General features: G+C 62.0%; 187 protein-coding genes (1 of these 187 cut by a window edge). 87 read left to right on the top strand and 100 right to left on the bottom strand.

Annotated features, from left to right (window positions below):
• Window positions 1–620: 620 nt before the first annotated feature.
• The 4 genes from NGJ21_RS19175 to NGJ21_RS19190 all read right to left on the bottom strand — a co-directional run bounded on the left by NGJ21_RS19175 (window position 621) and on the right by NGJ21_RS19190 (window position 5,638).
• Entirely contained in the window at window positions 621–1,895 is a 1,275-nt protein-coding gene (locus tag NGJ21_RS19175) for an OprD family porin (RefSeq protein WP_161872811.1), read from the bottom strand.
• A gap of 34 nt (window positions 1,896–1,929) precedes the next feature.
• Window positions 1,930–3,264, bottom strand: coding sequence for an MFS transporter (locus NGJ21_RS19180; protein WP_251962512.1), 1,335 nt, complete (start codon window positions 3,262–3,264; stop codon window positions 1,930–1,932).
• Window positions 3,265–3,571: 307 nt separating this feature from the next.
• Window positions 3,572–4,648 carry a Rieske 2Fe-2S domain-containing protein gene (locus NGJ21_RS19185; RefSeq protein ID WP_012314966.1) on the bottom strand — a complete coding sequence of 359 codons (1,077 nt, stop codon included), beginning with the start codon at window positions 4,646–4,648 and terminating at the stop codon, window positions 3,572–3,574.
• Between the two features lie 36 nt (window positions 4,649–4,684).
• Window positions 4,685–5,638: a PDR/VanB family oxidoreductase gene (locus NGJ21_RS19190; protein WP_196996560.1), complete on the bottom strand. Its 954-nt coding sequence runs from the start codon at window positions 5,636–5,638 to the stop codon at window positions 4,685–4,687.
• Window positions 5,639–5,924: 286 nt separating this feature from the next.
• Here NGJ21_RS19190 and NGJ21_RS19195 point away from each other — a divergent pair, with 286 nt between their 5' ends.
• Complete coding sequence (locus tag NGJ21_RS19195; RefSeq protein WP_161872815.1) at window positions 5,925–6,395, top strand: MarR family winged helix-turn-helix transcriptional regulator; 471 nt, start codon at window positions 5,925–5,927, stop codon at window positions 6,393–6,395.
• Window positions 6,396–6,636: 241 nt separating this feature from the next.
• Window positions 6,637–7,527: a serine hydrolase domain-containing protein gene (locus NGJ21_RS19200; RefSeq protein ID WP_196996559.1), complete on the top strand. Its 891-nt coding sequence runs from the start codon at window positions 6,637–6,639 to the stop codon at window positions 7,525–7,527.
• A 283-nt stretch (window positions 7,528–7,810) separates the two neighbouring features.
• Here the strand turns inward: NGJ21_RS19200 and NGJ21_RS19205 are convergent, their stop codons facing one another.
• A complete protein-coding gene (locus tag NGJ21_RS19205; protein ID WP_119687292.1) occupies window positions 7,811–8,026 on the bottom strand; it encodes a DUF3077 domain-containing protein in 216 nt (71 codons plus the stop codon).
• A gap of 140 nt (window positions 8,027–8,166) precedes the next feature.
• A complete protein-coding gene (locus NGJ21_RS19210; protein WP_251962513.1) occupies window positions 8,167–8,409 on the bottom strand; it encodes a hypothetical protein in 243 nt (80 codons plus the stop codon).
• 909 nt (window positions 8,410–9,318) lie between these two features.
• Between NGJ21_RS19210 and NGJ21_RS19220 the strand changes: the two genes are divergently transcribed.
• From NGJ21_RS19220 to NGJ21_RS19240, 5 genes are all read left to right on the top strand, one after another.
• On the top strand, window positions 9,319–9,828 hold the full coding sequence (locus tag NGJ21_RS19220) for an RNA polymerase sigma factor (protein ID WP_174141846.1): 510 nt from the start codon (window positions 9,319–9,321) through the stop codon (window positions 9,826–9,828).
• Window positions 9,829–9,831: 3 nt separating this feature from the next.
• Window positions 9,832–10,674 carry a FecR family protein gene (locus NGJ21_RS19225; protein WP_177010495.1) on the top strand — a complete coding sequence of 281 codons (843 nt, stop codon included), beginning with the start codon at window positions 9,832–9,834 and terminating at the stop codon, window positions 10,672–10,674.
• A gap of 90 nt (window positions 10,675–10,764) precedes the next feature.
• Complete coding sequence (locus NGJ21_RS19230; RefSeq protein WP_251962514.1) at window positions 10,765–13,188, top strand: TonB-dependent siderophore receptor; 2,424 nt, start codon at window positions 10,765–10,767, stop codon at window positions 13,186–13,188.
• Window positions 13,189–14,795: 1,607 nt separating this feature from the next.
• Entirely contained in the window at window positions 14,796–15,239 is a 444-nt protein-coding gene (locus NGJ21_RS19235) for an NUDIX hydrolase (RefSeq protein WP_251962515.1), read from the top strand.
• Between the two features lie 108 nt (window positions 15,240–15,347).
• On the top strand, window positions 15,348–16,265 hold the full coding sequence (locus NGJ21_RS19240; RefSeq protein WP_119687290.1) for a LysR family transcriptional regulator: 918 nt from the start codon (window positions 15,348–15,350) through the stop codon (window positions 16,263–16,265).
• A gap of 143 nt (window positions 16,266–16,408) precedes the next feature.
• Here the strand turns inward: NGJ21_RS19240 and NGJ21_RS19245 are convergent, their stop codons facing one another.
• Together NGJ21_RS19245 and NGJ21_RS19250 are read right to left on the bottom strand one after the other, a co-directional pair.
• On the bottom strand, window positions 16,409–17,206 hold the full coding sequence (locus NGJ21_RS19245) for a carboxymuconolactone decarboxylase family protein (RefSeq protein WP_251962516.1): 798 nt from the start codon (window positions 17,204–17,206) through the stop codon (window positions 16,409–16,411).
• Window positions 17,203–17,691 carry a (R)-mandelonitrile lyase gene (locus NGJ21_RS19250; RefSeq protein WP_174141851.1) on the bottom strand — a complete coding sequence of 163 codons (489 nt, stop codon included), beginning with the start codon at window positions 17,689–17,691 and terminating at the stop codon, window positions 17,203–17,205. The genes NGJ21_RS19245 and NGJ21_RS19250 overlap by 4 nt, the downstream gene beginning before the upstream one ends.
• 352 nt (window positions 17,692–18,043) lie before the next feature.
• Here NGJ21_RS19250 and NGJ21_RS19255 point away from each other — a divergent pair, with 352 nt between their 5' ends.
• The 7 genes from NGJ21_RS19255 (at window position 18,044) to NGJ21_RS19285 (ending at window position 25,356) form a co-directional block, all read left to right on the top strand.
• Window positions 18,044–18,430 (top strand): putative quinol monooxygenase, encoded by a 387-nt coding sequence (locus NGJ21_RS19255; protein WP_174141852.1) that lies wholly within the window; start codon window positions 18,044–18,046, stop codon window positions 18,428–18,430.
• Window positions 18,431–18,929: 499 nt separating this feature from the next.
• A complete protein-coding gene (locus NGJ21_RS19260; protein ID WP_115275519.1) occupies window positions 18,930–20,852 on the top strand; it encodes an alkyl/aryl-sulfatase in 1,923 nt (640 codons plus the stop codon).
• 121 nt (window positions 20,853–20,973) lie between these two features.
• A complete protein-coding gene (locus NGJ21_RS19265) occupies window positions 20,974–22,236 on the top strand; it encodes an OmpP1/FadL family transporter (protein WP_231386497.1) in 1,263 nt (420 codons plus the stop codon).
• A 46-nt stretch (window positions 22,237–22,282) separates the two neighbouring features.
• Window positions 22,283–22,951, top strand: a complete 669-nt coding sequence (locus tag NGJ21_RS19270) for a DUF3313 domain-containing protein (protein ID WP_115274476.1) — start codon at window positions 22,283–22,285, stop codon at window positions 22,949–22,951.
• Window positions 22,952–23,033: 82 nt separating this feature from the next.
• Window positions 23,034–23,564, top strand: a complete 531-nt coding sequence (locus NGJ21_RS19275) for a hypothetical protein (protein ID WP_115274477.1) — start codon at window positions 23,034–23,036, stop codon at window positions 23,562–23,564.
• 56 nt (window positions 23,565–23,620) lie between these two features.
• The gene (locus NGJ21_RS19280; RefSeq protein ID WP_115274478.1) at window positions 23,621–24,427 is read left to right on the top strand and encodes a transporter; all 807 of its coding nucleotides are present in this window, start codon (window positions 23,621–23,623) and stop codon (window positions 24,425–24,427) included.
• A gap of 473 nt (window positions 24,428–24,900) precedes the next feature.
• Entirely contained in the window at window positions 24,901–25,356 is a 456-nt protein-coding gene (locus NGJ21_RS19285; RefSeq protein WP_119687283.1) for a hypothetical protein, read from the top strand.
• A gap of 21 nt (window positions 25,357–25,377) precedes the next feature.
• Here the strand turns inward: NGJ21_RS19285 and NGJ21_RS19290 are convergent, their stop codons facing one another.
• Complete coding sequence (locus NGJ21_RS19290; RefSeq protein WP_119687282.1) at window positions 25,378–26,247, bottom strand: DMT family transporter; 870 nt, start codon at window positions 26,245–26,247, stop codon at window positions 25,378–25,380.
• 121 nt (window positions 26,248–26,368) lie between these two features.
• On the opposite strand from NGJ21_RS19290, the gene NGJ21_RS19295 reads away from it, so the two are divergent.
• Together NGJ21_RS19295 and NGJ21_RS19300 are read left to right on the top strand one after the other, a co-directional pair.
• Window positions 26,369–27,751, top strand: a complete 1,383-nt coding sequence (locus tag NGJ21_RS19295) for an aminotransferase-like domain-containing protein (RefSeq protein WP_119687281.1) — start codon at window positions 26,369–26,371, stop codon at window positions 27,749–27,751.
• Window positions 27,752–27,856: 105 nt separating this feature from the next.
• The gene (locus NGJ21_RS19300; RefSeq protein ID WP_174141856.1) at window positions 27,857–28,366 is read left to right on the top strand and encodes a ProQ/FinO family protein; all 510 of its coding nucleotides are present in this window, start codon (window positions 27,857–27,859) and stop codon (window positions 28,364–28,366) included.
• 26 nt (window positions 28,367–28,392) lie between these two features.
• Here NGJ21_RS19300 and NGJ21_RS19305 read toward each other — a convergent pair whose 3' ends face one another.
• Entirely contained in the window at window positions 28,393–28,773 is a 381-nt protein-coding gene (locus tag NGJ21_RS19305) for a pyrroline-5-carboxylate reductase dimerization domain-containing protein (protein ID WP_251962517.1), read from the bottom strand.
• Window positions 28,774–28,793: 20 nt separating this feature from the next.
• Here NGJ21_RS19305 and NGJ21_RS19310 point away from each other — a divergent pair, with 20 nt between their 5' ends.
• Complete coding sequence (locus tag NGJ21_RS19310; RefSeq protein ID WP_251962518.1) at window positions 28,794–28,991, top strand: methyl-accepting chemotaxis protein; 198 nt, start codon at window positions 28,794–28,796, stop codon at window positions 28,989–28,991.
• 119 nt (window positions 28,992–29,110) lie between these two features.
• Here NGJ21_RS19310 and NGJ21_RS19315 read toward each other — a convergent pair whose 3' ends face one another.
• The 4 genes from NGJ21_RS19315 to lpxO form a co-directional block, all read right to left on the bottom strand.
• Complete coding sequence (locus NGJ21_RS19315; protein ID WP_204918245.1) at window positions 29,111–30,814, bottom strand: amidase; 1,704 nt, start codon at window positions 30,812–30,814, stop codon at window positions 29,111–29,113.
• 168 nt (window positions 30,815–30,982) lie between these two features.
• Window positions 30,983–31,822, bottom strand: coding sequence for a glutathione-dependent disulfide-bond oxidoreductase (gene yghU / locus NGJ21_RS19320; RefSeq protein ID WP_046785783.1), 840 nt, complete (start codon window positions 31,820–31,822; stop codon window positions 30,983–30,985).
• A gap of 113 nt (window positions 31,823–31,935) precedes the next feature.
• Entirely contained in the window at window positions 31,936–32,505 is a 570-nt protein-coding gene (locus tag NGJ21_RS19325; protein ID WP_115274496.1) for a GNAT family N-acetyltransferase, read from the bottom strand.
• Window positions 32,506–32,529: 24 nt separating this feature from the next.
• The gene (gene lpxO / locus NGJ21_RS19330; protein ID WP_046785785.1) at window positions 32,530–33,429 is read right to left on the bottom strand and encodes a lipid A hydroxylase LpxO; all 900 of its coding nucleotides are present in this window, start codon (window positions 33,427–33,429) and stop codon (window positions 32,530–32,532) included.
• A 169-nt stretch (window positions 33,430–33,598) separates the two neighbouring features.
• Here lpxO and thpR point away from each other — a divergent pair, with 169 nt between their 5' ends.
• Window positions 33,599–34,144: an RNA 2',3'-cyclic phosphodiesterase gene (gene thpR / locus NGJ21_RS19335; protein WP_251962519.1), complete on the top strand. Its 546-nt coding sequence runs from the start codon at window positions 33,599–33,601 to the stop codon at window positions 34,142–34,144.
• A 67-nt stretch (window positions 34,145–34,211) separates the two neighbouring features.
• Here the strand turns inward: thpR and NGJ21_RS19340 are convergent, their stop codons facing one another.
• Window positions 34,212–35,117 (bottom strand): AraC family transcriptional regulator, encoded by a 906-nt coding sequence (locus tag NGJ21_RS19340; protein ID WP_119687267.1) that lies wholly within the window; start codon window positions 35,115–35,117, stop codon window positions 34,212–34,214.
• 181 nt (window positions 35,118–35,298) lie between these two features.
• Between NGJ21_RS19340 and calA the strand changes: the two genes are divergently transcribed.
• Window positions 35,299–36,351 carry a vanillin reductase gene (gene calA, locus NGJ21_RS19345; RefSeq protein ID WP_125923797.1) on the top strand — a complete coding sequence of 351 codons (1,053 nt, stop codon included), beginning with the start codon at window positions 35,299–35,301 and terminating at the stop codon, window positions 36,349–36,351.
• Between the two features lie 221 nt (window positions 36,352–36,572).
• Complete coding sequence (locus NGJ21_RS19350; protein ID WP_046785789.1) at window positions 36,573–37,772, top strand: sugar transporter; 1,200 nt, start codon at window positions 36,573–36,575, stop codon at window positions 37,770–37,772.
• Between the two features lie 61 nt (window positions 37,773–37,833).
• Here the strand turns inward: NGJ21_RS19350 and NGJ21_RS19355 are convergent, their stop codons facing one another.
• The 3 genes from NGJ21_RS19355 to NGJ21_RS19365 form a co-directional block, all read right to left on the bottom strand.
• Window positions 37,834–38,418, bottom strand: a complete 585-nt coding sequence (locus tag NGJ21_RS19355; protein WP_115274500.1) for a LysE family translocator — start codon at window positions 38,416–38,418, stop codon at window positions 37,834–37,836.
• A 50-nt stretch (window positions 38,419–38,468) separates the two neighbouring features.
• Window positions 38,469–39,299, bottom strand: coding sequence for an AraC family transcriptional regulator (locus NGJ21_RS19360; RefSeq protein WP_115274501.1), 831 nt, complete (start codon window positions 39,297–39,299; stop codon window positions 38,469–38,471).
• 82 nt (window positions 39,300–39,381) lie between these two features.
• Window positions 39,382–40,272, bottom strand: coding sequence for a LysR family transcriptional regulator (locus NGJ21_RS19365; RefSeq protein WP_119687264.1), 891 nt, complete (start codon window positions 40,270–40,272; stop codon window positions 39,382–39,384).
• A 103-nt stretch (window positions 40,273–40,375) separates the two neighbouring features.
• Between NGJ21_RS19365 and nfsB the strand changes: the two genes are divergently transcribed.
• The gene (gene nfsB / locus NGJ21_RS19370) at window positions 40,376–41,029 is read left to right on the top strand and encodes an oxygen-insensitive NAD(P)H nitroreductase (RefSeq protein WP_237858727.1); all 654 of its coding nucleotides are present in this window, start codon (window positions 40,376–40,378) and stop codon (window positions 41,027–41,029) included.
• 76 nt (window positions 41,030–41,105) lie between these two features.
• Here the strand turns inward: nfsB and NGJ21_RS19375 are convergent, their stop codons facing one another.
• Both NGJ21_RS19375 and NGJ21_RS19380 read right to left on the bottom strand, forming a co-directional pair.
• The gene (locus NGJ21_RS19375) at window positions 41,106–42,260 is read right to left on the bottom strand and encodes a cysteine desulfurase family protein (protein ID WP_251962520.1); all 1,155 of its coding nucleotides are present in this window, start codon (window positions 42,258–42,260) and stop codon (window positions 41,106–41,108) included.
• Window positions 42,261–42,425: 165 nt separating this feature from the next.
• Complete coding sequence (locus tag NGJ21_RS19380) at window positions 42,426–43,352, bottom strand: LysR family transcriptional regulator (protein WP_046785795.1); 927 nt, start codon at window positions 43,350–43,352, stop codon at window positions 42,426–42,428.
• 139 nt (window positions 43,353–43,491) lie between these two features.
• Here NGJ21_RS19380 and NGJ21_RS19385 point away from each other — a divergent pair, with 139 nt between their 5' ends.
• The 3 genes from NGJ21_RS19385 to NGJ21_RS19395 all read left to right on the top strand — a co-directional run bounded on the left by NGJ21_RS19385 (window position 43,492) and on the right by NGJ21_RS19395 (window position 46,661).
• Window positions 43,492–44,721 carry an acyl-CoA dehydrogenase gene (locus tag NGJ21_RS19385; RefSeq protein ID WP_115274505.1) on the top strand — a complete coding sequence of 410 codons (1,230 nt, stop codon included), beginning with the start codon at window positions 43,492–43,494 and terminating at the stop codon, window positions 44,719–44,721.
• 148 nt (window positions 44,722–44,869) lie between these two features.
• On the top strand, window positions 44,870–46,273 hold the full coding sequence (locus NGJ21_RS19390; RefSeq protein WP_251962521.1) for a PAAR domain-containing protein: 1,404 nt from the start codon (window positions 44,870–44,872) through the stop codon (window positions 46,271–46,273).
• A complete protein-coding gene (locus NGJ21_RS19395; RefSeq protein WP_115274507.1) occupies window positions 46,260–46,661 on the top strand; it encodes a hypothetical protein in 402 nt (133 codons plus the stop codon). Before NGJ21_RS19390 ends, NGJ21_RS19395 begins: the two co-directional genes overlap by 14 nt.
• A 47-nt stretch (window positions 46,662–46,708) precedes the next feature.
• On the opposite strand, the gene NGJ21_RS19400 is transcribed toward NGJ21_RS19395, so the two are convergent.
• From NGJ21_RS19400 to NGJ21_RS19435, 8 genes are all read right to left on the bottom strand, one after another.
• On the bottom strand, window positions 46,709–47,773 hold the full coding sequence (locus NGJ21_RS19400) for a TerC family protein (protein ID WP_119687262.1): 1,065 nt from the start codon (window positions 47,771–47,773) through the stop codon (window positions 46,709–46,711).
• Between the two features lie 172 nt (window positions 47,774–47,945).
• Window positions 47,946–49,253 carry a substrate-binding domain-containing protein gene (locus NGJ21_RS19405; RefSeq protein ID WP_251962522.1) on the bottom strand — a complete coding sequence of 436 codons (1,308 nt, stop codon included), beginning with the start codon at window positions 49,251–49,253 and terminating at the stop codon, window positions 47,946–47,948.
• 98 nt (window positions 49,254–49,351) lie between these two features.
• Window positions 49,352–51,244: a penicillin-binding protein 2 gene (gene mrdA / locus NGJ21_RS19410; protein ID WP_119687260.1), complete on the bottom strand. Its 1,893-nt coding sequence runs from the start codon at window positions 51,242–51,244 to the stop codon at window positions 49,352–49,354.
• Between the two features lie 271 nt (window positions 51,245–51,515).
• Entirely contained in the window at window positions 51,516–53,024 is a 1,509-nt protein-coding gene (locus tag NGJ21_RS19415; protein ID WP_115274511.1) for a TolC family protein, read from the bottom strand.
• A gap of 35 nt (window positions 53,025–53,059) precedes the next feature.
• Entirely contained in the window at window positions 53,060–63,595 is a 10,536-nt protein-coding gene (locus tag NGJ21_RS19420) for a VCBS domain-containing protein (protein WP_251962523.1), read from the bottom strand.
• Between the two features lie 97 nt (window positions 63,596–63,692).
• Window positions 63,693–65,783, bottom strand: coding sequence for a site-2 protease family protein (locus NGJ21_RS19425; RefSeq protein ID WP_251962524.1), 2,091 nt, complete (start codon window positions 65,781–65,783; stop codon window positions 63,693–63,695).
• Window positions 65,783–67,129 carry an efflux RND transporter periplasmic adaptor subunit gene (locus tag NGJ21_RS19430; protein WP_251962525.1) on the bottom strand — a complete coding sequence of 449 codons (1,347 nt, stop codon included), beginning with the start codon at window positions 67,127–67,129 and terminating at the stop codon, window positions 65,783–65,785. The genes NGJ21_RS19425 and NGJ21_RS19430 overlap by 1 nt, the downstream gene beginning before the upstream one ends.
• Window positions 67,116–67,877: an efflux RND transporter periplasmic adaptor subunit gene (locus NGJ21_RS19435; RefSeq protein WP_119687257.1), complete on the bottom strand. Its 762-nt coding sequence runs from the start codon at window positions 67,875–67,877 to the stop codon at window positions 67,116–67,118. Before NGJ21_RS19435 ends, NGJ21_RS19430 begins: the two co-directional genes overlap by 14 nt.
• Window positions 67,878–68,165: 288 nt before the next feature.
• Here NGJ21_RS19435 and nhaA point away from each other — a divergent pair, with 288 nt between their 5' ends.
• From nhaA to NGJ21_RS19455, 4 genes are all read left to right on the top strand, one after another.
• Complete coding sequence (nhaA, locus tag NGJ21_RS19440; RefSeq protein ID WP_046785800.1) at window positions 68,166–69,524, top strand: Na+/H+ antiporter NhaA; 1,359 nt, start codon at window positions 68,166–68,168, stop codon at window positions 69,522–69,524.
• A gap of 146 nt (window positions 69,525–69,670) precedes the next feature.
• Window positions 69,671–70,186: a DUF3455 domain-containing protein gene (locus tag NGJ21_RS19445; RefSeq protein ID WP_371926683.1), complete on the top strand. Its 516-nt coding sequence runs from the start codon at window positions 69,671–69,673 to the stop codon at window positions 70,184–70,186.
• Window positions 70,187–70,291: 105 nt separating this feature from the next.
• Window positions 70,292–70,840 (top strand): sigma-70 family RNA polymerase sigma factor, encoded by a 549-nt coding sequence (locus NGJ21_RS19450; RefSeq protein ID WP_046785802.1) that lies wholly within the window; start codon window positions 70,292–70,294, stop codon window positions 70,838–70,840.
• Window positions 70,837–71,562 carry an anti-sigma factor gene (locus NGJ21_RS19455; protein ID WP_251962526.1) on the top strand — a complete coding sequence of 242 codons (726 nt, stop codon included), beginning with the start codon at window positions 70,837–70,839 and terminating at the stop codon, window positions 71,560–71,562. Before NGJ21_RS19450 ends, NGJ21_RS19455 begins: the two co-directional genes overlap by 4 nt.
• A 66-nt stretch (window positions 71,563–71,628) precedes the next feature.
• Here the strand turns inward: NGJ21_RS19455 and NGJ21_RS19460 are convergent, their stop codons facing one another.
• The gene (locus tag NGJ21_RS19460; RefSeq protein ID WP_012314902.1) at window positions 71,629–72,987 is read right to left on the bottom strand and encodes an 8-oxoguanine deaminase; all 1,359 of its coding nucleotides are present in this window, start codon (window positions 72,985–72,987) and stop codon (window positions 71,629–71,631) included.
• 451 nt (window positions 72,988–73,438) lie between these two features.
• Here NGJ21_RS19460 and ggt point away from each other — a divergent pair, with 451 nt between their 5' ends.
• Window positions 73,439–75,229 carry a gamma-glutamyltransferase gene (gene ggt, locus NGJ21_RS19465; protein WP_251962527.1) on the top strand — a complete coding sequence of 597 codons (1,791 nt, stop codon included), beginning with the start codon at window positions 73,439–73,441 and terminating at the stop codon, window positions 75,227–75,229.
• A 44-nt stretch (window positions 75,230–75,273) separates the two neighbouring features.
• Window positions 75,274–76,155 carry a LysR substrate-binding domain-containing protein gene (locus tag NGJ21_RS19470; protein WP_042112037.1) on the top strand — a complete coding sequence of 294 codons (882 nt, stop codon included), beginning with the start codon at window positions 75,274–75,276 and terminating at the stop codon, window positions 76,153–76,155.
• Between the two features lie 49 nt (window positions 76,156–76,204).
• On the opposite strand, the gene dctM is transcribed toward NGJ21_RS19470, so the two are convergent.
• The 8 genes from dctM to NGJ21_RS19510 form a co-directional block, all read right to left on the bottom strand.
• Window positions 76,205–77,488, bottom strand: a complete 1,284-nt coding sequence (gene dctM / locus NGJ21_RS19475; RefSeq protein WP_012314899.1) for a C4-dicarboxylate TRAP transporter large permease protein DctM — start codon at window positions 77,486–77,488, stop codon at window positions 76,205–76,207.
• Window positions 77,488–78,120 (bottom strand): TRAP transporter small permease, encoded by a 633-nt coding sequence (locus NGJ21_RS19480; protein WP_046785807.1) that lies wholly within the window; start codon window positions 78,118–78,120, stop codon window positions 77,488–77,490. The genes dctM and NGJ21_RS19480 overlap by 1 nt, the downstream gene beginning before the upstream one ends.
• Before the next feature lie 69 nt (window positions 78,121–78,189).
• On the bottom strand, window positions 78,190–79,188 hold the full coding sequence (locus tag NGJ21_RS19485; protein WP_046785808.1) for a TRAP transporter substrate-binding protein: 999 nt from the start codon (window positions 79,186–79,188) through the stop codon (window positions 78,190–78,192).
• Window positions 79,189–79,308: 120 nt separating this feature from the next.
• Window positions 79,309–80,127, bottom strand: a complete 819-nt coding sequence (locus NGJ21_RS19490) for an HpcH/HpaI aldolase/citrate lyase family protein (protein ID WP_115274522.1) — start codon at window positions 80,125–80,127, stop codon at window positions 79,309–79,311.
• Entirely contained in the window at window positions 80,124–81,323 is a 1,200-nt protein-coding gene (locus NGJ21_RS19495; protein ID WP_115274523.1) for a CaiB/BaiF CoA transferase family protein, read from the bottom strand. The genes NGJ21_RS19490 and NGJ21_RS19495 overlap by 4 nt, the downstream gene beginning before the upstream one ends.
• Window positions 81,324–81,341: 18 nt before the next feature.
• Window positions 81,342–82,691, bottom strand: coding sequence for an MmgE/PrpD family protein (locus NGJ21_RS19500; protein ID WP_115274524.1), 1,350 nt, complete (start codon window positions 82,689–82,691; stop codon window positions 81,342–81,344).
• 10 nt (window positions 82,692–82,701) lie between these two features.
• Entirely contained in the window at window positions 82,702–83,865 is a 1,164-nt protein-coding gene (locus NGJ21_RS19505; protein ID WP_251962528.1) for an acyl-CoA dehydrogenase family protein, read from the bottom strand.
• Between the two features lie 21 nt (window positions 83,866–83,886).
• On the bottom strand, window positions 83,887–84,726 hold the full coding sequence (locus NGJ21_RS19510) for an HTD2 family dehydratase (protein WP_251962529.1): 840 nt from the start codon (window positions 84,724–84,726) through the stop codon (window positions 83,887–83,889).
• Window positions 84,727–84,852: 126 nt separating this feature from the next.
• On the opposite strand from NGJ21_RS19510, the gene NGJ21_RS19515 reads away from it, so the two are divergent.
• Window positions 84,853–85,773, top strand: coding sequence for a LysR family transcriptional regulator (locus NGJ21_RS19515; RefSeq protein WP_119687251.1), 921 nt, complete (start codon window positions 84,853–84,855; stop codon window positions 85,771–85,773).
• On the opposite strand, the gene NGJ21_RS19520 is transcribed toward NGJ21_RS19515, so the two are convergent.
• Together NGJ21_RS19520 and NGJ21_RS19525 are read right to left on the bottom strand one after the other, a co-directional pair.
• Window positions 85,770–86,489: a TorF family putative porin gene (locus tag NGJ21_RS19520; protein WP_012314890.1), complete on the bottom strand. Its 720-nt coding sequence runs from the start codon at window positions 86,487–86,489 to the stop codon at window positions 85,770–85,772. The genes NGJ21_RS19515 and NGJ21_RS19520 overlap by 4 nt on opposite strands.
• Before the next feature lie 138 nt (window positions 86,490–86,627).
• Window positions 86,628–86,879: a hypothetical protein gene (locus NGJ21_RS19525; RefSeq protein ID WP_012314889.1), complete on the bottom strand. Its 252-nt coding sequence runs from the start codon at window positions 86,877–86,879 to the stop codon at window positions 86,628–86,630.
• 177 nt (window positions 86,880–87,056) lie between these two features.
• Between NGJ21_RS19525 and NGJ21_RS19530 the strand changes: the two genes are divergently transcribed.
• Together NGJ21_RS19530 and NGJ21_RS19535 are read left to right on the top strand one after the other, a co-directional pair.
• Window positions 87,057–88,400, top strand: coding sequence for a DUF3300 domain-containing protein (locus tag NGJ21_RS19530; protein ID WP_119687250.1), 1,344 nt, complete (start codon window positions 87,057–87,059; stop codon window positions 88,398–88,400).
• Entirely contained in the window at window positions 88,397–89,302 is a 906-nt protein-coding gene (locus tag NGJ21_RS19535) for a DUF2950 domain-containing protein (protein ID WP_119687249.1), read from the top strand. Before NGJ21_RS19530 ends, NGJ21_RS19535 begins: the two co-directional genes overlap by 4 nt.
• Window positions 89,303–89,374: 72 nt before the next feature.
• On the opposite strand, the gene NGJ21_RS19540 is transcribed toward NGJ21_RS19535, so the two are convergent.
• A complete protein-coding gene (locus tag NGJ21_RS19540; protein ID WP_251962530.1) occupies window positions 89,375–90,244 on the bottom strand; it encodes a LysR family transcriptional regulator in 870 nt (289 codons plus the stop codon).
• A 93-nt stretch (window positions 90,245–90,337) separates the two neighbouring features.
• Here NGJ21_RS19540 and NGJ21_RS19545 point away from each other — a divergent pair, with 93 nt between their 5' ends.
• Both NGJ21_RS19545 and NGJ21_RS19550 read left to right on the top strand, forming a co-directional pair.
• A complete protein-coding gene (locus NGJ21_RS19545; RefSeq protein ID WP_161872143.1) occupies window positions 90,338–90,769 on the top strand; it encodes a multidrug/biocide efflux PACE transporter in 432 nt (143 codons plus the stop codon).
• An 88-nt stretch (window positions 90,770–90,857) separates the two neighbouring features.
• Entirely contained in the window at window positions 90,858–91,751 is an 894-nt protein-coding gene (locus NGJ21_RS19550; RefSeq protein ID WP_115274530.1) for a PA4780 family RIO1-like protein kinase, read from the top strand.
• Between the two features lie 133 nt (window positions 91,752–91,884).
• Here the strand turns inward: NGJ21_RS19550 and NGJ21_RS19555 are convergent, their stop codons facing one another.
• The 3 genes from NGJ21_RS19555 to NGJ21_RS19565 are packed head-to-tail and all read right to left on the bottom strand — an operon-like array spanning window position 91,885 to window position 93,778.
• Window positions 91,885–92,721, bottom strand: coding sequence for a universal stress protein (locus NGJ21_RS19555; RefSeq protein ID WP_251962531.1), 837 nt, complete (start codon window positions 92,719–92,721; stop codon window positions 91,885–91,887).
• Between the two features lie 48 nt (window positions 92,722–92,769).
• Entirely contained in the window at window positions 92,770–93,588 is an 819-nt protein-coding gene (locus NGJ21_RS19560) for a helix-turn-helix domain-containing protein (RefSeq protein ID WP_251962532.1), read from the bottom strand.
• 1 nt (window position 93,589) lies between these two features.
• Window positions 93,590–93,778 (bottom strand): hypothetical protein, encoded by a 189-nt coding sequence (locus tag NGJ21_RS19565; RefSeq protein WP_119687206.1) that lies wholly within the window; start codon window positions 93,776–93,778, stop codon window positions 93,590–93,592.
• A gap of 243 nt (window positions 93,779–94,021) precedes the next feature.
• Here NGJ21_RS19565 and NGJ21_RS19570 point away from each other — a divergent pair, with 243 nt between their 5' ends.
• The gene (locus NGJ21_RS19570) at window positions 94,022–94,948 is read left to right on the top strand and encodes a universal stress protein (protein ID WP_161872146.1); all 927 of its coding nucleotides are present in this window, start codon (window positions 94,022–94,024) and stop codon (window positions 94,946–94,948) included.
• Window positions 94,949–94,975: 27 nt separating this feature from the next.
• Here the strand turns inward: NGJ21_RS19570 and NGJ21_RS19575 are convergent, their stop codons facing one another.
• Window positions 94,976–95,524: a GNAT family N-acetyltransferase gene (locus NGJ21_RS19575; protein ID WP_237858689.1), complete on the bottom strand. Its 549-nt coding sequence runs from the start codon at window positions 95,522–95,524 to the stop codon at window positions 94,976–94,978.
• Between the two features lie 184 nt (window positions 95,525–95,708).
• Here NGJ21_RS19575 and NGJ21_RS19580 point away from each other — a divergent pair, with 184 nt between their 5' ends.
• From NGJ21_RS19580 to NGJ21_RS19590, 3 genes are read left to right on the top strand one after another with little or no spacing between them, the layout of a single operon-like run.
• A complete protein-coding gene (locus NGJ21_RS19580) occupies window positions 95,709–96,635 on the top strand; it encodes a universal stress protein (RefSeq protein ID WP_251962533.1) in 927 nt (308 codons plus the stop codon).
• On the top strand, window positions 96,626–97,993 hold the full coding sequence (locus NGJ21_RS19585; RefSeq protein WP_251962534.1) for an MBL fold metallo-hydrolase RNA specificity domain-containing protein: 1,368 nt from the start codon (window positions 96,626–96,628) through the stop codon (window positions 97,991–97,993). The genes NGJ21_RS19580 and NGJ21_RS19585 overlap by 10 nt, the downstream gene beginning before the upstream one ends.
• Window positions 97,994–98,012: 19 nt before the next feature.
• Window positions 98,013–98,675, top strand: a complete 663-nt coding sequence (locus NGJ21_RS19590) for a hypothetical protein (RefSeq protein ID WP_251962535.1) — start codon at window positions 98,013–98,015, stop codon at window positions 98,673–98,675.
• Here NGJ21_RS19590 and NGJ21_RS19595 read toward each other — a convergent pair.
• Window positions 98,654–99,223, bottom strand: a complete 570-nt coding sequence (locus NGJ21_RS19595) for a GNAT family N-acetyltransferase (RefSeq protein WP_012314875.1) — start codon at window positions 99,221–99,223, stop codon at window positions 98,654–98,656. The genes NGJ21_RS19590 and NGJ21_RS19595 overlap by 22 nt on opposite strands.
• A 108-nt stretch (window positions 99,224–99,331) precedes the next feature.
• Complete coding sequence (locus NGJ21_RS19600) at window positions 99,332–99,757, bottom strand: potassium channel family protein (RefSeq protein WP_204918204.1); 426 nt, start codon at window positions 99,755–99,757, stop codon at window positions 99,332–99,334.
• A 234-nt stretch (window positions 99,758–99,991) separates the two neighbouring features.
• On the opposite strand from NGJ21_RS19600, the gene NGJ21_RS19605 reads away from it, so the two are divergent.
• The 7 genes from NGJ21_RS19605 to NGJ21_RS19635 are packed head-to-tail and all read left to right on the top strand — an operon-like array spanning window position 99,992 to window position 106,268.
• Window positions 99,992–100,669, top strand: a complete 678-nt coding sequence (locus NGJ21_RS19605; protein WP_251962536.1) for a thermostable hemolysin — start codon at window positions 99,992–99,994, stop codon at window positions 100,667–100,669.
• On the top strand, window positions 100,659–102,122 hold the full coding sequence (locus tag NGJ21_RS19610) for an AMP-binding protein (RefSeq protein WP_251962537.1): 1,464 nt from the start codon (window positions 100,659–100,661) through the stop codon (window positions 102,120–102,122). Before NGJ21_RS19605 ends, NGJ21_RS19610 begins: the two co-directional genes overlap by 11 nt.
• 8 nt (window positions 102,123–102,130) lie before the next feature.
• The gene (locus NGJ21_RS19615; RefSeq protein ID WP_046785831.1) at window positions 102,131–102,811 is read left to right on the top strand and encodes an iron-containing redox enzyme family protein; all 681 of its coding nucleotides are present in this window, start codon (window positions 102,131–102,133) and stop codon (window positions 102,809–102,811) included.
• Window positions 102,798–103,604 carry an SDR family oxidoreductase gene (locus tag NGJ21_RS19620; RefSeq protein WP_251962538.1) on the top strand — a complete coding sequence of 269 codons (807 nt, stop codon included), beginning with the start codon at window positions 102,798–102,800 and terminating at the stop codon, window positions 103,602–103,604. Before NGJ21_RS19615 ends, NGJ21_RS19620 begins: the two co-directional genes overlap by 14 nt.
• Window positions 103,601–104,242 carry a tetratricopeptide repeat protein gene (locus tag NGJ21_RS19625; protein WP_251962539.1) on the top strand — a complete coding sequence of 214 codons (642 nt, stop codon included), beginning with the start codon at window positions 103,601–103,603 and terminating at the stop codon, window positions 104,240–104,242. The genes NGJ21_RS19620 and NGJ21_RS19625 overlap by 4 nt, the downstream gene beginning before the upstream one ends.
• Window positions 104,243–104,244: 2 nt before the next feature.
• Entirely contained in the window at window positions 104,245–104,907 is a 663-nt protein-coding gene (locus NGJ21_RS19630) for a response regulator (RefSeq protein WP_174141884.1), read from the top strand.
• Complete coding sequence (locus tag NGJ21_RS19635) at window positions 104,904–106,268, top strand: sensor histidine kinase (protein WP_046785835.1); 1,365 nt, start codon at window positions 104,904–104,906, stop codon at window positions 106,266–106,268. Before NGJ21_RS19630 ends, NGJ21_RS19635 begins: the two co-directional genes overlap by 4 nt.
• Here the strand turns inward: NGJ21_RS19635 and chrA are convergent.
• Both chrA and NGJ21_RS19645 read right to left on the bottom strand, forming a co-directional pair.
• On the bottom strand, window positions 106,243–107,469 hold the full coding sequence (gene chrA, locus NGJ21_RS19640) for a chromate efflux transporter (protein ID WP_251962540.1): 1,227 nt from the start codon (window positions 107,467–107,469) through the stop codon (window positions 106,243–106,245). The two genes, NGJ21_RS19635 and chrA, sit on opposite strands and share 26 nt — an antisense overlap.
• A 48-nt stretch (window positions 107,470–107,517) precedes the next feature.
• Window positions 107,518–107,826 carry a hypothetical protein gene (locus NGJ21_RS19645; protein ID WP_251962541.1) on the bottom strand — a complete coding sequence of 103 codons (309 nt, stop codon included), beginning with the start codon at window positions 107,824–107,826 and terminating at the stop codon, window positions 107,518–107,520.
• Window positions 107,827–107,940: 114 nt separating this feature from the next.
• Here NGJ21_RS19645 and NGJ21_RS19650 point away from each other — a divergent pair, with 114 nt between their 5' ends.
• Window positions 107,941–108,501 carry a hypothetical protein gene (locus tag NGJ21_RS19650; protein WP_046785837.1) on the top strand — a complete coding sequence of 187 codons (561 nt, stop codon included), beginning with the start codon at window positions 107,941–107,943 and terminating at the stop codon, window positions 108,499–108,501.
• An 18-nt stretch (window positions 108,502–108,519) separates the two neighbouring features.
• Here the strand turns inward: NGJ21_RS19650 and NGJ21_RS19655 are convergent, their stop codons facing one another.
• The 10 genes from NGJ21_RS19655 to nikA form a co-directional block, all read right to left on the bottom strand.
• Window positions 108,520–109,254 carry a proteasome-type protease gene (locus NGJ21_RS19655; protein ID WP_251962542.1) on the bottom strand — a complete coding sequence of 245 codons (735 nt, stop codon included), beginning with the start codon at window positions 109,252–109,254 and terminating at the stop codon, window positions 108,520–108,522.
• 78 nt (window positions 109,255–109,332) lie between these two features.
• Window positions 109,333–110,112 (bottom strand): transglutaminase family protein, encoded by a 780-nt coding sequence (locus tag NGJ21_RS19660; protein WP_115274545.1) that lies wholly within the window; start codon window positions 110,110–110,112, stop codon window positions 109,333–109,335.
• Window positions 110,109–111,059: an alpha-E domain-containing protein gene (locus NGJ21_RS19665; protein WP_174141886.1), complete on the bottom strand. Its 951-nt coding sequence runs from the start codon at window positions 111,057–111,059 to the stop codon at window positions 110,109–110,111. The genes NGJ21_RS19660 and NGJ21_RS19665 overlap by 4 nt, the downstream gene beginning before the upstream one ends.
• Window positions 111,060–111,062: 3 nt before the next feature.
• The gene (locus NGJ21_RS19670) at window positions 111,063–112,472 is read right to left on the bottom strand and encodes a circularly permuted type 2 ATP-grasp protein (RefSeq protein ID WP_012314860.1); all 1,410 of its coding nucleotides are present in this window, start codon (window positions 112,470–112,472) and stop codon (window positions 111,063–111,065) included.
• Between the two features lie 315 nt (window positions 112,473–112,787).
• Window positions 112,788–113,834 (bottom strand): GGDEF domain-containing protein, encoded by a 1,047-nt coding sequence (locus NGJ21_RS19675; RefSeq protein ID WP_251962598.1) that lies wholly within the window; start codon window positions 113,832–113,834, stop codon window positions 112,788–112,790.
• A gap of 188 nt (window positions 113,835–114,022) precedes the next feature.
• A complete protein-coding gene (gene nikE, locus NGJ21_RS19680; RefSeq protein ID WP_119687194.1) occupies window positions 114,023–114,844 on the bottom strand; it encodes a nickel import ATP-binding protein NikE in 822 nt (273 codons plus the stop codon).
• Complete coding sequence (gene nikD, locus NGJ21_RS19685; RefSeq protein ID WP_251962543.1) at window positions 114,841–115,611, bottom strand: nickel import ATP-binding protein NikD; 771 nt, start codon at window positions 115,609–115,611, stop codon at window positions 114,841–114,843. The genes nikE and nikD overlap by 4 nt, the downstream gene beginning before the upstream one ends.
• Window positions 115,612–116,457 carry a nickel ABC transporter permease subunit NikC gene (gene nikC / locus NGJ21_RS19690; RefSeq protein ID WP_046785843.1) on the bottom strand — a complete coding sequence of 282 codons (846 nt, stop codon included), beginning with the start codon at window positions 116,455–116,457 and terminating at the stop codon, window positions 115,612–115,614.
• The gene (nikB, locus tag NGJ21_RS19695; protein WP_046785844.1) at window positions 116,454–117,395 is read right to left on the bottom strand and encodes a nickel ABC transporter permease subunit NikB; all 942 of its coding nucleotides are present in this window, start codon (window positions 117,393–117,395) and stop codon (window positions 116,454–116,456) included. Before nikB ends, nikC begins: the two co-directional genes overlap by 4 nt.
• 1 nt (window position 117,396) lies before the next feature.
• Window positions 117,397–118,971, bottom strand: coding sequence for a nickel ABC transporter substrate-binding protein (gene nikA, locus NGJ21_RS19700; RefSeq protein ID WP_251962544.1), 1,575 nt, complete (start codon window positions 118,969–118,971; stop codon window positions 117,397–117,399).
• A gap of 87 nt (window positions 118,972–119,058) precedes the next feature.
• Between nikA and nikR the strand changes: the two genes are divergently transcribed.
• The gene (nikR, locus tag NGJ21_RS19705; RefSeq protein WP_251962545.1) at window positions 119,059–119,475 is read left to right on the top strand and encodes a nickel-responsive transcriptional regulator NikR; all 417 of its coding nucleotides are present in this window, start codon (window positions 119,059–119,061) and stop codon (window positions 119,473–119,475) included.
• A gap of 45 nt (window positions 119,476–119,520) precedes the next feature.
• On the opposite strand, the gene NGJ21_RS19710 is transcribed toward nikR, so the two are convergent.
• The 3 genes from NGJ21_RS19710 to NGJ21_RS19720 all read right to left on the bottom strand — a co-directional run bounded on the left by NGJ21_RS19710 (window position 119,521) and on the right by NGJ21_RS19720 (window position 122,698).
• The gene (locus tag NGJ21_RS19710; protein ID WP_115274552.1) at window positions 119,521–120,012 is read right to left on the bottom strand and encodes a DUF1543 domain-containing protein; all 492 of its coding nucleotides are present in this window, start codon (window positions 120,010–120,012) and stop codon (window positions 119,521–119,523) included.
• A 119-nt stretch (window positions 120,013–120,131) separates the two neighbouring features.
• Window positions 120,132–122,285, bottom strand: a complete 2,154-nt coding sequence (locus NGJ21_RS19715) for a TonB-dependent receptor (RefSeq protein WP_119687190.1) — start codon at window positions 122,283–122,285, stop codon at window positions 120,132–120,134.
• A gap of 62 nt (window positions 122,286–122,347) precedes the next feature.
• Window positions 122,348–122,698 (bottom strand): DUF2946 family protein, encoded by a 351-nt coding sequence (locus tag NGJ21_RS19720; protein WP_144415465.1) that lies wholly within the window; start codon window positions 122,696–122,698, stop codon window positions 122,348–122,350.
• A gap of 296 nt (window positions 122,699–122,994) precedes the next feature.
• On the opposite strand from NGJ21_RS19720, the gene NGJ21_RS19725 reads away from it, so the two are divergent.
• From NGJ21_RS19725 to NGJ21_RS19735, 3 genes are all read left to right on the top strand, one after another.
• Window positions 122,995–123,300, top strand: a complete 306-nt coding sequence (locus tag NGJ21_RS19725; RefSeq protein WP_046785849.1) for a DUF6482 family protein — start codon at window positions 122,995–122,997, stop codon at window positions 123,298–123,300.
• A gap of 8 nt (window positions 123,301–123,308) precedes the next feature.
• The gene (locus NGJ21_RS19730) at window positions 123,309–124,835 is read left to right on the top strand and encodes a cryptochrome/photolyase family protein (RefSeq protein ID WP_251962599.1); all 1,527 of its coding nucleotides are present in this window, start codon (window positions 123,309–123,311) and stop codon (window positions 124,833–124,835) included.
• 137 nt (window positions 124,836–124,972) lie between these two features.
• Window positions 124,973–125,911, top strand: coding sequence for a LysR family transcriptional regulator (locus tag NGJ21_RS19735; protein WP_012314847.1), 939 nt, complete (start codon window positions 124,973–124,975; stop codon window positions 125,909–125,911).
• On the opposite strand, the gene NGJ21_RS19740 is transcribed toward NGJ21_RS19735, so the two are convergent.
• Window positions 125,888–127,027, bottom strand: coding sequence for a porin (locus NGJ21_RS19740; protein WP_251962546.1), 1,140 nt, complete (start codon window positions 127,025–127,027; stop codon window positions 125,888–125,890). The genes NGJ21_RS19735 and NGJ21_RS19740 overlap by 24 nt on opposite strands.
• Window positions 127,028–127,405: 378 nt before the next feature.
• On the opposite strand from NGJ21_RS19740, the gene NGJ21_RS19745 reads away from it, so the two are divergent.
• Together NGJ21_RS19745 and NGJ21_RS19750 are read left to right on the top strand one after the other, a co-directional pair.
• The gene (locus NGJ21_RS19745; RefSeq protein ID WP_046785851.1) at window positions 127,406–128,707 is read left to right on the top strand and encodes an MFS transporter; all 1,302 of its coding nucleotides are present in this window, start codon (window positions 127,406–127,408) and stop codon (window positions 128,705–128,707) included.
• A gap of 1 nt (window position 128,708) precedes the next feature.
• Window positions 128,709–129,893: a M20 aminoacylase family protein gene (locus NGJ21_RS19750; protein WP_115274556.1), complete on the top strand. Its 1,185-nt coding sequence runs from the start codon at window positions 128,709–128,711 to the stop codon at window positions 129,891–129,893.
• A gap of 11 nt (window positions 129,894–129,904) precedes the next feature.
• Here the strand turns inward: NGJ21_RS19750 and NGJ21_RS19755 are convergent, their stop codons facing one another.
• The 6 genes from NGJ21_RS19755 to NGJ21_RS19780 all read right to left on the bottom strand — a co-directional run bounded on the left by NGJ21_RS19755 (window position 129,905) and on the right by NGJ21_RS19780 (window position 136,504).
• Window positions 129,905–130,867 carry a 2-oxoglutarate and iron-dependent oxygenase domain-containing protein gene (locus NGJ21_RS19755; protein ID WP_115274557.1) on the bottom strand — a complete coding sequence of 321 codons (963 nt, stop codon included), beginning with the start codon at window positions 130,865–130,867 and terminating at the stop codon, window positions 129,905–129,907.
• 57 nt (window positions 130,868–130,924) lie between these two features.
• Window positions 130,925–132,034, bottom strand: coding sequence for a BMP family ABC transporter substrate-binding protein (locus NGJ21_RS19760; RefSeq protein ID WP_046785854.1), 1,110 nt, complete (start codon window positions 132,032–132,034; stop codon window positions 130,925–130,927).
• 88 nt (window positions 132,035–132,122) lie between these two features.
• Window positions 132,123–133,049 carry an ABC transporter permease gene (locus tag NGJ21_RS19765; protein ID WP_115274558.1) on the bottom strand — a complete coding sequence of 309 codons (927 nt, stop codon included), beginning with the start codon at window positions 133,047–133,049 and terminating at the stop codon, window positions 132,123–132,125.
• 58 nt (window positions 133,050–133,107) lie between these two features.
• Entirely contained in the window at window positions 133,108–134,208 is a 1,101-nt protein-coding gene (locus NGJ21_RS19770) for an ABC transporter permease (RefSeq protein WP_115274559.1), read from the bottom strand.
• A gap of 12 nt (window positions 134,209–134,220) precedes the next feature.
• Window positions 134,221–135,762 carry an ABC transporter ATP-binding protein gene (locus NGJ21_RS19775; protein WP_115275524.1) on the bottom strand — a complete coding sequence of 514 codons (1,542 nt, stop codon included), beginning with the start codon at window positions 135,760–135,762 and terminating at the stop codon, window positions 134,221–134,223.
• 499 nt (window positions 135,763–136,261) lie between these two features.
• Window positions 136,262–136,504 (bottom strand): hypothetical protein, encoded by a 243-nt coding sequence (locus NGJ21_RS19780; protein WP_119687183.1) that lies wholly within the window; start codon window positions 136,502–136,504, stop codon window positions 136,262–136,264.
• Between the two features lie 611 nt (window positions 136,505–137,115).
• On the opposite strand from NGJ21_RS19780, the gene potE reads away from it, so the two are divergent.
• Both potE and NGJ21_RS19790 read left to right on the top strand, forming a co-directional pair.
• Window positions 137,116–138,447 carry a putrescine-ornithine antiporter gene (gene potE, locus NGJ21_RS19785; RefSeq protein WP_251962547.1) on the top strand — a complete coding sequence of 444 codons (1,332 nt, stop codon included), beginning with the start codon at window positions 137,116–137,118 and terminating at the stop codon, window positions 138,445–138,447.
• Complete coding sequence (locus NGJ21_RS19790; RefSeq protein WP_239539300.1) at window positions 138,447–139,385, top strand: transporter substrate-binding domain-containing protein; 939 nt, start codon at window positions 138,447–138,449, stop codon at window positions 139,383–139,385. Before potE ends, NGJ21_RS19790 begins: the two co-directional genes overlap by 1 nt.
• On the opposite strand, the gene NGJ21_RS19795 is transcribed toward NGJ21_RS19790, so the two are convergent.
• Window positions 139,382–140,797 carry a DUF2252 domain-containing protein gene (locus tag NGJ21_RS19795; RefSeq protein WP_204918177.1) on the bottom strand — a complete coding sequence of 472 codons (1,416 nt, stop codon included), beginning with the start codon at window positions 140,795–140,797 and terminating at the stop codon, window positions 139,382–139,384. The two genes, NGJ21_RS19790 and NGJ21_RS19795, sit on opposite strands and share 4 nt — an antisense overlap.
• A 351-nt stretch (window positions 140,798–141,148) precedes the next feature.
• Here NGJ21_RS19795 and NGJ21_RS19800 point away from each other — a divergent pair, with 351 nt between their 5' ends.
• Window positions 141,149–141,691, top strand: coding sequence for a DUF3237 domain-containing protein (locus NGJ21_RS19800; protein WP_115274563.1), 543 nt, complete (start codon window positions 141,149–141,151; stop codon window positions 141,689–141,691).
• A 205-nt stretch (window positions 141,692–141,896) separates the two neighbouring features.
• Here NGJ21_RS19800 and NGJ21_RS19805 read toward each other — a convergent pair whose 3' ends face one another.
• Both NGJ21_RS19805 and NGJ21_RS19810 read right to left on the bottom strand, forming a co-directional pair.
• A complete protein-coding gene (locus NGJ21_RS19805) occupies window positions 141,897–143,531 on the bottom strand; it encodes a phosphoethanolamine transferase (protein ID WP_251962548.1) in 1,635 nt (544 codons plus the stop codon).
• A 261-nt stretch (window positions 143,532–143,792) separates the two neighbouring features.
• On the bottom strand, window positions 143,793–144,476 hold the full coding sequence (locus tag NGJ21_RS19810) for a response regulator transcription factor (RefSeq protein WP_251962549.1): 684 nt from the start codon (window positions 144,474–144,476) through the stop codon (window positions 143,793–143,795).
• 168 nt (window positions 144,477–144,644) lie between these two features.
• On the opposite strand from NGJ21_RS19810, the gene NGJ21_RS19815 reads away from it, so the two are divergent.
• The 4 genes from NGJ21_RS19815 (at window position 144,645) to NGJ21_RS19830 (ending at window position 147,606) form a co-directional block, all read left to right on the top strand.
• A complete protein-coding gene (locus tag NGJ21_RS19815; RefSeq protein ID WP_069974011.1) occupies window positions 144,645–145,406 on the top strand; it encodes a phosphatase PAP2 family protein in 762 nt (253 codons plus the stop codon).
• Between the two features lie 148 nt (window positions 145,407–145,554).
• Complete coding sequence (locus NGJ21_RS19820) at window positions 145,555–145,944, top strand: hypothetical protein (RefSeq protein ID WP_196996485.1); 390 nt, start codon at window positions 145,555–145,557, stop codon at window positions 145,942–145,944.
• 136 nt (window positions 145,945–146,080) lie between these two features.
• Window positions 146,081–146,770, top strand: coding sequence for a lipopolysaccharide core heptose(II)-phosphate phosphatase PmrG (pmrG, locus tag NGJ21_RS19825; protein WP_046785860.1), 690 nt, complete (start codon window positions 146,081–146,083; stop codon window positions 146,768–146,770).
• 2 nt (window positions 146,771–146,772) lie between these two features.
• Window positions 146,773–147,606, top strand: a complete 834-nt coding sequence (locus NGJ21_RS19830; protein WP_251962550.1) for a phosphatase PAP2 family protein — start codon at window positions 146,773–146,775, stop codon at window positions 147,604–147,606.
• A 336-nt stretch (window positions 147,607–147,942) separates the two neighbouring features.
• Here NGJ21_RS19830 and NGJ21_RS19835 read toward each other — a convergent pair whose 3' ends face one another.
• From NGJ21_RS19835 to NGJ21_RS19845, 3 genes are all read right to left on the bottom strand, one after another.
• Entirely contained in the window at window positions 147,943–149,730 is a 1,788-nt protein-coding gene (locus tag NGJ21_RS19835) for a thiamine pyrophosphate-requiring protein (RefSeq protein WP_251962551.1), read from the bottom strand.
• Between the two features lie 161 nt (window positions 149,731–149,891).
• Window positions 149,892–152,486 carry a leucine--tRNA ligase gene (gene leuS, locus NGJ21_RS19840; RefSeq protein WP_251962552.1) on the bottom strand — a complete coding sequence of 865 codons (2,595 nt, stop codon included), beginning with the start codon at window positions 152,484–152,486 and terminating at the stop codon, window positions 149,892–149,894.
• 671 nt (window positions 152,487–153,157) lie between these two features.
• Window positions 153,158–154,072, bottom strand: coding sequence for a LysR family transcriptional regulator (locus NGJ21_RS19845; protein ID WP_012314827.1), 915 nt, complete (start codon window positions 154,070–154,072; stop codon window positions 153,158–153,160).
• A 205-nt stretch (window positions 154,073–154,277) separates the two neighbouring features.
• Between NGJ21_RS19845 and NGJ21_RS19850 the strand changes: the two genes are divergently transcribed.
• The 7 genes from NGJ21_RS19850 (at window position 154,278) to pgm (ending at window position 164,857) form a co-directional block, all read left to right on the top strand.
• Window positions 154,278–155,300: a zinc-dependent alcohol dehydrogenase family protein gene (locus NGJ21_RS19850; protein ID WP_046785949.1), complete on the top strand. Its 1,023-nt coding sequence runs from the start codon at window positions 154,278–154,280 to the stop codon at window positions 155,298–155,300.
• A gap of 537 nt (window positions 155,301–155,837) precedes the next feature.
• Entirely contained in the window at window positions 155,838–157,223 is a 1,386-nt protein-coding gene (locus NGJ21_RS19855) for a hypothetical protein (protein ID WP_161870993.1), read from the top strand.
• Window positions 157,213–158,559, top strand: coding sequence for an aminotransferase class I/II-fold pyridoxal phosphate-dependent enzyme (locus NGJ21_RS19860; protein WP_174141898.1), 1,347 nt, complete (start codon window positions 157,213–157,215; stop codon window positions 158,557–158,559). The genes NGJ21_RS19855 and NGJ21_RS19860 overlap by 11 nt, the downstream gene beginning before the upstream one ends.
• A gap of 62 nt (window positions 158,560–158,621) precedes the next feature.
• Entirely contained in the window at window positions 158,622–159,113 is a 492-nt protein-coding gene (locus NGJ21_RS19865) for a GNAT family N-acetyltransferase (protein ID WP_115274579.1), read from the top strand.
• Window positions 159,114–159,225: 112 nt separating this feature from the next.
• The gene (locus tag NGJ21_RS19870; RefSeq protein ID WP_251962553.1) at window positions 159,226–160,875 is read left to right on the top strand and encodes a VRR-NUC domain-containing protein; all 1,650 of its coding nucleotides are present in this window, start codon (window positions 159,226–159,228) and stop codon (window positions 160,873–160,875) included.
• Window positions 160,872–163,133: an ATP-dependent DNA helicase gene (locus NGJ21_RS19875; protein WP_237858638.1), complete on the top strand. Its 2,262-nt coding sequence runs from the start codon at window positions 160,872–160,874 to the stop codon at window positions 163,131–163,133. Before NGJ21_RS19870 ends, NGJ21_RS19875 begins: the two co-directional genes overlap by 4 nt.
• An 86-nt stretch (window positions 163,134–163,219) precedes the next feature.
• A complete protein-coding gene (gene pgm / locus NGJ21_RS19880) occupies window positions 163,220–164,857 on the top strand; it encodes a phosphoglucomutase (alpha-D-glucose-1,6-bisphosphate-dependent) (protein ID WP_125923730.1) in 1,638 nt (545 codons plus the stop codon).
• Window positions 164,858–164,896: 39 nt separating this feature from the next.
• On the opposite strand, the gene NGJ21_RS19885 is transcribed toward pgm, so the two are convergent.
• The gene (locus tag NGJ21_RS19885) at window positions 164,897–165,595 is read right to left on the bottom strand and encodes a pirin family protein (protein WP_119687171.1); all 699 of its coding nucleotides are present in this window, start codon (window positions 165,593–165,595) and stop codon (window positions 164,897–164,899) included.
• Between the two features lie 186 nt (window positions 165,596–165,781).
• Here NGJ21_RS19885 and NGJ21_RS19890 point away from each other — a divergent pair, with 186 nt between their 5' ends.
• Window positions 165,782–168,286 carry a UvrD-helicase domain-containing protein gene (locus NGJ21_RS19890; protein ID WP_251962554.1) on the top strand — a complete coding sequence of 835 codons (2,505 nt, stop codon included), beginning with the start codon at window positions 165,782–165,784 and terminating at the stop codon, window positions 168,284–168,286.
• 7 nt (window positions 168,287–168,293) lie between these two features.
• On the opposite strand, the gene NGJ21_RS19895 is transcribed toward NGJ21_RS19890, so the two are convergent.
• Window positions 168,294–173,171: an NEL-type E3 ubiquitin ligase domain-containing protein gene (locus NGJ21_RS19895; protein WP_251962555.1), complete on the bottom strand. Its 4,878-nt coding sequence runs from the start codon at window positions 173,169–173,171 to the stop codon at window positions 168,294–168,296.
• Window positions 173,172–173,355: 184 nt separating this feature from the next.
• Here NGJ21_RS19895 and NGJ21_RS19900 point away from each other — a divergent pair, with 184 nt between their 5' ends.
• Entirely contained in the window at window positions 173,356–174,282 is a 927-nt protein-coding gene (locus NGJ21_RS19900; protein WP_115274586.1) for an alpha/beta fold hydrolase, read from the top strand.
• Between the two features lie 65 nt (window positions 174,283–174,347).
• Window positions 174,348–174,773, top strand: a complete 426-nt coding sequence (locus NGJ21_RS19905) for a VOC family protein (RefSeq protein ID WP_046785958.1) — start codon at window positions 174,348–174,350, stop codon at window positions 174,771–174,773.
• 125 nt (window positions 174,774–174,898) lie between these two features.
• On the opposite strand, the gene NGJ21_RS19910 is transcribed toward NGJ21_RS19905, so the two are convergent.
• Window positions 174,899–175,468: a hypothetical protein gene (locus NGJ21_RS19910; protein WP_115274587.1), complete on the bottom strand. Its 570-nt coding sequence runs from the start codon at window positions 175,466–175,468 to the stop codon at window positions 174,899–174,901.
• Between the two features lie 76 nt (window positions 175,469–175,544).
• Window positions 175,545–175,931, bottom strand: coding sequence for a VOC family protein (locus NGJ21_RS19915; RefSeq protein ID WP_046785960.1), 387 nt, complete (start codon window positions 175,929–175,931; stop codon window positions 175,545–175,547).
• A 187-nt stretch (window positions 175,932–176,118) separates the two neighbouring features.
• On the opposite strand from NGJ21_RS19915, the gene NGJ21_RS19920 reads away from it, so the two are divergent.
• On the top strand, window positions 176,119–177,024 hold the full coding sequence (locus NGJ21_RS19920) for a LysR family transcriptional regulator (protein ID WP_251962556.1): 906 nt from the start codon (window positions 176,119–176,121) through the stop codon (window positions 177,022–177,024).
• 37 nt (window positions 177,025–177,061) lie between these two features.
• Here NGJ21_RS19920 and NGJ21_RS19925 read toward each other — a convergent pair whose 3' ends face one another.
• The 3 genes from NGJ21_RS19925 to NGJ21_RS19935 are packed head-to-tail and all read right to left on the bottom strand — an operon-like array spanning window position 177,062 to window position 179,045.
• On the bottom strand, window positions 177,062–177,478 hold the full coding sequence (locus NGJ21_RS19925; protein WP_012314810.1) for a RidA family protein: 417 nt from the start codon (window positions 177,476–177,478) through the stop codon (window positions 177,062–177,064).
• Window positions 177,478–178,797, bottom strand: coding sequence for a flavin-containing monooxygenase (locus NGJ21_RS19930; protein ID WP_046785961.1), 1,320 nt, complete (start codon window positions 178,795–178,797; stop codon window positions 177,478–177,480). The genes NGJ21_RS19925 and NGJ21_RS19930 overlap by 1 nt, the downstream gene beginning before the upstream one ends.
• A gap of 14 nt (window positions 178,798–178,811) precedes the next feature.
• Complete coding sequence (locus NGJ21_RS19935; protein WP_144415454.1) at window positions 178,812–179,045, bottom strand: hypothetical protein; 234 nt, start codon at window positions 179,043–179,045, stop codon at window positions 178,812–178,814.
• Window positions 179,046–179,099: 54 nt separating this feature from the next.
• On the opposite strand from NGJ21_RS19935, the gene NGJ21_RS19940 reads away from it, so the two are divergent.
• Together NGJ21_RS19940 and argE are read left to right on the top strand one after the other, a co-directional pair.
• The gene (locus NGJ21_RS19940) at window positions 179,100–179,777 is read left to right on the top strand and encodes a DUF1028 domain-containing protein (RefSeq protein ID WP_012314808.1); all 678 of its coding nucleotides are present in this window, start codon (window positions 179,100–179,102) and stop codon (window positions 179,775–179,777) included.
• Window positions 179,770–180,930 carry an acetylornithine deacetylase gene (gene argE, locus NGJ21_RS19945; protein ID WP_251962557.1) on the top strand — a complete coding sequence of 387 codons (1,161 nt, stop codon included), beginning with the start codon at window positions 179,770–179,772 and terminating at the stop codon, window positions 180,928–180,930. Before NGJ21_RS19940 ends, argE begins: the two co-directional genes overlap by 8 nt.
• A gap of 28 nt (window positions 180,931–180,958) precedes the next feature.
• Here the strand turns inward: argE and NGJ21_RS19950 are convergent, their stop codons facing one another.
• The 6 genes from NGJ21_RS19950 to NGJ21_RS19975 form a co-directional block, all read right to left on the bottom strand.
• A complete protein-coding gene (locus tag NGJ21_RS19950; RefSeq protein ID WP_251962558.1) occupies window positions 180,959–182,227 on the bottom strand; it encodes a carbohydrate porin in 1,269 nt (422 codons plus the stop codon).
• A 111-nt stretch (window positions 182,228–182,338) separates the two neighbouring features.
• Window positions 182,339–184,756 carry a glucose/quinate/shikimate family membrane-bound PQQ-dependent dehydrogenase gene (locus NGJ21_RS19955; protein ID WP_046785964.1) on the bottom strand — a complete coding sequence of 806 codons (2,418 nt, stop codon included), beginning with the start codon at window positions 184,754–184,756 and terminating at the stop codon, window positions 182,339–182,341.
• A 280-nt stretch (window positions 184,757–185,036) separates the two neighbouring features.
• Window positions 185,037–186,482, bottom strand: coding sequence for a curlin (locus tag NGJ21_RS19960; protein WP_046785965.1), 1,446 nt, complete (start codon window positions 186,480–186,482; stop codon window positions 185,037–185,039).
• Between the two features lie 16 nt (window positions 186,483–186,498).
• Window positions 186,499–186,969 carry a curlin gene (locus NGJ21_RS19965; protein ID WP_251962559.1) on the bottom strand — a complete coding sequence of 157 codons (471 nt, stop codon included), beginning with the start codon at window positions 186,967–186,969 and terminating at the stop codon, window positions 186,499–186,501.
• A gap of 15 nt (window positions 186,970–186,984) precedes the next feature.
• On the bottom strand, window positions 186,985–189,216 hold the full coding sequence (locus tag NGJ21_RS19970; protein ID WP_237858623.1) for an Ig-like domain-containing protein: 2,232 nt from the start codon (window positions 189,214–189,216) through the stop codon (window positions 186,985–186,987).
• A gap of 32 nt (window positions 189,217–189,248) precedes the next feature.
• Window positions 189,249–190,577 carry a hypothetical protein gene (locus NGJ21_RS19975; protein WP_115274593.1) on the bottom strand — a complete coding sequence of 443 codons (1,329 nt, stop codon included), beginning with the start codon at window positions 190,575–190,577 and terminating at the stop codon, window positions 189,249–189,251.
• Window positions 190,578–190,891: 314 nt separating this feature from the next.
• Here NGJ21_RS19975 and NGJ21_RS19980 point away from each other — a divergent pair, with 314 nt between their 5' ends.
• Entirely contained in the window at window positions 190,892–193,840 is a 2,949-nt protein-coding gene (locus tag NGJ21_RS19980; protein ID WP_251962560.1) for a M66 family metalloprotease, read from the top strand.
• A 63-nt stretch (window positions 193,841–193,903) separates the two neighbouring features.
• Here the strand turns inward: NGJ21_RS19980 and mobA are convergent, their stop codons facing one another.
• Window positions 193,904–194,479, bottom strand: a complete 576-nt coding sequence (gene mobA / locus NGJ21_RS19985) for a molybdenum cofactor guanylyltransferase MobA (protein ID WP_115274595.1) — start codon at window positions 194,477–194,479, stop codon at window positions 193,904–193,906.
• Window positions 194,480–194,601: 122 nt separating this feature from the next.
• On the opposite strand from mobA, the gene NGJ21_RS19990 reads away from it, so the two are divergent.
• Window positions 194,602–194,952 (top strand): HU family DNA-binding protein, encoded by a 351-nt coding sequence (locus NGJ21_RS19990; protein ID WP_115274596.1) that lies wholly within the window; start codon window positions 194,602–194,604, stop codon window positions 194,950–194,952.
• Between the two features lie 59 nt (window positions 194,953–195,011).
• Here the strand turns inward: NGJ21_RS19990 and NGJ21_RS19995 are convergent, their stop codons facing one another.
• Window positions 195,012–198,140 (bottom strand): multidrug efflux RND transporter permease subunit, encoded by a 3,129-nt coding sequence (locus NGJ21_RS19995; RefSeq protein ID WP_251962561.1) that lies wholly within the window; start codon window positions 198,138–198,140, stop codon window positions 195,012–195,014.
• Between the two features lie 11 nt (window positions 198,141–198,151).
• The gene (locus NGJ21_RS20000; RefSeq protein ID WP_046785972.1) at window positions 198,152–199,327 is read right to left on the bottom strand and encodes an efflux RND transporter periplasmic adaptor subunit; all 1,176 of its coding nucleotides are present in this window, start codon (window positions 199,325–199,327) and stop codon (window positions 198,152–198,154) included.
• A 173-nt stretch (window positions 199,328–199,500) separates the two neighbouring features.
• Here NGJ21_RS20000 and NGJ21_RS20005 point away from each other — a divergent pair, with 173 nt between their 5' ends.
• Both NGJ21_RS20005 and NGJ21_RS20010 read left to right on the top strand, forming a co-directional pair.
• On the top strand, window positions 199,501–200,202 hold the full coding sequence (locus NGJ21_RS20005) for a response regulator (protein ID WP_039601547.1): 702 nt from the start codon (window positions 199,501–199,503) through the stop codon (window positions 200,200–200,202).
• Window positions 200,203–200,208: 6 nt separating this feature from the next.
• Entirely contained in the window at window positions 200,209–201,507 is a 1,299-nt protein-coding gene (locus tag NGJ21_RS20010) for an ATP-binding protein (RefSeq protein ID WP_174141907.1), read from the top strand.
• 125 nt (window positions 201,508–201,632) lie between these two features.
• Here the strand turns inward: NGJ21_RS20010 and NGJ21_RS20015 are convergent, their stop codons facing one another.
• The 4 genes from NGJ21_RS20015 to wecB are packed head-to-tail and all read right to left on the bottom strand — an operon-like array spanning window position 201,633 to window position 208,796.
• Window positions 201,633–202,472, bottom strand: coding sequence for a DUF4434 family protein (locus NGJ21_RS20015; protein ID WP_174141908.1), 840 nt, complete (start codon window positions 202,470–202,472; stop codon window positions 201,633–201,635).
• Window positions 202,472–205,474 (bottom strand): phage receptor, encoded by a 3,003-nt coding sequence (locus NGJ21_RS20020; RefSeq protein WP_251962562.1) that lies wholly within the window; start codon window positions 205,472–205,474, stop codon window positions 202,472–202,474. Before NGJ21_RS20020 ends, NGJ21_RS20015 begins: the two co-directional genes overlap by 1 nt.
• Window positions 205,471–207,645 carry a cyclic di-3',5'-guanylate-activated glycosyltransferase NfrB gene (gene nfrB, locus NGJ21_RS20025; protein WP_251962563.1) on the bottom strand — a complete coding sequence of 725 codons (2,175 nt, stop codon included), beginning with the start codon at window positions 207,643–207,645 and terminating at the stop codon, window positions 205,471–205,473. The genes NGJ21_RS20020 and nfrB overlap by 4 nt, the downstream gene beginning before the upstream one ends.
• On the bottom strand, window positions 207,642–208,796 hold the full coding sequence (wecB, locus tag NGJ21_RS20030) for a non-hydrolyzing UDP-N-acetylglucosamine 2-epimerase (protein WP_174141911.1): 1,155 nt from the start codon (window positions 208,794–208,796) through the stop codon (window positions 207,642–207,644). Before wecB ends, nfrB begins: the two co-directional genes overlap by 4 nt.
• 188 nt (window positions 208,797–208,984) lie before the next feature.
• Here wecB and NGJ21_RS20035 point away from each other — a divergent pair, with 188 nt between their 5' ends.
• Together NGJ21_RS20035 and ilvA are read left to right on the top strand one after the other, a co-directional pair.
• Window positions 208,985–209,416, top strand: coding sequence for a PACE efflux transporter (locus NGJ21_RS20035; RefSeq protein WP_174141912.1), 432 nt, complete (start codon window positions 208,985–208,987; stop codon window positions 209,414–209,416).
• A gap of 184 nt (window positions 209,417–209,600) precedes the next feature.
• Entirely contained in the window at window positions 209,601–211,163 is a 1,563-nt protein-coding gene (gene ilvA / locus NGJ21_RS20040; RefSeq protein ID WP_080952106.1) for a threonine ammonia-lyase, biosynthetic, read from the top strand.
• A 96-nt stretch (window positions 211,164–211,259) separates the two neighbouring features.
• On the opposite strand, the gene NGJ21_RS20045 is transcribed toward ilvA, so the two are convergent.
• The 3 genes from NGJ21_RS20045 to NGJ21_RS20055 form a co-directional block, all read right to left on the bottom strand.
• Window positions 211,260–212,447, bottom strand: a complete 1,188-nt coding sequence (locus NGJ21_RS20045) for a DUF8534 domain-containing protein (RefSeq protein ID WP_115274606.1) — start codon at window positions 212,445–212,447, stop codon at window positions 211,260–211,262.
• Between the two features lie 51 nt (window positions 212,448–212,498).
• Window positions 212,499–212,978: a VOC family protein gene (locus NGJ21_RS20050; RefSeq protein ID WP_046785979.1), complete on the bottom strand. Its 480-nt coding sequence runs from the start codon at window positions 212,976–212,978 to the stop codon at window positions 212,499–212,501.
• Window positions 212,979–213,099: 121 nt separating this feature from the next.
• Window positions 213,100–214,719, bottom strand: a complete 1,620-nt coding sequence (locus tag NGJ21_RS20055) for an NADP-dependent glyceraldehyde-3-phosphate dehydrogenase (protein WP_046785980.1) — start codon at window positions 214,717–214,719, stop codon at window positions 213,100–213,102.
• A gap of 138 nt (window positions 214,720–214,857) precedes the next feature.
• On the opposite strand from NGJ21_RS20055, the gene NGJ21_RS20060 reads away from it, so the two are divergent.
• Entirely contained in the window at window positions 214,858–216,459 is a 1,602-nt protein-coding gene (locus NGJ21_RS20060; RefSeq protein ID WP_115274609.1) for a putative bifunctional diguanylate cyclase/phosphodiesterase, read from the top strand.
• 6 nt (window positions 216,460–216,465) lie between these two features.
• Here NGJ21_RS20060 and NGJ21_RS20065 read toward each other — a convergent pair whose 3' ends face one another.
• Window positions 216,466–220,254: a dermonecrotic toxin domain-containing protein gene (locus NGJ21_RS20065; RefSeq protein WP_251962564.1), complete on the bottom strand. Its 3,789-nt coding sequence runs from the start codon at window positions 220,252–220,254 to the stop codon at window positions 216,466–216,468.
• 313 nt (window positions 220,255–220,567) lie between these two features.
• Between NGJ21_RS20065 and NGJ21_RS20070 the strand changes: the two genes are divergently transcribed.
• From NGJ21_RS20070 to NGJ21_RS20100, 7 genes are all read left to right on the top strand, one after another.
• Complete coding sequence (locus NGJ21_RS20070) at window positions 220,568–221,716, top strand: GNAT family N-acetyltransferase (RefSeq protein ID WP_174141914.1); 1,149 nt, start codon at window positions 220,568–220,570, stop codon at window positions 221,714–221,716.
• 74 nt (window positions 221,717–221,790) lie between these two features.
• On the top strand, window positions 221,791–222,909 hold the full coding sequence (locus tag NGJ21_RS20075; RefSeq protein ID WP_174141934.1) for a glycosyltransferase family 61 protein: 1,119 nt from the start codon (window positions 221,791–221,793) through the stop codon (window positions 222,907–222,909).
• A gap of 339 nt (window positions 222,910–223,248) precedes the next feature.
• Entirely contained in the window at window positions 223,249–223,425 is a 177-nt protein-coding gene (eppA, locus tag NGJ21_RS20080) for an EPS-associated small membrane protein EppA (protein ID WP_251962565.1), read from the top strand.
• Window positions 223,426–223,728: 303 nt separating this feature from the next.
• Window positions 223,729–224,286, top strand: a complete 558-nt coding sequence (locus NGJ21_RS20085; protein WP_119687157.1) for a polysaccharide biosynthesis/export family protein — start codon at window positions 223,729–223,731, stop codon at window positions 224,284–224,286.
• 25 nt (window positions 224,287–224,311) lie between these two features.
• A complete protein-coding gene (locus NGJ21_RS20090; protein WP_251962566.1) occupies window positions 224,312–225,427 on the top strand; it encodes a hypothetical protein in 1,116 nt (371 codons plus the stop codon).
• A 20-nt stretch (window positions 225,428–225,447) separates the two neighbouring features.
• The gene (locus NGJ21_RS20095; protein ID WP_115274614.1) at window positions 225,448–227,016 is read left to right on the top strand and encodes a GumC family protein; all 1,569 of its coding nucleotides are present in this window, start codon (window positions 225,448–225,450) and stop codon (window positions 227,014–227,016) included.
• Between the two features lie 12 nt (window positions 227,017–227,028).
• Window positions 227,029–227,835 carry a CpsD/CapB family tyrosine-protein kinase gene (locus NGJ21_RS20100; protein WP_046785988.1) on the top strand — a complete coding sequence of 269 codons (807 nt, stop codon included), beginning with the start codon at window positions 227,029–227,031 and terminating at the stop codon, window positions 227,833–227,835.
• 66 nt (window positions 227,836–227,901) lie between these two features.
• Here the strand turns inward: NGJ21_RS20100 and galE are convergent, their stop codons facing one another.
• Together galE and NGJ21_RS20110 are read right to left on the bottom strand one after the other, a co-directional pair.
• Window positions 227,902–228,864: a UDP-glucose 4-epimerase GalE gene (galE, locus tag NGJ21_RS20105; RefSeq protein WP_119687156.1), complete on the bottom strand. Its 963-nt coding sequence runs from the start codon at window positions 228,862–228,864 to the stop codon at window positions 227,902–227,904.
• Window positions 228,865–228,939: 75 nt separating this feature from the next.
• Window positions 228,940–230,686: the 3' portion of a glycoside hydrolase 5 family protein gene (locus NGJ21_RS20110; protein ID WP_237858600.1), read on the bottom strand. 854 nt of this gene lie beyond the right edge of the window; 1,747 of the gene's 2,601 nt are visible here — the last part of the coding sequence; its start codon lies off the right edge, out of view; it ends in the stop codon at window positions 228,940–228,942.

Raw genomic sequence — 230,686 nt, forward strand, 5'->3', positions numbered from 1 at the left:
AAACTCAGCCCACAGGCTTTCGTCGGCGGCTGCAGATGTGTAAAAGAGACGGGGAAAGCCGTATGCAAAATCCCGTCGCGGCGGGCCAGAGCGTGACGCTGAACAACAGCGACCCGCCGAGACTAGAACGCAGCCCAAGCGACCGCAACGGAAAAAGTGCGGCGAGAGTATGTTTGGGAAATGGACTACAAGGAAGAGGGAAAATCTGATTTCTTGGTGTTTCCAGTGCTCAAAATGTGGGGGTAGTGATCGGTCTATGTCAACCAGTCTCGTGATGAATCGATGTTACTGAAACGACGGCCATCCGGCGCTGGACGTCACCACCCTGGCAGGATCTTGTTCGACGGGAAGGTCATCGTTGCGGTGGGCGTGAGCACCCCGGTAGGGGCCCACGATGATCCGATTTCGGTGGCAGGTGCACACGCGTTGGACGCCGCTCGCAAGCTGTTGTGGTGTCTCACCCAGCGCAACGCAGCCGGTCGAGCCGTTAACGCTACGCTGTAGTGGACCACCGAAAGATCGATAGCGGTCACCCCTGACTGCTATCGATAGCTGCCCATGGTAGTGGGCTGCTGGCGAACGCCGAAGTACTTGATTTCGTCAGACGTGATGCCGTGTTTTTAGAATTTCACTGTGTAATCTACATTGACTCTCGTTTCGTTGTCGTCTCTGAAGGTTGCCGCTGAGCTCAGATCGTTTCGGTAAAATGCATGCCGGACGCGAAACGCTAAATCTCTGGCTGGTCCAGACTGTACGACGTAAGAAAGCTCCAGGTCTTTCGATGACTCTGTAAGGTCGCTGCCTCCGAGATGGGGCAAATCAATATTCGTTCCCCTTAGATAGCGGATCATGCCCGTGAGCCCCGGAATACCCATCGCCACAAAGTTGTAATCGTATCGCAGAAGCATTGTGCGTTCTTTGGGGTTCACGAAATCCGCGCTCATGGTCCCATCACTCAGAACGACAGGCTCGCCTCCAGCGAGATAGGCGAAGGCCGTATCTCCGGTTTGATACATGTAGCCCATTCCAAACGTATGCCCACCCGTTTGGTAGCTCATCGTCAGGCCGGCATTAAGGTTGTCTACTTTGCCAGCCTCTGCACGCCCGTTCTCCCGGCTGTCGAACACTCGCAACTCCGTTTTCAACTTACCCCGCCCAGCTGCAATAGAATGAATACCTCCAATGAAGTCTTGCTCGTAGATATTTTCAAGATTTGCGTGGTAATAACGCGCTGTGAAATTTTCTGAAACGCGGTATTCGCCACCCAGGTAGTCGAAGCGATCAGAGAATACGCCAGGCTTGAACCGTCCGTTCGGTGAAGCCATTGCGATGAGCTGGTTGTTTGTCGAGTCCCGAAGGTTGACTCGATCCATCCGCCCGGCCTGTAACGTGAGGTGCTCAATTTCTGAGCTCGTTATTGACGCGCCCCTGAAAGTTTGAGGCAGGAGGCGTGCAGGGCTAGCAGTGATCACGGGAAGCGCGGGAAGTTGCGTGCCTACTGAAAGGTTCGTTTGTGAGAATCGAGCTTTCACCGCAACGCCGAGTTCAGAGTACGCGTCTTGTGCTCTGCGCGTCTGTGGATCTATAGGCAGCAGTTGGGTGCCCGATCGTTCAGGTGACGAATCAAGTTTCACCCCAAGCATCCCTGTGAGATCCAGGCCCAAGCCTACGGGGCCATCGGTGTAGCCAGAGTTCGCTTTGATAATGAAGCCTTGAGCCCATTCACGAACTGCCGAAACGGATGAGTCCCCTTTGTAATCTCGATCGAGATAGTAATTCCGGGTGGTCAGGGCAACCGTACTGTCTTCAAAAAAAGCTGCTGAAACAACATTGCTCATGCACAGAGATGGCACGCCTAGCGCAAACAGCGGCAAGCAATCGGCAAAACGTCGCATCGGATTTACCTTCTTGTTATGGTTTTTTGGTATTTCAGAGGCTTGTGGCAGCGTGTAGTGCTTTGGGTGGAGTTATTTTCAGCAGGGCGACCGCTATAGCGGCGAGAACGAACGTCATTGCGAACAGCATGTACAAATCAGAAGGGGTCCATTGCGCGTCGATCAGACGTCCAGCTACAAGAGGGGAGGCAATTGCTCCCGCACGACCGATGCCGATACCCCAACCCAAGCCAGTCACACGCTGGCTAGCGTCGTATATGGAAGGTGTCACCGCGTAAAGCCCCGCCACACAACCATTCACGAAAATGCCGATCAGGATGGCCAGCGCAAATGCCAGGTTCAGCGTGTTGGTAAATTTGACAAAGACGGCCAGCAGCAAGGCGTTTGCAAGGAGGTAGATCATCAATACTTTGGACAACCGGAAGCGTGCGGCCAATAGCCCTACCAACGCGGTGCCGAATATACCCCCCACGTTGAGAAGCACGCCTCCGGTGATACCTTGCTCATTGGACAGCCCCGCAGTGACAAGCAATCTTGGGGTCCAGCTCATTACAAAGTAGAAACCGAACATGACCAGAAAGAATGACGCCCAGATCAGCAACGTTGAGCGCAAGAGGGCGGGGGAGAAGAGCTGAGCGAACGATGCTCGCAGTGATGGGCGCTCAACCTGGCTCGTTTCAGGTATTTCGGTAAGTGGTGCGAGTTTCACCTTGAGGCGCAAGTGGTTGATCCGCTTGATTGCGCTTTCGGACTTGCTCGACATCAAAAACGCGAGCGATTCTGGCAGCCACAAAAACAACGCGGGAAGGGTTGCGAGCGTGACGAACCCACCATAAAGAAACACGGACCTCCATCCCAGCGCAGGAATCATTTTTGCTGCGATTAGCCCACCAATGGTGGCGCCAAGTGCATAGGCAGTCGATTGCAGGCTGATTGCGAGTCCCCGCCAGCGCTTGTTGGCGTATTCGCCAGCGATGACATAGCTGCTGGCCAAAATGCCACCGATCCCCAGGCCGGTCACGAAACGGAAGGCTGCAAGCATCTGTGGGCCGGTGGCCTGCGAGGATAGAACCATGCCAGTCCCTGCCACGCCTACACAGACAAGAATCAGCGGCCGACGGCCGAAGCGGTCAGCCCAAGGGGCAATGAACAGTGAGCCAATTGCCATGCCGACCAAGCCAGCGCTCAGCAGATAACCAAGTCGCAGTCCGTTGAGCCCCCAGTCAGCGGCGACGGAGGAGGCTGTGAAGGCCATCACCAGAACGTCGAAGCCGTCTAGCATGTTGATTACGAAGCAGAGCGTGATGACCCACCATTGGAAGGCGGACATCTTTTTCTCATCGAGCTGGTGCCCGGCGTAGTTACTCATGACGGCAGGCCTCTTGACTGATGAAAGGCCTGTACGTCAGGTGCGCGGACAGGCTCTGCAGCATTGCCTGGGCGGCGAGTAGGAGAGACATGGAGTAATCATTTTTTTGTACCTCAACCTTACTGGTCCCGAGATACACAACACCACGATTTCCGGACATAGCTAGGCCTCGCTCTCTTGTAGTTATCATTGAACAAGTTGCACGCTGGTGCAGGGTGTTTCAGAGCGCCCCAAGAGGGGCGGTATTGCGTTTGCGGCGTGTAAAAAAAGTGCATAGATACCCGCACGATATAAATGCACTGCGCACTCAACTAACGGAGTTGCAAAGTTTTTCGATGATGCGACGGGCTCTGTTGGCGCCAGCATCGACATGGATGTCGATCATGGGCCGCTCACCGAACCGGCACATGTTCTTGTATTGAGACTCGATGACGACCTTGTCTTCATCGAACGTCATCATCGTTTGCTGGACGACCTTCGCCTTGACCTCTTCGTGATTGCTTTTCGGGTTGGTGGCGATTGTCCAGAAGTAGTGGCTGGTGGTCTCGGTTTCTGGGGTCACGCCGTGGAAACCGCGCATATGGAAGCCACCACGTTGTGGATTGTCCAACGACTCGGTCCCCGCGTCAGTGGCACCTGTCCAGATACGCAAGTGGCTGACATGGAATTCAATTTCCTGCCATCGGTCGACAGTGTCTTTGAACGGATAAGCGGCCACGTACGTCGGCGGCGGCACAGAGCCGGGCATGTGCCGAACCACACGAACATGATTGTCGTCACTTTCTACTGTCATTTTCGCATTCATGTGAATGCTGGCATTCCCGCCAATCGTGCGTAGGTGCACATAGCCCAAATGGCTCAGATCCATCAAGTTGTCGTGAATGAGCTGATACGGGGCATCGTAGTGATACACATCACCGTCAAAAAGATAGTCTCCACTGCTGTGGATATCGTAAGAGGGTGGTTCAGTAGTAGGCTCAGGATGTTCGGGGCTTGCGAACCAGATCCAGACAATCTGATCTTTTTCCACGACGTGGAAGGCTGCCACCTTCGCTTTACTCGGAATTTTGTCTTGCCCAGGAATCTCGATGCATTTGCCTTCATCGTTGAACAAGAGGCCATGATAGCCACAGCGAAGTCCCCCCGCCTCAAGTGTGCCGTCGGAGAGAGGCAACGCCCGATGGCAGCAGCGGTTCTCAAGGGCCGCTACCTTGCCATCCGCGGTGCGGAACATGACGACTGATTTATTCAACAAGGTTCGGCCTACGGGGCGATCCTTGAGTTCCCAACCCAAAGCAGCCACATACCATTGGTTGAGCGGAAATGTGGAGGGTTTGGCAGGCAAAATGTCCTGGGCCAACGACTGGAGAGAAGAGGCAGTCATAGGAGTCTCCGTTAAACAGTTAGTTTTTGTCTGACACTAGAGATCAAGCACGAGTCGATGGGACTTCGCCCGAGAGCAACACGGGGTGAAACAATCATTTCTGGCGTGCTCATCGGCCGTCATGAATTGATCCCTGTGATCGGGGATACCTTCCAGTACGCGTGTCACGCACGTCCCACAGACGCCTTGTTCACAGGACGTTTCTACTTCGACTCCCGCTTCGTCCAATACCTCGAACACGGTGCGGTCTGCCGGAATATCGAATGATCTGCCGCTGCGGGCGAGCACGACTTGGAAGGGTGCATTGGCACCTTGGTCAATGACTTGTCCGGCGAAGAACTCTCTGTGCATCCGCTCTTGCGGCCAGCCGGCGGCCTCACCTATATCAAGGATGTGATTCATGAAGCCGGAGGGGCCGCAGACGTAGAGATGGCGTCCCTCATCGACTGCGTCGAGAATTGCTGCCGCATTCAGTTTTTGCTGTTGTGGACCGTTGTCATCGTGCAGCACTACGCGGTCGGCGAAGGGGGCGTCAGCGAGTGCCTTGACGAAGGCTGCGCGGTCGCAGGAGCGAAAGCAGTAATGAAGCTCGAAGTCAGCTTTGCGATGGGCAAGTTCATACGCCATGGCCAGGATCGGGGTAATGCCGATACCACCTGCAAAAAGCAGATGACGTGCAGCGCCATGATCCAGTTTGAACAGGTTGCGCGGCGCACTGATGGTCAGTTCATGGCCTTGGCCGACAATCGAATGCATTGCCTCTGATCCGCCACGGGAGTTGGGTTCCTTGAGGACACTGATCAGATAACGATTGCGCTCTCGGGGGTCATTGCACAGCGAATACTGGCGAATGAGCCCACCCGGGATATGGACATCGATGTGAGCACCGGCCTCGAAAGGTGGCAGGGTTTCACCCTTCACGGGGCTCAATTCAAAGCTGCAAACACCTTCAGCTTCGTTTGCCTTGCGGCTAACGTTTACTTGAAGCATTACTCATCCCCCCACAGTTAAGTGGCTACAAAAAGAATACGGGTGGTTAATTCAACTGGGAGGAGGTCAGCCTGGAGCGAAGGGCGGCCGCTCAGGTTTGCAGCTAGACACGCGGAAGGCGAGTGGATCGCGGATTTTCATGGCACTACCTGATAATTATTTTTGTGAGGTGCTTTGACGGCATATCATGCTGGGCTGGCCCCAGCTATTGGTTGAGTTAATCCTCGGATCAATTAGTTGCGGTGTCAACTAATTTTTCGAGAACTCGATTGGAGGTGTGCGCTCAATGGCCTCGGAACCCCAGCTGGACCTCGCTCGCTACGTGCCAGCGCAGCTGAATTTTTTATCCAACAAGCTCTCGTCAGGCGCTTCCCAGTGCTATCGCAAACACTTCGAGATTGGTGTTGTGGAGTGGAGGATGCTGTCCATGCTGGCTGTGGAAAGCGGGATCACTGCCAATCGGATCTGCCAGGTGATCGGTCTGGACAAAAGTGCTGTGAGCCGCGCGCTGCACGCGTTAGAGGTGGCAGGGCGAGTTCGCACAGAGGCGGATCCTGCTGATGGACGACGCTACACCGTGTCGCTTACAGAGAGCGGTACGCAGTTGTACAAGCGGGTCTTGAAGGTTGCGCTTGAGAGAGAGCGCCGTTTGCTCAGTGGCCTTTCACCTTCGGAAGTGGACACGCTGATCGACCTGCTCGGTCGCCTGAACGCCCAGGTCGCCAACGTCAATGAGTACGATCCAGATAAACCGTGAATCGATGATGGTTGCGGCGAGGCATGGCTGTAGCTTTGCGCGCAACGATGGCCATGAGATTCGTTTCATTTTAATCCTGGGCTAACCGCCGTGACGCTCATTGGCTACGGCAGCGCATCGGGCAGACGTTCGCGTGGAAACCCCACATCAAAAGACATCAGCTTGGAGTTTGCGAGGTGGCAATGGGGTATGTTGTCGCCGCCCCCTCCAAACTGACCTGTCACTCCTGCGTGAGCACTCAATGCTGATCTCTACCCTTATCGACGGCCGACTGATATCGCCAGCCTTGCCGGACGAACCCCTCGTGCCCTGGTGGAGTTTCACGAAAACGGTGTTAGCCGCGACCGCCCTGACATTGGTGCGCGACGGTAGGCTCGACTTGGATGCTTCGCTTCCCGAAGGTGTTTTCACTCTGCGCCAACTGCTGCGTCACGAGGCGGGCCTTGCGGACTATGGCGAACTTCCCGAATACCACGCCGCCGTAGCCAACCATGAGTCCGCATGGCCCGCAGGCGAAATGATGCAGCGCCTGGATGGACACCGACTCCGATACAACCCGGGAACGGGTTGGCATTACTCGAATGTTGGTTTCATGCTGGTAGCCCAAATCATCGAGCGTGCCGCCGATCTGCCGCTCGCAGACGCTATCAGGCAGCAAGTCCTGAGTCCGCTTGGCATATCGACGGTTCGCTTGGCAACGGAGCGTGCTGAGCTGAATGGGAGGCTCCTCGGCAGGTCGTTGAATTACGACCCCGGCTGGGTCTACCACGGATTGCTGATTGGCCCTGTCTCACAGGCTGCCCGGCTGCTGGATGGCGTGCTCGCTGGAGGCCTCCTACCCAACAATCTGCTTCAGGAAATGCAGACGACGCGGGTACTGGGTGGCCCGATAGCAGGCCGGCCTTGGCTCGCGCCCGGTTACGCACTCGGCATGATGCGAGGTGGAATCGAGGGTGACTTGATGTTGGCTGGGCATACCGGATTGGGCCCGGGAAGCGTTATTGCGGTCTATCGGTGTGTCGTTGGTGACTGCGCCGCATGCTGTGCAGCTCACTCGATTGGGGCGGATGAGGCAGGTATCGAAAAGCTGGTAGTTCAAGAAATACGAGAGGCGCTGGAAGCGACACGCTGAAGCTTCGCGTGCCCCTCGGGGCGCTCTCTCTGCTCAATGTCCGCAATGGCTCCACAGCAGCCGGTCGCGACCGACTGACCGCTTTCGACCCGAGGCAGGCAGCGATAAAGCTCCGTGGTCAGTACTGGCCTCATCGCCGGCAAGCCGGCCCACAGAATGGACTCTCCCCAGAGAATCACCAGCCTTCAGGCATGCGCTGTACCTGTGGGAGCCGCGCTTGCCGGCGATGGGCCGCGAAGCGGCCCCGGTTACAGATGTCCGCCATGGTCAGGCAGTTCAGCCCTTAGTGCATCATGCCCAGCTCGGCATCATCCATCAGTGCTTTGGCCAACGCACTCAGGTAGTGGGAAGCCCAGATCAGCTGTGGTTTATCTTCCATCAAGCCTTCGATGGTCAGGTCCCGCACATAGCCCATCAGCTCTGAAGCCTGTTCGCGGGCATTTTCACCCTGGTAGAACGTGGTCTTACCGACAGTGACTTTGGTGTCGTCTGGGGTCATTGCGTATTCTCCCCGAAGGTTTAGGGCCTGGGCGTCATGACGGGCAACCCGCCTTTAGCTCAGCACCGGTCTCACGCAGCGCGCTGTGCGTATGGGCTTGCTGGCGACAGCGCCCACCCAGGCAAAACAGGCTTAACGGCCTAGTGCAGGGTGCGCGGCTCGGGCGGCAACGGCAGCTGGATCAGGGTTGATTCGAGCAGCACGCGTAGCGACTCGAGCTCATGCATCGAGGTCATCATCAGAATCGAGGCGGGCGTTCTGGGCTGTAGCGAAACAGCCTGCTGCGCCACGCTCTGCGTACACAGGGCGAACTCCGCAGCCTGGATGATGGTGTCTTCGAGGGAGTGGTGGTTGTGGGGTGGATCGGGGACGACCTTTAACATAATGATTTTACCGTTAGCGGGGCCGTCACCCACCTGCTGTCAAACAGTGGGGTGGCAGCTGTACGTGGGTTGACAGACCGGCGGTAAAATCACGAAAAGCTCCGGCGCACGCAAGCGTGCCCACACGCACAGCCACCATAAAAAGGAGACCGTCTGCGTGATTTACCGTCACAGCCTGTCAAAGCTGTATCGTTGATGAGCAACGACCCGCCGAGACTAGAATGCAGCCCAAGCGACCGCAACGGAAAAAGTGCGGCGAGAGTATGTTTGGGAAATGGACTACAAGGAAGAGGGAAAATCTGATTTCTTAGTGTTTCCAGAGCTCAAGATGTGGGGGTATTGATCGGTCTATGTCAACCAGCCTCGCGATGAATCGATGTTACTGATGCTGGGAAAGCGATGATCGAAACATAAGTATGTGAAGGATTCCCCAGGCTGGAGTGTCGGCCTCACGGTCCCTCTGACTCAGAGATGGTCTGCCCGCACCGTCAGGAAATGTTTCTTGAAGAGGGCGGAGTCTTGAAACACCACAGGTCATGGCTCAGCACTTTCACCGATGGCTGGAGGAGCGGCTCGGTGACGGTCGGTATTATGGATTCAAGCTCTTGGACCTTGACCAGCCGGCCTACCGCCGCCGAGGCCTAGCCTTGGCCTTGATGCAAGCTGCTGATGCCGAGTTCGCTCGCCGGTGACCTCTCTATATCGCTGGAGACCACGCATGCGGTAGTTGTGCCAACGCCGGCATGATGTGCGACCTCATTTTTCAGTGCTGATCGTAACGTCAATTTGATCCAATCGTTCTGGCCAAGCGCCTGCTGGACTGTGCGCTGGATGGCCAGCTTCAGATCAATTTGCCCGATCTGGGAACTGCATGATATAAATGATATTCACTATCAATTGGATGCCGTCATGGCCTCGACTGACAACGATCTCTTGCAAGCCTTGGCCTTGCACTATGACGATCTGGTCGAGCATATCCGTCGACGCTTTTCCAACCAGCATTTCGCCCGTGACGTGGTCCATGATGTTTGCGTGCAGATCCTGGAAAAACCCCCGGTCAAGGCCATCAGCGTACCCATCGCCTTTCTGCGCCGTGCCACGCTCAACCGCGCCATTGATCGGCGCCGCGCCGAAAGCACCCGCTCGTTGTACATGCAGAGCCAGATAGCCGTGGTCGAGCAGCATCGCGACGACCTCGACGGCGCGCTGGCACTGGAGTTCGAACAGCGCCTGAAGGCGTTGCTGGCGGTGATCGAGTCGTTGCCAGCGCGCCAGCGCCACGTGTTTCTTCTGCACCGCATCCACGGCATGCCTCAACATGACATCGCAAACGAGCTAGGCATTTCCGTCAACATGGTCGCCCAGCACTTCATGCGGGCCATGCGCACCCTTGCGCAGCGCTGGCAGCCGGAGACCTGACCATTGCAACGCAAAACCCCACCCACCGCCCCCATCAGTTCTGATGACCTAGAGCCTTACGCCAAGTCGCTGCGCGCCCTGGTGCCCAGTCGCGAAGCCCTGCTGGCCGAAGCCAGGGCGCAGAGCACACGCAATGCCAGTCGTCGGCGCAAGGCTGCCGGCACAGCCTTGCTGCTGGCTCTGGCCGGCTGGGCCTGGCTGGCCGACCCGGCGCTCGGCTACCGCCAGATCGAAGTCGCCAGCAGTGGACGCGAAGTGCTGCACCTGAGTGACGGCAGCCGAATCGAGCTGGACGCCGGTAGCGTGCTGCGCATCGAGTACCGCCTGCGCAGCCGGCAGTTCGAGCTGCTCGACGGCGAAGGTCTGTTCAGCGTGGCACATCAACCCAAGCCCTTCATCGTGCGCAGCCAAGGTGTGGCAGTGCGCGACATCGGCACGGTGTTCGATGTGCGCAGCGACCTGCGCGGTGTGCGGGTGGCTGTTCTGGAGGGTGCGGTGGAAGTGGACAACGGCGAGGCCCGCAGGCAGCTCACCGCCAAGGAGCAGTTGCTCGCCAGCCCGCTGGCCCTTGGCCCGATCGAAGCGACAAGGCCCGGTGAACTGGAGGCATGGCGGCGTGACCTGTTCCACTTCGACGGCACGCCGCTGGACGTGGTTGTCGCTCAACTACGGCGCCATCGCGCCGCGCCGATTCAACTAGAAGGTGCACCCGCTGGGGCGTATCGACTAAGCGGTGAGTTCCTGACTGGCAACGTCGAACAGCTGATCGACACGCTCCCCCGGCTGGCTCCGGTAACCGTGCACCGCGAAGATGGCGGTGTGGTGAAGGTAGTTGTGCGTCACTGATAATTATTTTCAGCCACACATCAAAGTTCGCCATGGCACAAACGCCAATCCCTATGAAACTCATTCTCATTACATTTCGATAGGGATTCCATGACGCTCTTTGTCTACCCGCTGCGCCAGACGATGTTCCTGGCGACTTTTGGTTTCCTGGCAGCCGGCCCCTTGCAAGCTGAACAGGCACACTACCGCATCGACCTGCCTGCACAGCCGCTGGACCAATCGATCAGCGCCCTGGCCCGACAGACTGGCACCCGTATCCTTTTCAACACAGACGCCGCCCACGCCGTGCAGGCGCCGGCGTTGCACCAGCAGTTGAGCGTCGAGCAGGCACTGCGCCAACTGATCGCTGGCAGCAACCTGACCCTTGGCCAGACTGCCGACGGCCAGTTTCTGATCGCCCTGCCAAGCGAGCCCGGCAACGGCGCGCTGGAGTTGGAGGCCTCCAGTGTCATCGGCCGCGCCCCACTGACTACAACCGAGGGCAGCCATTCCTACACCTCCGGCGCCGTGACCTTGGGCAAGGGCGTGCAGAGCCTAAAGGACATCCCGCAGTCAGTCACCGTCATGACTCGCCAGCAGATGGATGACCAGAACACCCAGACCATCTCCGATCTGGTCAGCCGAACGCCTGGCCTGACCGCTACCAAGTCACCAGGTTCGGGGTTGTTCATCTACTCCCGCGGCTTCAGCATCGACACGCTGCAGTACGATGGCGTGCCTGTACCGCGCAATACTTACTCGCTGGGCAGCTATCTGACCGAAGATCTGAGTTTCTACGACCGCGTCGAAGTGCTGCGGGGCCCGGCCGCGCTGCTGCAAGGTGGCGACAGCCCGGGCGGGGCGATGAACCTGGTGCGCAAGCGTGGTCAGGAAAAGGCCACTGTCAGCCTCACTGGCAAGGCCGGCTCCTGGGACCGCTACGGCCTGCAGCTGGACGCCGGCGGTCCGCTGAACGCCGAGGGCACCCTGCGTGCACGCACCGTTATCAGCCAAAATGACAGCGGCTCGTTCATCGACTACGTGCGTGGCTGGAACCAGACTGTCTACGGTGCAGTCGACTACGATTTCACGCCCGACCTTACGGTAGGCCTGGGCGTTGCCAACCAGAAGGGCCACTCTCGTCCAGCCATGCTCGGCTTGCCGCGCTACGCCGACGGAGGCAACCCGGACTGGTCGCGCTCGACCTATGTCGGCGCCGACTGGAACCGAGCTGAGAATGACCAGACCAGCGTGTTCCTGGATGCCACCTATCGGCTGAGCAACGATTGGCGGCTAAAGGCTGCCGGCGTGTATATGAGCGAACACAATGGTGCCACCTACCAGGCGCTGTGGGATGCCCTGCCGGCCAATGGTTCTACAGATAACACCTATATAGACTGGAGCACTGATTTCACCACCCACAGCAAGGGCCTGGACCTTTACCTGGATGGCAGCTTCACCGGTTTTGGCTTCGAGCAGACCTTCCTGATTGGCGCCAACTACTCACGCATCAACACTGATGACCGCTGGGCACGGGCACCCACCTTCGGTGCGGACTCGTCGAATGTCGATCATCATCGACCCATGCCGAGCATCTACGAACTGGCCAGCCGCGGCCGTGGCCAGTTGACCGAGTACCAGGTAGAGCAGAAGGGTTTCTATACGCGCTGGTCGATCAATCTGACCGACCCGCTGAAGCTTATTCTCGGTGCCCGCACCAGTTGGTACGACTTCAGCTACGCCGCCGAATTCTTTGACCACAGCGGTTACAGTGAGTCCACCACCAGCAGCAGCGGCAAAGTATCGCCCTATGCGGGGCTGGTGTATGCGCTGGACAAACAGTGGTCGATCTACGCCAGCTACACTGACGTGTTCCAGCCACAGACCGCGCGCACGGTGTCGGGCTCGGTGGTCGAGCCGATCATTGGCAGCAACTATGAACTGGGTCTCAAAGGTGAGCTGTTCGATGGTGCGCTGAACACTTCGATTGCACTGTTTCGCTATGACCAGGAGCATCGCGCGGTGCTCAACCGCAGCGGCCCTATGGACTGCGATGGCTGGTATTGCTCCACGGCCTCGGGCAAGGTGCGCAGCCAGGGCCTGGAAGCGCAGGTCAGCGGCGAGGTACTGAGTGGTCTGCAGGTGATGGCCGGCTACGTCTACAACACCACACGCTACTTGGAAGATGGAGACTACAAGGACAAGGTGTACAGCACCTGGACGCCAAAGCACCAGTTCAAGCTGTGGGCCGACTACACCTTGCCGGGTGACTGGAGCCGCACTTCGGTGGGCCTCGGGACCACGGCGGTCACCGGCACCACCTCCTACGACCATGTGTTCGACCTGCCGGGCTATGCGGTGTGGGATGCGCGGGTGGCGTACAAAGTCAGCGACGAAGTCACCGTGGCGGCGAACCTGAACAACCTGCTGGACAAGAAGTATTACGTGCCGGCTTACAACACCATTGACTACAACAACTACTATGGTGACCCGCGCAACGTGATGTTCAGTGTGAAATACACGCCCGAATTCTAGTTAGGTTGCGTTGTGGAAGGACCCGCTGTGATTGGCTCAGCGAGCCTGGCGCGAGCAGGCGTTCGGCATAGCCCGGAAAAGGTCACTCATGTGTGGCCGTTTTCGAGCCTGCCTTCTGGCAGGTAGTGAATAGCGCTTTCGACCCGAAGCTGCCCCTCACCACAGAAAACAAACGGCCAGAAGTGGATCCGCAAACCACGCCTCCACAAATCTCACTCTGGACGTGAGTGCTGCGTTCAGACTGGGTCACTGGCCAGCTCATTGCATGTTCACCCTCAGTGCATGCGTCAATGCAAAAAAAGAGGTCGCTGCGACTTGGTTGGCTCATCAACCCTCCAGCACATTGCAAACCATGGCCCGATCAGTATTGATCGAGACCGGAGGTGATCACTACCACGATGCATTGAAGACGGTATTTTCTTCTATCCCTGTGCACTTGTTAGCGGAGAGCGCTCCCGAGCTGAATGGGATGTGCCTGACTGGGCGATAGCACAGGCGACCAGCATGACCATCATGCCTGAGGTGGGCCATCTGATGATGCTTGAGCAGCCACAGGTACTTGCACAGGAGATTGCCCAAATACTCCATAGGGTTTGATCGGACTCGCGAACGACTTCCTGGGACACGATCGGCAAACTTCGACCCGAAGCAGACAGCGATCCAAAGCTCTGTGTTCAGTACTGGCCTCATCGCCAGCAAACCGGCCACAGAATGGACTGCCCCCAGGAAATCACCAGTCTTCAGGCATGCGCTGTACCTGTGGGAGCCGCGCTTGCCGGCGATGGGCCGCGAAGCGGCCCCGGTTACACATGTCCGCCAGGGTCAGTCAGTTCAGCCCTTAGTACCTTCAATTAGGCGGTCACCTATCCGCTGTCAAACAGAAGGGTGGCAGCTGTACATGGGTTGACAGACCGGCGGACTATGCAAGTTCCGGCGCACGCAAGCGTGCCCGCACGTACAGCCGCCATTGAAGGCAAGCCGTATGCATAATACCGTCGCTGCCTGTCAAAGCCGATCGCTGAACAACAGCGGCCCGCCGAGACTAGAATGCAGCCCAAGCGACCGCAACGGAAAAAGTGCGGCGAGAGTATGTTTGGGAAATGGACTACAAGGAAGAGAGAACATCTGATTTCTTGGTGTTTCCAGCGCTCAAAATGTGGGGGGACTGATCGGTCTATGTCAACCAGTGATCGCGATGAGTCGATGTTACTGATGCTGGGAAAGCGATGATCGAAACACAAGTATGTGAAGGATTTCCCAGGCTGGAGTGTCGGCCTGTTGATCCCTCCGACGCAGAGATGGTCTGCCCGCATCGTCCGGAACATCTGTAACCGGGGCCGCTTCGCGGCCCATCGCCGGCAAGCGCGGCTCCCACAGGTACAGCGCATGCCTGAAGGCTGGTGATTTCCTGGGGCAGTCCATTCTGTGGGTGCCGGCTTGCCGGCGATGAGGCCAGTACTGACCACAGAGCTTTGGATCGCTGTCTGCTTCGGGTCGACAGCAGCCTGTCGCGATTGACCGCTACCGACCCGAAGCTGCCCGTCACGAAGGCTAAGATTCGGCCAAAAGCAAACACTCAAGCTTATATGCCGCATAGGGAGATTGCGATGTACCCCAACAAGGCCTGTCCCGTAGTTCTCTCGACTTCGCTACCCATCAAGATTCTCCTATTCAGGCACCCTTTGGCAGGCACGCAACTGGTGAAGGGCACTATCGAGAATGGAGAAACACCTGGTGCGGCTGCATTGCGTGAGCTGGAAGAGGAGTCCGGTATCAGTGACGCAGTGATCGGGCTTGATCTGGGATGCTGGAAGTCTGACCACCAAGATCAGGTATGGTCGTTTCACCTTTGTCGCTCTGGGAGGGAGCTGCCTGAGTGCTGGGTTCATCAGACGCTGGATGACCATGGCCACCTCTTCGAGTTTTTCTGGGCGTCGCTCCACAATCTTCCCTATGCCGACTGTCATCCGGTCTTCCAGCGGGCACTGGAGTTTTCATGCGAAACACTGAAAACGTCCGGTCATTGGGGGGGAGGGGCGAATGGACCGTAATCGTTCCCACGATTCAATTGTTCTCGCTCAATCTGCTTCCAATTAACGAATGCCGCTAATGCTGGTATAGAGACTGCTGCAAACGTATTTGCCAGCAGGAGCCGTCCCATGCAACTCAGCCGTGCCAATCTGGCCGACTTCGTCTACTTCCTGGCCATCGTCCGCCACCAGAGCTTCAACCGGGCCGGGCTTGAGGTGGGCATCAGCGCATCGGCGCTTAGTCATGCGATCAAGGGGCTGGAGACTCGCCTTGGTGTTCGCCTGCTAAACAGAACCACCCGCAGCGTAACGTTGACCGCCGCCGGCGAAGAGTTGCATACGCTGATCAGTGGGCCTATCGATGAAATCGGCCAGGCGATGGAGGTGCTCAATCGCTACCGCGATGAGCCTACCGGGCGTATTCGTTTGAACACCTTGAGCGATGGCGCGGACTTTCTGCTCGGCCCCGTATTACCCCTTTTCAATGACCGCTACCCCGACATCGAAATCGACCTGACGGTAACCAACCGTTTGGTAGATGTGATTGGTGGTGGGCATGACGCGGGCATTCGTTACGGTGGAACGGTGCCGGAAGATATGATTGCCCAGCGCCTGTCACCGGACATCCGCTGGGTGGTGGCGGGCACTGCCAACTACCTTCAGCGCTTTGGCGAGCCGAAACATCCGCAGGACTTGCTTAAGCACCGTTGCTTACGCATTCGCCTGGGCAATGACCGTATGTACGACTGGGAATTCGAGAAAGATGGTGAGCAGTTGTCCATCGCTGTTCCGGGTGCGATCACCATTGATGAGACGCGCATTGGCGTGTCATTGATTCGTCATGGCGCGGGGTTGATGTACGCACCGGAGCCAGTGATTGCGCCGCTGGTGGCCAGCGGCGATTTAGTAAGGGTGCTGGATGACTGGTCCAGCGTTGCGCCGGGTTTTCACATGTATTACTCGAGCCACCGGCAATTGCCGGTGGGCTTGCGGCTGTTGATTGACCTGATTCGCGAGGTTCAGCCGCTGGGGCCGATCAGCCCCTGATCAGGCCGGTTTGGTTTTGCTGAAACACCGCAAGTAGGTGGGGCGCGCCTGTCATCAATGAAAAGAGTCATTGCCCGGCTTACTCCCGGCACCACGAGGCCCTGCCAAGCGCGCCCGGCGAGTAAGCGGTAGCGTTTTTGAGGTCAGCCTTTGTTACGGGTGGCGAACACATCTTTGACGACTGGCACGGCAGAAAACACGTTTGGCCAGCCTGCATAGAACGCCAGCTGGGTAAGCATTTCAGCGGCCTCTGGCTGGGTCAGGCCGTTGTCCATTGCGCGATTGAGATGGTAGGTCACCTGGGCCACCTGGCCGTTGGCAATCAGGGCGCTGACGGTGATCAGGCTGCGGTCGCGGGGCGCCAGATCGGGCCGCAGCCACAGGTCGTGGAACAGCGCGTCGCCGGTGTAGTGCACCAGCCCAGGTGAGACGGGGCCGACATTGTTGGCAACCGCTTGCGCCCGCACGTTCTCGGCGGCTTCGTTGATGGGCAGCCGCGTAGGTGCAACCGGCGGTAACTGATCAGCCCCGATCCCTCGGCTGGCAAATACCGCTTTGGCAGCTGCCACGCTGGCAGTGGCATTGGCCCAGCCGGAATAGAAGGCCAGATGGTTGATCAGTTCGGATAGCTCAGCCGGTTTCACGCCGTTATCCAGGGCTAGATTCAAGTGATACGCCAACTCTACAGTCTGGTTACGGCTGATCAACACCGCGAGTGTGATCAGGCTGCGGTCGCGGGGTGAAAGGCCTGGTCGCTTCCACACTTCGTCCAGCAGCAACATCTCGGTGTTGTGCGCCAAGGCGGGCGAGACTGCGCGAACGTCGTCCAGGCTCGGTGCGCCGGGGCTTTGCGCAATGCCGGTGGGTTTAGTTTTGTCGGCGGTGGAGCAGGCGGCCAACAACAGGGAAAACGAGGCGAGGGCGGTCTTAAGCAGTTTCATTCGGCGGCCTCGTATTGCGCCTCGCTGACGGGTTCCAGCCATTCGACGTTCTTGCCGTCGAGGGACTCTTGAATGGCCATATGAGTCATGCCGGTGGTAGCCGTTGCGCCGTGCCAGTGCTTGACGCCTGGGGGCGTCCAGATCACATCCCCCGGTTTGATCAGCTGTTTTTTACCGCCCGCTTGCTGCACCCAGCCGGTACCGGCGGTAACCACCAGGGTTTGCCCCAGCGGGTGGGTGTGCCACATCGAGCGTGCGCCCGGTTGGAAATTGACGTAACCAGCGGAAACCCTGGACGGCGCACGGGCTGGAAAAAGCGGGTCTATGCGTGCGCTGCCGACAAAGCTTGTGGCCGGCCCGTTGATGGAAGGCTGCTCACCGTTCCTTACAACCAGCATCGTTTGATCGGGTGCAGGGTCGGAGGCGATGGCTGCCGCCGGGATCAGAACAGTAGCCAGGGCAAACCCAGCAACGATTTTTGGCATCAGCAGGCTCCTGAGGTGATGGCCGATTCAGTGGCCAAGTTAGTGCAGCGCAAACGCGGTGACTACCGGCCTCAGGTCGCATGAAGTTGTGAGTAGGGCTCATCAATTGCTGAAACGGTCTGATTATAAGCCCACTCATTCATGAGCTTGGCTCATCGGAACATCCTGCCTTCTCCGGCTAGTCCGCACGCCCTTGACGGAATATGCTGCTAACCATCTGGTTAAATTTTTGTAACGGAGATCATCCATGAGCTTTGAATTTCGCAACCAAGTCGCACTGGTCACCGGCGCGGTGTCCGGCATTGGCTTGGCCACCGCCAAGATCGCTGCCCACAGCCACTGAGGAAACAGGATGAAAATTCCGACCTTGATAGGGGCCTGCGCAGTGGCTTGCTTAACCGCCGCTCAAGCGCTTGGAGAAGACATGCAGACGGTAGTGCGCATTGCCCAGCTTGAAATAGACCCAGCCAAACTGCAGGAATACGAGGCGGCGGTTAAAGAGGAAATGGCCGAGTCGATCCGCCTTGAGCCTGGCGTGCTGGCCATCTATTCGGTGGCGGAGAAAGACCAGCCGAACCGGCTGCACTTCTTCGAGATATACGCGAGCGATGAAGCCTATCGGAGCCATATTGCCTCAGCGCATTTTCAGAAGTACGCGGCGGCGACCCAGTCGATGATTCTTTCAAAGCGATTAATCGAGACCACGCCCGTTCAACTGAGCGTCCAAGCTGGAAAGTGAGGGTAGGGTGGGTTCGCAGAAGCGAGAACGGCCAGATTCCCTCATCCCCACACGCCAAATGACAGGGCCCCGCAATAGTGCACATGAACATCTGGACGATCATGAAGCCAAGGGCTGCTCCCAGAAATGCAATGCCTGCAACAAGCCTTGGTAAGGTCGCGCTCATGCGTTACTCCAATAGCCATGCAGACATGCCTGCGCCCAGCAACATGCCGGGCATGGAAAACAGGTGCCCAAGTGCAAGTAGCCCATCGAGGCTTGTCAGGCTGTTGATTTCAATATTTTAACTGGAGTCAAGAGGAAAACTTCTCATCCGCGTCTACTCTCTCTAAGCGACATGAAATCCTGGCTGGTAGTTGCCGAATCGGTACAGCGCATTGGTCAAAAGGAGCTGGCAATGACTGTGTTCGTAAAAACGTTCAGAAACCAAGGCCGCACTGCCTCGGTGGGCAGAATCTGGAAGCTTAGCTCTACCTTCTTTTTAGCCACCGCCATCACGATGGCATCACAGACGTGGGCCGAAGAGAAAGCGAAACCCGCAACAGCAGCAACCAAAGAAGCCAACGATGCGTTGCTCAAAGAGTTGCCGTTCAATGACAAGACCTCCTTCGAACTGGCCCATAAAGGGTTTATCGCCCCGCTTCCGAAAGAGCCGATCAAGGGCGCCTCGGGCAACCTGATCTGGGACCCGGCCAAGTACAACTTCATCAAGGAAGGCGAGGCCGCACCCGCTTCCACCAACCCCAGCCTCTGGCGGCAGTCACAGCTGATCAATATTTCCGGCCTGTTCGAAGTCACCGATGGCATCTATCAGGTACGCAACTACGACTTGTCGAACATGACCATCGTCGAGGGCAAGGAAGGCATCACCATCTTTGATCCGTTGATTTCGGCGGAAACTGCCAAGGCCGCACTCGACCTTTACTATCAGCATCGGCCGAAGAAACCCGTGGTCGCAGTGATTTACACGCACAGTCACGTCGACCATTACGGCGGTGTTCGTGGTGTGATCGACGAGAAGGATGTCAAGGCAGGCAAGGTCAAGGTCTATGCCCCCAAAGGCTTCCTGGAGCACGCCGTTGCCGAGAACGTGATGGCCGGCACCGCCATGAGCCGCCGGGCCAGTTACATGTACGGCAACCTGCTGCCGCCGAACGAAACGGGCCAACTGGGCGCAGGGTTGGGCACCACGACTTCTGCCGGCACGGTCACCCTGATCCCGCCGACCGACATCATCGAGAAAACCGGCGAGAAGCGCACGATCGATGGGCTGACCTACGAGTTTCTCTACGCGCCGGGCAGCGAGGCGCCAGCCGAGATGCTCTATTACATCCACGAGAAAAAAGCCCTCAACACGGCCGAAGACTCCACCCATACCATGCACAACACCTATTCGCTGCGCGGAGCAAAAATTCGCGAGCCGTTGCCGTGGTCCAAGTACCTCAACCAAGCGCTGAAGATGTGGGGCAAAGACGTCCAGGTCATGTATGCCATGCACCATTGGCCGGTGTGGGGCAACAAGGAGGTCAAGGAGCAACTGTCGTCGCAGAGGGACATGTACCGCTACATCAACGATGAAACGCTGCGCTTGGCCAACAAGGGCCTGACCATGACCGAGATTGCCGAGCAGGTGAAGCTGCCGAAATCGATCGCTTCGCGCTTCTCCAACCGTGGGTATTACGGGGCTTTGAACCACAACGTCAAGGCCACCTATGTGCTGTACATGGGCTGGTTCATCGGCAACCCGGCGACGCTGCATGAATTGCCGCCTGAAGAATCGTCCAAGCGCTACGTCGAGATGATGGGCGGCGCCGACGCGGTGCTGAAGAAGGCCAAGGAGTACTACGACAAGGGTGACTACCGCTGGGTAGCCGAGGTGGTCAACAAAGTGGTCTTCGCCGACCCCAACAACCAGGCAGCGAAAAACCTGCAAGCCGACACACTCGAGCAGTTGGGTTACCAGGCTGAAAGTGGACCATGGCGCAACTTCTACCTCACCGGCGCCAAGGAATTGCGCGATGGCGTGAAACAGTTGCCGACGCCAGACACGGCCAGCCCCGATACGGTCCGGGCGATGGACCTTGACCTGTTCTTCGACTACCTGGCCATGCGCCTGAAAGGGCCGGAGGTCGAAGACAAGCACATTACCCTTAACTTCGACTTCACCGACCTTAAGCAGAAATACCTGGTGGAAATGGTCAATGGCGTGCTCAACCACACCGAAGGCTCGCAAGCCGAGAACGCCGACGCCACGGTCAGCCTGACGCGCGACACCTTGAACAAACTGATGCTCAAGGAAACCACGCTCAAGGACGCGGTGGGCGCAGGTGACGTCAAAGTCGAGGGTGCCGAAGGCAAGCTTGAGGAGCTGATGAGCTACATGGACAACTTCGACTTCTGGTTCCCGATCGTTACACCTTGATTGCTCCCTTGGCGCAGGTTGCGTCAAGCAGGACATCGAGCCATCGGTGTCCTGCTCTTTTCAAAGTGAGGAGTCAGGGACTATGACCACGACGAATCGTATGGATCACACCAAATGGTGGATGCCTGCAACGCTTATTCTGTTGTTTGCTCACAGCACCAACGTGTCTGCCGGAGGCATCTTCATTTATGAAGCCGGCCAGGAAAGTAACGGCCTGGCCAATGCTGGCTCGGCTGCGCTCGCCACCGACCCCAGCGTGTTGATGTCCAACCCCGCAGGCATCGCCCTGCTGCCTGGCACGCAGATCAGCGCCAATGCCCAGGTTATCCTCGGCGACCTGCGCTATTCACGTGACAGCAGCAACCAGTTCGATGGCAACGAGGGCGGTAACGCTCTGCAATACCTGCCGGGCGCCAGCTTGTTCATCAGCCACCAGCTCGATGACCGCTCAGCCATCGGGTTCGGCATGTACGGTAACTTCGGCTTGGCGCTGGACTACGACGATGACTGGGCCGGGCGCTACTTCACCCAGGAATCGGCGGTGATTGGCGTCTCGTTCCAACCCACCTTTGCGTACAAGTTCACCGATGACCTTACCGTCGGCATCGGCCCACGCATGATGCTCGGCTATTACCGCACCGAGGTGGCCATCAACAACAGCCTGCTCGGGTTGGTCGAGCGCCCCGATGGCCAGCTCGAATACAAGGACACTGACTTCGGCATTGGCGTGAACCTGGGCCTGCTCTACCAGCTCGCCCCCCGCACACGGATTGGCCTGGCCTACACCAGCAAGGTGAAGCTGGAGTTCGAGGACAGTCCACATGTCAGCGATATCAACAACCCCCTCATCAATGCCGCACTCAACCGCCTGGCGGTGGACACGCTGGAACTGGACATGAACGTGCCGCAGACCGCGACATTCAGCGTGGCCCACCAGCTGGACGAGCAGTGGACATTGCTGGGAAGCCTGGGTTGGCAGGACTGGAGCGAGTTCGGTGACATCGGGGTAGAGGTGGATGCCAATGCCGCCGGGGTTAGCCGCACGGTCGATCGCAAGTACAAGGACACCTGGCACGCCTCGGTGGGTGCCCAGTATCAGGCGACCCGCCAGCTGCGCTGGAGTTTTGGGGTGGGGTATGACAGTTCGGCCGTGGATGACAAGGATCGCACCGTGGACAACCCGATGGGGGAGGCGTGGCGCTTCGCAACCGGGGTGAACTATCAGGTGGAAGAAGGATTGGACCTGCATCTGGCTTACACATTGGTCTGGCTCGGCGACATGGACGTGGAGCAGACCAAGGCACGCTCCGGCGACACGTTGTCAGGTACTTTCGATAACGCCGCCTTGCACATCATCGGTGGCGGTGCGACTTGGCGATTCTGAAGGTTTTGATCCTTGGACAATGCTTATACGTGGAAGGAGAAGTTGCATGAAAAGTAAGGCGCTTATTGCAACGGTGTGTCTCACATCGCTTTTACTGCATGGTTGTGCGAGCAAATACGTTGAGCCCGACGAATACTCCGGGTTTCTGAAGGACTACAGCAAGCTCAAGGAGGATGAATCGCCTTCGGGCGCGAAGGTTACGCGCTGGATCAAGCCTGGCATTGATGCCAACCAATTTACCAGCGTGTATGTCGAACCCAGCCAGTTTTACCCCAAGCCGCAACCAACCGCGAAGATTCCGCAGCAAACCTTGCAAGGCATAACCCAGTATTACGATCAGTCGTTGAAAAACCAGTTTTCCAAGGTCCTGCCGCTTGCTACGAGCCCCGGGCCAGGTGTACTGGTGGTGCGCCCGGCGATCACTGGGGTGAGTGCCAAAACCAAGGGGCTGCGCCCGTATGAGGTGATCCCAATCGCGCTTGTGGCAGCCGGCATCAGTACGGCCACGGGTATTCGCGACCAAGACACCAGCGTGGCTACCGAAGCTGCATTCCTTGACGGGAGTACCAATGAGGTGGTGGCCGCAGTGGTGCGCAAAGGTGCAGGCGCTGAACTGGACAATTCCTCGCAAATCATGCAGGCCTCGGACGCCCGCGCCGTGCTCGATGGCTGGGCCAGGGACATGGTCAGTTCATTCCAGGCCCTGAAGAAGTAGCCCCCAGGTTCCCCCTGCCGTGGATGTGCGCCAGGGGGAACCGGAATTTGATGCCGAGATTTGATGGCCTAAGGATGCCCCGATGAATACGGTCATGCTCAAAATTAAACATGAATTCCTGAAAGTGCTTCCTCCCACCGTGTTTTTCTTCGTGATTCTGCACATCGTTGCCCTGATCCGCGCGCTCATGATCAAAGGGTCAGGGGTGGAGCTGCCTGTCTCAGCGTCGGTACTGATCGCCGCTCTCATATTGGGCAAGTCTGTTCTGGTTGCCGATATGCTGCCCTTCATCAATCGGTTTCCCGACAAGCCGCTGATCTGGAACGTCACCTGGAAAACACTCATGTATGCCTTGGTCGCACTGATCGTTCATTACTTGGAGCGTCTGTATGACTACTGGAAAGAGGCGCCCGGCCTGCTCGATGCGAATGCGCTGTTATGGTCATCGATGAACTGGCCTCGTTTCTGGGCAGTTCAGATCTTACTGATCACATTGATATTCATGTATTGCGTCATCGCGGAACTGGCACGCGTCATTGGCCGCAAGCGCTTAAAGCAAATGTTCATTGGCCCGCTGCCGCCAAAGCAGACCGAGATGTCGAATCACGCTTGATCGCCGAAAACCCGGGCCGCTCAAAACGACGTGGCTTTCAGTTGACGGGAGATACAATGTTGAAAAGGAAATGCTACCCGCTTTACGCACTTGCGTTGCTGGGGCACACCGGGCAAGGGCAAGCAGAGGACTCGGCAGAGCTTGCCAAGAAAGCGCTGAACCCGGTTGCGGCCATGTACAGCTTGCCGGTGCAATATAATTGGGACCAGAAAATGGGCCCCGACGGCGATGGCAAGCGCAGCCTGACCAACATCCAGCCCGTTCTGCCTTTCAGCTTGAATGATGACTGGAACCTGATCTCCAGGACTATCCTGCCAGTCGTCGACCAGCACGGCCTGGGTGGCGCGGCGGACACCTCTGGCGTAGGCGATGTCACCCAGAGTTTTTTCTTCTCACCGAAACAACCCACTGCCAGTGGCTGGATACTCGGCGCAGGCCCGGCGCTATTGATACCAACGGGCAGCAACGACGTGCTGAGCAGTGAACAATGGGGGCTCGGACCAACTGCGGTAGCCTTGAAGCAAGCCAACGGTTGGACGCACGGGATACTGGCTAACCATATCTGGGGGCTAGAGGGCAGCCCCGCAGATGGTAAGGAGAAGGTAAACCAGACCTTCATGCAGCCGTTTCTTTCATACACGAACAGCTCGTTGACCACATTTGGCATCAACAGTGAATCGACCTACGACTGGCAATCCAAAGAATGGGCCATTCCGGTCAACCTGACGGTAACCCAGTTACTGAAAGTTGGTGGCCACCCCATCACCCTCCAAGCCGGGCCACGTTACTGGCTCGATTCACCGGATAATGGCCCGGAAGGTTGGGGCTTTCGCTTTGCTGTGACGCTGCTGTTCCCGCGCTGATCCTGAAGCACGCACTGCTTTGCTTTTCCTCAAGCTCCCCAATCAGCACAGGTGCGTCCTCTATGGCCAGCTGCCAGTCGTGACCGCCCGCTTTCGGCCCGAAGCAGACATCTGTAACCGGGGCCGCTTCGCGGCCCATCGCCGGCAAGCGCGGCTCCCACACGTACAGCGCATGCCTCAAGGCTGGAGATATTCCAGTGGGAGCCGGCTTGCCGGCGATGAGGCCGGAACTGACCACAGAGCTTGGGATCGCTGTCTGCTTTGCGTCGAAAGCGGCCGGTAGTGGATGGCCTCTCCCGATCCAGTGCTACGGTTGATGGAGAGCGGCTAACGACCTGTCGATCGATTCAATCGGGGCGATTTCGCTGGCTTACTTACGGTCGCACGCAGAGGCATCCGCGTATGCGCCGCCAGCTGACAACTGTCCACCCCGCAGAGCGTGATGACACAACTCAACCAGCTAGAGGTTCGTCATGACTAAAAACATCGATCTGACGATCACCCCGGATTACCTCAATCCATTTGCCTCGCCGGACAATCCCAAGCTAAGCCCCGAGCTGGTGGAATACCTGTCAGATAGCGCCTGGTATCACCCAGCGCTGAGTCTGCAGATCCGCTGCCCGGAAGAGGAGCGAGAACGCCTGCAGCAAGCCATCAGAAATACCTTTGCACAAAAGAGCGAACAGCTCAGAGGGGATATCCGCACGCAGCGGCTGGTAGCGCTGACACTCCTGGGCTTGGCGCTAGCCTTGGTGCTCGCAGGCACGGCGCTGGGCATTGAAGGCACCATCCCCGTGGGAGTCGTTACCGTCACCGCTTGGATGCTGCTATGGCGCAGCGCAGAGATATTCTTTCTGGATATCCGCAGCGTCAACCGGCAGCTGCGTAAGTACCAGCGTATCGCCAGCGCTTCACAGCAGTTTCGATAGAGGTTGATCGCTCCCACACTACTACTGGGCGTATCTCTTTGCCCCGGCAACACAGATGACAGCACCCAGCGTTACGACGAGCATCACCCAGCTGACTTGCTCGTGCAGAAGCAACGCGGCCAGTCCAAGCCCCATGAACGGCTGAAAGAGTTGCAGTTGGCCCACTGCCGCAATGCCGCCCTGAACGAGCCCTTTGTACCAGAACACAAACCCGATCAGCATGCTGAACAGTGACACGTAGGCGAAGCTGAACCACGCAGGGGCGCTAACTCGGGCGAAGGCATCGGGTGCTGGGAGATTGACGATAGTCAGCAGCAGCATGAACGGCAACGCTACCAGCAATGCCCAACTGATCACCTGCCACCCTCCGAGAGTCCGTGACAGACGCGCCCCTTCCGCATAGCCCAACCCACAAACAACTACCGCAGCCATCATCAGCAGGTCTCCTAGCGCCGACGCATCTCCTCCATTCATCAACGCATAGCCAACGACTAGCCCAGCACCGAACAACGAGAACAACCAGAACAGTGGCCCAGGTCGCTCGCCGCCGCGCAGAACGGCGAACCCTGCGGTACACAATGGCAGCAGCCCGACAAAAACGATGGAATGGGCAGAAGTGACGTGCTGTAGGGCCAGTGCCGTCAGCAGCGGAAAACCGATAACGACGCCAAGCGCTGTTACAGCCAGTGACGACAGGTCACCGCGCTTGGGTCGCGGCTGGCGTAGCACGATCAAGAACAGCGCACCCAACAGCGCGGCAATGGTTGCCCTGGCACAGGTCAGAAACGTAGGCTCGAAGGCCGTCACTGCCACGCGGGTGGCCGGCAACGAGCCGGCAAAGATGGCGACGCCTATAAAGCCGTTTATCCACCCGCTTGTTGTTTTTTCCATCGGTGCGTCCTCGATAAGCCAGGGCTCAGTACATCACTGACGGGCTCACCAAGGCCATGTACACTCCACTACAATTCAACCGAACTGTTATGCATATGAATCCAGCACAGTTGGGGGTGCGATGAAACGGGACGGAACGCGAATTCGAGCTGTGATGGGGGAGGTCCAGGCCAGGATAGCCTCTCGAAGCTACACACCAGGTGCGAGAATTCCTTCAGTTCGCGCAATGGCTCAGAGCATGCAAGTATCGGTTTCTACCGTCTTGGAGGCTTATGAACGGTTAACCGCAGAAGGTGTACTTAGCGCTCGCCCTGGCTCCGGTTTTTACGTAGCTGGGCCAGTTGCGCCATTGGCACTGACCGAGCTCGGCCCCAAACTTGATCGTGATGTCGACCCGCTGTGGATCTCGCGCCAGTCGCTGGAAACTTCCAGTGATGCGTTGAAACCAGGATGCGGGTGGCTGCCCGCATCCTGGCTGTACGAAGCAGGCTTGCGTAAAGCTCTTCGAATGGTTGCGCGTTCTGACACGTCGAAATTGACTGAGTACGCTTCACCGCTTGGGCATCCGCCTCTCAGGCAATTCTTGTCGCGACGACTGGCAGGCGTTGGTATCGAAGCCCCTCTGGAACAGATCATGCTCACTGAGTCCGGCACTCATGCTATCGACCTGATCTGCCGTTTTCTGCTGCAACCGGGTGACACTGTCCTGGTCGACGATCCCTGTTATTTCAATTTTCACGCATTACTCAAAGCACATAGGGTGAACATCGTCGGAGTCCCCTACACCGCAACGGGTCCAGACATCGAGGCGTTCGGCGCTGCCCTGCGCGAGCACGCGCCGCGGTTGTACATAACGAACTCCGGCATCCACAACCCGACCGGGGCCACCTTGTCACCAGTCACAGCACACAGGCTGCTAAAGCTGGCCGACACCTCCAGCCTGGTAATTGTCGAGGACGACATCTTCGGCGATTTCGAGAATACCCCCGCGCCACGACTGTCTGCCTTCGATGGCCTCGCTCGTGTGATCCAGATCGGTAGTTTTTCCAAGACCATCTCCGCTTCAATCAGATGCGGCTACATCGCTTCGCGCAGGGAGTGGATCGAGAGCCTGGTCGACCTCAAGATTGCGACCACATTCGGGGGTGGGCGCATGGCTGCGGACATCGTTCATCAAGCCATTACCGATAGCGGGTACCGAAAGCACATGGAAGGTGTCCGCTTCAGGTTAGCCCAGGAAATGGGCAAAACAGTAGCGAGGCTTCAGGCGATTGGTATCAAGCCTTGGATGGTTCCCCAGGCAGGCATGTACGTGTGGTGCCAACTCCCTCAGGGTAAGGATGCAGCGACGCTGGCCAGAGCTTGTTTGAAGGACGCAGTGGTGCTCGCGCCCGGAAATGCTTTCAGCCAGTCCATGACTGCGGGAGATTTTCTGCGTTTCAACGTCGCTCAATCTGGCGACAGCAAGATCTACGAAGTGTTGAAACGGGCTCTGAATGCATAGTCTCGGGACCGATCCAGCGGCGACTCATCCTGTTCTAGCTGCTTTCAAGGCGTGCATGGCATATCCTTACGCCACGCAATCAACTTCGAAGCAGTGAATTGAACGATGGGTTTTGAACAACTAGCAGAGCTACGTGACCGTCTCCGGTCGGAAAAAGAGCAGGTAAAGGCTGAGGGTGGGAAACACCCCAAGCGTAAGCCTTCCCCGCAGGCGAAGCCTCGCGACCTTGATCCGGCAGTGCAAGCGATCTGGCCCTTGCAGAAGCATTTTCCCTTGGCCTTCCCCGTCAATCCGGCGCCCAAGGTGCCGCTCAAGGAGGGTATTTTCAAGGATGCCGAGCAGCACCTCGAACTGCTCGGCTTGACCCGCGAACAGCTCAAGCTGGGTATTTCTACCTGGTGCAAGGGAGCTCGATACTGGGCAGCCATGGTGGAGAATGCGCCGCGCCTGGACTTGAATGGGCAACCGTCTGGCATTGTGACCGCCGCTCAGGCGCTGCATGCCAAGCAACAAGCTTCGCGCCAACGTAGCCAGGGCCGACGCAAGCGTGTGAAGTCAGAAGCGAGTGCCCCGGCCTCTACCGCCGATAGCACAGCGGAGCAGGTTACCGACTGAGGCCGGTCGGGCTCTGCCCAGGGCTTTCAGGACTCGCGTGAGAGTGCTTGTGAAGGGGAATGTGCGGCCTGCATGGCAGCGTCGACCAGCCGACGCAAGCCGTCATTGTGTTCAAACGAGGCGATCGCCGCCGCCGTGGTGCCATTGGGCGAGGTGACTGCGGTGCGCAACTCTACAAAGTCTGTGCCTGGCTGGGTTTGCAGCGTCGCGGCACCCAGCGCTGTCTGCGCTGCCAGGGGCCTTGCCAGTTCCGGGCTCAGGCCCAACGCTACACCTGCGGCGGAGAGGGCTTCGCTGAACAGGTGGTAGTAGGCAGGGCCGCTGCCGGGCAACGCCGTCACGGTATCCAGCAGGCCCTCGTGCTCCACCCAACTTGCGCTGCCGACCGCTTCGAACAGCCGAGTCACCCACTCGCGCAGGTTTTGACATGAACCAGTCCGTCGCTGCCGCCACGGATCAGCAACGTGCGGTGGTTGAGTCGATCGGTCGGGAAGTGGGCGAAATCGTCACGCTCAATCAGCATGTGCAGGCGGGCCAAGAGCAGACGTTGGGAGTGTGTGAAAAGCTGGATGGGCGTTCGGGGGAGTTGCGTCGATTGGTGGCGAGCTTCTGTATCGAGAAATAGTCCAGAGGCTTGTGTGGTCGTTGGGATGTTGACCTGCGGTTTGCGGTGCTGCGCGAGTCGAGCGCCTGTGCGGCGCTCGATCTCAAGGGTGCGCAAGAAATTGGCCTGTCAGGCGACCATCACCCCAGCGCCGGTGTCCGTGGCGGGATCATGCGGCGTGAGCCGGTCGCTTCGAAGGCTGCCGCAAAACTCAACAGCGCATTGTCGCTGTAGGCACGCCCGGCGAAGGTCAGCCCCACCGGCATGCCGATGTCAGCCATCACGCCCATTGGCACGGTGACGGTCGGTACGCCCAGGTGGCGGATGGCGAGGTTGCCGTTGGCTACCCAGATGCCGTTGCTCCATGCGATGTCCGCCGAGGCCGGGTTCACGTCGGCATCGGCCGGGCCAACGTCGGCCACGGTCGGGAACAGCACCGCATCGAGGCCTTGGGCGTCCATCCAGTCTTCCAGGTCCAGCTTGCGGGTCTTTTCCAGCCCGCGCAGGCCGTCGGGCAGGGTTTCGATCTGGTCCCAGCGCTTCAGGCCGCGTTTGGCCATGTTGACGTACTCGTCCATGCCGGCAGCCAGATCGTCCTCACGGTTGGGCAGGGTGCCTGGGTCGTGGGGGAAGATTTGCGGGCCGTCGACATCGGCCAGGCGGTTGAGCTTGGGGTCGTTGTTGGCACGCAGGAAGTCGTCGAAGCCCCAGCCGGACAGTTCCCACAGCTCGTCATGCAGGAACGCCTTGCTGACGATACCGCGGTTGTAAACGGTCGGTGCGCCGGGCCGATCGCCTTCGCAGTTGGAGACCAGTGGGAAGTCCACTTCAACCACTTCAGCGCCCGCTGCTTCCAAGGCCTGGCGTGCCTGTTGCCACAGGTCGATGACCGTGGCTCGGGTGTTGATGCGCTGGCCGGTCGGGCCACCGATGCCAGGTTTCTCGGACGTACCGGCCTCGGGGTCGGCGTTGATGTACATGCGCGGTACGCCGAAACGCTTGCCCTTGAGCGCGCTGGCGTCAACCGCCAGGTCCAGGTAGGACGCCGGGCGTACCGAAGAGGCGGCCGGGATTGGCACCCAAGGTTGCAGGCGCCAGAGGTCGCCACGCTTGTCGGCATCGTCGGCAACCACCACATCCAGCACTTCCAGCAGGTCGGCCATGGTGCGGGCGTAGGGCACTACCACGTCCATGGTCGGTGTCAGCGGCCAGTTGCCGCGTACCGAAATGACCCCGCGCGATGGGGTGTAGGCGCACAGGCCGTTGTTAGAGGCCGGGCCACGGCCACTGGACCAGGTTTCCTCGGCCAGGCCGAAGGCGCTGAAGCTGGCAGCGGTGGCGGTGCCGGCACCGTTGGATGAGCCGGAGGCGAACGGTGCGGTCAGGTAGTCGGCGTTGTACGGGCTTTCGGCACGGCCGTAGACGCCGCGCTGCATGCCACCGTTGGCCATGGGCGGCATGTTGGTCTTGCCCAGGCAGATGGCGCCGCCGGCGCGCAGGCGCTCGACGGTGAACGCGTCGCGCTGGGCCACCAGGTCTTTGAACGCCGGGCTGCCGGATGCAGCGGTCAGGCCCTTGACCAGGTAGCTGTCCTTGGCGGTGTAAGGGATGCCATCGAGCGGGCCGAGCAGTTCGCCACGGGCGCGGCGCGCGTCGGAAGCCTCGGCCTCCTTGAGCGCCTCTGGATTGCGGACTACCACCGCGTTCAGCGCGGTGGGGGTATCGGCTCCATCGTAGGCATCGATGCGCGCCAGGTAGGCCTTGACCAGCTCGACCGCCGTCGTGCGGCCCTTTTCGAGCGCGTCGCGCAGCTCGGCAATGGAAACCTCGGTTACCTCGATCATGCTTTCACCAAAATTTTGTGCAGGTGGGGGCTTTTGCGAGGAGTGTACAAGAAGGGCTGGGCGGAAGCAGGTTTGCGCAGGGGCAAATGGTTTTTTGCAGCGGGGCATTGTCTGGCCCTGCGGCTGCCGGCTTGCTGGGCAAAGGGCCGCTTGGCGGCCCATACGCGCTTAATCCAGATCTGCCGCCCAATGGCGCTCGGGCACCTGGCTGGCTTCATCTCCCCAGGTGCGGTTGACCCGGGTGCCCCGCTGCACGGCCGGCCGCTGCGCGATTTCTTCGGCCCAGCGCTGCACCTGCGGGTATTCATGCACGGCAAGGAACTCTGCTGCGCCATACAGGTTGCCGCGCACCAGTTGGCCATACCACGGCCATACGGCGATATCGGCAATGCTGTACTCATCGCCACCCAGGTAGCGGCTTTGCGCAAGGCGCCGCTCAAGCACATCCAGCTGGCGCTTGGCTTCCATGGTGAACCGGTTGATGGCGTATTCGAACTTTTCCGGGGCATACACGTAGAAGTGGCCAAAGCCCCCACCCAGATAAGGCGCCGAACCCATCTGCCAGAACAGCCAGTTCAGGGTTTCGGTACGCGCGGCCGCACCGGTGGGCAGGAAGGCTGCGAATTTCTCGGCCAGGTACAGCAGGATCGAACCCGATTCGAATACCCGAACCGGTGGCTCGACGCTGCGATCGAGCAGGGCGGGGATCTTCGAGTTGGGGTTGACCTCAACGAACCCGCTGGAGAATTGGTCGCCTTCGCCGATGCGGATCAACCAGGCGTCGTACTCGGCGCCGCTGTGGCCCAGGGCCAGCAGTTCTTCAAGAAGGATGGTGACTTTCACGCCGTTGGGGGTTGCCAGCGAGTACAGCTGCAACGGGTGCTTGCCAACAGGCAGCGCCTTGTCGTGGGTAGGGCCGGCGATCGGGCGGTTGATACTGGCGAACTGGCCGCCAGAGGCTGACTCATTGCGCCAGACCTTGGGCGGAACATAGGGGGACTTGCTCATGCAGGGGCTCCTTGAGTGGCGCAGACGGTCACATACAGGCGTTGACCCGCATCTATGCCACGGGTTCGCAGAAAAGTGCAAATCCGGTGGCGCCGGCCAGGGTATCAACGCGTTTAGCGGCCACGCCGCCGCGACACGCGCGCCTCGATGTTCTTGCGGCCAATCAGCAGCGGCGGTTTTTCCACTACCGGCTCGTCGGCCAGCCATTTGTACATCACCAGGCAGTCCACCAGGCCCAGGCGGGCGTGGCGGTAAGCCTTGGGCAAGCGGCCGACGGTCTCGAAGCCCAGTTTGTGCCATAGCGCCACGGCCACTTCATTGCTGGCCACCACCGAGTTGAACTGCAGCGCCAGGAAGCCTTCCTGACGCGCCAGTTTCTGTGAGTGTTCGCACATCAGCCTGGCCACGCCGCGACCACGGGCGGCTTCGGCGACCATGTAGCCGCAATTGCCAACATGGGCACCGGGGCCGGCGGCATTGGCCTTGAGGTAGTATGCCCCCAGCAACTCACCGTCCTGCTCGGCCACCAGCGTGTGCAAAGGCAGCTCCAGCCATAGCTGGCGTGCCTGTTCGAAGCTCAGGGCAGGGTCGTAGGCGTAGGTTTCGCGGGCCTGGACAACGGCCTGGAAGGTGGGCCAGAAACGCTCGAAGTCCTCGGGCGTCATGGGGCGGATGTGGATCATGGCGGCAAAAGGCTCCCGGCCTGCTCAGATATAGATGAAGGCCAGCACCAAGGCCGCCACCACCAGCCACTTCTCCAGGTAGTAGCGCATGCGGTTGCGTTTTTTCAGTGCCTTGCCCCGTTCACGAATCTTGTAGATCCGGGTGAACAGGCGGTTGATGCCGCCAGTCTTGTCATTGGCATTGTTCGGCGCTGCCGCGGCAGCCATCACATTGCGGCTGAACCAGCGGTTGAACGCAGTCGCCCAGCGGTATTTCAGCGGGCGCTCGATGTCGCAGAACAGAATGATCCGGTTGTGCTCGGTGGTGTTGGCGGCGTAGTGGATGTAGGTCTCGTCGAACACCACGGCTTCGCCGTCACGCCAGGAATACTTCTCGCCATCCACATCGATGTAGCAGCCATCGTCGTTCGGTGTGTCAAGGCCCAGGTGGTAGCGATAGGAGCCGGCATAAGGGTCGCGGTGGCGCACCAGCTTGGCGCCCGGCGGCAGGGTCGCGAACATGGCTGCCTTGACCGTGCCGATGCCCTGCAGCAACTCGGTGGTGCGCGGGCACAGGTTCATCGCAGACGGGTGGCTTTCGCCGTACCATTTCAGGTAGAAGCGCTTCCAGCCGGTCTTGAAGAAGGAGTTGAAGCCAACGTCGTCGTAATTATCGGACTTCTTGATCTCGCCCACATGCAGCAACTGCTGGGCCTCCTGGCGGATTTCCTGCCAGTGGTCCTTGAGCGGCTGCAGCTCGGGGAACGCTTCTACCGGCAGATAGGGTTTGGCCGGGTGCCTGGAGAACAGGTAAAGGAAGCTGTTGACCGGGGCCAGGAAACTGGAGTGGTCACCCAATTGGCGGGTGAGCTTGTGGCGTACCCGACCGCGCAGATGAACATAAGCGATCGAGAGGGCAAAGATCAGTACGAGTGCAATTTTCATGGACGATTACTTGTCGAAAAATGGCCATGCGCCATGGCATAAGCCCGCCAGCATAAACAATCATGGGGGGAGTTTGTACAGATAGTTTGTACCGAGGTTGGCGAGATTTGCGGCCGACCAAGGTGTAATGGCCGTAGTTTGCGCAAACGTTTAAGGTAAAGGAGCACGCATGGTTCAGGACCCGCGCCGCAGTGGCGCCCCCTTCAAACGGCTGTTTTTTGCCCTGCCGGTAACCGACGCCCAGCAGCGTGCGATAGCCCAGTGGCGGCGTGGCCTCCAGCTGCGTAGTGGCAAACCGGTGCCCAGTGCGAACTTCCACCTGACCCTGATGTTTCTAGGCGATGTGGATGCAGCGCAGGTACCGGCGATTTGCGCTGCGGTGGACAACCTGGCGCGCCCTGATGCCCCCCTGCGCTTGCTGCTCGATCAGCTCAAGGTCTGGCCGCGGGCAAACGTGCTGGTGCTCGAGCCGCAGCAGGCCCCGGCTGCGCTGCGCCATCTGGCCTATGGGCTGCAGCAGGCACTGCTGCCCATGGGCTTTGCCGAGCAGGCCCATGATTACCGGCCACACCTGACCCTGTCACGGGACTTTCGCGGCCAGGCGCCCGAGGCCAGCGTGGCGCCCGACTTCTTCATCGTCGCCCGGTACTTCGCGCTCTACGAGTCGCGCAAAGGCCAGTACCTGCCGCTGGCGCAGTGGCCGTTGACAGCGTGAAGCGGGTTCAGCGCGTATCGATGTCTTGGTCGACGGCCTTGGCTGGGCCCGCTTGTCGCCCGTACAGTCAGGCAGGCAAACTCTGATAGGCCTGCTCATCCCCCGGGCTACGGGCAAACTGGCGTTTGTACTCGCGGCTGAACTGTGAGGTGCTCTGATAGCCCACCCGGTGCGCCGCCTGCGCCACGCCCAGCCCTTCGCCGATCAGCATCTGTTGCGCCTTGAGCAGCCGCAGGCGCTTGAGGTACTGCATCGGCGCCATGTCGGTGCAGCGCTTGAAGTGCTCGTGGAAGGTCGACACGCTCATGTTCGCCCGCGCAGCCAATGCCTCGACGCTCAGCGGCTCGGTGTAGTGTTCACGCAGGTGAGCGAGGGCGGCGCCGATGCGCGCGAAGTGCCCCTGCTGCTCGACCAGCGCCCGCAACACCCCGGCCTGGGGCCCACGCAGTGCGGTGTACAGAACCTCGCGCACCCGCGCCGGCCCGAGCACCTTGGCGTCTATCGGGTCCTGCAGGCAGCGTAACAGCCGCTCGACGCATTCGCGCATGGGCACATCCAGCGCTGCCGAGGTCATCGACTGCGGTGTCTGCGCCTGCACTGCGGGGTCAGGCGCCAACGCCATGCTCTGCACCAGTTCACCCAGCACGCCACGGTCGATGTCCACAGCCACGCCCAGCAACGGCGCTTCGGCGGTGGCGAAGGTTTCGCACATGAACGGCACCGACAGCGCCTGCACCAGGTAATGCCCGGCGCCGTACTCTAGCGTGCGCGGGCCAAGGCGCGCCAGCTTGCTGCCCTGGGCCAGGATCATCAGGCTGGGCTCGTAGATCTGCGGGCTGCTGGCCACGTAATGGTCCCAGCTCAAAACCTGGACCTGTGGCAGATGAGTGGGCACGAAGCCCGGGCGTGTGGCCAGGCTGCGGATCAGGGCGCACAGCGTGGCGTTGGCGTCGACGTGGCGGGTCAGTTGCATGATGGACCATGGGCAGAGAATCAGACACTTGCATCATCTCAGATTTGAGGCTTGGCGCCAGGTGGCTCTGGCCAGGTTCGGAGAATCAGGCATTCACCTCGGAGGATCTGCTGTGGCCGGGGAGGGCGAGGATGCGGAAAATGTATCGACTGAATCGTTTCACTTTCACCTGAGGTCTTGTATGTACACTGCTATCGGTTACGCCGCCCAAACCCCGACCAGCCCCTTGGCACCCATGACCTTCGAGCGTCGCAGCCCGCGCCCGGACGATGTCGCCATCGAGATCCTCTACTGTGGCGTTTGCCACTCCGACATCCATCAGGCCCGCAATGAGTGGGGCATTGCCGTGTACCCGCTGATGCCCGGGCACGAGATCGTCGGCCGCGTCACTGCGGTGGGCGAGAAGGTATCGGCGCACAAGGTCGGTGACCTGGTCGGCGTTGGCTGCATGGTCGATTCCTGCCGCCACTGCGAGGCCTGTGCCAAGGACCTGGAGCAATACTGCCTGGAAGGCCCGACCATGACCTACGCCACCCCGGACCGGGTCGATGGCAGCAATACCATGGGCGGTTACTCCAGCAGCATCGTGGTCAGCGAGCACTTTGTGGTGCGCATCCCGGCCGGGATGGACCTGCCCAGCGCGGCGCCGATTCTCTGCGCCGGTATCACCACCTACTCGCCGCTCAAGCACCATGGCGTCGGCCCTGGCCACAAGGTCGGCATCCTTGGCATGGGCGGCCTGGGGCACATGGGTATCAAGCTGGCCAAGGCGTTGGGCGCTGAAGTGACATTGTTCACCCGCTCGCAGGCCAAGGCCGAGGAAGCCCGTCGCCAAGGCGCCGACCATGTGATCGTGTCCACCGATGCCGAGCAGATGCGCGCCGCTGCCGGCCGCTTCGACTTCCTGCTCGACACCATTCCGGTGCAGCACGACCTGAACCCGTACCTGGAGACGCTGAAGTTCGATGGCGTGCATATCCTGGTGGGCCTGATCGAGCCGATCGACCCGGCGCTGCACGCAGCCAACCTGGTGATGAAGCGCCGAGTGCTGGCCGGCTCGCTGATTGGTGGTATCGCCCAGACCCAGGAAGTGCTGGATTTCTGTGCCGAGCACGATATCCGTTGCGATATCGAGATGCTGGATATCCGCAATATCAACCAGGCTTACGAGCGCATGATCGCCGGTGATGTGAAGTACCGTTTCGTCATCGACATGGCGACGCTGCAGGGCTGACCCATCCCAGCCAAGCGTTGCCCCCCAGACCAGATGGGCGATCTGGTCTGGGGGCTGCGCCCATTCCCCTGCGCACGTCTGCGCGTCTGGTTGTGAGGCGCGCTGTTGACGCGTACCATGCCGGCATTCCCTCCAATAACAAACCCGTGCCTCAGCGCGGCCGATACTTGGCCCCTGACGCGCGTCCTTTCGCCTTGCCTGCGGAGAATAGAATTCGCCCCATGAACGGACCTGTCCCCACCAACCTTGCGCCAACCACCGGTGGCGGCAGCTGGCTGAGTGTGATCGCCCTGGCCCTCGCGGCTTTCATCTTCAACACCACTGAGTTCGTCCCGGTGGCGCTGCTCAGCGACATCGGCCGCAGTTTCGACATGAGCACCGCTCAGGTCGGCCTGATGCTGACCATCTATGCCTGGGTGGTGGCCTTGGCCTCGCTGCCGATGATGCTGCTCACGCGCAACATCGAGCGTCGACGCCTGCTGTTGTTCGTGTTTTTGGTGTTCGTGGTCAGCCACCTGCTGTCGTGGCTGTCGCAAAGTTTTGCCATGCTGCTGCTGAGCCGCATCGGCATCGCCCTGGCGCATGCCGTGTTCTGGTCCATCACCGCCTCGCTTGCGGTGCGTGTGGCGCCGCCAGGCCAGCAGGCCAAGGCGTTGGGCTTGCTGGCTACCGGTACGACCCTGGCAATGGTCCTGGGCATCCCGCTGGGGCGCGTGGTGGGCGAGGCGCTGGGCTGGCGGGTCACCTTCCTCAGCATTGCCGGAGTGGCGCTGGCCACCATGCTTTGCCTGATGAAATCGCTGCCGCTGCTGCCCAGCCAGAACTCCGGTTCGCTGCGCAGCTTGCCGATCCTGTTCAAACGCCCTGCACTGGTGATCACGTATGTGCTGGTGACCCTGGTGATCACTGCGCAATTCACGGCGTACAGCTACATTGAGCCGTTTGCCCTGCAGGTGGCACAGATCAGTGGTGAGCGCATCACGTTGTTGCTGCTGCTGTTCGGCGGTGCAGGGGTGTTTGGCTCGGTGCTGTTCAGCCGCTACAGCGACCACTTTCCGCATGGCCTGCTGGTAGGCTCGATCGGCTTGCTGGCGGCTTGCCTGCTGCTGCTGTTGCCGCTGGCGAGCAACTTCTATCTGTTTGCCGGGCTGAGCATGTTCTGGGGAGTCGCGATCCTGAGCTTCAGCCTGTCGCTGCAGTCCAAGACCCTGAAGCTGGCGTCCGATGCCACGGACGTGGCGATGGCGCTGTTCTCGGGCATCTATAACATCGGCATTGGCGGTGGGGCGTTGCTGGGCAGTATCGTCAGCAGCCAGATGGGGGTGGCCTCTGTCGGGTGGGCCGGCGGCAGTGTGGCGGTGGTCGGCTTGCTGCTGGCAATGGCCAGTACCCGGCGCTTTCGCGAGGCCCTGAGTCATTGATCGCCGTTATCGGTCCTATCGTCGGCAGCTGCCGACAGGGCCGGTACCGCCCACCTTCAACTCAGCCAAGCAGTGCAGCCCAGGCCGACACCAGCAACATGCCCGCCAACCCCCGGTTGAACCATAGCAACCGCCCCGGCGCCTGCAGCCAGCGGGCACTGCCTACCCCCAACAGTGCCCAAGTTGTCATGCACGGCAGGGCGATCAATAAAAACACCAGTGCCAATTGCCACACCGGCAGCGACGGCGCTGCAAACACGCCGATCACCGCCACAGCCATCATCCACACTTTCGGGTTCACCACTTGCAGCGACGCTGCGCTGAGGGCGTCGAAAGGCTTGGCTGCGCTGACATCCAGGGGCTGCCCCGCGCTGCGCAAAATGCGCCATGCCAGCCAGCTCAACCACAGCACTCCGGTCCAGCTCATCACCTGCTGGGCCAGCGGGTGACGCACCAGCAAGTCACCAAGGCCCAGGCCGACCAGCAACACGACCGCTGCCGCCGCGCCGCAACCCGCCAGGATCGGCGCCACGCTTGCGCGCAGGCCCTGCCGTGCGCCATGGGCAAGGATCAGCAGGTTGGTAGGCCCGGGGCTGATACTGGCTACCAGGGCGAAGAGCATGAACGGCAACAACGAATGCGACATGGTGAACGGCTCCTATTGAACAGGGCACCATGCTCGGCGATTGCTGCGTGTCAGTCTGGAAGGTTTGAGCAGCGGCGCCGGTAGTCCGCTGGGGTGAGCCGGTAGGCACGGCGGAACCAGCGCCCCAGGTGGCTCTGGTCAGCAAAGCCGAGCGCCATGGCCACTTCGGTCGGTGTCTGGCCTTGGGCAAGCAAACGCCGGGCACGGGCCAGGCGCAGCTGGATCAGATAGGCGTGCGGCGCCAGGCCGAATGCGGCCTTGAACGCACGGGTCAGGCGGAAGCGGTCCACGCCGCAGGCCAGTGCCAGGTCGTCCAGGCCGATGTCTTGGTCGAGGTGGGCATGCAGGTAGTCGCGCGCCCGCTGTGCCGTCAGCGGCAGGCGCGGGTCGGGGTTCAAGCGCTTGCGCCAGTGCAGGTGGCCGGTGAGGCAACTGAGCAGGTCATCGGTGGCAGTTTGCCGCACGATGCGCATTTCGCCACCATGCACCGCCTGAAAGGCGAGGGTAGTTGCGCGGGCAAGCTGGCGATCATCGCACAGCGTATCGGCGAAGCTTGGCAGGCTGTCACTGGGCGCCTGCTCGAACAGCACGCGTAGCTCGGCCTCAAGCCATTTTGGCTCCAGGTACAGGGTCGAATAGGTAAAGCCTTCCGCCGTTGGCGCATCGCCGTCGTGAATGTCGCCAGGCTCGAGCAGAAACACCTGCCCGGGCGTGCTGTGATGGCGTGTACGGCGGCAATGGAACTGCTGCACACCCTGCTCGGTGACCCCTACCAGAAAGCTGTCGTGCCAGTGCGGGTCGTAGGCGTGGCCAACGAAATGCGCACGCACCGACTCGATGCCGGTGTCGGCGTCTTGCTTGAGGTCGATCCAGTCGGGCATGGCGGCGAGGCTGCAGAGGGTAGGGCAGTTCACCTTAACGCAGAACCCCACCTGCGTTTAGAACAATTGTGCACCGCAGGCTTCAGTGCGGCTGCTGTGCCGCGAAACGCTCCCGCAGCCACAGGTGCAACTGCGATACCGCAGGCGACAGCTGCTTGCGGTGTGGGCACACCAAGGTTACCGGGCTCAGTTCGCCCGGGTGCTCCGGCAGCAGCACTTCCAGTTCGCCAGTCGCCACATTGGCGCTGACATCCAGCCACGACTTGTAGGCAATGCCCTCGCCGAGCACGGCCCAGCGCCGCACCACATCGGCATCGTCGCTGAACAGCGGGCCGCTCACCTGCACGGTACGGTTGCCCAGCCGCCACTTGTCGTAGGTTCGCCCCTGTTGCAGGTAAAGCAGGCACGCGTGCTGCTGCAAGTCATCCAGCATCTGCGGCCGCCCATGACGCGCCAGGTAGGCCGGCGAGGCCACCAGCACGCGGCGATTCCACGGTGCCAGTGGCAGGGCGATGTAGTTGGCTTCTTCGTTCAGGCCATAACGTATGGCCACGTCCACCGGGTCGCGGAACAGGTCGGCAACGTGGTCGGACAGGTGCAGCCGCAGGGTCAGCTCAGGATGCTCACGGCGAAAATCACTCAACCACGGCAGCAGGATGTTGCGGCCAAGGTCCGAGGGCGCCGACACCTGCAGCACCCCACGCAGGGTGCTGTGCGCGCCGTGCAGGTTATCGCGGCCCTGGCGCAGGCTCTGCAGCACGCTGAGCGCGGTGGGCAGGTACAGCTCACCCTCGGCTGTCAGGCGCAGGCTGCGGGTGGTACGTGCGAACAGGCGCACGTCCAGGTCGCGCTCCAGGCGTTTGATGGCGGCTGCGACCTGCCCGGGCAGCAGGTCTGCCTCGTGGGCAGCGGCGGTGAAACTTCCCAGTACGCTGCTGCGCACGAACAGTTCGAGGTCGGCGATGCGGAGCATTTTCACTCCATGGGTGAAAGTGTTGCTGCATTTTGCCGCTTTTTCTGGTTTGTAGGAAAGATAATATGCGCCACACGTCCCGTTCCGCTTAAGGAGTTGCAACATGGATACCGTTTCTCTGGCCAAGCGCCGCTACACCACCAAGGCGTACGATGCTGCCCGCAAGATCCCTCAGGCCACCATCGACGCCTTGCTCGAGCAGCTGCGCCACAGCCCATCCTCGGTCAATTCGCAGCCATGGCACTTCATCGTGGCCGACAGCGCCGAGGGCAAGGCACGTCTGGCCAAGAGCACGCTGGACGGTTTTGCCTACAACACGTCGAAGATCCTCGATGCTTCCCATGTGATCGTGTTCTGCACCCGCACCGACATGACCGAAGCACACCTGGACGCCGTGCTCGACCAGGAAGCGGCTGACGGACGTTTTCGTGATGATCAGGCCCGTGCCGGCCAGAACCAGAGCCGTCGCCATTATGTGAACCTGCACCGCTACGATCAGAAAGACCTGCAGCACTGGATGGAGAAGCAGACCTACCTGGCCCTGGGTACTGCGTTGCTCGGCGCTGCCGCCCATGGCCTGGACGCAACGCCGATCGAAGGTTTCGACAGCAAGATCATGGATGCCGAACTGGGCCTACGTGAGCAGGGTTACACCAGCGTGGTGGTGCTGAGCCTGGGTTACCGTAGCGAGTCGGACTTCAATGCCGGGCTGAACAAGTCGCGCTTGCCGGTTTCGAAGGTATTTACCTTCCTTTGAGGCAGGCGTCGTCGACCCGTCCTCTTCGCGGGCAAACCCGCGAAGAGGACGGCTCAGCAAACGGTAAAGCCCAGGTTCACCACAAGGCCAGCGAAGCCCCCGCAACTGTGCGTTCGAACACCTCAATCGCTTTGTCTACCTCGGCTTCGCCGGTAAACCGCCCGATGCTCATGCGCACGCTTTTGCGCGCCTGCGCCTCATCCAGCCCCAACGCCAGCAGCACATGCGACGGCGCGTGGCTCGCCGAATTGCACGCCGAGGTGGTCGACAGCGCCAGCTCACCGGCCAGCGCCATGCTGTTGAAGCCCGGGGCCTCGATACACAGGTTCAAGGTATGCGCAATGCGCTGGTCGGCGCAGCCGTTAAGCTTGACCCCTGGCACTGCCAGCAGCCCCTCGCGCAGCCGCCTGGCAAGCCGCTCGATGCGCTGGTGCTCGCTGTCGCCAGGCTGGCCGGCCAGGGCGAAGGCGCTGCCCATGCCAACGATCTGATGGGTAGGCAGGGTGCCTGAGCGCAGCCCACGCTCATGGCCACCACCGTGAATCTGCGCACGCATCAAGGCACGTGCGCGAGCCCCGACATACAGCGCACCGATGCCTTTTGGCCCATAGACCTTGTGGGCAGAAAACGACATCAAGTCTACCGCCATCGCCCGCAAATCGATGGCCAGCTTGCCCACCGCCTGGGCTGCATCCACGTGCAGCAGGGCGCCATGGGCGCGCACACGTTCGCCAATGGCAGCGAAATCGGTGACGGTGCCCAGTTCGTTGTTGACCGCCATCAGTGACACCAGGCGGGTATCGTCGCGCAGGGCCGCTTGTACGTCATAGGGTTGAATCAGGCCGGCAGCGTCCGGTGCCAGGCGGGTGACTGCCCACCCTTGGCGCTCCAGTTCGCTGACGGTATCGAGCACGGCCTTGTGCTCGAGCTGACTGGTAATCAGGTGGCCTGGCTGGCCCATGCCCTGGGCGATGCCTTTGAGTGCAAGGTTGTTGGACTCGGTGGCGCCCGATGTCCAGACCAGGTCCTGCGCGCTCGCCCCGACGCAGTCGGCCACTTGCTGGCGAGCTTGCTCGACGGCATCGCGGGCGCTCTGGCCGTAGGCGTGACCGGAGGAGGCGGGGTTGCCGAAGTTCACCTGGCGGCCGAGGCAGGTGAGCATGGTTTCGATGACGCGCTCGTCTACCGGTGTGGTGGCGGCGTAGTCGAAATAGAGTGGGGAGCTGGGCATGGCGGTGGGTCCGTCGCTGTCGCCGCGGGTTCGGCGATCCTGACAGCAAGCGTACCCTCGGCGCTGCGAAAATTTTTGCCCTTGATTTCATGATTTAACAGGTTTTGTAGAAAAATATTCTCCAAAGGCGGTTGATCGTAGGCCATTTAGAGGGTGCCGGAGGGGTCACACGGGTTCCGGCGCCCGTTCTTCTTCCGCTACCACCCGTTGGCACAACTCGATGATCTGCTCGCGCATCCAGCGGTTGGCCGGGTCCTGGTCGGTGCTTTCATGCCAGTACAGGTGCGTTTCAAGCGCAGGCACTTCCACCGGCAAGGGCTGGTAGCGCAATTGGTGGCGACGGGCAAACCGTTCTGGCACGGTCATCGCCATGTCGGTCTGTTGCAGCACCTGTGAAGCCATCAGGTAATGTTGCGAGCGCAGGGCGACCTTGCGTTGCACGCCCATTTTGCCTAGCGCCAGATCGACATAACCCAGGCCGTTTCGACGGCTGGAAATATGGATATGGGTCATGCCCAGGTAGCTCTCGACGGTGAGTTTGGCGTCGGCCAGCGGGTGGCCCTGGCGCAGGGCGCAGACGTATCGGTCCTGCATCAGCTTGACATGGCGCACCTGCGGATCTGTGTTCAAGGGTGCGTCGACGGCGAAGTCCAGGCGCCCTGCAGCCAGCTCCTTGGTAGTTTCGCGGCGCTTGCACAGGAAGCTCTCGATCAGCACCGCAGGCGCCAGCCGCCGCAGGCGCTGGAACAGCGGGGGCAGGATCACCGCTTCGGTAAGGTCGGTCATGCTGATGCGGAAGGTCTTGTTGGCCTGCTGCGGGTTGAAGATGCGGCTTTCCTGCACCGAGGTGCGCAGCAGCGCCAACGCGTTGCGCACCGGGCCGATGATGTTCTGCGCCATGGGGGTGGGCACCATGCCCTGGGCGGTGCGCACGAACAAAGGGTCGTTGAAGGTTTCGCGCAGGCGCGAGAGAGCGTTTGACACCGCTGGTTGGGTAATGCCGACGATCTGCCCGGCGCGGGTCAGGTTGGCTTCGGTGTAGATCGCATCGAAGACGATGAACAGGTTCAGGTCGACCTTGCTGAGGTTCATGGGCGCCGCTCTTTGTTGGAATTATCGGCCGATCATATATCGGTTATGAATGTTTATACACGCAGAAAATAGACTAGGTGGATTGAGTTGCACTGCTCTAGGCTCTGCCCATGTACTTCGAACCGTGAAGGTAGCCCCGATGGATTTCGCCTATTCACCCAAGGTCCAGGCTCTGCGCGAGCGCGTCACTGCGTTCATGGATGCCCATGTCTATCCCGCTGAACCGGTGTTCGAGCGCCAGGTCGCCGAGGGTGACCGCTGGCAGCCCACCGCAATCATGGAAGAACTCAAGGCCAAGGCCCGCGCCGAGGGCCTGTGGAACCTGTTCCTGCCCGAGTCGCAGTACGGTGCCGGCCTGAGCAACCTGGAATACGCGCCCCTGGCCGAGATCATGGGCCGCTCGCTGCTGGGGCCGGAGCCCTTCAACTGCTCGGCGCCGGACACCGGCAACATGGAAGTGCTGGTGCGCTATGGCAGCGAGGCGCAGAAGCGCCAGTGGCTGGAGCCTCTGCTGCGGGGCGAGATTCGCTCGGCTTTTGCCATGACCGAACCGGACGTGGCCTCCTCGGACGCCACCAACATGGCCGCCACTGCCGTGCGTGACGGTGATGAGTGGGTGATCAACGGCCGCAAGTGGTGGACCTCCGGGGCCTGCGACCCGCGCTGCAAGGTGATGATCTTCATGGGCCTGTCCAATCCTGATGGCCCGCGCCACCAGCAGCACTCGATGGTGCTGGTGCCGACCGACGCAGCGGGGGTGAAGATCGTTCGTCCGTTGCCCGTCTTCGGCTACGACGACGCACCCCATGGCCACGCCGAGGTGTTGTTCGAGAACGTGCGTGTGCCCTACGAAAACGTGATCCTTGGTGAGGGGCGCGGCTTCGAGATCGCTCAGGGGCGCCTGGGCCCAGGCCGTATTCACCACTGCATGCGTTCGGTGGGCATGGCCGAACGGGCGCTGGAGCTGATGTGCAGGCGCTCCGTCGAGCGCACCGCGTTCGGCCGGCCGCTGGCACGGCTGGGCGGCAATGTCGACAAGATCGCTGACTCACGCATGGAAATCGACATGGCGCGGCTGCTGACCCTCAAGGCGGCGTACATGATGGACACGGTCGGCAACAAGGTGGCGCGCAGTGAGATCGCCCAGATCAAGGTGGTGGCGCCGAATGTCGCATTGAAGGTGATCGACCGTGCGATTCAGCTCCATGGTGGGGCAGGGGTGAGTGGGGATTTCCCGCTGGCGTACATGTACGCGATGCAGCGTACCTTGCGCCTGGCTGATGGGCCGGATGAGGTGCACCGGGCGGCGATTGGCAAGTATGAGATCGGCAAGTATGTGCCGGTGGATATGTTGCGTAGCGGGCGGTGAGGGCCCGCTCGACGAACTTTTTCTGGGTGTCTTTGTAAGTAAGGTAAGCGGCAGATGTAGGAAGCGTCTCGTTTTCAGTTTCAGGCACTGGAAGCCCTGTTGCAGGTGTTAGGTTTCGAAACCTCACCAATGCACAGGGAACTTGCCAATGCGTTTCAACCTGGATGGGAAAGGCCAGGCGGTAGATGGGGACACCACTACCACTGGCGCTGTTTGTATCGCTACCGGGGCCAGGTCTTTGACTAATGGGCGCATGGTCCTCAGGGTGGGAGACAGCACAACACCCTGCCCCCTCTGCGGCGAGGCAGGGACCGTCGCCGAAGGTGTGTGGCATTTCATTTCCGACGGTCGTGCCGTGGCCATGGATGGTGCACGGGTCAATTGCGGCTGCCCGCCCGGTAGCAATCGGGTCGTTGCACCGCTGGGCGAGGCACCCTCAGCCAGGCAGGCATATGCCGCCAATCGCGGGCTTTCCCCCGCAGTATCGCCTGCTGCTTACTCGCAGAGCTTTTCGCAAAGTTTTGCAACTGCAATGCCCGGTTCACTGGAACCAGGTTTCTTTATCGTCCCCCGAAGCATGTCGTTCTCCCAGGTGTTGCTCAAACTGTTCGAGCATGACGCTACGTTGCCGATTTCCCGTCTGCAGCGGCTGAACCCCACGTTCGAACAAGGTTTCAAGGCCGGAGAAATCTTCGTCATCGCAGACCCGGACAATGGTGATGCCTGTACCCGCGAGGAAACCACACTGATGGCGGCCGCTCAACAGGTGCGGCACGCGTTAGCGGCACTTGATTTTGCGGAGTCGGATTTCATGGTGCAGCACCAGGCTGAGATTGCCGGGTTGCTCAGTAGCGCGAGCCAGTCGATGGGGGTGGGCAAGGACATGCTGGACCAGGGATTGAAACAGGTAAGGAATACTCTGACCCAGATAGAGCAATTGCACCAACGCGAATTTTTGCGACATGGGCATTTGAACAGTCGAGAGTTTTTTGCGTCGCGGCGCCAGTTGTTGCAGCAGTTGGACAATCAACTGAAGGTGGCGTTTCTAAATAAACAGCTGAATCTTGGCAGTTACGAGCGGCTGAAGAAAAGCCTGAATATTTCGACGAAAAGTCTTGTTCATCATTGGTCGAAGGCGGGTGGGGCCGGGCAGATACCGGGGTATGCAACGCATCTGGACAAGGTGGCGAAGCTATCCAAGTATCTCAAGCAAGGTGGCAATGTAGCCATTGGGCTCGGTGCGACATCGTCGTACCTCAACGTGAGGGAGGTCTGCCAAGCCGGGAGCACTGAGGCGTGCAGGAAGGCCCGCTTCGTAGAGTCTGGAAAGTTTGGCGGCGGGGTAGGGGGTGGAATGGCGGCTTCGGCACTGGCGACATGGGCTGCCGGAGCAGTATGTGCTGGATTTGCCGTTGGGACCGGCGGATTAGCGGTGCCACTGTGCGGTGTTTTAGTAGTCGGAGGAAGCGGTTTTGCTGGCGGAAAGTTAGGTGAGTGGGCCGGTGAGGGTATTGGCGAATACATTTTTGAGTCTTCAGATGATGAGTTTTGATGCTTGGCCCGTAGCCGTAAAACTAACATTCTTGATTATGCCGTTTGTGATTTCTCTGGCCGGAATTGCGATGAATGCATATATCACTTTGACGCGCGACTATGATGTTGTTTGCTCTTCCATTACAAGCAATTCATATGTTGAGGCCTTAAAGGTTACTTGGGGTACTTCCAGTTTCAAGTGGCGTTTTTTATTGGTGTGTACGATCGGCAATCTGATCAACTTCCCAGGTTTTGTATTGCGTCGCGGGCAGGTGGATGCTGAGGAGCTAAAAGCATTCCCCGCCGCGCTAAAACGCCGGCTGGCCATATCTGCATGGCTGACCATCATTGGTTTCGGTTGGTTAACAGTTGCAGCGTTAGTGATGAAGTTTTCCAAAATGAATTGATCCGGCTGTCCTGAGTTTATCGAGGAAACTCAGGGGAAAGGGGAAGGTCAGACCCGCAATTGCGGGTCTTCTTCCTTCTTGGCGCTCTTGGTCTGTGCGGATGGGGGCTGTTCCCCTTGCGCTTCATCCATGACCGCTTTCTGCCCACGCGTCTTGATCAGCGACACCACCACCCCACCGAGCAACAACCCGAACGTCACGCCCAGCGACAGCAGTGCTGGCACCTTGCCCACCATGCCGTGGTAGAAGATCTTGCAGCCGATGAAAATCAGCACCAGCGCCAGTGCGTACTTGAGGTAAACGAAGCGGTGCATCAATGCCGACAAGGCAAAGTACAGTGAACGCAAACCGAGAATGGCAAAGATGTTCGAGGTGTAGACGATGAACGGATCCTGCGTGATGGCGAAGATTGCAGGCACGCTGTCGACGGCAAACACCAGGTCGGCCAGCTCGATCAGCACCAGCGCCAGGAACAGCGGTGTGGCATAGCGCAATGCCTTGCTCTCGCCTGGCGGGGTGAGGCGCACGAAGAAGTGTGAACCGTGAATCTGGTCGGTCACGCGCATGTGCCGCCTGACAAACTTGAGCACCGGGTTGTTGGCCAGGTCGGGGTGGCTGTCTTCTTTCGAAAACGCCATTTTTACCCCGGTAAACAGCAGGAATGCCCCGAAGATGTACAGCACCCATTCAAAGTTCTGTACCAGTGTTGCGCCCACGCCGATCATGATCGCACGCAGGAACACCACCCCCAGGATGCCCCAGAACAGCACCCGATGCTGGTAACGACGGGGGATGGCGAAGAAACCGAAAATCATCGCCATGACGAACACGTTGTCCATCGACAAGGACTGTTCGACTAAAAAACCGGTGTAGAACTCAAGCGCCGACTGCGCGCCTAGTTGGTACCAGACCCACGCGCCGAACAGCACGCCCACGCTGAAATAGCCCGAGTACAGCAGCAGGCTTTCGCGCATTTCGATTTCACGTTCTTTGCGGTGCAGCACGCCCAGGTCGAGTACCAGCAGGCCGATGACGATGGCCATGAACACCAGCCACAACCAGGTGCTGGTACCGAGGAATGGTGTTGTGAGAAATGTGTGTAGAGCTGTCATGAGCCCCTCCTTGATTGTCGACGTTGCATGGCAACAGTGATCCGACATGGCGGCGCGGTAGCCGTCAGAGGGGCCCGGTATCACATGGGTTTGAGCCTAGACCCATTTCCCCGTGATGCCGAATGGCGCGCTGTTACAAATTTTTGCCTGAGCCTGTGCGCGGCTGCCTGCCTCAGTACACCCAAACCTCCACCCGGCGGTTACGCAAGCGTCCCTGTTCCAGCTCGTTACCCGCAACCGGCAACTCGTCGCCCATGCCGGTCACCTCCAGCACTTCGACGCCATCGCGCGCCAGCTCACGGCGTACCGCCTGTGCTCGCAGGCGCGAGAGCAGGGCGGCACGGCCCGGTGTTGCCTTGGTGTCGCCAAAGCCGACCAGCACCGCCTTGCTGTGCAGCTTGCCGGCCTGGCGCAGGTAGTCGGCGACGCGCTGTATGTCGCGCAGCGCTTTGTTGTCGAGGCTGGCACTGCCTTCCTGGAAGCGGAAGTTGACGCTCAGGCGCTGGGCCTTCTGCGCCAAGTTGCGGTAGCGCGGCGGCATGTCGACCTGCGCCGGTACGGCCAGGGACTTGACCTGCTGTGAGACGAACCCTTGCTCGGCGACGATGGCCTGGCCGGCAGGGCTTTGGGCGAATTCTGCCAGGGCCTTGGCCTGTGATTTGGCGTTGGCGGGCAAATAGAAGTACAGCCGGCGTGACAGGGGGTAATCCTCGCTCGCCACCAGCGGGCGGTCCGGCAGCATAGCTGGCGCATCGCCTTCGGCGATCGCCAGCACCTTGGCTCCGTGCACCGCTGCCAGGCTGCTGAACCCGATGGCCTGGCGATCTGTACGTACCCGATCGGCCAGCTCATCACTGGATTCGAAACGCTGCGCCTGCTGGGCCAGTTCACTGCGGTGCGGTTCCAGCACCAGTGCCTTGAAGGTCTCGAAGGTCCCGGAGCGGTCGTCGCGTGCATAGAGGTGTATCGGGCCGCCTGCCAAGCCCAGTTGCTCCCAATACTGGATGCGCCCCGAGAAGATGTGTGCCAATTGTTCGGTGGTGAGCTGTGGCAGGGGATTATCGGGGTGGACGAACACTGCAACACCATCCAGACCGATCACTTGCTCGGCACCGGCTGCACGCAGGTCACCCAGCGCCTTGAGCTGGCGCACCTCGGCATCGTTGATGGGGCGAGACGCTGCGGCCAGGTCGGCCTCGCCACGGCCAAGCGCGATAAAGCCGGTGCTCGAGCCGTGCGCCGCGATGTCGATGCGCAGAGGCTGGCCTTGGGCATCAACGGCGGTTATCACGGTCTCGTTTGCCACAGCGCCTGGCCGTTGCTCGATCGCCGTTGCCTGCTGTGCCCAAAGATGCCCCTGCACCAGCGCAGGCAGCAGGGCCGCGCCGATGGTGTTGGAACCTTGCACGCGCAGCTGCACAGGCTCGGCCACGGCCGTCAGGGGGAGCAGGGGAAGCAGCAAGAGCAACAGACGGAGCATGCCGGGCGACCTTTGGCACAGAGTTGCCCGGCAGATTACGACAGTGGCGTGACCGAAATGTGACCATGGGCGTGCCAGCGCTAAGCTGTCGGGCTGCCTCAGGTGTGCGGAGCCTGCTTGGGCACTGCACCACCGGCATACTGCGGTTTCAGGTGCCCTTGGTCATCCAGCAGGTAAGCATCCATCACCTCGCGCACGACCGGCCCGGCCACCCGGCCGCCGGCCTCGCCGTTCTCGATCATCACGGCCACCACCACGCTCGGGTGCTCGGCAGGTGCAAAGCCGACGAACAGGGCGTTGTCGCGGTGGCGCTCCAGGGTCTTGTTGCGGTTGTAGCGCTCCCCCTGCTTGATCGCCACCACCTGCGCGGTGCCGCTCTTGCCGGCGATGCGGTATTGGGCGCCGGCGGCGGCGGCGCGGGCAATGCCGCGCGGGTCGTGCATGACCATCTGCATGCCCTGGCTGACCTGGTCCCAGGCATGCCGGTCGTGCAGCACGATGTCGGGCATCGGGTTCGGGTCCACCGGGGTTTCACCCCCCACGGTCATGGCCAGGTGCGGGCGGTGCCAAACGCCCTTGCTGGCCAGCAGGCTGGTGGCCTGGGCCAGTTGTAGCGGGGTGACCTGCATGTAGCCCTGGCCGATGCCCAGGATCAGCGTTTCGCCGGGGTACCAGGCCTGGCGGCGGGTGGCGCGTTTCCACTGGGCAGACGGCATCAAACCCGAAGCCTCTTCGTTCATGTCCAGCGAGACCTTATGGCCAAGGCCGAATTCGGCCATGTAGTCGTGCAGGCGGTCGATGCCGAGCTTGTGCGCCAGGTCGTAGAAGTAGGTGTCGTTGGAGCGCATGATGGCGGTGTACATGTCTACCCAGCCATCGCCGCTGCGGTTCCAGTTACGGTACTTGTGTTCGTAGTTGGGCAGCTCGTAGTACCCGGGGTCGAACACCCGGCTGCCGGGGGTGATCACGCCACTGTCGAGGCCGGCGATGGCCACTTCCGGCTTGATCGTCGACCCCGGTGCATACAGCCCACGCAGCACGCGGTTGAACAGCGGCCGGTCGATGGAATCGCGCAGGGCCGCGTACTGTTTAAAGCTGATGCCCTTGACGAACAGGTTGGGATCGAAACTGGGGTTGCTGACCATTGCCAGCACGTCGCCGTTGGCCGGGTCAAGCACCACCACCGCCCCACGGCGGTCGCCCAAGGCTTTTTCTGCAGCCACTTGCAGGTGGGCGTCGAGGCTCAGCACAATGTCTTCGCCTGGGGTAGGGGCCTGGTGCTTGAGCACGCGCATCACCCGGCCCTGGGCATTGGTCTCGACCTCCTCGTAGCCGACGTGGCCGTGCAGCTGGCTTTCGTAGAAGTGTTCGATACCGGTCTTGCCGATCGATTGGGTGCCGCGATACTCGGTGCTGTCGAGGGTCTTGGCTTCCCTTTCATTGATGCGCCCGACATAGCCGACCGAATGGGCGAAGTGCTCGGCCAGCGGGTATTCACGGATGAACTGCGGTTCTACATCCAGGCCCGGCAGGCGGAACTGGTTGACCGCTACCAGGGCGATCTGCTCCTCGGTCAGGCCAACCATCAGGGTGACCGGTTCAAACGGCTTGCGTCCACGGCGCAGGTCCTTGTCGAACTGCTTGCGGTCATCCTCGCCCAAGCTCAGGACCTGGGTCAGGGTGTCGAGCACCTTGGCCGAATCGCCGGCGCGCTCACGGGTCATGGTCAGGTCGAAACTGGGCTTGTTGTCAGCCAGCACCACACCGTTGCGGTCGTAGATCAGCCCGCGCTCGGGTGCGATGGGCAGTACGTGTACGCGGTTGTTTTCCGATACCGCGCTTTGCTGGTCGTGTTGCAGCACTTGCAGCACGTAGAGACGGCCGATCAGCACGGCGACCAGGCAGAAGACCAGGGCAGCGCAAGCCAGGAGCCGGCGGTTGACCAGGTGCTTTTCCTTTTCGTGGTCCTTGAGGGGGATCGGTTGGGGCATGGGCGGTGGTGTGTCGGTTGAACGCAAACCTGTGGGAGCCGGCCTGCCGGCGACTACGCCAGGCCAGCCAACATGGATGTAGACGAGTGCCATGCACTCGAATCGCCGGCAAGCCGGCTCCCACAAGGATGCGGGGCGGCGATGCTACGCGTGCCGGGGGCGCGCCTCAAGACAGGCGCGATGCGCGAAGCCGGGCATCCGGCGTTTCATCCCGCAACACGGGCGCTCACAGCCACTATGAAGATTTGTTCATGCGGTACCGGTGTGCCGTCTACTTGCCTGCCGCCAACAGGTTGTCCCGCGTCTGTTGCTCGACCGTTCGTTGAATCTCCTGCGCCAGGGTCTTCACGTCATGTTGCTCGATTTCCTTGGGCATGACCTGGAAGCCGATCGAGTTGTACAGCCGCCCCCAGGCAGCCTGGGCATCGGAGTAGGCAGCCTCGCGCTGATAGCGCGAAAGCAGCAGCCGGCCCTCGGCGCGGATCAGTTCCAGCTCGCTGCCCAGTGCTGCGTTGCGCGATGACTGCGCGTAGTTGAGCAGGCTCTGGTCAACGCGCAGGCTTTCGTCGGCAAACTCCACTTCCTGACGCGCCAGCTGGTAGCGCAGCAGGCCGACGCGGACCTGGGTGAGAATCGCCATGGACAGCGCTGTGCGGCGCATGTCATCGGTTTTTTCCTGGCTTTTTTCCGCCGCTGTGATGTCCGGGTACTGCAGCAGGCGCAGCAGGTTCATCGAGACGTTGATGCCGGTCTGGTTCCAGTCACTGTTGTACAGGTATTTGTTGGAGTCGTACTCGTAGCCGTAGTTGAAACTCACGTTTGGCCACAGCTGTGCCTTGGCGATCTTCAGATCGTTCATGCTGACGCGTTTGCGATACCACTCCTCCATGATTTCCGGGCGGCGCTCCAGGGACAGACGCTCCAGCTGTTCGACGTTGCTGGTCAGCAGTGGCAGCGGCTGCTCGGTGACGTCGGCCAGCACCATGCGGGTGTTGGGTGGCAGCGACATCAGCGCGGCAAGCTCGGCGCGGGCGAACTCAAGGTCCTGGCGGCGCACGGTGAGCATGTACACCGAATCGAGCAGGGCGCGCTGGTAGGCCAGGATGTCCTGGCGCGGCAGCAGGCCTTTGCCTTCGGCTTCGCGGGCTGAGGTCAGGGCGCGGTGAGTGCGCATCAGCAGGCCGTCCACCTCGGGCAGCAGACGCTGTGCGCCGAGGGCGCGCCAGTAGGCGTTGCGCACATCCTGCAGCACGTTCTGCGCGACCTTTTCACGGCGCTCCTCGGCCATCAGCATCTGGTCGTTCTTCTGCTGCGTGCGGAAGTAGGCGACCCCGAAGTCCAGCAGGCTCCACGACAGCCCAAGGCTGTAAAGGGTGCGGTAACGTTCTTCGGAGGTGGACGGACGCAAGCTGACCTGGCGGTCCTCGATGCCGATCGATGTGCCACCGGAATCATTGTTGCGCCCGGCGTAGCCGGCGGAGGCTACCAGACGCGGCAGCATCTCGTGGCTGGAGACATCGCGCAGGTCCGATGCCAGCGCGCTTTCCAGCAGTTTCAGGCGGTAGTCGAGGTTGTACTTGAGGGCGCGCGCCGAGGCCTCGTAGAAGGTGATTGGTCCATTGACTGGCTCCTGCTCCTTGTACATGCGGGCCTGGTCTTCGATCACCCGCTGGCGCATCTGGTCCTCGGTGTAGGGCTTGGGTTCGAAGGCCGAGCAGGCGCTGAGCAGAACGCTGAATGCAGTGAAAGTGCTCAGGGCTTTAAAGTTCGATACGGGCATAGGCTGTCCTTGGTCCATCCGTGTATGTATCGGCGTCAGGGGGCAACGCTGCCGCGACGCTGCGCGGCTTCTCGCAATTGCGCACGAAAGCCCTGCGCTGGCTGTGAGCTTTTATCCGGTTGCGCCACCATGTCGGCTTCCACCGTTGCCCATACCGAAGGGTCGGGCAAAAGGCCGTCTGCGGTGAGGCTGATGACGCCGTGGCGGCCGTCGATCCAGTTCTGGTCCTCGGCGCTGGCGCGCCGGCTTTGTGCGACGGCGCTGGCAACGAATTGCCCGTTGACCTGGCCCAGCTGGCTGCCTATCGACTGGCTTTCGATTTCTGGCGTGGCGAACAGGCGCACATCACTGCCATCGGAGCTCCAGGCGGACAGGGTCAGGCTTTCGTTGATCCGTTCTACCACCGGTGCAACGAAGATCGCCGGGTTGACATCCGGCAGCGGCTGGCCTGTCAGGCTGTCGCTGCCGTCACGGTGCAGATGGGGGCCTGCGGGGATGAACGGGCTGGCAATATCCAGCGTGATGACCAGTTCAGCCTGGTCGGTGGCGCCCGTCAGGTCGCTGAGGGTGTAGGTGAAGTAGTCCTTGAGTACTTGCCCAAGGCCCGCAGCCGCCAGCACGTCGGGATTGCTCAGGTCGATGGTGTAGGTGTAGCTGCCGTCGGCATTGAGCACCAGGGTGCCGTACTGGCCGGCGATGGGGCGGCCGATGACCCCGGCCGCACCGGCGCCGGACTCTTGCCCGGCACGGATGCCGGTCACGGTCAGCCCGTCGCCGGCATCCACATCGCTGTCATTGGGCAGCACGTTGCCGCTGGTGTGCGGTGCCGGTACCTGGTCGCTGGCCGCATTGGCATCGTCGCGGGCCACCGGGTTGTCGTTGGCGCCCTGCACAGTCACGCTCAAGCGCGCGTCCGAGGTCACACCGGCGGTATCGCGCATGCGGTAGGTGAACACTTCCCGCAGCGACTGGCCTGCGCTGCGCATGGCCTGCACGGTCGGGTTGCTGTTGTCGACGACGTACCGGTAGCTGCCGTCTGCATTGATCAGGAGTGTGCCGTACAGGCCCTGCAGCACCTGGCCGGCGACTGCGGTGTTGCCGTTTTCGCCGGTGTACTGCACCACTGTCTTCGTCTCGCCGTACTGCGTGCCGTCGACATCGGTATCGTTGTCCAGCACATTGCCATTGGGATCGACGCCCGCCGTCCCGTTGTTCACGCCGCCAGCTTCCACCGCGTTGGCGGTATCATCATTGGCCGCAGGGTAGTCGTTGCGCCCGTCGATGGTGATGGTCAGCAGGCCGTTGGTGGTACCGCCCCAGACATCTGCCAGCAAGTAGGTGAAATTGTCCACCACGGTCTGGCCGCTGACGCGCAGTGCTTGCACTGCCTGCAGGCTGTTGTCCAGAACGTAGCTCCAACTGCCGTCACCATTCAATGTAAGGTCGCCATACTGGCCGCGCAGGGTTTGCCCGACCAGGCTGGCGTTGTCTGGCAGCGGGCCGTCACCAGTCCAGAACGCCAGCACTTCGAGGACTTCCGGGAACAGGATGTTGACGGCGTCCGGGTCGCTGTCGTTGTCCATCACGTTGCCGCTGGGGTCGCTGCCCGGGATATTGTTGTCCATGCCGCCGGCCTCGACCGCCTGGCCCTGGTCGGGGCCGGCAACGGGCGGCTGGTTCTCGCCGCGGATGAGAATGGTCAGCGTCGCGGTGTCGCTCAGCCCCCCAGCGTCGGTAACCTGATAGGTGTAGCGCTGGATGACAAAGCCCAGCGCGCCGAGGGCAATGATGTCGGGATCGTTGGAGTTGACCACGAAGCGGTAGCTGCCATCGGCGTTGAGGGTCAGGGTGCCGTAGCGTGTGGTGACGGTCGCGCTGTCGACCAGTGGGTCGAGGCCAGGGTTGCTGCTTTCGGCGCCCACGCCCACGGCGGTGACCGCCTTGGTATCGTTGGCATCCACGTCGGTGTCGTTGTTCAGCACATTGCCGGTGGGGTTGCGCCCACCCGTGCCATCGTCGTCCACCGCTACCGCGTAGGCGAGGTCGTCGCGGGCCACCGGGGTATCGTAACGGCCTTCGACAGTGATGTTGATCTGCGCCTGGGCGCTGGCACCGGCAGTGTCATGCATGCGGTAAACGAAGGTTTCGCGCAGTTGCTCACCGGCCTTGAGTGCTTGCACGGCAGCCAGGCTGTCATTGACGGTGTAAATGTAGTTGCCATTGGCATCGATGCTCAGCGTGCCATAGGCGCCGGCCACCACGGTCGTGCCGGCGTTGACCTGGATGAACGTACCGCCGGCTGCAAGGGTGCCCAGGTAAATGCCATCGACCTTCTTGCTGTCGCCTGCGTCCACATCGCTGTCGTTGCCAAGGGCGTTGCCGCTGCCTGGTTGTCCTGGTGTAGCGTTGTTGCTACCACCGGCTTCGATGGCAATGGCGTTGTCGTTGGCCGCGATCGGGGTGTCGTTGCGGCCATGGATGACCACGGTGAAGGTGGCCGTGACGACCTTGCCGTTGCCATCGCTGACGCTGTACTGGAAGACCTCGGTCAGCCTGTCAGCGTCACTGCGCAGCGCCTGCACCGCGCTGTTGCCGTTGTCCACCACATAGCGGTAGTTGCCTTGGGCATCGAGCACCAGGCTGCCATAGTTGCCGGCCAGGGCCTGCCCAGGCGCGCCGTTGATGCCATTCGGGCTGATTACGCCGCTGATGGTCAGGGCGTCGCCGTCCGGGTCGTTGTACGCTGCACGGATGCTGCCGCTCGGGTCCAGGCCGGGACTTGCATTGTTCAGCCCGCCTGCCTCGATCGCATCGACGCTGACCGGGCTGACCACGGGAGGGTCGTTGACCCCGGTTACCGTGATCACCAACTGCGCCTGGTCGGTAAGCCCGCCACTGTCCTGGACCTGATAGGTGAAGATCACATTCAGGCTTTGCCCGGCGGCCAGTGCGCGGATGGTGGGGTCGGCGCTGTTGACCACGAAGCTGTAGGTGCCGTCATCGTTGAGGGTGAGCTGGCCGAAGTTGCCATTGATCAGGCTGTTGTCGGCCAAACGGGCCACCGTGCCGGTGATGGCGGCGGGAGCGCCGCTGGCCACCGGCGTGAGCGCGCCTCCTGTGCTTTCCAGCCCGCTACGCACACCGTCGACCTTGAGTTGGGTGGCGGGTGGCTGGTCCAGATTGTCAACGTCGGTATCGGCACCCACGCCACCAGTGCCGGTGATCACGTTGCCCGCGGCATTGACCGGCGCCGGGCTGTTGTCGCTGGCCCCTGCACTGGCACTGCCCCGATCGTCCACGGCCACCGGGGCATCGTTGGCGCCTTGGACGGTGATCACCAGCACGCTTATGGAACTCAAGCCACCGGCATCGGCCATCTGGTAAGTGAACTGCTCGACCAGTGTCTGGCCGGGGGAGAGCGCCTGCACGGCGGCGTTGCCGTTGTCGATGACATACCGATAGCTGCCGTCGGCGTTGATGGTCAAGGTGCCGAAGGTCGCCGGCACGCTGGTGGACTGGCCGCTGGCAACCGGGATGATCCGACCGCCGCCCGGGCCGTCGTAGCGTACTGCGCTGAGCTGTTTGGTTTCGCCCAGCGCCACGGCATCCACGTCAGTGTCGTTGTCCAGCACATTGCCGGTAGCGTCTTGCCCGGGCGTGCCGTTGTTGGTACCGCCGGCCTCGAGGGCGGCGGCGGCATCGCCCTGTGCCACGGGAGTGTCGTTGGCGCCATGAATATCGATTTGCAGCACGGCGCTGCTGGTCAGGCCGCCGCTGTCGACGATGTCATAATTGAAAGATTCGCTGATGAAGTTGCCCGCCGTGCGCAGCGCCTGCACCGCAGGATTGTCGTTGTCGACGATGTACTGGAAACCGCCGCCGGCAGTAATCGACAAGGTGCCATACAACCCCTGCAAGGTGGTGACCCCGTTGGCCGCGACTGCCACGCCACCGGGCGTGGTGGTGTTGGCGATACGGGTTACGGTGAGCACGTCGTTGTTGGTCTGGATATCGACGTCGGTATCATTGCTCAGCACATTACCGGTCGGGTTCACGCCCGGGTCGGCGTTGTTCAGGCCACCGGCTTCCAAGGCGGAGGCCAGGTCGGCGTTGGCGATCGGTGCATCGTTGACCGGGTCGATGACGATATTCATCACGTCCGTGTCGGTTAGCGCATCGGCGGGGTTCTGCCCAGGGGTGCCATCACCGTTTAGCGGTGCATCGCCGAAGTTGCCCTGGTCATTGGTGACCATGGTCAGGGTTTCGCGATCGCGGAAGGTATTGAAGTCCTGGTCGCCTTTGTAATAGAGCTGGCTCAACAGTACGTTCAGTTCGGCCAGAGTGCCGCTGAGTACCAGGCTGCGGCCCGCGCCGGCCGGGGGAGTGGCAGTGGCCGCAGGCGGGGTGGCGGCCTGCCAGATGACCCCATGCACTACCGTCAGGGTGATGGTCATGACGCCATCGGCAGTGCCTGCGTTCACATCCACGTCACTGGTGGCCAGGCCGCCGATATGCAACACCGTGTCTTCCTGGCCGCGCTGATCGGAGACGGTGTTGATCGGCGCCTCGTTCACATGCACATAGCCTGCATCGGCCGTGCCTGTCGAACCTTCAGCGAGGGTGAGAGCTACGCTGCCCAGGCCGACTGCTGCGGCGCCGCTGTCGGTATCGATGCGCACATGGAAGTTGTTGTTGGCACTGGCCTGATGGTCCTGTGCCACGGCGATGAGGTAGCTGCCCGAAGGCAGCAGCGCAAACTGATAGAGGCCGCCACTGGCGGTCACGGTGTTGAAGGTACGGTCATCGGCACTGCCGAACACGCCATCCTCGCCGGCCCAGGTCAGGCTGACGCCGATGCCGTCCAGGCCAGGGCCGTCAGGGGTGACGTTATCCGTGGCGCTGCGGGTGTCGTCCCATAGTGTGCCTTGGACCACGCCCATGCCGGCACCTTCGCTGAGTATGTAGTTATTCAGCCCTGTGGCGCCGTCTTGCCCGGTACGCTCGCCGGTAGCACCACCAGCTGTTGCTGGGAGCGAGCCACCCCAGCCGGTGGTTTCGAAGTCGGTGGGCAGGCTGGTCCAGGTCAGTACGGCGGCACTGGCGGCGTTGTCGGCGATGGTGACGTTGGGCAGGGTGACGGTGTAGATCACCTGGACCGAGTCGTTGGGCGCGAGCCGGGCGAAGTCCACGGCGATTGCCGTGCCATCGCTGAAGGTGACCCCACTGGGCAGGTTGCCAAGGTCCAGTGCCACGCCGTTGAGGAGGATGCTCTGCACCTGGTAGTTGCTGCCACTGGGGAACTGGTCGGCCAGGTGGGTGTTGTAGGCCGGCGCACCGCCGTTCTGGGTGAAACTCACCGACACTGTGGCATCGGTGGTGCCGCTGCCCGGGGTCACGTCGATGACCGATTTGTCCAGGTTGCTAAAGCTGGGCTCGACGATACGCTCGAACACGGTATCGCTCTGGCCCCGGTCCACACCGCCGTTTTCACCCACGTGTTCGAACACGGTCATGCCCAGCTGGCTGCTGGCCTGGTTGCCCGCTACGTTGCTGACCCGCACGTTGAACTCGAGGATCACGCCCTCGATGTCGCTGTCGTTGGCCTCGGTATTGGTCAGGTTGCCGAGGTTGAAGGTGATGGTCTGGCTGCCGTCGGCGTTGGTGGTGATCACCAGCCGCCCATTGTTGCCGTCGAAAGTGCCGGACGGTGTCGTGCCGCTGAGGTCTGCCTGAATCGGCAGAGCCACATCGCTGTCCTGGTTGCCGGTCATGTACAACGTACCGCCGCTGAGGAGGTCGGTCGCGTCCGTGGTAAGGCCGCCCAGTTGGCTCGATACCATGGCAATCAGGATATTGTTGAGGTCGGCGGGTATGAACTCAAGGCCCGCGGCCAGTTCGATGCGGATCTGGTAATCGGGGTTGTCGCCGGTGGGCACCAGCACCGCCACGCGGTAACGGACGATTTCACCGACCACCACGGTTTCCAGCAAACCACTGGTGTCGGTAGCGCCGCTGCTGTTGGTGGGTGGTGGCGTGTCGGCCACACCGCCTACGCGAGATACCTGAATGCCATTGGTGACCGGGATCAGCAGGGCACTCAACACGCGGTAATCGTTGAGTGCGCCTGAATTGAGCCGGCCGTCGTCGCCGCTGCGTTCGCCATTTACCGTGTCGGTGGTGTTACTGGTGCCGTCCAGGCTGCTCCAGCGCACTTCGACATTGTTGGGGATTGCTGCTTCGCCTGCGGCAGTGGCGTTGACCACGCCGGACAGGGTAATGACGATGCTGCCGCCGTTGGCAATGTCGATGTTGGCACCACTGGCGGTCACCAGTTGGCCGTTGAGAATGACGAAATCGACGCCGCCGTTGTTGCTGGCCCCGCCGTTGTACTGAATCGTGCCGCTGATCACCAGGTTGTCGATCTCGGTCGGCAGCACGTCCAGCAGGCTGATGTCGAACGCATCGGTGCCTGAGTTGTTGGCCACGGTGATGGTGAAGGTGACGGTATCGCCTTCGTCGAATCCGCCGAAGGTCGGGGTCGAGGTTACCTGCTGGGTGACGCTCAGGGTGGGTTCGACGATGGCCACGCCAGGTTGCTGGGCACTGCTGATGCTGCGATCCACCGCAGTGGCGCCATTGGGCGTGTCGCCGTCAGGGTCGCTGTAGACCAGCTGCGCGCCGTTGTTGAGTGTGGTGCCTTGCTGGTTGCCGGCCACGTTGCTGGCCACCAGCACCAGGCGGATGACGAAACTGTTGTTGCCAATGATGTTGTCGGCTGTGCTCCCGGCGCTGCCGAACACCAGCAGCAGGTCGGCGCCGTCGCTGCCGTCCAGGGTCACCGGGTTGACGTTGAGCACGCCGTTGAAGTTGGCCGTCAAGGCCGCGCTGCCTGCCGTGGTGGTGATGATTTCGTAGCCCAGGTTGCTATTGAAACGCGGGTCCAGGCGCAGCCCGGGGGGGATCAGGTCATTGATGCGCAGGCTGCCCGTGGCCCCTTCCGGCAAGGTGACCACGATGTCGTAGGTGATGCTTTCGCCGATCACCAGGTTGCTGCCCGTGGTGTGCGTGGCGCTGGAGTCATCTTCGCTGAGGGTGCCGTCCTTGTAGGTCTTGCTGATGGCCGGGGCGGCAACCTGCTGGTTGGCGACCTCGACCAGGTCGGTCGGTGTGAAGTCCTGGCCGCCGTTGACGCTGGCATAGTTGGTCAGTGCCGCAGTGCTCTGCAGGGTACTGGAGGCGAGGATGGCATTGGCCACGGTCACGTCATAGGTGATGACCACCACGTTGCTGCCGGAAAGGTCGGCGGCGGTGCCGGCGCGGCCGGCCAGCAAGGTGGCCTGACCGTTGGCGTCGAGGAACGTGATGGTGTTGCCGTTGACGCTGTAGTCGGTGCCTTGTACCAGCAGGGTGCCGTCACCTCGGTAGATCTGCAGGTTGGCCGCACCCAGGCTGCCGCCTGCAAACGACAGCCCTGCGGGCAGTGTGATGCTGGTGCTGACGTCGTAAGCGCCGCCGCCGCCGCTGTTTTTCAGGGCAGTGGCCAGCCGAAGGGTGTCAGCGCCATCGATACCGCTGACGTTGCCGTCCACCGCTGCCAGGCTGGTGACGCTGCCACTGAACGGCACGCCGCTGGTACCGGGGGCCGCCCAGCTGCCGGTGGTGCCGGTGACTGTGCCGTTACTGCTGGCGACCACGCCGTGCTTGATGTCCAGCACCGGTTCGGCGACCGACGCGATCACCGCCACATCCGACGACGTGAGCACGGTCTTGTCGACGGTGGTGGTCTGGCTCGATTGCGCCAGCACGTCTAGTGCACGCTGGTCGGCATAGGGCTGATCGCCCACGACCATGGTGAAACGCACTTGCACCGTGCCGCCGTCTAGCCCCCCGGACACGTAGTTGCCGAAGTCGAAGACGATCGCGTTGCCGGGGCCGGTGGTGACGCTGTCTGGCACGTCGAGAATGGTATTACCGCTGCCGAACGTCCATTGGCCAACGCCTGTGCCAAAGCTCCAGCTGATGCCGGCCGCGTTGAGCAGGGGCAAGGGCAGGTAGGCCGTGAGCTTGAAGTTCTCGTAGTCGGCTACCAGCAGGTCGTAGTTGATGGTGAAGGTCACCACGTCCCCCGGGCGCAGTTCGCCGTTGCTCGGTGGGTTGCCACCATTGACCTGGGTGAGCTCGATATCGACGGTGGAGGACTGGATGGTGCTGGTGGTGGCGGAACCGTCGGTCTGAGTGCCCCCGATGTTGACCGCATCGCGCAGCACAGTGGCATCCACCGTGGCGCTGTTGCCGACGCTGTCGCCTTCGTTGAGCTGGTCGTGGGGCGGGTGGTCGGTGGTGTAGGTGGCGTCGATCAGGGCGTCGTAGACAATGCTCAGGCGCGTGGCGCCTTCCTGCAAGGTGTCGTCGTAGAGGTCGCCGAACAGCGCCGCAACGCCGGGGCCGGCTACCGCTTGGCGAATGGATTCGGCAATGTCGAAGACCAGCGTGGTGCTGCCGTCGGCATTCACTGTCTGGGTGTAGATCAGGGTAATGCTCTGTGTGCCGCCATGCTGCTGGATGACCAGGGTCGGAGGGTTGCTTGGGTCGAAGGTCTGGCCATCGCTGAGCAGGTCGGTCAGGGTGAACTGGCCTTGTTCGAGGATGTTCTCACCGAAGGCAAAGAAGTCGGAAATCGCCACGCCCAGGGTGTAGCGCAAGGTATCGCCGGGCGTGAGGCCAGTGGTGCCGACGTCGTTCTGCAGGTTGACCTGCTTGAGCAGGGTTATCGACTTGGCGACGAACGTCGCGCCTTGACCGTTGCCGGTTTCGTTGAATGGGTAGCCTTGCGGGTCAGTGGGGCGGTCGCGCGGGTCCAGTGGGTTCCAGTCACCCGTCACGCTGGCGGTGCCGAAGTTGATCGTTACCGGGTTACCGGTGGCCGGGTCGATCACGGGCCGGCCGTTGGCGTCGATTTCCGGTACATAGAAACTGACTTGCGTGGTGCTGGCGGCGCTGAGGGTGTCGTAGTGGATGTCATAGCTGGCCACGAAAGCATTGGGGTTCGCCAGTGCCAGAGCGATGAGTGCCGGGTTGGTGAGTACGGTACCGTCATGCAAGGTGATCGACGTCAGGGTGCCGCCCGGCCCTGGCGTGATGGCGCTGACGTGTACCTGGTCGGGCACGGTCTGGGTGATGGTGACATTGCTCAGCGTCTGCCCGGGGGCCGGGGTGACGGTGACGGTCTGGGTGCGGGTGAAGTTGGGCCCGGTGACCGTTTCGCCCTCCGGCATGTTCAACGTCTGGGAGACTTTCAGCAGGGTGGGCGTGACGATGAAACTGTGCAGCGCGCTCTCCACCAGGCTTGGGTCTTGCACAGGGTTGTTCAGCGAATCGTTACCGTATTCGAAGCCCGCACGGGTATTGATGGTGAGGTTTGGCGTGCCGTCGGAATAACTGGTGTCGGCCAGGTTGCTCAGTTGCGCGGTAATCTGGATGTCGATGCTGGGCTGGCCGTTGGTGACGCTGGCGTAAGGCAACTGCAGCACCACCATCTGGTCACCGGGCTTCATGCCCACGCTGGCGGCATTGATGACCAAGGCGTTGCCGCTGGCGTCCTTGGCCAGGGGGTGGGTCGCATTGCCGTTGGCATCGAACGTGATCACGAAGCTGTTGACCGCCTGGCCCAGGTAGGTGGCGGAGACAAAAGTGGCACCATCATCGCCGTCGCGGCCGGTGGCAGGCAGGAATACGTCGATGAATGGGGCGTAGCCTTCCTGGGTCGAGGGGTTGTTGAAGCTTACGGTGAAGGTGAATTGTTCGCCCAACTGCACCTCGGCCCCACCGCTATTCAGGCTGGCCGTAGGGCTGGCATCGGCCAGCAGGCCCTGGAAGCTGTCAAGGGTGGTAGCTGCCAGAGCGATGGCTTTGTCGACATCGCCATTGCTGACCTCAAGGCGCCAGTCGCCGCCGGCCAACGAATTGCCGGTTGCATTGCTCGATGCGCCAACGTCGGCACCCGTCCAGCGTGCCAGTTCGTTGACCAGAGCCTGGCCAGCGCTGCCGCTACCCACATCACACCCATACAGCTGAATATCCGCACCGGCGTTCAGCTCGCCGCGCCAAGCACTCAGCCGGTCGCCCAACTGCTCGACCGTCTGGCTGGTGAACACTTGGTTGCCGAGGGTGAACTGGCCTGAAGCGCCATGGGAGAACACCTGAATCGAGTCGACCTTGCCCAGTTGCGCCAAGGCATTGCTGATGGCAGCGATGGCATCCTGGCCAGGGTCCACTACCAGCGCAGTGGTGCCGGCCGGCAGGTTGGCAGCCAATTGGTCGCGGTTTTCCACGCGCGCATCGATGACTACCAGGTTTCGTGGCGTGGTTGCTGCAGCAGTGGTCTGTGCTTCGCTGGCGGTAGGCGCAGGGTGGCCGGTGTCCTTGCGCTCGGCAGCGCTGGCATCGCTGTGGTGCTGTTGATCGACAGCGGTGGCTGCAGCGCCATCGAAGAGAATGCGTTGCTCAAGGGCAACGGTGTGCGACCGAGGGCGCGAGGCAGTGGCAAAGCTGGCTCTGCTCTTGATGTCCATTTCCATCCCTGCTCAGAAGTTTGACGCCAGATTCGAAGCTTTAGCAATCGTAGTCGGGTTTTCTCAGGGCGGGGGAGCAGGCGCCGGAAGGCAATGTTCAGAAACCGCTCTCACGCAGGCCAACGCCCAACAGCCATTTGCCCAGTTCGCCCAGCACGCTGCGCTTTTCCCCATCGATCTTCAGCTTGCCGCGGGTTTCGCGCACGCTGGCCAGCGGTTCATCCAGGGCCACCAGCACTTGAAAAAGTGCATGGTTGGGTACAAGCGCTTCACCGCTCGTTTGCACCGGGCCGCCAAAGTGTGAAGAGAGCATGCGGTGGGCCAAATGCCCGGCGCGTGTGCTGCCAATCGCCAGCACCTTGCCGCGCAGGGCGATGGCCTGGCCTTCGGGATAGAATTTCACCGGGTTGCCCACGGCAAGGAGGTGCACCTGGTCCTGGGCGACGTAGGCATCGATCTGCCAGTGACGGGGATCTATCAAGATGCCCAGCGGTTGCTGGCGGTTGAACCACTGGCCAGGCTGCCAGTCGGGTTCAAGGTCCAGCCAGTGACCGGCGAATGGCGCCTGCAGGTTGAGCCGGGCAATCTCGCTGCGCGCGGCGCGTGCTTCCTCGTTCTGCACCATCAGGCGCTGTTGGGTGGCCGCATCCTCGGCCAGCCCCGCAGGGTCGGCCAGCAGTCCCGACAAGCGTGCCTCATAGCTGCGGGCGCTGGCCTCACTGCTGCGCATGCGTGAGTTCAGGTCCGGCTCCTCAAGCACTGCCAGTACGTCGCCGGCCTTGACAGGGCCCGCCTGGTGCAGGCTTTTCAGTCGTGCAGGGTAGGGGGTGTAGACGCGCAGCTGGTGCTCGGCACGGGCCACACCTACGGCATTTACCTGGCTGTGCCAAGGTACTGCCAGGGCCAGCAGGGCCAGGCTAAGGCACACATAGAATATCCGCTTGCGCTGCCCCGGAATGCGTGCCCGCTGTTGCCACCAGTGGCTCAGCTCACGTTTCACCGGCAGCGCGATGAACCACGCCAATTCGACCATGAACAGCACGATCCCCAACAGTTTGAAGAAAAACAGGTAGACCGCCACGGCGATGCCGAGAAACAGCACCAGGCGATACAGCCAGGTAGCGAAGGCAAACGCCACCAGCAGGCGTCGCTGGCCAATGGGAAACGGCTCCGGCCAGGCTTCGTCGAGCCCCAGCAGGGTGCGCCGCATGGCTACACGAGCCAGCGCAGAAGAGCGTTCGTGCAGGTTGGGGAAGTCAAGCAGGTCGCTGAGGATGAAATAGCCGTCGAAGCGCATGAAGGGGCTGGCATTGAGCGCCAGGGACAGCACCCAGCTGGTGGTCGCCAGGTACAGCAGGGCGTTGCGCAGGGCGCCATCATCGCACACGGCCCAGCCAAGGGTCGCCAAGCCCGCCAGGGACAGCTCGGTGACGATGCCCGCCGAAGCGATCGCCAGGCGCTGGTGGGCGCGCTTGAGCTTCCAGCTTTCGCCGGTGTCGGTGTAAAGCATTGGCCACAACACCAGAAACGCCACGCCCATGTGCCCGACGCGCAAGCCCAGGCGCGTGGCTACCAGGGCATGGCCGAGCTCGTGCAGGGTTTTTGCCACCACTAGCGCCAGGGCAAAGCTGAACAGGCCTTCGGTGGAGAATGATTCCACCACGGCATGGGTGAAGCTGTCCCATTGTTGCATCACCAGGATCACGCCCAGGATGGTCAAACCGATCACTGTTAGCCCGGTCAGCGGATGGAACAGCCAACCCAAGGCAGCGGCCAGGCGCTGCAGGCCCGCTTGTGGGCGCAGCAGCGGCACGCGAAAGAACAGGTAGTGGTGCAGCCACCAGCGCCAGCTTGACCAGGTGCGCGCCTCATTGGCGGTTTGCAGCCTGGCCAGTTGCTCGGGGCCTGGGCGCAGCAAGTGGTGTTGTTCGAGAAACGCACGCAATGCCAGCACCTGCTCGATATCCGGCTTGAGCGCGCTGTCGTGCGACACCTGCTCGCTGATCTGGCGCGGTGTCTGGCCCCAGCGCAGCAGGCATTCGAACTCCAGCCAGCCGATGCGGTAGAAGCGGTTCAGCACGGTGTCGTGGATCATCCACGCCGGTTCGCCTTCTCGGCTGTCGGCGGCTTCGCACAGGCGCAGGTCCTCGCGCAGTGGCGGCAGCGGCAGGTCGCTGGGATCCAGCATCACCAGCCGCTCCAGGCTCGCAACGTGGCCAGCGGGCGACGCAGCAGGTAGTAGCCGAGCATGACGCGGTCGCCATAGAGCTTGGCGGTGCCATGCAGGCCCAGGCGGGCATGCTCGGAATGCTCGTCGATGCTTGCCAGCAGACGGTAGGCGACCACGCCATCGTCGCTGGGTTTGGCCTGATAGCTGGTTTCGAGGATCTTGCCCTTGAGTGGGCTGAGCGGATAGGCAGTGAGGAACAAGGTCACTTCGGCGCCAGGTTCCAGGGCTATGGCATCGGCCACGGCGAGCTGGATCTGCATGGCCGGTTGCGCAGGGTCGGCAACGTGCATGATGCGCTCGCCGGTTGTCACCGGTTTGCCGAGCCAGTCGTTGGGGTCGCTGAACACCGTCACCCCGGCGCGTGGAGCCAGCACCTGGGTGCGCCGCAGTTGCGCTTGTACAGCGGCCAGTTCGGCCCGTCGCTGCTGGACGCGGCCTTGCAGCAGGGTCAGTTCGTTTTTGCTTTGCGGGTTGTCGAACGCCCGCTGGTTGGCAGCCTGCAATTCGGCATCGGCCACGGCGACCTCCTTGCCGAGCACCTCGGCGCGGCTGCGCAAGGTGGTTTCGTCAAGGGTGAACAACGGCGTGCCGGCTTGCACCGGCTGGTTGGGTCGTACCGATACCTGGGCGATCACGCCGTCGATCGGAGAGCTGACAATCTGTGCCTGGCGCGAGACGATCTGTGCCGGTGCCAGTGCCGTCTGACGCACTGGCACCAATAACAGCGACGCTGCTACCAGCAAGGTCACCAGCACCTGACGCCGGCTGGGGCGCCATCGACCGAGCCGGCGGCGCCGTGTCAGCGTGTTCCAGCAGTACGCCCAGGTGCGTATCAGGCCATCGAGTTGCTGATGCACCACCGGCGGCGGGGCTTCTTCAAGCAGCAGTACAAGCACGCCCAGGCGCTCGCCGGCAGGGACGTGCAGCGGTATACACCACAGCCCCGAAGGCCACCATTCGGTCCAGCCCTGAGCGATGTCTTCGGGCGGCGAGGCGTTGTTCAGGGTCAGCCAGGTAGGCTGCGCATCGGCCAGACGCCCGGCCAGCCAACGGCTGGCGCGCCTGAGCCAGACCAGGTAGGGCGAGTCTTCGCTGGGCCGCGCCAGGCCCGACACGCACAGCAGCTCAAGGCCGGCCTTGCTTTGGCCGAACACCAGCGCCTGGTGAAAGGGCAGCAGCGGGTACAGGTCGTTGGCCATGCTGAACGCCAGTGCGCCCAGCGTCTCGGCGGCCATGGCCTTGTCGCGCAGGGCGTCCAGCTGCAGCAATAGCTGTGGGTGAGGCAGCGGCCTATTCACGGTCATGGTCGAACCGCGCGGTGCCGCTCATGCCGGCCATCAGTTCGGGAAAGCGTTGATCGAAGCGCGCCTCAAGCTCCACCGTCTGTGCCACCGCATCTACCCTGGCATTGATCACGCTGACCTTGGCCGGGTAGGTCTTGCCCGTTTCGTGAACGTTAACCGTCAACGGCTGGCCGGGGCTGAGCGTTTTCAACTGGCTGGAAGGGACATTGAGGCGCACCTTCAATGCACCATCGCTGACCAGGTCAAACAGCGGTGTACCTGCGCTGACAGTTTGGTAGGGCTTGACGTAAACCTTGGCCACATGGCCCGAAAACGGCGCCAGGACCCGACAATAGCTCATCTGCGCCTCACCCATGGCGCGGGCCCCATCGGCCTTCTGCACTTCGGTTTTGGCTGCGGCCACTTCGATGTCGCCCACTGCGTCCAGCTTGCGCAACTGTTGCTTGGCCTGCAGGTTCTGCCGGGCCATGGCCAGTTCAGCCACCGCGACCTTGCTACGGGCCTGGGCTTCGTTACAGTTGAAACGTGCCAATGTGACGCCTTTGGCCACCTGGTCGCCGAAGTGCGTCTGGATTTCGCCCAAGGTGCCACTCATCTGGCTGGACAGGGTCGTTTCCAGTTCGGCAGCCAGCAGCACGCGAATCAGTTGCGGGTCCTCGGTTGGGGCGCCTTGCTCGGCCTGGGCGGCAGCGCTGGCCAAGGCCAGTAACAAGGTAAGGTACCGCTGAGCAACGACAGGCAAAGGCATTCTCGACTCCTTGTAGAGAGGCATCCAGCAGGCACGCAACGCAATCGCTATAACGTCTTCATACTAGGAACGAATTCGCAATCTGCCCAATATTCCGGTTGCAAATGTGTCGCAGTTGCTGTGCCGCGGGCAGGCGTTCAGGTGGCTGCAACCAGGCGTTGAAAGACGCTTTCGTGCACAGTATCCAGGTTTTGCGCTAGAATCCCCGCCGGGTGCTAGCTGCATGACGCAGTGACGCAGGTTAAATAACTACGCAGGTCGGGCCGCCGTGCGGGAGTTCTTGTGCCCATGCAAAAACACGTAATGCCCCGTGCCCAGCAAATTGCCCAACGCGCATTCGCCAACTTCGAACGCTTTCTGCATATCGAGGCCGTGAGCGGCGTCGTACTGTTGATCGCCGCCGTTGCAGCACTGATCTGGGCGAATTCGCCCGCTGCCGAAAGCTATGACGCCCTCTGGCACACGCCGATAAGCTTCGGTGTCGGCTCGCTGGTCTATTCCCAGTCACTGCATTTCTGGATCAACGACGGCCTGATGACCATCTTCTTCCTGGTCGTCGGTATGGAGATCCGTCGCGAAATTCATGAAGGCGCGCTGTCCAGCCTGCGCCAGGCCACGCTGCCGATGGCGGCGGCTGTCGGCGGTGTGGTGGTACCCGCGCTCATCTACCTGGCGTTCAATCATTCGCCTCCCGCGCAAGAGGGTTGGGCAGTGCCGACTGCCACCGACATCGCCTTTGCAGTGGGTGTGCTGGCGCTGCTGGGCAAGTCGATCCCTTCCAATGTGCGGGTGTTCCTGCTCGCCCTGGCGATCATCGACGACATCATCGCGGTGCTGATCATTGCCTTCTTCTACTCCGGTGGCCTGGATTACAGCGGTTTCGGCGTCGCCGCCATCGGCCTGCTGCTGGTGCTCGGCCTGCAGAAGATAGGTGTCGGTTCGGCCTATGCCTACATCATCCCCGGGTTCATCACCTGGCTGGGCATGTTGATGACCGGTGCCCACCCCACCTTGGCGGGCGTGGTGCTTGGCCTGATGACACCGGTTCGGGCCATGCCTTTGGGCGAGCGCCCACTGGAGGCCGTCACCCGCTTCACCGACGACCTGCTCGGCCGCGCCAAGGCACCGCAGATCGATGACAGCGAACTGATGAGCCCGCTGAAAAACCTGCGTGTGGCGCAGCGCGAGCTGGTCGCCCCAGTGCTGCGCGTGCAAGGCCATCTGCATCCTTGGGTGGCTTTCGCGATCATGCCGCTGTTCGCCCTGGCCAACGCCGGTGTCGGGTTGTCTGGTGTCGACCTGTCTGCCGATGGTCCTCACTGGGTGATGACAGGCGTCGCTGTGGCGCTGGTCCTGGGCAAGCCGTTGGGTATCGTGACGATCAGCTGGCTGATGGTACGGTTGGGCTGGTGCGCGTTGCCGGCGGGCGTTACCTGGCACGGCATCACGCTGATCGGGCTGTTGGCAGGCATCGGCTTTACCATGTCGATCTTCATTGCCAACCTGGCGTTCTCTGACCCTGGCGTTCTGGGCGCGGCCAAGCTTGGCGTACTGTCGGGCTCGGTCATTGCTGCTGTGATCGGCCTGGCATGGGGTGTGTGGAGCCTGCGCAAGGCAGCCAAGACGGCACCGGCCCAGGTAGGCTGACAGGCAAACCGGGCAACGTACGGGTGGATGCACAATTTTTTTCCACAGGTGCATCCAATCTGCAACCTGGCGGGTATTACAGGTAGCGCGACTTCGCGCTGTCGATTACTCGCCAGGAGATTTGCACCATGAACAGCCCAGTTACCATGCTGATGCTCACAGGCGGTCTTGTCCTGATCGTGGCCAGCCAAGCCGCTCACGCTCAATCCGCCTTGCCCGACGCGGTCAAGGTTCCGGATGGCCACGCCGTCATGCTGGAAACCGTCGGTGTGGGCCAGGTCACCTACGAATGCCGCGACAAAGCCAATGCCCCCGGCCAGACCGAGTGGACATTCGTCGGCCCCAAAGCGGTACTCAAGGACAGGTCTGGCAAGGCGGTGGGCGACTATTTCGGGCCGCCCGCCACCTGGCAGGCCAAAGACGGCTCGAAGGTCACCGGCACCCAATTGGCCGTGGCGCCAGCGGCCAAGGGCGACCTGCCTTACCAGCTGGTTCAGGCCAGCCCGGCCGAAGGTAAAGGGGCCATGACCGGTGTGAGCTATATCCAGCGCGTGGCCACCCGCGGCGGTGTTGCGCCGGCAACTGCCTGCTCGATGCAGAACAAAGGTGAGCGCAAAATCGTTGATTACCAGGCTGACTATATCTTCTGGGCGGCAAAATGATGGCAGTGCGCATAGGCAGGTGAGCCACTGGCGTCTACGCTGATCGACAGCCCCCCGGCCCAATGGCTGGGGGAACCGTCCAGGGACTACAGGGCTGACCTTGCAGTGAACTCACCTTTGCCCCCTTTCGACTTTCAGCGTTGCCTTGAAGCCTGCGCACGGGGAGACCGCCGAGCGCTGCATGCACTCTACGAGGAGGAGGGCGCACGCCTGCTAGGTGTGGTGCGCCGAATCGCCCGCGACCACGCTACAGCAGAAGACATCCTGCACGATGCCTTCATTCGGATATGGTCCGGGGCTGCCAGCTTCGACCCTGCGCGCGGCTCTGCGCGGGGCTGGATCTATAGCGTGGCCCGGCACCTGGCGCTCAATTACATACGCGACACCCGGCGCGAAGTCGTGCTGGATGAAGGGGCGTTTGACAGTGCACAAGTACCGTTGCCCTTCGCGAGTGATATCGATCTCATGGCGGACTCGGCCAAGGTTCACCGTTGCCTCGAGCAACTGGAACCCTCACGCAAGCTGTGCATCCTGCACGCGTATGTCGACGGTTGCAGCCATGCCGAAATCGCCGGGTTGCTGAACACACCGTTGGGTACCGTCAAAGCCTGGATCAAACGCAGCCTGAAGGCGTTGCGGGAGTGCATGGGATGAAGAAGCCACTGGGCGAAACCGCCGAGGCACTTGATGAGTTGGCCGGGGAGTACGTGTTGGGTACCTTGTCGGCCGAACAACATGAGGCCGTGCGCCAGCGCCTGACGGGGGATCAGCAGTTGCGTGGTGCCGTGGATGCCTGGGAGCAGCGGCTATTGGCGTTGAACGCACTCGCAGAGCCTTTGCCACCCAACCCACGTTTGTGGGGGCGGATCAGCCGCAGCGTCGATGCACAGTCACAGTCACAGCCACAGCGCAAGGCGGCGTCAGCACAGCCAAGGCGCTGGTGGCATCGCCTGGTGCTATGGCAAGGCCTGGCGGGTGCAGGCCTGGTTGCCAGCCTGCTGTTGGCCTTCACGCTGCTGACCGCCAAGGCGCCGGAGCCTTCCTACCTTGTGGTGCTGGTTGCGCCGGCAGACAGTGACCCGGGGTGGGTGGTACAGGCAAGCGATGCCCGCAGCATTCAACTGATTCCCTTGGGGCAGTTCGCGGTACCGAGCGACAAGGTGTTGCAGTTCTGGACCAAGGGCGAACAGTGGCAGGCGCCACTGTCGCTGGGCCTGGTCAAACCTGGCGAGCAATATCGCGTGCCCGCGCATGACCTGCCTCCCCTGGAGCCCAACCAACTGTTCGAACTGACCCTGGAAAGAGCGGGCGGCTCGCCGACCGGACGCCCAACCGGGCCTGTGCAGTTCATCGGTCGAGCGGTGAAGGTGCTTTGACAGCGCCTTGCACAGGGGCAGTAAAAGCGGCGCCTGCGCGCCGCTCTACAGGCTTGCAGGCCGCTATCAATCGCCGGTAACCAACTGACGGGCCAACTGGTTGTGGCGCTCCAGCACCAGCGGCAGGTCGACGGTGGTGATGCGGCCGTCCTTGACCACTACACGGCCGTTTATCACGCTGGTATCGACCTGAGTCGGAGTGCAGAACACCAAGGCCGCAAGCGGGTCATGGTGTGCGCCTGCGTAGGCGACATGGCCGAGGTCGAAGGCGACGAAGTCGGCGACCATGCCCGGCGCCAAGGCGCCGATGTCATTACGGTTGAGCACCTTGGCACCGCCGAGGGTGGCGATTTCCAGCGCTTCGCGTGCGGTCATCGCATCAGGGCCGAAGCCGACACGCTGCAGCAGCAGCGCCTGGCGCACTTCACCGATCATGCTGGCGCCATCGTTGGAGGCCGAGCCGTCGACGCCCAGGCCTACGGGCACCCCGTGGTCGCGCATCTTGCGGATCGGTGCAATACCCGAGGCCAGGCGCATGTTTGAGCATGGGCAGTGAGCCACGCCGGTGCCGGTACGGGCGAACAGCTCGATGCCGTGCTGGTCGAGTTGCACGCAGTGCGCGTGCCACACATCGTGGCCGACCCAGCCCAGGTCCTCGGCGTATTCGGCAGGGGTCATGCCGAACTTTTCGCGGCTGTAAGCGATATCGTTGACGTTTTCAGCCAAATGGGTGTGTAGCGAAACCCCGTAGTTGCGTGCCAGCACCGCCGCTTCACGCATCAGGTCGCGGCTGACCGAGAACGGCGAGCAGGGCGCCACGACCACACGCAGCATCGAGCCATGGCTGGCGTCATGGTAGTCCTCAATCAGGCGCTGCGACTCCTTGAGGATGTCGCTTTCCTTTTCCACCACCGAGTCCGGCGGCAGCCCGCCTTGGCTGCGGCCCACGCTCATGCTGCCGCGTGCGGCGTGGAAACGCATGCCGATTTCCCCGGCGGCGTGGATGCTGTCGTCGAGCTTGCAGCCATTGGGGTAGATGTACAGGTGGTCGCTGGAGGTGGTGCAGCCGGAGAGAATCAGTTCGGCCATCGCGGTCTGGGTCGATACCGCGATCATCTCGGGCGTCAACCGTGCCCAGATCGGGTAAAGGTTGGTCAGCCAGTTGAACAGTTCACCGTCCTGGGCCGCCGGGACCACGCGGGTGAGGCTTTGATACATGTGATGGTGTGTGTTGACCAGCCCCGGGATGACCACCTTGCCGGTCATGTCCAGAATCTCGTCGGCGTGCTGGGGCAGCTCGTCGCTGGGGCCGACCTGCTTGATCAGGTTGTCTTCTATGAACAGGCCGCCGCGTCTGATCTCGCGGCGCTCGCCGTCCATCGTCACCAGCAGTTCGGCGTTCTTTATCAGCAAAGTCTTGGGCATAGGTATTCCTTCCCGCCAAGGGCGGGGTGCAATTCGTCAGTGCGGACACCTGGTTTTTTCTCGAGGGCAACCAGGCTCGGTGTGGAAAACACGGCGTGGGCAGCAGGGCCAGTCAGCGCAGCCGCGCACGCGCCGACACCACTGAGTCACAAAGACTAGGCGCGAGACGGCGGATGGGTGCATAGGGCGACGGGTGAACGGCGAATGCGTCGATTCGCAGAGGGCGCTCGAAGGGAATGAGCAGATAGGGGTAATGCATGGCTTTAGCCTGTCGCAATACGCAGCGGCGATTACCACTGTCGTAGGCGCGGGTTGATGTAACCAGAAATGTTCATTTTTGTATACGAAAAATTCTGCATTGAATGTCGAGGTGGTGCCACGGCGCTTTGCGCAGTACATGGCCTGGTTTATGTTGGGCGCCCAAGGCATGCACTTCGACAGGACGCCACCAATGCCATCGCCAACCCGATTGATCAGCACCCTGTGCCTTGCCCTGGCCAGCCAATGGGCTTGGGCCGACCAGCCGCTGCCCGCGCCCCCTGAGCTTGGGTCAGGTTACCGCTCCGGCCTGCAACCGGTTCACGCCAACCGGCACATGGTGGCGGCTGCCAACCCGCTGGCCAGCGAAGCCGGGCGGGCGATGCTGCGCGCCGGTGGCAGTGCCATCGATGCGGCAATTGCCATGCAAATGGTACTCACCTTGGTCGAGCCGCAATCGAGCGGCATTGGCGGTGGGGCGTTCATCTTGTACTGGGACGGCAAACGGGTACAGGCATTCGACGGCCGCGAGACCGCGCCGGCCGCAGTGACGCCAACGCTCTTTCTGCAACCGGACGGCACCCCGATGCCGTTCCGGGCAGCGCAGATCGGCGGGCGCTCGGTAGGCGTACCAGGGGTGCTGCGTGCCTTGAAAATGGCGCACGAGCAACATGGCAAGCTACCGTGGCATCAACTGTTCGCGCCGGCCATTGCCTTGGCACGCAGTGGCTTCCCTGTGTCCGAGCGCCTGCACGCGTTGCTGGCGGGTGACCCTTTCATCGCCGGTTCACCCACCATGGCCCGCTATTTCCTGGATGAGCACGGCCAGCCGCTGGCGGTGGGGGCGCTGCTGCGCAACCCCGAACTTGCGCATACCTTCGAACGTATCGCACAGCAGGGCGTCGATGCGTTCTATACCGGTGAAATTGCCGAAGCGATCGTCACCCAGGTACAGGCGCATGCCAATGCCGGGCTCCTGTCACTGGAGGATCTGCGCCAGTACCAGGCCAAGGAGCGCACGCCGTTATGCGGCCCTTACAAGGCCTGGCAGATCTGCGGCATGCCGCCGCCATCATCAGGTGCAGTGACGGTGCTGCAGACCTTGGGCATCCTCGAGGCGCTGCAGCACGCCATGCCACAACGCGACCTTGCGAAGCTGCCGCCCAGCGTCAGTGCTTCGCCGGCAGGCCTTGAGCCCGCGCCGCTGGCCGTTCACCTGATCGCCGAGGCCGAACGGCTGGCCTACGCCGACCGTGCCCAGTACCTGGCCGACAGCGACTATGTGCCGATACCGCTCAAGGCATTGACCGCCCCGGGGTACCTGGCCGGGCGGGCAGAGCTGATAGGCGACTTCAGCATGAAACATGCGCGACCGGGCAAGCCGCAGGGCGCGGACCTGGCCTTGGCCCCGGACCGTTCGCCGTTGCGCATCTCCACCTCGCACCTTTCGGCGGTGGATGACAGCGGTCAGGCGCTGGCTATGACCACTTCGGTAGAGGCGGCATTCGGTTCGCACCTGATGGTCAAGGGCTTCCTGCTGAACAATCAGTTGACCGACTTTTCCTTCATCCCACAGGAGAACGGCAAGCCCGTTGCCAACCGGGTTGAACCGGGCAAGCGGCCGTTGTCGGCGATGGCCCCGACCCTGGTGTTTTCGCAGGCGTCCGGGGAACTGGTGGCCAGCCTCGGATCACCCGGTGGCTCGCAGATCATCGGCTACGTGAACAAGGCGCTGGTGGGTTTGCTGGACTGGCGGCTCGACCCGCAACAGGCCAGCAACCTGCCCAACTTCGGCAGCCGTAACGCCGGTACCGAAGTGGAAGCCGGGCTGACCAGCCCGGCGCTGGTCCGGCAATTGGCGGCCTGGGGCCATGAGGTGACGCCCATGACCATGACCAGCGGCATGCAGATCATCCAGCGTACCGGCGCAGGCTGGGCGGGGGGCGCCGACCCGCGGCGCGAAGGCGTGGCGCTTGGCGATTAGCCATGGTAGAAGACAACCTTGTCATTCAAAAGTTGAATACCCGGATGTCTATCAGCGTTAAATCGAATAGGGCTCTGTTCGACCTCGACCTGCTGCGTGCCATTGTCGTGGTGGCCGATTGTGGCAGCTTCACCACCGCTGCCGCACGCCTGCATTCGACGCAATCGACCATCAGCCAGAAAGTCCGGCGTCTCGAGGACATGGTCGGCCACCGCCTGCTGGTGCGCGGTAACCGTGACGTGTTGCCGACCGACGCCGGCCAGACCTTGCTCGGCTACGCCCGGCACATGCTGGCATTGAACGACCAGATGCTCGAGGCTTTGGCCGGTGCCATGGTCGGCGTCACCGTACGTTTGGGCGTTCCCGAAGATTTCGTCGGCGGGCGCACCACCAACGCGCTGTCGGCATTCAGCCGGCTGCACCCGCAGGTCAAGCTGGAGGTCACCAGCGGCCTGTGCCGCGACCTCAGCCAGGCCTATGACAATGGCGAACTTGACCTGGTGTTGCTCAAGCAGCGACGCAACAGCCGCGAAGGCGTGGCGTGCTGGCCCGAGCGTCTGCAGTGGATCGACAGCGCACGCATGCCGTCCTTCGAGCTCGACCCGATCCCGCTGGTGACCTTTCCGCCACGCGGCTTGTACCGCGATGACATGATCACCGCCATCGAAGGCATGGGCCGGCGCTGGCGCATCAGTTTCACCAGCTCCAGCCTCAGTGGCATCCAGGCCGCGGTGGCCGACGGCATGGGCATCAGCCTGTTGCCACCACGGGCGGCGACCCCTGAGCATCGGGTGCTTGGCAGGCAACACGGGTTGCCTGAGGTGGACAGCTACGAAATCGTCATCGTCCACCGGCCGACGGCGGATGTGATGGTCACGGCATTGGCCAAGGTCATGTCGCAGGTGCTGGAGGGTGGAGGGATCTGATGCCTGCACTGACCCCATCGCTGGCGATGGGGCCCGGAAGATCAGTGCATTACGGCATGCCCAACCACTGCGGCAGTGCCAGCGAAATGAACGGCACGTAAGTCACCAGCACCAGGAACAGCAGCAGGATCGACAGCCACGGCAGCGCGGCGCGAATCGTCTGCCCCAGCGTCAGGCCCGTCACCGCTGAAGTCACGAACAGGTTCAGCCCCACCGGCGGATGCACCAGGCCGATCTCCATGTTCACCACCATGACGATCCCCAGATGAATCGGGTCGATCCCAAGCTTCATGGCGATCGGGAAGAAGATCGGCGCGAGAATCAGGATGATCGCCGACGGCTCCATGAAGCTGCCCGCCACCAGCAGTACCACGTTGACCATGATCAGGAAACCGATCGGCGTCAGGCCCTCGGACAGCACCCACTGGGTGATCTGCTGGGGGATCTGCTCGGTGGTCAGCACATGGGCGAACAACATGGCGTTGGCGATGATGAACAAAAGCATGATGGTCAGCCGGCCCGACTCCAGCAATACCTTCGGGCAGTCGCGCAGGCGCATGTCCTTGTACACGAACAGCGCGATGAACGCTGAGTACACCGCTGCCACGGCGGCCGCCTCGGTGGGGGTGAACATGCCGCTGTAGATGCCGCCCAGGATGATCACCAGCAGCAACAGCCCCCAGAACGCGCGCCTGGCGGTACTCAACCATTCGGCAAAACTGGCACGAGGTTGTGCGGGCAGTTTCTTGATCCGGGCGACGATGTAGATCGTCACCATCAGCGCCAGGCCGAGCAGGATGCCTGGCACCACACCGGCCATGAACAGCTTGCCTACCGAGGTTTCGGTCGCCGCCGAGTACACCACCATGACGATCGAAGGCGGAATCAGGATGCCCAGGGTGCCGGCGTTGCAGATGATCCCCGCGCCGAACTCGCGGGGGTAACCGGAGCGCACCATGCCGGCAACGGCAATCGAGCCCACCGCCGCGACCGTGGCCGGCGACGAGCCCGACAACGCGGCGAACAGCATGCATGCCAGCACTGCGGCAATGGCCAGGCCGCCACGGATGTGCCCGACACAGGCGTTGGCGAAGTCGATCAGCCGCTGGGCCACGCCACCGGTGGTCATGAACGCGCCCGACAGCAGGAAGAACGGGATGGCCAGGAAGGTGTAGCTGTCGGAGGTCTCGAACAGCTTGATCGCCAGCGAGCTCAACGAGTCCTGGCTGAACATCAGGATTGAAAGTGCGCCCGACAAGCCCAGCGAAATTGCGATCGGCACCCCCAGGAACATGAACACGAACAACAACAGGAACAGGCAGATAACCGTCATCAGTGATGCTCCTCACCCGGGTTGGCCAGCTTGCTCGCCTCTGCAGCCTCGTCGGCCAGGCCCAGGCCATACTGGCGATGGGTGAACAGGCGATAGAGGATCTCCAGGTAGCGGACAATGACCAAGGCGAAACCGAAGGGCACGATCAGCGCGATATGGCCGACCTTGATGCCATAGCGGTCCAGGTCTTCGGCGCCGATGCCGGCCACAAGCACGGCGCTTACCCATTTGATGCTGGCCACCAGGAACAGCCCGGCATACGCCAGGCAACAGGCACAGGCGATCATCGCCAGTACCCGTTGCACTGGCTTGCGGGTGCGCCGCACCAGTACGTCGACACCCAAGTGGCCAGCGGTGCGCACGCCATAGGCGATCCCGAAAAAGATCAGCCAACCGAATAGCGCCTTGGTCAGGGCGATGCTCCAGGTCATTTCCTGGGCGTAGCCCATCAGGTGGTCGCCGATGCCCAGCAGCAGGTCACTGGCAAAAGCCCAGTGGTCACTGAGCGTGTAGAACACGGTATAGAGGTTGTTCAGTGCTACGTAGACGAAGGTCACCAAGGTCATGGCCGCCAGGAGAAGGGCGATCATGCCCTCCTCGAAGTGCTCCCAGACACGCCTGAGCGATTGCATAGGAATTCTCCAGACAGAGAGAGGGCTGGCCACCTGTGCAACAGGTGGCCGGGGCAGGGCGTGCGGCTGTCAGGAAGCCTTGTTGGCGGCCTCGGCTGCCTTGATCAAGTCAGCGCCGATCTGATCGGAAAACTTGTCCCACACCGGGCGCATGGCCTCACGCCATTGCTGGCGCTGCTCGGCAGTCAGGGCATCGATCTCGCTGGTCTTGGCATCGATGATTTTCTGCCTGGAGGTCTGGTTCAGGGCTTCGGCCTGTTTGTTCACCTCGACGGTGACCTGGTCCATGAGCGTTTGCAGCTCGCCACGCACGTCCTCAGGCAGGCCGTTCCAGAACTTGGCGTTGGTGATCACCATGTAGTCGATCAGGCCGTGGTTGGTCTCGGTGAAGAACGGCTGCACCTCGTTGACCTTCTGGCTTTCGTAGTTCGACCAGGTGTTTTCGGTGCCATTGACCGTGCCGGTCTGCAGGCCCTGATAAACCTCGGCAAAGCTCATCTTGCGCGGGTTGGCACGGATCGCCTTGAACTGCTCTTCGAGCACGCTGGAGGCTTGCACGCGGAATTTCAGGCCGCGGGCATCTTTGGGCAGGATCACTTTCTTGTTGGCCGACAGCTGCTTGAGGCCGTTGTGCCAGTAGGCCAGGCCGTGGATGCCTTTGTCGTCCATCGAGGTCAGCAGTGCCTTGCCCTGCGGGCCTTGCTGGAAACGGTCGACGGCCGCCAGGTCGTCGAACAGGAACGGCAGGTCGAAGATCTGCACCTGTTTGTTGTAGTGCTCGAACTTGGCCAGTGAAGGCGCCAGCATCTGTACATCACCCAACAGTAGCGCTTCCATCTCCTTGCCGTCGCCGAACAGCGACGAGTTGGGGTAGACCTCGACCTTGACCTTGTCCTTGAGCTGCGGGTCCGCCGCCACCAGCTTCTGGAACATCAGTGCACCTTGGCCTTTGGGCGTGCTGTCGGCCACCACGTGGGCGAACTTGATGATGATCGGATCGGCAGCCTGTGCAAGGCCGGCCATGGACACTGCGGCGGCGCAGAACAGCGCCTGGGTCAGCTTGAACATCGATGTCACCTCAGATTTATTTTTGTAGGAGGATGGATGTAACGATGGACCAATGGCTTGCGTGTGGTGAATTAGCATTTGTGTAAGGCGGCATTCGGTGTAGCCGAACGCCAACCCAGTTCAACCGGACGCCTGTGCCAACAACCGCTGCGCCCGGAACACGACCGGCGCATCCACCATCTGCCCGTCCAGCTGAAACGCACCGGCCCCGTTCGCTGCGGCGCTCGCCGCCAGCACCCGCCGGGCCCAGGCCAGCGCTTGGGCGTCGGGTGCGAGTGCCGCGTGAATCACCGGCACTTGCCTGGGGTGAATGCACAACGCCCCGCCATACCCCAGGTCGTAGGCATGCCGCATCGCCTGGTGCAACCCTTCGGCGTCGCCAATGGCAGGAAACACGCCATCGAGCGGCGGCAGCAGGTCGGCACCCCGCGAGTGTAGCTGCACGGCCATGCGCGCCTGGTCGAGAAACTGCCTGGCAGCAGCGCTGTCGGTGTTCAAGTGTAGATCCAGCGCCAAGTCGAGGCTGCCGAACGACAACCGCTCGACCCCCTCGGCATGGGCGATCTGCTCCAGCGCGAGCAGGCCCTTGGCGCTTTCGATAATGGGCCATACCGGTTTGCCGGTGTGCCGGGCAACGGCCACCTGTGCGGCGTTTTCCACCTTGGGCAGCAGCACGCCGGCGATGCCAGGCTGCTGCGCGCAGAAGGCCAGGTCTGCCGCATGCTCGGCGTGCTGCGGCGCATTCACCCGGACCCACACCGACGCCAATGGCGTGGCCTGCAGGAACGCCTCCAGGTGGTCCCGGGCCTGGCGCTTGAGGGGTTCCTCCACGGCATCCTCGAAATCGACGATGACGGCATCGGCCCCTGCCGCCAGCGCCTTGGCGAAACGCTCAGGCCGGCTGCCGGGTACGAACAGTGCAGAGCGCACACTGTTCATACCACACCACCTGCGGCCAGGCTGGCTTGCTCTGCCGGGCTGAAGCCCAACTCGCCGAGGATGCCCTGGGTGTGTTGCCCCAGCGCCGGCACGGCGTCCATGCGCGGGGCAAAGGCCGCGTTGCGCCCTGGTGGCAGCAGCGAGGGCAGCTTGCCGGCCGGGCTGTCCACTTCACGCCAGCAGCCGCGGGCCTGCAACTGCGGGTGTTGCCACACCCCGTGCATGTCGTTGACCCGGGCGTTGGCGATTTGCGCATCTTCAAGGCGTGCCACTACCTCGTCCAGCGACAGGCTGGCGAAGCCCTCGATGATGATCTGCCGCAGCACCTCGCGGTTATCTGAGCGCTTGAAGTTGGCATTGAAGCGGTCATCACTGGCCAGCGCCGGGTCAAGCAGCACCTTTTCGCAGAACAAGGCCCATTCCCGTTCGTTCTGCAGGCCAAGCATGATCGTGCCGCCACCGCCGGTTGGGAACGGCCCATACGGGTAGATGGTGGAGTGCGAAGCGCCGGCGCGCGGGGGAGGCGGCGCGCCGTCGTAGGAGTAGTACATCGGGTAGCCCATCCACTCCACCAGGCTTTCGAGCATCGACACGTCGATGCGGCTGCCGATGCCGGTCTTGTCACGCAGCAGCAACGCCGAGAGCACGCCGGTATAGGCGTACATGCCGGCGGCGATATCGGCGATCGAGCAGCCGGCCTTGGCCATGTCGTTTTCGCCAGGGCCACCGGTTACCGAGAGAAAGCCGCCTTCGCTCTGGATCAGCAGGTCGTAGGCCTTTTTCTTTTCATAAGGGCCGCCTTCGCCATACCCGGAGATATCGCACACGATAAGCCCTGGGAAGCGGGCGTGCAGGGCGTCGAACGACAAGCCCATGCGCGCTGCCGCGCCCGGTGCGAGGTTTTGCACCAGCACATCCGCCTTGGCCAGCAGGGCCTCGAGAATACCGTCGGCGGCGTCCTGCTTGAGGTCCAGGGTGAGGCTTTCCTTGGAGCGGTTGGTCCAGACGAAGTGCGAGGCCAGGCCATCGACACGCTGATCGTAGCCGCGGGCGAAGTCGCCGCTGCCAGGGCGCTCGACCTTGATCACGCGGGCGCCGAGGTCGGCCAGTTGGCGGGTGCAGAAGGGGGCCGCGATAGCGTGCTCCAGGCTGATCACGGTGATGCCGTCCAGCGGGCGGGGCGTTGTTTGGGTCATAGGGTCACCTGTTGGTGTTCAGTGCAGATCAGCCAGCGAGCGGGCGTCGCGCAGTTGCCAGACGCGCTCGATCAATGCCTGGCCCTGGGCCGGGCTGCGCGCGCCGGAATACGCCAGCAGGCGCTGAAACTTGGCCGCAAGCTCCGGGCGCGACAGGGTGTTGCCGGGGTCGCCTTTAGGTTCGTCGATGGCGGCGCTGAAGCTGCGGCCATCGGTGCAGGTAACGTCCACGCGGCCCAGCCACCTCTTGGGGTAGGCGGCGTCCACTTCGGCGTCCAGTTGCATCTCGACGTGCTCGCGAAAGTGCGCGACCTGTGGGTCGGTCAGCGCCAGGTCACGGAAGTCGATGAGTTGCGCGCTGCCATGCACCGCAATCAGGCCAAGTACGGTACCCATGGAGAACTTGGCCTGGTGCACGGTGGCAGGTGTGGTGACGCGGCCAAGCACATCGATCGCGCCCTGATGCACGCGGGTGACGACCCTGGCGATCTGTTCATGGCCAAGGCCTTCGCGCTGCATCAGCAGCAGCAAGGCATCGGCGGCGGGGTGGGTATGGCGACACGAAGCGTGGTACTTGAACGAGGTTTCCACCAGCGCCCAGCGCGTGCCCAGACGGTCGCTCAGGCGCGCCGGGTCGGCATCGCTGGACATGCCGGCGGCCATGCCCTGTTCGCCTTCGAGGATATTGCGTGCACCGCTCAGGCCATCGGCGGTGAGGTAGGCGGCCAGCAAGCCGTCGGCGGCGGCCTTGGCGGTATGCAACTGCTTCGAATCGGCGGCGTCGCGCAGGAACTCCCAGAGCCCGGCGGCCTGGGTGCCGGCGCTGCCGAGCAGGTTGATGAACTGCGCCTGGTTGAAGCCCAGCAGTTTGCCCACCCCGACGGCTGCGGCCAGGGTGCCGACAGTGGCGGTGGTATGGAAGATGCGGTAATGCGAGCGACCGAGGAATTCACCGATGCGGATGCCGGCTTCATAGCCGGCGACTGCAGCCAGCAGCAGGTCCTGGCCAGACTTGCCAAGGTCCTGTGCCGCCGCCAGTACGGCAGAAAACACCACGGTCGCCGGGTGCAGCACCGAGCTGTTGTGCAGGTCGTCCTGCTCGACCAGGTGAGAGGCCGCGCCATTGACCAGGGCAGCGAAGTAGGGGGATGACGTGCGCCCGCTGGTCAATACTCGAGCATTGCCCTGCGCAGGCCCCATGCGTTCGGCATAGCGCTCGAACAGCGGGATCGGGTGCGCGCCTTGGCTGGCAAAGGCCGAGCCAAGCCAGTCCAGGAACAGGTCTTCAGTGCGGTCCAGCACGTGGCCGGGCAGGTGCGTGTAGCGCAGGTCGGCGAGAAAGCCGGCCAGGGCGTGGGTATGCTGCATGCTCAGGCCCTCAGAAGCTGCGCGGCAGTTCGAGCAGGTGCTCGGCCACGTAGGACAGGATCAGGTTGGTGGAAATCGGCGCCACCTGGTACAGGCGGGTCTCGCGGAACTTGCGCTCGACGTCGTATTCGCAGGCGAAGCCAACCCCGCCATGGGTTTGCAGGCACGCATTGGCGGCTTCCCACGAGGCCTTCGCCGCCAGGTACTTGGCCATGTTGGCGCTGGCCCCGGCATTCTGCCCGCTGTCGTATTCGGCGCAGGCGCGCCAGCGCATCAGGTCGGCGGCTTCGATTTCGATGTGCGCTTCGGCGATGGGGAACTGCACGCCCTGGTTCTGCCCGATCGGCCGGCCGAACACCACGCGGTCACGGGCATAGGCGCTGGCTTTTTCGACGAACCAGCGGCCGTCACCGATGCACTCGGCGGCAATCAAGGTACGTTCGGCGTTGAGGCCGTCGAGGATGTACCTGAAGCCTTTGCCTTCTTCGCCGATCAGGCTGCTGGCCGGCAGTTCCAGGTTGTCGAAGAACAGCTCGTTGGTCTCGTGGTTGACCATGTTGGCGATCGGCTGCACGGTCAGGCCCTTGCCAATGGCGTCGCGCAGGTCGACCAGGAAGATCGACATGCCCTCGGACTTTTTCTTCACCTCAGGCAAAGGCGTGGTGCGGGCCAGCAGGATCATCAGGTCGGAGTGCTGAACCCGCGAGATCCACACTTTTTGCCCGTTGATCACGTACTTGTCGCCCTGGCGCACCGCGGTGGTCTTGATCTTGGTGGTGTCGGTACCGGTGGTGGGCTCGGTCACACCCATCGACTGCAGGCGCAGCTCGCCACTGGCCAGCTTGGGCAGGTAGTGGCGCTTCTGTTCCTCGCTGCCATGGCGCAGCAAGGTGAACATGTTGTACATCTGCCCATGCACGGTGCCGGAGTTGCCACCGCAGGCATTCACTTCTTCGAGGATGACCGAGGCTTCAGCCAGGCCCAGGCCCGATCCGCCGTACTGCTCCGGAATCATCGCCGACAGCCACCCGGCATCGGTCATGGCTTTTACAAAGGCTTCAGGGAAGCCTTTTTCTTCATCGATTTTGCGCCAGTAGCTGGCGTCGAATTCGGCGCACAAGGCGCGCACGCCTTCGCGGATGGCATTGAGGTCATCACTGTCGTACGTATGCATGCGGGGTTCCCTGTCCAGTTCTCAGTCGAAAAGCACGTCGGCGCTCTGCGCCACGCCGTCGGCATTACCGGCCCACAGTTGCGCCTGGCCCGGTGCGCCGATGCGCCCGGCCACTTCGAATGGCGTGGGCACGGTCAGTGGGCGTACGCCGCGGTAGGCGAATTGGCGCAGGCGCTTGCCGGGGTTGGCGCGCAGGAAGGCGCGCAGGGTCAGGGTGGCGATCAAGGGACCGTGCACGACCAGGCCCGCGTAGCCTTCGGTATCGGTGACGTAGGGGTGGTCATAGTGGATGCGGTGGCCGTTGAAGGTGACGGCGGAGTAACGGAACAGCAGAGTCGGGGAGGGCGTGACGGCCTCGCTCCAGTCGCCTGGGGCGGTTGGCGCGGCGCTGCTCAATTTGGGCGGGTTCGGTTCGCGGTAGACGATATCCTGCTCTTCACGTACGCACAGTTCGCCCTGCTGGGAGTACTCGTGGCGCACCGTGACGAACAGCAAGGCGCCCGTGCGGCCGTGCTTCTCTTCGATATGCACGATGGTCGACAGGCGATGGGCCTCGGCGCCGACCTTGAGCGGGGTAAAGAATTCGACGCGCCCCCCGGCCCACATGCGGTTGCGATTGTCGGCGGGCGGCAGGAAGCCGCCGCGCGCCGGGTGACCATCGCTGCCCAGTTGCGATTCGGCCACCGGCTCCTGGAAAAAGCACCACATCCACAGCGGCGGCAGGGGCTGACCCACGGCGGGGGCGGCTTCGCCGAAGGTGGCGGCGATACGTTTGATCAGGTTGCGGCTGAGCTCATCGACGGCCTCTTCCGTGCGGCCGATCCAGGCGCTGTAATCCGTGGGCGGGTGCGTAGCAGTCATAACCATTGGCCTCTGCATTTGTTGTTATGCAGCGATCATGCGAGGGACTTGGCATTCTGTGAATTTGCATTTATGTAAGGCAGCGTTCATGTATGCTGAACGCCTGCTCCACATTCGGATAGGCCCATGCATTTTGATCTGGCAGACCTGAGGCTGTTCATTCATATCGGCGAGTCACCGAGCCTGACCCAAGGCGCGCGGCGCGCATTCCTCTCACCGGCAGCTGCAAGTGCGCGCGTCAAGGCCCTGGAGGCGCAGCTCGACACGCGTCTGCTGTACCGCGACAGCCGGGGTGTCGAACTGACCCCGGCCGGGCAAAAACTGCTCATGCATGCGCGTTTGATCATGCGCCAAGTGGACTACCTGAAAGCCGAGTTCGCCCAGTTCGGCACCGATTCGGCCGGGCATATCCGCATCTTTGCCAACACCACCGCAGTGACCGAGTTTCTGCCCGAAGTGCTGGCGGGCTTTCTCGCCAAACGTCCCGGCGTGACCGTGGACCTGCAGGAGCGCCTGTCGCGGGATATCGTGCGCGGTGTGCTCGATGGCAGCAGCGACATGGGCATCATCGCAGGCCCCGTGGAAGCCAGCGGTTTGCAGGTGCTGCACTTCAGTACCGACCGGCTGGTGCTGATCGTGCCTGCAGGGCATGAGCTGGCTGCCAGCAGGCAGGTCACGCTGAAGCAGACGCTGGCGTTTCAGCATATCGGCCTGCACGACGGCAGCACCTTGCTCAGCTTCCTGCGCGACCATGTCGAACGCATGGGCCTGAATCTGTCGCTGCGTATCCAGCTGTCGAGCTTCGAGGCCATATGCCGGCTGGTGGAGGCGGGCGTGGGGATTGGCATCATCCCCGAGTCAGCGGCTGTCCGGCACAGCCAGACCATGAACCTGGTCACCATCGAACTGGATGAAGCGTGGGCCGTGCGCGAGCGGAGCATTCTGGTGCGTGAGCTGGATGCGTTGCCAGGGACGGTGAGGGCGTTGATCGCCACCTTGATGCCTGAAGGGGCAGGCAGCGCACTGCAACCGCCCCTGGCCCCCTAGAAGAAACTGCGCTGAGCCTTGAACGTCAGCATGCTCTCGCAATACGTGTTGATACCGGCATAGGCACCGCAGCCCCCGCCGTTGAGGTCGGAGTTGCTGTAGATCAGGTTCAGGTCGATGCCCAGCCAGGGGCGCGACAGCTCCAGCGACCAGTCGGAGAACGCATTCACCTGGCTGCCGTCGCCGATGGTGAAGGGCGTGCCCAGGCGGTGATGGGCGAGTTTGACCGTGAGGTCGATGTCGAACAGCGGCAGTTGGCCAAAATCGGCGAACAGGGTGCCGGTGCGATTGTCCGGGTTGTCACGCCAGGCCCCGCCGATTCGGCTGCCCATGACCGAAATGCCGCCATACAACGCATAGCTGTCCGGCCCTGCGATGTTCGGCTGGCTGTAGTGGATCAGGCCTACTTCGTAACCCAGTGTGCTGTCGAAGTGGTGCTTGTAGCCCAGGTAGCTGTCAAGGCGCAGTGTGGAGTCAGGCGTCACGCCCATGCTCGGCGCATACTGGCCCACGTACCAACCGCTTGGGTGGCTGAGGTCCAGGCCACCGTGAAAGGCGCCGCTGGCGCTGGGCGAGATCAGCCCCTGGGCCATGCTGCGTGAAGGCGTGGTGCCAAGTTTGAAGTCGAAATCGCCCAGTTGGCGTTGGATCTGCTGCGCTTGCAGCACCGGGCTGAACAGCAGGGCCGCACTGAGCAACAGAAGGGGCCTGGTCATGGTCACCGTCCTGGAAGGCTTGCGCTTGAGCGGCACAGGATACCCGTGTTGGCTGGCGGGGAAAACAGCGTGGTCTGCTTCAAACGGGTGGTGATGTCGATCAGGGGCCGCACGTGAGCGTATGGCCTGGCTTTCAATTCAACCTTTTATCGCCCCGGCCGGCTCCGCCACCTCGGTCACCACCTGTTCGCTGGCGGCGCGCAGGATCACGCGTTTGCGCAGCTCGTACTCATCCAGGGAGAGTGCCTGGCGCTGGATGGCTTCGAGCTGCAGCTGGCGGGTTTCTTCTGCGGTGTAGGGGCGCAGTTCGGGGTGGGTGGCGCAACCGCTGAGCACGGCAATGGCAGCGGCGGACAGGGTGGCGAACAGCAGGCGGGCCGTAGTGTTCATCGGCAAGCTCCAGGATTCGGGAGATGGGTGTGTGACGAATCGATGGAGCAAGATTATTGAGCCGACGCGATCATTAGAAATTGCCATTCTCGATAGTGACTATCGATAGCACCGTGTGAGAACGGCAGCCTTTGCTAACCTTAAGTTCCACGCGGTATGGGCCAGAGGGATACTGTGATGCGCATGCCATTGTTATGTGCCGTGGCGCTTCTGCTTTGCCTGGGTGGTGAACCAGGCCTGGTCCAGGCGCAAGAGCCTGCACCGGCCGCCGAGGCGGCACCCGCCAAGCAGGCAGTGTTCAACCCCGAGCAACTGGACCAGATGCTCGCGCCGATTGCGCTGTATCCCGACGCGCTGCTGGCACAGGTACTGATGGCCGCCACCTATCCCGGTGAAGTGGCCGAAGCAGTGACGTGGTCCAAGGCCAATCCCAAGGCTCAGGGTGATGAGGCTGTCAAACAAGTGGCGACGCAGGCCTGGGACCCGAGTGTCCAGGCATTGGTGGCGTTCCCGCAGGTACTGGTGGTTCTCGGGCAGGACCCGGTGTGGGTGCAGCGCCTTGGGGATGCGTTTCTGGCCCAGCCTGATGATGTGATGGGTGCCGTGCAGCGTCTGCGCCAGCAGGCCAAGGCCGCAGGCAACCTGCAGAGCAACCAGTACCAGAACGTCACGGTGCAGGCTGCCCCGGCAGCCGCGCCCAGCTCGCAAGCGGCACCGGCCAGCAGTTCGTCCTCCAGCACCATCATCATCCAGCCGGCCGACCCGCAGGTGGTGTATGTGCCCACCTACAACCCGACCACCGCTTACGGAACCTGGGCCTACCCCGCATCACCGCCGGTGTATTACCCGCCATCGCCGCTGTACTACGCCGGCAGCGCGCTGTTGGCCGGGCTGGCGTTCGGTACTGGCGTTGCGATCGTCAACTCGCTGTGGGGCGATTGCGACTGGGGGCGCAACGACATCGATATCGACGTCAATCGTTACAACAACATCAACGTCAACAACCGCATCGCCAACAACCAGAACACCTGGCAGCACAACGCCGTGCACCGCGATGGGGTGCCGTACCGTGACAACCGCAGCCGCCAGCAATTCGGCCGCCAGCTCGACGGTGCCAGCCAGCGTGCAGCTTACCGTGGCGACGATGCCCAGCGTGCACAGGCACGCGATCGCGCCCGTGCTTCGATGGACCGGGCGGGTATCGAACGCCCGGCCACCAGCAATCGTGAAGCCCGTGACCGGGCTCGCGAAGCCCAGGCCAGCAGGCCCCGTGCTGCGGAGCACCGGCAGGCAAACGGCCAGGCACGCCAGGCGCTGCACAACAAACCGGGCAATAGCGCTGGGAGGGCGAAGAACAATGCGTTCGACGGCGTGCGATCCCCCTCACGCTCTGCGGCGCAGGCCAACCGTGGCCGCACCAGCCAGGCGCTCGCCAAGCGGCCGAGTGCATCGCGTGCGGCGGGCCATACCATCTCCCGGCCCAGTGCGGCCATGCACCGTGGTGGAGGGGGGCGTCGATGAACATGAGCCAAAGCAAGTCGTCGCTGGGCCTGTGGCTGTTTGCCCTTGGCGCCGCCTGGTCATGCCTGGCCACTGCGCAGCAGGCATTCCCCACGCCAGAGAAGGCCGCCGCAGCCTTCGTCGAGGCGCTGGGGGTGGAGCAGGCAGACCAGGCGCGCCTGACGCAATTGCTCGGTGACGACTGGCGCACCTACATCCCCCGCGAAGGTGTGCAGCGCAGCGACGTGGATGCGTTCGTGCAGCAGTACCACCAGCAGCACCAGATCCAGATGCACGGTGACCGGCAGGCCATTCTGGCGGTGGGCAGCGAGCAGTGGACCTTGCCCATTCCGCTCACTCGAACTGCCAGCGGCTGGCGCTTTGACCTCAAGGCCGGCAGTGCCGAGATTCGTGCCCGGCGCATTGGCCGCGACGAGTTGGCCGCTGTGCAGTCGCTGCTTGCCTATCACGATGCGCAGATGGACTACGCCACGCAGGACCATAACGGTGATGGCGCACTGGAGTACGCCCGGCAGGTTTTCAGCACACCCGGCAAGCGCGACGGCTTGTACTGGGCGGACGAAACGGGCGGGCAGGTCAGCCCGCTGGGCCCGCTGTTCGGCCAGAATGCACCCGGTGATGACTGGTACGGCTACCACTTCCGCATCCTCGAGGCTCAAGGCCCTTCGGCACCGGGTGGTGCGTACAGTTACCTGATCGGCAAGCATATGAGCCGTGGCTTCGCCATGGTCGCCTGGCCGGCCAGGTACAACGACACCGGCGTGATGAGCTTCATGGTCAGCCATGATGGCCAGGTGTTCGAGAAGGACCTGGGGCCCCAGGGCGAAGCGTTGGCCCAAGGCATGAAACGTTTCGATCCGGATGACAGTTGGCAGGTTGTCGAAGCGGGCCACGATCAATAGACGTTCTACCCCGGCGCTTTGTTGGCCTGCCAGTCTCGCTCATTGGCTGCCAAAAGGGGCTCGCATTGGCCGTCACTGGGGCGTGGAACCGCCCACCAGCAATTGCTGCACCAACCATTGCCCGGCGGGGCCCAAGGCTCGTCTGCGCGACCAGGCAACATCCATCGCGACTCTGCGTGGGTAACCGGCCGCGGGCAACTCCACCAGGCCGCTGCCGAAGCGTGCCACCAGCGCCCTGGGCAGTTCCGCCCAGCCAAAGCCGCGCACCGCGAACTCCAGCAGGGTCAGGTAATCCGGCGCCGACCAGGCCTGCCCCCGCCCGTGGTGCAGGCTCGGCGCGTAGGTCCGGATATACAGCTGGCGCTCGTTTTCCAGGTGCTGTGGCTGCACGCCAGGCTGTTTTGCCAAGGCATGCCCGGTGCTGACGTAAACGGCGAATTCCGCATGTTCCGGCAGGCGTGCCACGGCGATGTCGGCCGGGTAGCGCTGCTGCGCTGCAAGGATGCCGATCTGCGCCATGCCCTGCTGGATCAGGTCGATAACGTCGGCGTCTTCCGAAGGCCCGCAGCGCAGTTCGGTGTGCGGGTAGCTGGCGGCGAAGCCACCTATCACCGCGCCTTGAAAGGTCACGCTGTAACTGTCGGACATCACCACCGACACCAGCGGCTCTACCTGTTCGGTCAGCCTCACCGCCAGCGCATCGAGCCGGGCGCTGGCATCGAGGATCGCCTCGACGTGGGTCAAGACCTGGCGGCCGGCCTCATTCAGGGTGGGGTGGCGGCCTGCACGGTCGAACAGTTCGCAACCTATGTCAGCCTCGAAGTTGGCGATTGCGATGCTGATGGTCGACTGGCTCTTGCGCAGTTTGCGCGCTGCGGCGGAAAACGAGCCAAGGGCAGCGGCTTCTACAAAGGCAACGAGGGCTTCAGGTGAGTAGCGCACAGGTATTGATAAAACCGATAGGAGATATGTCGCGAGTATCAGTTCCATCAAAGAAAATGTGAAGCACAAGTTCACTACTGGATGGAAAATGCCGTGAAAAAAGTCTCTTTTACCGAGCGCCTGGTCCATGCCATCGGCTATGAAGTGTTTGCCGTGCTGCTGTGCGCGCCGCTTTTGTCCTGGGTGATGGACAAGTCGTTGGCAACGGCCGGTGGCCTTGCGGTCACCCTGTCGCTGATCGCGATGGTGTGGAACATGCTCTACAACGCGCTGGTCGACCGTTGGGTGTGTACCGCACGCATTCACTGGAAGGCCGCGGCACGCTTTGCCCACGGCCTGGGTTTCGAGTTGGGGCTGGTGGTGTGGTGCCTGCCGGTGGCGGCCTGGATGCTGGATATCTCGCTTTGGCAGGCGCTCATGGTTGAGCTGGGCTTCTTCGTGATCATTTTGCCCTACACCGTGCTGTACAACTGGGCATTCGACCAGGTTCGGCACTGGATAACGCAGCGCTGGGCCGCCGCCTGAGCAGACAAACGAGCAAGACGCATCAGCCTGTGAGAGGATGTTCGCCAACCCAGCCATAAGGCCAGACAGGACCCCGAACACAAGCCTGATGAAGACGCCAAAACGAATCGAACCGCTGATTGAAGACGGACTGGTCGACGAAGTACTGCGACCCTTGATGAGCGGCAAGGAAGCAGCCGTCTACGTGGTGCGTTGCGGCGCCCAGGTACGGTGCGCCAAGGTCTATAAAGAGGCCAACAAACGCAGTTTCCGCCAGGCCGCCGAGTACCAGGAAGGCCGCAAGGTACGCAACAGCCGCCAGGCCCGGGCGATGGCCAAGGGCAGCAAGTACGGCCGCAAGGAAGCCGAGGACGCCTGGCAGAACGCTGAAGTGGCAGCGTTGTTCCGCCTGGCCAATGCCGGTGTGCGGGTGCCCAAACCCTATGACTTCCAGGATGGCGTACTGCTGATGGAGCTGGTGACCGACGCCGATGGCGATGCGGCCCCGCGCCTTAACGACGTGCACCTGGAGGCTGATGAAGCGCGTGAGTACCACGCCTTCGTCATTCGCCAGATCGTGCTGATGCTGTGTGCCGGCCTGGTGCATGGCGACCTGTCCGAATTCAATGTGCTGCTGGGCCCCGATGGCCCGGTTATCATCGACCTGCCGCAGGCGGTGGATGCCGCCGGCAACAACCATGCCTTCAGCATGCTGCAGCGTGACGTGGCGAACATGGCCCACTATTTCGGGCGCTTTGCACCGGAATTGAAGGACACACGCTTCGCCCAGGAAATGTGGGCGCTGTACGAGGCAGGTGAACTGCGTGCGGACAGCCCGTTGACAGGCGAATTCGAGGATGATGAGCATGTCGCGGACGTGGGCGGAGTGATGCGCGAAATCGACGCTGCCCGCCTGGATGATGTCCGCCGCCGAGCTGCGCGGACAGAAGCCGAGCATGGGCCGGTCAAGGGCGAAGAACCGCCGCCGCCCTGGCTGCAGTAATCTGGCATGTGTGCTGGCCCTATCGCCGGCTTGCCGGCGATAGGGCCAGCCAAGGCAAAACATCGCCCTTTTTCGAATGCACGATTTTGCGCATGTATCGCAATGTGGTGATGCAGAGGCTGATCGCAGGGGCTCAGTGTGACAGCAGTACGGGCATTTGAAGCGCTTGCAGAACCCCATGGGTAGCGCCACCCAGGATGAAATCTTTCAAGCGCGAATGACCAAAGCCGCCCATGACCAACAGATCGGCGCCGGCGGTGAGTGCTTCTTGCTGCAGGCACTCAGCGATCGAGCGCCCGGCCAGCTTCACGCTCAGCGGCCGAGCGTTCAGGCCTCTGTGCTGTAAGGCGTGTGCCATGTCCTGCGCAAGGGCGCCGTGCTCGAGTGGCTTTTCCCCCTGCACGGTCAGGACCGTGATCAGCATGTCTGAGCTCATCAGGTGTGACGCGTCAGCCAGCGCTCGCGCCGCGACGCGGCTGCCGTCCCAGGCCAACGCCATGTGCCTGACAGGCTGGATGGGCAAAGAGGGAACGAGTACGCATGGTCTGCCAGCGCCGAAAATCACCGACTCTGCCAGCTCCTGGATGACTGGCTTGTCGACTGCCCATGGCAGGATGGCCAGGTCGAAATACCTTGACGCTTCTGCAGCCGCGGTACCCGTCAGGCCGGGCACCACTTCTCTGGTGGAGAATTCCACACTGCTCTGGCCGTGTTCGAGGCCGCTCACCATGGCCTGCAGCGCTTTGCACTGGGTTCGGCTGTTGCTTTCGGTTGTTCGAATCATCTCGGGGATATTCAGGAGTGTGCTGCCAACTGATGGCGAAAGGTAGGGGATCCTTACCGAAAAGGTCATGACATGCAGGTCGTAACCCAGCGCGATGGCCAGCTGTACACCGGCTGCCACAGCGTCCTCGGGGAGCACATCCGGATAGGTGATCAATGGCATGTAAGCCAGATGAAAATTCGACATGTCCGACACCTTCAGCTGTTGCGAGGCGATGCGCGGTAAGCCAGGCGTCTAAGGCACGCCGGCGACTGGCAGTTCAGTGAGGCGAGGGCTGCCCGGGTAACCCAGTTCCAGGGCCATCAGCGCAGGCATGTCCAGAATCTCCACCAGCCGGCCATGCAGGTTGACGATACCCAGGGCGCGCAAGTGGGCGACCGAGCGGCAGATGGTTTCCAGGCGCAGCCCCAGGTAGGACGCCATGTCCTCGCGCGACATGCGCAGCATGAAGCCATGGGAGGAATAGCCGCGGCTGACAAACCGTCGGGACAAACTCAGCAGAAAACTGGCCAGCCGCTGCTCGGCAGAGAGGTTGCACAGCATCAGCACGCGCTCATGCTCGCGGATGATTTCCCTACTCATCAGGCGGTTCAAGCTTTGCTGCAGCGTGGGAAAATCACGCGCCAGGGCCTGCAGCCGATGGTATGGAACGGGGCATACTTCGCTGTCCTCCAGGGCAATCGCATCACAGACATGGTGCTCGGTGGCAATGGCATCGAGCCCCAGCACGTCGCCCGGCATCCAGAAGTTGATGATCACACCCTGGCCTTCGGCATTGTTCAGGTTGGTCTTGAAACTGCCTGAATGCACCGCATACAAGGCACTCAAGGGTACATTGGCATTGAACAGCGCAGCTCCCTTCCTGATGCGGATGCGCGGGCCTATCAATGTACCCAGGCTAGTGCTGTCGCGTAGCGGCAAACCCGTGGGCAAGCACAAGCCGTTGACCCGGCACGCATTGCAGCGCGATGCCAGTGGTTTCAAATGAATGGGCGGGGGTGTACGCACCCGTACAGGCTGGCCGAGCAGTTGCGCGTCGATCAGGCCCGACATTTCAGGCCTCCTTCGCAGGTCTGAGAGCGACAGTGGCGATCTTGTTCAGTGAATGAGGCGCATTGAGGCGGGCAGTCAGCACGCCCAAAAACTGTTCGGCTTCTTTGGGTGTTTTGAAACTCACCCGCCACTCGTCCATGTGGACCCACCAGCGGTTGTCATTCGCGCTTTTCTCGACGTAGACGTTCATCGGAACCTCCAGTGCCTGCATGAGCAAGCAATAGCTATTGATTCGAGGAGCAATGGCGTCCTTGTCGGCAGCGAGGCTAGGTACAGCGTGCGCCCAAAAAACCAGTAAGTCTTGATCCGTGTCAATTGCCCGGTAAGCGGTAACACCCGCTGGTCGGCTCGCTTGCACTGTTGACAAACATCAAACCGGGCAGCCCCCGGCGGCAGATCATCGAGGTACTCATCGACCCCGCAGAGGTGTGCCATGACCAACCCGCAAAGACTTCTTCTCATCGCATCGCCCCTGATGCGCCGCACACCGGTTTATGACCGTGCAGCGGCGCTGGCCAAAGCCAAGGGCATGCCACTGCACATCGTCGCCTTTGACTACCTTGAGGGCCTGGCCACCGCCGGCCTGGTCAACGAGCAGGCCTTGGCGGTCATGCGCGAAGGCTATGTGCAGCAACACCGTGAATGGCTGGAAACCCAGGCATTGTCGATGCGCCGCAATGGCGTGACGGTGACCACCGAGGTGTTGTGGGTTCAGCACCCGCTGGACGAGATTGAGGTGCATCTGCGTGAGCAGCCGTTCGCCATGCTGATCAAGGGGCTCGAGCATGAACCGTGGTGGATGCGAGCCATGTTCACCTCGCTCGACGTACAGTTGCTGCGTGACACCAGAATTCCACTGCACCTGGTACACAACGCCAGCAATGCCCTGCCGCGCCGCATACTTGCAGCGGTTGACCTTTCGCACCCAGAGGACCAGTTCGAAGGCTTCAACGACCATATCATCAGCGAAGCGCTCAAGCTGGCGTTGCAATGCAACGCCCAGATCGAACTGCTGTACGCCTACGATATGGGCTCGATGTACCTGGACGCCGAAGGCAGCCGGGAACATTCGTTCCTGTTCGATTCGAACCTGTCACGGACACTGCACGAGGCTCAGGCCGATGCCTTCCAGGAACTGGCCGAACGCAACGGTATTCCCTTCGAGCACCGGCACATGCGGGTGGGGGACCCGACCAAGGTGCTGGCGCTTTTCATGGACAACAACGACATCGACGTGCTGGTGATGGGGAGCTACCACCATCACGGCATCGGCTGGTTCATCGGCAGTACGGCCGAGCGGATCCTGCATCGGCTCAGCACCAGTGTGCTGGTGTTATCACCCGAGCATTCGCAAGGTTAGAAATGCAAGGCCCGCAAGGGCCTTGTTTCAGGCACGCAGATCAAGCTCGTGGAGGATTTCGCTGACATCGCCGCCCAGGTAGCGCGAGGTGAAGCCCAGCGCCTTGGTCAGCCGGTGCATGGCGTAGTTGTTCGAGAGGTCCCGGGACACCATGCACTGGTAACCATTGCGCCGTGCCGCTTCGATCAGGTGCTGCAGCAACAGCTTGCCCAGCCCCTTGCGCTGCCATTGCTCGCCGACAGCGACGGCACATTCGCAACTGTGGCTACCCGGGATCGCGGCATAGCGGCTTACGCCAAGCTGATGCAGCTGGCCATTGTCATGGGCCAGCGCGACGTAGGCCATGCGCTGGTGACCGTCGACCGGCATCAACTGCGCGTCCAGGGCGGGCAAGCCACCGCTGAGTCCGGCGAGAAAACGAAAGCGCCTGGCCTCATGGCTGATCGTGCTCACAAAGCGACTGTCGCGTTCGTGATCATCATCGCGCAGCGGGCGAATCAGCACGGCTGTGCCGTCAGCAAGGGTGTCTACCCAGTGCTCGCTGGTGTCTTCGGGTTCCAGCAACTGCTTGTTCATAGGGCCTCCAGAGGGCTTGATCAACGTGGGCTTTACCGGTTGTACCGTGAGACGGCGTTCTGGTTCTGACAATGATCAAGTCGGTGCGCCAGTGGTGACTTTCTGATCTGCATCAAACGCGCAAGGGAAGGGGGTTCGAAGATCGATGCTACTTGCCATCGCCGCGTGCGGCCGGAGGTTTCCCATGGGTCAGTATCGACAACTGCTGGTGCTGCTTACCGACATCGACCCGCACTCGGCGGCTTTGCGCCGGGCGCTTGCCCTGGCGCATGTCAGTGGCGCAGCGGTGCATATCGTTGGGCTGTTCGAGCCATACGAGGCGCATTCGTTACGCCAGGAACGGCTGAACGAAGCCGAGATGCAGCGCCAATACGGTCTTTATCGCAAGCAGCTTGAGGAACTGGTCGAACGTCACCGGTCGAGTAATACCTGTCTGACGCTCGATACCGTCAAGGCAGAAGACCTGCGGGACCAGGCCGCCGATTACATCCGCGAGCTCAAGCCCGATATGGTCATCAAGGACACCGAAACGACACCGGCACTGGCCCGGTTTTTCGGCACGCCGCTGGACTGTGCGCTGATGCGCGCGTACCAAGGCTCGATGCATTTCGTGCCCCGGGCAGCCGCGTCTTTGCCAAAACGCATTCTGGTAGCCGTGGACACCGCCCTGCGCGATGACCCCGATGCCCAGATGCTATTCAACCGCGCCCTCATCCGCGCAGCCGATGCCCTGGCGCTGCAATGCGATGCGCAGCTGCACCTGCTCTCGGCCTATGACCTGGTGGGTGTGTTTGCCCCTGACATGGTGGTTGCGCAGACCTGGGTCGAGGAGATGCGTGATGCCTTGCAGGTGCCCTTCGATGCATTGGCCGATGCCGAAGGTGTGCCCCCCGATTGCCGGCATTTCATGGAAGGCGGGGCAGTGCAGGTGATTCGGGACCAGGTGGCGGCCCTCGATATCGACGTGGTGGTCATGGGGGTGGTGCAGCCAAGGGGGTTGAGCAAGCTGCTGGGTGATACCACCGAACGTATTGTCAGCGATCCACCGTGTAGCGTGCTGGCCGTTCACCCCTGTGTGATCGATACCTGGGAGCCGATGCCATGCAACTGACCTTTTTCGGCGGGACGGGTACGGTGACGGGCAGCAAGTTCTTGCTGACGCATGACTCGACACGGGTGCTGATCGACTGCGGGCTTTTCCAGGGTTACAAGCAACTGCGCTTGCGCAACTGGGAGCCACTGCCGGCGGCACTGCGTACGGTCGATGCGGTAGTGCTCACGCATGCCCACCTGGACCACAGCGGCTACCTGCCGGTGTTGGTGCGCGAGGGCTTCAGCGGGCCTGTCTATGCCACCCCGGCGACCTGTGCCCTGGCTGAAATCCTGTTGCTCGACAGCGCCCGATTGCAGGAAGAGCAGGCCGAACATGCCAATCGGCATGGCTATTCCAAACATTCGCCGGCCCGCCCCTTGTACACCGAACACGATGCCAAACGCGCACTGCAGCTGTTCAGGCCCGTCGCATTGCACCATCGCACGCAGATCGCGCCCGGTGTCGAACTGTTGCTGCGTACGGCCGGGCACATTCTGGGCGCGGCGACCGTGCAACTGACGTTGGACGGCCAGACAGTGGTTTTCTCGGGCGACCTGGGCCGGCCCAATGATCCCGTCATGCGTGCGCCCGAACTGATCGGTGCGGCCGATGTGCTGCTGGTGGAGTCGACCTATGGTGACCGGTTGCACCCTGCACAGCCCCCGGAGCGTTACCTGGCCGATGTGATCAACCAGACCCTGCTGCGTCATGGCATCATCCTGGTGCCGTCGTTCGCGGTCGGCCGAGCGCAATTGCTGATGTATTACCTGTACATGCTCAAACGCGACGGGCTGATACCGGACATTCCGGTGTATCTCAACAGCCCCATGGCAACCGATGCCACCACCCTGTACCAGCAGTTCAGAAGCGAGCATCGCCTCACGGCGCTGGAGTGTGCCCAGATGTGCAAAGGCACGCAAATCATCCGCACGGTCGATGAATCCAGGCACCTGGATCAGCTGCGCGAACCTGCGGTGATCATTGCCGCCAGCGGCATGGCCACGGGAGGGCGGGTGTTGCACCACCTCAAGGCGCTGGCTCCCAATCCGCACAACAGCATTCTGTTCTCCGGTTTTCAGGCAGGCGGTACCCGGGGCGCCGATATCGTTGCCGGGGCTCGCAGCGTGCGCCTGCATGGCGAAGACGTGCCGATTCGGGCGCAAGTCTTTGCCATGGACAACCTGTCGGCGCATGCCGATGCGGACGAAATCATGGAATGGTTGCGCGGGTTCACCCGACCGCCGCGCCAAACCTACGTCATTCATGGCGAACCGCATGCTGCGGACACCTTGCGTCGACGGATAAGCCTTGAGCTCGGCTGGCAGGTGTGCGTGCCCGAGTACCTGGAAACGGTTGCCATAGACCCTGTGCGCTGACACGGCGCTGGAGGCTTGCATGAACATGCAAACAAGGGCAAAGCTCAGCGCCTGGGCAAAACGACCCAGGGGCAGCCTTGGATGGATCGCAGCCATCGCCACACTGGTGGTTGCCGCCTCGAGCTATCAGGTGTTGGGCCCGGCCTGGCAGCTGCCCATGCGTGCCCCGGCCATTGTGCTGGCGCTGCTGGCGCTGAGTGCGGCGGTCGGGTTGGCCGTGCACCGCAGTTTCAAGAGTACGGTGGGCAAGACCATTTTTTCCGGGCAGGGGAGAGGTTGGCAGGCGAGGCTCGCCATAGTCCGGGACGTAGCCAGTGAGTCGAACATTTTGCTGGGCATGCTGCTACTGCTGGCAGTGTTGGGCTTAGGCTCACTGATACTCGCCAGCCGCTCCGTACAAGGCATCGTCAGCGGATGCGAGACCAACCTGCAGGCCCAGGTCGATCTGCCAGAGGACCAGGCGCTCGCTGCGTTGGTCGCCAAACCGGTCTGCCAGTGCCTGGCGCAAACGTTTCTGGAACGCAACGGCGTCATCCGCCTGGCGCTGTTCAATACGCCGCTGCTTGAAGTCAGTGCCTTCAAGGGTGTGACCGAGGCCGATGAGCGGCGGTGCCTGGAGCAATTGGACCTGCTGCCGGAGGCTACCGCCGGGGCACCGCCTCAGGCCAGCGAAAGCCGGTGAATCAGCTGGCTTGGGTCATCCGGATCTCTGGCAGTGGTAAACCCTGCCGCCTGAGCCAGATCGCGCATCGCCACATTGGCCGCAGCGTCGATGGAATACATCTGCCGCAGGCCCTTGGCGCGTGCGTGGTCGATCAGGTGCCGGAGCAGCAATGTGCCCAGGCCGTGACGCTGCCAGCTATCGAGCACGGTGACGGCGCATTCGCATTCCTGGTTATCCGCACCGGTGGCGTAGCGGGAGATACCGACTTCCTGCAGTTCACCGTCGACATGGGCGAGGGCCACATAGGCCATGTGCTGGTCCTGATCAACCACCATCAGTTGATCCAGCATGGCTTCGCCAGGCTCCTTGAGCTGTGACAGAAAACGGAAGTGGCGCGATTGAGGGGACAGCCGTTCGATGAAGTTCTTCTCGCGCTGACGGTCCTTGGGCTGCAAGGGCCTGATCAGCACATGGGTGCCATTGTCGAGCGCTTCGATCCAGTGTTCGCCGGTCGTGGCAGGAAATGCCGCTGCGGCGTGGGGGCGGGGTGTTTCGGCGGGTGCCATGGCAAGCCTCCTTACATTCAGGGGTGTACAAAGGAGGTTCAGTTTCAGCGCCTCGCCTTCTGCGCGCTTGATAGTTGTCAATTGCCGCGCCCTTAGGCCCACGCCTTGCTACTTGGCCTTCCAGTACCTCTGCATTTCCAGAAACAGAAAGGAGGCCGTCCAGGTGATCATCACCAGGCCCGTGAGTGCCTGCAGGCCTGTGAGGTATTTGAGGTCGCCGCTGGGCGAAATATCGCCGAAACCGATGGTGGTATAGGTGGTGAATGAGAAGTACACGCAGTCCATGAACGTGCCGTCGAAGTTGCCGCTCAGGGTGCCCCAGCCTTCGGCACTGGCCATCAGATAATAGACCAGGGCAAAGCACCAGACTTCCAGGGCGTGGGCCACCAGCGCGCCGAGCACACCTATGACGATGCGAAACCGGCTCCAGAGTTTGAGCCGCGGTAGCCAGTCGTTCAGGCGCAGCAGGCATTCGTAATGAATCACCACCACCAGCACCACGACCAGCGCGTTGATCAGCGTGACGGTAAGCATCGACGGCTCCCCTGTGGCCCTGACAGAAGTTTGGCCGGTAATGGCCATCGTGTCGGTTTTACACCTGAACATCAGTTGATGATTGATAAAGATCACTGCGCGGGCCCTGTAGGAGCCGGCTTGCCGGCGATGGCTGCGTAGCAGCCCAACAACGCAGGTCGAATCCGTCACTTCAGACTACCTTCAGATTGACCACTGATACTCACCCCATCAAGCCCAAACGGGGGGAGTTTCATGACCCAGTCTCAGTGGAGCAGCCTGCTCCCATTGCCTATCGGCAGCCACGTCGACCATCACGCTCACTTGTCGCTTCATTTGCCCAAGGACCCAGGACGCGATGAGCTTGAGCACTTCATCCATCAGTGTTTTGCCAGCGTGCACCACGCTGATGTGCACCATTACCTTCCAGAACTGCTGGCACTGCAGGACAGCCAGGGTCGGCTGGTGGCTGCCGCAGGCATGCGCCCGGCCAGCAGCGGGCCGCTGTTTCTGGAGCACTATCTGGACGACCCGCTGGAAGCTGCAGTTTCACGCGTGGCGGGCTGCACCCTTGAGCGCGCGTGCATGGTCGAAGTCGGCAACCTGGCTTCGCTCAGTGCCGGTAGCGCGCGAATCATGATCATAGCGGTGACCTGGTTGCTGGCCATGCGCGGCTTGCGGTGGGTGGCGTTCACCGGCGCGACGACATTGATCAACAGCTTTCAGCGCCTGGGGTTGGTGCCATCGGTGCTGGCGTCGGCCGACCCGGCCCGGCTGAATGGGCAGGTGGACCAATGGGGGACCTACTACGCTCAGCACCCGCAAGTCTTTGCCGGCAATATCGGTCATGGCTTCGATGCCTTGAGCAAGGCCGGGGTTTTCCAGCGCCTGGGGTTGCCAACGGCCTTTGAGGAGACTGGCCATGCCGCATGAGCGGGAGCGCTTTCATCAGCTGCTGGTCAGGCTTGCCAGCGATCACGGTGACGCAATCGCCGTACAAGGTGCGACAGAGCGCTTCACTTTCAGGCAATTACTGGCAGAGGTGCAGTTGCGCACGCACAACTTGCGTAGCCGCTCGCCAGGCACGCTGGTACTGGCCCTGGATAATGGCCCGCAGTTGCTGTTCTGGGATCTGGCGGCGCTTTTTTCCCAGCGTCCCTGCGTGATCGTGCCCTCGTTCTTCAGTGCCGCTCAATTCAGCCATTGCATCGAGCAGAGCGGCGCCAGCCATGTGCTATGCGACCCGCAATGGCGCGGTACGCTCGCCGAGCTTGGATTCACCCAGCAGGAGGCGTTCTGGGTTCGCGAGGTACAACCCGCTGCGGCGCTGCCTGTCGGTACCGCCAAGATCACCTACACCTCCGGCAGCACAGGCAAGCCCAAGGGCGTGTGCCTGTCGTCCGAAGCCCTGCTGCGTGTAGCCCGGGAACTGGAGGTGGCCAGCCGGCCCAGTGAACCTCAGCGTTACCTGGCGGTGCTGCCGCTTGGTGTGCTGCTGGAAAACCTCGGTGTCTACGCCGCCTTGATGGCCGGGGCGAGTGTGCTGCTGTACTCCCAGGCGCTTCTAGGCATGGGCGGTGCGAGCCAGGTCGATTTCAAGCGCTTGCTGGGGGCGATCGCCCTTAGCGGCGCGCAGAGCCTGATTCTGGTGCCGCAGTTGTTGATGGGGCTGATCACTGCCATCGAGCGCGGGCTGATGCGGGTGGGGGCGCTGCGGTTCGTTGCCGTCGGCGGTGCCCGGGTGGCGCCCAGCCTGTTGGCCCGCGCCGAGGCGATCGGCCTGCCGGTGTTCGAAGGCTATGGCTTGTCTGAGTGCGCATCGGTGGTGGCCTTGAACCGGCCTGGCGCAACCCGCCGGGGCAGTGTCGGCAAACCGCTGCCCCATGTGCAGGTGCGTATCGCCGAAGACGGGGAGGTGCTGGTGGCTGGCTCGGTGTTGCTCGGCTATCTGGAGGAACCACCCGTCTGCGATGGCTGGTGGGCTACAGGCGACCTTGGCCATTTCGACGAGCAGGGCTACCTGTACCTCGATGGCCGCAAGAAACACCAGTTCATCACCAGCTTCGGGCGCAACGTCAACCCGGAATGGGTGGAGGCCGAACTGACCCAGAGCGGTGTGATCGCCCAGGCGTTCGTGCATGGCGAGGCCCTGCCAAAGAACCTGGCATTGCTCTGGCCGCTGGACCCTGCTGCCCCCGACACACTCATCGACCAGGCCGTGCAGCAGTGCAATGCCTTGCTGCCGGACTACGCCCGGGTACATGCCTGGCGTCGCCTGCCGCGCCCACTGTCCAGTACCGACGACACACTGACCGCCAATGGCCGCCCGCGACGCGAGGCCATCCTGCGGCGTTACCACTCCCAGTTATCCGATATCCCGTTGTGAGGTCTGCCATGTCCTTTTTTGACACGCTGCAACTGCAAACCACCCAGGAGCGTCAGGCCCTGTTCGCCGTGCCGGTCATACGCGATGCGTTGGCGGGGCACGTCAGCCTCGACAGCTATGTGGCCTTCCTGACCCAGGCCTACCACCATGTGCGCCATACCGTGCCGCTGATGATGGCGTGCGGCGCGCGCCTGCCTTCGCGCCTGGAATGGCTGCGCGGCGCCGTGTGCGAATACATCGAGGAGGAGTACGGCCACGAGCAGTGGATCCTCGATGACATCAAAGCCTGCGGTGGCGACTGGCAAGCGGTGCGTGACGGTCGGCCGGCACTGCCGATCGAGCTGATGGTCGCCTACCTTTATGACGTGATCGCCCGGGGCAACCCGGTCGGGCTGTTTGGTATGGTCAACGTGCTCGAAGGCACCAGCATTGCCCTGGCCACCCAGGCCGCCGGCACGATCCAGAGCACTTTGGCGCTGCCGGACCGGGCCTTCAGCTACCTCAGCTCGCATGGCGCGCTGGACCAGGACCACATGGTCACCTACAAGCGGCTGATGGACCGCCTTGATGACGCTGATGACCAGCGGGCTGTGATTCATGCGGCCAAAGTGGTTTACCGCCTGTATACCGACATGTTCCAGGGGCTGCCGCGTGCGGGCCTGCAAGAGGTGCGTCATGCGCTTGCCTGAGTGTGTGGTGATACTCACCGGCGCCAGCGGCGGCATCGGCCTGGAGCTGGCCGAACAGTTGTGCGCAGCCGGTGCCCGGGTACTGGCGGTGAGCCGGCAGATGGGCAAACTCGCCGGCCTGATGCACCGTTACCAGGGCAGGCTGCTTTGGCAGTCGGCCGACCTGCGCAGCCATGAGGGGCGTGAGCAGGTGCTTGCCCGTGCCCGGGAGATGGGTGGGGTCAATGTCCTGATCAATGCCGCGGGCGTGAACCGCTTTGCCCTGCTCGAGCAGATCGATGAGCACGCGCTGGACGAACTGCTGGACATCAACCTCAAAGCCGCTGTGCAACTGACGCGTGTGTGCCTGCCGCTGCTGCGCGCACAACCCCGGGCGATGGTGGTCAACGTCGGCTCCACCTACGGCTCGATCGGTTACCCCGGTTATGCCACCTACTGCGCCAGCAAGTTTGCCCTGCGCGGTTTTTCTGAGGCGTTGCGCCGCGAGCTGGCCGATACCTCGGTGAATGTCATGTACGCGGCACCCCGGGCAACCCGCACCGCTATGAACAGCACCGCCGCCACGGCGCTCAACCAGGCGCTGAAGGTCGGCATGGACGACCCGGCAGATGTGGCCCGCGCTGTGCTCAAGGCCGTGCAGTCAGAGCGCAACGAGCTTTATCTGGGCTGGCCGGAAAAGCTCTTCGTGCGCATCAACGGCATGTTGCCCGGCGTGGTCGACCGTGCGCTGCGCAAGCAACTACCGGTGATCCATCGTTATATCGCGAGCCATTCCAAGGAGTCGATCAAATGAAACGTCTGTTCATCGCAGGTCTGCTGGCGTTCGCACCGCTCACCTGGGCGCTGGACCAGGCTGGTAGCCAACAATTGGCCAACCTGCAGCAGCGCTGGGCGCAGATTCAGTACCAGACGCCTGAAGGCAAGCGCGCCGATGCGTTCGAGAAACTGGCAGCCGACGCCTCCATACTCGTTCATCAGCACCCGGGCTCGGCCGAACCTTTGATCTGGGAGGGCATCATCAACAGCAGTTGGGCGGGTGCCACTGGCGGGCTGGGGGCGCTGGGCAAGGTCAAGTCGGCCAAGGCCAGCCTGGAAGAGGCGATCAAACTCGACCCCAATGCCCTGCAGGGCTCGGCGTATACCAGCCTGGGTACCTTGTATGACCAGGTGCCTGGCTGGCCTATCGGTTTTGGTGACAGCGACAAGGCCGACACCTTGTTGCGCAAGGCGCTGCAAATCAACCCCAATGGTATCGACAGCAATTACTTCTGGGCCGATCATCTGTTCCGCCAAAAACGCTACGCACAGGCCGCAGCAGCACTGGAAAAAGCCCGCCAGGCGCCACCACGCCCGGGGCGCGAGCTGGCCGACCAGGGCCGGCGTGGCGATATCGATGCTTTACTCAAGGCCATCAAGCACAAACAGGACTGAACATGCGGCTGCTACTGGTTGAGGATGATACCGCTCTGGGTGAGGGGATCTGTGACGGGTTGCGCCAGGAGGGCTATACCCTCGACTGGTTGCGCGATGGCCTGAGCGGGCTGCATGCCCTGCAACACGAAATGTTCGACCTGGTGATCCTCGACCTCGGGCTGCCGCGGTTGGGTGGCATCGAGCTGCTGCGACGGGTGAGGGCGGGGGGCGACAGCCTGCCGGTTCTGATCCTTACCGCGCGCGATGCAACCGAAGACCGCATCACTGGCCTGGATGCCGGCGCCGACGATTACCTGGTCAAGCCTTTCGACCTCAACGAGCTCAAGGCCCGCCTGCGCGCCTTGCTCAGGCGCAGTGCCGGGCGGGCCAAGGTGCTCATCGAGCACGCGGGCGTAAGCCTGGACCCCGCCACTCAGCAGGTGCACTACAACGGTGTGCCTGTAGTACTGACGCCCAAGGAGTATCGGCTGCTGCACGAGTTGCTGGCGCAACCGGGCAAGGTGTTCACCCGTGAGCGGCTGACCCAGCTGCTGTATGGCTGGGACGAGGAGCCTGAGAGCAACACGCTGGAGGTGAACATCTATCACCTGCGCAAGAAGCTGTTCAACGGCCTGATCCGCACGGTGCGCGGTATCGGTTATCTGGTCGAGGGCAAGCTATGAGCTCGCTGCGCCAGCGTACGCTGTGGCGGGTGATGGCGCTGATGCTGCTCGGCACCGGCTTGTTGGCGCTGTACAACTATCACGACAGCCGGCGCGAGATCAACGAAGTCTACGATGCCCACATGGCTCAGAATGCCCGGCTGTTGCAGGGGGTGATGAACCTGCCGGTGCAGGATGGCAACCGCGAAAAGCTTTATCGGGCGTTCAACGAGGCGCTGGGCAAGGCCGGGCGCCATCGCGTGGGCCACCCCTATGAAAGCAAGCTGGCGTTCCAGGTATGGGGTGATGGAGCACGGCTGCTGGTGCACACGCCCAGTGCGCCGACGCTCGACCCACCGCCCACGGCCCCGGGCTTTTATGATTTCGCCAGCGGCGGCGAACAATGGCGCGGCTTCGTTCTACCGGTGCCCGAAAAGCAGTGGGTGATCTGGGTGGGTGAGCGCGACGATGTGCGTTACGACCTGATCGACCGCATCGTACGCCATACCCTGTTCCCGTTTCTGCTTGGCAGCCTGGGCCTGGCGCTGCTGGTCTGGGCAGCTATCGGCTGGGGATTGCGCCCGTTGCAGAACATGGCCGATGTGATTCGCGCGCGCCATGCCGACTCCCTCGAACCGCTGCAACTGGTGCCGTTGCCGACCGAGCTCGAGCCCATGCAGGCGGCCATCAACCGCCTGCTGGCGCAGATCGAGGACCTGCTGCGGCGCGAGCATCGCTTCATTGCCGACGCCGCCCATGAGATGCGCACCCCGCTGGCGATCCTGCGCCTGCATGCGCAAAACGCCCAGGCCGCCAGTACCGATGCCGAGCGCCAGAAAGCCCTGGGTTTTCTGATTGGCGGCGTGGACCGGCTGACTCGGGTGGTCAACCAGTTGCTGACCCTCGCCCGCGTCGAGCCGCGCCTCGGTCAGCGTCCCACCACCCTTGTCGACCTGGGTGAAGTGGTCACCGATGTGCTGGCGGATCTCACGCCCTGGATACTGGATCGCGGCCTGGAGCCTTCGCTGGATATCAGTGAAGGTGACCATGGCCTGATGATCGATGCCGGTGCGCTGGGCATCGCCTTGCAGAACCTGGTTTCCAATGCAGTGGAGCACTCACCGCCGGGCGGGCGCATCACCGTATCACTCAGGCGCCTGGCCAATCGCTTCGAACTGGTTGTCGAAGATGAAGGGCCGGGTATCGACGAGGCGAATCTTGGGCGGGTGTTCGAGCGCTTCTATAGCCGCAACAGCCCCAATGGAGCAGGGCTTGGCCTCTCGATCGTGGCTACCATCGTCGAGCGGATGGGCGGGCAGGTACGCCTTGAAAACAGGGCCAGTGGCGGGCTGGCAGCTACCCTGACGTTTGCGTTGCAGTAAGCAGCCAGCCGAAGAGGCCGCAACCCAGCACAACCAGCCAGGGGGGCATCTTCCAGAACATCAGGGCCACGAGGGCGGTCAGCGCAAAAGCGAAGTCCGATGGCTTGGCAATGGCGCTCGTCCAGACCGGGTGGTACAAGGCGGCTAACAGCAGCCCCACTACGCCTGCGTTTACACCACCCAGCGCGGCCTGGCTACGAGCGCTGTGCCGCAGTTTTTGCCAAAAGGGCAATACGCCGATCACCAGCAGGAAGGAGGGGGTGAAAATGGCGAGAATGCAGACAGTCGCGCCCACCCAGCCGGATGGCTGCACGCTCATGGACGCCCCCAAAAATGCTGCAAACGTGAAGAGGGGGCCGGGTACGGCCTGCGCCAAACCATAACCCGCCAGGAAGGTGTCATTGGCGACCCAGCCATTGGGTACTGTCGCCGACTGCAGCAGCGGCAGAACCACATGCCCGCCCCCGAAGACCAGTGAGCCTGCACTGTAGAAGGCGTTCACCATCGCCATGGCCTGCGACGGCCAGAAGTGGGTCATCAGCGGCAGGCCGAGCAACAGACCCAAGAACACTGTCAGCGCGATCAGGCCGGTTTTGCGGCTGACTGAAAACGGCAGTTTCTCCCCTGCTGGAGGCGGGGTGGACTTGAACAGCAGCAAGCCTGCGACGGCAGAACACACAATCACGCCTATCTGTCCCATTGCAGTGGGCCACACAAGCGCAGCGCAGGCGGCGAACAGGGCGATGGTCACGCGCGGAACATCGGTGCAAAGGCTGCGTGCCATGCCCCACACTGCCTGCGCGACAACAGCGACCGCGACGATCTTCAGGCCGTGCAGCAAACCACCAGGGACGGCACCTCCCCATGCCCAGATGCCCTGAGCAAACAGAACCAGGATGATGGCCGATGGCAATGTGAAACCTGCCCACGCGGCCACAGCGCCCGCGAAACCAGCGCGTGAGAGGCCCAGGCCTATGCCGACCTGGCTGCTCGCCGGCCCGGGAAGCAGCTGGCACAGGGCGACCAGCTCGGCATAACTGCGTTCACTGAGCCATTGGCGGCGGTTTACCAACGCTTCGCGAAAGTAACCCAGGTGCGCAATAGGGCCACCGAAAGAGGTCAGCCCCAGGCGCAAGAACACCAGAAATACCGACCAGGCAGAGTCGCGAGAGGTCACGGCGCTGTTACTGCGTTCTGACAATGCAGGCTCCTTGAAGTATTGCCGCTGAGGTGCAAGAGGGTACGCAGATCAGAGCTTGCCTTCCGACCCGGTGTAACTGGCGCCTTGCACCTTGCCATTGGCATCGGCCAGGCATGACCATGGCGCTTGCGCGCCGGGTACCTGGATATTCACGCCGATGCCCGCTTCGCTGGGCAGCACTTCGATCACCGATAGCGTGTTGCGTGCCATGCCGGTTATTTTCGCGACCTCGTCCAGGCAGGCATTGCGGGCCTTGGCAGTGCCGGGCACCGCCGCGGCGTTGGCACCCTGATCTGCTGAGCTGGCCGCTGTGGCGAACAACAACAGCACAGCACCAGCCAGGTAGTTGCGCTTCATGACGGTGACCTCGGTCGATAGGGCAGAGAAGAGAATAGCCGGTCAGGCAGGTATTTTTCGAGAATCGCTGCTGCCCGGCTACGCTTGCCAGAGCAATGGCTTACAGGAGGTAGCATGAGCAATTTCCCAATCGTCGCCACTGTCTTATCGATGATATTGGGTTTATCCGTCACCCGCCTGCTTCTGGGCGCGCTGACCGTCTTCCGCATTCGCCGCAGCGCTGCCCCCGATTGGGTTGCCCTGGTCTGGGCGGTCATGCTCTTCACCACACAGATGGATTTCTGGTGGGCGGTCAATACGCTGCCGCAAATAAGGGCGACCTTCTCGTTCCAGGAATTTTTGCTGCTGGTGCTGCTGGCGCTTTCGCTGTTCGTTTCCTCGGCGCTGATGTTGCCCAGCCGGAGCGAGGACGAGCTCGAAGGGCTTCGCGTGTATTTCGAGCAGGATGGCCGATACGCGCTGCTGTTTCTGTCGGGCTATTACCTGCTTGGCTTCATCGTCAACGTTCTGTTGTTCGGCGTTTCGCCCATGGCGCTTTGGGGTGCCTTTGACGTGATCATGATCGTGATCCCGCTGTGTGTGTTTGCAGCCCGCTCGCGCAAGGCCTATGCCCTGCTGACCGTGGCATTCGTGCCTATCAATATCGCGGACCTGGTGATATCGCTACTGGCGTGACCGAGGGAAGGCCCCGGCTCATTCGGCCATGAACTCCCGCGGCGGCGGGGTAAGTTCGCCCAGCAGGCTTTTCAAACCGTCGCTCCATTGTTTGCGGATGTGGCTGTAGTAGGGGTCGTCTTGATGGATGCGCACCGGCTCTCTGGCCTGTAGGCTGTCCTTGCCATACACCAACAGGTCCAGTGGCATCCCGACCGACAGGTTGCTGCGGATGGTGGAGTCGAATGAGATCAAACCGCAGCGCAGTGCTTCGTCCAAGGGGGTGTCGTAGGTGAGGTTGCGGTCGAGAATCGGCCTGCCGTACTTGCTCTCGCCCAGCTGCAGGAAGGGTGTGTCTGGCGTTGCCTGGAAGAAGTTGCCTTGGGCGTAGACGTTGTAGATGCCCATGGCGCTGCCCGCGATCTGGCCGCCCACCGTGAACGAAGCGCTCAGGTCGATCTGGGCCGTCAGCTTGCTGCGGTCACGGGTAATGACTTCGCGAAGGGTTTCGGCCACCAGCACCGTTGCATCGTAGAGCGTGCCGACGTTCAGCAGGTGGGTGCCGGTGCCTCGGCTGCGTTGTTCAAGCAGGTTGACCACCGATTGCGAGGTGGCAAGGTTGCCGGCGGTCTGCAGGACGATCAGCCGGTCCCCCGGCACGCTGAAAACGAACAGCTTGCGAAACGTGGATATCTGGTCGATACCGGCATTGGTGCGTGAGTCGCAGATGAATACCAGCCCGTCCGCCAAGTGCATAGCGACGCAGTAGGTCATGCTGTCTACCTTGTTCCTGGAATGGAGCGGCCCCGCCGCGCATGGCACGACGGGGCCCGCTTGAGTTGCGCCAGGTGATTACTGGCGGTGTACGTGGACGCTTGCCTGCATGGATTCGACGCCGCCACCGCGGCGCACGCCTCGGACCGGGCAGGCGTCGAGGTAATCCAGGCCTACCGCCAGCTTCAGATGCCGTTCGGGCCGGGTGAGGCGGTTGGTGACGTCGAAGCTGTACCAGGCTTCATCGATCCAGGCTTCGGCCCAGGCGTGGCTGGCCAGGTGGGTTTCGTCTTCGGTACACAGGTAGCCCGACACGTAGCGTGCCGGGATGCCGAGGCTGCGGGCGCAGGCCAGGAACGCGTGGGTATGGTCCTGGCACACCCCGGCACCGCCGGCGAATGACTCACTCGCGGTGGTGCCCACGGAGGTAGCACCTGGGCTGTAGGGCATATGGTCGGCCAGGCCTTGCATAAGTGCGGTCAGCGCGCCCCGGTCGCGGCGCTCGCCGCACTGCTGGGCGGCGAAGGCCTTGAGTGCGTCACTGGCCTGGGTGAGGTGGCTGCTGCGCAGGAAAGGCAGGGGCGACTGGCCGCCGGCCTCGTGTTCGCAATCCGGGTCGATTTCTACCTGGCCACTGGCGGTAAGGGCGAGGTGGCCATGGGGTTTTTCCAGGGTCAGTACGTGCAGGATATTGCCATACGGGTCGATCTGGCTGTTCACCTTGCAGGGCAGGTCCAGTTGCCATTCGAGGATGCGCTGACGCTCGCTGCTGCGCGGTGTCAGGCGCAGGAACTGGATGCTGTTGCACACGTCACTGGCATAGCTGTAGGTGGTGTCGTGGCGGATGGACAGTTTCATACGACCTCCAGATAGGAATTGTGGACGGTCTGGCCCAGTTGGTGGATGCGGCCGATGAAGTCGGTCAGCCACAGGTGCAGCCCGGCTTCGAGAATCTCGTCGATGGCGGTGTAGCGCAGTCGCGCATTGAGTTCGGCAGCCATCCGTTGTGCAGGGCGGCCGGTAGTGCCAGGCAGGCCGGCGAGGATCTGGTCGAGCTCTTCGATGCACGCATGCAGCGAACGCGGCACGTCAACGCGCAGCAGCAACAGCTCCGACACCGGGCGTGCGCTGGGCGCATTGCGGTAGATTTCGTTGAACGCTTCGTAGGAGGTCAGTGCGCGCAACAAGGCGCTCCACTGGTAGTAACCCCTTGCAGAGTCGTCGCTGACTTCCTCGGAGGTTTCCCCGAACATTTCGTAGCGTGCATCGAGCAGGCGCAGGGTGTTGTCCGCCCGCTCCAGGAAGGTCCCAAGGCGAATGAAGCTGTAGGCATCGTTGCGCATGATGGTGCCGGAGGTCGCGCCGCGGAACAGGTGGGAGCGTTCCTTGACCCAGTCGCAGAACTGGCTGATGCCATAGCGCCCAAGGCCATTGCTGGCGATGTTGCGCATTTCGATCCAGGTGGCGTTGATGTTTTCCCACATGTCGGCGGTTATTCGCCCGCGCACCGCATGCGCGTTGGTGCGCGCCGCCTGCAGGCAGCAATAGATGCTGCTGGGGTTGTTCGCGTCCAGCGCAAAGAAGTGCAGCATGCGCTCGGTGTCCAGCTCGCAGTGCTTGCGGATGTAATCGTCCAGCGTACCGGAGGCCAGCAGCGACATGGCAAGCTCCGCGTGGCCATCGGAGCGGCCGTCTTGCGGCATCAGCGACAGCGAGTAGCTGACCTCGAGCATGCGCGCGAGGTTTTCGGCGCGCTCCAGGTAGCGGGACATCCAGTACAGGTCGGAAGCGGTTCTCGAAAGCATGGCTCAGTCCTCCACCACCCAGGTGTCCTTGGTGCCGCCGCCCTGCGACGAGTTGACCACCAGCGAGCCTTCCTGCAGGGCAACGCGGGTCAGGCCGCCGGGCACCAGGCGCGTTTCGCTGCCTGACAGTACAAACGGGCGCAGGTCGATGTGGCGCGGCGCGATGCCGCTTTCAACGAAGGTCGGGCAGGTGGACAGGCACAGCGTGGGCTGGGCGATGTAGGCGTGCGGGCGCGCCTTGATGCGGGCGCGGAAATCCTCGATCTGCGCAGCGGTTGCGGCGGGGCCGACCAGCATGCCGTAGCCGCCGGAACCTTGGGTTTCCTTGACCACCAGCTCGGGCAGGTGCGCCAGGACGTGGGACAGGTCCTGCGGCTTGCGGCATTGCCAGGTGGGCACGTTCTTCAGGATCGGCTCCTCGCTCAGGTAAAAGCGGATCATCTCGTCAACGTAGGGGTAGATCGACTTGTCGTCGGCAACGCCTGTACCCACCGCGTTGGCCAGCACCACGTTGCCTGCCCGGTACACCGAGATCAGCCCAGGTACCCCCAGCATCGAATCAGGGTTGAACGACAGCGGGTCGAGGTATTCGTCATCCAGGCGGCGGTAGATCACGTCCACTTGCTGCGGGCCTGCGGTGGTGCGCATGTAGAGGTGGTCGTTGCGCACGAACAGGTCGGCGCCTTCGACCAGCTCGATGCCCATCTCCCGCGCCAGGAACGCATGCTCGAAGTAGGCGCTGTTGAAGCGCCCCGGGGTAAGCACCACGGCGGTCGGGTTGTCCAGCGGGCTGGCACTCTTGAGTGTGTCGAGCAGCAGGTTGGGGTAGTGGTCGATCGGGGCGATGCGCTGGGCGGCGAACAGTTCGGGGAACAGGCGCATCATCATCTTGCGGTCTTCGAGCATATAGCTGACGCCGCTGGGCGTGCGCAGGTTGTCTTCCAGTACGTAATACGTACCATCACTGTCGCGTACCAGGTCGACACCGGCGATATGCGCGTACAGCCCCCGGTGCAGGTTCAGGCCTTGCATGGCGACCTGGTAACCCTCGTTGGCCAGCACTTGCTCGGGCGGAATGATGCCTGCCTTGAGAATGCGCTGATCGTGGTAGATGTCCTGGAGGAACAGGTTCAGCGCCTGAACCCGCTGGATACACCCGCGTTCGACGATGCGCCATTCGCTGGCGCGGATGCTGCGCGGGATGATGTCGAAGGGGATCAGCCGCTCGGTGTCTTGCTGGTCACCGTACAGGGTAAAGGTGATACCGGCCCTGTGGAACAGCAGGTCGGCTTCGTGCCGGCGTTGTTCCAACAGTTCCAGCGGTGTGTTCGCCAGCCAGCGGGCGAACTCCTGATAGTGCGGGCGGCAACTTCCGTTTGCCTCATACATTTCGTTGAAAAAAGCCCGGGACATACCCACTCCTTGCCACGACTCGTCGGCAGTTTCGTTTCTCGCTTGCCAAGCGATCCACTGGAGCTTTGCAATGACAATGCCGGAACGGGCAGGGCGCAAGGGGCAGGAAGAAAAATGGCTCTGAAAAAGCGAGAGAGCGCTTTTTGATATCAATAAAACGACGGAATCAGGCGAATTGTCGGAGATTTGCGTAGATCAGCCGCGGCGAAGGCAGGGGCTCACTGCATCAAATGGGTGCAGGACTTGGCTTGGTGAAAAAGGCGAACCAAATCAGGGCAAGCGATGAGTACGTAAGGACCCTGGCCAGCCGTGCCATCAGGCGGCGGCATGCACATGGTCGACGATCGTCACCCGGTTACGGCCCGATGCCTTGGCACGGTACATGGCCTTGTCGGCGCTGCTGAGCAACGCATCGAGTTCACTGGCGGGTGCTTTGGCGAAGGCCAGGCCTATGCTGGCGGTAACCGCGAATTGCGTGTCGACGTTCAGCATTGCGATCAGGGCCCGCAGGCGCTCGGCAATCTCGCTGGCAGTGACCAGAGGCGTATTGGGCAGCAGGATGGCGAACTCCTCGCCGCCCAGCCTGCCGGCGATGTCGTCGTCACGCAGGCTGGCGCTGATGGCTGCACCGATCCGTTGCAGCACCTGGTCGCCCGCCGCATGCCCGGCGGTATCGTTGATCTGTTTGAAATGATCGACGTCCAGCATCAGCACGGCTACATACGTCTGCCCCTCCTTGCACAAGGTGTGCTGCGCCAAGGCACAGTCAAAAAAGGCACGGCGATTGTTCAGGCCGGTCAGTTCGTCCGTGCACGAGGCCACGATGGCAAGCCGGTGTGCGCGTTCCATTTCGTGCTTCAGGCGCCAGGCGGTCACCAGCGCTGAAGACAGGCTGTTCGTCGCATTGACGACGAACGAAGCGAACACCAGCACCGCCAGCGCGATCCCCTGCTGCAGCGCGGCTGGCTGCAGCAGCAGCCAGCCGGTGCTGGGCAGCAGCACCAAAGCGATCGATACCAGGGTCATGTTGCGGTACGAGGAGTAACACGAGACTGCGCTGACAGACATGCCCACGGCAAACAGCATGATCAATGCCTGCCCCAGCAGGTCGTCGGCAGGCATCACAGCCAGTGCGCCCAAGCCCCAGACTGCCGCCGACAGCGCCAGGGTGGCCCAGTAGCGCCACTCCCAGCGTTCGGCCGTGCGCTGGTTGGCCGGTGCCCGCAGATAGGCGACGAACATGGCGGTGCGCAGGGCCGTCGACAGGCTCAATACCGTCATCCAGGCGGCCACTTTTTGCTGGTCGAAACGCTCCCAGCCCAACCAGCACAGCATTGCGGCAGCCAGGAAGCTGCCAAGCACAGCGGGCGCCGACTGGACGAACAGCTGGTGCAGGCGGTCCGTCCTTACACAGTGCGCTATTTCATCGCCAGGATTGAGCTCTGTCATGGCATTCGCCGCAATTCGTGATCGGTGGCGCATTGTGGCACTTTGCCTGCGCCCTGGAAAAGCGTTCTGGCGTTCACGCGGGATGCCCTCTGTTGTTGGCGTCAGTGCATACCCATTGGCAGCGCTTGTCTTGCCTGGCTCTTGTCGGGGCGCGTGGGCAACATGGCAGACTGTAGCTGCTTTCCCACTGGATGCTCGAAACCAGTGCAGTGCGTGACGGGCCGATCCTCGACGATGCAGCCGTTGTCCAGCAGCACGACCCGCTGGCAGAAGTACTGCACCAGGCTCAGGTCATGGCTGATCAGCACGAAGGCGGTGCCGCTGCGCTGGCGTAGCGCCTCCAGCTGCTGCAGCAACTGTAACTGCAATACCCGATCCAGGTTCGACAACGCTTCGTCGAGCACCACCAGTTGCGGCGAGACGGCCAGCGCCCGGGCGATGTTGGCACGCTGCAACTGGCCGCCACTCAACTGCTGCGGCAGGCGCTGGGCATGCTCGGCGCGCAGGTCCATTGCCTCCAGCAGTTCGAGGGTGCGAGCTTGTCGGCCGGCTTCATCCAGGTCGGTGAGGTGGCGCAACGGCTCGGCGATGCTCCAGCCGATGCTGCGCTGGGGGTTGAAGGCGCCGGGGGCGTCCTGGAACACCAGTTGCACGGTCCGCTGGAAGTCGCGCGCCTGTTCACCTCTTAGCTGGCTGACATCCTGCCCGGCAAAGCTCACCTGGCCCTGGGTGGGTTTTTCCAGCCCGAGCAGCAGCCGCGCCAGTGTGCTTTTGCCGCTGCCACTGCTGCCTAGCAGGCCGATGGACTCACCTGCGTGCAGGTGCAGGTCGATACTGTCGAGCACCTGCAGCCAGCCCCGTTTGCGCAACAGCCCCCCGGTGCGATAGCGATGGCCAACGTTGTGGACGTGCAGCAGGCTCATGGTTGGCTCCGGCAAAGTACCTGGTGGGCGTGGAGGAGGGTGCGGGCAGCGGCGCTGGCAGGGTTCTGGAAAAGCTCATGGACCGGCTGGCATTCGACGATGCGGCCGGCTTCCATCACCGCGACCTGGTCTGCGCAGCGCGCCACCACGCCCATGTCGTGGGTCACCAGCAATACCCCAAGCCCATGCACCTGTACCAACTCCATCAACAGGTCGAGAAACCGCGCCTGGCTCAGGGCATCGAGGTCACTTGTGGGTTCATCAGCCAAGAGGAACGGGGTTTCGGCCATGAGCGCCAGGGCGATCATCATCCGTTGCAGCATGCCACCGCTGAGCTGAAAGGCGAACGCTTGCAGCACCCGCTCCCGGTCTGCCAGACCCACCGCATCCAGGCAGTCGGCCATCCGCGCACGGGCTGCAGCACCGGTAACGCCGCGCTGCCTGAGCGTCTCCAGGCCGTGGCTGGCCATGTTGCGCACCGGGTTGAAGGCACTACGCGGGTTTTGCAGTACCAGGCTGGCCAGGCGGCCACGAACACTGCTTGTAGCCAGCGGCTGGCCGTCGAGCAGCAACTGCCCCTGGGTGCGGTGAAGGCCTGGTGGCAGCAGGTCGAGCACACCAAGGCAACTGAGGGATTTGCCCGAGCCACTGGCACCGACCAACGTGCAGACTTCGCCGCGGCGCAGTTGCAGGTCAACGCCGTGCACCAGCACGCCGGCCTGAGCCTCGATGCGCAAGCCGCGGATTTCAAGTACCGAGGGGTTCATTCAATGGCGCTCCTGTGTGGGGTCGAGGCGGTCGCGCAGCGCATCGCCCAGCAGGTTGAAGGCCATCACCGAGAAGAAGATCATCAGCCCTGGCAACAGCAGCAGTTGCGGGTGCGTCCAGATGAATTCCTTGGCGTCGTTGATCATCACGCCCCATTCGGCGGTGGGCGGCGCCACCCCGAGGCCAAGGAACGACAGGCCGGAGACGTGCAGCATCATGTGGCCGATGTCCATGGTCGCCAGCACCAGCAATGGGCCGGCGATATTGGGCAGCACATGCTGGCGCAGCCGCGCCCAGCGTGAAGCGCCGGCCAGGCGTGAAGCCAGCACGTATTCGCGGCCGCGCTGGGCAATCACCAGGCCGCGCACCATGCGCGCATACCAGGCCCAGTGGGACAGGGCGATGGCGATGATCACGTTGCTAAGGCCGGTGCCCAGCAAGGTGACGAAGAAGAATGCCAGTACCAGCGTGGGGAAGGTCATGAACATGTCGCACAGGCGCATCAGCAACAGGTCGGTGCGCCCGCCGACGAACCCGGCCACGCCGCCGACCGCGAGCCCAAGCGCCAGCACCAGCGCCAGGGTCAGCATCACGCTGCCCAAGGACAGGCGCGTGCCGACGATCAGCCGCGAAAGCAGGTCGCGCCCGAGGTGGTCGGTGCCCAGCCAGTGGCTGGCGTCGGGCGCCTGCAGGCGCTGGCCGAGGTCGACCAGGTCGGGGTCATGCGGGGCAATCCAATGGCCGAACAGCGCCAGCGATGCCAGCAGGCCGACCAGGGCCAGGCCGATCATCAGGCTGGGGCGGCGCAGCAGCAATGGCTGGGGCAGGGCAGACTGCACACTCATGCGTTCACCCCTTCCAGCCGGCTGCGAGGATCAAGCCAGGCGTAGCAGACATCGACGATCAGGTTGCAGACCATCAGCAGACCGGTCAGTAGCAGGGTGAAGCACTGCATCACCGGGAAGTCGCGGTTCAGCACTGCAGACACCGCAAAACGGCCAACGCCGGGCCAGGCGAAGATGGTCTCGATCACCAGTGCGCCACCGATCAGTTCGCCGATGTGCATGCCGGTGGCCGTCACCAGCGGCAACCAGGCATTGCGCAGGATATGGTCGCGCCAGACGTGCCGTTCGGGCAGGCCGCGGGCACGGGCATAGGTGACGTGGCGCTGCCCGCCGGCTTCCAGCAGGCTGGCACGCAGCAGGCGGGCGTTGATCGACATCGACATCAGGGCGATGGCCAGCACCGGCATAACCAGGTGCCCGGCCCCTCCACGCCCCAGCGGCGGCAGCCAGCCCAGCCACAGGGAAAACAGCGCGATCAGCAGAAACGCCAGCCAGAAATTGGGCATGGACACCCCCAGGAACGTCACTGCCCGCACGGCGTGGTCGGGCCAGCGCCCTTGCCAGCGGGCCGCCAACAGCCCCAAGGGGATCGACAGCAGCAGCGTGCAGGCCAACGCCAGGCCGCCGAGTTGCAGGGTGGCGGGCAGGTAGTAGAGCAGGTCATCAAGCACTGGGCGGCCGGTGATATAGGAGATGCCGAAGTCCAGATGCACGGCGTTCCACAGCCAACTCAGGTATTGCGCATACAGCGGGCGATCCAGCCCCAGGGTATGGCGCACCTCGGCGATGGCTGCGTCGGTCGGTGGGATGTGCGAAAGCCGGAGGTAGTCCAGCGCCGGGTCGGTGCTGCCCAGGTGCAGCAGCACGAACACCAGCAACGAAACGCCAAGCATGACCGGTACAAGCAGCGCCAGGCGCAACAGGATGTAGCGCAACATGTCAGTCTTCCTGTTTGGGTGTCATGGTTTCGAACGGCACATCGAACAACGTGCTGCCGAACTGGACCTTGGCCACCGAGTCTCGGCGCACGCTGATGGCCGTGAGATGCGAGATGGGCAGGTAGACGGCCTGTTCGTGCAGGGTGGTGAGGATGAAGCGGTACTGCTCGGCACGCTGCTGCTCATCCGTGCTGGCCAGCACCTGGCCTATGCGCTTGTCCAGTTCGTCCTTGATTGCCAACCCACGCTGAGCCATGTAGTCGGCATGGCCGGCGTAGCGCATGGAACTGACGAACGAATGCGGGTCGTAGGGCGCACCCCAGGTGTCAGCGAAGATCATGCCGAAGTCGCCGTCGCGCTGGCGCCGCACCAGCGCCCCTTCCTCAACCGCACGCAGGTCGATGCGGATGCCGATTTTCGCCAGCTCGCCCTGCAGCACTTCGGCCAGGCTCTTCTGCAAGGCGCTGGTGCCGAGGAACACCAGCTCGATGGCCAAAGGTTGGCCGCCTTTGCTGCGCACTGAAGCGCCTGGCGCCAGCGCCCACCCGGCAGCTTCGAGGCTGCGGGCGGCGAGCGCAGGGTCATACGGGTAGGGCTTGAGGCCGACATCGGCGTAGGGCATGTTGCTGGCGAACAGGGTGTCTGCGCGGGGCTCAAGGCCGTAGAGGATCTTGTCGATGATGGCTTGCTTGTCCACCGCCTCGTTGATCGCCTGGCGTACCGCCAGATCACGGGTAGCGCCACGGCCGGTGTTCATCGCCAGGGTGCGGGTGGCCAGCGGTGCCGACAGTGCGGTGGCAAAGCCCTGGTCACGCAGGCGTACGAACGTGCCGGCCGTGATTTCGCCGGCGGCGCCCTGGATCAGCTCGACCTCACCGGCCTGCAGGGCCAGCGCGCGGCTGTTGGGGTCTGGGATGACTTTGACCATGACCTCGGCGTAGGCCGGCTTTGGCCCCCAGTAATGAGGGTTGCGCACGAAGCGGTCGTATTCGCCCAAGCGCGATTCGGCGCGCATCCACGGGCCGGTCCCGGCGGGTTGGCCGGGTTTTGCCTGAGGCGAGGCAAAGCGCAACGGACGAACCTGGGCCAGTTCCATCAGCGTTGGGTAGTAGGGGTGCTTGAGAACCAGGCGCAGGGTCAGGCGTTCAGGTGCTTCAACGTGGTCCAGGGTGGTCACCAGCTCCATCCAGCGGTGGCGCTGAGTGTTGGCCAGCACTGCATCGAGGTTGGCTTTGGCCGCAGGCGCATCGAACGGTGTGCCATCACTGAAGCGCACGCCGTCACGAAGCGTGAACGTGTAGGTCTTGCCGTCATCGGAAACCTGCCAGGCCTCAGCCAGCCAAGGCTCCAGCGTACCCGCGGCGGTATAGCGCACCAGGGGCTCATAGACCATGGCCTGGGCGTACATCTGGTTCGGGGAGTAGCCTCGCGGGTCGAGCGGCCCGGCATTCACAGGCCATGAGTACACCAGCCTTGGCCCTTGCTCGGCGGCGCTGCTGGCCGGCGCAACAGTGCACGCAGCAAGAAAAAGGAGGCCCAAGAGGGCGGGCTTTCGTTTAGCTGGCTGCTGCTTCACACTGCGTTCCCCACTTTCACGGAGGCCGTAGGCTAAAGCGCGGTGGGTATGATGTCTACGTGAAATCATCTTACCGGAAGTTACAGAATGCAACGAATCACCATCACGCTGGATGAAGAGCTGCTCGACGTCATCGATCGGCGGGTGGCGAGCCAAGGCTACCAGGGCCGTTCGGAGGCCATTCGCGACCTGTTGCGTGCGGGCATGCGCGAGTCTGAAGCATTGCCGGACGATGCCGCCTGCGTGGCCGTGGTCAGCTACCTGTATGACCACAGCACCCGCGAACTGCCCAGGCGGCTCCACCAGACCCTGCATGCCCACCACGATCTGACCCGGTCCACCCTGCACGTGCACCTGGACGCCGGCCACTGCCTGGAGGTCTCGGTGCTGCAGGGCGAAAGCGGCCGTATTGGCGAGTTGTCTCGCCAATTGATGGTCGAGCGTGGGGTGGAGCATGGCCAGGTGCAGGTGATGCCGGCGCCGGGGCATGCGAAGGTGCGCTGAGGGTCCGGATCGTTGCCCCAGGGCCAATGACAGGCAGTCGGCGCCTCAGAGCAGGATATAGTCGCTGTATTGACGCAGCCCGCCATGCGCACCTTCGATCAAGTGCACATAACGCCCGCCCACCAGGTCGACTGGCAGGCAATCGTCTACCTCAAGCACTGCATCGGTATGCGGCTTGAGCCAGCCTGCCTGCATGCGTTGCTTGCCCAGTTGCTTGGCCTGGGCCTTGTCCCTGGCCACTACCAGCAGGTAGCGGTGCGCCTCACCAAACACCTGCGGCTCGTAGCCGCCCAGGTTGATGAAAAACAGCCGCGGGTCATCCGCCCCTGGCGCCAGTTGGCTGAACGCGACACGGTAGCGATCGATACCGTCGACCTCCAGCCACGAGTCGATGTGCAGGCCGGCACGGCTGCCGAACCAGCCCTCGCGCAGTTGCGGGTACGCCTGCTGCAGTGAGTCCGCCTGCGCGAACAGCACGTCGTGTACCTCGATACTGGCCCGTGGGTGGCGGCCACCGAGCATGACTACGTACAGCATGAGCAATTCCTTCAGGTGGCGCAAGACGCCGTATTCTGCGGGTTATGGCGTCTGTCGACCACCGTCTCTTTAGGCGCCTTTACCTGGCGGCTCTGGCGCCGCATGCGACGCCAGGCCCATCAGTAACGCCACTGCACAGCGACTTCCAGGCTGCGCGGCTCACCCAGGTAGTACTGGGTGTTGCTCTGGTGGATGAAGCGGGCGTAAACCTCGTCGGTGAGGTTGCGCAACCGTGCGCTGAGCTGCACATGCTTGTCCAGGTCGTGGGTCATGGACAGCCCGTATAGGGTGTAGGACGGCACCCAGGCGGTGTTGGCGGTATTGGCGTACACCGAGGCCACGTAGCGGGCGTCGGCACCCACTTGCCAGCCCGGCGCCAGGTCGTAGGTCAGCCAGAGGTTGGCCACGCGGTCGGGGATGTTCACCGGGTTCTTGCCCTTGCGCGAATACACCACACCGCCAATGGTCTCGTTGAACTCGTCGTACTCGGCATTCACCCAACTGAAGTTACCGGCCGCCAGCAGCTTGGGCGTGACCTTGAACGACGCCGCCAGCTCGATACCGGTGGAGGTCTGCTGGCCTGCCTGCTCGGTGGTGTTGGGCACGGTCGAAGAGGGCACCGAGATGTTCTTGCGCACGATGCGATAGGCCGCTGCGGTGGCCGAGCCGCGGCCGTCGAGGAAGTCGAACTTGCTGCCCACCTCGACCTGGCGGCCGGTGCTCAGGTCGAAGTCACCGACCTGGCTGATCGACGCACTGGTCAGCGTGCCTCCTGGTGGTTCGGCCGAGGTGCTGTACTGGGTATAGAGGCTGACGTGCGGGGTCAGGTCGTAGACCAGGCCCAGGCGACCAGTGACCGCGTCCCAGCGCCGGTCGAGTTTCGAGCGTGCGACATGGTCGACAACGTCGAAGTCGATGTGGTCGTAGCGCAAGGCGGTGATCAGCGACAACTGGTCGGTCAGGCGCGTGCGGTTCTCGACGAAACCCGAGGAGGTGCCGGTGGTCGTGCTGCGGCCTTTGCTGCGCGGTGCGTCCATGCCAGGGATGTCGAGGAAGTGATCGGGTTCGAAACCGTTCGGATTGACGGTGTCGAAGGCCCCTTTGGACAGTGGGTAGTTGGTTTGCTGGTTGCGGTTGTAGTCAACGCCAAATGCCCAGTCGCTGGCCAGGCCGAACAGTTGGCCTTGGTGGGTCAGCTCCAGGCGGTTGCCATTGACCTCCTGGTCGTGACGTTGGCGGTAGCCCCCGGAGCGGGCAATGGCGCTGTTGTCGGCGTTGTAGCGGTACACCTCGAGGTTGCGGTAATCGCGCTGGCCGTCGTAGTGGTAGAACGTATTGCGCAACTGGGTGGTGTCGTCGAAACGGTAGTCGGTGATCGAGCGCAGCCAGCGGGTGCGCTGCTCGTAGCGGCCGTCTTCGACGTTGTAGTTGTTGAAGCGGTTGCCTTTGTCGATGTGCAAGGTCCCTGTCAGCGGTTGCAACACCGGCGTACCCCAGTAGGGGCTGTCTTCTTTCTCTTCCAGGTATTCAAGTGCCAGGGTGTGCGACCACTGGTCGTTGATGTCACTGAGCAGCGAGAAGGCCAGGTTGCCGGCACCGTTCTCTTGGCGGTCGATATAGCCGTTGGTGTGGGTGCGGCTGTAGTCGAGCCGCGCATAGTGGCGTGTGCCGTCGCCACTGTTGAGCGCCTTGTTGAAGCCTACCGCGGTTTCCCAGGTGTCGTAGCGGCCATAGCTGACCCGGCCTTCGAAGGTGTCCTCATCGCGGCTGGCCAACTTGGTGATCACGTTGAGGCTGCCGCCCACGGCGCCACTGCCGTTGAGGAACGACGACGGGCCACCCAGCAGTTCGACGCGGTCATAGATCCAGGCGCCGACCGGGCGTGCCGCTGCGCCGTACTGCAGGTTGATGCCATTGAACAGCTGGCTGACCTGGGCACCGTTGAAACCCCGGTACGCCACATAACCGCCCCAGCCGGGCGGCGCCGACGCATTCACCCCCGGCAGGGCGTTGGCGGCGTCCTGGAAGTTGCGCGCGCCGATACGCTCCATGGTCTTGCGGTCGGCCACACTGACCGAAGCGGGGTTTTCACGGGCGCTGAGGTTCAGGCGCGAGCCGCTTTCGATGGGGGTATCAAGGTTCAGGGCGGTGGCCGGTTTCGGTTGGTCGGCGCTGGCCGTCACGTTGCTGGCAGGCAGTGTCAGGGTTTGATCCTGCGCCCACGCGCAGGTTGCGCTGCCAACGAGCAGCGCCAAAGTGGTCATGCGGAACATGCAAGGCTTCCTGGCTGAAATAGATTAACGCCCGCCGCAGGCGATGCCGCGGCGTGGCGATGTCAGAGCACGGGAAGGGGGGCGGGTGAGGCGCGGGGGTTGACTAACGGCCAGCGGTGTTTGGGCAGGCGCGGCGGCGGTTGCCTGGGCAAGGGTGTGCGCGACTCGCCAGCGAGCAGGGCCAGCAGGCCGAAGAAGGCGGCAAGCAGGCTGGCGCAGAACAGGCTGGTGATCACACAGTCGGCGCCGGTGGGCGGCATCGGGTCGGTGATGTCCTGGTCACCCTTGAATGCACCGCTGCTGTCGGCGGCGCACCAAGCGGCGTCGTCCAGGCCGCTGAGGCGCAGCCCGGCCATCTGCCCATGCCCCATTGCGCAGAGCAACGAGCCGAACAGGATGCTGAAGTACAGCATCCAGGCAACCAGTGCTTTTTCGGGGCGGGCCAGGTTCAAAGGGTAGCTCGGGGACGGGTGAGGGGATGAGAACGCGATTCTAACGGTTCTGCAGTATCTGAAAAGAGGTGTGTGCACACAAAGGGCACTGGATGAACGCTGCATCGTTTCATCTGCTGAACGCGGCTCGGGCACGGAGGATAAATATATAAAAGCCCAAAACCTGTACAAGAAGCTATTCTTGTATAGGATTTAGCGAGCCTAAACGTTTGCAAATGCCCCAGCGCAGGTGATGCCTGCCTTATGGAGTACACGCCATGAATCTGCACAACCTGACGGAGCTGGCAGCAGCCGGTGACGTTAAAGAACTTGAGCTGCTGTCGCTGGAAGGCGGCTTTTACATCCTGCGGGCGCTGACTGACGCCGGGCCGCTCACGCTCAGCGATGCAAACGGCCAGGCGGTGCGCTTTCGCTCGACCACCGAACTGCGACAACTGCTGGCCGATCTGCCGCCCGTGCCCTGCATGCTGGTGCAACAAGTGGTGCATGACGAGATGTGCGGGCAGCGCAATGGCCCTGTCGAGCCCCTGCGCGTGCCGGTGACGCTGGCCAGCCAGTGGTAGACCGTGCATTGCGCTTGGGCCTGGTGCTGGGGGATCAACTGTCGTTCGACCTGGCAAGCCTCGCCGCGCTGGACCCTGCACACGACGTGATCCTGATGGCGGAAGTGCAGGGCGAGGCGCGCTACGTGCCGCATCATCCGCAAAAGATCGTGCTCATTTTCAGCGCCATGCGCCATTTCGCCCAGGCGCTGCGTGAGCGCGGCTGGCGGGTGGAGTATGTGGAACTGAACGCAACCGGCAACAGCGGCAGCATTGCTGGTGAACTGCGACGGTGGCAGCAGGCGCTGGGTGCGACGCACATTCACCTGACCGAGTGTGGCGAATGGCGCCTGGAGCAGGCTTTGAATGACGCCGGCTTACCACTGGTATGGCATCGCGATACACGGTTTCTTTGCTCGCGCGATGCTTTCGCACGCTGGGCAAAAGACCGTCGCCAATTGCGTATGGAGCACTTTTACCGCGGCATGCGCAAGCGTTGCGGCCTTCTGCTGGAGCCCGATGGCAGCCCGGTGGGTGGCACCTGGAACCTGGATGGTGACAACCGCAAACCCTTGCCACGGGGGCTGCGCGGACCGTTCCCGGCGCGCTTTGCCCAGGACGAAATCACCACGGCGGTCGTGGCGCTGGTCGGCGAATGCTTCAGTGACCATTACGGGGCGGTAGAAGGGTTCGACTATCCCGTGACCCATGAACAGGCCCAGCAGCTCTGGGAACATTTTCTCGAGTTTTGCCTGGCCGCGTTCGGCGACTACCAGGACGCCATGGCCGAAGGCGAGCCGTTCCTGTTCCATGCGCGTATCAGTGCGGCCCTGAACATCGGGCTGCTGGATGTGCGGCGGTTGTGCGAAGACGTGGACAATGCCTGGCGTGAGGCGCGGATACCGCTCAACGCGGCTGAGGGTTTCATCCGCCAACTGATCGGCTGGCGCGAGTATGTGCGCGGCATCTATTGGCTACGCATGCCTGAGTATGCCGGGCTCAATTACCTGGGCAACGACCGTGCGTTGCCGGAATTCTACTGGACCGGGCGTACCCGCATGCGCTGCATGGCGCAGGCCATCGGCCAGACCCTGCAGTTGGGCTATGCACACCACATTCAGCGGCTGATGGTCACGGGCAACTTCGCACTGCTCGCCGGCATTGTGCCCAGCGCGATATGCGAGTGGTACCTGGCCGTGTACATGGATGCCTTCGACTGGGTGGAACTGCCCAACACGCTCGGCATGGTGATGCACGCTGACGGCGGCTACCTGGGGTCCAAACCGTATTGCGCCAGTGGCCGTTACATCCAGCGCATGTCCGACCACTGCAAGGCTTGCAGCTACAAGGTCGAGCATGCGGTCGAGGAGGATGCCTGCCCGTTCAACGCGCTGTACTGGCACTTCATAATCCGTCATCGTCACCTATTGGCTGGCAACCCCCGCCTGGCATTGGTCTATCGCAGCCTTGACGGCATGTCGGTAGCCAGGCGCGAGGGCGTGTGGGCGCGTGGCGAAGCCTTGTTGGCCCGCCTCGACAGTGGCCAGAGCCTATGAAATAACCGTTCGATAAGCGACCACTTTTCCCTGATCTGCAGATACCGCCAAGCAGCCATCATGCACATTTGTGATTCTCTTTGGCCAACCGCTCGGCGCAAACCTGAAACCCGCCGCTCTCGATAAGGTGTTCACGCTTGAAACTTCATCAGCTCAAGGCGCTCGTTGCCATTCACCAGGGGGGAAGCATTCTCGAGGCCTCCAAAATCTTGCACATCACGCAACCTGCCCTGAGCCGCTCGATCAAGGAACTGGAGCGGGAGTTGGGGTTCACCCTGTTGCAGCGTTCGTACAAGGGCATGGCGTTGACCGATGAGGGCAAGCGCATCATCCGTCATGCCAACCTGGTGGTGGAGAGTATCCGCCGTTTGCAGATCGAGGCGGCAAGCATTCAGGATGCCGCATTGGGGGCGGTGTCGATCGGCGTCACCTCGCTGACGGCGATGCTTGACGGGGTGGATGAAAGCATCCTGGCGTTTCGGCGCAAGTACCCGCGGGTGAAAATCACAATCACCGATCTGCGTCCCAGCCAGATCCTGCAACGCCTGCGCGACGGTAGCCTGGACTTTGCCATCACCTCCCAGCAACCCTTGAGCCGTCTCAATCTGGATTGGGAGGCAGTGGGCAGCATCAAGGGCAAGGTGATCTGCCATGCGTCCAACCAGCAGAAGTTTTCCCAGTCACTGCGTTCGCTGCAATACGCCAACTGGATCAGCCTGGACGAGCTGACCGATCAGGCATCGCAGTTTCACCAGTTGTTCGAGGTCAACGGCCTGCGCGTGCCGCAGAGCGCGGTGGAGTGCACGTCGATAATGATGGCCCTCAAGCTCCTAAAGAACACGGAGTCGCTGATGACCATCAGTGAACTGGCCGTAAACGATGCCTTCACCTTCGCGACCCGGCCGGAGTTCATTCAAGTGGCGGTGCAGGAGTTGGTACCAGACTATCCAATCAATCTCGTCTGCATCGACCGTGATAGCCTCACGGCCCCCGCTCAGGAACTCTTCCACAGCTTGCGCGCAAGAGTCCTCAAGACGCTGCCGCGGGACGTTTCAGAAGTGGTAGTACATGCCTAGTGAAATATTGCTTGGGTCATCTCCCACCTGATCAACCGGAGTGCCTGCGTAGGTCACCGATGACGCGCCTTGGTTGGCGATAACACCCAGGCGCGCATAGGCGGCCCAGCGCGGGTTGAAAAAATGGTCGTAGCCAAGCACTGCCCCCAGCGCGTCCTTTTGGCGGGCCGATACCGTCCGCTGGACCACCGCCAGCCTGAGCACGTCAAGCTTGCCCACCGGGGCCATCAGGCCGAAGGTGTACACGGTGGTAGTGGGTGTGCCCGCTTGGTCTACATCCTGGCGTTGCCAGGTCAGGCTGGTGGCCAGCGGGCCGAAATCATAGAACGCCGACAGGCTTGTGTAGTGGTTGGCAGTCTGGCGAGAGCTGCCACCATCGTCCCATGGGTCGCTGTAATACAGGTTGTAAGACCCCAGCAGCATCACACGGCTATTTCGGTACTGCAGCTTCGCACCCCCACCACGCACCGTACGCCCCTGGCTGGCGACATCATCGAAGCCGAAGCTCAAGGCCGTTGCCAGGCTGAAGCCGTTCATGCTCGGGCTGGTGTAGGCCAGGGTGTGCTTGGGCCGCAGGTCGAGATAGTAGGCGCCTTTGCCGGCCGCAGGTATGGACAGAAACGTATACGGTGAGCCGTATGCCGCCAGAAACGGGTCGGCGTAGGTCGGGGTCCCCACCCCGTAGGTTTTGCCGAACTCAAGCCTGCCCAGGCTCCGCGAGCGCAGGGCGAGCGTTGCCAGGCGCAGCGTGCCGATGTTGTCCCACGTCCCTTCCAGGGCCTTGCCGTTCAGATTGAAGCCTTCTTCGACGTCCAGTTCCAGCACCGTATCGGGGTCAAGTGCCTTTCGGGCATACACCCCGAGTTTGTTGGTCCAGGCGCCGCCGCCCGCCATTTGGAAACCTGAGTGGTGCTGAGAGTCGTGGTAGCTGGCGAATGCATCCACGGTACCGTAGATCTTCAGCTTGTCATCGAACCCCTGATCCACCCCGTAGTAACCGAACCCGGAGGCTAGCCGGTTGAGGGTAGGGAAACCCTCGGCCTGTGCCTGCATGGCAAGACAAAGCCCTTGGCTCATCAACAGCAACGACACAGTGCGAGTGATGCAAGTATTCATTCACGACTCCAGGCACGGGATGCGGTCGCGCTAGATTCGATGAACAGAAGGTTGCAGCGTGATTGCTTGTTTGGCCAACGTATGTCTTTTGGTTAATTAGGTGGGCGGGATCTCGCTGGACCGGGAAAAGTTGCCCGCAAAGCTGCTGCATGGCAGTGACCAATGTTTGTTTCCATCCCCCTGAGTGGCCAACTTCGATGACCCCTATCGGGGCACAAGGACGATGCCAGGGCATCTGTGCGCCATCCCAAGGCAAAGCGGCCACGCCAGCGCCCGGTCAATTAACCATTGGTTAGTTCATTGCCAAAACCGCAAGTGTGTTGGCTGCGCGATTGGCTGATAGTCACTGCATGCCGTGATTCGCCATCGGAGATAACAATGAATAGACCGCTACCTGCACCTACGATCCTGGAGGCCGGCTCAAAGCATCACGCGCAGGCATCGTCCTCACGCAGAACCCTGATAGCGTGCTCACTGGGCAACGCCCTGGAGATGTACGACTTCACCATCTACAGCTTCTTCGCGGTGCTGATCGGCCGGCACTTCTTCCCTTCAGAGTCGGCACTGGCCTCGCTCCTGATGTCGCTGGCAACCTTTGGTGTGGGCTTTTTGATGCGGCCAGTGGGGGGCATCATCATCGGCCGCTACGCCGACAGGCATGGCCGCAAAGCCGCCTTGAGCCTGACGATCGGCCTGATGACGTTGGGCACTGCCTTGATCGCCTTCGCGCCTACGTATTCGCAGGTCGGTATCTTTGCAACGTTCATGCTGGTCGCCGGTCGGCTGATTCAGGGGGTGTCGGCAGGTGGCGAGGTCGGTACCGCATCGGTTTATCTGATGGAGTCCAGTACTGCCTCCAAGCGATGCCAGAGCGTGAGCTGGCAGGCGGCCAGCCAGGGTTATGCCGCGCTGGTCGGGGCGGGGTTCGGGTTCAGCCTGAGCCAGTTGCTGGACCCGGCCAGCCTCGAAAGCTGGGGCTGGCGCATTCCATTCATTTTCGGCCTGTTGATCGGCCCGGTAGGCTTGTATATCCGCAACCGTCTACCAGAAACCCACGAGGCCGCGGCGGCACAGGAGGGCAGGCAGCCGCTGGACCCGGAGTTGCTCAAACGCATCGGCCTGGGCATCGGCCTGATGGCCAGTTCTACCATCGGCATGTACCTGTTCGTGTTTTACATGCCCACCTACCTGACCACCGCCATGCACTACCCGCAAAGCAGTGCCATGGCGATCGCCGGCATCAGCAGCGGCTGCATGGCGATCATATGCCCGCTGGCCGGCAAGTTCGCCGACAAATACCAGCTCAGGAAACGCCTGCTGGTCTGGACCATTCTCGCGCCCGTGGTGTTGACGCTGCCGGTGTTCTACGTGCTTGGGCACGTCGAGCACATGGGCCTGGCAATGATGTGTGTCGCGGCGTTGATTCTGCCCACTTGCATAGGCGCCGGAGCGTACTTCGCGTTGATCATGGAAGGCTTCCCCAAGGCGCAGCGTGCCTTTGGCACCTCGGTCAGCTACAGCCTGGGGGTGACACTTTTCGGCGGGTTTTCGCCACTGATCGCTACCTGGCTGATTGCCGCAATGGGCACGCCATTGGCACCGGCCTACTACCTATTGGTGGGTGGTGCGGTAAGCCTGGTCTGCCTCAAGTACTTCCCTGAAAACAAAGGATGCGAGTGACATGGGTACCTTCGAGCGAAATCAAACCCCGCAGTCGGCTGAAGAGCTGGACACGTTCATCAGGATCCGCCGCCAGATCCATGCGGCGCCAGAGCTCGGCGGCGACACGCCTGACACGGCTGCCCTGGTGGCTGAAAAGCTGCAGGCCTGGGGCTATGAGGTGCACCGTAATGTGGGCGGGCACGGCCTGGTAGGTGTGCTTAAAGTGGGCGACAGCCCCCGCAGCATCGGGCTACGGGCAGACATGGACGCTCTGCCCATGAGCGAGAAGAACCCCTTCGAGCACGCCAGCAAGATCCCCGGGCGCATGCATGCCTGTGGCCATGACGGGCATACCGCGATACTGCTGGCGGCGGCTTCGCGATTGGCTGCGACGCGAAACTTCAACGGTACCTTGAACCTGATCTTCCAGCCCGACGAAGAAGGTTTGGCCGGCGCCAAGGCCATGATCGACGACGGTCTGTTCGAGCGTTTTCCGTGTGATTCGGTGTACGCGCTGCACAACATGCCAGGCATGCCGGTGGGCACTTGCGTGGTGCAGAGCGGGCCGACCATGGCGTCTTCCCAGCGGGTGAGCATTCGCATTTGCGGCAGAGGCGGGCATGGCGCCATGCCGGAGCTTGCGGTGGACCCCATCTCGGCCCTCAATAGCCTGATCAGTGCCATCCAGACCATCAAGTCGCGCAACCTGAGCGTTGAAGAGTACGCGGTCATCAGTATCGGCATGATCCAGGCGGGCACGGTCTACAACATCATTCCTGATGAAGCGAGCATGTTGCTCAGCGTGCGCACCGATACGCCCGAAACCCAGTTGAAGATAAACCAGCGTATCGAGGCGCTGGTCAAGGGGCATGCCGAGAGCTTTGGGGTAGAGATCGCGCTGGACTTTACCCAGCTGGCGCCTGCGCTGAGCAACAGCGATGCGCAAAGCGCACAGCTGCGTGAAAGCCTGCGCCCTTTGTTTGCCGAGGGGCAGATGCTGGCGCGGATGCCCAAGAAGGTGATGGGCACTGAAGACTTCGCCTACATGCTCCAGGCGCGACCGGGGTGCTACTTCATGTTGGGTAACGGCACAGGTGAGTTCCACGGTTGCTCGGTACATAACCCGCACTATGACTTCAACGATGCACTGGTGAAGATCGGCTCCGATTGTTGGGTGAAGTGGGTCGAGGATTATCTGAGTTGACGGGGCGCAGGCTACGTAGCCTGCTCACGGCGATAGGCATAGGTTTCGGCGAAGCGCGACAGCATGTAGGCACTGCACGAAACCGGCGGGTATTTGGGCGGGTTGTCGGGGCTGGAGCAGTTGGGCAGGCAACTGATCATCGTGTCCGGGTGCGGTTCGGCAAAGAACGGCATCGAGTAGCGGTGCGCGCCCTGCGGGCTGACCACCCGGTGGGGCGTTGAGGTGTACCTGTCGTTGCTCCACCGCGCCATCATGTCGCCGATGTTGACCACATAGGTGCCCTCGATCGGTGGCGCATCGATCCACTGGCCATCCACGCTCTGCACTTGCAGGCCGCCGGTGCTGTCCTGGTACAACAAGGTCACGCATCCGTAGTCGGTGTGCGCGCCGGCGCCTTGCTGGTCGGTGCTGCTGGCGGCCTGGCGCGGCGGGTAGTGGATCATGCGAAACACGCTGATGGGGTTGGCGAAGCGCTGGTCGAAGAAGTCGTGCTCGATACCCAAGGCCTGCGCCATCGCCCGCAGCAGAGTCAGGGACAAGGCGTGCATGTCCTGGTAATGCGTTTGCAGCAGCGCCTCCCACCCGGCAATCGCGGGGTGCCGGTTGGGACCGCGCAGTGGCTTTTTCGCGAGCACGTCGGGATGATCCGGGGCCATGTGAAAGCCCATGTCGAAGGTTTCCTTCAGGTCGCTTGGCCGGCTCGGGTCCAGCTGCTCGGTGGCGATGGCGCCGTAGCCGCGATGGTGCTCGCTCTGGGTGATGTCGATGCGCAGCTTTTCTTCGGCCGGGCAGGCGAAGAACTGTTCGGCGGCCGCTTTCAGTGCGCCAATGCGCGTGGCCGGGATGGGGTGCCCCTTGATGTAGTAGAAGCCCCACTGCCGGCAGGCGGCGTCGATCTGCCGGGCTACAGCCAGGCGTGCGGCGGGGTCGTGCTGGTAGAGCGGGCTGATATCGATGATCGGCAGGGTGTTCATGAATGGCTCCGTGAAATGGCGGTGCAAGCGGGAGCGGCTGGCGCTCCCACCCGGCGTTTATTTGGGCAGTTGCGCCGTAATGCCTTTGACGTAGTAGTTCATGCCTGCCAGTTCGGCATTGCTGGCCACGGCACCTGCGGGGATCTTGACTGCGCCAGCCTGGTCCAGGATCGGGCCGGTGAAGGGGTGGAAAGAGCCGTCCTTGATACTGGCGATGATCTGTTCGGCGCCGCTTTTGACCTCGGCCGGCACCAGGTCGCTGATGGGCAGTTGTACGGTGCCATCGGCAAGCCCGCCCCAGTAGTCCTGGGGTTTCCAGGTGCCGTCCATGACCGCCTGAGTGCTCTTGATGTAGTGCGGCCCCCAATTGTTGACGATGGAGGTCAGCACCGCCTTGGGCCCGAAGTGGGCCATGTCCGAGGCGTAGCCGACGGCGTAGATGCCGCGGCGTTCGGCGGTCTGGATCGGTGCAGGGCTGTCGGTGTGCTGGAACAGCACGTCAACGCCCTGGTCGATCAGGGCGTTGGCGGCATCGGCCTCTTTGCCCGGGTCGAACCAGGAGTTGACCCACACCACCTTGATTTCGGTGCCGGGGTTGTATTTGTCCAGCGCCAGCTGGATGGCATTGATATCGCGCAGCACTTCCGGAATCGGGAAGGAGGCGACATAGCCGATCTTCTTGGTCTTGGTCATCTTCGCGGCCAGGTAGCCGCCAACGTAACGGCCTTCGTAGGATGTGGCCAGGTAAGTACCAAGGTTCTTGTCCTGCTTGTAGCCGGTGGCATGTTCGAAGGTGACCTTCGGGAACTGCTTGGCGACTTTGGCGGTGGGGTTCATGTAGCCGAATGAGGTGGCGAACACCAGGTCGTAGCCGCCCTTGGCCATGTTGCGGATGACCCGCTCGGCATCGGCGCCTTCTGGCACGTTCTCGACGAAGCTGCTGTCGACCTTGTCACCGAACTGCTTGATCAGGGCCTGGCGGCCCTGCTCATGCTGATAGGTCCAGCCATGGTCGCCGATCGGGCCGATATAGACGAAGCCGACTTTCAGCGGGTCGGCGGCGGCGGCGGACAGGGCGGTGCTCAGGCCAATGGCGGCAGCCAGGGCGCGCAGCAGGTATTTGCTTTTATTGTGAGGCTTCAAGGTGTGGCTCCTGTAGGTCTTCATGTTGGCTGTGTAGGGCGCGTTGGTAATGCAAGAAAACAGAACAGAGGGGCATGAATTGCGGTGCACGGTGCGGGCCAGGCGTGAGGCCTCAGCGCCCGGTCTTCCACGGCTGACCCAGTGAAACCGGCGCATACAGGCGGGTTTTGATGGCATCGCGCGACAGCACCACCAGCACCAGGATCGTGGCCACATACGGCAGCATGGCCAGCAGGTTGGCAGGGAAGCTCACGCCGATACCCTGGGCCACCAGGTGCAGGATGCTCGCCAGGCCAAACAGGTAGGCGCCGAGCAGCACACGCAGTACTCGCCAGCTGGCGAACACCACCAGCGCCAGGGCGATCCAGCCGCGACCTGCGGTCATGTTTTCTGCCCACATCGGTGTGTAGGCCAGCGACAGGTAAGCCCCGGCCAGCCCGGCCATGGCGCCGCCGAACAGCACCGCCAAGGTGCGCACGCGCAGCACGGGCAGGCCCATGGCGCTGGCGGCGTCGGGGTTTTCACCGACGGCCTGGAGGATCAGGCCGGTGCGGCTTTTGAGCAGCGTCCAGGCAATCAGCACGAACAGGCCGAAAGACAGGTAAACCAGCACATCCTGGTTGAACAGCATATGGCCGATGACCGGAATGTCCGCCAGCAGTGGTATGGCCACCGGCTCGAAGCCGCTCAAGGGCTTGCCGACCCAGGCGGTGCCGACGAAAGAAGACAGGCCGACACCGAAGATGGTCAGCGCCAGCCCGGTCGCCACCTGGTTGGCCTGGCAACCGAGTGCTACCAGGGCGAACAGTGAAGCCAGCAACATGCCGGCCAGGCACGCCATCAGGACGCCCAGCCAGAGGTTGCCGGTGGCGTAGGCGGCGATGAACCCTACCACCGCACCGAAAAGCATCATGCCTTCCTGGCCGAGGTTGAGTACGCCGCTCTTTTCGCACACCAGTTCGCCCAGGGCGACCAGTAGCAGTGGGGTACCGCAGCGCACCATGGCGTAAAGAATGTTGCCAAGCAGATCGAGATCCATAGTCGAAGCCTCAGCCTGCACGCGTTGAACGGCAGGTAAACGAAAGGGTCATGGGAATTCAGGCACTGGCGGTTTTTGCCAACGGCGCTCGGCGGTGCCCTTTCAGCTTCAGGCGCAGCCGGTAGAGGATCAGCACGTCGCAGGCCAGCAGGTAGAACAGCATCATTCCCTGGAACAGCCCGGTCAGCGATTGCGGCAGGTTCAGGCTCATCTGCGCGTTCTCGCCGCCGAGGTAGAGCAGGGCCATCAACAACCCGGCGACCAGAATGCCAAACGGGTTGAGGCGCCCGAGAAACGCTACGGTGATCGCCGCATAGCCATAACCTGGGGAAACCTGCGGCACCAATTGGCCGATCGGCCCACTGACTTCGCTGACCCCGGCCAGGCCTGCCAGGCCGCCGCTGATCAGCAGCGCCAGCCAGACCAGGCGCTTTTCACGGAAGCCGACGAAACCGGCAGCGCGCCGGTCCAGGCCGAGCACTTTGATCTGAAAACCGAGGAAGCTCTTGTGCAGCAGCACCCACACCGCCACCAGGGCCATCAGCACGAAGTACAGCCCGACATGCAGTCGGCCATCCTCGAACAGCGCCGGCAGGCGGCTGGCATCGCCGAACATCGCCGATTGCGGGAAGCTGAACCCTTCGGGGTCCTTGAGTGGCCCGTGGACGAAGAACAGCAGCAGGTTCAAGGCGATGTAATTGAGCATGATGGTGGTCAGGATTTCGTTGGCATTGAAGTGCGTGCGCAGCCAGGCCGCGAGCGCCCCCCATAGCGCACCGGCCAGCGTGCCGGCGAGTAACACCCAGGCCAGTGCCCAGCGGGTTTCCCAATCGATGAGGTGGATCGCCACGGCACTGCCGGCCAGGGCGCCCATCAGCAACTGCCCTTCGGCGCCGATATTCCAGATCCGCGCCTGGTAGGCCACCGCCAGGCCGAAGGCGCAGAGCAGGATTGGCAGGGCTTTGAGCAGCAGTTCCGAGAGGCCGTAGAGGTCGCTGATGGGTTCGATCAGCAAGGTGTGAAATGTCTGCAAGGGGGCATGCCCCTGGGCGCTGAACAGGATCGCCCCGCTGAGCAGGGTCAGCAGGGCGGCAAGCAGGGGTGACAGCACGAGCATGGCACGGGACTGCTGGGTACGGGGTTCGAGGGATAGCAACATGAATGGCTCTCGTCAGGCGGCGTCTTGCGGGGCATCGAACTGGCCGGCCATCCAGCCGCCGACCTCCACGGTATGGGTCTGTGCGGTGGGCTTTAGCGGCGACAGGCGGCCACTGCACAGCGCGCCGATGCGGTCGCTGATCTGGAACAGCTCTTCCAGGTCTTCGGAGATCACCAGGATTGCCGCACCGGCGTCGCGCAGGGCAATCAGCGCACGGTGAATCGCCGCGGCGGCGCCGACATCCACGCCCCACGTCGGGTGGGCAGCGACCAGCAGCTTGGGGGCCTGGAGGATTTCGCGGCCGAGGATGAACTTCTGCAGGTTGCCCCCGGACAGGCTGCGTGCCGTGGCCCGGGCATCCGGGGCCTTGACCGCGAAGCGCTGGATGATCTGCTCGGCCAGCGCCTGCACCTTGCCCGAGCGGATCAGGCCGCGGTTGACCAGGCCGTGCTGGAAAGCGGTGAGCAGGGCGTTGTCGGCCAGGCTCATGTCCGGGACCGCGCCGTGCCCAAGGCGCTCGGCCGGTACGAATGCCACCCCCAGGGCGCGGCGGGCGTCGGGGTACAGGTGGGCCATCGGCCGGTTGTCGAGGGTGATGCGTTCGCGCTCGCCAGCGGGCAGGCGTGTTTCACCACTGAGCAGGGCCAGCAGCTCGTCCTGGCCGTTGCCGGCAACCCCCGCGATGCCGACGATCTCGCCGCTGCGCACTTCCAGGCGCAGGTGTTCGAAGGACGTGCCGAACGGGTCCTTGTTGAGCCAGGACAGGTCGTCCACCCGCAGACGTGGCAAGCCGCCGGCGCTTTTCGGGTAGCTTGCCTCCAGCCCTTCGGCATCGCCGACCATCATCCGCGCCAGCTGCAGATCGCTGCATTGCGCCGGGCTGCAAGCGCCGGAAACCCGTCCGCCGCGCAACACCGTGGCACCGTGGCACAGGGCACGCACTTCGTTGAGCTTGTGGCTGATGAACAGGATGCTGCAGCCCTCTGCGGCGAGTGCGCGCAAGGTGACGAACAGTTCGTCGACCTCTTGCGGGGTAAGCACCGAGGTCGGCTCATCGAGGATCAGCAGCTTGATCGGCTGCATCAGGCAGCGCACGATTTCCACCCGCTGGCGTTCACCGATCGACAGGCTGTGCACCAGGCGCTCCGGCTCCAGGCCCATGCCGTAGCGTTGGGACACTTCGCGGATGCGTGGTGCCAGCTGCTTTGGCGTTCCGGCATCGCGGCCAAGGGCCAGGGCAATGTTTTGCGCGACGCTCAGGGTTTCGAACAGGGAAAAGTGCTGGAACACCATGCCGATGCCCAGCGCGCGGGCACGGGCGGGGTCGCGCACGTGCACGGGCTGGCCTTCCCACAACACCTGGCCGGCATCCGGCGCGGTGACGCCGTAGATGATCTTCATCAGGGTGCTCTTGCCTGCGCCGTTCTCGCCGAGCAGGGCGTGGATTTCACCGGCAGCGATGCGCAGGTCGATGCGGTCGTTGGCCAAGGTGCCCGGGTATCGCTTGGTAATGGCACGCAGCTCAAGGCGCAGTTGCGAGGGGGATCTGGACATGGGACTGCTCGGGGTCAGGGTGATGAGCAGTTGCACAGCAAAAACATGGCCAATTGGTCAGATTATTGTTCAAGGGCTTGTGTTAGAGGGGCTGCAGGCCGAGAGCGGGGCACGCTTGGTGAACGTTGCGGCAGCGGCGTGTGTGGTTTTGGGGCGCCAAGGTGCCAAGTTGGGGCGCTGTGTTCAGCGTGGTCGCCATGTTCGGCCGGCTACGACACGGGCGTCACTGCTGGAGCGCAGTGCGGCCCTTCGCGGGCAAGCCCACAGGTACCGTGCTGGTCCCTTAGGCGTGGTTGGTTTCACGTTTTCAGCATGCGCACTACGGCAGTCATTGTTTGAACTCCCCGAAATTCTGGATGCCTGGGCTGGCCCTATCGCCGGCAAGCCCGGCTCCCACAGGTTTCACCGGGCGCCTAAGGGTCGTCTACAACCTCAGGGGCGGTGCTGTGCGAGGAAGCTAGCCGGGGAAAGAGCCAGGCCAGGCAGATCATGATGAGGACTAATGCAGCGTCTGCGGGTCGGCTGGTTTCTGTATTTGTGCCAGAGCTGACTCGAGCAATTTGCGCAGGGCATCAAGCTCGTGCATCGAGGTCATGATCATCAAGGACACGGGTGCTTTGGGCTGCATCAACATCGCCTGTTGGGCAACGACCTCGGCGCAGAGCGCGTAGTCGGCAGCCATCATCAGCGTGTCTTCGAGGGAGTGAAGGGTGTGCGGGGGATCGGGGACTATCTTCAACATGCTTTGGTATCCATTTTCAGGGCCGCCTGCTACCTGCTGTCAAACAGTTAGGTGGCAGCTGTGCATAGGTTGACAGACCGGCGGATACCAGAACCGGCGCACGCGAACGTGCCCCATACACAGCCGCCATTAAAGGCAAAGCTCTGCAAAGTATCTCGTCGCGGCCTGTCAAAGCCGGTCGTTGATGTGCAACGACCCACCGAGCCTAAAACTCAGAAATAACGACCGCAACGAAAAACAGGCGTAGCGAGTATCTTTGGGAAATGGGCTACAAGAAAGGGGACAAATCTGATTCTTTTTGCGGTCGGGCGTGACTGCTTGTAATGCCGGCCGGCGTCCTGCATGTCTCGTCATCCTGCATCCGCTCGATAACCAGCCTTTCCAATAATCCGTGAATAACCATTGCCTAAGATCAGCGCCGACGCTCCTTCGCACTATTCTTGACATTTGATAACCACTGCAGCCGACGCATTGCTAGTGTGGTTGCACAAGCTTTGTGTGATGGGCAATACCCTGTATCAGGCTCTGCCCCTCCTGGGTTGGGCCGGGGGGGGCAGTCGCACCGTCAGAAACGCTATCGAAGCCGGCTTGTTTTCTCGGAGGTCATTCCTGTGCGCGATCCAGCAAAGAAAATGGGTTTGGTCGGGCTGACCACTTTGGTCACCGTCAACATGATGGGCTCCGGTATCATCATGCTGCCCGCCAGCATGGCGCAGATCGGTGCTGTGTCGCTGCTCTCGTGGGTCGTGACGGCTGTGGGTTCGATGGCCATCGCCTACTGTTTCGCGCAATGCGGTATCTACTGCACGCGCTCGGGCGGAATGTCGGCCTACAGCGAAGAGGCCCATGGCAAGTCCGCATTCTTCCTCTGCTCCTACCTGTATTTCCTCTCGCTGATGATCGGCAATGTCGCCATTGGTATATCCGCGGTGGGTTATCTGACGCCTTTCCTGCCCTGGCTTGGCACGGGCCCAGGCCCGCTGGTGGCAGGGACGGTGATGCTGATCTGGTTCAGCACCCTGGCCAATGTCGGCGGTGCCAACATAACCGGCAAGCTAGGCGCGATCAGTGTCTGGGGCGTCATCATTCCTGTGGCCGGCCTGAGTTTAGTGGGTTGGTACTGGTTCAACCCACAGACGTTTACCGATGCCTGGAACCCCGACAACATACCGGTGAGCCAGGCGATCACCGCCAGTATTCCCCTGACGCTGTGGGCCTTTCTGGGCATGGAGTCGGCCGCGCAAAATTCGGATGCGGTGGAGAACCCCAAGCGCAATGTGCCGCTTGCATGCCTGTTCGGCACACTGGGCGCAGCGGTGATCTATATCCTGTCGACCACCGTCATCCAGGGGATCGTGCCAAACCCCGAACTTGCGAATTCCAGCGCACCCTTTGCACTGGTCTATGCGCGCATGTTCAATGACACGGTCGGTAACGTGATCATGGGGTTGGCAGTCATCGCCTGTGTCGGTTCATTGCTGGGGTGGCAGTTCACCCTGGCCGAAACGGCCAAGGTTACCGCCGAGCAAGGGCTGTTTCCCACGTTGTTCACCCGCGTTACTGCCAGGGGCGCGCCACTGGCGGGCATGCTGACCTGCGCGGTCTTGCAGAGCCTGATTGCGTTGTCGACCATTTCGCCCAATGCCAGCGCCCAGTTCAGCAAGCTGGTCAACCTGGCGGCAGTGACCAACATCATTCCCTACATCACCTCCCTGACCGGGTTGCTGGTGATCATGTACAAGGCCCAGGTGGATATAAAGATCTTCCGCCGTAACAGCGCAATCATGCTGGTTGCGGTGTGCTATTGCTTCTATGCGCTCTATGCCTCGGGCCTGGAAGCGGTGTTTGGCGCTGCGCTGATCATGGCGCTGGGTTACCTGCTGTTCGGCTTCATCGCCAAACGTTTCGTCAAGGTGCTGGACTTGATTGGAGGTGCGCCATGATGCGCAGGTCGAAATGGGTTGCCCTGTGCCTGGCCCTTTCGGTGCCGTTTGCGGCGGTGTGCAGCGTTGAAGCAGCGACCGACAAGCTGAGCCGGCTGCGCGACAGTCAGGTCCTCAATCTGGGTTTCATCGCAGACCTTGCCCCGTTTTCTTCAGGCAGTACCCAGTCACCTCAAGGGTATGGCATCGAATTGTGCCAGGCAGTGGCTCAACACCTTCGCCAGTCACCTGGCCTTGCCGACTTGCAGGTGCATTGGCATGTGGTGCCGCAGGAGCAAGCCGTCCGCGCCTTGGGCGAGGGAACGGTTGATCTGCTGTGCACGCCGATGGTGGAAACGATCACAAGACGGGAAACCCTGAATTTTTCCATACCGGTATTCACCACCGGCCTTGCGGTGCTGGTGCGGCGTGATGCACCGGCCAGCCTTCTGGAGCCACTGCGTGGTAAGCCTGTCGATACCGGCCCCAGGTGGCGCGCAACCCTCAATGCGGGGTTGAGCAAGCACAGTTTTGCAGTGCTGCGCGGCACGCTGAGCAGTCAGTGGGCGCGGGAGCGTATTCGCAAGCTTGGCCTGCAGTCCAGGCTTGAAGAGGTGTCCAGTTACCAGGAGGGTGTGCGCCGGGTGGTCGAGCGCAAGGTCGATGCGTTTTTTGGCGAGAGGATGATTTTGCTTTCCCTGCAGAGCCAGCAGCCTGAGCGCGACCGGTTATGGATCCCGGATCACCTGTTTGTCACGAGCCGTGTCGCACTGCCCATGGCCCGTGGCGATGATGGTTTTCGCCTGTTGGTGGATACCGCGCTTAGCCAGGCGCTGTCCGGCCCGGATGGAGAAGCCTTGTTCGTACGCTACCTGGGGGTACAAACAGCGCAGGACAAACTGTTGCAGAGCCTTTATGTGTTGCCGGATGACCGTGAACGGCTGGCGCCGCAACATTAGTCTTCTTCGCGCAGTGCCTTGATTCTTCCTTTTTTCTCAGCGCTGATCAGTGCCGCGTAGTCCTTCGCATTCTGCTCGGCGTAAGCGAGTGAAAAATCGCCTATGGCCTGATCGAAGGTGTTCGATTTACCTAGGTAGCCACTGATCAAGGCGGCGTCACCTGATTTTGCATGTGCGCGCGCCAAGGTAATGCCGCATACCTCGGCGTACATCATCATCTGTTCGAGTGATGCACCTTCTACAGGTAGTGACATTTTCATGTCGCGCAATTGCCGGACAAAAAACTGCCGGCCCTTGGTGCTCTCGGTCCATCCGAGAAAAATGTCACTGGCAGATTGCATAAGCCGTTGGCCCGTGACCACCCGTTGGCCCTGGTTTACAAATTCGCTCTTGCCCGCATAGGGTTCAAGCACAGAAGGACAAGCCTGCTTGAATTGCAGGAGCAATGGGTTGTTTTGCGCTGAAAAGAACAAACCGACGAAGCAATAGGTGCCGACGCTGCCGATACCCACTGCCTTCATGGCAAAGTCTTCCAGGCGATAACGGTCATACAGGACCCTGCGTTCAGGCAGCAGAGAAGTACGATAATCCTCCAGCGCAAGGTGCACCCGGTTGATGAAGTCGGCTTCATCGACATGAAAAAGAATCGGCGGCTGATCGACCAGGCGTCGCCGGCCGCCCACTTCGTCACTGATTTGTGGGTACAGGTAGTCGCCGATGCGAGTCCTGGCCTTGGCCATCAACTGTTCACGTGCTTTACGGTATTTGAGACTAGGGGCCATATCGATGAGCGTTTGTGCATCGAGGCGGTCGTACCAGATTTCCAGCGGGCTCATCGTCGTCAATTCGCGCATGCGTTCCCGGTAGGCGCGAACGCATTCCATAGCCAGACGCCTGGCATCTTCATCGATGAGGCGGTTATCGCGGGCGGCTACGGCAAAACTGGTTGCCAGACGCTTTATATCCCACTCCCAAGGGGCGGGTAACGTTTCGTCAAAATCATTGATGTCGAAGATCAGGTTACGTTCGGGGGTGGCGAACAATCCAAAATTCAGCAGGTGGCAATCACCGCAGGCCTGAACGCGAATACCTGTGTGGGGAAGTGTCGCGAGGTCGCGTGCCATCAAGCCGGCTGAGCCCCTGAGAAAAGTGAACGGGCTACGCAACATGCGCCCATAGCGCACGGGCACCAAGGCCGGATGCCGGCTGCGGTTGGACTGTTCGAGAATGTCGACAGGGTCGCGATGCTTGTGCGTCGTTTTCCAGAATGCATGGGACGAGCGCGGCACCGTTTCGCGCAGTTTCTTTCCTGCGTCCAGGCGTTCTTTTCGTGACGCGAAGCGCTTGTGTTCCCGACGGCCGTCATCATCTGCTTGCAGGTGCGAGCTGGCCTGTTTCCTGAACTCGGGCATGTCAGCACCTTTGGTGATCAAAGGCAGAAGGGCAGGGCCTTGTTTTTTGCGCCAAGACACTGTTCACAGCTGATTCAAGCGTAGCATGCGCTGCGTCCAAGCTTGCACCGGGTGACCAGATCGTCCTTCAGCGCTCATCCCAAGGGTGCTGAAGATTTTGCGGCAAGCACCCAAAGGAACCTTGACAGACTATTGGTTAACAAAAATAATCATTAACAATATTATCCATTAACAATAACAAAGGATATCTGCACTCATGAAAGCGCCTATAGCACGTCCCCCAGCAAACCGGGTCGCATCACCAGGCCCGCACCCGACAAATCCCGATGCCCGGTCAGTGCAGGAGGCAGCATGATGAACCTTCGCAGAGGATTGCTTGGACTGCTGCTTGGCGTTTGCACGGGCCTTGCCCAGGCTGCCAGTTACGCTCCGCCCCCGCTCAAGCTCGAACCCCTGGCGCGCTTTACGGTGGACCTTGTCGCGCCGGTGTGGGAGCTGGGCGAAACCAGCGCGCAGGGCAAGCGGCGTATCATCCCGATCACAGGCGGCCGTTTCGAGGGGGCCAGGCTCAAGGGCACCATCCTCAATAACGGCGCGGACTGGCAGATTGTCAGCCCCGAGGGTGTGGCGATCATCGACACCCGCTACCTGCTGCAGACCGACGATGGTGCACTGATCTACCTGCGTACCGAAGGCTACCGTTACGGGCCGGATGCGGTCATGAAGAGGGTGGCCGCGGGCGAAGACGTCGATCCCAGCCTGTACCAGTTCCGCATCACCCTGCGTTTCGAGACATCCGCGCCCCAATACGCATGGCTCAATCGTACGGTCGGCGTGGGTAGCGCAATGCGCTTGGGCAATGCAGTGGTCTACGACGCGTTCGAGGTGAAATAGTTATCTATAAAACTATGCTCTTCTGAACACTGTGCGTCGCTGAATCAAGGCGGAGAAAGCCTGCGTGACCGAAATGGCGAAGCAAACCGGTCTGCCCGCCAGCTAACTAAGGCGCACAGCCTATGGCTTGGACTCGCGCCAACCCAAGCTTTACGCAGAATAGGGTAGACATCTCGCAAGGTTGTGCTGCTACTTTCATTTCTGCTTAGCCCACTGGCATTGGGGCCCGGCAGCTTGTGAAAAGATCCAGGGATGACTCGTAGACCAGCGTGTTCACCTTCAGCAGCCCCAGCACGGAATGGAACAGGTTGTCTTGGCTGAGCGCAGCATCGCGCTTGGCCTGCAGGCAGCGGCCGTCGAGCTGTAACGCGCGTTGATAGCCCTCGGAGAACCAGGTGATCATCGGCACATGCTTCTGCTCCTCTGGTGCAAACAGATAGGGCGTTCCGTGAAGATAAATGTTGTATTCCCCAAGCGACTCGCCGTGGTCGGCCAGATAGATCATGGCGCTGTCTACCTTGTCCCCGTTGCGACGTAGCACGTCGATCAGGGTAGCCAGCACATGATCGGTGTAGGCGATGGTGTTGTCGTAGGCGTTGACAATGCTTTCCCGGCTGCATGTTTCAAGCGCATTGCTGTGGCATACCGGCGTGAATCGTTCGAACGCGCCAGGATAGCGCTTGAAATACTCAGGGCCGTGGCTGCCCATCTGATGCAGGACCAGAACGGTGTCCTTGTCGAGATGATCGATCAGTGGCTGCAGTCCTTGCAGCAGGATCTCGTCCCGGCATTCGTGGTCGGCGCACAGCAGTGAATCTTTGTTCTTGCTGACGTCTTGCCGCATGACGCGATCGCAGGTGCCCTTGCAGCCAGACTGGTTATCGCGCCATATAACCGCCAGGCCCGCACGCTTGAGCACGTCGAGCAGACCCTCCTGGTTTTTTGCCCGGGCCACGTCATAGTGCTTGCGGCCCATGTTGGAAAACATGCAGGGGACAGAAACTGCGGTTTCCGTGCCACATGAAGTGACATGGCTGAATGCGACCAGGCCGTCTTCCTTGTTCAACTCGGGAGTTGTATCCCGTGGATAGCCGAGGATGCCGAAGTTTGCCGCCCGCGCGCTCTCGCCCACGACGAGCACAGTAAGGGACTTGCGCGAGTGGCGCGCCCAACTGCCATCGAGTCGTGCGTCCTGCGCAATCGGCATGAAGGGTTGCTGCGCCGTCTTGAGTTCTTCGCGTGCATAGCTGATCGAAGCACCGATGACATTGCTCGGCACGATCATGAGGCGCAACTCGTGATGGTTGCGAAACAATGAAGACAAGCCCTTGTAGTTGAGGAGGCTGACGCCACCGATCAGCGATACGCAGAGCAGCACTGTCAGGCCTTTACCAACCAGCTCCTGAGGCCATGGACGGTAATGGATGGGCGTTTTCCAAAGGATGTAGCCAGGCAGCACGCCCAGCGCCAGCAGGTAGCCCAGCAAGGTTGTCGACAGCAGGGCCTGGACTTCGCTGGTATCGGTTTGCGCGACATTGCGGATCATGCCGACATCGATCAGTACGCCATATTGGTTCATGAAGTAGGCTGCACCCGCACTGATGATGAAGAGCAGTATGAGTGTCGGTTTCAATGTGCGACCGAACGTGAATAGTGTAATAAGCAGGTTGAATGCGCACGCTATCAACAGAGCGAAAGCGAACCGCATCATCATGCCCGATCCATTTGGCTCCGTAATGGAAACCAAATGCACCCAGAGCGGTGCATTGAATCCCATTAACAGAAAGACACTGGCAAGCATTGTTACCAAGGCAGGACGCACTGCTTTTATCTTGAACATAAAACCCTACGCAATCAAAACCGGGGCATCAACGCAGACTTGCGTTGGGGGCATGGGCGCGCAAGTTAGGGCATGTTCCGTGGCGTTTTTGTGAAAACGTCAGTGAAAAGATGTCTGTTCAAATGGCTACGGTACCAGGCCAAGCTCAAGGTCGACGGTGCTTGGTCGATGCTTAGGCGACATCACATTTTTTTCACAAGTTGATAACCTCAAGACCACGCTGAGCGACTTAGGATCCGTAGCGGCAACCTCGCTGAATGTTCAAGGGTCCGGACTGCAGATCTTGTAGCCATCACCGCGCACGGTATGCAGCAGTTTTTTAGCGAACGGCTTGTCCACGGCCTGCCTGATTTGATGGATATGGTTGCGGATACTGTCGCCTTTCCTATTGTGCCAGGTCGATCCCCAGAGCAACTCTTCAAGTGTCTTACGCTTGACGATGGCGGGGCTACTTCGCATCAGCAGTTCGAGTATCTTCAGATTGGCGGAACTGAGACTGACCAGCGTGTTCCCTCTATGGACTTCCAGCGTGTCCAGATCGAGTTCGAGATCAAGCAAGTGAAGCTTGCGGCCGTTATGTCCGGTACGCCGGTAAAGGATGGCTTCGAGCCGGGCAAGTATCTCGGCCATGGCGAAAGGCTTCACCACGTAGTCGTCGGCCCCTGCTTTGAAACCCATCAGCCGATCATCCAACTCATCTCGCGCGGTGAGCATGATGATGGCGGCCGGCGACTTGGAGCGCATGCGTAAAAGGTGGCAGATCTCGTTACCATCAATGCCAGGTAGCATTATATCGAGGATGATCGCGTCAAAGCATCCGGTCTCGGCCAGGTGCAAACCGGTCAGGCCATCACGTGCGCCCTCGACGGCGTGCCCCCTGAGTTCGAAAAAATCAACAAGGTTGTCATGGATGTCACAATTGTCTTCAACGATCAGCAGTTTCATTCGAGCGCTTTCCTAAAGGCCATGGCTAGCATTGTCAGGTGGGCTGGCCCAACAACGGGCTTGCATTTGATGTTCCTGGCAGTCGCTGGTGTGTCGACAAAATGTTAAGTATTCGTGAAAAGCCACGGCTTGTTAGTGAGAAGGCGTCACGGTTCTGGAATTGATTACATGAAAAGATTCTCATTACATGCAGTGCCTGTATCCCGCCCTTTTAACTTTAGACTTGCAGTCGGACTGCCGATTTTGGCCATGATGGCGATGCTTGCTTCCAACGTAACTACCATCGATTTCTATTTTGCGCGGATGTCCTATATTCCCGGTTTCGGGTTCTATGGCCGGCACAGTTACTGGCTGGAAACCGTGCTGCATGAACGTGTCAAACAGGTCGTCATCCTGTTTGCCCTGGTATTGATCGCCGGCCTGGTGGCCAGCTTGGTGAACCCGAAATTTCGGCTGTGGCAAAGACCGTTGGGCTACGCCGTTCTGACGATCGGGCTGTGCACCAGTATCGTGACGCCGCTCAAGGCACTGACCGAAGTGCAATGCCCGTGGAGCTTGCAGGCGTTTGGTGGCAGCGAACCTTATGTTCCCCTGCTAGCAGACCGCGTGGACTCGCCCAAGCCGGGCCGATGCTGGCCGGGCGGGCATGCCTCCACTGGATTTGGCCTCCTGGCCCTGTATTTCGCGTTGCGCGACCGCCATCCACGGGCCGGCCGGGTGGTTCTTGCCCTGGCCTTGGGACTTGGGACGCTGCTATCGGTGGGCAGGATGCTGCAAGGCGCGCACTTTCTTTCTCACAATGTCTGGACCCTGTTGATCGACTGGCTGATAGCGGTGTTGTGCTACCGATGGCTGCTCTATCGGCCGAGCGCTGATGGCATCGAAGAAACACCAGTGCGAGGAGGCGACGAGGTGCGCAGTGTGGAATGATCCCGCTCGGTTCGACGCAGACTTTTTTCACATCCGCTTCACCGCGCCCCAATCTGTCCGCACTTACAGTTCGAGCAATCGAGAAGTGCCAGCTTGAACGCGTTATCGGCACGCCAATCAGAAATCTCGCGGCATTCAGGGGCATTAGATGAGTATTTTGCGGTATTGGCAGCACACTGCCTGTATGGGGGCAGCTGTCTGTTTCGCGCTTGCGTTGCTGAGCGGATGTCAGAGCACCAGTCAGCGCCTACTGGCTGAAGGTTATCCCGCGCCCTTTGTCAGCGGCTTCGATGATGGGTGTGCAAGCGGTCGACAAGCGGCCGGAGCACTGGGTGAATTCCGAAAAAAGGTCAGCACCTACCTCCAAGACCCGCAATACGCTACGGGTTGGGACGATGGCTTTCGCCAGTGCCAGGCCAGTGCTGCCAGCGACATAGAGCGAAACTTGAAACTCGATAGCCAGGCGGATCGCGAATGGAGACATGAAAAGGCCCAAGCATGGGGCAGCACATTGAGAAAGTCGTCGAAAAAACCATGAACCGCCGCGCCCCTCCTTTCAGGTTTTTTTCACATGGGCTTCACTGTCGTGCCATGCATGCCTCCCTACAGTGCCGCGACTCATAGGGGCACGCGCCTGGTTGCTGCCTGCCTCGTCTACTTTTCGGAGCGACACCATGCAGCAAGGCATCATGCAGCGTCACGCTGTTCCTCAGCGTTCACAAGAACGCCGATTTCACGCAAGCAATCTGAAGAAAGCTGCGATAGGCGCTCTTATTGCGCTTGCTGCCGTTTCCACATGGTATGCCTCTCAAGCGCAGGTATTAGATGTAAGTAGTGCGAAGGAGATGCACGATAGCGGGATCTACACACAATGGGCCAAGGGCGAGGTGATGGTGCTGATCCGTCACGCCGAGCGCTGTGACCGCTCGCATAACGCCTGCCTGGATGACCCGGCGGGCATCACTGTCGCCGGTAGCCAGATGGCCACCGATGTCGGCAAGGGGCTTGCACGGCTTGGCCTGGAGAATGCCGAACTCCTGAGCAGCCCGAAAGTTCGCACTCAGCAGACGGCCCACTTCATCTTCGGCGGGCCGATTCTCACACAAGACTGGCTGAGCCAATGCAACAAGGGCTTCGCCGACGCCGCGCTTAGCCATAAGAACAGCGGGCGCAACCTGGTATTGATTACCCACAGCGGTTGCATCGACCAGCTGGAGCGGCACTTTAAAGTGGCTGGGGGAGAACGCTCCAGCGCTTACGCCAGCGCGCTGTTTATCTCTGTGGCCGATAAGGGCAAAGCACGCATTCTTGGACAGATGAACGCCAGTGTCTGGAACCACCTTGTTTCCAGCACAGGACTGTAAGCATGCAGCTTTCTCGCCGTACTGCCTTCTATGCGAGCAACCTGGGCATACCGCTGTTGCTGGCCGTGATCGTCTTCCCGCTATTCGATATAACTCACCTGGACCAACAGATCAGTAATTTGCTGCTCGATCCAGCGACCGGCCAATTCCCATTGCTGCACAATCAATGGTTCGAAAAAGCAACCCACAAGCTGCCACGCGTTCTGCCGAACTGGACAGGGGAACTGGCGATTATTGGCAGCCTGCTTTCCTTTGTCTGGCCGCTGAGCGCGAAGTTTCCTCACCTGGTCTCAAGCCGGCTTTTTCAAGCAACCCGCATCGGGACTGCTTTGCGATTTACCACACGTTATCGCAGAGACTTTTTCTATGTTGTGGTGACGTTCGCGGCATGCACTGGAGTGATCCACTACCTTAAGAGCCACACCGGCATCTACTGTCCAGTGGAGACAACTCTTTACGGCGGAGCAGCACCCCATAAGGAGTGGTTCACCCACTTCCATTGGCTGGATAAGGCCCCCGCTGGCCGGTGCTGGCCGGGCGGCCATGCCTCCAGTGCCTTTACGTTGTTGGCCGTTTATTTCGTGGCCCTCCGACACCGATGGCCGCATACACGCAAACTCCTGGTAGTCATCCTCTCGCTCGGCTTCGTGTACGGCACCACCCGTGTATTGCAAGGCTGGCACTATATGTCACATACCTTCTGGGCCGGGATTTTCGTCTGGCTAACTGCCTGGACGAGCGCATTGTTGTTTTACGGACGTCCCGCGTTGCAGATCGCACCACAGGAAATTGAAAGCCAGGCATCGATGGTCGTCATCGATGCTACTGAACCCTGAAGCAGTAAGTGGAAACGGTCTCTATGACTGGATGGCAGCCGGATCGAGATCGAGGTTTTTGCTCAGAACTCAAGGCGCACGATAAAACGTCAAGGGCGCTGACTTTTTCGCCGAACAATGCACTAGTGTACTGTCTCAAAAATAAATATCTCTGTTCTAGCTACGCTTCCAAAGATCCGTGCTCTATGGGGCGATGTCACGGGCGCCAATGGTATGTATCGATGCACACCGGGCAAGCTGGCGCGCTGCGCCCCTGCAGCGCGTGTCTGTTTGCTCGGCGCGTCATCGTTGCTATCACTCACGCCTGCTTGGCTGATTGATGGCTAGAGGATTGCGTCACTTCTTACCAGGAAGCATCGAGCTCAATACCTGCTTGGCTGTCTGGACCATGACGCTGGCCTGGTCCGGGTCGCCCTTGAACAAAGAGCCGGCGAGTTTCTTCGCCTGTTCGAGTTTGATATGAGGCGGCAAGGGCGGCACGTTGGGGTCGGTCTTGAACTCGATCAATACCGGCCGATCGGCGCTTAGCGCGCGTTCCCAGGCCGCTGCGACGTCATCTTCACGGTCGACGAAAATGCCCTCCAGGCCGATGGAGATGGCAAACAGGTGATAAGGCACGTCAGGGATCGTCTGGGACGCCTCGAACTTGGGATCGCCCTCCATCACACGTTGCTCCCAGGTGACCTGGTTGAGGTCCTCGTTATTGAACACCGCGCAGATCCATTGCGGGTTCTCCCACTGCTGCCAGTATTTGGCTACGGTAATCAGCTCGGCCAGGTTGCTCATCTGCATCGCGCCATCGCCGACCAGTGCCACCACCGGGCGCTGCGGATGGGCGAACTTGGCGGCAATGGCGTACGGTACCGCAGCCCCCATGCAGGCCAGGCCGCCTGACAGCGAGCACTGCATGCCTTGGCGAATTTGCAGGTCACGGGCATACCAGTTAGCGCAGGAACCGGAGTCGCTGGTCACCAGGGTGTTGTCGGGTAGGCGAGGGGACAGCTCGTACACCACGCGTTGCGGGTTTATTGGGTCCGCCTTGACCATTGCGCGTTTGGCCAAGGTCTTGTCCCAACGTGCACGCCAGCCTTCGACTTTCTTGCGCCAGCGGCGGTCGGATTTTGTCTCGAGCAATGGCAGCAATGCGCGCAAGGTCTCCCCGGCATCACCCACCAGGTTGACCTCCATCGGGTAACGCAGGCTTAGCATGTCTGGCTGAAGGTCGATCTGCACCCCACGGGCCTGGCCTTCTTTAGGCAGGAACTCGGAATAGGGGAACCCTGAGCCGATCATCAGCAAGGTGTCGCATTCGGCCATCAACTGGTAGCTCGGTTCGGTACCCAGCAAGCCGATGGCGCCGGTCACCCACGGCAGGTCATCGGGCAAGGCGGCCTTGCCCAGTAGCGCTTTTGCCACACCTGCGCCGAGTGTGTCGGCGATTTCGATGATCTCTTCGGTAGCCTGCAAGGCACCGGCTCCGACCAGAATGGCCACTTTGCGCCCAGCGTTGAGTACCTCGGCGGCACGCTGCAGGTCGCTGTCGTAGGGCACCACCTTGGGCTTGCTGTAACCAACGCCGGAATGCACGGTGCCATGGGCGCGGGCCGGCTCCTGGTAGGGCAGGTCCTGCAGATCATTGGGCAGGATCACCGCCGTCACACGCCGTTCGCCGACGGCAGTGCGCACGGCGCGGTCGAGTAAATGGCGTACCTGCGAGGGTGTGGAGGCTTGTTGCACGAATGCACCGGCCACATCCTTGAACATCGACAGCAAGTCCAGTTCCTGTTGATAGTGGCCGCCCAAAGCCGCTCGGGCTTGCTGGCCGACGATGGCCAGCACTGGCATGTGGTCCATCCGGGCGTCATACAGCCCGGTGAGCAAGTGCGATGCGCCAGGCCCGGAGGTGGCAATGCACACGCCCAGTTCACCGGTGAACTTGGCATGGGCGCAGGCCATGAATGCTGCCATTTCCTCGTGGCGGGCCTGGATGAATTCAATCTTGCCGTTGGCCCGGCTCAACGCGCCGAATACACCGTTGATACCGTCGCCGGGGTAGCCGAAGATGCGCCGCACCCCCCATTGATACAAGCGCTCTACCAGAAAGTCGCCTACCGTGCCTGCCATTGCCTTCTCCCGTTCGCTGGTCGATAGGGGTCTGGACTTGGCGCGGTTTACGAAAGTTTCAACTGAAATGCTTGCCTGCGCGGGTCAGCCGCCGTTTCAAGCGTTTTGGTCCTGGACCTTGAGTCGCACTGACCTGGCGTCTTCAGGGGCAGTCAGCAAGGTCAGACGATGAAGTTCACCAATCTGTTAGGTACCACTATCATTCTCTCAGCGCCTTCCAGATATTTGCTCAACACCGCATCGCAGAGTGCCTGGCGACGGATCGTGTCATGGTCGGCGTCTGCCTGGACGAGGATTTCCCCACGCAGCTTGCCATTGACCTGCACCATCATCCTCACTTCATCCCGTTTCAGCGCTTCGCTGTCTGGGGTCGGCCAGGCACTGTCATAGATCGCGCCAGGGAACGCCAGCTCTTCCCATAGTACTTGGGAAATATGCGGCGTCACCGGATGCAGCACCTGGAGGAGAATGGACATGGTCTCCCGGCAGACTTGGCGGCCAGCGCCGCGGGCTCCTTCGAGCACCTTGAGCATCTTCATCGCGCCCGATACGACGGTGTTGTACTGCAGGCGCTCATAATCGTAATTGATCTGTTGCAGCAAGCCATGGGTCTCGAAACGTACACGGCTAGCTTGCGCGGCATCCGTCGCCAGGTCGTCAACTTCGTTCCAGCGAGCTTGCTCGTCAACGGCAAAGTTCCAGAGACGGCGCAGGAAGCGATAAGCCCCTTCGACACCGCTGTCGCTCCAGATCGTGCTCTGGTCCGGAGGCCCTGCGAAAATGGTGAACAGGCGGGCGGTGTCCGCGCCGAATCGGTTGATGATCTCCTTGGGCTCGACCACGTTGTTCTTCGATTTGGACATCTTCTCCACGCCGCCCAGGCATACGGGCATGCCATCCTCGATCGCTGTGGCGTTGACCGGACGGCCCTTCTCATCGTAGTGAACCGATATCTCGGACGGGTAGAACCAGCGCCGGCTGCCGTCTTCGGCCTTGCGGTAGTAACTCTCCCGCAGCAGCATGCCCTGAGTGAACAGGTTCTTGAACGGCTCACTGAAGTCAACCAATCCCTCGTCGCGCATCGCCTTGGTCCAGAACCTGGCGTAGAGCAGGTGCAGAACCGCATGTTCGATGCCGCCGATGTACTGGTCGATGGGCATCCAGTAGCGATTGCCAGATCCGACCATTGCGGTATGGCAGTCCGGGTCGCAGTAGCGTATGAAGTACCAACTGGAGTCGACGAAGGTATCCATGGTGTCCGTCTCCCGAAGCGCGGGCGCGGCACAACGCGGGCATGCGACGTGGCGGAACGCATCATGCTGCTGAAGCGGGTTGCCACTGCCGTCGGGAATGCAGTCAGTCGGCAATACCACTGGCAGGTCTGCGTAAGGCACCGGAACATCGCCACAGCATTCGCAATGGATGATTGGAATCGGTGTTCCCCAGTAACGCTGCCGGGAGATGCCCCAGTCACGCAAACGCCAGGTGATGGTTTGCTCCCCGCATCCGCGCTCGACCAGGGCATCGAAGATCGCCAGGGACGCCTGCTCCACAGTGAGGCCATCGTACGCGCCTGAATTGATCAGGCGACCTTCCCGACTGGCATAGCGATCCGACCATGCGGCAGGGTCATAGGCCGCCCCTTCGACAGTGATGACGGGGCGCACGGGCAAGCCGTACTGCCGTGCAAAGTCGAAATCACGCTCATCGTGGGCCGGCACTCCCATCAAGGCGCCTTCGCCGTACTCATCGAGCACATAATTGGTGATCCAGACGGCGACTGGCTCGCCAGTCAATGGGTGCTCGACGTGCAAGCCGCTCGGGATGCCGAGCTTCGCTTGTGCACCAGCGGCAGGGCTGGCCTGTGCTGACTGCCGACACGCCTGCACCTGTAGTTCGAGCCCAGGCTCGAGCGCGATGGCTCGCTGGGCCAGGGGATGATCAGGGGAAACAGCGCAGAAAGTCACACCCATCAGCGTTTCGACGCGCGTGGTGAATACCCACAGCTTGCCCGCGTCGATCAACTGCCCGCTGGCATCTTCGATCGCGTGGAGGAAGGCCAGGCGCGTGCCACTGGCCTTGCCAATCCAGTTGCGTTGCATGCTGCGAACCATGTCCGGCCAGCCTTCCAGGGTATCGATAGCCGACAGCAGCTCTTCGCCATACTGCGTAATGCGCAGGTAGTAGCCGGGAATCTCGCGCTTCTCCACCAGTGCCCCTGATCGCCAGCCCCGTCCATCTACCACTTGCTCATTGGCCAGCACGGTTTGGTCGATGGGGTCCCAGTTGACGATCTGGGTTTTCTTGTAGGCCACGCCCTTTTCCAGCAGCTTCAGGAAGAACCACTGGTTCCACTTGTAGTATTGCGGATCGCAGGTGGCAATTTCCCGCGACCAGTCGAACGCCAGGCCGAGCGGTTGCATCTGGGATTTCATGTCGGCGATGTTCATTCGAGTCCATTCGGCTGGAGGCACGCCCGACTGCATGGCGGCGTTTTCCGCCGGAAGGCCGAATGCATCCCACCCCATTGGCATCAGGACGTTGTAGCCCTTCATCCGCAAGTGGCGGGCCAGCATGTCATTGATCGTATAATTGCGCACATGGCCCATGTGCAGCTTCCCGGAAGGGTATGGCAGCATGGAGCAGGCATAGAATTTTGGCCGGCTTTGGTCTTCGACAGCCTTGAAGACTTCATCGCGAAGCCATTTGGCCTGAACCGTGCTTTCGACCCAGGCGGGATCATACTGCTGTCGCATAGACGCTCCTCGAAGTTACTGGCGCCGAGTGGCAATCAACCGCTCGACTCATGCGTTTTTGTTGGATATCACTCGGCCTTCTGAATTTCATCTGCCGCCGGTGCGAGGGATTAGGGCAATCTGACAGAGATCGGATTTGAACAGTCTTCTGACTCTGGGCGGCCTCCCGCCAACCAGCCACGGGGCCACACACTGAAGGCCCGAGGCGGCTTGTATTTGGCCTTCAGCGACCTGTTAGCGTGAAGAGCCTGACCTGCTTTTAAGTTCTGGTCAGTGTCGATAGTGAGTGATTGGTTGGTGAGGTTGAATATGGTCAAGGCCTAACTTTAATGTCAAGCGTTTCTTTCAAGGGTTTGTGGGGGTTGAATAGTGGCGCCGAATTAGCTGTCAGAAAATTCGCAGGAATATGTAAAATTAATTCACGCAATGTTTGTTGTGCTGCGATTCTGGATATCCCTATGATTTCAGATGTAGAGGGTTGTTAGTCCGAGTAGCCATTAGGGTAGATGGCGTCTAATTGTTGTATGTATTGCCCGGCATGCTATCGATGGTGACAAATTCATGGCGTTTATCATCTTCACCATGGGTTCTGCCAAGTATCCATATGTTGATTTGGCATCACGGGCGGCAATGAGTTTGTAAATGGCCTTTCCGACCGAGCTCGCTATTTTTTACAGGCTATCCGGATCCCCAAAGAACATCTGAATCCGCGACCTTAACCAGCGCTCCGCCGGGTCATTGTCCTGCGCCCCTCGCCAGGCCATGTGCAACTCGAAGCTGCGCACCGCTATCGGCAGGTCTTCAGCCCGCAACCCGCCCGCCGCAGTCAGCGCATCAGCGGTGTAATCGGGCACCGTGGCAACGATGTCGGTCCCCGCCAGCAGGCTGCCCAGGCCGTTGAATTGCGGCACGGCCAGGACCACATGGCGCTTGCGGCCGATCTCTTCCAGCGCTTCGTCGATGAAACCGGACAAGTCACCTGCGAACGACACCAGTGCATGCGGCCGTGCGCAGAAGTCATCGAGGGTGATGCTGCCCGGCACGCTGTCGGCGCGCAGCAGCTTGGGCATGCTGCGGCGCAGCACCTTGCGCTTGGCGTTGGCGGGCAGTTCGCTGGTGTAGCTCACCCCCACCGAGATTTCGCCGGAGGCCAGCAGGGTAGGCATCAGCAGGTAATTGACCCGGCGCACTACCAGCACGATGCCGGGTGCCTCGGCGCGGATGCGCTTGAGCAGCTGCGGCAGCAGGGCGAATTCGGCGTCGTCCGACAGGCCGATGCGGAACACCGCGTTGCTGGTGGCCGGGTCGAACTCGGCGGCGCGGCTGACCGCGGTGGAGATGGAATCCAGCGCCGGCGACAGCAGGGCGAAGATTTCATGTGCCCGCGCTGACGGCTCCATGCTGCGGCCCGTGCGCACGAACAACGGGTCGTCGAACAGGTTACGCAGGCGCGACAGCGCCGCGCTGATCGCCGGCTGGCCGAGGAACAGCTTCTCGGCGGCACGGGTCACGCTACGCTCATGCATCAGGGTTTCGAACACGATCAGCAGGTTGAGGTCTACGCGACGCAGGTCGTTTCGATTCATCGGTGCGCTTCGCCTAAAGTGGGGCAGGGGTGAATCTTAAGGCCAAAGGCTGTTAACCTGCACCGATTTGTGGGGCCGATGCACAGAAATGTGAGGTGCCCAATCGATGACAGGCATGTCGACTATTAATAGCCACTGATGGTCTAACGGCAAAAGCCCGGATAAAGTCCGTGGTAATACGAGATTCACAAAGGCGAGGTATGCGATGTCCCGCATGATCCGGTTCCACAAGTTCGGCGCTGCCGAAGTGCTCCGCTGCGAGGAGCAGGCCGAACCGTCAGCTGCTGTCGGCGAGGTGCAGATCCGCGTCGAGGCCATTGGCGTGAGCTGGTACGACGTGCTTTGGCGGCAGAACCTGGCGCCGTCCCAGGCCCGCCTGCCAGCGGGTATCGGCCACGAGATGGCCGGCGTGGTGACTGCGGTGGGTGAGGGTGTCGATGACATTGCAGTGGGCGACCGGGTGGCCAGCTTCCCGGCTACCAGCGCCAATGATCACCCGGTGTATGGGGATGTGATCGTCCTGCCGCGCACGGCGATTACCCGTTACCCGGACATCCTCACACCGATCGAAGCCAGTGTGCATTACACGCCACTGCTGATCGCCTACTTCGCTTACGTCGACCTGGCCAGGGCCAAGGCCGGGCAGACCGCGCTGGTCACCGATGCCAGCCATTGCGCAGGGCCCGCCTTCGTGCAGCTGGGCAAGGCCTTGGGGCTCAAGGTGTTCGCTGCCACCAAGGAGCCGGAGCAGCGCGACTACCTGCTGGGCCTGGGCGCTGACAAGGTGATCGTCACCGAAGAGCAGGACTTGCTCCTGCAGGTGGGCAAGTACACCGACGGGCGCGGTGTGGACATGGTCCTGGACGGTATGGGTGGCCCGCAGATGTCACTGCTCGGCGATGTGCTTGCGCCACGTGGCAGCCTGGTGCTTTATGGCCTGCAGGGTGGTAACCAGACACCATTCCCGGCCTGTGCGGCGTTCCAGAAGAACATCCAGTTCTACGTTCACTGCATCGGTAACTTCACCGGCAAGCCGGAACTGGGCATTAGCCAGGACCAGGTTGCGCTGCAGCGTGCCCTGCGTGATATCAACCAGTTCACGGCAGACCAGTTGCTGACACCGCAGATCATCAAGGTGTATCCGTTTGATCAGGTGGTTGAAGCGCACCGGTATATGGATGAGTGTCCTTGTGGCGGCAGAGTGGTGCTGGACTTGGCGGCGGGCTGATATACGCTGGATCTAAAGGAAACCCGGGCTTGGCTCGGGTTTTTTTTCGAGTGTTCACAGCTTGATGGTCCTCCCCGACAATCCGTGAATAGTCTCTTGCTAGGACTTTTCCTACGATTAACTAGTATCCGTCCTACATAAAAAAATATTGCCACCTCGCGTGCATGCAAATGCCTTGAAAAGTCTTTCTCTTTGAAAACTTCCCCGTGTCGAGCGCACAGTGAGTTGCCATTCGGCTGAATGGTTTTTTTACCGGCGTCTGTATCTGTTAATCGTTGAGCAACGCTTGATAATGGCGTAATGATGCTTTACGCAAGGAGCGTGCAATGGAGAAGATCAACCCTGGTTTCTGGTGTTTTGGCGCGGCGGAGGGCTCACGCAGGGGTTCATTTCTCTCAATGGCATGGCGACAGTAATTCGTCACTTCAATTTCTCTTAAAGTTTTGTAGGAAATTTCTTCAGGCTTGATTCGCCACCTATTGATTCATGAAAAAGTGCATTGTTGGCGGTGGAAAGAATGAAGTAGTGAGGTGACATGTGAGCAATATCCACGACCAAGCTATGCACCATATTTACCAACAGGTGCTGGATCGCGTGTTGGGCCATATGTCCCAGGTCCAGCGCGCCTCTTTGCAGCTGTTGGTCCAGCGTTTGCTGGTAGCCGCAGGTGGCCCGGAATATATCGGTACGTTCAGGTTGCTCGTGCTGCTAGGCGCAGACTGCCATAGCGCCCGGCTGCTGGCGGTCTTGCGTGCGGCCCAGTTGAGCATTGCCCAGCGTGCACCTGTCACCTTTCAGTTGCAGGTAGTGGCGGTGTGCTTACCTGCGGCCAGCAACGCGCTTCTTGAGCAACATGAGCGTGTGTTCAGTACCTTGTTTCTGCATGACGATCCACGGGTGCAGCTCCAGATGCTCGAAGCCGGGCAGGTGGTTTCGTTCAGCCGAAGGCCCTATCTGGCGGTCGAACCCTGGGCGCTGGCGCGCGACGCCTTGCTTGTGTTCGGCCATCTTGTCGATGCGCGGCCCGAAGCACTTTTGGGCAGTCGCATGCACCTGGAACTGGGTGCAGCGCTGTGTCTGGCGCTTGACGGCCAGCCGGCAGTCGATGCAATGGTCACCGCCATGCCTGCGCGACAGCGCCTGCGTTACCTGGCGTGGGCCCGCAGGGGGCTGCGCCAGGCCGGTGACGGAGGGAGGGCGAACCTGCATCAGTGCATGGCGACGCTTGCCGAGCGGTTGAGTCAGTTGCACAACACTGCCGGCACTTCGCTTGGCGAGCCGGAAAAACCGGTTACCGAGCGTCACTCGGACCTTCCGGTCAGGCTGATTACCCTCGACGACCTGTTGCCCCAGCTACTGAGTGAAGGTGAGCTGGACTTGATGATGGAGTGCCACTTCGAGCCTGTGCAGAAGGCCATGCCACTGGCCAGTTTTCTCGACCCGCTGGCGTTGGCCCAGTTGCATGAGCTGCGGTCGCGCTGCAATGCTCCTGTTGAGTCAGGCCCGGCGCCGCGTCTGCATTGCGAAAGGGCGCTAGCACAGGCATCGCAGCAAAGCCGTTTTGCCAAGGCCTATGGCCTTGAGCACACTCAGCTCGTTTGCATGTTCCACAGCCCATTCGCCAACAAGGGGCGCAGGTTGGAGCGCTTTCTGCAATGCTGCCACGCCGATATGCTGGTGGCACTGCCTTATCTGCATCGCGTCATGCAGGGCAAACCTTGTCCCGATCCCGTCAAGGATTGGTTGGTAAACATCAGTGGTTTGTCCCTTGCTCAATTGCGAGCTATTTACGAAGGGCGTTTGCATCACAGCGCCTGGCCCTTGCTGGCAAACCTGGCACGGCGTGATGTGCATCTGGCGTTACTGGCCTGCCGGCCCGCTGCTGGTTTGACTGCCTGTGGGGGCTTACCTGATGGGGCGTGAATTCGCTTACCAGTCGGTGTATCGATATCTGCAAGCGCTTATCGATGAGGCCGCGCGGGGAGGGGAGCGCCGTTTGCCCTCACTGCGTGCCCTGTCGCGGCACCTGCGCGTTTCACTGGCCACTGTACAAACAGCCTACGGGTTGTTGGAACATGAAGGGCGGGTGCTGTCGGTGCCTAAATCCGGGTACTTTGTGCCGGCCGGTGCCATCACCGGCGTGACGGCCACTGCAGAGTCGGACCAGGCCATGCTGGCGCATCCGGCGATGGAGCGTGCGTTGTTCGCTCACGAAAGACGGCTGGCGCGACAGCGTGCACGTTCATTGCCCGGTACCCAGAGCTCGGGAGAGGTTCGCCTGCGGCATGTATTGGCCGAACGTTACACTCGATCGTCCCGGCAATCCTGGCGTGCTGAAGATGTGCACCTGGGGCCCGACATGCAGGCTTTGCTGGAAACGCTGCTCGAAGCATTGGCGTTGCATGGCAGCACGGTGCTGGTCGCATCGCCGTGCTGCTGGCGTTTGCTGAGGGTTTTGCAGCGCTTTGGCTTGCATGTGCTGGAGATGCCCGTCGACAACCACGGCAGCCCTGACCTCGGCAGCCTGGCTCGCTTGTTGGGGCGTGAGTCGGTGCGCATGATGGTCATGCCGTCATGCCTTGGCATGCCTACGGGGCGGTTGATGTCGCAACAGGACCAGCGGCAGATTGCCCATTTGCTGGCCTCGCATCCTGTCTGGCTGCTGGAAAACGATCTGGACAGCGAGCACTGTTTCGACACCCCTCCGGGGGCACGTTTGCGTGACTGGGTCGACCAGCGGTGGCTGTTGGTGCTGGGGTCGCTGCAAGCGTTGGTCGGTGCCGAGGCCCCCTATGCGTATGTGCTGGGCCTGCATGGCACCCTTGGCGAAAGGTTTTCCCGACGAGCCTTCCAGCTACCTCCTGTGCGTCAGCAGGCCTTGGCGCAGATGCTCAGCAACGGCGAGGTCGACGGGCAATTGAGCCGACGTCGGCTGGAGCTGCGCAAGCGTATGGAGCATTTATGCCATCAACTCAATGTTTGCCTGGGCGGGAAGCTGGCCTTTGACATGCCTGACGGGGGGTATGTCCTGTGGGTGCGCATGCTTGAGCCAATCGCCTTGGATCGCGTTTCGCCAGCTTTGTCTGGTCCGGCCTTGCAAGTACTGGCAGGTGCGCGGTTCAGCGTGCAGGGGCGTTATCAGCACTACCTGGCGCTCACCTGGGCAGGCGACCGACCAGAAGCGCTGAGCGAGGCGCTCTACCGGTTGAAACAGGTGCTGGCGCCGCGTCGAGGACGGCAGGCTGGCAGCAAAAGCTGATCGCCAGCCCTGGCGTGTCACGTATCATGGCGCCCTGTTCATTCATATTCAGGAGCCTCTGCATGGGCACCCCACATTTTCGCCAACCTGTTCCCCAGGATGCCGAACGCTGCTACGAGATTGAAATTGGCGCGTACGAGGGGGATGAAGCCGCGACCCTTGAAAAGATCCGCACCCGTATCGCGCAGTACCCAGAGGGTTTCCTCCTGCTTGAGGTCGACGGCAAGGTCGTGGGCTTCATCAACAGTGGCTGTGCCCACGAGGTGGTGATGTCCGATGAGGCCTTCAAGGAGCTGGTAGGCCATGACCCGGCGGCCGCGAATGTGGTGATCATGTCCGTCGTGGTGGACCCGGCTTGTCAGGGCAAGGGTTACGCGAAATTGCTGATGAATACGTTCGTGCAGCGGATGGCTGCGCTCGAGAAGCGCACCATCCACCTGATGTGCAAGCAGCAGCACGTCGAGTTGTACCGCAAGATGGGCTACCAGTACGTGAAGCCATCGCCTTCGGACCACGGCGGCATGGCCTGGCATGAGATGGTCATGGCGCTCTGACGTGGCTCAAGCGCCATTGGTCGGTTGTTTGCCAGCCTGACCCACGGGGCTTGCCAGCAGGCGTTATCTGTATGTATAAACAGTGTCCGTTCCTGCTGCCCGACCCCGCCCTGTGATCGCCCATTCCGTCGACGACCCGCTCTACTACCTGCATAACTTCCGCCAGGTGCTGCTGTGGGTCGAACACCGCTATGCCGACCTGCTCGATACCCAGGAGCTGGCTTTCATCCATGCATTTGCCAGGATCGAAGAGCCAGCCCAGGCGCTGCTGGTGCGCATGGTGATGCGCAAGGGCGAGCTGTTTCGCAGTGACCGGCTGGACTATGCCGAGATCGGCGATACGCATGCGGCCTTGCAGCCACTGCAGGCGTTGGGCTGGGTGCGTGAACCCGAGCAGTTGAGCCTGGAACAGTTGTTCGCCCTGCTGCGCAAGGAGGAACTGGCCAGCGGTTTTGCAGGCCTTCTGAGCCGACCGCGTGCGGCCAAAAGCGATCTGCTCGCGCAACTTCAAGCCTTGGAGCTGGCGCCCAGGTCACTGTCCGATTGGTTCGTCAGTGCCCCGGTGGGCATCGTGCAGTGGTGCCTGCAGCCGCTGTGCGATCGCATGCGCCTGCTGTTCTTTGGCAACCTGTACCAGGACTGGTCCGATTTTGTCCTTGCCGACCTGGGCGTGCTGCGTTTCGAGCAAGTGCCATTCAGCCCCGCCTCGCGTGCCTTGCAGCAGCGCAGCGACGTTGATCTGGCCATGGCTTTGCACCAGTGCGCCGAGCGTCTGGAGTTGGCTGAGGCACCTGCGTCGATCCTTCAGGCGTTGGCGGGCTGGCGCAGCGACAACCCCTGGCTGGCCCGCCGTCACGCGCGCTTGCTGTTTGCCCTGGGCCAGCAGTGCGAGCGCCTTGGCGACTGGGACCTGGCATTGACGGTGTATGCCCAGAGCAGCCATGCCCAAGCGCGCATCCGCCAGGTGCGGGTGCTGGAGCGCAGCGAGCGCTGGCAAGAGGCGCATGCCCTGGCCCTGCACCTGGCCCAAACGCCTGCCAATGCCCTGGAAGTGCAGGCGCTTGAGCGCATGGTGCCGCGCCTGGTGCGCAAACTAGGCGGGCCGGCGCAGCGCCGGCGGCGTGCCACACCCGCGCAGGTGATCGAGCTCGAGCTGCCTCGCGAGCAGGCCGCGTTGGGTGTCGAGGAGGCTGTTCGGCAGCACCTGGCGCAAGCAGGCGGGCAGGTTCACTACGTCGAGAACACGCTGCTCACCAGCCTGTTCGGGCTGTTGTGCTGGGACGCGATCTTCGCCCCGATTCCCGGCGCGTTCTTCAACCCCTTCCAGGCTGCACCGCAAGACCTGCACGACTGCGACTTCCAGCAGCGGCGCGCCGTACAGTTCGATGCTTGTCTGGGCCGGCTCGACGACGGCTCGCATCAGCAGGCCATCCTCGACTGCTATGCCGCCAAGCAAGGGCTGCAATCGCCGTTCGTGTTCTGGCAGATGCTCAACCATGCCTTGCTCGTGCAGGCATTGGCCTGCCTGTCCGCGGCGCACCTCAAGCAGTGTTTCCTGCGCCTGTTGCAGGACATACGTAACAACCGCACCGGCATGCCTGACCTGATTCAGTTCTGGCCGGAGCAGGGGCGTTACCGCATGGTCGAGGTCAAAGGCCCGGGCGACCGCCTTCAGGACAACCAGTTGCGGTGGCTGGAATTCTGCGCCGAGCACGGCTTGCCGGTGGCTGTCTGTCATGTGCGCTGGAGCGAGGGCGAGTGAGCTATCGCGTGGCGGTGCGCGCTTTGTGTGAGTTCACTGCCAAGGCCGGTGACCTCGACCTGCGCTTCACGCCGTCGCCCACTGCCCAGGAGGGCATCGAGGGCCATCGCCGGGTGGTGGCCAGGCGGGCCGCCGGGTACGAGGCGGAGGTCGCACTCGAAGGCGCTTATCAGGGCTTGCAGGTGCGCGGCCGCGCCGACGGTTATGACCCCGCCGCAAACCGTCTTGAAGAGATCAAGACCTACCGTGGTGACCTGGCCCGCCAACCGGCCAATCATCGCCAACTGCACTGGGCGCAGGCCAAGGTCTATGCCTGGCTGCTGTGCCAGGCGCGGCAGTTGCCCGCCATCGAGGTGGCGCTGGTTTACCTGAACGTGGACAACGACGGCCAGACCTTGATCAGCGAGCATTACAGCGCCGTCGAGCTGCAAGCTTTTTTCGAAACCCAATGCCTGTGTTTTCTGGCCTGGGCCCAAGGGCAAACGCAGCGCCTGGCCGAGCGTGACCGCGGGCTGCAGAGCCTGGGCTTTCCTTACCCGCAGTTTCGCCAAGGCCAGCGGCAACTGGCCGAAACCCTGTACAAGGCGGTCAGCACCGGGCGCTGCCTGATGGCCCAGGCCAGCACCGGTATCGGCAAGACCCTCGGCACGCTGTTCCCGTTGCTCAAGGCCATGGTGCCGCAACAACTCGACAAAGTGTTTTTCCTGACCGCCAAGACCCCAGGCCGAGCACTGGCGCTGGATGCCCTGCAACAGATTACCCGGGCCACGCCGCAGCCCGCGCTGCGCACTCTGGAGCTGATTGCCCGCGACAAGGCCTGCGAGCACCCCGACAAAGCCTGCCATGGCGACGCCTGCCCATTGGCCCATGGCTTCTACGACCGCCTGCCGGCGGCGCGTGAGGCTGCTGCCCGGTTGCCGTTGCTGGACCGCGCGAACCTGCGCGAGGTGGCCCTGCAACACCAGGTCTGCCCGTACTACCTGGGGCAGGAAATGGCGCGCTGGGTCGATGTACTGGTGGCCGACTACAACTATTACTTTGACGCTCATGCCCTGCTGTTCGGCCTGACACAGGCCAACCAATGGCGCGTTGCGGTGCTGGTCGACGAGGCTCATAACCTGGTGGAGCGTGGCCGCGGCATGTACAGCGCCAGCCTCGACCAGGGGCAGTTGCTGGCGCTGCGCCAGCGCAAACCGCCAGGGCTGGCCAGCGTGCTGGACCGGCTGAACCGCCAATGGAATGCCTTGTACAAGGCGCAGCGAGCGCCTTATCTGGCCACCGAGCAGTTGCCGGACGCCTTTCTACGTGCGCTGCAGCAATGCATCGGGCTGATCCAGGAACGCTTGAACGAGTCGCCCGTCGAAGTGGATACACACATCCTGCAGTTCTATTTTCAGGCGCTGCAGTTCAACCGGGTTGCCGAGCTGTTCGATGAGCATTTCCTGTTCGATGTGAGCCTGCGCGAAGGCCCGCGCCAGCGGCGCCTGGCCACCTTGTGCCTGCGTAACGTAACGCCCGCCAAACTGCTCGGCCCGCGCATGCAGGCAGCGCGCAGCGTGACGTTGTTCTCAGCTACGCTCAGCCCCCGGCATTTCTACACCGACCTGCTCGGCATGCCACCGGATACAGCCTGGCTTGAAGTGGCGGCGCCGTTTCGCGCCGAACAGCTCGAAGTGCGCATCGCCAGCCAGGTCTCTACCCGTTATCACGAACGTCAGGCCTCGCTGGCACCGATCGTTGCGCTGATCGCCGAGCAGTACCAGCGCCAACCCGGCAACTACCTGGCGTTCTTCAGCAGTTTCGAATACTTGCAGCAAGTGCATGCGCTGCTGACCGAGCAGCACCCGGCGATAGCAGCCTGGGCCCAGGCGCCGGGCATGGACGAAGCCGCGCGTCAGGCCTTTCTGGCACGCTTTGCCGCCGACGGGCAGGGCGTTGGCTTTGCCGTGCTGGGCGGGGCTTTTGGCGAAGGCGTCGATCTACCGGGTACCCGGCTGATCGGTGCATTCGTCGCCACCCTCGGGTTACCCCAGGTCAACCCGGTCAACGAACAGTTCAAACAGCGGCTGGGCCGCCAGTTCGGCGCTGGTTTCGACTACGTCTACCTGTACCCCGGCGTACGCAAGGTGATCCAGGCTGCAGGCCGGGTGATTCGCGGCGATCAGGACCGCGGCGTGCTGGTGTTGATCGATCAGCGCTTCGCCGAGCCGCATGTGCAGCAGATGTTCCCCAGCTGGTGGCAGATAGCCCGCGAATAATCCTCGGCAAGGCCTTCGCACCTCGTTGCAACTCCCAGTACACTGCGTGTTCCAACTCCAACATCCGTTGAACTCGAGGTTTCTGCATGACGCTCAGTCCTTTGGCAGGCAAGCCGGCTCCGGCCAGCGTGCTGGTCGATATCCCCCGCCTGCTCACCGCTTACTACACCGGCCGCCCCGACGCTGCCGTAGCGGCCCAGCGCGTGGCCTTCGGCACCTCGGGCCACCGGGGCAGTTCGTTCGACCTGAGTTTCAACGAAGACCACGTGCTGGCGATCACCCAGGCCATCTGCCTGTACCGCCAGGAAAAGGGCATCGACGGCCCGTTGTTCATCGGTGCCGATACCCACGCGCTGTCCGCGCCGGCAGCCGCCAGTGCCCTGGAAGTGCTGGCCGCCAATGGCGTGCAGGTAATGCTGTCCAAGGACGATGAATACACCCCGACGCCTGCGGTGTCCCACGCCATCCTGTGCTACAACCGTGGCCGCGATGGCGGGCTGGCCGATGGCATCGTCATCACCCCCTCGCACAACCCGCCGCAGAGCGGTGGCTTCAAATACAACCCGCCCAACGGTGGCCCGGCTGACAGCGATGTGACCAAGTGGGTCGAGGCCAAGGCCAACGAACTGCTGGCCGCAGGCCTTGCCGGCGTCAAGCGCATGGACCATGCGCAGGCCCTCCAGGCCCCGACCACCCAGCGCCACGACTATGTCAGCCACTACGTTGCCGACCTGGAAAACGTCATCGACTTCGACGTCATCCGCAGCGCCAACCTGCGCCTGGGCGTTGACCCGCTGGGTGGGGCAGGGGTGCGTTACTGGTCGGCGATCGCCGAGCACTACAAGCTGAACCTGGAAGTGGTCAACACCGAGGTCGACCCGACCTTCCGCTTCATGACCGTCGACTGGGACGGCCAGATCCGCATGGACCCTTCGTCGCCATACGCCATGCAAGGCCTGATCGGCCTGCGCGAGCGCTTCGATGTGGCGTTTGCCTGCGACCCGGACCACGACCGCCATGGGATCGTCACCGCCGATGGCCTGTTGCAGCCAAACAACTACCTGGCCGTGGCCATCGACTACCTGTACCGCCACCGTCCGCAGTGGCGCAGTGACGCTGCCGTGGGCAAGACGGTGGTGTCCAGCGGCCTGATCGACCGTGTTACCGCGCGTCTGGGCCGTGAGTTGTATGAAGTGCCGGTGGGCTTCAAGTACTTTGCCCAAGGGCTGTTCGACGGCTCGTTGGGCTTTGGCGGCGAAGAAAGCGCCGGCGCCTCGTTCCTGCGCAAGGACGGTACGGTCTGGGCTACCGACAAGGATGGCTTGATTCCGGCGCTGCTGGCCGCCGAGATGACTGCACGCACCGGCCGTAATCCAAGCCAGGCCTATGCCGACCTCACGGCGGCGCTGGGCAAGCCGTTCGCTACCCGTGTGGAAGCGAAGGCCGATGCGCGGCAGAAGGCATTGCTGAGCAAGTTGGCGCCGGAGCAGGTCAAGTCGACCGAGCTGGCTGGAGAGCCCATCGAGCAGATCCTCAGCCACGCGCCCGGCAATGGCCAGGCCATCGGGGGCCTGAAGGTGATGACCGCCAACGGCTGGTTTGCCGCGCGGCCTTCGGGCACCGAGGACATCTACAAGATCTACGCCGAGAGCTTTATCGACGAGGCGCACCTGCAACGCCTGGTGGCAGAGGCGCAGGTACTGGTGGATGCCGCGATTGCCTGATTGACCTGTGAAGCAGGGCCGCAGCGCGGCCCTGCTTGTTCAAGCCACATCGACCAGCACGATCTCACTGTCCTCGATTGCGGTCACCCGCAGCACGTCTTCCTGCTCGATCGCCACGCCATCGCGGCCTTTGGCCCGCAGCCCATTGACCTCGACCAGGCCCTTGGCCGGCACCAGATACCCTCGACGCCCTGCATCGAAGCGGTACTCGGCCGTTTCGCCTGCCCGCAGGGTTGCCGCTACCAGACGCGCATCGGTGCGGATCTGCAAGCTTTGCTCATCGCCCGCCCGGCCGCTGGCCAGGGTCACGAAGCCTTCACCGCGTTCGCCTTTGGGGAACGGCCTGGTCCCCCATGACGGTGCATCGCCAACGCGTTCCGGCACGATCCAGATCTGGAAAATACGGGTATCGACGTCTTCCAGGTTGTACTCGCTGTGCACGATGCCGGTACCGGCACTCATGACCTGTACATCGCCGGCCTCGGTGCGGCCTTTGTTGCCCAGGCTGTCCTGGTGAGTGATGGCGCCTTCACGCACATAGGTGATGATTTCCATGTCGCGGTGTGGATGCGGTGGGAACCCGCTGCCGGCGGCGATCAGGTCATCGTTCCATACCCGCAGGTTGCCCCAGTGCATACGCGCCGGGTCATGGTATTCGGCAAACGAGAAATGGTGATGGGCGTCGAGCCAGCCGTGGTTGGCGTGGCCAAGGCCTTCGAAAGGTCGCAGTTGCAGCATGATCGTGCTCCTTGAATGGGTGGAATGGGCTCATGATGCTTCAAAGAAAGATCGAAAATAAGCGTAAATATCGGCTAATTATCATCGTTTAATTAGATTGTTCTGGGCAATGTGAATTGTGCGATTCATCGCCTAATCCACTGATCTGCAAGCATTCGCTGGCGATTTTTTGCCGATGCGGCGAACATGCACGCTGATTCGATTTTCAACGGAGTGACCGTGGCCCACGAGCAACCCCAGGCCCCTGCCGAACTGACCCCGCCCGCACAATTGCCCTGGCTTCGCCGCCTGGCTGCACGGCTTTTGGGCCGTGGGCTGAGCCGCTTGCAGGCGCAACACCGCGACTCCTGGTTCCTGGGGTATGCCACCGGCCAGCGCAGCGGCCACGCTGATGGCGTGCGCGAAGGTTTCGAGCGTGGACGGGTGGAAGGCTACGAGGCGGGGCGCCAGGTACTGGTGATTCGCGATTCACGCCCTGATGCCGCCGCCGTACCCGGTCAGGATGACCGGTTGTTCGACGACTGGCGCCTACCACTGACCACTGAGCTCAAGAAGCGCTTCAAGGCCGATGTAGCCCAGCGCCTGCCCGCCGAGGCACAGCCCAGTGCCGCCCAGTGGAAGCTGATATTCAGTGATACGCCGTCCACTTGCGTGGTGGCCGGGGCTGGGGCTGGTAAGTCCACTTCGCTGGTGCTGCGCATCCTGCTGCTACGCCATTACCTGGGCTATGAGCTGGACGCGATGACGGTGGTCACTTTCACCCGTGAATCGCGCAAGGACTTCATCAAGCGCCTGGTGCAAGTGTTCTCGCTTTGGCAGCTCGACCTGCCACCGGCGCGCGCGCGCGAGCTGGTACGTACCTTCCACTCGCGCATCTTGCCGCTGGTCCGCAGCCTGCCGGGTTTCGGCCAGGTGCGAGCATTCGAGACCCTGGGCAACGACATGCCAGAGGGGCGTGAGGCGGAGGCCGAGAGCAACCCGTTTGACCTGCGCCTGAACGACGCCCAGCGCCAGCAGCTCAACCTTTGCTATCGCGACCTGCTCGCCGAAAACCCGCGCTTTGCCGAAATCATCGCGACCCTGCGACGTGAAGCCCTGCAGCTCAAACCGCTGGACCCGGACCACCCCGATGTGCAGAAGCGCGTGCAGGTGACGCAACTGGCTGCCCAGCGCGACGAAGAGCTGTGCGACGTGATCGAGGACCTGTGGTTCGCGGCGGGCGTTTGGCCGATCAAGGGCATTGAGCCGTGCCGTGAAACGGTCGACATCCGGGGCAGCCGCTTCCATGTGCATGGCCGTCTGGAAGGCCTGGATGCCTGGGTTGTGCTTGGTTTCGACCCGTCGGAAAGCACACAGTACCAGCGCCCGGGGGCCAAGCTTGCGGTGCGCGCCGAGTGGGCGGTCAAGCGCACGTTGCTGCAGGCGTTCTGCGACAGGCCGCTGATCTGGCTGGACAACTATGCCATGGCCCGGCGCCTGGCCGCCTCGCTGGCAGGCGACGCGGTCGCGGGCCCTGGGTTCGAATACAAGGTCAAGGGCGAGTTGGCCCCGGCACCGTTGCTCGATGCTTTCGTCGGTGCCGCCAACTTCATCGAAAACCTGGGCCTTGAGGTCAACAGCGCCGTGGCGGCGATGAGTTTCCCGTCCGGTGACAGCGATGCCTTGTTCTTCGAGGCCCTGGCACTGTACTGGAAAGCCCTCGAGGCGCACCTGCTCAACCAGTCGCCGCCGGTGATGAGCTACAACCGCATGTTCGCCCTGTTCGGTGAGAACAACCCGGAGAACCTGCAATTGCTGCCAGACCCGATGCTCAGGCCGTTGGCGCATCTGATGATCGACGAATTCCAGGATGTATCGCCGCAGATCGTCAGCTGGCTACGCGCCAGCCTCGCGGAGATCCGCCGCCGCGGAGCGGCCATGCACACCGGCCGTAACGCCCAGTACTCTTCGCTGCTGTGTGTGGGTGACGATTGGCAGTCGATCTATGGCTGGCGTGGCAGTTCGCCCAAGTACTTCATGGAGTTCACCAAGACCTTCCCTTCGCCGGCCAATACCCGGGTGATGCTGGTCGACAATTACCGTTGTCAGCAACTGGTCATCGATGCTGCCGAGCATCTGGTCAAGGGAGCGCCATCGATCACTGGCAAGAAGGCCCGGGCCGCGGGCCCTGCTGCCGAGTTGCCGGTGTCGGCAGTCAAGGTGTGCGAACGTGACGAAGCGGTGCTTGGCCAGACGCTGATCGAGCATTACCAGCGTGGCGAATCGGTGATGATGCTGTACCGCAAGGGCGCCGATAAAGCCTTGATGAGCGAGCATCTGGCCAGCGTACTGCAAGGCGAAGCGGCATTGCCGCCCGAACAAAGGCGTCTGCGTCAGCTGACGTACCACAGCGCCAAGGGGCTGCAGGCCGATGCAGTGTTCATGCTCGGCGACTGCCAGTACCTGACCAGCTCGCCGTACAAGAACCAGGTGTATCGCCAGGCCGGCCTTGGCCGGGCCGGTGATGCCCAGCCGTTCGATACAGCGCAGAAGGAAGAGGTACAGCGCCTGGCCTACGTGGCGGTCACGCGCGCCGCCAGACACTGCTATTGGCATGTCGAGGCAGCCAGCGGCGAAGCGGCCGCTGCGCCACGGGCTTCGAGCCAGGTGGATGGCCGGCAGGCCTTCTTCGAAGACTTGCGCGGCCAATGATCGCGGCTTAGCCAGCGAGGGTTTCGGCCTGCCGGGTGAGGCTGAGCAGCAGGCCGTGCTCGACCTTTTGCTGCTCCTCGTTCAAGGCGCGCATGGCGTGGTCGAACTGGCCGTCATTGAGCGGCACACGCCGCAGCAGTCCGTTTTCGTCCAGCGGGTTCTGCGGCAGCACAGGCAACAGGGCTTCAAGTACCGAGCTGTCCAGGCGGGCTACCGGTTCATGGCTGCCGTCCAGGCAATGGAACAGGTAGTCATGGCCCACTCGCCAGAAATCGGTGAGCAGGCTGAATGCTTCGGCATTGTGACGCTTGAGGTAGTGCACCCAGCCGGCCTGCCCAAGTATCCAAGCCTGCCGAGTATCGGTTCTGGCATCCTGGGCAAGCACTGCGCTGTGTACCTTCTCGATGATGGTGCTGTTGATCCTGGCCGTGTCCCGGTAGAGCATGCCGCGGCTGGGTTCAGGGAAGTCCAGCCGGGTTGCAAGGGACTGACGCAAGGCGAGGCGGACTTCTATATCGTCGACCAGCCCGGTTTCCAGTTCGACGTCAGGAAACGCGGCCGGATCATCCAGTGAGTCGTACTGTGGCAGATCCGCATCGAACATACCCTCTTGCAGCGCCTGCTTGCGCAATGTCCTTCTCAGGCTGATGCGGTCGGCCAGTTCGTTGACGATGTCCCGGCGATAGAGCTTGCGGTATAGCGCGAGCAGGGTCTTGGCCTGCTCGCCGGTATGGCCTGCGGCTTCGTGCGCCAGCACTTCGATCTCCAGTGCGCTGAAGGCGTCGGCACCTGCGTCACCGCAGGTTGGCGGATACGCATGCGCCACGTCGGCAAGCCTTTCGCGCAGTGCCGTGTCCCGGCCGGCTTTCTCCAGCAGGGCCCAGACTCGGCGGCTCAGGCTGTCTGGCTCATGCCGCGCCTCGGCTGACTGTACCAGGCGTTCGAGAATCCCCAGCAATTCACCGTTTTCCCCCTGGTCGAACAGATCGGTCCAAAGCTGGTCCTGGTGGGTGGAGGCGGTACTGCGCCACAGTGTCTGCCATTCAGGCATATCGGGTGCGTGTTCAAAGACCTGGACGCCGCTGGCGCGCAGTTGCGCACGGGTTTGCGCTTCAAGCGTGTTGTAATTGAGGTGCCAGCGCCGCTCGGGTGCTCGCGCAGCGACGTCCCGGGCGAACGGGGTGCGCAGGATGTCCGCGAGATTGGGCAGGGTGCGAATGCGGTTGAATGACAAGTCCAGGTGACGCAGTTGGTACTGATGTTGGCTCATCAGCCGCGTCAACCCCTCTGGCCATTGCCGCAGGTCGCAGTTGTTCAGGTTCAGGGTGCGCAGGCGGCCCATATAGCTGACGTCGGGAGCATGGCCCAGTGTGTTGAAATCCAGCAGCAGTTCCTGGGGATGGATCATGGCCTGGAAGGCCGAGGCCAGGGTTTGGTCGAGGGTAATGGCATTGCTGCCCAGGTTCAGTACATCCAGCCGTAAGCCAGCCAGCAAGACGAGGCTGGCAGCGTCCAGCTGCAGCCGGTTTCTGCGCAGGTTGAGGTTGCGCAGGCCGGGCATGGCCGCCAGGGCCTCATGAGCCAGGGGCGAGAGGGCCGGCAAAGCATTGCCGTTCAGCTTGAGCGTTTGTAGTCCAGGTGCCGATTTCAGTGCCTGGAACAAGGCCTCGGCGTCCATGTCCGGGTTGCCGGCCACCTCGAGTGTGCGCAGGCCAGGAAAGCATGACAGAAAATCCCCTTCCAGGCGCTCGAGCCTGAGCCCTTCCAGTGTAAGGGTGCGAACATGTGGCAAGCGTGCCGTGAGCGTTGGCAGCGTGCGTAACTGCATGCGGTCCAGCGTCAGCGTCTCGCGGGCAGCGCCACCTTCACGGCCCCAGGCGGCCAGCATCCGCTCGGCAAAGTGTGAGCGATCGAACCGCTCGTCCAGCTCATTCGCGCCGCCAACCCACCTGTGCAGGTCCTGGCGCAAGGTGCGTTGCTCGGCTTCCAGTCGGCTGATCTGAATACCCAGGTTGCCCGCCTGGGCCAGTTCGGATTGCAACGTGCCGAGTTCTCTGTGGTCGAGCTCTGGGTAGAGCGCGCGCAGGCGCTGCGTCGCGCGCCCGGTACCGCGGCCACTGAGCGGGTAGCCGATACGGCCGGCGGCAAGGCGCAAAGGTGAACGGTAGCCAGGTTTGATGGGCTGCTGGCCAATCAGCGCGGCGCAGTTTTCGCGGTCGGCGAGCGCAACCTCAAACAGTTGCGCGGCGCTTGCCTGCGGATGCTGGCCCAGCAGGCCTTCGGTCAATTGCTGGCTGTCGCTATTGGCCAAATGCGGGCGGTAAAGGCCCATGATGGCGCGGTCCAGCCGTGTGCGGGCTTGCAACTGGCGCGCTTCTTCGGCTATCCGTAACGGCACACGTCCAGTTGCCAGGCGTGCGCGTTCGGTATGGCTGGCCGCCTGGATGACCTCTTCCAAGGCACCAGGTGGTACACCGGGGAACTGCCTGCGCAATGGCTGTGTCGCGTCACTTGCAGGCTGGGCATGGTTGCGCAGCATACTGTGGTATATCGCCTCGCGCTGGCTCTGCAGCTGTTCACCCAGCCTGGTGTTCAGGGCCGATGCCCACAGGTCGGAAGGCAGGTCGCCGAGCATGGCTCGCACGTGTCGCTCGTCCAGCTGCGTTACGACTGCATGGCCCAGTTGACCATTCTCCAGATCCGAGCGGGTCATGCTGATTTCAATCTGGCCTGGTGTGTCGAGCGCCCCATACCGCACCGCATCGCCCCACGGTTCGGGGCCGATGAATACCTTGAGCACGTGATCCTGCGGCCAACCTGGCAGGCGCACCAGTTCCGGCAGCGCATAGTTCTTGTAGGCCGCCATTGAGAGGCCGTGCCGCACACGGTGGATCAGGTTCTGCACCTCGTTGTCCAGGCGTATGCGCAGCAGCATGTCCTCCAGCAGAGCCGGCGGGCGCAGCCCTTTGGCATGCATGCGGCGCAGCACACTGGCGTCTGTACCCGTACTGCGCATCGCCGTGATCAGCTCGCTGCTGTCGAGCCCCAGGCTTGAGTGGCCAAGCCGCTGCAGCAACTGCGTATCGTCCCATTGCAAAGGCTGCTCATGGGCCAGTTGCCAGCGCCCGTCACCCTGATGATGTAACAGGGGCGCGTAGGCTGCTGGGGCGCTGGGATGGCGGATGCGCCATTGCTGGTCAGGATCCTGGAACGTTTCATAGGGCGTGCCTTCCAGCATGAGGTAGCGTTTGCCCTCGAGCTCGTAGTGCCCAAGTGCATCGGGCTGGCCTTCTGTTGGCAGGGTGACCGGACTGGCATAGGGGCCCATGTCCGGATGCCACAGTTGCAGGCGGTCTTCATGCCATACCGCTTGCATGGCATCGACGAAACCTGACGCTTTGATGACCTTGGCTGCGCCGGCAAAACCGGCGATCGCGGCAGCATTGATTACCAACGATTCAACCTGGGCCAGTGCTTGTGCAGTGTCACTTTCTTCCCAGGCCTCAAAGCCGGTAAACACCGAATCCATCAGTTGATAAGCGAAAACGCCGGTCATTACCGCGTTCAGGCCGGGCACGAAGAAGGCGGCGATGTTCAGCACGTTCATGCCCATATCTAGCCAGTACCGCAGGTGCCTCTGATGAACCTCGGCGTCGACATCGGCTGTGGGGACAGCCAGGACCCTGGCGTCGGCCTTGAGGCGGGCAAGGTGGGCGAGGTAAAGGGTTGGCCAAAACTCGGTTCTTGTTTGCGATGGCAAGACGTGAAAGCTCGGCGACTTGCATGGCCGTTGCCTGCCTTGCTCATCGATCTCGAACAGTGCGTCCCGTAGCTTGCCCGCCAGCATGGGCTGGTCGCGTTTATAGGCAAGCCCGATAACGGTTTCGCGGAACGTGCTGTGCAGCAGCCGCTGTCGGAAATGCTTGGCAGCAGCCTGACGGGAGGGGTATTCGCGCACAGGGTGTTCTTCGTCGCCCGGGAGGTGGACGATGCAGGGGGTGATTGCATCCGGTATATCGGCGCCGATGAACAGCATCTCGTGCAACGGGATGTCGAACAGGCTCAAACGCCAGCTATGCAGGCGATGGCCGTCGTAGGCGGGCTGAGGTACGTCATTGCACAGGTCGTTGATCGCGGCGAGGCCTTTTGCGCTCAGCAGGCCCTTGAGCGAGGCGATGTACGCCTGAACGCGCAGTTCCTCTTGGCTGGCCCGCATCGACAGCTGACTGATTTGCGCCTTGTGCGGGCCTTCATAGATGGCCTGCAGGTGATCCTGATATTGCTGGCCAAGGTCCAGTGTGCGGCAATGCCGCACGAATTGCGCCAGGGACAAGCCGGCCAAGGGCGTGTCGTCGCCGGGCGCGCAGGTCAGCCCGCTGTAAGGCCCGACTTGTTCGATGCCTTCGAAGTTGTGCAGGGCGGCTTCAAGCAAGCTGCGCGACTGACGAGGGCCTACGGGGCGGGTCACAAAGGTCTCTTCCTGCAGGTGCGCACCCAGCGGTACTTCCAGGCTGCCGGTGCCCGGCCCGTAGTTGATGACCGTCTCGAAAGGCTGGAAGTTGTACTGGGCCTTGTCCACGGCCACTTTCAGACCCAGCCGGCTGCTCAGCAAAGGGCTGCAGAACGTGGTGATGTCCTTGAAACCCACAAGTGCGTTGCTCAGTTGGGTAACGCAGCTGTCACGTCGCCCGATGAGCATGCGCAACTGCTCACGATGCTCTGGCTGCGCGGTCGCATACCAGCTGTAAGGCGCGCCATCTTCATCCACGTAGGGCGCGCGTGCGCGTTGCACGATGCCTCTGGCATGCGTGGGATGCAGGGTGCGGGCCCATTCGGGCAGGGCTTGAGTGATCAGGTCTTGGTGCAGGGCAATCGCATTGTGCATGGGATGAGCCTCGTATGAGTGGAGGCGGTAGTCGACACCGCTGGCGAAGCGGGCGTGCGGTAGATAGTTGCCCGCAAGGGTCGGTCTCGTGCATGCATGGGTCGGTAAGAGGCCAGCAAGGCAGGCCACGCTGCGAGATGGTGGGGTGAAGGCATGGCGCCAGTGTTCAGCGAAGGAGAGTGCGATGCGTTCGCTATGCAGTCCAAAGGATCACCTGCTTGACCTCGACGGTATTGAAATAGCGGTACGCACGTGGGGAGCCGAAGACGGTATACCGGTGCTGGCGTTGCACGGCTGGCTGGACAATGCCGCCTCGTTCGAGCGGCTGGGCCCGTTGCTCGATGGTTGCTTCGTGGTCGCCCCTGACCTGGTCGGTCACGGTCGCTCCGATCACCGGCGCCACGACAGCGGCTACTACCTGTGGGAGCATGCCGAGGACATGCTGGCGGTGGTCGAAAGCCTTGGGCTGGTGCGGTTTCATGTGCTAGCCCATGGCATGGGCACCGGCATTGCCTCGCTGCTGGCTGCCATGACCAGCGGCATCGCCAGTATGACCTTCCTCGACGGCATGGGAGCGCCGTTCACGGTTGCCGAGGATGATCGCGTGCAGCACCTGGCCCGTGCCTATCGGCTCAAGCGTATGGTGCAACGCAGCCAGTTGCACGGCTTTGCCGACGTCGCCGGGAGCCGCTTCGACGATCTGGAAACTGCCCTGGAGCAGCGACGCAAGCGTCTCGATGGCGAACTTGCCGACGACGCCGCACGGTTGCTGGCCATGCGTGACCTGCTGCAGTTGGCGCACGGCTACTGCTGGCGCCATGACCCACGGCTGGTGTTGCCCGAGCCGATGCCACTGACCGAGCGCGAGGCGTGTGACCTTCTCAGGGAAATCCGCTGCCCGCTTTACCTCATGCTGGGCAGGCAGGGGGCGTTTGTTGGCGGTGCCTTCGCGCAGCGCGAGGCTGCACTGCCCAGCCATGCCCGGGTCTCCTGGCACCCAGGTGGGCATCACTTCCACTTGGAAGCGCCGGACCGAACAGTGGTCGAGCAGATACTGCGCACCCTGGCCCGCCATGATGCCGGCCTGCTGCAGCGCCTGGTGAACGAGTAGCGGGGGATGCGCTGCTGGGCTATGGTGGCCGGGACCTCTGTGCAATCGCCTCAAGGAGCGCCGGCATGAGACCCTTCGCCATCAAGCACATCGACCACCTGGTGCTGCGCGTCAGCGACCTGCAGCGCAGCGTGGCCTTCTACCGTGACCTGCTGGGCTGCACGGTCAGCAGGGAGCGCGAGGACCTGGGGATGGTCCATTTGGCAACCGGTACGGCCATGATCGACCTGGTTACCCTCGATGGCCCGCTTGGGCGCCCCGGTGGTGCTGCACCCGGGGCTCAAGGGCGTAACCTTCACCACTTCTGTCTGCGTATAGAACCGTTCGATGAACAAGCGCTGACCGCCTACCTGCAAGCGGCCGGCGTGGCGGTGGAGCCTGCCCAGGTGCGCTATGGCGCCGAGGGCGAGGGGCTGTCGCTATACTGCTATGACCCCGATGGCAACCAGGTCGAGCTCAAAGGGCCAGTGCCAATGCAGCAGGGCGCATGACCGGGCTGTGAGGAAATGATATCCGCCGATGCTGACAACCTGGCTGTCCCGTACCAGCCGATTCTGCCTGGAATATTTTGCTGTCACTTTCGCCCTGCTTACCTGCGCTGCAAGCTTGAGAGCAATCAGTCGAAGTAACCACGCAGGGTAAAGGCATACCCGATATCCACGTCCTTGGCCTCACAGCGGCTTGAGCGCTTGGTCAACACGAATTCGAACGCTGGCTCGTACAGCCCCTCACGCACGACCGCGCCGCCCAGTACTTCGACGTCATACCAGCCGTTATCCAGCTCGATGATCGGCCGCCCCGGCACTTGGTAGCGGGCGAGCAGGTCACCGAGGGTCTTGTTGGTGAAATGCTGGAGGATGCGCCAGGTGTACACCATCACCGCACGGTTCTCGACCCGTAGCACATAACCGTCGCGTCGGTGTTTCAGGCGGCTGCCGGGCTCGAGCAAGGCGGGAGTGTCACCTTCGAGGGTGAAAATGATGTGGTAGGGCAGGTTGTCGATGCCGGCCAAGGGTATGACGATGCCTTCGCGCACGGCCCTGTCGCCGCTGTCGGTGTGGGTGAATTCGCTGGCCAGGTCATCGGGCAAGTCATTGTCGTGCTTGAAGCGGTCGAGCAACTGAATGTCCCCGACCAGAAAGTAATCGATCAGGTCGTTGAGCACTTCGCTGAATTCGTGGCGCATTGTTTTTCCTTGTTTTAGCGCACCGGGAATAGCGGCAACTTTAGCCAATGGCAGCCTGGCCTGCCATGGGCCAGGGTCAATGTTTCTGAGCGATCTGGATCAGGTTGCCGCAGGTATCGTCGAACACCGCGACGGTGACCGGGCCCAGGTCGGTGGGTTGTTTGGTGAACCTGACCCCGGCCTTGCACAAGCGCGTGTACTCGGCCTGAATGTCGCGCACGCCGAACGACGTCGCCGGGATACCGTCCTGGCGAAGCGCTGCCTTGTAGGTCTTGGCCGCTGGGTGGGCATCGGGCTCCAGTACCAGCTGAACGCCGTTGGGCTCGTTGGGAGAAGTGAGGGTCAGCCAGCGGTACTGGCCCATGGGGATGTCGTCCTTGGGCTCGAAACCCAGTACGTAGTGGTAGAAAGCCAAGGCCTTGGCCTGGTCGTCGACGAGGATGCTGGTGACAACGATTTTCATAGGCTCACACCGTTCCTGCGGCTGTTTACCTTCCAGTAAAGACGTTTTGCAGCCGGGCGTGGCAAAGCAAGAATATGTTCAAGCCATAGGCAAATCCTTCATCACCGCGCCGCCCGCCACTGCAACGGCACGGTAAAGTGGCAGGATAATTCAAAAGGGCGCCGCTAGCGGCGCCACAGAGGTGCCTGTGGCTTCCTATACCTTGCGACAACTCAAATACTTCGTCACCACCGTCGAGGCCGGCAGCGTTGCCGAGGCATCGCGCCAGTTGTACATCGCGCAACCGTCCATTTCCACAGCGATCAAGAGCCTGGAAGAAAGCTTTGGTGTGCAGTTGTTCATCCGCCACCATGCCCAAGGTGTTTCGCTCACCCCCAGCGGCAAACGCTTCTACGCCAAGACCAAATCGTTGCTGCAGATGGCCCACGAGTTCGAGCAGAACGCGCTGGCCGACAACGATACCGTGGCCGGCCAGATCGATATTGGCTGCTTCGAAACCGTGGCCCCGCTGTACCTGCCACGCCTGATCGCCGGTTTTCGCGAACGCTACCCGGGCGTTGACATCCGTTTGCGCGACGGCGAGCAGCAGGAGCTGATCCAGGGCTTGACGGCGGGTACGTTCGACCTGGCGTTTCTCTACGATCATGACCTGGATGGCACCATCGAGGCTGAGCCGCTGATGGCCCCTCAAAAGCCCTACGTATTGCTTCCTGAAAAGCACCGCTTTGCCGGCCAGTCGCAGGTGTCACTGCGTGACTTGTGCCCGGAGCCGATGATCCTTCTGGATGTGGCGCCGAGCCGTACCTACTTCGTCAGCCTGTTCAACGAGATGGGTCTTACGCCGAACATTGTCTTCAGTTCGCCGTCGATCGAGATGGTGCGCGGGATGGTGGGGCAGGGGTTCGGCTTTTCGCTGCTGGTGACCCGGCCGCATTCAGAATGCACGTATGACGGGCAGAAGCTGGTGACGGTGGACATTGCCGAGCCGGTGGCGTTGTCGGGGTTGGCTGCGGCGCGTTTGAAGCGGGTGCAGTTGACCAAGCCGGCGCAGCTTTTCGTGGAGTTTTGCCGGGAAGAACTGGGCAGGATGTAGATGACCGGGGCGCAGCGCGCCCCAGCACCTCACTCAATCAAGCGTGATCCGGCACCACCGCAATCACATCGATTTCCATCAGCCATTCAGGCTGGGCCAGGCCCGCCACTACCAGCCCGGTGGAAATCGGGAACACGCCCTTGAGCCACTTGCCCACTTCTTTGTACACCGGCTCACGGAAGCGCGGGTCGGTGATGTAGGTGGTGGTCTTGACGATATGCGACAGGTCGGAGCCTGCTTCTTCAAGCAGTTGCTTGACGTTCTTCATCGCTTGCTCAGCCTGCGCCCGAGGGTCGCCCAGGCCCACCAGGCGGCCCTCGAAATCGGTGCCTACCTGGCCGCGCACATAGATGGTGTTGCCGGCGCGCACGGCTTGGCACAGGTCGTTGTCCAAGGTCTGGTTAGGGTAGGTGACCTTGGTGTTGAACATGCGGATGCGGGTATGGGTAGGCATCAGTGGGCTCCGAGGGTGCTGACGTTGCTGATCGAGGTAGTTTGCTGCTCATCCGCTTCACGCTGTTCGCGGTCGCGGTAGGCCAGGTAAGTGCGCTGGGTGGCGATGTGGCCAGCGACGTGCTTGGCGTCGTGCCAAACGCCCCAGATGAACGAGGAGCCGCGGCGCGACAGCCAGGGCAGGCCGAGGAAGTACACACCCGGTTCGCGGGACACGCCGCGCTGGTGCTGGGGCTTGCCATTGGCATCGAAGGTGTCGACCTGCAGCCAGCTGAAGTCCACGCCGTAGCCGGTGGCCCAGATGATGCTGGTGACATTGGCCTTGGCCAGGTCCAATTCCAGTAGCGGGTTGCTGACGCAAGCCGGGTCCGGCAGGCGCTTGCGTGCTTCGGGCTCTTGCGGCAGGTCCAGGCCGTTGCGTTCGACATAGGCATCGGCAGCGTCCAGCAAGGCCAGGTAGTTTTCGTCGCCGCGGCGGATGTTGTCGGCCAGGTTGTCCTGGAAGCGTGCAACACCGTTGTCGAACGATTGGGTCAGGCCGACCAGGGTCATGCCCTGATGGGCGAGAGCGCGGAAGTCTACGGTGTGGCCGCCACGGGCACCGCTGACGGCGATGGTCACGTGCTCGCGGCCAGGTTTGGCGATCTCGGCATCCCATTCGCCCAGCACGCCCAGCCACCAGCAGAAGTCGCGGTTGCGATAAGCCCGTGGCGGACGATCGTGGGCGCCGACCGACAGGTACACCTGGCGCCCGGCGCGCATCAGCTCTTCGGCGATCTGCACGCCGGAGGAGCCGGCACCTACCACCAGCACTGCGCCCTCAGGCAGTTGCCCGGGGTTGAAATAGGCGGCGGAGTGGATCTGGTGCAGGTGCTCGTCCTTGGGCGCGATGGCCGGGATGACCGGGCGCTGGAACGGGCCGGTGGCGGCCACCACACGGTTGGCCCGGATCACCCCCTCGTTGGTTTCGATGGTGAAGCCGGGGCGGTCGGCATTGCGCACCACCTTCTTCACCTCGATGCCGGTGCGCACCGGCAGGTTGTACTTGCGTACGTATTGCTCGAAGTAGTCGGCAACCTGGTCCTTGCCGGCGAAGGCGTCGGCGTCGAGGTTGAATTCAAGGCCGGGGAAGCGGTCATGCCAGGCCGGGCCATTGGCGACCAGCGAATCCCAGCGGCCAGTGCGCCAGGCCTCGGCGATACGCTTGCGCTCCAGCACCAGGTGCGGCACGCCGAGCTTGCTCAAATGTTCGCTCATGGCCACGCCGGCCTGGCCGGCGCCGACGACGAGGGTGTCGATTTCGATTGTATTCAGTGTCATGTCCGAGCCCTTGTTCAGGCGGTTTTTGTCAGGTCGGTTTGGAGGACCGCCGTTACCTGGGGCCAGACTAGGGATGCACGGAAAATCGCGAAATTAGTATTTAACGAGTACTTGCCGATAAAACGGCGAAGGCCTTGCTGCACAAGGGCTACAGGAAGGGTGGCAGGGGTTTCGGGCTGTTTTGCGTGGCTGTGCGCGGCCTTAGTTTTTTCCTGCTCAAGGCACAGGAAAAAGGTGGTTTCGCTCACTAAAAGGTTCTGCCCAGAATGCCTGCAATCGCCCAGAACAACAGGAGCCTTTTCATGACCTTCTCCATCATCGGACGCTGCCAGGAAACCGGCCAGGTCGGTATCGCCATCAGTTCGTCGAGCATCGCCGTAGGGGCGCGTTGCCCTTGGGTACGTGCAGGCGTCGGCGCCGTTGCCACCCAGAACATCACCTTGCCGGCGCTTGGCCCACAGATCCTCGATGCCTTGGAGCAGGGCCAGCTGCCGCCTGCGGCAGCGCTGGACCGGGTGCTCAGCGCCAATGGCTGGAGCGAGTACCGCCAGGTCACGGTGATCGACAGTAATGGCCAGGTGGCGCTGTTCACCGGCAAGCAGGCGTTGGGTGTGCACAACGCCGTGGCCGGTGAGCAATGCGCGGCGGCCGGTAACCTGTTGTCTTCGGTACAGGTCATCGAAGCCATGGTGCAAGCCTTCGAACAGGCCGGCGGGCACCTGGCTGATCGCCTGCTGGCGGCCATGCATGCGGCAATGGCTGCAGGTGGCGAGGCAGGCCCGGTGCACTCGGCGGCGCTGAAGATCGCGGGCGAGCTGACCTGGCCGCTGGTGGACCTGCGCGTGGACTGGGCCGATGAAAACCCGATCGGCGTGCTCGATGGTCTGTGGCAGGCGTACCGCCCGCAGATGCAGGACTACGTTACCCGCGCGCTGAACCCGACGACTGCACCGAGCTATGGGGTGCCGGGTGATGAGTGAGTTCACCAGCCGCGCCCTGTTGGCCCGGCTGATCGGCTATGCCACGGTCAGCCGCGACTCCAACCTGCAGCTGATCGGCTTCATCCGCGACTATCTGGCCGAACAGGGCGTGGACAGCGAACTGTTCCATAACCCTGAAGGCACCAAGGCCAACCTGTTCGCTACCATCGGCCCCGCTGATGTTGGCGGCGTGGTGCTGTCCGGGCATACCGATGTGGTGCCGGTGGATGGCCAGGCCTGGACGGTCGAACCGTTTGCCCTGAGTGAACGCGATGGGCGCCTGTATGGCCGTGGTACGGCGGACATGAAAGGTTTCATTGCCTCGGCGCTGGCGGCAGTACCCGCATTTCTTGCGCAGCCGCTGCGCATGCCGGTGCATTTGGCGTTTTCCTATGACGAGGAAGTGGGTTGCCTGGGGGTGCGCTCGATGCTCGCCGCGCTCGAACAGCGGCCTGACAAGCCGCGGCTTTGCCTGATTGGCGAGCCTACCGAGCTAAAACCGGTGCTCGGCCACAAAGGCAAGCTGGCCATGCGTTGCCAGGTGCACGGCGCGGCGTGCCATTCGGCCTATGCGCCGTATGGTGTGAATGCCATCGAATATGCCGCCAGGCTGATCGGCAAACTGGGTGAGATTGGTGACGCGCTGGCGCTGCCCGAACAGCACGACAAGCGCTTTGATCCGCCGTTCTCGACGGTGCAGACAGGCACCATCAAGGGCGGCAGGGCGCTGAATATCGTGCCCGAAGAATGTGCATTCGACTTTGAGGTGCGCGCCTTGCCAGGCTTTGAAGCGCAGACGGTGGCCGATCAGTTGCAGGCCTATGCCGAGGCCGAATTGTTGCCGCGCATGCGCAGCGTGAACGCGGCCAGTGCCATTCATCTGGCACCTTTGAGTGCATATCCTGGGTTGGCCACACCTGCCGACAGCGAGGCGGCGCGGTTGGTGGCATTGCTCAGCGGGTCGGATGAATTCGGTACTGTGGCGTTCGGCACCGAAGGCGGGTTGTTCGATCAGGCAGGCATCCCCACCGTGGTGTGTGGCCCGGGGAGCATGGAGCAAGGGCACAAGCCGGATGAGTTTGTCAGTGTCGAGCAGTTGCAGGGGTGTGATGCGATGCTGTCGAGGCTGGTGGATTACCTCAGGCAGGATTGAAAAGGGGCCGCACAGCGGCCCCGGGGGATCAGAAGGTCGCTTTGACCTGTAGCCCCACCACCAGCGCATTGTCGATGTCCTGCCCGGAGAAGGCACCAGGCTCGATGATGTACTGCACATCCGGGCGCAGGTTCAGCCATGGCGTTGCCTGGTAGCCGTAGCTCAGTTCGATCAATTGCTCGGCGCTGTCGATGTCCGGGAACTGCTGCCCGGCATCGAGCGCGGCATCTTCCAGCACGTCACGGCTGCGCGGGTTCGGCACGGCGCGGCCATAACCCAGCGCCACGGTGTCACGCGGGCGGCCTTCGAACGGCTTGTACAGCACCACGCCGGCGCCATACCACTTGGTAAATGGCGAGGCTGCCTTGCTCGACGCCGAGTACTGGCCGAAGGCATGCAGGCTGCGCCCCGGCAAACCGGCATCGTTCCACACCGCTTGGTCGATCAGCAGGTAATGGCCGCCACGGCCGGACACTTCGTCGTCACTGCCAATGCGTTTGACGTCGGAGCTGTCGTAGTAGTAGCCCAGCTTGTATTCACCCGGCAATTCACCCTGCAGCTTGTAGATCAGCTCGACCGGCACCACGGTGCCTGTGGTGTGCTTGGGCCCCAGGTGCCAGGCGCGGCTGGAGTTGCCGTTGCTTTCGGGGTCGACGTTGAACGCCGCCACGCGCAGTTGCCAAGATGGCGACAGGTCGTACTTCACGCGCACCCCCAGGTGGGCGTTGGGGTAGTTGGCCCAACCGCTGCCACCCGACATGTTCAGCGGGTGACCGCAGAAGCCGGCGTTCATGAAGTTGCACAGGATGCCGCTGTCCAGGCCGCCGAGGTCGTTGCCCATGGCCATGTAGCCGAGCTTGACGTTGAGCGCCGGGGTGAACAGGGTGCGCTCGTAGCTCAGTTCGGTCAGGCGGGTGTACAGGCCGCCGTAGTTTTCCTGGATCGGCAGGCGGTTGCCCACCAGGTCTTCCGAGGCGCTGTTGCCGCGACGGTCGTTGATGGTCAGCTGGACCTTGCCGCCGTTATCCAGGCCATACAGTTTCGACAGGTCGAACTGCACGCCGAACTTGAGGTTCTGCGAATAGCGCGCCGAGCGGTGCAGGCCACCGTGGGTGTTGTACGCGGTCTCACCGCTGTAGTCGCCGGTGACCTTGATGCCGTCTTCTTCAAGCTGGTGGCGCAGGCCGCCCCAGTCACCGGTCATGGTGCTGCGCGTCATGAGGTCGCCGTCGGCCAGGGCGGTGGTGCTGGCCAGGGCCAGCAGAAGGGGGGAGGTGATGCGAATAGCGGATGGCATTGCGGGGTCTCGAATTGATCTTTCAGGGCCTCATCGCCGGCAAGCCGGCCCCCACAAGGTCTTTCAACGAACCTGTGGGGGCCGGCTTGCCGGCGATGAAAGCGACGCGGTTTACGGCAGTGCGTAAGAAATCACGTAGTCGCCACGGTCAGTCGACTGGCGGGCGCCGCCGGCAGTGACCACCACGTACTGCTTGCCAGTCTTGGGCGAGACATAGGTCATCGGGCCACCCTGGCTGCCGACTGGCAGGCGGGCTTTCCAGATCTCGTTACCGTTGCTGCTGTCATAAGCGCGCAGGTAGAAGTCCTGGGTGCCGGCGATGAACACCAGGCCGCCTTGGGTCGACAGCGTGCCGCCCAGGGTTGGCAGGCCGATCTTGATCGGCAGGTGCATGCGGATACCCAGCGGGCCGGTATCTTCGACGGTGCCGACCGGTACCTGCCAGGCCACCTGGCGGGTCTTCATGTCGATGGCGGTCAGGGTGCCGAACGGTGGTGCCTGGCAAGGGATGCCGGCGACCGACAGGAAGCGGTTCTTGTTCACCGCATAAGGGGTGCCTTTGAGCGGTACGGCGCCCATGCCGGTGTTCAGCGCTTCACCACCGCCAGCGGCCTGGCCTTTGTTCTGCGACGGGATCATCTGGATCCACAGGCCCAGGCGCATATCGTTGACGAAGATGAAACCATGGACCGGGTCGGTGGATATGCTGCCCCAGTTCATGCCACCCAGCGAACCGGGGAAGCTCAGCGACAGGTCGGTGCCCGGTGCGGTGTACAGGCCGTCGTAGCGCATCTTCTTGAAGTCGATACGGCACAGCAGTTGGTCATATGGCGTGGCGCCCCACATGTCCGACTCGGTCAGGGTCTGTGCGCCGATCTGTGGCATGCCCACCGATTTAGGCTGGGTCGGGGAGTACGGCTCGTTCGGGATGTTGCTTGGCTTGACCGGAACTTCGTCAACCTGGGTAAGCGGCTTGCCGGTGGCGCGGTCGAGCACGTAGATCTGCCCGGCCTTGGTGCCGATCACCACCGCAGGTACCGACTTGCCGTCGTCCTTGGTGAAATCGATCAGGCTTGGCTGCATCGGCAGGTCGAAGTCCCACAGGTCGTTGTGCACGGTCTGGAACACCCACTTTTCGTTGCCGGTGGTGGCGTCCAGGGCCAGCACCGAAGCGCCGTAGGTGTGGTCCAGCTTGCTGCGCTCGACACCGTAGATGTCGGTGGACGAGGAGCCCATCGGCAGGAACACGGTGTTCATCGCCGGGTCGTAGGACATCGGCGCCCAGCTGTTCGGGGTGCTGCGCACATAGGTGCTGCCGTCGGCCGGAGCGTTGCGGTCTTGCGGGTTGCCCGGGTCGAACGCCCAGCGCATGGCACCGGTGAACACGTCGAAGCCACGGATCACGCCGCCTGGCATGTCGGTCTGGACGTTGTCGGCGACACGGCCGCCTACCACCACGGTGGTACCGGCCATCAGCGGTGCGGACGACAGCTGGTAGTAGGAGTTTGGCACGTCACCCAGGCCGGCCATCAGGTTGACCTGGCCATTGTTGCCGAAGCCTTGGCAGAACTCACCGGTGTCGGCGTCGACTGCGATCAGCCGGCCGTCGATGGTGTTGGTCAGCAGGCGACGCTGGCAGTTGGCGCCAGCCGGTACGCTACCGACGGTTACCGGCGAGCTGTTTGGCTGAGTTGGCTGGGCCACTGGCGCGGTAGCGTCGAAGTAGGCCATGCCACGGCAACGCTGCCACACTTTGGACTGGGCGTTGATCTCGTTTTTCCACAGCTCTTTGCCGGTGTCGGCATCGAGGGCGATCAGGTTGTTGTGCGGGGTGCAGATGAACACCTTGTTGCCAACCTGCAACGGGGTCAGCTGGTCTTCGGCACCGTTGCCATCGCTGACGGCGACGTCACCGGTGCGGTAGGTCCAGGCGACCTTGAGCTTGTCGACGTTGTCGCGGTTGATCTGGTCCAGTGCAGCGAAGCGGCTGCCACCTTCGGTATTGCCATAGTGGGCCCAGTCCTTCTGCTCCTTGCCGGCTTCGACCGGGGTCATGCCCGGGCCTTTGCCGGTAGGCGCGACGCTTGGATGGGCAACGAACATGTTGCCCGCAGCGATCACCAGCACCACGGCCAGCACGCCGGCGATGCCGTAGGCACCACGGCCAGTGCTACCGCCATTGGCACGTACCAGCTGCGGGTAGACGAGCGCCACCACCATGCCGATAGCACCGAACATGAACAGGCGCGAGAACAGCGGCCAGAACACCAGGCCGGCATCGATCAGTGCCCACAGTGCGGTGCCGATCAGGAATGCAGCGTACAGCCAGGCACCGGCTTTCTTGCGTCGGGCAATGAGTACGCCGGCGATGGCCATGGCCAGGCCGCCGATCAGGAAGTACCAAGAGCCGCCAAGGCCCGCGAGCTTGACGCCGCCGGCAGCCAGGAGGAGGCCGAGCAGGGCGATGATCACGCCCAAGCCGACCAGGATGATGTTTGTGGCGCCAGAGGCGCGCGGTGTTTCGTTCATGCCAGGGATCTCAGCAGGTGGAATGTGCGCAGTTTAAGCCCTTAGCAAGCTAATTAACAAGTTGGTACATAATGTTCTGAGTCTGATTGTCGCAGGCTTGAACTTGCTGGGTTGTCGCGAAAAGTCTAGATCAGGCAGCGAAAAGTGCATAAAAGGTTGTTGCAGCCGGCAGTCAAAAACATCCGCGTCCCGATAACCTGGCGCCCCGATAGCGTGTGGAGCACAAAAAAAGGAACCGCAACGCCAGGGAGAGAAGCGCTGCGGTTCAAGGGGGAGCTGCTTAGCGCTGGGTGGCGGTGGCCGTGTTGCCGTTGCCCATCTGGGTGATGGTGGCGGCCTGGTTGGCGCCGCTCTGGTCGACGAACGCCATGTTGCCGGCGCCGCCCTGGGTCACGTAGGCGACGTTGGCGGTATCGGCCTGCTTGATGGTGGCGCTGTTGCCACTGCCGTACAGCTGGGTGGTGAAGCTCTGGTTGGCGTAGCCGGACTGGTCCAGGGTGATGGTGTTGCCGGTGCCGGTGGTGTCGCCGGTGGCATAGTTGTCGATGCCGCGCTGGTCAGCGATCAGGATGTTGTCGGTGCCGTTCTGCTCGAAGTACAGCTCGTTGTTGCTGTCGGCCTGCTTGGTTTCCATCGAGTTGTTGGTGCCTTTCTGGCCCAGGGTGGCCAGTTGCAAGGTACCGTTCTGGGTCAGGTTGACGCTGTTTTCCGTGCCTCTCTGGTTGATCACGGCGGTTTGGTCGCTGCCGAACTGCCCGCCAAGTTTCTCGCCTTTCCAGTTGCTGGCCATGACCTTGTTACCGGTACCTTGAGTGGTCACGGTCAGGCTCTGGTTGTCGCCGGTCTGGTAGGTGAAGTGCAGGTTGCTGGTGCCGGTCTGGGAGATGCTGGTGGTCGAGTTGGTGGTCTCGAACTGATCGGACCAGCTGGCGTTGGACTTGCCTTGTTGATACAGGCTGGCAGTGTTGTCCTGGCCCAGGCTCTGGTCGATGTAGCCTTCGTTGAGCTGGCCATTCTGGTTGACGGTGGCCTGGCTGCCGACTTGAGTGTCCTGCCAGACTTCCACCGAGTTGCCCGTGCCGTTCTGATCGATGCCTATGAGGCCGCCGGTGCCGTCGCGCTGGTCGCCATAGGCCCAGTTCTGCTTGCCTTGCTGGTAGATCTCGATATTGCCGTCGTTGTGCGTCAGGTGTTCGGCAGCGGCATAGTTGTCCTGGCCGTCCTGGTTCACCAGGCTCTTGTTGTTGCTGCCGCCGAACAGCTGTTCGACGAAGGCTTCGTTGCGCTGGCCGCTCTGCTGGGTGGTGGCCTGGCTGCCCAGCTGGGTATCCTGCCACACGGTCGAGCGGTTCTCGGCGCCTTGTTGCATCTGCAGCGCCTGGTTGTTTTCACCCAACGACTGGCTGGCGAAGGCGTCGTTGTAGGTGCCCTCGGCTTGCTGGGTGATCTGGCTGCCATTTTCGACCAACTGCTCGGCGTAGCCGGCGTTGTACGAGCCACTAGCGGTCTGGTCGATGTAGCTGGTGCTGGTGTCCTGCACCGCCAGGTGGTTGTGGCCCTTGCCGGTCTGGTTCTGGGTGGCGGCGGCGAAGGGCGCGACGGTCTGGCTGACTTCGGCGATGTTCTGGTTGCCGGTCTGCGACTGGGTCGAGGTGCTGTCGTCCGCCATGACCTGGCCGGCCACGGCCAGGAGGATAGCGGCACTTAGGGGAGCGAGCTTGAACATGGTGGTGCCTCCAGGTCTATCGGTATTGAGTGATCTGAACATGCTGGCCATTGCCGGCCTGGGTCACGGAACTGTTCAGGCCCGAGCCGGCTTGCACAATGCTGGCGCTGTTGTCGTTGCCGATCTGCTCGATGCTGGCGTTGTTGCTGGTGCCGCTCTGGCGGATCGACGCGCTGTTGCCATTTCCCTGTTGGCTGATGCTGGCCATCAGGTCACTACCTTCTTGCAGGATGTACGCTTCCTGTGCGCCCCCGGCCTGGACGATGCGGCCCAGCAGGGCCTGGCCGTTCTGGTCGAGGGCGGCGCGGTTGCCCGAACCCAGCTGCTCGATCACCGCCACCTGGCCGGCACCTGCCGGTAACAGGCGGATGATCACCGGGTCACCGAGGTCGCTGCCGGCGGCAAGGTCGGCGTTGTCCATCAGGTCGTCGGCCTGAGCCTGACCCCCCAGGGCCAGGCTCAGCAGCAGTGGGTGAAGGCGTTTCATGACGTTCTCCTGGCCTTAGCGCACAACGACGTTGATGGTGCGTGTGGTGCCTTGGCTGCTGGTTACGGTTGCCGTAGGCGCGGCAGTCGGGATCATCGTGGTGCTGTTGCCCACTGCCAGGCGCCAGCGTCCGGTTATCGGTACCGTGACGGTGCCGAGGGTCTGCTCACCCGTGGTGGTGGTCACGCGCACGGTGACGGTGTTGCCGGTGGTGACCGACGAGGTGCCGCTGATGTCCCAGTTGAAACGGTTATTGGAGCGCGCCGTGACCGTTGCCGCGGTGACCGCAAAGGTTTCTGCGGCCGGGCGTGGCGACACGTTGACGGTGATGGTGCCGGGGTTGGAAAGCGAACCGAGCGAGTCACGCACCTGGAAGGTGAAGGTGGTGGTGAACGCTGTGGTGACCGTCGCCGGTGGCGTGTAGGTCACCGTGCTGCCGTCGGTGCTGACCGTACCGCGGCCGGCAGCGGGTTGCGTGACGTTGTCGACCACCAGTGGTGCGTTGCCTTCCGGGTCGGCGGCGCCTGCCAGTACGTTGATGCTCAGGGGTACGCCCAGTGTCGCGACGGTCTGGGCTGCCACGGTTGGCGGCTGGTTCGGTGCAACGTTCACGGTCACGGTGGCCGGTGTGGACTTCAGGCCCTTGGCGTCCACCGCCTGATAGCTGAAGGTGGCGACCAGGGGTTGTGTGGCGCCGGCTGGCGGGGTGTAGGTGACCGACGTGGTGCCGTTTAGCACAACACCGCCAAGGCCGGTACCCGGTTGGGTCAGGTCGCTGATGGTCAGCGGTACGTCACCGTCCGGATCGCTGTCGTTCTGCAACAGGTTGAGGGTCAGCGGTACACCGACGCTGGTACTGCCGGAATCGGCCTGGGCCAGCGGCGCCTGGTTTTCGGCTTCGATCGGTGCGTTGCCGACCACGATCACCGGCTCCTCATCGCTGCCGCCATGGGCGGACTTGATGGTGACAGTGGCTGGCGGCTGGCTGAGGTCGTTGACGGTCAGGCTCTGCAGGGTGCCGGATTTGGACAGGCGGCCGTAGCCTTGGGCAACCAGGTCGGGGACTACCACCTCGTCGCTGGAGCGTGCTTCGATCACCAGGCGCTTGTTGGTCCAGTCGTAGCGGGCAGTGTCCACTTTCACCACATCTGTCAGCTTGCTCGACAGTGAAGTAGGGCGGGTGCCGCCGGTAGCCGTGCTGCCGGTGACCACCACTACCGGCGGCGGCGCGGTCTGGCTCAACTGCTGGGTGAAGAACAGCCCGTTGTTATCCGCAAGCAGGCTGAACTGGCAGGGCGAGGGTGGAGTCCCGACCAGGGCCAGGCCATTGCGCATGCATACATCAGCATCGTTCGGCGCCTTGGCGAAGACTTCGACCCGGGTGCCGGCGCCGTTGCGCGAGTAGGTGGCGCGCTCCAGGGTTACCGGCGTTTGCGCACGCTGGTCAAGCACCTTGCCCGACACCGTGAACACATTGGTCTGGATGGCCCCGGCTGGCCCTTCGATGCGCACGAAGTTGGTATTGAACGGGCTACCGGTCACCGCTTCGGTGAGGTTCGGATCGCCGATGAAGGTTTCGCTGGCTCCCGTGTCCGGGTTGACTTCGGTATAGGGGCCACCGACCCCGCGCAGCCACGGCCCGATGTTGCCGTTGAGCGCTCCGCTGAAGTCGCCCGGGGCGCCGATGCCGATGTCGCGGGTGACGTTGATCGCCCGCCGACCGGCTGCGGTCACGTTGACCGTTTCTACACCGTAAGGGTGGGTGATGACATAGGTGCCGGTCGTCGGTACCGAGGCGCGGATACGGATGCGGGCAAAGCTTTGCTGGTCACCGTCTACCGGGTTTTCTGCGGCGAAAGCGGCTTCTATGCCTGCTACGTAGACTTCCAGTTCATAACCACTGTTGCCCACTTCGGGGATTTCGGTTTCTGCCAGGAACCAGAACATCTCTGGCGGCCAGTTGTCTGGGAACACCAACGGTAAGGCGTCGTCATAGACACCCGGCTCAGGCAGCAGGGTGCACATGTAAGCCGGTGCGCCCGGCGCACCAGGGAACCGGGTGCTGGTAGCGCGCGACTGGCACAGCTCCAGGGACAGGTTGTCGGTGTCCTTGTACCACATCGGGTATCCACCGGTGGCAAAGGTGTAGGGGCCCGGATCGACCTCCGACAGTGCGGCCCAGGCCGCGCTGGTCACAGTGAGGGAGAAACCGGCGGCCAACAGCGCACGGCGTTGCCAAGTGTTCATGCTGCCTCCTTGAAGGCGGAGCCTTTGTCTGTTCATGGCACCAGCACCACGTCTTCGCTGTCGCTACCGCCATTGGCACTGGTGACCTGCACCTTGGCCGGCGGGATGGGCGACAGGGAGGTGCTCAACGTTTTCACCGCACCGCTGCCAGCGAGGTCGCCGATCAGCGCACCGTTGCCGGTGTGGGCGGTGAGGACCGGTGGGCTGGTCTCGTCACTGGTGCTTGCCACCAGGGTCAACTGGCCGCTGGCCAGGCTGAATTCGGCACGGGTGATGGTCACCAGGTCGGTCAACGGCAGGTTGACGGTGGCCAGGCTGCTGGTGGGGATCGCCACACTGTTGTCAGCGGTCAATGTCAACGAGGCCGGCAACAGCGGGTTGAGGACTGACTGGGCATACCAGGCGCCGGTACTGTTGGCTTCGGTCAGGCTCAGGTTTGGCGTCTGGCTGGTCAGGGTGACGGTGGCCGGAGGCGGCGGGGCCATCACGAAGACGTCCTGCTGGGCACGCAGGTCGCCGTCCTCGGTGTGCCGCGAATAGGTACTGCGCAGTGGCATCAACGGGGTTGGCCGGGCAACGTCGGAGAGCTTGCCGGAGATCGAGAACAGCTCGGTGCGCAGGTCGATGCCACCGGGGCCCTCGATACGCACGTAGTTGGTGTTGTACGGGCTGCCGGTGACAGGCTCTTCCAGGTTCGGGTCGCCGATGAAGCGCTCGCTGCCCTCGGTGTAGGGGCCGTTGACGCTGCGCAGGAACGGCCCCACGTCACCTTTGAGCGCGCCGCTGAAGTCACCGGCGCCGGCGATGCCGATATCGCGGGTCATGTTGATCGCCCGATCACCGGCGGCGGGCACGTCGAACACGTCGACGCCGTAGGGGTGCGTGACGATGTAGGTGCCGGCGGTCGGCACATCGACGCGGATACGGACCCGGGCGAAGCTGACCTGATCGCCTTCGACGGGTTCCTCAGCGGCGAACGCCGCTTCGATGGCCGTGCCGTAACTCAGGTCGATGCCGCGGGCGGCATCGACGATGGCGGCGTCGGCGGTGAACCAGAAGGCTTCGTCAGGGAAGTTGCTGGGGAAAACGATGGGTTGTGTGTCGTCGAATACGCCAGGCGTGGGCAGCAGCGTACACATGTACGCCGGTGCCCCCGGGGCGCCAGCAACACGTGAGCTGACGGTTTTGGTCAGGCACAGGTCAAGGGTTCGCCCGTGCGTGTCCTGGTACCAGGCGGCGAAGTTGCCATTGGCGGGGTTATAGGGACCGGTGTCGACGGCATACAGCGCTGCCTGTGCCGGGAGCTGGAGCATGCTGGCGAAAATCGCCACGGCCAGCGGTGTGGGTATCGGTCGGTGCATGAGTCATTCCTCCTGCAAACGGGCCCATGGACTTGGGGCGTCTGGGAGGACATCGGCAACAGCCGTGCCAAGTGCGCGAAATGGTGCTGCAGGGTTTATAGCGCAAGGGGTGCGGTACTTCGCGCGTCGTTGTTTGAAACGTGTTGTTTGGGTGCTGTTCCCCAGGGTTGGGGGACGTGGGGCTAGAGGGTGTGGGGCGAAAGTCAGCTGCGCAGAGGGCCTGTATTGCGCACCACAGCCTGGCAATTTTGCCAGTATCGGCCAACAGCAAAGGGCGCCCATAGTTGAATAAATGACACGCTGAAGGGGGTTACATGGAAACAGTACTGGCTCTGACGATGCGGGATGACTGCCTTTATGTAGAACCTTACACAGGAGATATTTCTCAACATTTCCGGGTGGTGCCGCAGAACGATGGATCAATAGGTATCCGTGCTCTGCGGTATGACGCAGCACTCACGATGTCGGAGGACGACGTCTGGGTGTCGCCCTATGGTGGGAATGCATGGCAAAGCTTTGAGTTGCAAGCATACGACGATGGTACGTACACGCTGCATTCAATGAACTATCCCGCCGTACTCGAAATGACGGATGCAGGGGCAGCAGCCAAAGCCCATGCGCAGAAGGACAGAGCCCAGAGGTTTTATCTGGAGAGCAGGCCTGATGGCGGGGTGGTGATTTATAAAGCCAGCGTGGTTTTTGATACCTGCGGCAACACCAATCATTTGCAGGGCTCATTGGCAGCCCATGTAAAGTTTGCTCAGAGTCAGATTGTTCCTGTGACGCCCAGTGTCGGGGACGAGCAGCCCCATCTGGTGGCAGGGCGCACAGCATTGCTCTTGGTAAAACCGTTAGGAGCATTGAAAGACCGGATTGAAAGCCTTGAGGTCAGCGTTGTCGATAGAGACGGCCGTTTATCAGGGGTGCTGCAAATGAACAGCCCCTATGATTTACCTGAGACGGTGTACAGTGTCGCAAGCGATGCGGGTGATCTTGACTTTTCCCTCCCGCCAGAGGACCCCTATGTCATCAATAGCAGCAGCGAGTTGGATCGCCTTGATGATCCCGCAGCTACTTATTTGAAGGCAACGTTGAGGTCGCACGATTGGGTGGTGATTCAGACGGGCGATGGGAGTTGGGTGAGTGATATTTATTTACCCACACAAGAAGTGGTTTGCGGGCAGCGGGTGAGCTTCAACTCAGCGGCTGGCTACAGTTCGACTGTGTTCTATAGCGGTCGCTCAGTCGTTGTCTCCAAAGGGGAAGAATGCCAATTCATCTTCGCTGCTGGGCAATGGATCAGTGATCACGAATGGGCAAATCGAATGCTGGTCTATTCGGAAAATACCTGGAGTATCGAAATTCCAGGCGCATGGTTGAACCCCGGTACATCAATGCGTTTCAGCGCTGGAGATCTGCTTGGGACACTGGGCAGCGTAGCGGTGGGCGGGCGTACTGAGTTGCTGATTCATACCATCGATATTGGCATGCTCACGCCGCCACGTGACGAGTACGCGTTTGCAAACGAACCGGATGCCCACACTGAATATTTCCAAACCATTCCCGTGGCCCGGATGATCGTAAGCAACTATCAATCTCTGCACTTGCCGGAAGTCATGTTGCCAGATGGGCAATTATTGACTGACTTTGACCCAAGCGAGGGTGGTTGGCATAGCGGCACAATGCGACAAAGGATCGGTAAGGAGCTGATATCTCTAGGCATCAATAACGCTAACTATGGGCTCCACAGTACGCCCGGGGAGGGCGAGCAGAGCCCCTATGTTGCAGCACAGCTCACCGCACACAATAGCCAAGGGAGATACGTGAATGGTATTCAGGTGCACGGCGGGTCGGGAGGGGGAGGCATCGTCACGCTGGATGACTCACTGGGCAATGAGTTCAGTCACGAGGTTGGGCATAATTACGGACTGGGCCATTACCCTGGCGGGTTCGGCGGCTCCGTACATCGCCCCGCGCAGGCTTTGAACGCGACGTGGGGCTGGGACATGCGCCTTGGTCAGTTCATACCCAACTTCCGGGCGAACATTACGCAAGAACCCACCTGCGTCGAGGATCAGTGCCAGGCGCCTTTTCATGGCCATGCCTTCGGTCTCGACCCGATGGCGGGCGGCGCACCGATGTCCCATTTGAACCGTTTCACGTTGCACACGCCTCATACCGCGGCAATCACTCAGGAATTCTTTGAGGGAAAGGCAGTTTTTGCGTCTGATTCAGCGACAGGCTTCCGCCGCTGGAGTGCCCTTGCTCAAGGCATGGAACCTTACGCTCACAGAGTTGATTTACGCCCCCAACTAACAGCTCCCAACAACGACTTGAGCGACGCTGCCCTGTCGGCCTTGTTCGACCTCAATACCGTGGTGAGGGTAGAAATGGAGGATGGAAACTGGGCGCCGCGTATTGAAGTTCCGCGTGCTGCATCCTCCAATGCCAACTGCGTGATCACCTTCAATCATGACGCCGGTTACAATAGCCAACTGTCCATCAATGGTCAGACGTTGAACATCGGGCGAGGGTTTTTCAAGAGCTATCGCTCGAACGGGGCAACCTGGACAGAGACGATCCTGTTAGACACGAGCATGGCGCGAATCACTGTGCCAAACAATGACTTGAGTCAGGCTAACCTCCAGAGCCTGTTGGCCGGTTTCGCCGTGCTCAATGTCGTGATGCGCGATGGGGACTGGGGGCCTGCCATCCACGTGCCTCCTGCCTCTGAGTTGAACGAGCGCCGGGTTATCAGCATTGATCAGGGGGCCACGTACCAGACGCAGCTTCATATCAATGGCCTGATTTTGCCGCTCTCCCAAGGCTCCCTGAAACTGTATATGTCTGAGGGGGGAGCCTGGCGTGAGTACACCCATGCAGAGGATGTGAGTGTTGAGCGCGTGCCGCAAAAGTTCGGTGTACCCATCACTACGCTGGTGGGTTACTACGACCCGCAGCGTGAGTTACCACACTATATTTATCCCGCTTTGCATGGTGCCTACGGCTTCGTCTACGAGGATGACAGTGGTGCATCCGCAAACCCTGGCTGGCAGCTTTGGGTAGTCACGGTAGCTGGGGTGCGGCGCTACAATCTGCCCGGCATCCGTCTGCAGGCGAATGTGATGAACAAATTCCATGTCAATCTCGATACTTCTGATCGGCCCGAGAAAGTGCAGCTTGTGTATCGGGGTGAAACGCTGTTCACGCGTACTCTGGAGCCCCCCCAGGAGGAACTGGTTTACACGATCAATGGTGAATGAGGCGTGTGCGCAGTGTAGATAGCAACCAGGTCGCTTGCGCATCGCCGGCTCAAGCGACCTGGCCTAGTCCTGCAGCAGATCTGGGCTATTGAAGTTGCTCAAGCGTGGGTCACCCACGGGGTATTCCAACCCCTCGACCGGCGCGTGCAGCAGGGCCTTTTGCAGGCTCCTCTCTCCATCCGCCCAGGCCTGCCTGAGCAACGGCAGCAGCCTGCGCGGCAGCACGCTGAACATCGGCTGCCAATACCCACCCTGACGCGCCATGACCGCACTGTCATTGGCCACTGCCAACTGCAGCAAATCTTCGATCAAGTGGGGGTCGATCAGCGGTGCATCGCATGCCAGCACCACCACCCACGCATGCCTCGCCGCTGTCAGGCCGGCAATCACCCCAGCCAACGGGCCTGGGAAGTCCGCTTCTGCATCGCAGACCAGCTGATCGGAGAACGGACGATAAACGTTGTGGTTGCGATTGCAGGAGATCACCACATCGTCGCAAAGGGGCCGCACCACCCGCTGCACATGCGCCACCAGCGGCTCGCCGCGCCAGAGAACCAGCCCCTTGTCACGGCCACCCATGCGCTGGCCACGGCCACCGGCGAGGATCAACGTGGTGAAGGGCGGTAGGGGTTTGGTCATTGGGCCGGTTCCTGAACGTAGGGCAGCGAACCCTCCCACGGTGCAGTGCAATTGTCCAGGCTGGGCGGTAAGCGGCGACCTGGCATTTTTGCCAGTTGTGCTGATTGGTCGATCTTCATTCAATGGTATCAGTGGCAGGCAACGCACAGGCCCATTCAGGTACGCCAAGGAGCAAAGACTTGAACAAAAGTGAATTGATAGCGGACGTAGCACTCAAGGCTGACCTTACCAAGGTCGAGGCTGGCAATGTTGTCGAAGCGCTGATCGAAGCCATTACCGAGTCATTGGTCAAGAAAAGGGAGGTCAGGCTGGTTGGATTTGGGTCTTTCACAACCGATGTACGGCAAGTGCGCAAGGGGCGTGATCCAAGAACGGGTAAAGAGATCCAGATCAAGCAGGCCACCGTTGTCAAATTCAAGCCTGGTAAAGGGTTGAAAGACGCCGTGATGGGACAGGATCAGGACAGTCAATAGCCGCCTGCACCGCCCAGTGGAGGGGGGCAAAGGGGGCTGGCAATGCAGCCCCACTGGCCTCACAGATTCTCGACGTTTGTCAACTTGCCCTCGGCCGGTTCTTGGCGAGTTCGGCCTAAACGCATCACCACCACAAAAAACACCGGCACGAACACCACCGCCAATGTGGCGCTGAGCATCCCGCCGATCACCCCGGTGCCAATCGCCTGCTGGCTCGCCGAACTGGCGCCGGTGGCGATGGCCAGTGGCACCACGCCGAGGATGAATGCCAGCGAGGTCATCACGATCGGCCGCAGGCGCAGGCGGGCGGCCTGCACGGCGGCGTCGACGGCATCCACGCCCTGCTCCACCAGGCTTTTGGCGAATTCGATGATGAGGATGGCGTTCTTCGCCGACAAGCCTATCAGGGTGATCAGGCCGACCTTGAAGAACACATCGTTGGGCATGCCGCGCAGGGTCACCGCCAGCACTGCGCCAAGCACGCCGAGCGGTACCACCAGCAGCACTGCAGTGGGGATCGACCAGCTTTCGTACAGCGCCGCCAGGCACAGGAACACCACCAGCAGAGACAGCGCCATCAACAGCGGTGCCTGGCTGCCGGACAGGCGCTCCTGCAGCGACAGGCCGGTCCATTCCAGGCCGGCCCCGGCCGGCAATTGCGCGACCAGACGCTCGACTTCGGCCATGGCCTCGCCCGAGCTATAGCCGGCCGCCGGCTCACCAGAAATCGACACGGCCGGGTAGCCGTTGTAGCGGGTCAGTTGCACCGGGCCACTGACCCATTTGGCCTGTACGAAGGCGCCTAATGGCACCATCTTGCCGCTGCTGTTGCGCACGTGGATCTTCAGCAGGTCCTCGACCTGGCTGCGCTGGTCGCCTTCGGCCTGCACCACCACCCGCTGCATGCGGCCCTGGTTGGGGAAGTCGTTGACGTAGTTGGAGCCCACGGCGGTGTCCAGCACCGCGCCAATGTCGGCGAACGATATGCCCAATGCATTGGCTTGGCGGCGGTCGATTTCCAGCTGTACCTGCGGGCTTTCGGCCAGCGAAGCTTCGCGCACGTTCACCAAGACTTTGCTTTTCCCGGCGCCGGCCAGCAGTTCGTCACGCGCCGCCATCAGCGCGGCATGGCCCATGCCACCCCGGTCCTGCAGGCGGAACTCGAAACCGGTGGACTCCCCCAGCCCGTCGATGGGCGGCGGCAGCACAGAGAACGCTACCGCATCGCGGATCCGGGAAAATGCGGCGCTGGCGCGGTCGGCAATCGACTGGGCGCTGTCGTCGGCGCCACGCTTGGACCAGTCCTTCAGGGTGGTGAAGGTCAGCGCCGCATTCTGCCCGCTCCCGGAGAAGCTGAAACCGAGGATCACCGTGGTGTTGCCCACCCCGGGCTCCTGGGCATTGTGCGCCTCGATCTGTGCGGCTACCTGCTCGGTACGCATGCGGCTGGCACCTGGTGGCAGCTGGATGTCGGTGATGGTGTAGCCCTGGTCTTCAGTGGGCAGGAACGCCGTGGGCAACTGGCTGAAGCCGTAGCCGAGCACCGCCAGCAGCACACCATACACCAGCAGGTAGCGGCCGCTGCGCTTGAGGGCCTGCACCACCCAGCGCTCATAGCCGTTGCTCATGCGTTCGAAACTGCGGTTGAACCAGCCGAAGAAGCCCTTGCGCTCATGGTGCTCGCCCTTGGCCAGCGGCTTGAGCAGGGTGGCGCACAGGGCAGGGGTCAGGCTCAGGGCCAGAAACGCCGAGAACAGGATCGAAACCGCCATAGACAGCGAGAACTGCTGGTAGATCACCCCGACAGAGCCTTTCATGAAGGCCATGGGCAGGAACACCGCCACCAGCACCAGGGTGATACCGATGATGGCGCCGCTGATCTGGCCCATCGCCTTGCGCGTTGCTTCCTTCGGCGGCAAGCCTTCCTCGGCCATGATCCGCTCGACGTTCTCCACCACCACGATGGCATCGTCGACCAAGATGCCGATGGCCAGGACCATGCCGAACAGTGTCAGCACGTTGACCGAGAAGCCCAGCGCCAGCATCACGGCGAAGGTACCCATCAGCGCCACCGGCACCACCAGGGTCGGGATCAGCGTATAGCGCAGGTTCTGCAGGAACAGGAACATCACGGCGAACACCAGCAGCATGGCTTCGAACAGGGTGCTGATGACCTGCTGGATGGAGACCTTGACGAACGGTGATGTGTCATAGGGGATGTCGTACTTGACTCCCTCCGGGAAATAAACCGACAGCTCTTGCATCTTCGCCCGTACCAGGGTGGCGGTTTCCATGGCGTTGGCGCCCGGCGCCAGCTGCACGCTGAAGGCGCTGGCCGGCTTGCCGTTCAGGCGTGTGCCGTACTGGTATTCCTGGGCGCCGATCTCGACCCGCGCCACATCGCCGATGGTCACCGTCGAGCCGTCGGGGTTGGCCCGCAGCACAATGGCGGCAAATTCTTCCGGGGTGCTCAGCTGGCCCTTGACCACCACATTGGCGGTGATTTCCTGGGTGCTGCGGGCAGGCAGGTCGCCGATGCTGCCGGGCGCCACCTGGGCGTTCTGTGCGGCGATGGCGTTGGCCACATCGTTGGGCGTAAGGCTGAAACCGATCAGCTTGCCCGGGTCGATCCAGATCCGCATGGCACGCTCGGAACCGTACAGCTGGGCTTTGCCGACGCCCTTGAGGCGGCGGATTTCGTTCATCACGTTGCGGGCAAGGATGTCCGACAGAGCGGTTTCATCGAGGCTGCCGTCTTCAGAGGTCAGGGTGCCGAGCAGCAGAAAACCGGTGGACACTTTTTCCACCTGCAGGCCCTGTTGGGTCACCGGGCGCGGCAAGCGCGACTCGACCACCTTGAGGCGGTTCTGCACGTCGACCTGGGCCAGGTCCGGGTGGGTCCCCGGCTCGAAGGTGGCGGTAATGGTGGCGCTGCCCAGGCTGCTCTGCGACTCGAAGTACAGCAGGTTGTCGGCGCCGTTGAGCTCCTGCTCGATCAGGCTGACCACGCTCTCGTCCATGGTGGCTGCGGACGCCCCCGGGTACACGGCATAGATTTCCACCTGCGGCGGGGCTACGTTGGGGTATTGGGCCACCGGCAGTTGCGGGATGGCCAGGGCGCCGGCCAGCAGGATGAACAGCGCGACCACCCAGGCGAATACCGGGCGGTCGATGAAGAATTGCGGCATGGGTCAGGCCCTCACTGGCCGTTGTGCTGGGCGATGGGTTGGCTGCCCTGGGCAGTGTCGACCTGGACCTGGTCACCGGCCTTGACGTGTTGCAGGCCCTCGATGACCACACGCTCGCCGGCGGCCAGGCCTTCACTGACGATCCAGCGGTCGCTTTGGGCGTTGCCCAGTACCACCTGGCGCTCGCTGATGCGTGCCTGCGCGTCGACCACCAGCACCTTCGGCACCCCGGCGCTGTCACGCAGGATGGCGCGCTGCGGTACGCTGATGCCTTTGGGCTGTACGGCCTGCTCCAGGCGCACGCGCACGTAGCTGCCGGGCAGCAGGTCCAGGTCAGGGTTGGGGAACTCGCTGCGCAGGGTGATCTGGTTGGTGCTTGGGTCCACGCTGATGTCCGAGAACAGCAGTTTGCCGGGCAACGGGTAGGCACTGCCGTCATCCTGGATCAACGTGGCGCTTGCCTCCCCATTGCCTGCCTGCTGCAACTCGCCAGCACGCAGCGCACGGCGCAGGGTGTTGAGCTCGCGGGTCGACTGGGTGACGTCGGCGTGGATAGGGTCCAGTTGCTGGATGGTCGCCAGTGGCGTGGTCTCGTTCTGCCCCACCAGCGCGCCTTCGGTGACCAGGGCGCGGCCGATACGCCCGGAGATCGGTGCGGTAACCGTGGCGTAGCCCAGGTTCAGGCGCGCCCGTTCAAGCGCTGCCTTGGCAGCGGCCACTTCGGCGTCGGCCTGAAGGAACGCCGCGCGGGCATTGTCGTACTCCTGGCGGCTGACGGCCTTGTCGTCGACCAGTTCGCGGTAGCGTTGCTCCTGCAAGCGGGCCTGGTACAGGTTGGCCTGGGCCTTGGCCAGTGTGGCGCGGGCGCTATCGTGGTCGGCCTTGAACGGTGCCGGGTCGATCAGGAACAGCACGTCGCCTTGCTTGACGTCGCTGCCTTCGCGGTAGACCCGCTTGAGCACCACGCCCGCCACCCGCGCGCGCACCTCTGCGGTACGCGGGGCGAGAAGGCGCCCGCTGAGTTCCGTGCTGATGGCCAGGGGCTGGAGCTGCAGGGTTTCTACCCGGACCTGGGGTACGGGGGGCTTGGCGTCCTGCTCTTCGGTGTCGTTGCACCCGGCAACGGACAGGGCCAGAAGCGCCACGAGCGCCACGGGGCGCAGGCGATGGATAAGGATGATAGGCATACGGATCTTCCGATGATGACCGGCCGTATGCTAAGGCAGGCAGGGCACGGGTGCCTGTTAATACCTGTAGGACGTGTGTGAAAAAGTGTGAAGAAAAATCCTGCACTCGTGGGGATTCTATATTCTTGCCGCTACATGCCTGTATTGGCCTCCCTCTGCTCGTACCAAGCCCTATGCCAAACATTCTTCTGGTAGAAGACGACAGCGCCCTGTCTGAATTGATCGCCAGCTATCTGCAACGCAACGACTTCCATGTGCGGGTGATCGCCCGGGGCGACCATGTGCTGGACGCGTTCCGGCAAGACAAACCCGACCTGGTCATCCTTGACCTGATGCTACCGGGTATCGACGGCCTGCAGGTGTGCCGCCTGCTGCGCCAGGAATCCCAAAGCCTGCCGATCCTGATGCTGACGGCCCGCGACGACAGCCACGACCAGGTATTGGGACTGGAGATGGGCGCCGACGACTACGTCACCAAGCCGTGTGAGCCGCGGGTGCTGCTGGCGCGGGTGCGAACCTTGCTGCGCCGCAGCAGCGTCCATGAGCCGCGGCTGGACAGTGAGCAGATCCTGATCGGTGGCTTGCGCATCGACCTGGCCGAGCGCCTGGTCTGTTGGCGCGGCGAAGAGGTGGAACTGTCCAGCGGTGAATACAACCTGCTGGTGGTGCTGGCGCGCAACGCCGGGGAAGTGCTGAGCCGTGACCGCATCCTTCAGCAACTGCGCGGTATCGAGTTCAACGGCACCGACCGCTCGGTGGATGTGGCCATTTCCAAGCTGCGGCGCAAATTCGATGACAGTGCCGGCGAAGCGCGCAAGATCAAGACCGTGTGGGGCAAGGGTTACCTGTTCAGCCGCGTCGAATGGGAGTGCTGAAGCGACATGCTGAAGATTCTGGTGCGCCTTTACCTGGTGATCATCGTCGCCTACGCCGGTGCGCTGCTGTTGATTCCTGACGCCATCGTCGGCCTGTTCCATGACCGCTTCGTGGCCTACAACCTGGACCAGGCCAAAGGCGTGCAGTCACTGATCGTGCGCCAGTTCCGCCAGGCCCCGCGCGAGCAATGGCCTGCGGTGGAACAGGAGCTGGCCGAGGCGTTCGCGCCGCTGCAGGTGACCCTGTTGCGTACCGATCAGGCCAGCTTGAGCGCGCCGGAGCAGGCGCGTCTGGCGCATGGCCTGTACGCAGTGCGCATCGGCGAGTGGGGCTATTACGAAACGGTGCTGGCGCCGCTGGAAGAGGGCTGGCTGGTGAGCCTGCACTCGCCACCGGACCCGCTGGACATCAACGTGCTGTCTTGGGGCGTGACTGTGCTGATCGGCGCCGCCATGCTTGGCTGCCTGCTGTTGTGGGTGTGGCCGCACTGGCGCGACCTTGAGCGGCTCAAGGAAACGGCCAGGCGTCTGGGCCAGGGGCAGATGGCCGAGCGTACGCACATTTCTCCGCATTCGAACATCGGTGAACTGGCCGGTGTTTTCGACACCATGGCCGGCGACCTGGAGCGCCACGTCAATCAGCAGCGTGAGCTGCTCAACGCCGTGTCCCATGAGTTGCGCACGCCGCTCACTCGCCTGGACTTCGGCCTGGTGCTGTTGTTCGACGAAGTGCCGTCCACCAGCCGCAAGCGCCTGCTGGAGCTGGTCGGGCACGTGCGCGAGCTGGACGAACTGGTGCTCGAACTGCTGTCCTACAGCCGGCTGTACAACGCCGACCAAGCCCGTGAGCGGGTCGAGGTGTCGTTGCTTGAGCTGGTCGACAGTGTGCTCGGCGGCTTTGCCGAAGAGCTCGACAGCCGTGGCATTGAGTGGGAGGTACGCGCCGAAGGTTCTCTGCCGCGCTTCGTGCTTGACCCGCGCCTGACGGCCCGCGCGGTGCAGAACCTGGTGCGCAATGGCATGCGCTATTGCGATCAGAGCCTGCTGCTGCGTTTGCGTCTGGAAGAGAGCGGTGCTTGCCTGTTGACGGTAGAGGATGACGGTATCGGCATTCCGGTCGAAGAGCGTGAGCGCATCTTCCAGCCGTTCTACCGCTTGGACCGCAGCCGTGATCGCAATACCGGCGGGTTCGGCCTGGGGTTGGCGATCAGCCGGCGAGCCATCGAGGGGCAGGGTGGCTCGCTGACGGTGACGCAGTCGGCCTTGGGTGGTGCACTGTTCATGATTCGCTTGCCAGCAGGTTAGTCCATGGCACCGGCTTCGCCGATGATCGCCGGCAAGCCGGCTCCCACTGGGTTTGCGCTGAGCTTGAGAGCAGCGGGGTACTTGTGGGAGCCGGCTTGCCGGCGATGAGGCAGGTGCAGGCAGTCTCAGTTCTGCTGCAGAACACCCCGAGCCCAAGGCCGGTAGCGCAGGGCAAACACCGCCTCGGCATGGCATCCGCCGGTCAGCTTCGGTTGCGCAGCCTGCGCCTTGAAAGCCTGCCCCGGCCCACTCACCTGGCGAAATGCTTCACGCACCACGCCCACGCGGCAAGGCAAGGCCTGTTCATAGCTTTGGCGCACCAGCGCCGGCAGCCGCCCGGTGCCAGCGCCGTCCTGCCACCAGACGCTCACGCCCAGGCCTGCGAGCTGGTCCAGCCAGGCGCCGTTGACCCGCGGCGCCAGCTTGCCGGCACTGAAGGCACTGATGTGCAGCGGTTTGTCCAACTGCCGGCTGAACGCCTGCAACTGGCTGTACAGCGCCTGACGACGGGCCGTGTCGCGAAAGTGCAGGTCGTCCAGCTCCATCGGCAGGTACCAGCCAGCCACCTCTATTTGCCAGTGCTGGCGCACCTGCCGGTACTGGCTCAGGGACCTGCCCAGCTGGGCTTTCCAGTAGCTGCTCAGCCCATCACCGTCGAGTGCTTCGATGCGCTGATAATAGGCCGGGTCCATGTACAGCCCGAGCACCAGCTGCAGGCCTTGGGCATGCGCCTCGCGCAAGCTGTTGGCCAGCCAGCCTTGGGCACCACCGAAATCGCTGTCGCCATAGGCGCTCCACTGCACGATCACGGTCTTGCCGCCCTGGGCCACGGTGGCACGCCACAGTTGCTGCCATTGGGCGGGGCTGACGCTGGCGTCGCGGTTCAGCGGTTGATAGAACAGGCGCTGGTCGGCCACGGCCGGCAGGCTCAACGCAAACAGGCAGATGGCCAGAAAGGTACGCATCAGAAGTTCATCTCCGCGCCGACCAGCACACCATTGGCGCGCTGGTAAAGGTTGCCACCCAACGACTGCTGATACTCGGCGCGTACTTTCAGCGAGCCGCGGTAGGCGTTGTAGCGGTCATCGTCGAACCACCATTGCCAGCGCACGCCCACGCCGGCGCGGGCATCCTGGCGCCAGTCGTTGCTGGGGTCCTGGCTGGAAAACTCGAGGAAGCCATAGGGCATCAGGGTTTGCGGCGAAGTGCCGGGCAATTTCCAGGCATGGCCCTGCTGGTAACGGGACAGCCAGGCATGGTCACCGGCACGGGTCCACCAGGCCGCGTCGAGGTAGAGGAAACGCTCGTTCCAGTCGTCCTCGTCTACCCGCCAGTCGTTGCGCCAGTCGCCTTGGTCGAGAAACGAGGCAGTGGCGCGCAGCAGCAGGTCGTTGCTCGACTCGGCGTTGTGGCGCAGGTCACCCCAGTTGCCACCGACCTTGGCCGGGCTGAGCAGCTCACCCAGGCTCAGCCCGCTGTAGTGCTCGGTGTCGATCTGCCGTTGGTGGTAGAGCTCGGCGTACAGGTTGAGGTTGGCCTGGCCTATCGGTTTGTAACGCAGGCCGACACCGGTGCCCATGCTTTGCGCGTAGTCGCTACGGCTTTGCCCGCCGAACAGCACGCGGCCGTACACCGACAGCGTGCTGCCATTGCGGCTGGGCTCTTCGCCCAAGGCATGGTCCCACATGGCCAGTTGCACGTTCTGCGACTGTGCCCGGCGCGAGCTGCCGCTGCGCACGCCGTCGTCGAGGAACCTGTCGTTGGTCGAGATGCCGGCTGGCGACCAGGTGCTGGCCAGTGTCACGGTGTCACGCCGCGCCAAGGTTTCGTGGGCGCGCCGCTGGCGGTATTTACGGGCATCGAGGCTGCCGTATTCATCATCGCCGTCGACAAGGTCCTGCTCCACATCGATCACCCGGCGCAGCTCGCGGCGCGCCGAGGCGCTGTCTTCGGTTTCGTCGTAGCGCACGACCAGGGTTTCGCCGAGGCGGTAGTCCTCGGGGAAATCGCGGGTGGCGCGCTGCAGATACGGGATCGTCTGGCGGCGGTCGGTCTTGTCTGGCGAGCTGGCCAGGCGCATGCCGTAGTCGGCGCGATAGCGTGGCTGGTTGGGGGCCAGGCGCACCGCTTCGGCCAGCCAGGCAGTGCTCTGGGCGCTGTCGCCGGCCTGTTGTGCGGTGTTGGCGGCTGCGTAGTAGTGGTCGGCGCGCGGGTTGTGTGCCAGTGCCTGGCGCTGAAAGCCAAGGGCGGCCTGCAGGTCACCCTGGCGCTGGGCGATGGCGGCGCCCAGCGCCCAGTCATCAGCGCGGGTGTGCGCAGCGGCGTCCCAGTAGCGGCGGGCGGCTTGCGGGTCGCCCGCGTTCAGCGCGCCGGCGGCGGCGGTCAGGCGGGCGTTGTCGTTCCAGGCGCTGTCCGGCAGGCTGCGCCAAATGGGCAGGGCTGCGGCAGAGTCACCTGCAGCTTCCAGGGCATAGGCCAGTGGCAGGCGGTTGCCACTGTCGCCCAGGCGCTCGGCGGCCTGGTAATAGACCACCGCTTCACCCGGCTGTTCAGGCATGGCGCAGCGCCCCAGTGCACGGTATTGCCCGGCTTCGCTGGGGCTTGCCGGCACGGCCTGGCGCACGGTGTCGCATTGCCCGGCCTCGGCCAAGCGGCCGAGCAGTTGGGCACGGCTATTGGCATCCACCTGGGGGATCAGGCTGAGCATTCTGCGGCTGTCCAGCTGGCCGTCCTGGCGAGCATAAAGATTGCCCAGGCGCTGCAGCAGTGAGGGTGTCAGCCGTCCTTGACGCCGGTCGTAGGCCTGTTCCAACAAGGTTCGGGCGCGCTCGTCGTGGCCTTGGCGCACCAGCAGGAAGGTCGCTTGCTCAAGTGCGGCCAGCTCGCCCGTGCGCCGGTAACGGTGCTCCCACCCGGCGGCGGTGCGCGGTTGTGGCGGCGCTGCCGGGTCGCCGTAAAGGCGCTGCTTGAGTATTGCGTAGGCGCGTGGTTCGGCGCCTGCAGAGCAGTCCTTGAACTGTTCTCGGGCAATGTTCGGGTCGTGCCGTGAAAGCCAGTCGACCGTTTCCAGGCAGGGCCGCTGCAGCTCGTTGCTCAGGCGCCTGAGCAGCGGCGCATCGTTGCCTTCGCGGGCCAGCTCCCAGAGCTGCTGGCGCTGTTCGGGCTGTTGCAACTGCTCGGTGGGCAGCATTTGCAGCCAGCGCTGGGCCTGCTTGCTGTAGCCCATTGCGATGGCGCGGTTGGCCATGGCCAGCCGGGTCTGGGTGGCCATCTCGGGGGAAGGCGCGCTTTGCAGCAATCGGGTCAGGCCTTTTTCATCGACCTGCTGGACGTAGGCGTTGGCCAGGCGCTGCCAGGCATCCACCGGCAATTGCCCCTTGTCGGCCAGAGGCTGCAGCTGATCGATGGTGGCGTTCCAGTTGCGCAGCTGTTCGGCGAAATTGGCCCTGGCCAGGCGCAGCACCTGGCCATCGCCGCGTGGTGGCAATTGGTTCAGCCAGTCCAGGGCCCTGCCGGCGCCGCCGAATTTGGCCAGGCTCAGGCTGTAGGCCTGCCACAGGCGTACCCGGTGTGCGCCGTCAGCTGTGGCCAACCAGCCCTCCACCTGGCTGGCCGCGGGTGGGTCCTGCTCGATCCAGGTCAGGCGCAGTTCAAGCAGGGCGTCGGCATGCTCCGTGCCGCTGCCAAGCTGCTCGGCCAGTGCTTCTGCTTCCTTGTAGCGGCGCTGGTGGGCCAGGGCCTCGACCAGCAGCGCGCGCGCTTCGTCGTTGTTCGGCACCCGCCCGAGTACATGGCGGGTCAGGCGCTCGACTTCGGCCCAATTGTCCTTTTTTGCTTCGCGGTAACCGCGCTCCATGAACGGGTAGCTGGTGAACCGCTGGAAATCGGTCATGGGCGCGGCCAGGGCAGGCAGGGCGGTGGTGCACAACAACAGGCCGGTGAGTGTGAGGGTAACGCGCGGCTTCATGCCACCTCCCTGATCAGGTCAAAGGCGGCCTGCTGTTCGCTGGCCTGTTCTTCGAGCGCCTGCTGCAACACGAGCTCGGTGATGATGCCGCGCGCGATCAGGTGTTCGCCAAGGCTCTGCTGCTCGGGATCGAAGTCGATCAGGGCCTGGTTGAACAGGGTCACCGGGACCATGCCGCGCACCTGCAGCAACGCACCGAGCATGACCTGGTGGATACTCACCTGCTCGATCAGTTCGGCGTTGTCCTGGTGCCGTTCGAGCACTTCGAGCATCTGCCGGGTCTGGTCTGTCTGCCAGGGGCTGGGGTAGTGGTAGCGCAGGCCCAGGGTCACCCGGCCTTGGGGTGCCAGGCGGCAGCTGACCGGGCGTTTGAGCTGGCGGCTGATCACCCCCAGCGAGACCTGGCTGACCGGGCTCTCGCTGGCCAGCACCAGCGTATTGCCGTCTTCGGCCACCGGCAGCACGCCGTAGTGCGTAGCCAGCCGGCGCGGCAGCAGGGCGATCAGTTGCGGGTCGAGTTTGAACGGGTTGAGCGGTGCCCATGGCAGGTCGAGTTGCTCGGCCAGGGTCTGCACCAGCTGTTCGCTGGTCAGCCAGCCACGCAGCAGCAGCTCGCGGCCCAGGCGCCGCCGCACCGGGCTGGTGATGGCCTGCTCGAGCTGCGCTTCGCTGATGTAGCCTTTGGCGACAAGGCGGTGGCCCAGCGGAGTGCGGGCCGGTGAGGCGATGGCGGGGAACTCGTGGGTGGTCTTGTCCCAGGCCACTCGGCGTGAATCGCCCATCTCCATCACTTGGCGAAGGGCGCGCAGGTTGGCAAAGAAGTTGACGAAGTTGCTCCACATCATCCGGGGGGCCGACAGCAGCCCCTCGCCGATGCCGTAATAGCGGGTGACGAACCAGCCGCGCTGGAACAGGCGGTTGATCAGCATCAGGCCGTTGAGCCAGAGCAGTGTGGTCAGCAGTTGGCTGTCGCTGAGGATCGACATGAAGCGCCAGGACTGCGGCGCAATCACCGTAACCAGCCACATGGCCAGCAGCACCAGCAGCAACAGGTTGACCAAAAAGCCCAGCAGGTAGGCGAACAGGCCCCGGCGGTCCCGCCAGAGGAAGTAGTTGAGCGCACCTGTTCGGCTCCAGCCCAGGTTGCTGGTGCCCTGGAACACGATGCCGACGATCCACCGGGACTTTTGCCGGATGGCATGCTGCCAGTCACGCGGGAAGTGCTCGCGCACGCAGATCACCTGGGCGAACTCGCGGCTCATGCCGGGGCGCCATGGGTACTTGAGCGCCAGTGTAGGGTCGGTGACCGAGTAGCGGGCAAAAATGCACTTCATGCCTTTTTGCTTCAGGCGAAAGCCGATGTCGTAATCCTCGGTCAGGCTCTGCACGTCGAAGGCGATGCCGTCACCGTCTTCGAGCAGGGCGCTGATGGCGCGGCGGCTGAAACAGGTGCCGACACCGGCACTGGGTACCTGGCCGGTCAGCGCTTCGCGGACGATGACGTCCTTGCCGTGGTTCTCGGCGAACTCGTCCACGTAGTGCCCGGCGGTGAAGCCTTTCCACTCCGGCGCATAGGGGTACACCGGGATCTGGATCATGTCCTTGGCGGGCAGCAGGTAGTTGAACAGCCTCAGCTCCATGGGCGAGATAACGTCCTCGGCGTCATGCAGGATGAAGCCTGCGAACTCGATACGTGCGTCGTCCTGGAAGCGCAGGATGGCATCGATGATGTTGTTCAGGCAGTCAGCCTTGCTGGTGGGGCCGGGGCGGGCGCAGACCACCTTGTGCACGTTGGGGTAGTGCAGGCACACGGCATCGACGTCGGCCTGGGTCTGTGGGTCGTTGGGGTAGGTGCCGACAAAGATCTGGTAGTTCTCGTAGTCGATGGTCGAGGCCGCCAGGCGCGCCATTTCACCCACCACGCCCACTTCGTTCCAGGCCGGGACCATGATCGCCAGGGGTTTTTCCGGCACCTCGAACAGGCGCTTCTCGTCCGCCCTGGCGTTCTTGTCATAGATACGCAAATGGCGGAACAGCTTGCGGCACCAGTAGCACAGGTCGATGAACAGGTCGTCCAGGCCGAGCAGGAACATCAGTGCGGCGAGGATGATCGCCAGGATCTTGAGGCCAAACAGTACGTAAGTAACGAAATCGATGAAAGCCAGGCTCATGCGTCATCCCGTTTGGTTACGCTTTCCTCGAACCAGCGGCTCAGGCGCTCGGCGATGATTTCGCTGGCGTGGCCGTCACCGAAGGGGGTGAATACGCGGGCCATGCGCGCGTAGGCCTGGCCATCGTCCAGCAATTGGCTGGTTTCCTTGACGATGCGCTCGGTCTGCGTGCCGACCAGCTTCACCGTACCGCCTTCGAGCACCGACGGCCGTTCGGTGACCTTGCGCAGCACCAGCACCGGCTTGCCCAGTGCCGGGGCTTCTTCCTGGATGCCACCGGAGTCGGTGAGGATGATGTGGGCGCGGTTCATCAGCCATACGAAGTGCTGATAGTCCTGCGGGGCTACGAGGTGGATGTTGTCGCGCCCCGAGAGCAGGCCGTAGACCGCTTTCTGCACTTGCGGGTTGAGGTGAACGGGGTAGACGAACTGCACATCGGGGTAGCGCAGTGCCAGTTCGGCCAGGGCCAGGCAGATACGTTCGAAACCGGCGCCGAAGTTTTCCCGACGATGGCCGGTGATCAGCACCATGCGCTGATCGTCGTGCAGTTTGTGCAGGGAGGAGTCAGCGGCGGGCTGCCACGCGGTTTCCATCAGGTATTCGCGCATCCACAGCAGGGCGTCGATGACGGTGTTGCCGGTGACCTCGATCTGTTCCAGCGGCACGCCTTCGCGCAGCAGGTTGTCGCGGGCCTTGGTGGTGGGCGCAAAGTGCAGGTCGGCGATCACCCCGGTCAGGCGCCGGTTGGCTTCCTCAGGCCAGGGTTGCTGCAGGTTGCCGGTGCGCAGCCCGGCCTCGACGTGGCCGATGGGGATGTGCCGGTGGAAGGCGGCAAGGCCGGCGATGAAGCTGGTGGTGGTGTCGCCATGGACCAGCACGATCTCTGGCCTGACCCGTTCGTAAGCCTTGTCGATCGAGTCCAGCAGGTCACGGGCAAGGCCGTTCAGGGTCTGATTCTGGGTCATTACCTTGAGGTCCTGATCGACGCTCAGGCCAAAGGCGGTCAGCACTTGTTCAAGCATCTCGCGGTGCTGGCCGGTGGAACAGATGTGCAGGTCGATGTCGGGCCACTCACGCAGGACCCTGGCCAGTGGGGCCATCTTGATCGCTTCTGGGCGGGTACCGAATACCATCATGACAGTGTTGGCCATCGTGTTGTTCCTCGTACGATTCCCTGGACGAAGGTGTACGACCTCGTGCCACTTGCAATGGGTAGATACAAGCAGTCAGGTGCCGGGTTGTCCAATGCACGGTTGTGCGTGGCCAGGCCAGGTATTCAGGCTTTTGCTTGCCAGCGGCTTCTAGTAACGTGGTAGGCCTTTTCGACAGGGAGCTGAAGATGCAAGGCAAGGCACGCAAGATCGTCCAGGCCATCCTCTACGAAGCCATCGCCGTGGCCTGTGTGGCGCCGGCACTGGAACTGGCGTTCGGTGCCGGCATGGCCCAGTCGACCGTGCTGTCAGTGTTGATGTCGGGCATTGCGATGAGCTGGAACATGGGCTTCAACTGGGCTTTCGAGCGCTGGGAGGCGCGCCAGCACCAGCGTGAACGTACCGTCATGCGCCGGCTGCTGCATGCCTTGGGCTTCGAAGGCGGGCTGGTGGTGATCCTGCTGCCGCTGGTGGCGTACTGGCTGGATGTCAGCCTGTGGGCAGCGTTGCTCACCAACATGGCGTTGTTCGTGTTCTTCTTCGTCTATGCCTTCGTGTTCCAGTGGGGTTTCGACAAGGTGTTCGATGTGCCGCTCTCGGCACAGCAAGCCAAGTGTTGACACGCCAAGGTACAGCGGGATAAGTTCCCACCCCATGAACACTTTCCCGCATGTGAACGCCATTATTATTACCGCCATTATCAGTTTGGCGGGCTAGCGCGTACGTGCACCGAACCCGCCCTGGAGGCGGGTTTCTACTCTTCGACTCCTGGGCAACGTGAAAACAGCCAAGGAGTTGCACCCGATGACCAGCCTCAACGTCAGCCCCCGTACCCCGCTTACCCCTCAGCAGCTGCTGTCGGAGCAGGTGCGGCGCATCTTGTCTGCGCCGGTGTACGACCTGGCCATCGAGACCCCATTGCAAGCGGCGCCGGCGTTGTCCGCCAGCCTGGGCAACCAGGTATTGCTCAAGCGCGAAGACCTGCAGCCCACGTTCTCGTTCAAGATCCGCGGTGCCTACACCCGGCTGGCGCGCCTGACCCCCGCTCAGCGCGAGCGTGGGGTGATCACCGCATCGGCAGGCAACCACGCCCAGGGTGTGGCGCTGGCGGCCTCCCATCTGGGCATCAAGGCGACCATCGTCATGCCGACCACCACGCCTTCGCTGAAAATCGAAGGTGTACGTTCGCGGGGTGGGCATGTGGTGCTGCACGGTGAAAGCTTCCCCCACGCCCTGGCCCATGCACTGACCCTGGCCGACAGCGAAGGCGCTACCTTCGTGCCACCTTACGATGACCCCGACGTGATCGCCGGGCAGGGCACGGTCGGCATGGAGATCCTCCGCCAGCAGCCGGGTGCGCTGGATGCCATCTTCGTGCCGGTCGGGGGCGGTGGCCTGGTGGCAGGGATCGCCGCGTACGTGAAGTACCTGCGCCCCGAGGTCAAGGTGATCGGTGTCGAGCCGGAAGACTCCAATTGCCTGCAGGCCGCCATGGTTGCGGGGGAGCGGGTTATCCTGCCGCAGGTAGGTACCTTCGCCGATGGCGTGGCGGTCGCCCAGGTCGGTGCGCACTGTTTTGAACTGTGCCGGCATTTCGTCGATGAGGTGGTGACCGTCAGCAGCGATGAGCTGTGTGCGGCAATCAAGGACATCTATGACGATACCCGTTCGATCACCGAGCCGTCCGGCGCGCTGGCGGTCGCTGGCATCAAGAAGTACGTGGCCCGCGAAGGCGCACGGGGGCAGACGCTGGTGGCGATCGACTCCGGTGCCAACGTCAACTTCGACCGCCTGCGCCATGTGGCCGAACGTGCCGAGCTGGGTGAGCAGCGCGAGGCGATCATTGCCGTGACCATCCCCGAGCAGCCAGGCAGCTTCCGGGCCTTCTGCCAGGCGCTGGGCAAGCGCCAGATCACCGAGTTCAACTATCGCTACTACCCCGGCAAGGAAGCGCGCCTGTTTGTCGGGGTGCAAACGCACCCGCTGCACGACCCCCGGGAGAAACTGCTGGCACACCTCGCCGAGCAGGGTTACAGCGTGCTCGACCTGACCGACAACGAGCTGGCCAAGCTGCATGTGCGCCATACCGTGGGTGGCCATGCGGCGCCGGGAGCCGATGAGCGGGTGCTGCGCTTCGAGTTCCCGGAGCGTCCGGGAGCGTTGTTGGGCTTCCTGGAGCGGCTGGGCAAGCGCTGGAACATCAGCCTGTTCCATTACCGCAACCACGGCGCGGCCGAAGCCCGGGTGTTTGCCGCGCTGGAGGTGCCCGAGGATGAGCAGGCAGGGCTGCCGCTGGCGCTGGATGAGATGGGCTATCGGTACTGGGATGAGACCGAGAATCCTGCTTACAAGCTGTTTCTTGGGTGATCGGGCGCTGTTGCGATCGAGCGCCGCGCGGGCCGCGCTCGATCGCAACAGCCCAGCAACATCCTGGCCATAGGCCGGCCCGCCTCGACTGCTAGCTCAGCGCTCGCGCATGAAGAACCCGGCCACAAACTTGCGGAATGTCTCCAGGCTCTTGAAATCGGCGTACCGCTTGAAATTCTCGGCATCCGGTTCCGGCCCGACCGGCTGCTCCAGCAGCGATACCGACAGCACGCGGTCCTGGTCGGAGGTCAGCACCAGTTCATCCATCACCTGGCCACCGATCACGGGCCTTCGCATCTGCACCTTGACCCCCTTGCTGGCCATCCAGTCGATCAACGACACCAAGGCCTTGAGCGGTTCACGTTCCTCGTCGCGGTAAACCGGGAACAGGTGAGCGCGCGACAACACTGGCACGCTGGCCACGTGGATCAGCTCGTAGAAGTGACTGCCTGCGCTGGTGGGCGAGTACAGGATCATCGCCAGCAGCGGCCCTGACACCCGGCTGCCACCCCAGTACAGGTGATGCCCCTGGAAGTCGAAGCCATCCTCACTGCGGTTGTTGAACAGCTTGCGCCCCTTGATCTGCTCGACGCAGTCGAGCAAAAGGCCATGGCGGCGATGGTTGCCGAATACGGTAGCTTCGCGCAGGCGGGCCTTGAGCATCATCATGTGCTTCATGTCCAGCCGGGTTTCAAGGTAGTTGCTGGCGGGCACGCGTTCGAGCAGGGGGTAACGGCTGGCGACACTGCGCAACTCGGCAAACTGCGCGGTGAGGTCCTTTTTCAAGTGCGTGGCATACAGGTTCAGGCCGCTGGTTTCGATCCAGGTCAGCAGCAGCGAGAGCAGGCGCTGCTGCTCTCGGCGTTCGTTGCCATCCTGGGCAGCGCCACTGTTTTCGCTGGCCTTGCGAAAATCACCGAGCAGGCGCAGTGGCGTGTCAGGGGCCAGCCAGGCGGCGGGCGGGGCGGGGTCTTGCTCGCGTTCGGCGGCCTCACGCTCGTCTTTGCTGAACGGGCAGCCGGGCGCATGCTCGGCGGTGCCGGGGTTGTTCTTGAGAAACAGTGTGCCGGTGTTGCCATTGAGGGTGACATTGAGCACCGGCAGGGCGTCCTTGCGGCAATCGCAGGCCAGCCACTGGTTGGCGCTGCGCACCTTCATCAGTAGCTGGTTGGCCTGTAACAGGCCGGGGCCAATGAGGGTGCCGGTGGCGAATGCCTGCAGCAGTTCCTCTTCGGCCGGGGTCAGGCTACGTACCTGCGCGGCGGTTTTGTCGATGATTCGCATGAAGCAGCTCCAAGCTACGAGCCACAAGCTTCAGGCAAAGTCGCGCCGCTTTCAACCAGTCGCTTGGTTGCCTGCGAACAGTTTGGCGGCGCGGGCGCGGATTTCGTCGGGGCTGAGGTCTTCTTTGTGGGTAGAGACGAACCACATGTTGCCGAACGGGTCTTTCAACGTGCCGCTGCGGTCGCCGTAGAACTGGTCCTTTACCTCATGCAACGGGGTGGCCCCGGCGGCAATGGCCTGGGCGTAGACCTTGTCACAGTCCTCCACGTACAAGTGCAGGCCAATGGCGACACCGCTGAGTGACTGGCTGGAGGTCAGGCCGCCCGCCATGTCGCAAGGGTCGGCGAGCATCAGCGACGAATCGCCGATCTTCAGCTCGGCGTGCCCTACGCGGCCGTCCGGGCCTTCGAGGCGGAACATTTCGACCGCGCCGAAGGCTTGCTTGTAGAAGTCGATGGCCTTGGCGGCATCCTTGATGCCCAAATACGGGGTAATGCTGTGCTGGCCTTCGGGAATGGGGCGGGCTGCCATGTTCGACACTCCTCTGAAATGAATGCGAAAGGGGCAGGTTGCGCCCCTGTTGCATAAAGTCGGTCAGGCAGCTCGAAAATCGACAGCTCAGGTAGATCGTTTGTCTATAAGCAGGGCCCGTTCAGAAGATGTAATCGGTGGTGAGGAAGGTCGACTGCCGATTACGGATGATCTCGCTGATCAGCTCCTTGTTGGCTTCCTGGAAGCGGGTCGCGACCAAGGTGCGTATCGAGAACACACGCAGGGCGTCATGCACCGACAAGGTACCCTCGGCGCTGTTCTTGCGACCATTGAAGGGGTAGGTGTCAGGGCCGCGCTGGCACTGGGCATTGAGGTTGATACGGCCCACCTGGTTGGCAAAGATGTCGACCAGGCTGCCGATGGTCTTGGGGTCGTTGCCGAACAGGCTCAACTGCTGGCCGAAGTCGGAATCGAGCACGTAGTCGATCACCGTCTGCAGGTCGCGGTAGGGCACCACCGGTACCACGGGGCCGAATTGCTCTTCGTGGTACACCCGCATGTCACCGGTTACCGGGTAGAGCAGGGCAGGGTAGAAGAACGAACCGCGACTGTTCCCGCCACCCTCGTTGACCACCCGCGCGCCTTTGGCCGTGGCATCGGCCACCAGGGCGTCGAGGTAATCGACCTTGCCCGGCTCCGGCAGCGGCGTCAGGGCCACATCCGGCTCCCAGGGCATGCCAGGCTTGAGCGCGGCGAGCTTGCGCTGGAACTTGTCGAGAAACGGTTCGACCACGTCTTCATGGACGAACAGGATTTTCAGTGCGGTGCAACGCTGGCCGTTGAACGACAGCGCGCCGGTGACCGCTTCTTCGACCGCATTGTCCAGGTCTACCTGGGGCAGCACGATGCCGGGGTTTTTGGCATCGAGCCCTAGCGCGGCGCGCAGGCGGTGCGGGCGCGGGTGGAGCTTTTTCAGGTCGCTGGCGGCCTTGTGCGTGCCAATGAAGGCGAACACGTCGACCTTGCCGCTGGCCATCAAGGCACTGACCGTTTCGCGGCCGCGGCCATAAATGACGTTGATCACCCCCGGCGGGAAGCTGTCACGGAACGCTTCGAGCAGCGGGCGAATCAACAGCACGCCGAATTTGGCCGGTTTGAACACCACGGTGTTGCCCATGATCAGCGCGGGGATCAACGTGGTGAAGGTTTCATTGAGCGGGTAGTTGTAAGGCCCCATGCACAAGGCCACGCCAAGCGGTGCGCGGCGGATCTGGCCGAGGGTGCCCTGTTCGAGTTCGAAGCGGCTGGAACGGCGGTCGAGGTCTTTCAGGGCGTTGATGGTGTCGACGATATAGTCGCAGGTGCGATCGAACTCCTTCTCGGAGTCCTTGAGGTTTTTGCCGATCTCCCACATCAGCAGCTTTACCACGGCCTGGCGCTGTTCGCGCATGCGCGCAAGGAAGGTTTCGACATGCTGGATGCGTTCGGCGACACGCATGTTCGGCCAGGCGCCGCGGCCTTTGTCATAGGCCTGCACGGCGGCGTCCAGTGCCGTCAGTGCCGTATCAGCATCGAGCAGCGGGGCGCTGCCGAGGATGACCTGTCGCTCGCCGTCACCTTCTTTTAGCCAAACCGGGCTGCGCACGGTGGCCAGCGGGCCGTCCCAGCGCCTCAGTTCGCCATTGACGAGGTAATCGCGTTGCTCCAGGGGTTCACCCAGCTGCCAAGGCGTGGGGACATCCCCGGCAGCAGGGAACAGCGAATCGAGCAGGTGGTCCATGTGTACTGCACCTCACAAGTCTGGGTAGGTGAATCGCTTCAGCTTCGAGGATGCACCCGGCGAAAGAAAAATACCAGTCTGGCTCAATATTGCCCGCAGTGCGCCGATACATAAGCAATCGAGCGCATACGAAGGCCTATGACCCCGTCCAATACCCCACTACCTGATGAACCGCCGCCCACCGGCCAGCTGCGCCGCTTCCTTGGCAGCCTGATGCCGGTGGGCTTTGCCCTGGCCGGGATCGCCCTGTCGGTGCTGCTGGGCCATCTGGACGTGCAGCGCCAGCCTGACGGCCTGATGGCCAGCCCTCTGGTCTCGCCGCTGCTCTGGTTCGCCCTGGCCTGTACGGGCTTGACCAGCCTGTTCCTGGCCCTGATCAACCGCAAGCAACGCCAGTTGCAGCAACGCAATCGAGAACTGCGCAGCTCCCAGGCGCAACTTGAGCGGCTGGCCCACTACGACACCATCACCGGCTTGCCCAACCGCGTGTTGTTCCAGCAGCAACTGGCCGATGCCATTCTCAAGGGCGATGGTCTGGCTGTGTTGATGCTGGACATCGATGGCTTCAAGCAGGTGAACGACAGCCTCGGCCATGCCATGGGCGACCTGTTGCTGCAGCAAGCCACCGCGCGTTTTTTGCAGGAGCTGGACGCGCCTGACCGGGTGTGCCGCCTTGGCGGCGACGAGTTCGTTTTCATGTTGCGCGGCACCCAGGGCCAGGTGAGCCACCAGGTGGCTCACCTGCTGCGCTGCCTGCAACGCCCGTTCGATCTCAATGGCAGTACCGCACTGGTGACCGGCAGTATCGGCCTGGCCAGGTGCCCCCAGCACGGTGAGGATGTCGGCAGCCTGCTGCGTCACGCCGATACGGCGATGTATGCAGCCAAGGAAAGCGGGCGCAACGCCTGGCGCCCCTACCACACCGACATGACTGCCCGCCTGCAGCAGCGCCTGGAGCTTGAGCGCAACCTGCGCCGTGCCTTGCAGGCGAACGAGTTCGAGCTGTGGTATCAACCCAAGGTCGACCTGTTCAGCGGCTGCCTGCAGGGTGTCGAAGCATTGCTGCGCTGGCGGGACCCTGTTCATGGCCTGGTGTCACCGGCCGAGTTCATCCCGCTGGCAGAGCGCACGGGCCTGATCATTCCGCTGGGTGAGCGCGTGTTGGCGCTGGCTTGCGCGCAGATGGCCGCCTGGCGCGACGAGGACCGCGTACCCGGGCCAATGGCGATCAACGTGGCGGCGCTGCAGATCGAGCGCAGCGACTATGTCTCCAGCCTGGCCCAGGCGCTGGAGTGTCATGGCCTGGCGCCGAGCCTGCTGGAAGTGGAAATCACCGAAAGTCTGCTGATGGAAAGCCAGCAACAGGCCTGTGAGGTACTGGCCCAATTACAGGCCATGGGCGTGACCACGGCGGTGGACGACTTCGGCACGGGTTATTCGTCACTGGCTTATTTGCGAGCGCTGCCGATCGATCACCTGAAGATCGACCGTGCGTTCATCAAAGACCTGCCGGACGATGACGATGCAGTGGCCGTGGCCCGGGCCATCATCGACCTGGGCCATGCGTTAGGCTTCCGGATCACTGCCGAGGGCATTGAAACCCAGGAACAGTATGACTTCTTGCGCAACGCCGGTTGCGACCAGGGGCAGGGCTATCTGCTGGCCCGGCCAATGCCGGCGGCGGACCTTGCGCGCTGGCTGGCGACCCGTGCCGAGCGGGGCCGCCAGGGCAGTGCCTGAAGCGGCTCAGAGATCCAGCAGCAAGGTAGCCGGCGAGTCTAGCGCCAGATCGCGAAAAGCGGGGTCTGCATCCATGCGTTCGAGGCAGCGCCACAGTGCCTCCAGGCCTGCATCGAAGTCATCGAAATCGGCGATGTCCTCGATCAGCTGGCGCAGCTCTCGCCGGTAGTGCAACGGCACGCGCGCCCACAAGCGCAGTCGCTGTGCGCTGGCATTGGCCAACAGCGGCTGGTAGTCGATATCGGATACCAGAAGGTCAGCTCCATGAAGCTGGAAATAATCCTCAATCTGCTCGCGAATGGGCAGCCCTAGCGCCGGGCTTTCCAGGGCCAAGGCATTGGCGCTGGCCGCGGGCAGGGTGAACCCCTGTGGAAGGCGCTGGAACTGGTTCTCGGACAGGTCGATGATCAATACCGACTCCAGTCGTTGAAGGCCTTGTGGGAGTTCGGTCAAGCCGCAGTTGACCATGAACACCGAGCCGAGCCCTGGAAGGTTCTGCAGGTTCGGCGCGTGGAGCAACGGGTTCTCGGAGAGATCCAGCACCCTCAACCCGTCCAGTCGTTCCAGTGCTGCCTGTGAGCGTGCGTCCCAGCTGATGCGGTTATGTTCAAGGTCAAGCCATTGCAGGTTGCCAGGTACCCGAACCTCTGGAACCGCGGCGAAGCGACAACGGCTCAAGGTCAGGCGCTGCAGTTCGGGCAGGCACTGCAGCCATTGTGCGGGCAACTCGCTCAGTGCGCTGTTACCGCTGAGGTCAAGGTCCGCGACGTGGTTAAAACCTGCTGGCAGCGTGAGGGTAGCCAAGTCGCTGTTTTCCAGTTCGAAGTTTTTCAGGTCCAGGGAGTGGATGCGTTGGCCGGTGGACAGCACACGTATCGAATTTTGCTGCCAGGCGTTGAGAATCCTGCGCACGGCGGGCTGGCGGCGGGGAACGGCCGTTGCCCATCGATCGAGGTCGGTGCGCAACTGTCTCAAGGTGTCTTCACGAATGCGCAATTCTGTCTCTGCAGAGCGCATCGTGTTACGCCAGTCTACCTGTAAGCGCTCGGCCTGCTCTTGGGTGATGCTGGGGTAGAGCCTGCGCAAGCGCGCCGGCACGCTTTGGTTGAAGAACGGCGAGGCGGGTGCCAGTGGAGTGACAGGTGCGCCACCGCGCAACCTGTGACGCGGGGGAGGGCGCTTGGCCTGTGGCCCCCAGAGGCGCATCGGCCACTTGCGCCGCTCGGCAGCGGCCAGGCGCTGCGTGCGCTCGCCCAGCGCGCCAGCACTGCCCCACGCGCGCTTGAGGTTTGGTGGCGCTGCGGCGTACAGCGCCTGGTACGCATCGGCATGCACTGGCCTGGCAACCGGGCGTTCGCCATTGAAGACCTCGTAGCCTTGACCCGACCTGAGCAACAGGCAACGCTCGCTGGCCTGTTCGTCGCCGATGGCTGCCAGCACGGTGCCCTCTGGCGTGGCCTCGCGGATCTCAACGCGCAAGTGCTGTGGCCAGCCGGAGTACCGTTGCATGCAGGCGAGCAGCAAGCGTTCGCTGTCGCGGTTGGCCAGGCGCGGCTGATACAGGCCTTCCAGGGCACGGACCAATGGCAGATCCCGGGTGATCTGTTCGGCTTCCATGTGCAGCCAGGCCGGTAACGTTCCTTGCGCTTGCCAATTGGCCAACGCCTCCGGTGAGAGCCGAGCCAGCAGACGCCTGGCAAGCGGTGGGGTCAATGGCGCGTAGGTATCGCACATCCGCTGCTCGGCGGCGCTTGCCGTACGGCCGTAAATACGCGTCAGTGCTGCGCCGTCCAGCTCGGGCATTTGCTTCGCCAGCGTAAAACGCTCCAGCGTATCGGCAAGCAGTGCAGGGGTGGCTTCACCGGCCAGGTGTACTGCCTGCAAACGTGCCCGGTTCACACCACTGATGACCATGGCCTGTTGCAGTTGCGCATCGTCCAGTGCATCCACAGGCAAGCCCAGGCGGCGCACGCACTGGCTGTCGGCCCAGTCCTGAGGTGCCTCGTGTTCCGCGCGCCAGGCGCCTTCGCCGTTGTGTTCCAGCAGCGGCCGGTAGGCCTCGTGGTCACTGGGGTGGACGATCCTCCAGCGTTGGTCGGTGCCGTCCAGGGCAATTTCATAGTGTTGGCCATCCAGGCGGATGAATTGTCTGCCCTGGTGGGTTCGCAACCCTTGCGGGTTGGCTTCAAGTTCTGCAGGTAACTGCACGTTGCTCGCATAGCCCTTCAGGTCTGCACGCCAGAGCCGTCGGCTGCCGTCCCGCAGTTTCACCGGTTCAAGGCTTTCCATCAGCGCGCTGTTGAACAGCCTGGGCAGCACCTTGCCTGCTGCATGCAAACCGCCGATCGCAGCAAGGTTCAGGCCTACCGCCTCAATGTGCTGCAAGGCCAGGTGGCGGTCGCCTATGCTCCAAGCCTGGTAACCGTCGATCACCTCCCCAAGCAACTGGCAGGCGATTACCCCTGTCAACAGGGTGCCAACCCCGGGTATGAAGAAACCTGCAACCATCAGTGCGTCCAGCCCCATGCTTTGCCACTGGGCGATGCGCCGTTGGTGCGCTTGCCTGTCGACCTCTGCGGTAGGCACTGCCACGGCTGCGGCCTCGGCCTTCAGGCGTGCCACATGATCGCCATAGAGGAAAGCCAGCAGTGGCGCCTCGATGGGGGCAAGGGCCAGGTGCAGGTCGGCGCCCTCGCGCATCGACCACCGTTGATCTGCGGGGCTGTTACCTGCGGCGTCGAGGTTCTGGTGCAACAGGTCGAGGAAACGATAGCACTGCAACGATGAGACGTATCGCTGGAAACCCCGTCGGTAATCCGCTTGCAGCAAGTGGGTGGCGAGATGTGCATGCACGCCGGCAAGGCCGGGAAACTGCAGCAGGCGCTGCTCATCACCGGGCAGGTACACCAACAAACCCGCCGTGCCGGCGTCGATGATCAGCACTTCGTGCAGCGCGATGCCGAACAGCGATGGCTGCCAGCAGCGTACGGGGGCCTGTGCCAGCAGTTGTTCAATGACATCACGGCCGGCGCCGGTAATGGTGTGGCGCAGCAAGGCCATGTCGGCGGCAAGGCGCAGGCGGTCACGCAGGGTCGTCATGAAGGCCGCGCGTACCGGGCTTGAGGGCGTTTCGAAGATCGCCTGCAGGTGTTCCTGATAACGCTGCCCAATGTCCAGGTCCCGACAACTGCGGGCGTAGCCGCTGGGAGCAAGCGGCAGCGGGTCGATACGGTATGACTCGGACGGCAGGTCGATATCGACCAGCGTTTCGCTGTCGCCCAACGTGGTCTGGCCGACGACCGTGGTGGCTTCAAACTGCGCATCACCGTCCAGTACCAGGGCGCTGTCGTGGCTGAACGTGGGCTGCTCTTCGAAGTTGTGCAGGGCGGCTTCGAGCAGGCTGGTCGCTTTGTGGCCGGTGACGTAGGTGCCGAAACTGAACCTGTGTTGAATATGGATGAGCTGGGTACTGCGCAGCGGCACCGACAGTTGGTGCTCGGCCTTCAGTCGTTGCTCGAGCAAGGCTTCGGCGAATTCAGCAACGTTCTGCAGGCCCGCCATGGCGCGCGCCAGTTGGTACTGCGAGTCGTCCAGGCGGCGCTGGCTGGCAAGCACTGCTTCGCGCAGATCGGGTGCAGCATTGGCGAACCATGGCGCTTGACCCTCCAGGCCTTGCTCGGGCTGCACGCTCTCGCGCAAGCGCCGCCAGTGCTCAGGTTGCATCGTTCTGGCCCAGGCCGGTAGCTGTTCCTGGATCAGTTGCTGATGAGGGTTTTGAAGGGCGAAATCAGTCATCGTCGGTACCTGCATGAGAGAAAGAGCCGATAGCAGGCGCCGTTTGCATCGTAGCGGTGAGGTAGTTAATTACCCATTGCAACAATCAATGACCCAACGCGTACAGGAAAGAAAATTGACGTCATGAAATGAAGGCAGGCGATTGCAAAACGCCGCTTGCTAATACGCGAGCTTGCATCTTAAATTGTTACTGAATGTTAGGCCGGCAAGGGGCAATGTTGTCGGATTATCAGTCGCTTACGTCATTGTCTCGAGCAATAACCCGCTTCTCTTCCGATAAGGCCGTTTGAATTCAAAGGACGTCGAAGAAGAAATGAAAGCGCACATGATGGCCATAGCTCGAAAACTCATCTCACCTTCGCTGCGTTACGAGATCAGAACCGTATCAAACGTGTTACGCGACATGCTTGGGCGGGCGTGCTTCTGGCATTGGGAGGTCGCCCGGTTCAGGCTGCAGCAGCAAAGCCCCTACGAAATTCTCTACATCGGCAGGAAGCAACAGCGCGAAATGGCCAAGCTGTTGATAGGCGGCAAAGCGCAACAGCAGGCACCAGCACCCGAGGGCCCGGCGGGCAGCGTGCCCAGCCGCGTAGTAGTCAGTGAGTTACCCACCCTCGGGGCACTGTCCGTACCGCACTACCTGAGTGCCGTCGTACCGCTTGGGCGCTCGCTGGACGATATCACCGCGCGCTATGACAGTGAGTTGCGCCGCAGTATCCGCAAGAACCGACCGCTGTACCAGATGAGGCAAACGCTCTCGGATGACGAAATTGCCATGGCCGACCGTGACCTGCTTCGGCCTTATGCCAGCGCACGGCAAGGGATTCATGCGGCACAGTTTCCCACCGAGGAGGTGTTTCGTTTGGCCAAGGGGGTAGGCCGCCTGGACTTGATCACCTTGGATGGCGAGGTGGTGGCCTGTCACCTGGGTTGTGAGATAACCCGGGCTGGCAAGCGCTACTGGAGCACCTTGCGTTTCGGTTACTGCGAAGCCGTGTTTTCCGATGCCAAGAAACTGCGTGAGGTCAACTCCATCACCACCTACCTGGCGTTGGAGTGGGCCTTGGCCAATGGCTACGACTATTACGACATCGGTCTTTGTCTGGCGCGCCCGGATGACGGGTTACTGAAGTGGAAGCGGCGGCGCGGGGGTGATATCGACTCGCTGGGCAACCACGCTTACATGTTCATCCGTCTACCCAAGACGGGAGTGGCCCAGTTTCTTTGGGACACGCCGCTGTTTGCGGTCGAGGGCAACAAGTTGACGCTGCACCTGGGTTTACCGGAAGGGTCCAGTGATGAAGCGCTTGCAAGCCGCTACCACGAAATGGTGTTTGGCGGCCTGCACAAGATATACCTCTATGGCAATAGAAGTTCGGGTGAGTTGTTTTTCGAGAACTTGCGCGAACGGTATGCCAACTTGAAATCACCGCCCACGATGGAAAGGGTGTTGTCCAACTAACTTAGCGTCAGGGCCGGCCTGGATAAGGACGTCGCTTGCGAGCTTTTTGGCGTTCTTATCATAGGGGGCTTGCCATGGGTAGTAATATTTCTGAGTTCAATTCAACGCTGATTACCAGCGAAACTGTCTGGACACTGGCCGCCTACAAACACATGGCCAGAAAGCGGCTTGCCCGTAAAGCCGATATCGACATAAAAAGTCGGGCGGTTAAAACCTGGGACATCGCGCCCGGCGAAACCACCGTCTCTCCACCGGCGTATTTCTTGCCCAACCAGCTGGAACGCGTGACCGGTTGGGAGGCCAAGCGTTTTTTTCCCCATGTACACCCCGCGCTCACCATGGAAGGCGGTATCCGTGCGCATCAAGGCCCGACGCGCGGCTACCTGCTAAAGGATGTCTGGCTGATTGACGGGGCGTTATACAAAGACGACGCCAGCCATTGGCTGTCGTTGAAGCCCAGCACTTTCCCGCGGGTAACGGTGGACTACGAGATAGAGCGGGGTGCTGTGTATTGCACGCAAAACGGCAACACTTGGTTTGGTACCTGGTTGATGGAAGATTGCCCGACCTACGCACTGGCCTGCAACGAGGGCATCCCTGTTACCACGGCACCATCGGCCAGGTTTCCATTGTTTACCCAGGCCCCCGGCTATGAGGCGTGGCTGGACATGCAACCCTTGCGCTTGCGCAGCGCATTTTTCAAGGAGCTGGTGCTGTTCGACGACGTGAGCAACAACCGCAGCCGGCATCAGCGCTACCGTGCCATGGGCGACAAGTTGCTGTCGCATGTGGACCCTGTAACGCACCCTGGCGTGTTCATTCTGCGCGGCTGTGAAGGCCAATTGCGCTTGATGCGCAACGAACTTGAGGTCGCCGAACACTTGCGCAAGTACCGTGGCTTTCGCGTGATCGACCCACTCAGGTGCGATGTGCCGACCATCGTCGCGGCATGCGCGGGGGCCAGGACGGTGATTGGCGTGGAAGGCAGCCAGCTGGTTCACGGCGTCAATGTGCTGCGTTCAGGCGGCTCGCTGCTGGCGCTGCAGCCGCCTAACCGCTTCGTCAGCTACTACAAGTACCTGACGGACCGTGACCATCAGCATTTTGGCTTCGTCGTCGGCACGCCGCAGGGTGATGGCTTCACGATCGATATTGATGAGGTCGAACGTACCCTCGATCTTTTTCCGTCATAAGCGTGACGCTAAGCGCAATGATTCTCACTGTTTCTCGCCTATGAAACACATCGTTCAAGTCGTGCCCCGGTTCGACTACCCGCATGCTGGCCAGGGTGGGGCGCTGATGACAGTTTATTTTTTATGGCATATCAATGAGTTGCTAGAAGCACGAGCGGGTGAAAAGTGCCTGCATCTTCTGCATGTCGATAATTTGACGAGTCGAGGGGCAGTCGATTGAGATTTATTATGGTGTCGGAACGTTGACGTAATGGCATCGTGCCCATAAGCTCCAATCAACAGCGATTCATTCCTCCGCCAAAAACCCATAATAAATTTTCCTCTTCGTAGGAGGGGACCATGCGCTCAACACTGTTCATCAAATCCATCTTTCTGTTGGTGTTATTGAGTGGTGCGGCACGGGCGGCTGATTCTTATATGAGCCAGGCAAATATTGTTCCCTTGGCAACGGCAGGCCGGGTTTTTGCGTTTGCGGTGATCGGCTTTGTCGCAGTTGCCAACAGAAAGAAAATTTGAGGACGCTGTTGTTACCATTACGATCAACTAAACCGTACTGCCAGTGAATTGACGCTAAATAATGGATGTTTGCGTCGAAGACGGGATTAGCCGCTTGTCAATTTTACAGCTGTTGCTATATTCCAGTAGCTGACGCCCCAGACGCAAATTGGCAGTGGCAGGCGAAGCGGCATTGCGGTAAAGGGCCTCCTGGATGCTTGAGGCCGTCGCAGCGCTGTAACGGCTGCGAAGTGGAGCGAGAGGTTTAGTGTCGTTCTCATTCAGTGCTCTTGAACCTGGGCCGCAAGGCCGGAGGGATCCCTCATGGCGCGTTTGCTGATTTCCATCTTTTGCGTATTCGTGACTTGGTCCGGCACCAGCGTGGCCGATCAAGGCAACCCGGCGTACCTGCTCAGCCCCGGTGACAGGGTGCTGATTTCGGTCTGGCAAGAGGACACCCTTCGCCAGGAAACCGTCGTACTACCCGATGGCAGCATCACCTTCCCCCTGGCAGGTCGAATCGATGTGGCCGGGCTGGACGTCACAGCGGTTGCCGACAAGGTCACTGCCGGCCTCAAACCCTACCTGGCAGATCCTAATGTAAGCGTCGTTGTCACGGGTACGGCGGGCAACCTTGTGTATGTGCAAGGCAAGGTCATCAAGCCAGGCCCGGTGCCCATGGCAGGCCCTACGGCGGTGCTTCAGGCGCTGAGCATGTCGGGTGGAATGGACAAATTCGCCGACGAAAGTGCCATCAAGGTCATCCGCGGCAGCGGCCCTTCACAAAAGGTATTGCCGGTGCGCTACAAGGATCTGGTTTCCGGGCGCGACATGTCCACCAACTTCCAACTTCAGGCTGGCGATACGCTGGTCGTACCTTGACCCTACCAATATATAAGAATCTCTAGTGCCTATTTTCCGACCAACGAATATTGCGACGGCAATCATGATGTTGCCGTTGTCTGGGGTGGTTCACGCCGCCATTTGGCAGTCTTCAGTCGTGGTGCCCACGTCTGTCGAGTACGACAGCAACCCATTGCTCCTGACGTCCGAGGAGAAAGGTGTGACGCGTACCATCATTGCGCCCGACTACAGCCTGATCGGTCAGTTCGACCGCGACCAGTTGCGCCTGGGCCTGGGTGTCAACGTGCTGCGCTCATCCGACCGGTCGATCGTCGATGACCGTGAAGACCCCAAAGTGAGCCTGGGGTGGCAGCGCGAGACCGAGACCGGTGGCTTAGGTTTGCTGGCGCGCTATGAGGAGAGTTCCACACTGTCCGGTGCTGTGCAGGACACCGGCGTGGTCACCACCGACGGCACGCAGGAGATGTCCACGCTCGAGGCCAACTGGAGCAGCGCGGTGACCGAGCGCAGCACGCTGGCCAACGTCCTTACCTATTCGCATGCCCGTTATGACATCAGTTCGCTGACCGGTTACGACGAGCTGTACAACACATCGACATGGACCTACGCCTGGAGCGAGCGCACCGACATCATCACCGGTTTCGACGCCAGGCGTTATGAACCGCAGGACGATACCACCGCGGTGTCCTCCAACAGCTACAGCCCGAATATCGGTGTCAGGCACCGGTTTTCCGAACGGTTTGAAGGCGAGATGCATATCGGCGTGAACAAGACCACGGGTTCTGGCGGCGGGCGCCGCGGTGAAGGTGGCATGTCGCTGTTCTACCGAGGCGATCGTGCCGATGCCACCTTCAGCGCTGAGCGCAGCACCGTTGCCAACGCCGAGGGCGGCTTTGCCGAACTCGATATGGTACGCGGCAGTTGGAGCTACCTGGTCACCGAGGTCGACCGCGTGGGCGTCGATGCGTCCTGGCAGGACAGCAAAGGGGTCTCGCCAAACACGTTACAAACGTATGGCATCTGGGCAAGCCGCGCATTTTCACCGGCCTGGGACCTGCGTTTCTCGTTGATGTACAAGCAGCGCCAGCAAGACGGCTTGCCCGATGCTGACGCGACCATTGCCGGATTGACGCTGACGTACAGATATCCCGACATCTGACTCTCGCACGGGTGGCCACCATGAAAACGGACTACGAGCTTTCCCTTAAAGATTACATCGCCATCATCAAGGACCGCGCCTTGTTGCTGGGGGTGAGCATCGTGGTCGTGATTGCGGCAACCGTCGGGGTCGCCGTCTCGGTGCCGCCCCTTTATCAGTCGACCGGCACCATCCTGGTGGAGTCGCAACAGATTTCGCCAGAGCTGGTCTCGGCCAACAACAACAGTTTTGCCGATGAGCGCATCGAGGTCATTCGTCAGCGCGTCATGACCCGCGAGAACCTGCTGAAGATCATCGACAAGTACAACCTGTTCGCCGACAAGGGCAGGCGGTTCAGTGAGACCGACAAGATCGAGCAGATGCGCAGTGCAATCGTCGTGGCCACGCTCAGTACCTACGTCAAAGGGCGTGGCGAGGCGACGGTCGCGTTCACGGTTTCCTATGAGGACAAGCGCGCTGAAGTTGCCAAGGAAGTGGCCGACGAACTGGTGACGCTGTTTCTCAACGAAAACATGAAACAGCGCACCGAGCGCGCAACCGAGACCACCGAATTCCTTACCCAGGAGGCGAACAAGCTGGGCGCCGAGCTGGCTGCGCTCGAGAACAAGCTGGCGGATTTCAAGCAGGCGCACGCCAATGCCTTGCCTGAGAACCAGCAGTTGCGCATGAGCATGTTGTCGCGTTCGGAGTTGGAGTTCCGCGAGGTCGATCGCGACTACAAGGCCGCCCAGGAAGAGCTGCGTTACCTCGAACTGGAGCTGGCGGCCGCCAATGCGGGGGTGCCCGCGCAGGCGGCTGGCGGCAGGCCTGCCTCGGCGGACCAACCACAGGACCTGGCCAGCCTCAAGGCCGAGTATGCCCGGCTGTTGACCAAATACACCCCGGCGCACCCCGATGTGGTGGCCGTCAAGCGCAAGATCGACTTGCTCAAGGCCTCGGGCGAGAAGGGCATCGCCGCTGCGGCGGCCATGAACCTCGATGCGGCCAGGGTACGTACCAAAATGGCGGCTACGCAGTCGCGCATCGCATCGCTTGCTGAACAGAAACGTCAGCTGACGGCCAAAATGGAAGGCTATGAGGCCGATATCCTCGAAGCTCCGCAAGTGGAGCGCGGCCTGGTAACACTGATGCGTGACCATGACAACGCACGCAAGAAGTATGAAGAAATCCGCGACAAGGAAATGGGCGCGAAGATCACCGAAAGTCTGGAGCAGGAAAACAAGGCTGAGCGCTTCGTGTTGCTGGAGCCGCCTTTGATGCCGGAAAAACCGGTCAAGCCCAACCGCAAGAAAATTGTCGCCCTTGGCCTGGTGTTGGCGCCGGCAGTGGGCGGCGCGCTGGTGATGCTGCTGGAAATGCTGAACCAGCGTATACGGGGTGTCGGTGCGCTGGAAAGCGTGCTGGGCAAGCGGGTGCTGGTGGCCGTGCCGTACATTTCCACGCAGGCCGATGTGGCCAGGCGCCGCAAGTGGCGGGTGCTGCTGGTCATCGGCGGGTTGTTGCTGGTTGCTATGCTGATGGTGGTCGTCCATGTGTTCTACATGCCACTGGACCTCTTGCTGTTTAAAGCTATGGCTCGGTTTGAATAGGGAAGCGCAGCGATGGACAGAATTACGCCGGCTATCGGAAAGAACATTCATCAGGTTTCTCCCACTCCCGCTGAAACGCCAAAGGCGGCGCCTGTGTCGGAGCAGCCCGAAGCCTTGGGGCAATTCGATTACGTGCAGACCAAGGTGGTGCCGCTGCGTGCGGAGCATTTGGAACGCAACCGGATCGTCTCCTACAACAAGAACTCGAACATGAGCGGGGCCATCGACCTGCTGCGCACGCAAGTGCTGCAGGCCATGGAAGAAAACGGCTGGCGGACTTTGGCGATCACCTCGCCGACACCCGAGGCGGGCAAGACAGTGCTGGCGGTCAACCTGGCCATGAGCATCGCCCACCACACCACCAAGACCGCGCTGCTGGTCGACTTCGACCTGCGTCGTCCAAGGGTTGGCAGCAGCCTTGGCCTGCCCATGGACAAAGCGCTGAACGAGCTGCTCAAAGGCGAGGCCTGGCTGGAAGAGGTACTGGTCAACCCGACCTTGCCGCGGTTCGTGGTGCTGCCCACGCGTGAACCGATACCGATGTCTACCGAGATGTTGTCATCGCCCAAGGTCAACAGCCTGATCAGCGACCTGCGCGACCGCTACGACTCGCGTATCTGCATTTTCGATCTGCCACCGCTGTTGAGTTCCGACGATGCATTGACCGTCTTGCCGAAGTTCGACTGTGTGCTGCTGGTAGTTGCCAACGGGGTGAACAGCAAGAAGGATATCGAAGACTGCCTGCATCATCTGGCGACGGCGAATTTGATCGGGGCGGTATTGAACAAGGCGGATGAGCAACCGCGGCCTTACTACTGAGCCTTTGATTGCTGATGCAAGGAGCTGGCTAGCCATGCTTGCTCCTTGCTTGCTATTGCGCTCACGTCATTGCCAGGGGTACTGAAGCTCCCAGTCCCAGGCGTGCCGCACAATCTGCTCCAGTGAATCGAACCGTGGCTGCCATCCCAGCACCCCCCTGGCCCGGGCAGCATCGGCAACCAGCCTGGCCGGGTCGCCATCGCGGCGCGTTGCCTCGACCACGTTGATCTGCCGCCCGGTCACGACCCGGGCGGTATCGATCACTTCCTGCACCGAAAACCCAAGGCCATTGCCCAGGTTGAACGCCGTACTTGCGCCGCCGGCCAACAGGTAGTCCACCGCCAGCGCGTGTGCCGACGCCAGGTCGGCCACATGCACATAATCACGGATACAGCTGCCGTCGGGTGTGTCGTAATCATGGCCGAACACGGTGATCGCCTCGCGCCGACCAGAGGCCGCCTGCAGGATCAACGGGATCAGGTGGGTTTCCGGTTCGTGGCATTCACCCAGCGAACCTTCCGGGTCGGCGCCCGCGGCATTGAAGTAACGCAGGCACACCGACCGCAATCCGTAGGCACGGTCGAAGTCCTGGAGGATCTGCTCCACCATCCACTTGCTGCGCCCGTAGGGATTGATCGGCGCCTTGGGGTGCTGCTCATCGATGGGGATGTACTGTGGGTCGCCGTAAACGGCTGCTGTAGAGGAGAAGACCAAGTGCCTGATCCCGGCTCGCACCATTGCATCGAGCAGGGTCAGCGTGGCGGCGACGTTGTTCTGGTAGTACTTGCACGGGTCGGTGACCGATTCTGCCACCTGGATGAACGAGGCAAAATGGAAAACGGCGTCGAAGTGGCAGTCGTCGAACAGCGCATCTAGCGCGAGCGCATCAGCGATATCCAGCTCGACCCATTCGATATCAGGGCCGGTGGCCACGGTATCCGCTACCACCACTTCGTGCCCTGCGGCCAACAGGTGCTTGACCATGTGTGAGCCGATATAGCCTGAACCCCCGACAACCAAGTACTTCATCCAATCCTCCTGGAACAGAAGCAGCGTCGAATGCCTGGAATACAGGTCTGAATTGACTCTAGATGGCGATATGCCCTATTTCAAGAAAAGCCAGTTGGTCATGCTGCGCCCGTCGAAACGGATGATGTAGCGCCCCTCTTGGTAGGACGACGCCAGCACCTGCTCCTGCCCATCGGCCGTGCGGCCGTAGAGTTTCAAGCCTGCTGGCGCCTTGACACTCAGGGTGCCTTCGAGCGGCTCGACGTGAAACGGAGTCATGTCGTCGGGGCGGGGCACAGCACGGGTACCCAGTGAAATCAGCAGGCTGCGCGATTGGTTGAGCGGCTTGGTATCCAGGCTTTGTACCACCACGCTGGCATACGCGGTTTTCAGCTGCAGCTGGATGTCGCCAAGGTCCATTGCCTGGCCACCCAGCCAGCCGGTCGCGGCCTGGGTCGAGGGCGTGTCAATGGTGTAGACGCCCTGTTGCCAGTTGCGCCGCAGTTGCCCGGTATCGGTGACCGACTCGCTGGCGTTGGCATCGAGCAGTGAGTGGTCTGGGTCACGCAGCACCTGCGCATCGGCCGGGATGGCGCTGGCCTGTAGCCACGGCAATTGCGCTGTCTGGGGCATGGCGATCTGCAGTTGGCCCTTTTCCATGGCGGTGCGCAGCAGCACCGAGGTATTGGGTGTGATCGGCCTGTTGAACAAGGTGTCTGGAGTGGGTGCGAAGACGTAACGGGTTTTTGCCAGCTGCACGTCCTCGCGGCGATAGAGCAGGGCGGCGGCAGGCAGGGTGGCCATCAGCGCCGGGTCGTTGTAGGCATTCCAGTTGTCTGCGCGGCGCCACTGGCTGAAGAAGCCCTGCTGGCTGTAAGCGTATTGCATGATTGCGTCCCAGCCCTGGTGGCTGGCCGTCGCTGCCACGTACAGCGGCAATGAGTGGCGGTCAGGCAGCGGGAAGGGTTCGGCGTTCCACTCGGTGACCGTCATCGGCAGCCCCACCACTTGAGCGGCGCCGAGCCAGTCGATCATGCCGTCGCTGGTCAACGGGTTCTTCTCCAGCTGCCCGATGCCGCCATAGCTGTGGGCATCGATGACGTCACCCGTGGTCAGCGACGGTAGCGAGGACAAGCCGTTGCCGCCCCAGGTGCTGGTGGTGGAGATGGGTACCTTGACCCCGATGTTGCGCAGGTCCTTGATCATGTCAGCGAAAACGCGGTGCTCCAGGTCGTTGAGGAACAGCTTGGAGGGGCCGTGCTCCCAGGCACGCCAGGTCTTGTCCGCCGGCAGGTCCTGGCGGGCGGCGAAGGCCTTGGCTTCGTCCATGTATAGCCGGCTGTGGCGGGGCACACCCTTGTCCGGCAATAGCGCGTTGCCAAAGTGCTGGGTGATGTCGTTTTCGTTGGTGAGCAAAATGGCCGCGATTGCCGGGTCGTCCTTGTAGGCAAGCCCTGTATAGCGGTTGACGTGGGTCATGTAGCGTTCAGCGAAGCGCTTCATGGCCTGGGCAATGGTGACGTTGACGTAGGCATAGCCCTTTACAGCGGCAACCCCTTGCTCTTTGGGCAGTTCATCGAAGGCGTAAATGTTGTCGTTGGCGGTCAGGATGCGTGACACGTTCATGTCGAGCCAGACATACACGCCTTCGTCCTTGAGGCATTTGATCCACCAGTCGATCTTCCTTAGCGCTTCGGCGTCGAGTTGCTCGGTGTTCTTGAGCTGGGTGAGATCGCCGAAGATGTTCGGGCTCACCCACGGGGAGTCGTGGTGGTGCAGCCTTACCAGGTTGAAGCCCAGTGCCGATAGACGCTTGGCCTGCGCTTTGATTTCCTCGTCAGGC

It is taken from the genome of Pseudomonas sp. Marseille-Q5299 (assembly GCF_943737035.1).
GTDB classification, from domain to species: domain Bacteria; phylum Pseudomonadota; class Gammaproteobacteria; order Pseudomonadales; family Pseudomonadaceae; genus Aquipseudomonas; species Aquipseudomonas putida_E.

Bases quoted from the DNA above. Each gene is read 5' to 3' on its own strand.
- NGJ21_RS19325 (WP_115274496.1), bottom strand. From the start codon at position 32,505: ATGATCCACATCCGCCCCATGACGCCCGAGGACTTCGAGCGTTTCTGG.
- NGJ21_RS20095 (WP_115274614.1), top strand. From the start codon at position 225,448: ATGAAAACGGACTACGAGCTTTCCCTTAAAGATTACATCGCCATCATC.
- NGJ21_RS19230 (WP_251962514.1), top strand. From the start codon at position 10,765: ATGACGCTCTTTGTCTACCCGCTGCGCCAGACGATGTTCCTGGCGACT.
- NGJ21_RS19895 (WP_251962555.1), bottom strand. From the start codon at position 173,171: ATGCACAATGCGATTGCCCTGCACCAAGACCTGATCACTCAAGCCCTG.
- NGJ21_RS19190 (WP_196996560.1), bottom strand. From the start codon at position 5,638: ATGCTTCAAGTAAACGTTAGCCGCAAGGCAAACGAAGCTGAAGGTGTT.
- ggt (WP_251962527.1), top strand. From the start codon at position 73,439: ATGCCATCGCCAACCCGATTGATCAGCACCCTGTGCCTTGCCCTGGCC.
- NGJ21_RS19515 (WP_119687251.1), top strand. From the start codon at position 84,853: ATGCATTTTGATCTGGCAGACCTGAGGCTGTTCATTCATATCGGCGAG.
- NGJ21_RS19235 (WP_251962515.1), top strand. From the start codon at position 14,796: ATGTACCCCAACAAGGCCTGTCCCGTAGTTCTCTCGACTTCGCTACCC.
- NGJ21_RS19835 (WP_251962551.1), bottom strand. From the start codon at position 149,730: ATGGCAGGCACGGTAGGCGACTTTCTGGTAGAGCGCTTGTATCAATGG.
- NGJ21_RS20010 (WP_174141907.1), top strand. From the start codon at position 200,209: ATGCTGAAGATTCTGGTGCGCCTTTACCTGGTGATCATCGTCGCCTAC.
- NGJ21_RS19255 (WP_174141852.1), top strand. From the start codon at position 18,044: ATGAAAATTCCGACCTTGATAGGGGCCTGCGCAGTGGCTTGCTTAACC.
- NGJ21_RS19745 (WP_046785851.1), top strand. From the start codon at position 127,406: ATGAATAGACCGCTACCTGCACCTACGATCCTGGAGGCCGGCTCAAAG.
- NGJ21_RS19525 (WP_012314889.1), bottom strand. From the start codon at position 86,879: ATGAACACTACGGCCCGCCTGCTGTTCGCCACCCTGTCCGCCGCTGCC.
- NGJ21_RS19810 (WP_251962549.1), bottom strand. From the start codon at position 144,476: ATGAAACTGCTGATCGTTGAAGACAATTGTGACATCCATGACAACCTT.
- NGJ21_RS19605 (WP_251962536.1), top strand. From the start codon at position 99,992: ATGACCCAGTCTCAGTGGAGCAGCCTGCTCCCATTGCCTATCGGCAGC.
- NGJ21_RS19260 (WP_115275519.1), top strand. From the start codon at position 18,930: ATGGCATCACAGACGTGGGCCGAAGAGAAAGCGAAACCCGCAACAGCA.
- NGJ21_RS19955 (WP_046785964.1), bottom strand. From the start codon at position 184,756: ATGAACGAAACACCGCGCGCCTCTGGCGCCACAAACATCATCCTGGTC.
- NGJ21_RS19185 (WP_012314966.1), bottom strand. From the start codon at position 4,648: ATGACTGCCTCTTCTCTCCAGTCGTTGGCCCAGGACATTTTGCCTGCC.
- NGJ21_RS19490 (WP_115274522.1), bottom strand. From the start codon at position 80,127: ATGAACAGTGTGCGCTCTGCACTGTTCGTACCCGGCAGCCGGCCTGAG.
- NGJ21_RS19940 (WP_012314808.1), top strand. From the start codon at position 179,100: ATGACCTTCTCCATCATCGGACGCTGCCAGGAAACCGGCCAGGTCGGT.
- NGJ21_RS19530 (WP_119687250.1), top strand. From the start codon at position 87,057: ATGCGCATGCCATTGTTATGTGCCGTGGCGCTTCTGCTTTGCCTGGGT.
- NGJ21_RS19280 (WP_115274478.1), top strand. From the start codon at position 23,621: ATGTTGAAAAGGAAATGCTACCCGCTTTACGCACTTGCGTTGCTGGGG.
- ilvA (WP_080952106.1), top strand. From the start codon at position 209,601: ATGACCAGCCTCAACGTCAGCCCCCGTACCCCGCTTACCCCTCAGCAG.
- NGJ21_RS19480 (WP_046785807.1), bottom strand. From the start codon at position 78,120: ATGCAATCGCTCAGGCGTGTCTGGGAGCACTTCGAGGAGGGCATGATC.
- NGJ21_RS19770 (WP_115274559.1), bottom strand. From the start codon at position 134,208: ATGTTGCTATCCCTCGAACCCCGTACCCAGCAGTCCCGTGCCATGCTC.
- NGJ21_RS19580 (WP_251962533.1), top strand. From the start codon at position 95,709: ATGGGTCAGTATCGACAACTGCTGGTGCTGCTTACCGACATCGACCCG.
- NGJ21_RS19775 (WP_115275524.1), bottom strand. From the start codon at position 135,762: ATGTCCAGATCCCCCTCGCAACTGCGCCTTGAGCTGCGTGCCATTACC.
- NGJ21_RS19550 (WP_115274530.1), top strand. From the start codon at position 90,858: ATGAAGACGCCAAAACGAATCGAACCGCTGATTGAAGACGGACTGGTC.
- NGJ21_RS19505 (WP_251962528.1), bottom strand. From the start codon at position 83,865: ATGCATACGTACGACAGTGATGACCTCAATGCCATCCGCGAAGGCGTG.
- NGJ21_RS19485 (WP_046785808.1), bottom strand. From the start codon at position 79,188: ATGTTCAAGCTGACCCAGGCGCTGTTCTGCGCCGCCGCAGTGTCCATG.
- NGJ21_RS19595 (WP_012314875.1), bottom strand. From the start codon at position 99,223: ATGGCACCCGCCGAAACACCCCGCCCCCACGCCGCAGCGGCATTTCCT.
- NGJ21_RS20065 (WP_251962564.1), bottom strand. From the start codon at position 220,254: ATGACTGATTTCGCCCTTCAAAACCCTCATCAGCAACTGATCCAGGAA.
- NGJ21_RS19660 (WP_115274545.1), bottom strand. From the start codon at position 110,112: ATGAAACTGTCCATCCGCCACGACACCACCTACAGCTATGCCAGTGAC.
- NGJ21_RS19415 (WP_115274511.1), bottom strand. From the start codon at position 53,024: ATGCCCGTATCGAACTTTAAAGCCCTGAGCACTTTCACTGCATTCAGC.
- NGJ21_RS19795 (WP_204918177.1), bottom strand. From the start codon at position 140,797: ATGCCCGAGTTCAGGAAACAGGCCAGCTCGCACCTGCAAGCAGATGAT.
- NGJ21_RS19210 (WP_251962513.1), bottom strand. From the start codon at position 8,409: ATGTTAAAGGTCGTCCCCGATCCACCCCACAACCACCACTCCCTCGAA.
- nikE (WP_119687194.1), bottom strand. From the start codon at position 114,844: ATGAGCCTGCTGCACGTCCACAACGTTGGCCATCGCTATCGCACCGGG.
- NGJ21_RS20060 (WP_115274609.1), top strand. From the start codon at position 214,858: ATGACCCCGTCCAATACCCCACTACCTGATGAACCGCCGCCCACCGGC.
- NGJ21_RS19760 (WP_046785854.1), bottom strand. From the start codon at position 132,034: ATGAAGACCTACAGGAGCCACACCTTGAAGCCTCACAATAAAAGCAAA.
- NGJ21_RS20070 (WP_174141914.1), top strand. From the start codon at position 220,568: ATGAAAGCGCACATGATGGCCATAGCTCGAAAACTCATCTCACCTTCG.
- NGJ21_RS19270 (WP_115274476.1), top strand. From the start codon at position 22,283: ATGAAAAGTAAGGCGCTTATTGCAACGGTGTGTCTCACATCGCTTTTA.
- mobA (WP_115274595.1), bottom strand. From the start codon at position 194,479: ATGACCAAACCCCTACCGCCCTTCACCACGTTGATCCTCGCCGGTGGC.
- NGJ21_RS20050 (WP_046785979.1), bottom strand. From the start codon at position 212,978: ATGGCAGCCCGCCCCATTCCCGAAGGCCAGCACAGCATTACCCCGTAT.
- NGJ21_RS19245 (WP_251962516.1), bottom strand. From the start codon at position 17,206: ATGAAACTGCTTAAGACCGCCCTCGCCTCGTTTTCCCTGTTGTTGGCC.
- thpR (WP_251962519.1), top strand. From the start codon at position 33,599: ATGGTTCAGGACCCGCGCCGCAGTGGCGCCCCCTTCAAACGGCTGTTT.
- NGJ21_RS19315 (WP_204918245.1), bottom strand. From the start codon at position 30,814: ATGATCGAGGTAACCGAGGTTTCCATTGCCGAGCTGCGCGACGCGCTC.
- NGJ21_RS19535 (WP_119687249.1), top strand. From the start codon at position 88,397: ATGAACATGAGCCAAAGCAAGTCGTCGCTGGGCCTGTGGCTGTTTGCC.
- NGJ21_RS20045 (WP_115274606.1), bottom strand. From the start codon at position 212,447: ATGCGAATCATCGACAAAACCGCCGCGCAGGTACGTAGCCTGACCCCG.
- NGJ21_RS20055 (WP_046785980.1), bottom strand. From the start codon at position 214,719: ATGGACCACCTGCTCGATTCGCTGTTCCCTGCTGCCGGGGATGTCCCC.
- NGJ21_RS19635 (WP_046785835.1), top strand. From the start codon at position 104,904: ATGAGCTCGCTGCGCCAGCGTACGCTGTGGCGGGTGATGGCGCTGATG.
- NGJ21_RS19645 (WP_251962541.1), bottom strand. From the start codon at position 107,826: ATGAAGCGCAACTACCTGGCTGGTGCTGTGCTGTTGTTGTTCGCCACA.
- NGJ21_RS19470 (WP_042112037.1), top strand. From the start codon at position 75,274: ATGTCTATCAGCGTTAAATCGAATAGGGCTCTGTTCGACCTCGACCTG.
- NGJ21_RS19740 (WP_251962546.1), bottom strand. From the start codon at position 127,027: ATGAATACTTGCATCACTCGCACTGTGTCGTTGCTGTTGATGAGCCAA.
- NGJ21_RS19435 (WP_119687257.1), bottom strand. From the start codon at position 67,877: ATGCCTTTGCCTGTCGTTGCTCAGCGGTACCTTACCTTGTTACTGGCC.
- yghU (WP_046785783.1), bottom strand. From the start codon at position 31,822: ATGAGCAAGTCCCCCTATGTTCCGCCCAAGGTCTGGCGCAATGAGTCA.
- NGJ21_RS19455 (WP_251962526.1), top strand. From the start codon at position 70,837: ATGAAGAAGCCACTGGGCGAAACCGCCGAGGCACTTGATGAGTTGGCC.
- NGJ21_RS19805 (WP_251962548.1), bottom strand. From the start codon at position 143,531: ATGTTCAAGATAAAAGCAGTGCGTCCTGCCTTGGTAACAATGCTTGCC.
- NGJ21_RS19500 (WP_115274524.1), bottom strand. From the start codon at position 82,691: ATGCAGCATACCCACGCCCTGGCCGGCTTTCTCGCCGACCTGCGCTAC.
- pmrG (WP_046785860.1), top strand. From the start codon at position 146,081: ATGCAGCAAGGCATCATGCAGCGTCACGCTGTTCCTCAGCGTTCACAA.
- NGJ21_RS19780 (WP_119687183.1), bottom strand. From the start codon at position 136,504: ATGTTGAAGATAGTCCCCGATCCCCCGCACACCCTTCACTCCCTCGAA.
- NGJ21_RS19710 (WP_115274552.1), bottom strand. From the start codon at position 120,012: ATGCTGTACGTAGTCATGCTCGGTGGCCGCCACCCACGGGCCAGTATC.
- NGJ21_RS19420 (WP_251962523.1), bottom strand. From the start codon at position 63,595: ATGGACATCAAGAGCAGAGCCAGCTTTGCCACTGCCTCGCGCCCTCGG.
- eppA (WP_251962565.1), top strand. From the start codon at position 223,249: ATGCGCTCAACACTGTTCATCAAATCCATCTTTCTGTTGGTGTTATTG.
- NGJ21_RS19715 (WP_119687190.1), bottom strand. From the start codon at position 122,285: ATGTTCCGCATGACCACTTTGGCGCTGCTCGTTGGCAGCGCAACCTGC.
- NGJ21_RS19755 (WP_115274557.1), bottom strand. From the start codon at position 130,867: ATGAACACCCTGCCGATCATCGATATCAGCCCGCTCTACCAGCACGAC.
- nhaA (WP_046785800.1), top strand. From the start codon at position 68,166: ATGCAAAAACACGTAATGCCCCGTGCCCAGCAAATTGCCCAACGCGCA.
- NGJ21_RS19625 (WP_251962539.1), top strand. From the start codon at position 103,601: ATGAAACGTCTGTTCATCGCAGGTCTGCTGGCGTTCGCACCGCTCACC.
- NGJ21_RS19585 (WP_251962534.1), top strand. From the start codon at position 96,626: ATGCAACTGACCTTTTTCGGCGGGACGGGTACGGTGACGGGCAGCAAG.
- nikB (WP_046785844.1), bottom strand. From the start codon at position 117,395: ATGTTGCGCTACATCCTGTTGCGCCTGGCGCTGCTTGTACCGGTCATG.
- NGJ21_RS19765 (WP_115274558.1), bottom strand. From the start codon at position 133,049: ATGGATCTCGATCTGCTTGGCAACATTCTTTACGCCATGGTGCGCTGC.
- NGJ21_RS19460 (WP_012314902.1), bottom strand. From the start codon at position 72,987: ATGCCCAAGACTTTGCTGATAAAGAACGCCGAACTGCTGGTGACGATG.
- NGJ21_RS19340 (WP_119687267.1), bottom strand. From the start codon at position 35,117: ATGCAACTGACCCGCCACGTCGACGCCAACGCCACGCTGTGCGCCCTG.
- NGJ21_RS19820 (WP_196996485.1), top strand. From the start codon at position 145,555: ATGAGTATTTTGCGGTATTGGCAGCACACTGCCTGTATGGGGGCAGCT.
- NGJ21_RS19650 (WP_046785837.1), top strand. From the start codon at position 107,941: ATGAGCAATTTCCCAATCGTCGCCACTGTCTTATCGATGATATTGGGT.
- NGJ21_RS19890 (WP_251962554.1), top strand. From the start codon at position 165,782: ATGCACGCTGATTCGATTTTCAACGGAGTGACCGTGGCCCACGAGCAA.
- NGJ21_RS19425 (WP_251962524.1), bottom strand. From the start codon at position 65,783: ATGCTGGATCCCAGCGACCTGCCGCTGCCGCCACTGCGCGAGGACCTG.
- NGJ21_RS19590 (WP_251962535.1), top strand. From the start codon at position 98,013: ATGAACATGCAAACAAGGGCAAAGCTCAGCGCCTGGGCAAAACGACCC.
- NGJ21_RS19905 (WP_046785958.1), top strand. From the start codon at position 174,348: ATGAGACCCTTCGCCATCAAGCACATCGACCACCTGGTGCTGCGCGTC.
- NGJ21_RS19575 (WP_237858689.1), bottom strand. From the start codon at position 95,524: ATGAACAAGCAGTTGCTGGAACCCGAAGACACCAGCGAGCACTGGGTA.
- NGJ21_RS19915 (WP_046785960.1), bottom strand. From the start codon at position 175,931: ATGAAAATCGTTGTCACCAGCATCCTCGTCGACGACCAGGCCAAGGCC.
- mrdA (WP_119687260.1), bottom strand. From the start codon at position 51,244: ATGCCCCAACCGATCCCCCTCAAGGACCACGAAAAGGAAAAGCACCTG.
- NGJ21_RS19790 (WP_239539300.1), top strand. From the start codon at position 138,447: ATGCGCAGGTCGAAATGGGTTGCCCTGTGCCTGGCCCTTTCGGTGCCG.
- NGJ21_RS19385 (WP_115274505.1), top strand. From the start codon at position 43,492: ATGGATTTCGCCTATTCACCCAAGGTCCAGGCTCTGCGCGAGCGCGTC.
- NGJ21_RS19850 (WP_046785949.1), top strand. From the start codon at position 154,278: ATGTCCCGCATGATCCGGTTCCACAAGTTCGGCGCTGCCGAAGTGCTC.
- NGJ21_RS19965 (WP_251962559.1), bottom strand. From the start codon at position 186,969: ATGAAACGCCTTCACCCACTGCTGCTGAGCCTGGCCCTGGGGGGTCAG.
- NGJ21_RS19970 (WP_237858623.1), bottom strand. From the start codon at position 189,216: ATGAACACTTGGCAACGCCGTGCGCTGTTGGCCGCCGGTTTCTCCCTC.
- NGJ21_RS19910 (WP_115274587.1), bottom strand. From the start codon at position 175,468: ATGCGCCACGAATTCAGCGAAGTGCTCAACGACCTGATCGATTACTTT.
- nikD (WP_251962543.1), bottom strand. From the start codon at position 115,611: ATGAACCCCTCGGTACTTGAAATCCGCGGCTTGCGCATCGAGGCTCAG.
- NGJ21_RS19290 (WP_119687282.1), bottom strand. From the start codon at position 26,247: ATGGAAAAAACAACAAGCGGGTGGATAAACGGCTTTATAGGCGTCGCC.
- NGJ21_RS19610 (WP_251962537.1), top strand. From the start codon at position 100,659: ATGCCGCATGAGCGGGAGCGCTTTCATCAGCTGCTGGTCAGGCTTGCC.
- NGJ21_RS19445 (WP_371926683.1), top strand. From the start codon at position 69,671: ATGCTGATGCTCACAGGCGGTCTTGTCCTGATCGTGGCCAGCCAAGCC.
- NGJ21_RS20085 (WP_119687157.1), top strand. From the start codon at position 223,729: ATGGCGCGTTTGCTGATTTCCATCTTTTGCGTATTCGTGACTTGGTCC.
- NGJ21_RS19995 (WP_251962561.1), bottom strand. From the start codon at position 198,140: ATGCCGCAATTCTTCATCGACCGCCCGGTATTCGCCTGGGTGGTCGCG.
- NGJ21_RS19990 (WP_115274596.1), top strand. From the start codon at position 194,602: ATGGTATCAGTGGCAGGCAACGCACAGGCCCATTCAGGTACGCCAAGG.
- leuS (WP_251962552.1), bottom strand. From the start codon at position 152,486: ATGCGACAGCAGTATGATCCCGCCTGGGTCGAAAGCACGGTTCAGGCC.
- nikC (WP_046785843.1), bottom strand. From the start codon at position 116,457: ATGAGTGTGCAGTCTGCCCTGCCCCAGCCATTGCTGCTGCGCCGCCCC.
- NGJ21_RS19275 (WP_115274477.1), top strand. From the start codon at position 23,034: ATGAATACGGTCATGCTCAAAATTAAACATGAATTCCTGAAAGTGCTT.
- NGJ21_RS19380 (WP_046785795.1), bottom strand. From the start codon at position 43,352: ATGAACCTCAGCAAGGTCGACCTGAACCTGTTCATCGTCTTCGATGCG.
- NGJ21_RS20015 (WP_174141908.1), bottom strand. From the start codon at position 202,472: ATGCGTACCTTTCTGGCCATCTGCCTGTTTGCGTTGAGCCTGCCGGCC.
- NGJ21_RS19845 (WP_012314827.1), bottom strand. From the start codon at position 154,072: ATGAATCGAAACGACCTGCGTCGCGTAGACCTCAACCTGCTGATCGTG.
- NGJ21_RS19600 (WP_204918204.1), bottom strand. From the start codon at position 99,757: ATGCTTACCGTCACGCTGATCAACGCGCTGGTCGTGGTGCTGGTGGTG.
- argE (WP_251962557.1), top strand. From the start codon at position 179,770: ATGAGTGAGTTCACCAGCCGCGCCCTGTTGGCCCGGCTGATCGGCTAT.
- nfrB (WP_251962563.1), bottom strand. From the start codon at position 207,645: ATGAGCCTGGCTTTCATCGATTTCGTTACTTACGTACTGTTTGGCCTC.
- NGJ21_RS19630 (WP_174141884.1), top strand. From the start codon at position 104,245: ATGCGGCTGCTACTGGTTGAGGATGATACCGCTCTGGGTGAGGGGATC.
- NGJ21_RS19375 (WP_251962520.1), bottom strand. From the start codon at position 42,260: ATGCCCAGCTCCCCACTCTATTTCGACTACGCCGCCACCACACCGGTA.
- NGJ21_RS19405 (WP_251962522.1), bottom strand. From the start codon at position 49,253: ATGCTCCGTCTGTTGCTCTTGCTGCTTCCCCTGCTCCCCCTGACGGCC.
- NGJ21_RS19670 (WP_012314860.1), bottom strand. From the start codon at position 112,472: ATGTCCCGGGCTTTTTTCAACGAAATGTATGAGGCAAACGGAAGTTGC.
- NGJ21_RS19565 (WP_119687206.1), bottom strand. From the start codon at position 93,778: ATGAACGTCTACGTCGAGAAAAGCGCGAATGACAACCGCTGGTGGGTC.
- nfsB (WP_237858727.1), top strand. From the start codon at position 40,376: ATGGATACCGTTTCTCTGGCCAAGCGCCGCTACACCACCAAGGCGTAC.
- NGJ21_RS19205 (WP_119687292.1), bottom strand. From the start codon at position 8,026: ATGACCCCAGACGACACCAAAGTCACTGTCGGTAAGACCACGTTCTAC.
- NGJ21_RS19300 (WP_174141856.1), top strand. From the start codon at position 27,857: ATGGGTTTTGAACAACTAGCAGAGCTACGTGACCGTCTCCGGTCGGAA.
- NGJ21_RS19250 (WP_174141851.1), bottom strand. From the start codon at position 17,691: ATGCCAAAAATCGTTGCTGGGTTTGCCCTGGCTACTGTTCTGATCCCG.
- NGJ21_RS19960 (WP_046785965.1), bottom strand. From the start codon at position 186,482: ATGTTCAAGCTCGCTCCCCTAAGTGCCGCTATCCTCCTGGCCGTGGCC.
- NGJ21_RS19860 (WP_174141898.1), top strand. From the start codon at position 157,213: ATGGGGCGTGAATTCGCTTACCAGTCGGTGTATCGATATCTGCAAGCG.
- NGJ21_RS19285 (WP_119687283.1), top strand. From the start codon at position 24,901: ATGACTAAAAACATCGATCTGACGATCACCCCGGATTACCTCAATCCA.
- NGJ21_RS20020 (WP_251962562.1), bottom strand. From the start codon at position 205,474: ATGAAGCCGCGCGTTACCCTCACACTCACCGGCCTGTTGTTGTGCACC.
- NGJ21_RS19175 (WP_161872811.1), bottom strand. From the start codon at position 1,895: ATGCGACGTTTTGCCGATTGCTTGCCGCTGTTTGCGCTAGGCGTGCCA.
- NGJ21_RS19655 (WP_251962542.1), bottom strand. From the start codon at position 109,254: ATGACCTACTGCGTCGCTATGCACTTGGCGGACGGGCTGGTATTCATC.
- NGJ21_RS19975 (WP_115274593.1), bottom strand. From the start codon at position 190,577: ATGCACCGACCGATACCCACACCGCTGGCCGTGGCGATTTTCGCCAGC.
- NGJ21_RS19720 (WP_144415465.1), bottom strand. From the start codon at position 122,698: ATGCTGTACTTCAGCATCCTGTTCGGCTCGTTGCTCTGCGCAATGGGG.
- NGJ21_RS19350 (WP_046785789.1), top strand. From the start codon at position 36,573: ATGAACGGACCTGTCCCCACCAACCTTGCGCCAACCACCGGTGGCGGC.
- NGJ21_RS19360 (WP_115274501.1), bottom strand. From the start codon at position 39,299: ATGCCCGACTGGATCGACCTCAAGCAAGACGCCGACACCGGCATCGAG.
- NGJ21_RS20005 (WP_039601547.1), top strand. From the start codon at position 199,501: ATGCCAAACATTCTTCTGGTAGAAGACGACAGCGCCCTGTCTGAATTG.
- NGJ21_RS20000 (WP_046785972.1), bottom strand. From the start codon at position 199,327: ATGCCTATCATCCTTATCCATCGCCTGCGCCCCGTGGCGCTCGTGGCG.
- NGJ21_RS20075 (WP_174141934.1), top strand. From the start codon at position 221,791: ATGGGTAGTAATATTTCTGAGTTCAATTCAACGCTGATTACCAGCGAA.
- NGJ21_RS19815 (WP_069974011.1), top strand. From the start codon at position 144,645: ATGAAAAGATTCTCATTACATGCAGTGCCTGTATCCCGCCCTTTTAAC.
- NGJ21_RS19620 (WP_251962538.1), top strand. From the start codon at position 102,798: ATGCGCTTGCCTGAGTGTGTGGTGATACTCACCGGCGCCAGCGGCGGC.
- NGJ21_RS19495 (WP_115274523.1), bottom strand. From the start codon at position 81,323: ATGACCCAAACAACGCCCCGCCCGCTGGACGGCATCACCGTGATCAGC.
- galE (WP_119687156.1), bottom strand. From the start codon at position 228,864: ATGAAGTACTTGGTTGTCGGGGGTTCAGGCTATATCGGCTCACACATG.
- NGJ21_RS19865 (WP_115274579.1), top strand. From the start codon at position 158,622: ATGGGCACCCCACATTTTCGCCAACCTGTTCCCCAGGATGCCGAACGC.
- wecB (WP_174141911.1), bottom strand. From the start codon at position 208,796: ATGGCCAACACTGTCATGATGGTATTCGGTACCCGCCCAGAAGCGATC.
- NGJ21_RS19200 (WP_196996559.1), top strand. From the start codon at position 6,637: ATGCTGATCTCTACCCTTATCGACGGCCGACTGATATCGCCAGCCTTG.
- lpxO (WP_046785785.1), bottom strand. From the start codon at position 33,429: ATGAAAATTGCACTCGTACTGATCTTTGCCCTCTCGATCGCTTATGTT.
- NGJ21_RS19510 (WP_251962529.1), bottom strand. From the start codon at position 84,726: ATGACTGCTACGCACCCGCCCACGGATTACAGCGCCTGGATCGGCCGC.
- NGJ21_RS19885 (WP_119687171.1), bottom strand. From the start codon at position 165,595: ATGCTGCAACTGCGACCTTTCGAAGGCCTTGGCCACGCCAACCACGGC.
- NGJ21_RS19665 (WP_174141886.1), bottom strand. From the start codon at position 111,059: ATGCTTTCGAGAACCGCTTCCGACCTGTACTGGATGTCCCGCTACCTG.
- NGJ21_RS19555 (WP_251962531.1), bottom strand. From the start codon at position 92,721: ATGTCGAATTTTCATCTGGCTTACATGCCATTGATCACCTATCCGGAT.
- NGJ21_RS19980 (WP_251962560.1), top strand. From the start codon at position 190,892: ATGGAAACAGTACTGGCTCTGACGATGCGGGATGACTGCCTTTATGTA.
- NGJ21_RS19355 (WP_115274500.1), bottom strand. From the start codon at position 38,418: ATGTCGCATTCGTTGTTGCCGTTCATGCTCTTCGCCCTGGTAGCCAGT.
- NGJ21_RS19240 (WP_119687290.1), top strand. From the start codon at position 15,348: ATGCAACTCAGCCGTGCCAATCTGGCCGACTTCGTCTACTTCCTGGCC.
- NGJ21_RS19950 (WP_251962558.1), bottom strand. From the start codon at position 182,227: ATGCCATCCGCTATTCGCATCACCTCCCCCCTTCTGCTGGCCCTGGCC.
- NGJ21_RS19800 (WP_115274563.1), top strand. From the start codon at position 141,149: ATGATGAACCTTCGCAGAGGATTGCTTGGACTGCTGCTTGGCGTTTGC.
- dctM (WP_012314899.1), bottom strand. From the start codon at position 77,488: ATGACGGTTATCTGCCTGTTCCTGTTGTTGTTCGTGTTCATGTTCCTG.
- NGJ21_RS19750 (WP_115274556.1), top strand. From the start codon at position 128,709: ATGGGTACCTTCGAGCGAAATCAAACCCCGCAGTCGGCTGAAGAGCTG.
- NGJ21_RS19365 (WP_119687264.1), bottom strand. From the start codon at position 40,272: ATGCTCCGCATCGCCGACCTCGAACTGTTCGTGCGCAGCAGCGTACTG.
- NGJ21_RS19560 (WP_251962532.1), bottom strand. From the start codon at position 93,588: ATGTCGGGCCTGATCGACGCGCAACTGCTCGGCCAGCCTGTACGGGTG.
- NGJ21_RS19615 (WP_046785831.1), top strand. From the start codon at position 102,131: ATGTCCTTTTTTGACACGCTGCAACTGCAAACCACCCAGGAGCGTCAG.
- NGJ21_RS19195 (WP_161872815.1), top strand. From the start codon at position 5,925: ATGGCCTCGGAACCCCAGCTGGACCTCGCTCGCTACGTGCCAGCGCAG.
- NGJ21_RS19310 (WP_251962518.1), top strand. From the start codon at position 28,794: ATGAACCAGTCCGTCGCTGCCGCCACGGATCAGCAACGTGCGGTGGTT.
- NGJ21_RS19265 (WP_231386497.1), top strand. From the start codon at position 20,974: ATGCCTGCAACGCTTATTCTGTTGTTTGCTCACAGCACCAACGTGTCT.
- NGJ21_RS19930 (WP_046785961.1), bottom strand. From the start codon at position 178,797: ATGACACTGAATACAATCGAAATCGACACCCTCGTCGTCGGCGCCGGC.
- NGJ21_RS19390 (WP_251962521.1), top strand. From the start codon at position 44,870: ATGCGTTTCAACCTGGATGGGAAAGGCCAGGCGGTAGATGGGGACACC.
- pgm (WP_125923730.1), top strand. From the start codon at position 163,220: ATGACGCTCAGTCCTTTGGCAGGCAAGCCGGCTCCGGCCAGCGTGCTG.
- NGJ21_RS19395 (WP_115274507.1), top strand. From the start codon at position 46,260: ATGATGAGTTTTGATGCTTGGCCCGTAGCCGTAAAACTAACATTCTTG.
- NGJ21_RS19430 (WP_251962525.1), bottom strand. From the start codon at position 67,129: ATGACCGTGAATAGGCCGCTGCCTCACCCACAGCTATTGCTGCAGCTG.
- nikR (WP_251962545.1), top strand. From the start codon at position 119,059: ATGCAACGAATCACCATCACGCTGGATGAAGAGCTGCTCGACGTCATC.
- NGJ21_RS20035 (WP_174141912.1), top strand. From the start codon at position 208,985: ATGCAAGGCAAGGCACGCAAGATCGTCCAGGCCATCCTCTACGAAGCC.
- NGJ21_RS19830 (WP_251962550.1), top strand. From the start codon at position 146,773: ATGCAGCTTTCTCGCCGTACTGCCTTCTATGCGAGCAACCTGGGCATA.
- NGJ21_RS19925 (WP_012314810.1), bottom strand. From the start codon at position 177,478: ATGCCTACCCATACCCGCATCCGCATGTTCAACACCAAGGTCACCTAC.
- NGJ21_RS19900 (WP_115274586.1), top strand. From the start codon at position 173,356: ATGCGTTCGCTATGCAGTCCAAAGGATCACCTGCTTGACCTCGACGGT.
- calA (WP_125923797.1), top strand. From the start codon at position 35,299: ATGTACACTGCTATCGGTTACGCCGCCCAAACCCCGACCAGCCCCTTG.
- NGJ21_RS19570 (WP_161872146.1), top strand. From the start codon at position 94,022: ATGACCAACCCGCAAAGACTTCTTCTCATCGCATCGCCCCTGATGCGC.
- NGJ21_RS19725 (WP_046785849.1), top strand. From the start codon at position 122,995: ATGAATCTGCACAACCTGACGGAGCTGGCAGCAGCCGGTGACGTTAAA.
- NGJ21_RS19520 (WP_012314890.1), bottom strand. From the start codon at position 86,489: ATGACCAGGCCCCTTCTGTTGCTCAGTGCGGCCCTGCTGTTCAGCCCG.
- NGJ21_RS20100 (WP_046785988.1), top strand. From the start codon at position 227,029: ATGGACAGAATTACGCCGGCTATCGGAAAGAACATTCATCAGGTTTCT.
- NGJ21_RS19220 (WP_174141846.1), top strand. From the start codon at position 9,319: ATGGCCTCGACTGACAACGATCTCTTGCAAGCCTTGGCCTTGCACTAT.
- NGJ21_RS19180 (WP_251962512.1), bottom strand. From the start codon at position 3,264: ATGAGTAACTACGCCGGGCACCAGCTCGATGAGAAAAAGATGTCCGCC.
- NGJ21_RS19400 (WP_119687262.1), bottom strand. From the start codon at position 47,773: ATGACAGCTCTACACACATTTCTCACAACACCATTCCTCGGTACCAGC.
- NGJ21_RS19295 (WP_119687281.1), top strand. From the start codon at position 26,369: ATGAAACGGGACGGAACGCGAATTCGAGCTGTGATGGGGGAGGTCCAG.